The sequence below is a fragment of the Lactococcus petauri genome (genome assembly GCF_002154895.1).
Lineage (GTDB): Bacteria > Bacillota > Bacilli > Lactobacillales > Streptococcaceae > Lactococcus > Lactococcus petauri.
Genome location: NZ_MUIZ01000003.1, coordinates 57672 through 288357 on the forward strand (window position 1 = coordinate 57672; position 230686 = coordinate 288357).

General features: G+C 39.2%; 232 protein-coding genes and 3 tRNA genes (2 of these 235 only partly in view). 39 read left to right on the forward strand and 196 right to left on the reverse strand.

Features of this window, described 5'->3' with window-relative positions; genetic code table 11:
* On the forward strand, window positions 1-710 hold the end of the coding sequence (locus BZZ03_RS05295; protein ID WP_086582721.1) for a transglycosylase domain-containing protein. The gene continues 1432 nt to the left of window position 1, outside the view; only the last 710 of its 2142 coding nucleotides appear in the window; the start codon falls outside the window, past its left edge; the stop codon is at window positions 708-710.
* A gap of 42 nt (window positions 711-752) precedes the next feature.
* On the opposite strand, the gene BZZ03_RS05300 is transcribed toward BZZ03_RS05295, so the two are convergent.
* The 19 genes from BZZ03_RS05300 to mvk form a co-directional block, all read right to left on the reverse strand.
* A complete protein-coding gene (locus BZZ03_RS05300; protein WP_086582722.1) occupies window positions 753-2498 on the reverse strand; it encodes an ABC transporter ATP-binding protein in 1746 nt (581 codons plus the stop codon).
* A gap of 357 nt (window positions 2499-2855) precedes the next feature.
* On the reverse strand, window positions 2856-3521 hold the full coding sequence (locus BZZ03_RS05305; protein WP_233128959.1) for a CHAP domain-containing protein: 666 nt from the start codon (window positions 3519-3521) through the stop codon (window positions 2856-2858).
* Window positions 3522-3533: 12 nt separating this feature from the next.
* Window positions 3534-4751 carry a phage tail tip lysozyme gene (locus BZZ03_RS05310; protein ID WP_086582723.1) on the reverse strand — a complete coding sequence of 406 codons (1218 nt, stop codon included), beginning with the start codon at window positions 4749-4751 and terminating at the stop codon, window positions 3534-3536.
* A gap of 287 nt (window positions 4752-5038) precedes the next feature.
* Window positions 5039-5109 (reverse strand) — tRNA-Cys (locus BZZ03_RS05315).
* A gap of 141 nt (window positions 5110-5250) precedes the next feature.
* Window positions 5251-5583 carry a PTS lactose/cellobiose transporter subunit IIA gene (locus BZZ03_RS05320; RefSeq protein WP_019293871.1) on the reverse strand — a complete coding sequence of 111 codons (333 nt, stop codon included), beginning with the start codon at window positions 5581-5583 and terminating at the stop codon, window positions 5251-5253.
* A gap of 34 nt (window positions 5584-5617) precedes the next feature.
* A complete protein-coding gene (locus BZZ03_RS05325; RefSeq protein ID WP_086582724.1) occupies window positions 5618-5938 on the reverse strand; it encodes a PTS sugar transporter subunit IIB in 321 nt (106 codons plus the stop codon).
* A gap of 90 nt (window positions 5939-6028) precedes the next feature.
* Window positions 6029-7465, reverse strand: a complete 1437-nt coding sequence (locus BZZ03_RS05330) for a glycoside hydrolase family 1 protein (protein WP_086582725.1) — start codon at window positions 7463-7465, stop codon at window positions 6029-6031.
* Window positions 7465-8967: a 6-phospho-beta-glucosidase gene (locus tag BZZ03_RS05335; protein ID WP_061413738.1), complete on the reverse strand. Its 1503-nt coding sequence runs from the start codon at window positions 8965-8967 to the stop codon at window positions 7465-7467. The genes BZZ03_RS05330 and BZZ03_RS05335 overlap by 1 nt, the downstream gene beginning before the upstream one ends.
* A 201-nt stretch (window positions 8968-9168) precedes the next feature.
* Window positions 9169-10509, reverse strand: a complete 1341-nt coding sequence (locus BZZ03_RS05340) for a PTS sugar transporter subunit IIC (RefSeq protein WP_019291333.1) — start codon at window positions 10507-10509, stop codon at window positions 9169-9171.
* Window positions 10510-10533: 24 nt separating this feature from the next.
* Window positions 10534-10860 carry a PTS sugar transporter subunit IIB gene (locus tag BZZ03_RS05345; protein ID WP_019291334.1) on the reverse strand — a complete coding sequence of 109 codons (327 nt, stop codon included), beginning with the start codon at window positions 10858-10860 and terminating at the stop codon, window positions 10534-10536.
* 214 nt (window positions 10861-11074) lie between these two features.
* Window positions 11075-11815, reverse strand: a complete 741-nt coding sequence (locus BZZ03_RS05350; RefSeq protein ID WP_019291335.1) for a MurR/RpiR family transcriptional regulator — start codon at window positions 11813-11815, stop codon at window positions 11075-11077.
* Window positions 11816-11834: 19 nt separating this feature from the next.
* Window positions 11835-12419: a YdcF family protein gene (locus BZZ03_RS05355; protein ID WP_086582726.1), complete on the reverse strand. Its 585-nt coding sequence runs from the start codon at window positions 12417-12419 to the stop codon at window positions 11835-11837.
* Window positions 12419-13759 carry a DEAD/DEAH box helicase gene (locus tag BZZ03_RS05360; RefSeq protein ID WP_019291337.1) on the reverse strand — a complete coding sequence of 447 codons (1341 nt, stop codon included), beginning with the start codon at window positions 13757-13759 and terminating at the stop codon, window positions 12419-12421. The genes BZZ03_RS05355 and BZZ03_RS05360 overlap by 1 nt, the downstream gene beginning before the upstream one ends.
* Window positions 13760-13877: 118 nt before the next feature.
* Complete coding sequence (locus BZZ03_RS05365) at window positions 13878-14486, reverse strand: superoxide dismutase (RefSeq protein WP_017369434.1); 609 nt, start codon at window positions 14484-14486, stop codon at window positions 13878-13880.
* A gap of 52 nt (window positions 14487-14538) precedes the next feature.
* Window positions 14539-15594 (reverse strand): type 2 isopentenyl-diphosphate Delta-isomerase, encoded by a 1056-nt coding sequence (gene fni / locus BZZ03_RS05370; RefSeq protein WP_086582727.1) that lies wholly within the window; start codon window positions 15592-15594, stop codon window positions 14539-14541.
* Window positions 15587-16528: a mevalonate kinase family protein gene (locus BZZ03_RS05375; RefSeq protein WP_086582728.1), complete on the reverse strand. Its 942-nt coding sequence runs from the start codon at window positions 16526-16528 to the stop codon at window positions 15587-15589. Before BZZ03_RS05375 ends, fni begins: the two co-directional genes overlap by 8 nt.
* A complete protein-coding gene (gene mvaD, locus BZZ03_RS05380) occupies window positions 16515-17462 on the reverse strand; it encodes a diphosphomevalonate decarboxylase (RefSeq protein WP_086582729.1) in 948 nt (315 codons plus the stop codon). The genes BZZ03_RS05375 and mvaD overlap by 14 nt, the downstream gene beginning before the upstream one ends.
* A gap of 182 nt (window positions 17463-17644) precedes the next feature.
* Window positions 17645-18058, reverse strand: coding sequence for a universal stress protein (locus BZZ03_RS05385; protein WP_061413748.1), 414 nt, complete (start codon window positions 18056-18058; stop codon window positions 17645-17647).
* A 153-nt stretch (window positions 18059-18211) separates the two neighbouring features.
* Window positions 18212-19144: a mevalonate kinase gene (mvk, locus tag BZZ03_RS05390; protein WP_086582730.1), complete on the reverse strand. Its 933-nt coding sequence runs from the start codon at window positions 19142-19144 to the stop codon at window positions 18212-18214.
* A 164-nt stretch (window positions 19145-19308) separates the two neighbouring features.
* On the opposite strand from mvk, the gene BZZ03_RS05395 reads away from it, so the two are divergent.
* Entirely contained in the window at window positions 19309-19488 is a 180-nt protein-coding gene (locus BZZ03_RS05395; RefSeq protein ID WP_029343527.1) for a hypothetical protein, read from the forward strand.
* Window positions 19489-19517: 29 nt separating this feature from the next.
* On the opposite strand, the gene BZZ03_RS05400 is transcribed toward BZZ03_RS05395, so the two are convergent.
* The 6 genes from BZZ03_RS05400 to tmk form a co-directional block, all read right to left on the reverse strand.
* Window positions 19518-20360: a transporter substrate-binding domain-containing protein gene (locus BZZ03_RS05400; protein WP_019291346.1), complete on the reverse strand. Its 843-nt coding sequence runs from the start codon at window positions 20358-20360 to the stop codon at window positions 19518-19520.
* A 129-nt stretch (window positions 20361-20489) separates the two neighbouring features.
* Complete coding sequence (gene rsmI / locus BZZ03_RS05405; protein WP_019291347.1) at window positions 20490-21356, reverse strand: 16S rRNA (cytidine(1402)-2'-O)-methyltransferase; 867 nt, start codon at window positions 21354-21356, stop codon at window positions 20490-20492.
* A complete protein-coding gene (locus tag BZZ03_RS05410) occupies window positions 21353-21694 on the reverse strand; it encodes a DNA replication initiation control protein YabA (protein WP_016171014.1) in 342 nt (113 codons plus the stop codon). The genes rsmI and BZZ03_RS05410 overlap by 4 nt, the downstream gene beginning before the upstream one ends.
* Before the next feature lie 24 nt (window positions 21695-21718).
* On the reverse strand, window positions 21719-22492 hold the full coding sequence (gene ricT, locus BZZ03_RS05415) for a regulatory iron-sulfur-containing complex subunit RicT (protein WP_061413776.1): 774 nt from the start codon (window positions 22490-22492) through the stop codon (window positions 21719-21721).
* A gap of 12 nt (window positions 22493-22504) precedes the next feature.
* Window positions 22505-23368 (reverse strand): DNA polymerase III subunit delta', encoded by an 864-nt coding sequence (locus BZZ03_RS05420; RefSeq protein WP_086582731.1) that lies wholly within the window; start codon window positions 23366-23368, stop codon window positions 22505-22507.
* 25 nt (window positions 23369-23393) lie between these two features.
* Window positions 23394-24023, reverse strand: coding sequence for a dTMP kinase (gene tmk / locus BZZ03_RS05425; protein ID WP_019293861.1), 630 nt, complete (start codon window positions 24021-24023; stop codon window positions 23394-23396).
* Between the two features lie 210 nt (window positions 24024-24233).
* On the opposite strand from tmk, the gene yycF reads away from it, so the two are divergent.
* The 3 genes from yycF to BZZ03_RS05440 are packed head-to-tail and all read left to right on the forward strand — an operon-like array spanning window position 24234 to window position 27155.
* Complete coding sequence (gene yycF / locus BZZ03_RS05430; RefSeq protein ID WP_003133894.1) at window positions 24234-24935, forward strand: response regulator YycF; 702 nt, start codon at window positions 24234-24236, stop codon at window positions 24933-24935.
* Complete coding sequence (locus tag BZZ03_RS05435) at window positions 24928-26346, forward strand: ATP-binding protein (RefSeq protein ID WP_086582732.1); 1419 nt, start codon at window positions 24928-24930, stop codon at window positions 26344-26346. Before yycF ends, BZZ03_RS05435 begins: the two co-directional genes overlap by 8 nt.
* A complete protein-coding gene (locus BZZ03_RS05440) occupies window positions 26343-27155 on the forward strand; it encodes an MBL fold metallo-hydrolase (protein ID WP_086582733.1) in 813 nt (270 codons plus the stop codon). Before BZZ03_RS05435 ends, BZZ03_RS05440 begins: the two co-directional genes overlap by 4 nt.
* A 49-nt stretch (window positions 27156-27204) precedes the next feature.
* On the opposite strand, the gene groL is transcribed toward BZZ03_RS05440, so the two are convergent.
* The 7 genes from groL to BZZ03_RS05475 form a co-directional block, all read right to left on the reverse strand.
* The gene (gene groL / locus BZZ03_RS05445; RefSeq protein WP_003133890.1) at window positions 27205-28830 is read right to left on the reverse strand and encodes a chaperonin GroEL; all 1626 of its coding nucleotides are present in this window, start codon (window positions 28828-28830) and stop codon (window positions 27205-27207) included.
* Between the two features lie 28 nt (window positions 28831-28858).
* Window positions 28859-29140, reverse strand: coding sequence for a co-chaperone GroES (groES, locus tag BZZ03_RS05450; RefSeq protein WP_061413785.1), 282 nt, complete (start codon window positions 29138-29140; stop codon window positions 28859-28861).
* A gap of 117 nt (window positions 29141-29257) precedes the next feature.
* Window positions 29258-29788 carry a ClbS/DfsB family four-helix bundle protein gene (locus tag BZZ03_RS05455; protein ID WP_086582734.1) on the reverse strand — a complete coding sequence of 177 codons (531 nt, stop codon included), beginning with the start codon at window positions 29786-29788 and terminating at the stop codon, window positions 29258-29260.
* Window positions 29789-29844: 56 nt separating this feature from the next.
* On the reverse strand, window positions 29845-30234 hold the full coding sequence (locus BZZ03_RS05460) for a single-stranded DNA-binding protein (protein WP_019291355.1): 390 nt from the start codon (window positions 30232-30234) through the stop codon (window positions 29845-29847).
* Window positions 30235-30303: 69 nt separating this feature from the next.
* The gene (gene ytpR, locus BZZ03_RS05465; RefSeq protein WP_086582735.1) at window positions 30304-30927 is read right to left on the reverse strand and encodes a YtpR family tRNA-binding protein; all 624 of its coding nucleotides are present in this window, start codon (window positions 30925-30927) and stop codon (window positions 30304-30306) included.
* Window position 30928: 1 nt separating this feature from the next.
* Window positions 30929-31249, reverse strand: coding sequence for a thioredoxin family protein (locus BZZ03_RS05470; protein WP_061413790.1), 321 nt, complete (start codon window positions 31247-31249; stop codon window positions 30929-30931).
* On the reverse strand, window positions 31246-31533 hold the full coding sequence (locus BZZ03_RS05475; RefSeq protein ID WP_086582736.1) for a hypothetical protein: 288 nt from the start codon (window positions 31531-31533) through the stop codon (window positions 31246-31248). Before BZZ03_RS05475 ends, BZZ03_RS05470 begins: the two co-directional genes overlap by 4 nt.
* A 200-nt stretch (window positions 31534-31733) precedes the next feature.
* Here BZZ03_RS05475 and pepA point away from each other — a divergent pair, with 200 nt between their 5' ends.
* Window positions 31734-32801, forward strand: coding sequence for a glutamyl aminopeptidase (gene pepA, locus BZZ03_RS05480; protein ID WP_086582737.1), 1068 nt, complete (start codon window positions 31734-31736; stop codon window positions 32799-32801).
* Window positions 32802-32912: 111 nt separating this feature from the next.
* On the forward strand, window positions 32913-33596 hold the full coding sequence (locus BZZ03_RS05485; RefSeq protein WP_061413792.1) for a phosphatase PAP2 family protein: 684 nt from the start codon (window positions 32913-32915) through the stop codon (window positions 33594-33596).
* Between the two features lie 16 nt (window positions 33597-33612).
* Here the strand turns inward: BZZ03_RS05485 and BZZ03_RS05490 are convergent, their stop codons facing one another.
* The 3 genes from BZZ03_RS05490 to BZZ03_RS05500 form a co-directional block, all read right to left on the reverse strand.
* Complete coding sequence (locus BZZ03_RS05490) at window positions 33613-34017, reverse strand: methylated-DNA--[protein]-cysteine S-methyltransferase (protein WP_086582738.1); 405 nt, start codon at window positions 34015-34017, stop codon at window positions 33613-33615.
* Complete coding sequence (locus BZZ03_RS05495; protein ID WP_086582739.1) at window positions 34007-34516, reverse strand: methylated-DNA--[protein]-cysteine S-methyltransferase; 510 nt, start codon at window positions 34514-34516, stop codon at window positions 34007-34009. Before BZZ03_RS05495 ends, BZZ03_RS05490 begins: the two co-directional genes overlap by 11 nt.
* Window positions 34517-34595: 79 nt before the next feature.
* Window positions 34596-37019: a transglycosylase domain-containing protein gene (locus BZZ03_RS05500; RefSeq protein ID WP_086582740.1), complete on the reverse strand. Its 2424-nt coding sequence runs from the start codon at window positions 37017-37019 to the stop codon at window positions 34596-34598.
* A 136-nt stretch (window positions 37020-37155) separates the two neighbouring features.
* On the opposite strand from BZZ03_RS05500, the gene tyrS reads away from it, so the two are divergent.
* The 3 genes from tyrS (at window position 37156) to BZZ03_RS05515 (ending at window position 41176) form a co-directional block, all read left to right on the forward strand.
* The gene (gene tyrS, locus BZZ03_RS05505; protein ID WP_019294209.1) at window positions 37156-38415 is read left to right on the forward strand and encodes a tyrosine--tRNA ligase; all 1260 of its coding nucleotides are present in this window, start codon (window positions 37156-37158) and stop codon (window positions 38413-38415) included.
* A gap of 124 nt (window positions 38416-38539) precedes the next feature.
* Window positions 38540-39007 carry a hypothetical protein gene (locus tag BZZ03_RS05510; RefSeq protein ID WP_061413807.1) on the forward strand — a complete coding sequence of 156 codons (468 nt, stop codon included), beginning with the start codon at window positions 38540-38542 and terminating at the stop codon, window positions 39005-39007.
* Between the two features lie 78 nt (window positions 39008-39085).
* Complete coding sequence (locus BZZ03_RS05515) at window positions 39086-41176, forward strand: cation:proton antiporter (protein WP_086582741.1); 2091 nt, start codon at window positions 39086-39088, stop codon at window positions 41174-41176.
* Between the two features lie 20 nt (window positions 41177-41196).
* Here BZZ03_RS05515 and BZZ03_RS05520 read toward each other — a convergent pair whose 3' ends face one another.
* From BZZ03_RS05520 to BZZ03_RS05535, 4 genes are all read right to left on the reverse strand, one after another.
* Window positions 41197-42624: an MFS transporter gene (locus BZZ03_RS05520; protein WP_086582742.1), complete on the reverse strand. Its 1428-nt coding sequence runs from the start codon at window positions 42622-42624 to the stop codon at window positions 41197-41199.
* A gap of 65 nt (window positions 42625-42689) precedes the next feature.
* Window positions 42690-43910, reverse strand: coding sequence for a tRNA uracil 4-sulfurtransferase ThiI (thiI, locus tag BZZ03_RS05525; protein ID WP_019294212.1), 1221 nt, complete (start codon window positions 43908-43910; stop codon window positions 42690-42692).
* Window positions 43911-43999: 89 nt separating this feature from the next.
* Window positions 44000-45007: a YeiH family protein gene (locus BZZ03_RS05530; RefSeq protein ID WP_233128960.1), complete on the reverse strand. Its 1008-nt coding sequence runs from the start codon at window positions 45005-45007 to the stop codon at window positions 44000-44002.
* A 161-nt stretch (window positions 45008-45168) separates the two neighbouring features.
* Window positions 45169-47007, reverse strand: a complete 1839-nt coding sequence (locus tag BZZ03_RS05535; RefSeq protein WP_019294216.1) for an APC family permease — start codon at window positions 47005-47007, stop codon at window positions 45169-45171.
* 415 nt (window positions 47008-47422) lie between these two features.
* Between BZZ03_RS05535 and lysS the strand changes: the two genes are divergently transcribed.
* On the forward strand, window positions 47423-48913 hold the full coding sequence (gene lysS / locus BZZ03_RS05540) for a lysine--tRNA ligase (protein WP_158092869.1): 1491 nt from the start codon (window positions 47423-47425) through the stop codon (window positions 48911-48913).
* A gap of 95 nt (window positions 48914-49008) precedes the next feature.
* The gene (locus BZZ03_RS05545) at window positions 49009-50607 is read left to right on the forward strand and encodes an NAD(P)/FAD-dependent oxidoreductase (protein ID WP_086582745.1); all 1599 of its coding nucleotides are present in this window, start codon (window positions 49009-49011) and stop codon (window positions 50605-50607) included.
* Window positions 50608-50626: 19 nt separating this feature from the next.
* Here BZZ03_RS05545 and BZZ03_RS05550 read toward each other — a convergent pair whose 3' ends face one another.
* From BZZ03_RS05550 to BZZ03_RS05565, 4 genes are read right to left on the reverse strand one after another with little or no spacing between them, the layout of a single operon-like run.
* A complete protein-coding gene (locus tag BZZ03_RS05550) occupies window positions 50627-51610 on the reverse strand; it encodes an FAD:protein FMN transferase (RefSeq protein ID WP_086582746.1) in 984 nt (327 codons plus the stop codon).
* Window positions 51579-52175: an NADPH-dependent FMN reductase gene (locus BZZ03_RS05555; protein ID WP_086582747.1), complete on the reverse strand. Its 597-nt coding sequence runs from the start codon at window positions 52173-52175 to the stop codon at window positions 51579-51581. The genes BZZ03_RS05550 and BZZ03_RS05555 overlap by 32 nt, the downstream gene beginning before the upstream one ends.
* 56 nt (window positions 52176-52231) lie before the next feature.
* Window positions 52232-53035 (reverse strand): transporter substrate-binding domain-containing protein, encoded by an 804-nt coding sequence (locus tag BZZ03_RS05560; protein ID WP_086582748.1) that lies wholly within the window; start codon window positions 53033-53035, stop codon window positions 52232-52234.
* A 12-nt stretch (window positions 53036-53047) separates the two neighbouring features.
* A complete protein-coding gene (locus BZZ03_RS05565) occupies window positions 53048-54478 on the reverse strand; it encodes an amino acid permease (protein ID WP_019294221.1) in 1431 nt (476 codons plus the stop codon).
* A 324-nt stretch (window positions 54479-54802) separates the two neighbouring features.
* On the opposite strand from BZZ03_RS05565, the gene BZZ03_RS05570 reads away from it, so the two are divergent.
* Window positions 54803-55561: a peptidylprolyl isomerase gene (locus BZZ03_RS05570; protein ID WP_019335964.1), complete on the forward strand. Its 759-nt coding sequence runs from the start codon at window positions 54803-54805 to the stop codon at window positions 55559-55561.
* Between the two features lie 194 nt (window positions 55562-55755).
* Here BZZ03_RS05570 and BZZ03_RS12265 read toward each other — a convergent pair whose 3' ends face one another.
* The 4 genes from BZZ03_RS12265 to BZZ03_RS05585 form a co-directional block, all read right to left on the reverse strand.
* The gene (locus BZZ03_RS12265; RefSeq protein WP_225210261.1) at window positions 55756-55839 is read right to left on the reverse strand and encodes a putative holin-like toxin; all 84 of its coding nucleotides are present in this window, start codon (window positions 55837-55839) and stop codon (window positions 55756-55758) included.
* Between the two features lie 248 nt (window positions 55840-56087).
* Window positions 56088-56969, reverse strand: coding sequence for an RluA family pseudouridine synthase (locus BZZ03_RS05575; RefSeq protein ID WP_019291381.1), 882 nt, complete (start codon window positions 56967-56969; stop codon window positions 56088-56090).
* Window positions 56970-57181: 212 nt separating this feature from the next.
* Complete coding sequence (locus BZZ03_RS05580; protein ID WP_029343532.1) at window positions 57182-57994, reverse strand: NAD kinase; 813 nt, start codon at window positions 57992-57994, stop codon at window positions 57182-57184.
* A complete protein-coding gene (locus tag BZZ03_RS05585; protein WP_019291383.1) occupies window positions 57981-58661 on the reverse strand; it encodes a GTP pyrophosphokinase in 681 nt (226 codons plus the stop codon). Before BZZ03_RS05585 ends, BZZ03_RS05580 begins: the two co-directional genes overlap by 14 nt.
* Before the next feature lie 317 nt (window positions 58662-58978).
* Between BZZ03_RS05585 and BZZ03_RS05590 the strand changes: the two genes are divergently transcribed.
* Window positions 58979-59575, forward strand: coding sequence for a CYTH domain-containing protein (locus BZZ03_RS05590; RefSeq protein ID WP_003133845.1), 597 nt, complete (start codon window positions 58979-58981; stop codon window positions 59573-59575).
* Window positions 59576-59704: 129 nt separating this feature from the next.
* Window positions 59705-60223, forward strand: a complete 519-nt coding sequence (locus BZZ03_RS05595) for a hypothetical protein (protein WP_019291385.1) — start codon at window positions 59705-59707, stop codon at window positions 60221-60223.
* A gap of 59 nt (window positions 60224-60282) precedes the next feature.
* Here the strand turns inward: BZZ03_RS05595 and BZZ03_RS05600 are convergent, their stop codons facing one another.
* Both BZZ03_RS05600 and BZZ03_RS05605 read right to left on the reverse strand, forming a co-directional pair.
* Complete coding sequence (locus tag BZZ03_RS05600) at window positions 60283-60639, reverse strand: YlbG family protein (protein WP_019291386.1); 357 nt, start codon at window positions 60637-60639, stop codon at window positions 60283-60285.
* On the reverse strand, window positions 60623-60997 hold the full coding sequence (locus BZZ03_RS05605) for a YlbF family regulator (RefSeq protein WP_019291387.1): 375 nt from the start codon (window positions 60995-60997) through the stop codon (window positions 60623-60625). Before BZZ03_RS05605 ends, BZZ03_RS05600 begins: the two co-directional genes overlap by 17 nt.
* Window positions 60998-61201: 204 nt before the next feature.
* Here BZZ03_RS05605 and BZZ03_RS05610 point away from each other — a divergent pair, with 204 nt between their 5' ends.
* Window positions 61202-62566: an amino acid permease gene (locus BZZ03_RS05610; protein ID WP_086582749.1), complete on the forward strand. Its 1365-nt coding sequence runs from the start codon at window positions 61202-61204 to the stop codon at window positions 62564-62566.
* Between the two features lie 34 nt (window positions 62567-62600).
* Here the strand turns inward: BZZ03_RS05610 and recA are convergent, their stop codons facing one another.
* The 21 genes from recA to recR all read right to left on the reverse strand — a co-directional run bounded on the left by recA (window position 62601) and on the right by recR (window position 90438).
* A complete protein-coding gene (gene recA, locus BZZ03_RS05615) occupies window positions 62601-63752 on the reverse strand; it encodes a recombinase RecA (protein WP_019291389.1) in 1152 nt (383 codons plus the stop codon).
* A 100-nt stretch (window positions 63753-63852) separates the two neighbouring features.
* The gene (gene mutM, locus BZZ03_RS05620; protein ID WP_086582750.1) at window positions 63853-64677 is read right to left on the reverse strand and encodes a DNA-formamidopyrimidine glycosylase; all 825 of its coding nucleotides are present in this window, start codon (window positions 64675-64677) and stop codon (window positions 63853-63855) included.
* A 192-nt stretch (window positions 64678-64869) separates the two neighbouring features.
* Window positions 64870-65781 carry a GTPase Era gene (era, locus tag BZZ03_RS05625; protein ID WP_061413835.1) on the reverse strand — a complete coding sequence of 304 codons (912 nt, stop codon included), beginning with the start codon at window positions 65779-65781 and terminating at the stop codon, window positions 64870-64872.
* Between the two features lie 550 nt (window positions 65782-66331).
* Entirely contained in the window at window positions 66332-66433 is a 102-nt protein-coding gene (locus BZZ03_RS12420; protein WP_080567271.1) for a putative holin-like toxin, read from the reverse strand.
* A 286-nt stretch (window positions 66434-66719) separates the two neighbouring features.
* Window positions 66720-69794, reverse strand: a complete 3075-nt coding sequence (locus BZZ03_RS05635; protein ID WP_086582751.1) for a DUF7601 domain-containing protein — start codon at window positions 69792-69794, stop codon at window positions 66720-66722.
* Window positions 69795-69865: 71 nt separating this feature from the next.
* A complete protein-coding gene (locus BZZ03_RS05640) occupies window positions 69866-70708 on the reverse strand; it encodes a hypothetical protein (RefSeq protein ID WP_233128961.1) in 843 nt (280 codons plus the stop codon).
* A gap of 302 nt (window positions 70709-71010) precedes the next feature.
* Entirely contained in the window at window positions 71011-72078 is a 1068-nt protein-coding gene (locus tag BZZ03_RS05645) for a hypothetical protein (protein ID WP_086582752.1), read from the reverse strand.
* Window positions 72062-73198, reverse strand: a complete 1137-nt coding sequence (locus BZZ03_RS05650; protein ID WP_086582753.1) for a signal peptidase I — start codon at window positions 73196-73198, stop codon at window positions 72062-72064. Before BZZ03_RS05650 ends, BZZ03_RS05645 begins: the two co-directional genes overlap by 17 nt.
* Window positions 73199-73930: 732 nt before the next feature.
* Complete coding sequence (locus BZZ03_RS05655) at window positions 73931-75544, reverse strand: DEAD/DEAH box helicase (RefSeq protein ID WP_086582754.1); 1614 nt, start codon at window positions 75542-75544, stop codon at window positions 73931-73933.
* Between the two features lie 220 nt (window positions 75545-75764).
* A complete protein-coding gene (locus BZZ03_RS05660; RefSeq protein WP_233128962.1) occupies window positions 75765-78359 on the reverse strand; it encodes an LTA synthase family protein in 2595 nt (864 codons plus the stop codon).
* Between the two features lie 166 nt (window positions 78360-78525).
* Window positions 78526-80097 carry a peptide chain release factor 3 gene (locus tag BZZ03_RS05665; protein ID WP_003133826.1) on the reverse strand — a complete coding sequence of 524 codons (1572 nt, stop codon included), beginning with the start codon at window positions 80095-80097 and terminating at the stop codon, window positions 78526-78528.
* Between the two features lie 107 nt (window positions 80098-80204).
* Window positions 80205-80648 carry a divergent PAP2 family protein gene (locus BZZ03_RS05670; RefSeq protein ID WP_003133825.1) on the reverse strand — a complete coding sequence of 148 codons (444 nt, stop codon included), beginning with the start codon at window positions 80646-80648 and terminating at the stop codon, window positions 80205-80207.
* Window positions 80649-80800: 152 nt separating this feature from the next.
* Window positions 80801-81736: an ABC transporter ATP-binding protein gene (locus BZZ03_RS05675; protein ID WP_086582756.1), complete on the reverse strand. Its 936-nt coding sequence runs from the start codon at window positions 81734-81736 to the stop codon at window positions 80801-80803.
* The gene (locus BZZ03_RS05680; RefSeq protein WP_003133822.1) at window positions 81736-82797 is read right to left on the reverse strand and encodes an ABC transporter ATP-binding protein; all 1062 of its coding nucleotides are present in this window, start codon (window positions 82795-82797) and stop codon (window positions 81736-81738) included. The genes BZZ03_RS05675 and BZZ03_RS05680 overlap by 1 nt, the downstream gene beginning before the upstream one ends.
* 16 nt (window positions 82798-82813) lie before the next feature.
* A complete protein-coding gene (locus BZZ03_RS05685; RefSeq protein WP_003133820.1) occupies window positions 82814-83848 on the reverse strand; it encodes an ABC transporter permease in 1035 nt (344 codons plus the stop codon).
* A 15-nt stretch (window positions 83849-83863) separates the two neighbouring features.
* A complete protein-coding gene (locus BZZ03_RS05690) occupies window positions 83864-84781 on the reverse strand; it encodes an ABC transporter permease (protein ID WP_003133819.1) in 918 nt (305 codons plus the stop codon).
* Window positions 84782-84854: 73 nt separating this feature from the next.
* Entirely contained in the window at window positions 84855-86528 is a 1674-nt protein-coding gene (locus BZZ03_RS05695; RefSeq protein WP_086582757.1) for a peptide ABC transporter substrate-binding protein, read from the reverse strand.
* Window positions 86529-86842: 314 nt separating this feature from the next.
* Window positions 86843-88174 carry a UDP-N-acetylmuramoyl-tripeptide--D-alanyl-D-alanine ligase gene (locus BZZ03_RS05700; RefSeq protein ID WP_086582758.1) on the reverse strand — a complete coding sequence of 444 codons (1332 nt, stop codon included), beginning with the start codon at window positions 88172-88174 and terminating at the stop codon, window positions 86843-86845.
* A gap of 105 nt (window positions 88175-88279) precedes the next feature.
* Window positions 88280-88546 (reverse strand): metal-sensitive transcriptional regulator, encoded by a 267-nt coding sequence (locus tag BZZ03_RS05705; protein WP_003133815.1) that lies wholly within the window; start codon window positions 88544-88546, stop codon window positions 88280-88282.
* Between the two features lie 227 nt (window positions 88547-88773).
* On the reverse strand, window positions 88774-89823 hold the full coding sequence (locus BZZ03_RS05710) for a D-alanine--D-alanine ligase (RefSeq protein WP_040086781.1): 1050 nt from the start codon (window positions 89821-89823) through the stop codon (window positions 88774-88776).
* A 12-nt stretch (window positions 89824-89835) separates the two neighbouring features.
* The gene (recR, locus tag BZZ03_RS05715; protein WP_017368792.1) at window positions 89836-90438 is read right to left on the reverse strand and encodes a recombination mediator RecR; all 603 of its coding nucleotides are present in this window, start codon (window positions 90436-90438) and stop codon (window positions 89836-89838) included.
* Window positions 90439-90704: 266 nt separating this feature from the next.
* Here recR and BZZ03_RS05720 point away from each other — a divergent pair, with 266 nt between their 5' ends.
* Window positions 90705-91622: an alpha/beta fold hydrolase gene (locus tag BZZ03_RS05720; protein WP_086582759.1), complete on the forward strand. Its 918-nt coding sequence runs from the start codon at window positions 90705-90707 to the stop codon at window positions 91620-91622.
* Here the strand turns inward: BZZ03_RS05720 and BZZ03_RS05725 are convergent.
* Window positions 91585-92427, reverse strand: a complete 843-nt coding sequence (locus tag BZZ03_RS05725) for a LysR family transcriptional regulator (RefSeq protein ID WP_061413852.1) — start codon at window positions 92425-92427, stop codon at window positions 91585-91587. The two genes, BZZ03_RS05720 and BZZ03_RS05725, sit on opposite strands and share 38 nt — an antisense overlap.
* Window positions 92428-92585: 158 nt before the next feature.
* On the opposite strand from BZZ03_RS05725, the gene BZZ03_RS05730 reads away from it, so the two are divergent.
* Window positions 92586-93518, forward strand: a complete 933-nt coding sequence (locus BZZ03_RS05730) for a TDT family transporter (protein ID WP_086582760.1) — start codon at window positions 92586-92588, stop codon at window positions 93516-93518.
* 35 nt (window positions 93519-93553) lie between these two features.
* Here BZZ03_RS05730 and BZZ03_RS05735 read toward each other — a convergent pair whose 3' ends face one another.
* The 11 genes from BZZ03_RS05735 to BZZ03_RS05785 all read right to left on the reverse strand — a co-directional run bounded on the left by BZZ03_RS05735 (window position 93554) and on the right by BZZ03_RS05785 (window position 105059).
* Entirely contained in the window at window positions 93554-95710 is a 2157-nt protein-coding gene (locus BZZ03_RS05735) for a penicillin-binding transpeptidase domain-containing protein (RefSeq protein WP_086582761.1), read from the reverse strand.
* 126 nt (window positions 95711-95836) lie between these two features.
* Window positions 95837-96538: a phosphoglycerate mutase gene (locus BZZ03_RS05740; protein WP_003133801.1), complete on the reverse strand. Its 702-nt coding sequence runs from the start codon at window positions 96536-96538 to the stop codon at window positions 95837-95839.
* A gap of 97 nt (window positions 96539-96635) precedes the next feature.
* Entirely contained in the window at window positions 96636-97541 is a 906-nt protein-coding gene (locus BZZ03_RS05745) for a LysR family transcriptional regulator (protein WP_003133799.1), read from the reverse strand.
* A 171-nt stretch (window positions 97542-97712) separates the two neighbouring features.
* Window positions 97713-98000: a helix-turn-helix transcriptional regulator gene (locus BZZ03_RS05750; RefSeq protein WP_003133798.1), complete on the reverse strand. Its 288-nt coding sequence runs from the start codon at window positions 97998-98000 to the stop codon at window positions 97713-97715.
* A gap of 98 nt (window positions 98001-98098) precedes the next feature.
* Window positions 98099-99520: a dipeptidase PepV gene (pepV, locus tag BZZ03_RS05755; protein WP_086582762.1), complete on the reverse strand. Its 1422-nt coding sequence runs from the start codon at window positions 99518-99520 to the stop codon at window positions 98099-98101.
* A gap of 20 nt (window positions 99521-99540) precedes the next feature.
* Window positions 99541-100236, reverse strand: a complete 696-nt coding sequence (locus tag BZZ03_RS05760; protein WP_003133796.1) for a methionine ABC transporter permease — start codon at window positions 100234-100236, stop codon at window positions 99541-99543.
* Window positions 100237-101313: a methionine ABC transporter ATP-binding protein gene (locus tag BZZ03_RS05765; protein WP_086582763.1), complete on the reverse strand. Its 1077-nt coding sequence runs from the start codon at window positions 101311-101313 to the stop codon at window positions 100237-100239.
* A 21-nt stretch (window positions 101314-101334) separates the two neighbouring features.
* Entirely contained in the window at window positions 101335-102186 is an 852-nt protein-coding gene (locus BZZ03_RS05770) for a MetQ/NlpA family ABC transporter substrate-binding protein (RefSeq protein ID WP_019291412.1), read from the reverse strand.
* Between the two features lie 542 nt (window positions 102187-102728).
* Window positions 102729-103598 (reverse strand): aquaglyceroporin Gla, encoded by an 870-nt coding sequence (gla, locus tag BZZ03_RS05775; RefSeq protein WP_003133793.1) that lies wholly within the window; start codon window positions 103596-103598, stop codon window positions 102729-102731.
* 248 nt (window positions 103599-103846) lie between these two features.
* The gene (locus tag BZZ03_RS05780) at window positions 103847-104509 is read right to left on the reverse strand and encodes a Crp/Fnr family transcriptional regulator (protein WP_019335976.1); all 663 of its coding nucleotides are present in this window, start codon (window positions 104507-104509) and stop codon (window positions 103847-103849) included.
* A 343-nt stretch (window positions 104510-104852) separates the two neighbouring features.
* Window positions 104853-105059 carry a hypothetical protein gene (locus tag BZZ03_RS05785; protein ID WP_019335977.1) on the reverse strand — a complete coding sequence of 69 codons (207 nt, stop codon included), beginning with the start codon at window positions 105057-105059 and terminating at the stop codon, window positions 104853-104855.
* A 176-nt stretch (window positions 105060-105235) separates the two neighbouring features.
* Between BZZ03_RS05785 and BZZ03_RS05790 the strand changes: the two genes are divergently transcribed.
* Window positions 105236-107533, forward strand: coding sequence for a Xaa-Pro dipeptidyl-peptidase (locus tag BZZ03_RS05790; RefSeq protein ID WP_086582764.1), 2298 nt, complete (start codon window positions 105236-105238; stop codon window positions 107531-107533).
* Between the two features lie 72 nt (window positions 107534-107605).
* Here BZZ03_RS05790 and BZZ03_RS05795 read toward each other — a convergent pair whose 3' ends face one another.
* On the reverse strand, window positions 107606-113806 hold the full coding sequence (locus BZZ03_RS05795; protein WP_416171633.1) for a SpaA isopeptide-forming pilin-related protein: 6201 nt from the start codon (window positions 113804-113806) through the stop codon (window positions 107606-107608).
* A 24-nt stretch (window positions 113807-113830) separates the two neighbouring features.
* Complete coding sequence (locus BZZ03_RS12270; protein WP_233128964.1) at window positions 113831-113980, reverse strand: hypothetical protein; 150 nt, start codon at window positions 113978-113980, stop codon at window positions 113831-113833.
* Between the two features lie 247 nt (window positions 113981-114227).
* Between BZZ03_RS12270 and BZZ03_RS05800 the strand changes: the two genes are divergently transcribed.
* Window positions 114228-115181, forward strand: a complete 954-nt coding sequence (locus BZZ03_RS05800) for a zinc-dependent alcohol dehydrogenase family protein (RefSeq protein ID WP_086582765.1) — start codon at window positions 114228-114230, stop codon at window positions 115179-115181.
* A 26-nt stretch (window positions 115182-115207) separates the two neighbouring features.
* Here BZZ03_RS05800 and gltX read toward each other — a convergent pair whose 3' ends face one another.
* Window positions 115208-116647 carry a glutamate--tRNA ligase gene (gltX, locus tag BZZ03_RS05805; protein WP_086582766.1) on the reverse strand — a complete coding sequence of 480 codons (1440 nt, stop codon included), beginning with the start codon at window positions 116645-116647 and terminating at the stop codon, window positions 115208-115210.
* A gap of 145 nt (window positions 116648-116792) precedes the next feature.
* Between gltX and BZZ03_RS05810 the strand changes: the two genes are divergently transcribed.
* Window positions 116793-117287 (forward strand): GNAT family N-acetyltransferase, encoded by a 495-nt coding sequence (locus BZZ03_RS05810; protein ID WP_019291419.1) that lies wholly within the window; start codon window positions 116793-116795, stop codon window positions 117285-117287.
* Window positions 117288-117317: 30 nt separating this feature from the next.
* On the opposite strand, the gene ald is transcribed toward BZZ03_RS05810, so the two are convergent.
* From ald to radA, 4 genes are all read right to left on the reverse strand, one after another.
* Entirely contained in the window at window positions 117318-118439 is a 1122-nt protein-coding gene (gene ald, locus BZZ03_RS05815) for an alanine dehydrogenase (protein WP_086582767.1), read from the reverse strand.
* A gap of 186 nt (window positions 118440-118625) precedes the next feature.
* Window positions 118626-119255 (reverse strand): pyridoxamine 5'-phosphate oxidase family protein, encoded by a 630-nt coding sequence (locus BZZ03_RS05820; protein ID WP_019292996.1) that lies wholly within the window; start codon window positions 119253-119255, stop codon window positions 118626-118628.
* A 22-nt stretch (window positions 119256-119277) separates the two neighbouring features.
* Entirely contained in the window at window positions 119278-120354 is a 1077-nt protein-coding gene (locus tag BZZ03_RS05825; RefSeq protein WP_086582768.1) for a PIN/TRAM domain-containing protein, read from the reverse strand.
* 131 nt (window positions 120355-120485) lie between these two features.
* Window positions 120486-121847, reverse strand: coding sequence for a DNA repair protein RadA (gene radA, locus BZZ03_RS05830; RefSeq protein WP_029345652.1), 1362 nt, complete (start codon window positions 121845-121847; stop codon window positions 120486-120488).
* A gap of 188 nt (window positions 121848-122035) precedes the next feature.
* Here radA and BZZ03_RS05835 point away from each other — a divergent pair.
* Window positions 122036-122108: transfer RNA gene (locus BZZ03_RS05835), tRNA-Thr, on the forward strand.
* Between the two features lie 247 nt (window positions 122109-122355).
* Here the strand turns inward: BZZ03_RS05835 and BZZ03_RS05840 are convergent.
* From BZZ03_RS05840 to infA, 8 genes are all read right to left on the reverse strand, one after another.
* The gene (locus BZZ03_RS05840) at window positions 122356-122808 is read right to left on the reverse strand and encodes a hypothetical protein (protein ID WP_086582769.1); all 453 of its coding nucleotides are present in this window, start codon (window positions 122806-122808) and stop codon (window positions 122356-122358) included.
* 9 nt (window positions 122809-122817) lie between these two features.
* Window positions 122818-124302, reverse strand: coding sequence for an S-layer homology domain-containing protein (locus BZZ03_RS05845; protein ID WP_019335986.1), 1485 nt, complete (start codon window positions 124300-124302; stop codon window positions 122818-122820).
* 388 nt (window positions 124303-124690) lie between these two features.
* Window positions 124691-125071, reverse strand: coding sequence for a 50S ribosomal protein L17 (gene rplQ / locus BZZ03_RS05850; protein WP_003133776.1), 381 nt, complete (start codon window positions 125069-125071; stop codon window positions 124691-124693).
* A 15-nt stretch (window positions 125072-125086) separates the two neighbouring features.
* On the reverse strand, window positions 125087-126025 hold the full coding sequence (locus tag BZZ03_RS05855; protein ID WP_003133775.1) for a DNA-directed RNA polymerase subunit alpha: 939 nt from the start codon (window positions 126023-126025) through the stop codon (window positions 125087-125089).
* A gap of 51 nt (window positions 126026-126076) precedes the next feature.
* Window positions 126077-126460: a 30S ribosomal protein S11 gene (rpsK, locus tag BZZ03_RS05860; RefSeq protein ID WP_003133774.1), complete on the reverse strand. Its 384-nt coding sequence runs from the start codon at window positions 126458-126460 to the stop codon at window positions 126077-126079.
* A 17-nt stretch (window positions 126461-126477) separates the two neighbouring features.
* Complete coding sequence (gene rpsM, locus BZZ03_RS05865; protein WP_003133773.1) at window positions 126478-126843, reverse strand: 30S ribosomal protein S13; 366 nt, start codon at window positions 126841-126843, stop codon at window positions 126478-126480.
* Between the two features lie 17 nt (window positions 126844-126860).
* Complete coding sequence (rpmJ, locus tag BZZ03_RS05870; protein ID WP_014024193.1) at window positions 126861-126977, reverse strand: 50S ribosomal protein L36; 117 nt, start codon at window positions 126975-126977, stop codon at window positions 126861-126863.
* Between the two features lie 52 nt (window positions 126978-127029).
* The gene (gene infA, locus BZZ03_RS05875) at window positions 127030-127248 is read right to left on the reverse strand and encodes a translation initiation factor IF-1 (RefSeq protein WP_003133772.1); all 219 of its coding nucleotides are present in this window, start codon (window positions 127246-127248) and stop codon (window positions 127030-127032) included.
* 206 nt (window positions 127249-127454) lie between these two features.
* Here infA and BZZ03_RS05880 point away from each other — a divergent pair, with 206 nt between their 5' ends.
* From BZZ03_RS05880 to BZZ03_RS05890, 3 genes are read left to right on the forward strand one after another with little or no spacing between them, the layout of a single operon-like run.
* On the forward strand, window positions 127455-127898 hold the full coding sequence (locus BZZ03_RS05880; RefSeq protein ID WP_019291427.1) for a zinc-dependent MarR family transcriptional regulator: 444 nt from the start codon (window positions 127455-127457) through the stop codon (window positions 127896-127898).
* Between the two features lie 21 nt (window positions 127899-127919).
* A complete protein-coding gene (locus BZZ03_RS05885; RefSeq protein WP_040086829.1) occupies window positions 127920-128642 on the forward strand; it encodes a metal ABC transporter ATP-binding protein in 723 nt (240 codons plus the stop codon).
* Window positions 128635-129444: a metal ABC transporter permease gene (locus BZZ03_RS05890; RefSeq protein ID WP_019291429.1), complete on the forward strand. Its 810-nt coding sequence runs from the start codon at window positions 128635-128637 to the stop codon at window positions 129442-129444. Before BZZ03_RS05885 ends, BZZ03_RS05890 begins: the two co-directional genes overlap by 8 nt.
* 48 nt (window positions 129445-129492) lie before the next feature.
* Here the strand turns inward: BZZ03_RS05890 and BZZ03_RS05895 are convergent, their stop codons facing one another.
* From BZZ03_RS05895 to rpsJ, 28 genes are all read right to left on the reverse strand, one after another.
* The gene (locus BZZ03_RS05895) at window positions 129493-130140 is read right to left on the reverse strand and encodes an adenylate kinase (RefSeq protein WP_003133767.1); all 648 of its coding nucleotides are present in this window, start codon (window positions 130138-130140) and stop codon (window positions 129493-129495) included.
* Between the two features lie 151 nt (window positions 130141-130291).
* Window positions 130292-131608 (reverse strand): preprotein translocase subunit SecY, encoded by a 1317-nt coding sequence (secY, locus tag BZZ03_RS05900; protein ID WP_019291430.1) that lies wholly within the window; start codon window positions 131606-131608, stop codon window positions 130292-130294.
* A 70-nt stretch (window positions 131609-131678) separates the two neighbouring features.
* Complete coding sequence (gene rplO, locus BZZ03_RS05905; protein WP_003133763.1) at window positions 131679-132131, reverse strand: 50S ribosomal protein L15; 453 nt, start codon at window positions 132129-132131, stop codon at window positions 131679-131681.
* Between the two features lie 201 nt (window positions 132132-132332).
* Window positions 132333-133382, reverse strand: a complete 1050-nt coding sequence (locus tag BZZ03_RS05910; protein WP_003133762.1) for a BMP family lipoprotein — start codon at window positions 133380-133382, stop codon at window positions 132333-132335.
* A gap of 137 nt (window positions 133383-133519) precedes the next feature.
* On the reverse strand, window positions 133520-133702 hold the full coding sequence (gene rpmD / locus BZZ03_RS05915; protein WP_003134512.1) for a 50S ribosomal protein L30: 183 nt from the start codon (window positions 133700-133702) through the stop codon (window positions 133520-133522).
* A 10-nt stretch (window positions 133703-133712) separates the two neighbouring features.
* On the reverse strand, window positions 133713-134207 hold the full coding sequence (rpsE, locus tag BZZ03_RS05920) for a 30S ribosomal protein S5 (protein ID WP_003133760.1): 495 nt from the start codon (window positions 134205-134207) through the stop codon (window positions 133713-133715).
* A gap of 20 nt (window positions 134208-134227) precedes the next feature.
* Window positions 134228-134575 carry a 50S ribosomal protein L18 gene (rplR, locus tag BZZ03_RS05925; RefSeq protein WP_003133759.1) on the reverse strand — a complete coding sequence of 116 codons (348 nt, stop codon included), beginning with the start codon at window positions 134573-134575 and terminating at the stop codon, window positions 134228-134230.
* A gap of 142 nt (window positions 134576-134717) precedes the next feature.
* A complete protein-coding gene (rplF, locus tag BZZ03_RS05930; RefSeq protein WP_019291431.1) occupies window positions 134718-135254 on the reverse strand; it encodes a 50S ribosomal protein L6 in 537 nt (178 codons plus the stop codon).
* An 87-nt stretch (window positions 135255-135341) separates the two neighbouring features.
* Complete coding sequence (gene rpsH / locus BZZ03_RS05935; RefSeq protein WP_003133755.1) at window positions 135342-135740, reverse strand: 30S ribosomal protein S8; 399 nt, start codon at window positions 135738-135740, stop codon at window positions 135342-135344.
* Between the two features lie 332 nt (window positions 135741-136072).
* Window positions 136073-136939: a dTDP-4-dehydrorhamnose reductase gene (rfbD, locus tag BZZ03_RS05940; RefSeq protein ID WP_086582770.1), complete on the reverse strand. Its 867-nt coding sequence runs from the start codon at window positions 136937-136939 to the stop codon at window positions 136073-136075.
* Window positions 136936-137889: an L-lactate dehydrogenase gene (locus tag BZZ03_RS05945; protein ID WP_086582771.1), complete on the reverse strand. Its 954-nt coding sequence runs from the start codon at window positions 137887-137889 to the stop codon at window positions 136936-136938. The genes rfbD (BZZ03_RS05940) and BZZ03_RS05945 overlap by 4 nt, the downstream gene beginning before the upstream one ends.
* 100 nt (window positions 137890-137989) lie before the next feature.
* Window positions 137990-138391 (reverse strand): ArsC/Spx/MgsR family protein, encoded by a 402-nt coding sequence (locus tag BZZ03_RS05950; RefSeq protein WP_061413881.1) that lies wholly within the window; start codon window positions 138389-138391, stop codon window positions 137990-137992.
* A 350-nt stretch (window positions 138392-138741) separates the two neighbouring features.
* Entirely contained in the window at window positions 138742-140343 is a 1602-nt protein-coding gene (locus tag BZZ03_RS05955; RefSeq protein WP_086582772.1) for a Na/Pi cotransporter family protein, read from the reverse strand.
* Between the two features lie 229 nt (window positions 140344-140572).
* Window positions 140573-140758, reverse strand: coding sequence for a type Z 30S ribosomal protein S14 (locus BZZ03_RS05960; RefSeq protein WP_003129946.1), 186 nt, complete (start codon window positions 140756-140758; stop codon window positions 140573-140575).
* Between the two features lie 19 nt (window positions 140759-140777).
* Window positions 140778-141320 carry a 50S ribosomal protein L5 gene (rplE, locus tag BZZ03_RS05965; protein WP_003133751.1) on the reverse strand — a complete coding sequence of 181 codons (543 nt, stop codon included), beginning with the start codon at window positions 141318-141320 and terminating at the stop codon, window positions 140778-140780.
* A 19-nt stretch (window positions 141321-141339) separates the two neighbouring features.
* A complete protein-coding gene (gene rplX, locus BZZ03_RS05970) occupies window positions 141340-141645 on the reverse strand; it encodes a 50S ribosomal protein L24 (protein ID WP_003133750.1) in 306 nt (101 codons plus the stop codon).
* Window positions 141646-141802: 157 nt separating this feature from the next.
* Window positions 141803-142171, reverse strand: coding sequence for a 50S ribosomal protein L14 (gene rplN, locus BZZ03_RS05975; RefSeq protein WP_003133749.1), 369 nt, complete (start codon window positions 142169-142171; stop codon window positions 141803-141805).
* A gap of 21 nt (window positions 142172-142192) precedes the next feature.
* Complete coding sequence (rpsQ, locus tag BZZ03_RS05980) at window positions 142193-142453, reverse strand: 30S ribosomal protein S17 (protein ID WP_003133748.1); 261 nt, start codon at window positions 142451-142453, stop codon at window positions 142193-142195.
* Between the two features lie 18 nt (window positions 142454-142471).
* Window positions 142472-142681 carry a 50S ribosomal protein L29 gene (gene rpmC, locus BZZ03_RS05985; RefSeq protein WP_003133747.1) on the reverse strand — a complete coding sequence of 70 codons (210 nt, stop codon included), beginning with the start codon at window positions 142679-142681 and terminating at the stop codon, window positions 142472-142474.
* A complete protein-coding gene (gene rplP / locus BZZ03_RS05990) occupies window positions 142678-143094 on the reverse strand; it encodes a 50S ribosomal protein L16 (protein WP_003133745.1) in 417 nt (138 codons plus the stop codon). The genes rpmC and rplP overlap by 4 nt, the downstream gene beginning before the upstream one ends.
* 3 nt (window positions 143095-143097) lie before the next feature.
* Window positions 143098-143751 carry a 30S ribosomal protein S3 gene (gene rpsC, locus BZZ03_RS05995; RefSeq protein ID WP_003133744.1) on the reverse strand — a complete coding sequence of 218 codons (654 nt, stop codon included), beginning with the start codon at window positions 143749-143751 and terminating at the stop codon, window positions 143098-143100.
* A gap of 12 nt (window positions 143752-143763) precedes the next feature.
* Window positions 143764-144111 carry a 50S ribosomal protein L22 gene (gene rplV, locus BZZ03_RS06000; protein WP_003133743.1) on the reverse strand — a complete coding sequence of 116 codons (348 nt, stop codon included), beginning with the start codon at window positions 144109-144111 and terminating at the stop codon, window positions 143764-143766.
* A gap of 15 nt (window positions 144112-144126) precedes the next feature.
* Window positions 144127-144405: a 30S ribosomal protein S19 gene (rpsS, locus tag BZZ03_RS06005; RefSeq protein ID WP_003133742.1), complete on the reverse strand. Its 279-nt coding sequence runs from the start codon at window positions 144403-144405 to the stop codon at window positions 144127-144129.
* Window positions 144406-144618: 213 nt separating this feature from the next.
* Window positions 144619-145452, reverse strand: coding sequence for a 50S ribosomal protein L2 (gene rplB / locus BZZ03_RS06010; RefSeq protein WP_017368757.1), 834 nt, complete (start codon window positions 145450-145452; stop codon window positions 144619-144621).
* A 15-nt stretch (window positions 145453-145467) separates the two neighbouring features.
* Window positions 145468-145764, reverse strand: a complete 297-nt coding sequence (locus tag BZZ03_RS06015; RefSeq protein ID WP_003134519.1) for a 50S ribosomal protein L23 — start codon at window positions 145762-145764, stop codon at window positions 145468-145470.
* Entirely contained in the window at window positions 145764-146390 is a 627-nt protein-coding gene (rplD, locus tag BZZ03_RS06020; protein WP_003133739.1) for a 50S ribosomal protein L4, read from the reverse strand. The genes BZZ03_RS06015 and rplD overlap by 1 nt, the downstream gene beginning before the upstream one ends.
* Before the next feature lie 22 nt (window positions 146391-146412).
* Entirely contained in the window at window positions 146413-147036 is a 624-nt protein-coding gene (gene rplC / locus BZZ03_RS06025) for a 50S ribosomal protein L3 (protein ID WP_003133737.1), read from the reverse strand.
* A 14-nt stretch (window positions 147037-147050) separates the two neighbouring features.
* Window positions 147051-147359, reverse strand: a complete 309-nt coding sequence (gene rpsJ, locus BZZ03_RS06030) for a 30S ribosomal protein S10 (RefSeq protein WP_003129973.1) — start codon at window positions 147357-147359, stop codon at window positions 147051-147053.
* A gap of 325 nt (window positions 147360-147684) precedes the next feature.
* On the opposite strand from rpsJ, the gene mscL reads away from it, so the two are divergent.
* A complete protein-coding gene (gene mscL, locus BZZ03_RS06035; protein ID WP_019291438.1) occupies window positions 147685-148065 on the forward strand; it encodes a large-conductance mechanosensitive channel protein MscL in 381 nt (126 codons plus the stop codon).
* Between the two features lie 37 nt (window positions 148066-148102).
* Here the strand turns inward: mscL and BZZ03_RS06040 are convergent, their stop codons facing one another.
* The 6 genes from BZZ03_RS06040 to BZZ03_RS06065 all read right to left on the reverse strand — a co-directional run bounded on the left by BZZ03_RS06040 (window position 148103) and on the right by BZZ03_RS06065 (window position 154779).
* Complete coding sequence (locus tag BZZ03_RS06040) at window positions 148103-149380, reverse strand: MATE family efflux transporter (protein ID WP_046401055.1); 1278 nt, start codon at window positions 149378-149380, stop codon at window positions 148103-148105.
* Window positions 149381-149426: 46 nt separating this feature from the next.
* Complete coding sequence (gene nusG / locus BZZ03_RS06045) at window positions 149427-149987, reverse strand: transcription termination/antitermination protein NusG (protein WP_003133733.1); 561 nt, start codon at window positions 149985-149987, stop codon at window positions 149427-149429.
* Between the two features lie 108 nt (window positions 149988-150095).
* Window positions 150096-150293: a preprotein translocase subunit SecE gene (gene secE / locus BZZ03_RS06050; RefSeq protein WP_003133731.1), complete on the reverse strand. Its 198-nt coding sequence runs from the start codon at window positions 150291-150293 to the stop codon at window positions 150096-150098.
* A gap of 5 nt (window positions 150294-150298) precedes the next feature.
* Window positions 150299-150448, reverse strand: coding sequence for a 50S ribosomal protein L33 (gene rpmG, locus BZZ03_RS06055; protein ID WP_003134525.1), 150 nt, complete (start codon window positions 150446-150448; stop codon window positions 150299-150301).
* A gap of 41 nt (window positions 150449-150489) precedes the next feature.
* Window positions 150490-152325 (reverse strand): acyltransferase family protein, encoded by a 1836-nt coding sequence (locus BZZ03_RS06060; RefSeq protein ID WP_086582773.1) that lies wholly within the window; start codon window positions 152323-152325, stop codon window positions 150490-150492.
* 168 nt (window positions 152326-152493) lie between these two features.
* Window positions 152494-154779 (reverse strand): PBP1A family penicillin-binding protein, encoded by a 2286-nt coding sequence (locus tag BZZ03_RS06065; protein ID WP_086582774.1) that lies wholly within the window; start codon window positions 154777-154779, stop codon window positions 152494-152496.
* Between the two features lie 75 nt (window positions 154780-154854).
* On the opposite strand from BZZ03_RS06065, the gene BZZ03_RS06070 reads away from it, so the two are divergent.
* Window positions 154855-155739, forward strand: a complete 885-nt coding sequence (locus tag BZZ03_RS06070) for an RluA family pseudouridine synthase (RefSeq protein WP_086582775.1) — start codon at window positions 154855-154857, stop codon at window positions 155737-155739.
* A 70-nt stretch (window positions 155740-155809) separates the two neighbouring features.
* On the opposite strand, the gene BZZ03_RS06075 is transcribed toward BZZ03_RS06070, so the two are convergent.
* From BZZ03_RS06075 to guaB, 9 genes are all read right to left on the reverse strand, one after another.
* Entirely contained in the window at window positions 155810-156655 is an 846-nt protein-coding gene (locus BZZ03_RS06075; protein WP_019336001.1) for a metal ABC transporter solute-binding protein, Zn/Mn family, read from the reverse strand.
* A gap of 231 nt (window positions 156656-156886) precedes the next feature.
* Window positions 156887-157321, reverse strand: a complete 435-nt coding sequence (gene comGF / locus BZZ03_RS06080; protein ID WP_225210250.1) for a competence type IV pilus minor pilin ComGF — start codon at window positions 157319-157321, stop codon at window positions 156887-156889.
* Window positions 157308-157541 carry a competence type IV pilus minor pilin ComGE gene (gene comGE, locus BZZ03_RS12350; protein ID WP_263598336.1) on the reverse strand — a complete coding sequence of 78 codons (234 nt, stop codon included), beginning with the start codon at window positions 157539-157541 and terminating at the stop codon, window positions 157308-157310. Before comGE ends, comGF begins: the two co-directional genes overlap by 14 nt.
* A gap of 31 nt (window positions 157542-157572) precedes the next feature.
* Entirely contained in the window at window positions 157573-157989 is a 417-nt protein-coding gene (comGD, locus tag BZZ03_RS12275; RefSeq protein ID WP_019336004.1) for a competence type IV pilus minor pilin ComGD, read from the reverse strand.
* Window positions 157964-158269: a competence type IV pilus major pilin ComGC gene (gene comGC / locus BZZ03_RS06095; protein WP_040087209.1), complete on the reverse strand. Its 306-nt coding sequence runs from the start codon at window positions 158267-158269 to the stop codon at window positions 157964-157966. The genes comGD and comGC overlap by 26 nt, the downstream gene beginning before the upstream one ends.
* An 18-nt stretch (window positions 158270-158287) precedes the next feature.
* Window positions 158288-159307, reverse strand: a complete 1020-nt coding sequence (gene comGB / locus BZZ03_RS06100; RefSeq protein WP_269843663.1) for a competence type IV pilus assembly protein ComGB — start codon at window positions 159305-159307, stop codon at window positions 158288-158290.
* A complete protein-coding gene (gene comGA / locus BZZ03_RS06105; protein ID WP_086582779.1) occupies window positions 159246-160190 on the reverse strand; it encodes a competence type IV pilus ATPase ComGA in 945 nt (314 codons plus the stop codon). The genes comGB and comGA overlap by 62 nt, the downstream gene beginning before the upstream one ends.
* Window positions 160191-160375: 185 nt before the next feature.
* Window positions 160376-160552 carry a 30S ribosomal protein S21 gene (gene rpsU, locus BZZ03_RS06110; RefSeq protein ID WP_003134539.1) on the reverse strand — a complete coding sequence of 59 codons (177 nt, stop codon included), beginning with the start codon at window positions 160550-160552 and terminating at the stop codon, window positions 160376-160378.
* 125 nt (window positions 160553-160677) lie between these two features.
* Window positions 160678-162159 carry an IMP dehydrogenase gene (guaB, locus tag BZZ03_RS06115; RefSeq protein ID WP_003133714.1) on the reverse strand — a complete coding sequence of 494 codons (1482 nt, stop codon included), beginning with the start codon at window positions 162157-162159 and terminating at the stop codon, window positions 160678-160680.
* Between the two features lie 168 nt (window positions 162160-162327).
* Between guaB and BZZ03_RS06120 the strand changes: the two genes are divergently transcribed.
* Window positions 162328-163929 carry a GH25 family lysozyme gene (locus BZZ03_RS06120; RefSeq protein ID WP_086582780.1) on the forward strand — a complete coding sequence of 534 codons (1602 nt, stop codon included), beginning with the start codon at window positions 162328-162330 and terminating at the stop codon, window positions 163927-163929.
* 132 nt (window positions 163930-164061) lie between these two features.
* Here BZZ03_RS06120 and BZZ03_RS06125 read toward each other — a convergent pair whose 3' ends face one another.
* The 25 genes from BZZ03_RS06125 to BZZ03_RS06245 form a co-directional block, all read right to left on the reverse strand.
* On the reverse strand, window positions 164062-165849 hold the full coding sequence (locus BZZ03_RS06125; RefSeq protein ID WP_086582781.1) for a hypothetical protein: 1788 nt from the start codon (window positions 165847-165849) through the stop codon (window positions 164062-164064).
* 4 nt (window positions 165850-165853) lie between these two features.
* Window positions 165854-167227 carry a DUF2142 domain-containing protein gene (locus tag BZZ03_RS06130; RefSeq protein ID WP_086582782.1) on the reverse strand — a complete coding sequence of 458 codons (1374 nt, stop codon included), beginning with the start codon at window positions 167225-167227 and terminating at the stop codon, window positions 165854-165856.
* A gap of 60 nt (window positions 167228-167287) precedes the next feature.
* Window positions 167288-168715: a flippase gene (locus tag BZZ03_RS06135; protein ID WP_086582783.1), complete on the reverse strand. Its 1428-nt coding sequence runs from the start codon at window positions 168713-168715 to the stop codon at window positions 167288-167290.
* A 59-nt stretch (window positions 168716-168774) separates the two neighbouring features.
* On the reverse strand, window positions 168775-169782 hold the full coding sequence (locus tag BZZ03_RS06140; RefSeq protein ID WP_019291788.1) for a stealth family protein: 1008 nt from the start codon (window positions 169780-169782) through the stop codon (window positions 168775-168777).
* Between the two features lie 200 nt (window positions 169783-169982).
* Window positions 169983-171113 (reverse strand): glycosyltransferase, encoded by a 1131-nt coding sequence (locus tag BZZ03_RS06145; protein ID WP_086582784.1) that lies wholly within the window; start codon window positions 171111-171113, stop codon window positions 169983-169985.
* 2 nt (window positions 171114-171115) lie between these two features.
* Window positions 171116-171913, reverse strand: coding sequence for a glycosyltransferase (locus tag BZZ03_RS06150; RefSeq protein ID WP_086582785.1), 798 nt, complete (start codon window positions 171911-171913; stop codon window positions 171116-171118).
* A 444-nt stretch (window positions 171914-172357) separates the two neighbouring features.
* A complete protein-coding gene (locus tag BZZ03_RS06155; protein ID WP_086582786.1) occupies window positions 172358-173302 on the reverse strand; it encodes an NAD-dependent epimerase/dehydratase family protein in 945 nt (314 codons plus the stop codon).
* The gene (locus BZZ03_RS06160; RefSeq protein ID WP_019291784.1) at window positions 173286-173651 is read right to left on the reverse strand and encodes a DUF2304 domain-containing protein; all 366 of its coding nucleotides are present in this window, start codon (window positions 173649-173651) and stop codon (window positions 173286-173288) included. The genes BZZ03_RS06155 and BZZ03_RS06160 overlap by 17 nt, the downstream gene beginning before the upstream one ends.
* A complete protein-coding gene (locus tag BZZ03_RS06165; RefSeq protein WP_019291783.1) occupies window positions 173651-174382 on the reverse strand; it encodes a glycosyltransferase family 2 protein in 732 nt (243 codons plus the stop codon). Before BZZ03_RS06165 ends, BZZ03_RS06160 begins: the two co-directional genes overlap by 1 nt.
* A gap of 2 nt (window positions 174383-174384) precedes the next feature.
* Window positions 174385-175251, reverse strand: coding sequence for a glycosyltransferase (locus BZZ03_RS06170; protein ID WP_086582787.1), 867 nt, complete (start codon window positions 175249-175251; stop codon window positions 174385-174387).
* A 5-nt stretch (window positions 175252-175256) separates the two neighbouring features.
* Window positions 175257-176498: a glycosyltransferase family 4 protein gene (locus BZZ03_RS06175; protein ID WP_086582788.1), complete on the reverse strand. Its 1242-nt coding sequence runs from the start codon at window positions 176496-176498 to the stop codon at window positions 175257-175259.
* Window positions 176499-176618: 120 nt separating this feature from the next.
* The gene (locus BZZ03_RS06180; protein ID WP_086582789.1) at window positions 176619-179555 is read right to left on the reverse strand and encodes a rhamnan synthesis F family protein; all 2937 of its coding nucleotides are present in this window, start codon (window positions 179553-179555) and stop codon (window positions 176619-176621) included.
* 19 nt (window positions 179556-179574) lie between these two features.
* Window positions 179575-180909, reverse strand: coding sequence for a DUF2142 domain-containing protein (locus BZZ03_RS06185; protein WP_046401064.1), 1335 nt, complete (start codon window positions 180907-180909; stop codon window positions 179575-179577).
* Between the two features lie 10 nt (window positions 180910-180919).
* Window positions 180920-181810 carry a polysaccharide pyruvyl transferase family protein gene (locus BZZ03_RS06190; RefSeq protein ID WP_019336016.1) on the reverse strand — a complete coding sequence of 297 codons (891 nt, stop codon included), beginning with the start codon at window positions 181808-181810 and terminating at the stop codon, window positions 180920-180922.
* Window positions 181807-182967 carry an ABC transporter ATP-binding protein gene (locus BZZ03_RS06195; protein WP_019291777.1) on the reverse strand — a complete coding sequence of 387 codons (1161 nt, stop codon included), beginning with the start codon at window positions 182965-182967 and terminating at the stop codon, window positions 181807-181809. Before BZZ03_RS06195 ends, BZZ03_RS06190 begins: the two co-directional genes overlap by 4 nt.
* Window positions 182968-182977: 10 nt before the next feature.
* A complete protein-coding gene (locus BZZ03_RS06200; RefSeq protein ID WP_019291776.1) occupies window positions 182978-183787 on the reverse strand; it encodes an ABC transporter permease in 810 nt (269 codons plus the stop codon).
* Window positions 183784-184725, reverse strand: coding sequence for a glycosyltransferase family 2 protein (locus BZZ03_RS06205; RefSeq protein WP_019291775.1), 942 nt, complete (start codon window positions 184723-184725; stop codon window positions 183784-183786). The genes BZZ03_RS06200 and BZZ03_RS06205 overlap by 4 nt, the downstream gene beginning before the upstream one ends.
* A gap of 21 nt (window positions 184726-184746) precedes the next feature.
* Window positions 184747-185898 (reverse strand): beta 1-4 rhamnosyltransferase Cps2T, encoded by a 1152-nt coding sequence (cps2T, locus tag BZZ03_RS06210; protein ID WP_086582790.1) that lies wholly within the window; start codon window positions 185896-185898, stop codon window positions 184747-184749.
* A gap of 110 nt (window positions 185899-186008) precedes the next feature.
* Window positions 186009-186905: a dTDP-4-dehydrorhamnose reductase gene (gene rfbD / locus BZZ03_RS06215; RefSeq protein ID WP_086582791.1), complete on the reverse strand. Its 897-nt coding sequence runs from the start codon at window positions 186903-186905 to the stop codon at window positions 186009-186011.
* Between the two features lie 15 nt (window positions 186906-186920).
* Window positions 186921-187964, reverse strand: a complete 1044-nt coding sequence (gene rfbB, locus BZZ03_RS06220; RefSeq protein WP_019293029.1) for a dTDP-glucose 4,6-dehydratase — start codon at window positions 187962-187964, stop codon at window positions 186921-186923.
* Between the two features lie 22 nt (window positions 187965-187986).
* A complete protein-coding gene (locus BZZ03_RS06225) occupies window positions 187987-188244 on the reverse strand; it encodes a hypothetical protein (RefSeq protein WP_019336021.1) in 258 nt (85 codons plus the stop codon).
* Window position 188245: 1 nt separating this feature from the next.
* Window positions 188246-188842 (reverse strand): dTDP-4-dehydrorhamnose 3,5-epimerase family protein, encoded by a 597-nt coding sequence (locus BZZ03_RS06230; protein WP_019292677.1) that lies wholly within the window; start codon window positions 188840-188842, stop codon window positions 188246-188248.
* A complete protein-coding gene (gene rfbA / locus BZZ03_RS06235; RefSeq protein ID WP_019292678.1) occupies window positions 188843-189712 on the reverse strand; it encodes a glucose-1-phosphate thymidylyltransferase RfbA in 870 nt (289 codons plus the stop codon).
* A 151-nt stretch (window positions 189713-189863) separates the two neighbouring features.
* Window positions 189864-192182 carry an HAD-IC family P-type ATPase gene (locus BZZ03_RS06240; RefSeq protein WP_086582792.1) on the reverse strand — a complete coding sequence of 773 codons (2319 nt, stop codon included), beginning with the start codon at window positions 192180-192182 and terminating at the stop codon, window positions 189864-189866.
* A 103-nt stretch (window positions 192183-192285) separates the two neighbouring features.
* A complete protein-coding gene (locus BZZ03_RS06245; RefSeq protein ID WP_019336023.1) occupies window positions 192286-192936 on the reverse strand; it encodes a DUF1129 domain-containing protein in 651 nt (216 codons plus the stop codon).
* 181 nt (window positions 192937-193117) lie between these two features.
* Here BZZ03_RS06245 and rpmB point away from each other — a divergent pair, with 181 nt between their 5' ends.
* From rpmB to BZZ03_RS12165, 6 genes are all read left to right on the forward strand, one after another.
* Entirely contained in the window at window positions 193118-193312 is a 195-nt protein-coding gene (gene rpmB, locus BZZ03_RS06250; protein ID WP_003133678.1) for a 50S ribosomal protein L28, read from the forward strand.
* A 292-nt stretch (window positions 193313-193604) separates the two neighbouring features.
* Window positions 193605-193967, forward strand: a complete 363-nt coding sequence (locus tag BZZ03_RS06255; protein WP_026063759.1) for an Asp23/Gls24 family envelope stress response protein — start codon at window positions 193605-193607, stop codon at window positions 193965-193967.
* Window positions 193967-195637 carry a DAK2 domain-containing protein gene (locus BZZ03_RS06260; RefSeq protein ID WP_086582793.1) on the forward strand — a complete coding sequence of 557 codons (1671 nt, stop codon included), beginning with the start codon at window positions 193967-193969 and terminating at the stop codon, window positions 195635-195637. Before BZZ03_RS06255 ends, BZZ03_RS06260 begins: the two co-directional genes overlap by 1 nt.
* A 173-nt stretch (window positions 195638-195810) precedes the next feature.
* On the forward strand, window positions 195811-196272 hold the full coding sequence (locus BZZ03_RS06265) for a ferrous iron transport protein A (RefSeq protein ID WP_019292682.1): 462 nt from the start codon (window positions 195811-195813) through the stop codon (window positions 196270-196272).
* Between the two features lie 12 nt (window positions 196273-196284).
* Window positions 196285-198390 carry a ferrous iron transport protein B gene (gene feoB, locus BZZ03_RS06270; protein WP_086582794.1) on the forward strand — a complete coding sequence of 702 codons (2106 nt, stop codon included), beginning with the start codon at window positions 196285-196287 and terminating at the stop codon, window positions 198388-198390.
* A complete protein-coding gene (locus BZZ03_RS12165) occupies window positions 198377-198547 on the forward strand; it encodes a hypothetical protein (protein WP_086582795.1) in 171 nt (56 codons plus the stop codon). Before feoB ends, BZZ03_RS12165 begins: the two co-directional genes overlap by 14 nt.
* 35 nt (window positions 198548-198582) lie before the next feature.
* Here BZZ03_RS12165 and BZZ03_RS06280 read toward each other — a convergent pair whose 3' ends face one another.
* From BZZ03_RS06280 to BZZ03_RS06350, 15 genes are all read right to left on the reverse strand, one after another.
* Entirely contained in the window at window positions 198583-199485 is a 903-nt protein-coding gene (locus tag BZZ03_RS06280; RefSeq protein WP_086582796.1) for a prenyltransferase, read from the reverse strand.
* Window positions 199486-199488: 3 nt separating this feature from the next.
* Entirely contained in the window at window positions 199489-200469 is a 981-nt protein-coding gene (locus BZZ03_RS06285; protein ID WP_019336027.1) for a polyprenyl synthetase family protein, read from the reverse strand.
* Window positions 200470-200575: 106 nt separating this feature from the next.
* Window positions 200576-201187 carry a nitroreductase family protein gene (locus BZZ03_RS06290; protein ID WP_019293036.1) on the reverse strand — a complete coding sequence of 204 codons (612 nt, stop codon included), beginning with the start codon at window positions 201185-201187 and terminating at the stop codon, window positions 200576-200578.
* A gap of 77 nt (window positions 201188-201264) precedes the next feature.
* Window positions 201265-202395, reverse strand: a complete 1131-nt coding sequence (locus tag BZZ03_RS06295) for an aminotransferase (RefSeq protein ID WP_086582797.1) — start codon at window positions 202393-202395, stop codon at window positions 201265-201267.
* A gap of 10 nt (window positions 202396-202405) precedes the next feature.
* Window positions 202406-202897 (reverse strand): YbaK/EbsC family protein, encoded by a 492-nt coding sequence (locus tag BZZ03_RS06300; protein WP_019336029.1) that lies wholly within the window; start codon window positions 202895-202897, stop codon window positions 202406-202408.
* Window positions 202898-202948: 51 nt separating this feature from the next.
* Window positions 202949-203899: a carbamate kinase gene (gene arcC, locus BZZ03_RS06305; protein ID WP_019292689.1), complete on the reverse strand. Its 951-nt coding sequence runs from the start codon at window positions 203897-203899 to the stop codon at window positions 202949-202951.
* A 97-nt stretch (window positions 203900-203996) separates the two neighbouring features.
* The gene (locus tag BZZ03_RS06310) at window positions 203997-205460 is read right to left on the reverse strand and encodes a basic amino acid/polyamine antiporter (protein ID WP_019293039.1); all 1464 of its coding nucleotides are present in this window, start codon (window positions 205458-205460) and stop codon (window positions 203997-203999) included.
* A 196-nt stretch (window positions 205461-205656) separates the two neighbouring features.
* A complete protein-coding gene (gene argF, locus BZZ03_RS06315) occupies window positions 205657-206700 on the reverse strand; it encodes an ornithine carbamoyltransferase (RefSeq protein ID WP_003133656.1) in 1044 nt (347 codons plus the stop codon).
* Window positions 206701-206827: 127 nt separating this feature from the next.
* Window positions 206828-208057, reverse strand: a complete 1230-nt coding sequence (gene arcA, locus BZZ03_RS06320; RefSeq protein WP_003133654.1) for an arginine deiminase — start codon at window positions 208055-208057, stop codon at window positions 206828-206830.
* A 209-nt stretch (window positions 208058-208266) separates the two neighbouring features.
* Complete coding sequence (rlmN, locus tag BZZ03_RS06325) at window positions 208267-209337, reverse strand: dual-specificity RNA methyltransferase RlmN (RefSeq protein ID WP_019292691.1); 1071 nt, start codon at window positions 209335-209337, stop codon at window positions 208267-208269.
* 96 nt (window positions 209338-209433) lie between these two features.
* The gene (locus tag BZZ03_RS06330; RefSeq protein WP_086582799.1) at window positions 209434-210036 is read right to left on the reverse strand and encodes a YutD family protein; all 603 of its coding nucleotides are present in this window, start codon (window positions 210034-210036) and stop codon (window positions 209434-209436) included.
* Window positions 210020-211381, reverse strand: a complete 1362-nt coding sequence (locus tag BZZ03_RS06335) for a bifunctional metallophosphatase/5'-nucleotidase (RefSeq protein ID WP_086582800.1) — start codon at window positions 211379-211381, stop codon at window positions 210020-210022. Before BZZ03_RS06335 ends, BZZ03_RS06330 begins: the two co-directional genes overlap by 17 nt.
* Before the next feature lie 89 nt (window positions 211382-211470).
* Window positions 211471-211923 (reverse strand): dUTP diphosphatase, encoded by a 453-nt coding sequence (locus BZZ03_RS06340; protein WP_019336033.1) that lies wholly within the window; start codon window positions 211921-211923, stop codon window positions 211471-211473.
* A 31-nt stretch (window positions 211924-211954) separates the two neighbouring features.
* Complete coding sequence (locus tag BZZ03_RS06345; protein ID WP_014024129.1) at window positions 211955-212647, reverse strand: rhomboid family intramembrane serine protease; 693 nt, start codon at window positions 212645-212647, stop codon at window positions 211955-211957.
* Window positions 212637-213155 (reverse strand): 5-formyltetrahydrofolate cyclo-ligase, encoded by a 519-nt coding sequence (locus BZZ03_RS06350; RefSeq protein ID WP_086582801.1) that lies wholly within the window; start codon window positions 213153-213155, stop codon window positions 212637-212639. Before BZZ03_RS06350 ends, BZZ03_RS06345 begins: the two co-directional genes overlap by 11 nt.
* A gap of 111 nt (window positions 213156-213266) precedes the next feature.
* Here BZZ03_RS06350 and BZZ03_RS06355 point away from each other — a divergent pair, with 111 nt between their 5' ends.
* On the forward strand, window positions 213267-213464 hold the full coding sequence (locus tag BZZ03_RS06355; protein ID WP_003133641.1) for a cold-shock protein: 198 nt from the start codon (window positions 213267-213269) through the stop codon (window positions 213462-213464).
* Window positions 213465-213590: 126 nt separating this feature from the next.
* Entirely contained in the window at window positions 213591-214946 is a 1356-nt protein-coding gene (locus BZZ03_RS06360; protein ID WP_061414018.1) for an MATE family efflux transporter, read from the forward strand.
* Between the two features lie 14 nt (window positions 214947-214960).
* Here the strand turns inward: BZZ03_RS06360 and gatB are convergent, their stop codons facing one another.
* The 13 genes from gatB to rnpA form a co-directional block, all read right to left on the reverse strand.
* Window positions 214961-216394, reverse strand: a complete 1434-nt coding sequence (gene gatB, locus BZZ03_RS06365) for an Asp-tRNA(Asn)/Glu-tRNA(Gln) amidotransferase subunit GatB (protein WP_003133637.1) — start codon at window positions 216392-216394, stop codon at window positions 214961-214963.
* A gap of 1 nt (window position 216395) precedes the next feature.
* Window positions 216396-217868 carry an Asp-tRNA(Asn)/Glu-tRNA(Gln) amidotransferase subunit GatA gene (gene gatA, locus BZZ03_RS06370; RefSeq protein WP_019291916.1) on the reverse strand — a complete coding sequence of 491 codons (1473 nt, stop codon included), beginning with the start codon at window positions 217866-217868 and terminating at the stop codon, window positions 216396-216398.
* Window positions 217868-218173, reverse strand: coding sequence for an Asp-tRNA(Asn)/Glu-tRNA(Gln) amidotransferase subunit GatC (gatC, locus tag BZZ03_RS06375; RefSeq protein ID WP_086582802.1), 306 nt, complete (start codon window positions 218171-218173; stop codon window positions 217868-217870). Before gatC ends, gatA begins: the two co-directional genes overlap by 1 nt.
* Before the next feature lie 145 nt (window positions 218174-218318).
* Window positions 218319-219110, reverse strand: coding sequence for a GTP-sensing pleiotropic transcriptional regulator CodY (gene codY, locus BZZ03_RS06380; RefSeq protein WP_003133634.1), 792 nt, complete (start codon window positions 219108-219110; stop codon window positions 218319-218321).
* A 136-nt stretch (window positions 219111-219246) separates the two neighbouring features.
* The gene (locus BZZ03_RS06385; protein WP_019336037.1) at window positions 219247-220854 is read right to left on the reverse strand and encodes a hypothetical protein; all 1608 of its coding nucleotides are present in this window, start codon (window positions 220852-220854) and stop codon (window positions 219247-219249) included.
* A 140-nt stretch (window positions 220855-220994) separates the two neighbouring features.
* Complete coding sequence (locus BZZ03_RS06390) at window positions 220995-221318, reverse strand: DUF1292 domain-containing protein (RefSeq protein WP_003133632.1); 324 nt, start codon at window positions 221316-221318, stop codon at window positions 220995-220997.
* 14 nt (window positions 221319-221332) lie between these two features.
* Entirely contained in the window at window positions 221333-221761 is a 429-nt protein-coding gene (gene ruvX / locus BZZ03_RS06395; protein ID WP_003133630.1) for a Holliday junction resolvase RuvX, read from the reverse strand.
* Window positions 221761-222027, reverse strand: coding sequence for an IreB family regulatory phosphoprotein (locus BZZ03_RS06400; RefSeq protein ID WP_003133629.1), 267 nt, complete (start codon window positions 222025-222027; stop codon window positions 221761-221763). The genes ruvX and BZZ03_RS06400 overlap by 1 nt, the downstream gene beginning before the upstream one ends.
* 200 nt (window positions 222028-222227) lie before the next feature.
* A complete protein-coding gene (locus tag BZZ03_RS06405; RefSeq protein ID WP_086582803.1) occupies window positions 222228-223139 on the reverse strand; it encodes an aldo/keto reductase in 912 nt (303 codons plus the stop codon).
* 149 nt (window positions 223140-223288) lie between these two features.
* Window positions 223289-223423, reverse strand: a complete 135-nt coding sequence (gene rpmH / locus BZZ03_RS06410; protein WP_003135255.1) for a 50S ribosomal protein L34 — start codon at window positions 223421-223423, stop codon at window positions 223289-223291.
* Between the two features lie 120 nt (window positions 223424-223543).
* A complete protein-coding gene (gene jag, locus BZZ03_RS06415) occupies window positions 223544-224455 on the reverse strand; it encodes an RNA-binding cell elongation regulator Jag/EloR (protein WP_019291920.1) in 912 nt (303 codons plus the stop codon).
* A 24-nt stretch (window positions 224456-224479) separates the two neighbouring features.
* Window positions 224480-225295 carry a YidC/Oxa1 family membrane protein insertase gene (locus BZZ03_RS06420; RefSeq protein WP_003133626.1) on the reverse strand — a complete coding sequence of 272 codons (816 nt, stop codon included), beginning with the start codon at window positions 225293-225295 and terminating at the stop codon, window positions 224480-224482.
* Window positions 225292-225660 (reverse strand): ribonuclease P protein component, encoded by a 369-nt coding sequence (rnpA, locus tag BZZ03_RS06425; RefSeq protein WP_017368690.1) that lies wholly within the window; start codon window positions 225658-225660, stop codon window positions 225292-225294. The genes BZZ03_RS06420 and rnpA overlap by 4 nt, the downstream gene beginning before the upstream one ends.
* 369 nt (window positions 225661-226029) lie before the next feature.
* Here rnpA and BZZ03_RS06430 point away from each other — a divergent pair, with 369 nt between their 5' ends.
* The 3 genes from BZZ03_RS06430 to BZZ03_RS06440 all read left to right on the forward strand — a co-directional run bounded on the left by BZZ03_RS06430 (window position 226030) and on the right by BZZ03_RS06440 (window position 227586).
* Entirely contained in the window at window positions 226030-226965 is a 936-nt protein-coding gene (locus tag BZZ03_RS06430) for an alpha/beta hydrolase (protein ID WP_086582804.1), read from the forward strand.
* A gap of 83 nt (window positions 226966-227048) precedes the next feature.
* A tRNA-Leu gene (locus BZZ03_RS06435) sits at window positions 227049-227134 on the forward strand.
* A gap of 152 nt (window positions 227135-227286) precedes the next feature.
* Window positions 227287-227586, forward strand: a complete 300-nt coding sequence (locus BZZ03_RS06440; RefSeq protein WP_019291923.1) for a YbaB/EbfC family nucleoid-associated protein — start codon at window positions 227287-227289, stop codon at window positions 227584-227586.
* Between the two features lie 123 nt (window positions 227587-227709).
* On the opposite strand, the gene ptsP is transcribed toward BZZ03_RS06440, so the two are convergent.
* The 3 genes from ptsP to BZZ03_RS06455 all read right to left on the reverse strand — a co-directional run.
* Entirely contained in the window at window positions 227710-229437 is a 1728-nt protein-coding gene (gene ptsP / locus BZZ03_RS06445) for a phosphoenolpyruvate--protein phosphotransferase (protein WP_003133622.1), read from the reverse strand.
* Window positions 229437-229703 carry a phosphocarrier protein HPr gene (locus tag BZZ03_RS06450; RefSeq protein WP_003133620.1) on the reverse strand — a complete coding sequence of 89 codons (267 nt, stop codon included), beginning with the start codon at window positions 229701-229703 and terminating at the stop codon, window positions 229437-229439. The genes ptsP and BZZ03_RS06450 overlap by 1 nt, the downstream gene beginning before the upstream one ends.
* A 156-nt stretch (window positions 229704-229859) precedes the next feature.
* Window positions 229860-230686: the 3' portion of a 3-deoxy-7-phosphoheptulonate synthase gene (locus BZZ03_RS06455; protein WP_019293824.1), read on the reverse strand. It continues 202 nt past the right edge of the window; the window shows 827 of its 1029 coding nt (coding positions 203-1029); its start codon lies beyond the right edge, outside the window — the gene reads right to left on this strand; it ends in the stop codon at window positions 229860-229862.

A 230686-nucleotide genomic window follows, 5' to 3' on the forward strand; every position in this document is an offset into this window, starting at 1 on the left:
CTATTGACTATAATTTGTCTCCTTTACAGTCTGCATCTGCATATTCTGCGATTGGTAATGATGGCGTTCGCGTTACCCCTACTGCTGTGGCTTCTGTCACGGTAAATGGTCAAGAACTGCCACTTACTCAGCCTGAATCACAACGCGCCATGAGTTCTTCAACAGCTCGCTCGCTTGTTAATCTCATGCAAAATGTTACACAGCCCAATGGTTCCGAGCCTTTAGCTGCTCAGCCACAATGGCCGAATGCTTTCGCCACTAAGTCCGGGCTCTCTAATTTCCCCGATACTGCTACAGAACCGGCCCGTAGTCAAGGTGCTCCTGATGCTTGGATGGCTGCTACCTCTACAGGTGTTTCAACCGCTGTATGGGTTGGAAGCCCAGATATGAGTGGGAAATATTATGTGCCAGCTGCGCCTATTGAACAAGAAAACAATATGCGTGTCTATCTTTTGAACAACACCATCAGATATATGAATCAAGGCAGAAATGTGCCGCCATTTAGTTACTCAGGCACAGCGATGTCCCATGAACCTCTCTTACCAGAGCTGCCCCAGCTTACTGAGCCACCAACGACCCAAGCTATCCAGCAAGCTAAAGTCTTTGATGCTGTTGCTCCAAGTGTTACTCCCGGTTTAGAAGAATTTTATCAAATGCACCGTCAAGACAAGCTCTTAGATGCTGACTCCGTATATGGTGCTAAGAACTAAGTTCTTTATAATAAAAAAGCTGCTTGCAAGCAGCTTTTTTATTTATGATGCAACGGTCAGTTGTTCTTGAACATACTGTGCATAAAGTGGGTGTGATTTTACAAGATTACTGTGTTTACCTGCTCCTGTAATTGCTCCCTTTTCAATAAAGTAAATGTTATCTGCATCAACAATTGTGGATAAACGATGAGCAATAACTAATGTTGTTCTACCTTTCATCAGGCTATCCAAAGCTTTTTGAACCATTGCTTCTGACTCTGAATCTAGACTAGCTGTGGCTTCATCGAGCATGAGAATTTTCGGATTGCGCAAGAAGGCACGTGCAATAGCTAAACGCTGACGTTGCCCACCTGATATCTTCACTCCACGTTCCCCTACTTGTGTGTCCAATTGGTCGGGCATATTTTCGACAAAACCGCGTGCAAAGGCTAAGTCTAGCACTTCCCATAATTGTGCATCACTGTATGTACCGTCTAAACCATAAGTCAAGTTGTCACGAATTGTTCCTGCCATAATCGCTGAATCTTGTGAAACAAACCCAATTTGGCTACGCCAATCTTTGAGGGCTAAGTTTTCAATATCATGATTCCCCATTGTTAGTTTTCCTCCTGTTGGTTTGTAGAAGCGTTCCAAAATAGAGAAAATAGTTGATTTTCCGCCCCCAGAAGGACCTGCAAAGGCAACAATAGTATTTGGTTTCGCTTCGAAAGTAATATTTTTCAATATTTCTTCAGAGTCATCATATGAAAAACTAATATTTTCTGCACGTAAAACTTGGCCTTCAATATCTAGGTTTTCTCCAAGACTTAACTGCTCTTGTTCTTCTTCTAAAACTTCATTCAGACGGGCTGTGGCTCCTGAGGCTTTAGAACTTGCGGTAAAGAAAAGTGCTAGAGTAGGAACAGAACCAATCATGTTCATAAGATACATCAAGAAGCTCATCAAAGTGGCCATCGTCATTGCTCCTACGGCAACACGATGAATTCCATAAAGCAGCAATCCAAAGATTGTTGACATCATTAACAACATCATAATTGGTTGCATGGAACCATCAAAAATTGCTTCACGAAGCCCGATTTTATAAAGCTTATTGATGTTTTTTTCAGCTGAATGTGTCGCTTGTACCTCCGCATTGGAAGACTTGACCAAACGAATTTCGCTAAGCACTTCACTGGCTGTGCCAGAAAACCCTGCAAGAGCATCTTGACGCTGGATTCCAAATTTTCGGCCAAAAGTGGCCAAGGGCATAATAATCAATGTCGCAATAGGAACAGCTATCACCATTGCTACAGTCATCTGCCAATCCATACGAAACATCATAAAAATTGAACCCACAAGAAGCAAAAGGCTTGTTAAGGTTTGAGGTACAGTATTAGCTAAAAGATCTTTCACTTGTGTTGTATCGTTGACCAAGCGGCTTCCAATTTCTCCTGTTTTGACTTCATCAAAGTACTTTACAGGTAGGTGAACCATCTTATTCCACACTGTTAAACGTAATCTTTTTACTACATTTTCTCCAAAAAATCCAAGCACTGAGGCGCCAATTGCACCAAGTAAGGCCGAAAGGATGTAAACCAGAACTACATTTCCTAAAAGACCATAATCAATCCCTTGTGCAAATCCTGAAATAAGCGGCTGTATCATTTGAGGTACAATGAGCTGTAGTACCGCTCCCACAATCCCTGACAACATCCCAATGGCAAAATAGGAGTATTTTGGTTTACTCTTGGCAATGAGTTTCAAAAAATCCTTACTTTTTATTTTATTGGCTTTTATTTCTTTTTCCATTTTTATCTCCTTTAATTACTTAGTTTTTATTTTAACCAAACTAACAAAATCGATTATAAAACTTTTAATTAGTTTTGTCAACAATAAAACTAATTATTTTGGGATAAATAAACACAGACCATTGTAAATATTAAGATAAAGCCTTTCAATCTAAATGACCAGTATGATTGATGTTTTAGCTACAGTAAGTATTAAAATGGTAACTATTAGAATTTCTACTCCAGTAAGTCTAGTTATTTACTTAATATAAACTGTTTCAATGGCTTTATCCTTTAAATAAAAAAACGCCGTCATTTCTGACAGCTTTAAATAAAAAATATGTTATGAATAAATGAAAGCTACTAATAGCTAAAGTGATTATCCGACAGGTTTCACTTTATTATTTTGATATACAAGTAGTGAGTATTTATACTCTTGAACAATTTCATCTTCATACATGACATGAGTTTTTACACCCATTTCTTCGTAAGCTTTACGCATACGAGCTGTACCGATGTGGCGAACTGTAATACCATCTGTAATAAAATAAGATGGTTTATAATTTCCTTGTGCAACTGTTTTAATAATGAACATATCAATTTCTCCTTCTTCTGGTTGTGGATCTGGATTTGGAGTAGAATCTCCTAATCGTAATCCGTATGCAAACGACAAGCCATAGTAATCTGACCACGCAAAACTGTCACGTGTTACGTATTGTCGCCCGTTAATGTTTTGTTGAACGAGTGTTGGGTGTGTAGGCTCTTCGATGATTGCAACGTGACCGTAACCTCCATCTGAAAAGACAACAATATCTCCTCGTTGGAGTTGGCTACGATTTGTAATACGTTGAACTTTTACTCCTGCATTTTGCAAAGCAGCAATATTACTTGCACTCCCTGTATCAATAGCGTTACCGCCCATATGAACACCATATGCAGTTTGAACAACATAGACAATCAAGTCCATACATTGACCACCGTACATGCCATCCATATCTACAGTTTGACCAAGCTTCGCTGATGCTAATGCCAATAAGTCTGCCATTTCCTACCTCCTTTATTTAACAATAATCGTATCTTTAGGAAACTCTTTATATAATTCAGTGCTGTACATATTATCTATTCGAAGATTAAGTTTACCAAATTCATCTTTGTAATTTTTAAGTGCACGCTCGGTCTTAACCCATCTACATTGTACCCCATTAGATACATACCAATTATTCGTGTCAACTGTATAGATTAAATACATTTCAATTTCTCCTTCATCTGTTTCTGATTCACCGGCTTTGCGCCATACTTCATAGTACTTAAAACTGTTGCTACTTAAATATGTACTATTAATTGGTAAATCTTGTATTGCTGTATTAGCTTGACCATTAGTATAATAGCAAGTCGAGGTAATAATTTTGCCACCTCCAGTAATTACACCTGTATGGCCTCCTGCGCCTCCTGATTCTGCCATTGAATTTCCAGCAGATAGTAGAATAATATCTTCATCCTGCATTTGATTCAGATTAGAACCTGACATATTTCCTGTTAGAATTCTCGTATAGCCACATTTTGAGAGATAACCACCTAAGGTTACGGTATTATAAACATAATCATAAGCAACTCCTGTCGCTTCTTTAAGGGCTATAACAATACTACCTGAACAGTCTGCTGTTCCATCTGTACCAATACGAGAGCCTGTCATGGAGTAGGTAATTTGATTACGATGTGTATTGAACCAATCAACTACTTTTCTACGATTACTTGGAGTTGAACCTTGGAAAAGGTTATACCAATAACGTGCCTGTGTACCTCGAGCAGGTTGATTTGGATTTAACGGCCGTTCATAATATCGAATAAAAATATCCGCCAATGTTTCAGGAGATGCCGTACTCTTAGTAAATTGTGCAAAAGTCATACTTGGGTGATAAAACTGTTGATTGTTTGCAACTTCCCACTCAATACGCTTGCATTGAGAGAAAACATCTTGATAAGCTAAACCATTTGATTTTGCCCAGTCAATATATTTTGTCGCTGGTGTCCATTGAACAAGCCCATAACCACCATTCATATTACCAACTCTATCACTTTCCCAGCGATCGGCAATAATACCGCTCTCACTCTGCATATTACCTAGGAGAGCAGATACTGACTGTTTTGTCCATCCGCGTGACGTAAGATAGTCCCAGATTTGTTTTGCTGTTTCTTGTTGTCCCAGTTTATTTTCCTCCTTTTTTTTATACAATTCTAATAAACCCGTCGACTTACCGATTGTTCTACCTAACATACAGCTGCATTTTTTAGGAATGACTTCAAGTTGGAATCGAACCAACCGTCTCTTATAGACTTGCCATTTTGAAGCCTGATTTAATTATATGACCGAATTTTCATTTATTCCAGGTTGGAAAACCGACCTCTATAAAGCTAATTTTTCTGCTTGAAGATGGCGACCAAGTTTTGCTTTATTGCCGATCACATTTATAATTGTAAGCCCTAATTTTAAATTGTTTCAGGTAAAAACAAAAAAAAACTGCTGAATTCAGCAGTTTTTTATATTATACAATCTATTGCGAAAGGCGGCAGACGGATTTGAACCGACGATCAAGCTTTTGCAGAGCCATGCCTTACCACTTGGCTATGCCGCCACAACATTAATCATTATATCGAAATTTAAGGATAAAAGCAAGAACTTTTACAGCTTCTCAAATTTCACCCCTCAAGGGTTAAGAAAAAGCCCTAAGCAATTTCTCTTAGAACTTTTCTTTTTTCTCAAAGTGTTATCGATATCAATTTGCCGCTTTTTCTAAAGCTTGAATACGTTTTTCCTGGCTAATAATTTCTGTAGCCAAATCTTTGAAGGTAATTGCGTTCATCAGATGGTCTTGCGCATGTACCATATAGAGATCGATTTCTGTATGAATACCTTGTGCTTCTTTTGTCAGCATATCTGTTTGAACATCATGGGCTTGGAGCAACTCTTGGTTCGACTCCTGAAGTGATTTTTCTGCTGCTTCAAAATCTCCTTCTTTTGCTTGTTGGATTGCTTGAAAGGCTAAACCTTTGGCATTTCCACCATGCATGATGATTCCCATCACAATTTCCATTCTTTCTTCGTTCATTACATCCCCTTTTATTTCGTCGTCTTGAGTTCTTTTACTTCATTAAAACTTCTGCTGCTTCAAGGACTTTATCGCCACGCATCATACCATAGTCTTGCATTTTTATCACATCCATTGGTACATCAGCAGCTTGTGCTTTCTTTTGTACCTCTGCCTTCATGAAGCCTACTTGAGGTCCTAAGAGAAGGACATCAGGTTTAGGGGTAGCAGCAAGCATGTTATCGATGTCTGCTGTTGATTTTGCGAAAATTTCGTAATCCAATCCTTTATCTGCTGCTGCTTTTTGCATTTTAGAAACTAAAAGTGATGTTGACATGCCTGCTGCGCAAGCTAAAGCGATTATTTTATCAGCCATAATTATTTTTCCTTCTTTTCTTTTTATAGTCTTAAGTATACCGCTTTCATTGATTTTTTGCAAGTGTTTTCATACTGACAGAGAACGACTTTAGATACTATCCCCATTCTCTTTAATGAGCGCTTGATACCAATAGTAAGAATCCTTGGGTATTCGCTTGAGACTTCCTTCCATACTTTCGTCCTGATCCACGTAGACAAAGCCATAGCGTTTCTGATAACCGTTCAACCAACTGAGTAAGTCAGTGTAAGACCATGTATGATAGCCAATCACTTGAACACCATCGGTTAAGGCTTCTTTTATAGCTTTAACATGACTTTCCAGATATCTAATGCGGTAATCATCATGAATTTGCCCTGCCTCAAGCTTGTCGTACTCTCCTAGACCATTTTCTGTAATCATCACAGGTATGCGGTAGCGACTGGTAATTCGACGTAAGGCGATACGCAATCCCATTGGATCAATTTCCCAATCCCAGTTTGTACGTTCAACAGCAGGATTAGTTACACGTTTGTACAAGCCCGGAATGCCTTGGTCGCCTCCTGAGCCCTTAACTCCGGTAGTATTCATTTTACCAAGTGTGACTCCACCTTCGCGCGGATTCCAAGCATTGGCAGCAGTTTGATAATAATTAATCCCTAAAAAGTCTGGTCGGGCTGATTTTAAGAGTTCAAAATCACCCTCTTCGGTTTCAAACATCAGATCATTTTCTTTAAGATAATTCAAAGCCACAATAGGATATTCGCCATAGCAATAGACATCCATCCAAAAATGAGCAAACATTTCCTCTGCGTTTTCAGCTGCCAAGACATTAAGGGGATTGGAATCGATCGCGTAGTTTGGTGTATAAGCAAAGGAAGGACCGATTTGACCGGGCATATCCATTTCATGAAAAGCATTGATTACAGCTGCATTAGCCAAATTTGCATGGTGATTGACTTGATAAAACAGCTTCATATCGACTTTTCCTGGTGGATGTGTTGCCAATATCCAACCATGTTGTGTAAAGATGTTTTGTTCATTCAAGGATACCCAATACTTCACTTTTCCTTTAAAAGCTGTAAATAGTGTTTGCGCATAATGCACAAAATCCTCAATAATCTGGCGACTTTCCCAACCTTGATATTCTTCTTCAAGAGCTTGCGGTAAATCCCAATGATAGAGCGTAACTACAGGTTCGATATGATTAGCAATCAATTCATCAACCAAATCCATATAAAATTGTAAGCCTTGTTGATTAATTTCGCCCCGACCTTCAGGAAAAATACGTGTCCAAGCAATCGAAAAACGATAGGATTTTAATCCCATTTCAGCCATAAGTGCTACATCTTCTTTGTAGCGATGGTAGTGATCAACAGCAATGTCTCCTGTTGTCTCCTTAAAAGTTTTTCCTGGTATGCGGACAAAATTATCCCAAACTGATGGACCCTTTCCGTCTTCGTCATGCGCACCTTCAACCTGATAAGCTGCCGAGGCCGAGCCCCATAAAAAGTTATCGGGGAAAGCTTTTAGTTTTGTATGTTCCATTATAATTTTTCTCCATTTGAGGCTATGACTTGACTGTACCACTCAAAGGAATCTTTCTTCGAGCGTTCCAAGCTGCCATTTCCTTCATTGTCTTTATCTACATAGATAAAACCATAGCGTTTTTTCATCTCTCCAGTTCCTGCAGAAACAAGATCAATAAAGCCCCATGGTGTATAACCCATTAAGTCTACCCCATCGTATTCGACAGCATCTTTCATTGCTTCAATATGTGCTTTTAGATATTCCACACGGTATGGATCATGAATGCTGCCATCTTCTTCTACTTTATCCACAGCACCAAAACCATTTTCTACAATAAAGAGTGGTTTTTCATAACGCTCATTGAACCAATTCATGCTATAACGCAGACCTAATGGATCAATTTGCCAACCCCATTCTGATGCTTCGACATATTGATTTTTTACCAAATCTCGGTTTTCAATATAATCAAAAGTTGGCGCTCCCAGGTTCTCTTGATTCTCCATTTTTTCAGCTGTACTTGGCATATAATTTAGCTTAAGACTTGGATCAATCTTTTCAGCCTGATCTTTAATAGCAAAACTCATATAATAACTAAAGCCGATATAATCTACTTCGCCTTTGGATAAATCTTCAATATCTTCTGAAGTAATGTCCAAATCAAAGGCTTTACGTTCAAAATATTTGAGCATATAGCTTGGATAGTGACCACGCGCATGGACATCGGTAAACCATAAACGCCGTTGCATGGCAACCTGTGCTGCCATCATGTCTTCGGGTTTGCATGTTGCAGGATAAATAGGACACATCGCAATCATGCAACCAATTTGGAAATCAGGGTTAATCTTATGTCCTAGATCTACAACTTTAGCAGAAGCAACTAATTCATAGTGGGCTGCTTGGTACATAATCTTTTCACGGTTCTCGCCTTCCACGAACTTCAAACCAGAGTTAGTGAAGGGTGCAAAATCCAGATCAAAATTTGCTTGATTATTTATCTCGTTAAATGTCATCCAGTATTTAACTTTATCTTTATAGCGGGTCATTACTACTTCAGCAAATCTTACAAAAAAGTCAATCAAGCGGCGATTACGCCAGCCACCATACTCGGTAACCAAGTGATAAGGCATTTCAAAGTGGGAAAGCGTGATGACTGGCTCAATACCGTTTTTCAAACATTCATCAAACAAATCATCGTAAAACTGAAGACCTTCCTCATTTGGCTCACTTTCATCTCCATTTGGAAAAATACGTGTCCAAGCAATGGATGTACGGAAACAGTTCACACCTAACTCTGCAAAAAGTCTGACATCATCTTTATAGCGATGGTAGAAGTCAATGGCTTCATGGTTTGGATAATTTTCACCAGGTAAGACACCATCTGTAATCCGGCGCTCAACACCATTTGCTCCAGCAGTCATAACGTCGGCCACAGAAACTCCTTTGCCTCCTGCATTCCAGCCGCCTTCAAGTTGATGAGCAGCAACTGCACCGCCCCATAGGAAATCTTTTCTTAAAGTCATTTTTCTTCTCTCTTTCCTCTAATTCTGTTGATTTAACTTTAAATCTTTTACAAGGTTTGAACTTGCGTATACTTCAGTTCTTAACATCCTCCCCTTTTTTTAAACGCTCAGTTCCCCTCTATAAATGTAAACTCTCCCAGCTCTTGATGAGTTTACATTTATAGAAGAGAGATTAAGTCAATGCTTAATCTCATCTCACTATTATGCTTGTTCAGCTTGCTCTGCTTCATATGCTTCTTTTTCTTGTTGTACAAGAATCGCATCATATTTTTTAGCAAATGGCCAGTATATGGCACCTGTCACAAAAATCATCAAGGCTTGCCATGCTGCACCTTGCCAACCTCCGACAATCAAACCTGAAAGGATTGGCGGTGTTGTCCATGGGACGAAGATACCATTAAACGGTGGGATAATTCCCAGCGCAATAGCTGCATAAGTTCCAAATCCTGAAACGAGAGGGGCAATCAAGAATGGGAAAGCCAAGATTGGGTTTAAAACAATCGGCATACCAAAGAGTACAGGCTCGTTGATATTGAAGAAGGCGGGTGCCAATGTTAATTTACCAATAGTTTTCATTTGAACAGAACGCGCACGATAAATCATAAAGATAACGAAACCGAAAGTCATTCCTGAACCTGTAACCGTAATAAACTGATCCATAAAGGCTTGCGTAACAATATGTGCCCCATGATCAAGTGATAAGTTACCCTCTTGGAACAATTTGAGATTATCGGCATTATTAGCCAGGAGCAATGGAGTCATGATACCGCCAATAACTGTGGCACCATGCACCCCAAACCACCAGATAAATACAGGTAAGAATGCAATTAAGAAGACACCAAGTGGTCCGTCTGTAGCATGTTGCAGAGGTGTTTGAATTAAAGTATAAATCCATTCAATCGGTGTTTGATCCGTTGTCAATACAGATAGAGCATAGATAAGCATTGCTACAAAAGTAATAACGAAAGCTGGCACAAGAGCACCAAAGGAATCTGATACATTTGCAGGCACTTGTTCAGGAAGTTTGATACGGATATCTTTTTTCATGAACCATGAGTAAGACCAACCGACCAATAAACCAGCAAGCATAGCGAGGATCATTCCTTTCCCACCAAGCCAAGCTGCATCGATAACACCACTTACTTGATACTCTCCCACGACAGCAGAACCATCAGCAATTTTAGTCACTGTTGAAATAGTGCTTGGTTGAAGCATAACCATGACAATAATAGAAGTCAAACCAGCAGAGGCGCCTTCATAGCCTTCGCTCTTCACCCAAGAATAAGCAATACCAAAAGCTGCAAAGAGGGCCATAATACCAAATGAAGCAGCATAGGCTTGATTAAAAATAGGGGCCCAACCAATTTGTGCAATCCAGTCCGCAACATTTTGTTGAGGGAAGTTTGCTAAGATGAGGAAGATTGCTCCAATAATAATGAAAGGTATTGGATACAACATACCGTTTTTAATTGCTGTAACGGCTTTTGTGTTCAAAAATTTCATCATCGGAGGCATTAATTTCTCGTTGATAAATTTATTCATATTTTTACTCCAAAAATTTTATTTTTAATTCATTAGGGCATCTGCAGCTGCCACTACATTTTTGCCATTCATCATGCCATAGTCTTGCATCTTAATCACATCACAAGGAACTCCTGCGGCATTCGCTTTCTTAGTGACTTCTGCTTTCATATAAGAAACTTGAGGACCTAATAAAAGCACATCTGGTTTGTTCGAACCAGAGCCTGCTAACATGTTATCAATCTCTGCTACTGACTTAGCAAAAATTTCATAATCTTTTCCAGCTTCTTTTGCTGCTTGTTGCATCTTCGTTACCAGCAATGATGTTGACATACCTGCTGCACATGCCAGTGCAATAACCTTTTCTGCCATTTTTTTCTCCTTATTCTTTTGAGCTCAAGAATATTATAGCGTTTTCTGAAAAGGCTTTCAAACGATAATATGAAATACCTTTCCTGTATTGAAACAAAGAGAAAATGGCTTAAATTAAGGATTTGTGGCTTAAATTTTTGCAATAAATACAAAAAAACTTGCAAAAACTGCAAGTTTTTTAAAACATGTTTCACATTTTGGAACAAATTGAGCACTATTCCTCTAAAAAATGGAGCGTTTTATGAGCCAGAACTTCAAGAACTGCAACAACAGGAAGTTGTGTCGTTAAATTTCCTAGCGGATAAAGTTTAGACCATTCCGGCGTGAGATTGTAAAAGAGTTGCAAGTCAGCTAGCCGGCCAACTGTACTGTCTTCATTATTTGTCAATGAAATAATTTGTGCGCCTTCTTGTTTGAATTCCAACTCCTTATTAATGATTTGAATCGTTTCTCCTGAGGCCGATAAAATCAATGCAATGACATTACCTGTGCCATTGATTTGGATAGCTTGAAAAGGATCATTAATAACAAAGGCACGTAAACCTGCATTCACAAAATATTTACACGCATAATCAGCTAAAGAACCTGAGTTCCCAATTCCCATAAAAACGGTATAATCTGCTTTAGCAATCATCTTGGCAGCTTCGGTCAGTCGCTTTTGATAACTTTCAGAATTCATACGGCGTAAAAACATATCAAATTCTAGCATATTGTCATAATGCTGCTCTTCCGCCGTTTTAGGTTTGCTTTGATTTTTTAGAAAGAATTTTAATTCTGCCCAACCATTAAAGCCCAACTTTGTACTCATTCTTACGATTGTTGTAGTAGAAACATGAAGCTGGCTAGCTAAGCTCCGAATCGTTGCTTTTTGAACCTTATCTGGAGATTTGATGATAAAATCAAGGACCAAGGTTTCGAGCTCATTAAGCTTGCTTATTTGTTCAGGTTGAAACATAAAAACTCCTTTATCTAGCTTAAAATAGTGTATATTTGATCAAATAGTAACCCAGAGCTAAACACTCTCGAGCGTAATTGCTCATAGTCTGCCAAGCAGAGGTCTTACTTTCCGCTGCATAACCTTGCACGTTTTTGTAGCCTAATTTGGAAGCCAAATAAAGGCTACGATAAAGATGAAAGTCGCTCGTCACAAGTAGTGTTTTCCCTTGCACATACTTTTGAGAAAGCGCGAAATTCTCGACAGTATTTCGCGCTTTCTTTTCTTCAATGATTCGGCTAGAGTTTAAACCATGTGCTTTGAGGTATGTGGCCATTCCCTCAGCTTCAGATACAGGAGAAGCGGAACTTTGATAACCTGTAACAATAACTCTAGCTTGAGGATTGCTCTTAGCAAGTGTTAAAGCAGTATCAAGACGGCTCTTCGTAGTAGATGCAGGCTGACCATCTGGCTCAATCTTACTGCCTAAAACTAGTATCGTCTTAAAATCTTGTGCTGTATCTCCTTGATGAGCGACATCACTCCGTATCAAAAAGAAACAGAAAAGGCCATAGGCCGTTCCCAAAGCAAAGATTAACCCTAAAACTCGAAAGAATTTTTTCATTAGAATTTTTGTTTGCGGGCTTCACGTTGCTTACGTGCATTTTTATTGTGCTCTGCACGACGTTTTTTCGTATTTTCTTCTTCAATCGCCCATTTCAAGGCACGTTTATAGCCTGGTTTGACTTTTTTCTTACTCTTAGCCAACTGACCACGCATTTTGTTAGACAACTCTCCAGTCTTGGCTGTACGTTTTTCACGGCGATCACGATCATAAGAATCAACAATCTCACCATTTTTCACAGCTTTAGGTTGGAATGTTACACCCATTTTTTCAATTTCACGAATGGCTGAATCATCAGAAGGACTGTAAAGTGTAATCGCCGTTCCCGACAAACCATTACGTCCTGAGCGTCCTACACGGTGTACAAAGAAGGAAAGATCACGAGGAAGTTCATCATTGATAACATGACTTACACCTTCGATATCAATCCCACGTGCTGCAATATCCGTTGCTACAACAAACTGATAATCTAAGTTCTTGATGCTTGCCATGATACGTTTCCGTTCACGTGGTGGGATATCACCATGAATTTTCGCTGCTTTGACACCATTGTTGACTAAGAAATGATGAATATCATCAACGCGTCCCTTTGTATTGGCAAAAATCATTGCCATATAAGGATTGGTTGCCTTCGAAAGTTGCAGTAAAATTTGGTTATGTGATGCGCCTTTAGTTGAGATCAGCCAGTTTTCAATCGTGTCTGAAATCACAGTCTTATTCGCAATTTTTTCCATCACAGGATTATTCAAATATTTTTTAAGGAAAGGCTGTAACTTTTGTGGAATAGTTGCAGAGAAGACCAACATCTGTACTTTTTTACCAAAGCTGGCTGCAATTTTATCCACATCTGTCAAGAAGCCCATATCCAAAGTCATGTCCGCTTCATCTACAACAAAAATGGATGCCGTATGAATAATCAAAGCTCCCGATTTAAGTAAATCTTGGATACGCCCTGGTGTCCCAATCACGATATGAGGTTGTGAAGACTCAAGTTTCTTAATTTGACGCGCTTTATCTGTTCCACCCACATAGTTGACCACGCGGATTGCATCATTAAATTTGACAAATTCTTGAGCTGCATGATAAATCTGTGTGGCAAGTTCACGAGATGGTGCAGTGATTACGGCTTGGACTTCATCAAGCTCTGTGTTCAATTGTTGGAAAATAGGGAGCAAGAAAGTATGTGTCTTTCCTGAACCTGTTTTTGATTCCCCTACCAAATCACGGCCTGATAATACGACAGGAATCAGTTTTTCCTGAACGGGGGTTGGCGAAACGAACTTGATTGCCTCAAGCGTTTCATTGATATAATTCTTAAAGTTAAATTCTGTAAATTTCATAGCTCCTATTATAGCATGAATAGTGCATTTATAAAACAGGGTTCGCCTTTTTAATTCCAATTCTTATTGAAAAAAGCAGAAAAGCAAAAAAAGCACCTCCAAGGTGCTCTTTTTTATGTTATTTAGCTTTAGCGTAAAGTTCGTTTACTTTATCCCAGTTAATCAAGCTAAAGAAAGCTTCGATGTAATCTGGACGAACATTGCGATATTTCAAATAATAAGCATGTTCCCAAACGTCAAGACCAAGTACTGGAATTTGTCCATCAGAAATTGGGTTATCTTGGTTAGCTGTAGAAACAACTTTAAGTTTACCGTAATCGAGAACTAACCAAGCCCAACCTGAACCAAAACGTCCTGTAGCAGCTGCTTTAAACTCAGCTTTGAAGTCGTCAAATGAACCAAAAGCTTCATCGATGGCTGCAGCGATGTCACCTGTTGGTGCACCACCTGCGTTTGGAGCAAGCCATTCCCAGAACATTGTGTGGTTCAAATGTCCGCCACCGTTGTTACGTACCGCAACGCGGATATCTTCTGGCAAACGGTCCAAATAAGCCACTAATTCTTCAACAGTTTTATCAAAGAATTCTGGGTGTTTTTCAATCGCTGCATTAAGATTATTTACATAGGTTTGGTGATGTTTATCATGGTGCAAATGCATTGTTTCTTCATCAAAGAAAGGTTCCAAAGCGTCGTATGCATAAGGTAATTCTGGAAGTGTATAAGCCATAGTATTCTCCTTAAATTTTAATATACTATTATTATAAAGAAATAAGAACCGTTTACAAAATTATCTGCTTATCTTTTCGCTCTTCACGAAAATACTTCAAATCTCGGTCATAGATAAATTCAACTCCTGTTAAATCATCATACTCCCGTGCACCAACCAAAGTATAGAGCTTTGTTAAATCATCTTTCCAGTGGCTAAACATTTCATCCAAGGCTTGAGGTCCTTGGGTATGTAGGATGGATAAAACATGCCCAGCCGAGCTGGCTAAAGGCGCACCCAAAAGTTGAGCATGCAAGATATCTGTAGCTGATGCAATACCTCCCGTAGCAATCAGAGGTTTAGTATTTTGCGCCAATTGAGCTTCAATGAGGCTCTCGGGTCCTGTAAAGCCAAAATCATTTAAGTTTAAGGTGCTGTGCCCCCGTCCACTCTCAATCCATGCAAAATTTGTGCCACCTTTACCGCCAACATTAATGCCAGCGATGGCTGTTTGGCTAAGCTGTTTAAACATTTTTTGACTCATACCAAAGCCGACTTCTTTGACTACAACAGGAACATCTAAATTTTCAGCGATACGATTAATATTTTCAAGCCAGTAAAAAGAACGATCCCCTTCACTATCCTTCATGACTAACTCTTGTCCAGTATTAATATGAATTTCTAAAGCATCAGCAGAGAGCATTTCGACAGCCTTTTGTGCATTTTCTAAAGAGTGTCCTGCTCCCATATTTGCAAAAATGAAACCCTTTGGATTATGTTGACGCACTTGACGGAATCCTTCCGCCAATTCGGGATATTTCAAAGCAATCGACTGCGAGCCGACGGCCATTGATATATGATGGTGGGCCGCAATCTCCGCTAACTCTAAATTAACCTTATCACCTTTTTTAGATCCCCCAGTCATCGCTTCTATGTAAAAAGGAAAATCAAACTTATGTTCCAAAAGAGTAACCGATAAGTCAACTTCTTGTGTAGAAATTTCTGGCAAGCCATTGGGAACAACCCGTAATGCAGCAGAAAACTCTGAGCGATTTCGGCCTTCGCGCCAGTACTTTAAGCCAAGTGATAAGTGTTCATCCTTCCGATGTCCGTGGATTTCTTTACTCATTTTGTTTTCCTATTCTTATTTTCTCAAGCTTCATTCCTTCTGCTTCAAGAGCGCTCCTTAACTCGACTATCTTGTCTTCACGCTCTGCAAAAAGAATAATATTTTCACCAAACCCCGCACCTGAAATCTTTCCAGCAAATTCGGGTTGGCTATTCACAATATTCAGAGCTAAAGCCAGTTGATCAGTCATATAGCCTTTTGCTTGGTGCTCAATAAGTAAAAGTTGATTTTCGAGGAGTTTCTCTTTAAAAAGAGCGAAATCCTGCATATCAATAGCTGTACTTATTTCAATAACAAGTTCATCACTTTTAGCATAAAATGCCTCAGAAAGTTGATGTTTCAATTTTTCTACTGTCTTCGCAGATTGAGCAGTTTGGACAACATAAGGCTGCCAAGGAATCGTTAGCGGAAGGACGCGCTGATGATTTTCATAGAAAATACTGCCACCATACATAATTGCAGCAACATCGCCACGAGAACCGCTCCCTTGCACATCATAATGTGCTTGGGCCGCAATTTCAAAGCGTTTTTTCAAGGGAAGATTGAGCTGAAAAAAAAGATTGAGTGCATTCACAACGCCGACAACGACACAAGCTGATGAGCCATAACCCTTCTTGTTTTCGCCAAAACCCAGTCCACTCTTGATTTCCAAGTGAAATTCCCGGGTCAATTCAACTTCTTTACTCATATACTTGATAGCCGTCATGACAAAATTCCAAGGCCCGCTGTGCTCAGGTTTAATTTCCTTTACTGAGAAGGCATGAGCAGGCATTGCCACATTCGTTTCTAAAAGACTGTGGCCCTCTACTTCTGAAATAACCACTTGGAAATCACTCTCAAGACTCGTTACCAGAGCTAAACCTCCTGGACGAGTAACCGCATATTCTCCTGCAATAAAAAGTTTTGCAGGCACATCTATTTTATAAGTACTCAAGTCCGCCCCCCGCATGTGCAATATCAAAAATAATATTTGGAAAATTTTCCCGTAGTTTTGTTAGAAGTACTTTCTCTGTCGCTCTGTCTGTAATAATTTTAACGTTTGGCCCAGCATCGATGGTAACAAAAGCCAAGAGTCCTGCTTTATAGCATTCTTGCGTAAAGGCAATAATCCGTTGAGTATCTTCAGTAAAGTAATCAAAAGGTTCCACACAGAGGCGATTCTGTTCATGCATACCCAAAGCATTATTTTCTGCGAGTAAACCGATCTTTTCAATATCTGCCTGACGAATCGCACTTTTCATTTCTTCAAGCTGACGTGCTGACTTTTCTACCCAAGCGCTGTAGGTCGGAGCAGTTTGAGCAAGTTGCATCCCCCGTGTTGAAGACATTTTCTTTTGGGCACTTGATATTTCAGCAACAATCATGGACAAGTGGATATCCTCATCATAAAAGCTCTCAGCATAAGAGGAAACGTCGTCTTCACCCTTGTTCCAAACAGCAAAGTTACCAAAGACTGAACGCGAAGCTGAACCAGAGCCACGCCGTGCAATTCTTGACATTTCTGTCAAATCGGCTGGTAATTCGAGGAGTCCAAACATGGCACCTGTCAATGCGGCAAAGCTTGAGGCTGAGGAAGCCAGTCCGGCAGCAGTTGGCACATGATTTTCAGAAGTGACTAAAACACCTGGAAAAGAACCATGCTTTGCACGAAGCATTTCTAAAAATTGATGCACACGAGTAGCATCGGTGTTCACCCCATTTAAAATCAGTTGATCCTGGTCAGTAAAAGCAACAGATGTCGTTGTATAAAATTGATCCAAAGTCATTGATAAGGAACTTGTCGTAGGAATATTCAGCGCCACATCCGCCTTCCCCCAATATTTAATCAAGGCAATATTCGTATGTGCTCTAACAGTAAATTCATTCATTTATATTTTTTCCTCTTGTCGATTAATCTCTCCTATTATAACAAAGGTGGCGTAATTTAGCCATTTGTCGTTTTTGAAATTTATTCCTCCATATTGTAAAGATCTCACAAAAAACCACCTGAAAAGGTGGTTACTTTTATACATATTTCCTGAAAGAAGAAAAGAGAAGCTCCATACACTACCTACTTCACAACGGTAACATTGCAAGGTGCATGGTTTACAACATAGGCTGTTGTAGAACCCAAAGTCATACGCTCAAAGTAATTAGAACCTGTGGCTCCCATCACGATGAGATCACACTTCTGCTCCGTTGCAAATTCAACAATTTGCTTCTTAGGAATACCTACTACCACAAAGGTTTGAACTTTGACATTGTCTTTTACAATAGTTACTGCTTCTTGCAAGATCATCTCGGAAGCTTTTGTATAATTGTGCTTAAGAATCGGCAGGGCATGCCCATATAATTTTCCGTCATCTTGGACCGTTAGGACCGAGAGTTCTACATCGTTTAAACGTGCGATTTCCATTGCCTCTTGGAGTGCTTTGTATGAGTTGTCTGAACCATCAATGGGAACCAAAATATTTTTGTAATTCATCAAGATTTCTCCTTCCTTGCTTTGCCTATATTATAATGCTTTCTAATAATAAATAAAAGCAGCATGCATTAAAAATAAGCAGTCAAAGATGACTTCGTAAAACCAAAAAACCTTAAGTGACTTATACACTTAAGGTTTCCTTATACTTCATTTTTAAACAGAGTAAATCCAGGTATTCTTGGCGCCATTTTTCAAAAGCTTTTGACTAATGCGGATTGCATCTTTTTCATTAGCTGCTAGAGCGACCATTACCCCACCTAGACCTGAGCCTGTAAGCTTGGCTCCCAGAGCACCATTTCTCAGCGCTGTGTCCACTAAGGTATCTAAGCGCGGGTGTGAAACTCCAAGTGAAGAAAGATTTTCATGCGCTTGGTTCATCACTTGCCCCAAATCTTTTAATTTATTTGTCATGAGAAAATCTTTTGAAGCTTTTGAGAGTTGACCTAACTTTTCAATATGGCCTTGTGCTTTGGTCTTATTCTCTGATAATTTTTCCCTGACTATGCTAATCGCTTGACTAGTAAAGCCATGTACACCTGAATCTCCAATAACCAGGTAACCAGATAGATTGATATCAAAAGATTCGGCAGTTTGACCTTTAATAAACCAAAGCGGTAACTCCGAATTAACGGTTGCGACATCAATTCCTGATGAGCGGCCATGCGTAATATTCTCCGAGAAGTTAGCAAAAGATAAGAGCATTTCATCTGTTAGCTCTGCATCAAAAAAATCATAAAAGGCACGTGTGATTGCTGTTGCTAGAGCTGCTGATGCTCCCAATCCCCGTCCCAAAGGAATATTCGAATCAATTTCCAGAGAAAATGGAAGTTTGACGGAATGGAATTTTTCTAAAAGACGTAGGATGAGTTGGCGTACCCCCTCAAATTCGTCTCCTAACACATCCAATCTGCGCCGCGATTCATTATTTTCAATATATTGTCCGTATTTGATAGAAGAAATTGTAACGGTTGTCTTCAGAATAGTAACAGGTAACGCAATTGCAGGCTGCCCATAAACAACCGAATGCTCTCCAATCAAAATTAATTTGGAATGAGCGGTTCCTGTGCCCATTTTATTTGTAGTCATAACTATAAATTCTCCATTAAAGTACGCAAAGGTACTTGACAATTTTATAAAATTTGAGAGTGAAAATCAAGTAGCAATTCTTTTTTTGCCCATAATATCTAGATAAATAGGATAAATCTGTCCTTTCTCTTCTGGTATTGTGTCAAAAAAGTTATAATAAAAACATGGACAATCTACGCAAAGCAATTGAAAAAATGGATATTGTCACTGTCGATGCTGCAGTTAAATATAGTGGGTTAAGCAGAAAAGTGATACTTGATTTTATCCATGAAAATCCTCATCTAAGAATCTTTGATGAACAAGAGCAACATTGGGTTAATGAAAATGTTGATGGACATTGTTAAATACAAATAAAAAGTGCTTCTAGCACTTTTTATTTGTATTGCTCCATTCCGGGTACCTGATCTCCCCCAAAATATTTTTGAGAAAGTTCTTTCAAGTATCCATCTTCAGCCATTTTTTTAATCTCTTGGTTAAGATCTTTTTGAAGTTGTGTTTGACTATTGTCAAGGATATAGTAAGTATAGGTCTTGAATTCAGGATATTTTTCAAGATCTGTAGGTACTGTATCAGATACACCTGTTACAGCATGTTCTTTAACAAGATTTTCCGCAGCAGATTTTGAAGCAAAGATAAAGTCCATTTGTCCATCAGAAAGAGCTTGTAAACGTTCTGCCAACCCGCGTTTTGAATAATCTACGGTAATTTTTTTATCAGGATGTGCACTATTCCACTGATCCATAATGTCACCATAGTTGGTCCCTGTTGGAATCTCGGTTTTCTTCCCTACAAGCCCTTCAATGGTTGTGATTTTATCTTTATCATTAGAGAAAATCGCATTAATGCCTTGCGTTGTGGGGAAACTAAAGAGATACTTTTCCTCACGCGCCTTTGTTTTACCATAAATATTCACACCGATATCTGCACGTCCTGCATCTAGAGCTGCAAGAATAGCACTGTCATCGTATGTTTTAAAGTCAAATTTATATTGAGGCAAATTTTCATCTGCTTTTTTGAGAATATCATATTCATAACCTGTCAGCTGCCCATCCTTCGTATACTCGTAAGGATTTGATGAGCCAGAGATTGCCACATTGACTGTGGTCGTTTTTTCTTGACCGGCGGTTGTACTTTTATTCGAATTCGAGCACGCTGCTAGTAGAGTAACACCAGCTGCACTCAAAGCCAATAAGGTTATAACTTTATTTCTTTTCATTATATCTCCACTTCCTTTTTACTTACGTTTTGATTTTAACATAAACTAAACAATTTCCATTTATCTACGCTTATAAATAAGTGCTACATTGATAAAATAAAAAAACAACCTAAAGTTGCTCTTTCTATTTTATAAATCATGATACTGTGCATAAAGATCCTGCCGCACCAGCTCACGCTCTTTCGCCACTTGCTTGATGGCTACGTTAGGTTTTATTCCCGATGCAACCAGAAGTTGAACAGCTTCTAATGCTGTAGTCTCATCCTCTGAATTATCCTCAACTTCTCCATTGAAGCCAGCAACGATAATTAAACATTCTCCCTTAATCGGTTGCTCTTTTAAAGAAAGTAAAACTTCTGAAATTTTACCTCGACGATATTCTTCATAAATTTTGGTTAATTCGCGTATTAAGGTAACGTCTCGATCCCCATAGATCTGAGCCATATTTTCTAAAGTTTCTGCGACACGATAAGGAGACTCATAAAAAATCTGCGTTTCAGGATAGGTCATTTTAGTTTCCAAAAACTTCTTCTGTTCACCTTTTTTACGAGGTAAAAAGCCGTAAAAAATATGAGGCTGTGGGACTAATCCAGAAGCGATAAGACCTGTTATTCCAGCTGAAGCGCCTGGTAGGGCTACTACATCGATATTTCGCTTAATGGCTTCCACAACTAAATCATGACCTGGATCAGAAATTGAAGGCATACCTGCATCTGAGACTTGTGCTAGCGATTTTCCTGACATAAGAAAATCTAAAAGCTTCGGAATTTTATCAAAGGAGTTATGCTCATGAAAAGACTCTTGAGCCACCTTGATTTCAAAATGATTAAGTAATTTTTGAGTGTTGCGTGTATCTTCACTTGCTACCAAATCCACGGTTCTTAGGGTTTCCAAAGCACGTAGTGTCATATCCTGCATGTTGCCGATAGGTGTTGGCACTAAGTAAAGCTTACCTGCGCTTTTTTCACCTTTAAAGCTTCGTTGTATATTTATCATCTGTACAAAAGCTCCAAGCAGTCCAAGCAATTTTCACCATCTTGCAAACGCTCTGCATAATGTAAATGACACACATGAAAGCCTTCATTAAAAATTTGAATCAGATTTGGATTAGGTTCATCTTTTGACTTTGAGCTAGCTTTTTCTTCTTTTTTCTCAATATGCGCCAAACGTTCGCGTAATTTTTCATTTTCCATGCGAATCGTTGCATTTTCTTTTAAGGATTCATCCAGTGCATCCCGTACCGTTGAAATTTGGCCCAGTGTATAAGCCAAACTTTCCTCCAACAGCCCCAGTTGCACATAAATCTCATTTTTATCGATCATCATTTCCCCCATAACTTACCTCTATGTCAATTCTTCTTAAAGATTTACCTCTGAAATATCAAACTCTTTTATTGTATGCTCTAAGCGAAGCTTAATTTTGTTATTCAAAATATTAAGACCAATAACTTTCCCCTCACCATCTACAGTCGTAATATGTTCACCAAAATCAGGAAAATTTTTACGTGCTTCCCTATAAAACTCATCTTCATAAGACAAACAGCACATTAAACGACCACAAAGACCATTCAGTTTGCTTTGTTTTAAAGAGAGCGACTGATTTTTTGCCATCTTAATAGAGACATTCGGAAATTCGTAAATAAACTCCGAACAACAAAGCGGTCGTCCACAAGGACCAACACCGCCATACATTTTTGCAGCATCACGCGCTCCAATCTGACGAAGCTCAATTCGCGTACGAAAAGTCGCAGCTAATTCTTTAAGTAAAGCTCGAAAATCCACTCTGTTTTCCGATGTAAAAGACACAAAAAGCTGACTTTGGTTTAAATTATAAGCTGCATTTGTAACCTTCATGTCAATCCCACAATCTGCAACAATTTGGCGAATCTTCGTGCAGGCTTGTTGCGAGAGCTGCTCTGTCGTACAAATCAACTCTTCATCTGCTTCTGTTGCTGCACGAACAATTTCTCCGGATGTATCAACATTTTTATCTTGTGGGAGTTGCTTCATTACCCGGCCATAAGTCTTGCCTTTTTCGTTTTGAATAATGACTTGCGTTCTTGGTGCAAATGTTTCATGACCACTTACAAAGGTATTTTGTTCTCCATGTGTAAACTCTACTTCGTAAATCATATTATCTTCTTCCTATTTCAGCACTATATATTCCAAACAAGATCCAAAGCGCACATTACTTTTCCACATTTTTTCTGCTTGAAAGGTTTTTTGAACCCATTCGGACATTTTTTCTTGATTAAAAAGCTCCAAGAGCAGAGAAAATACTAAAGTTTGTTTCTCCTTATCCTCAATATTTTCTGCAACATTTGTTAGATAAAGAAATGCTTCCCGTCGATCCGTCTTAACTAATTTCAGCAATTGTTGGAGTTTCTTCAATGTATCATTAAACCAAGTGGCTCCACTTAAATCCTGGGCTTCTTCTACCGAGTTACAAACCCGACTCAGTAATTCTGCCTGTGTTTTTAAGACACCATTTTGTTCCAACGTTTCTTGCATGTAGGCACTATTTTTGGGGAAGCTAAAAACTTGTGTCCGTGATTTAATGGTGGGTAACATGAGATTATCATTTTCTGTGAGCAAAAAAACATGTGTTGCATTATCAGGTTCTTCAATGGACTTAAGTAAAGCATTTGCCGCATTGCTGTGCATTTTTTCAGCTTCAGTGATAATGACCACTTTCTGAGCGCCTTCAAATCCTGACTGACTAAAAACTTCCGACAAATCCCGAATTTGTCCTGTTTTTATAGTTTGACCTTCCGGACGAATAATGTGTAAATCGCTAAATTCATCCCTAGCAACTAAACGACAGTGACGACAGTTCTCACAAGGTAAATTGTCCTGTAAATTTTCACAAAAAATAGCCTGACTCAGCCAAATAGCCATATCCAAACTACCAAAACCCCCACTAAAGAGATAAGCATGGCTCAATTTATTCACACGTAAGATATGCTTAAAGCGTTCAAAAAGTGCTGGTTGAATATCTGCAATTTTCATGAAAACTCCTTAGTTTGAAATTTTATTACAAACAAAATTTCTTTTTGATGACTGTTAACGTGTCTGCAACAACTTTGTCAAGTTCTTGACTGGCATCAATCGTGACAAAGCGCTCAGGCTCATTCTTAACAATTTCTAAGTAACCTTGTCTGACTTTACGATGCATCTCAGCACGTTCGAGATCAAGTCTATTGACTTCATCTGCTCTATTTTTCATAATTCGTTCAAGTGCAACATCTGTATCAATATCGAAATATAATGTCAAATCCGGTTTAAGACCATCTGTTGCAAATTCATTAAGCCAGTTTACAGGTTCAACACCAAGTTCACGTCCGTAACCTTGATAAGCAACCGATGAATCAATAAAACGGTCAACAATTACCATCTCGCCTGCAGCCAGCGCTGGAAGCATTTTTGTTTGCATGTGTAGACGACGTGCCGCAGCAAACAGCATCAGCTCTGTCTTGCTGTCAATTTCTGTATTTTCTGTACTTAAAATTATATTTCGAATCTCTTCTGCCACACGTACACCTCCAGGTTCACGTGTCGGAAGGACTTTATAAGACGATTTTTCTAGTTCGGGAAGAATATTTTGTAAAACGGTTGTTTTACCGGCCCCATCTGGCCCTTCCAAACTAATTAATATTCCATTCATATCTTATATTATAGCAAAAATAAAAAGAAAAAATATGGGAAAAATGTTCTTTTATAAATATTGTTTACTATATAAGTTTCTTATTTTACAAATGATTTCACTTTTGTAAAAATTCTATATTATGGAAGGCTTTACCTTGCTATACTACTGTAATAATTGTATAATGAGAAAAGCAATTAATATTATATACATCTAAGCGAAAGGATTATCATGAAAAAAATTCTTGTTGTTGACGACGAAAAACCAATTTCAGATATTGTAAAATTTAATCTCGTCAAAGAAGGGTATGAAGTAGTCACTGCTTTTGATGGTGAAGAAGCTCTTGAACTCTTTGAATCAGAAAAACCCGATCTTATCTATCTTGATTTGATGCTTCCAAAAATTGATGGCCTTGAAGTTACACGTCAAATCCGTAAAACTTCTGAAGTCCCTATTTTGATGGTTTCTGCTAAAGATACAGAGTTTGATAAAGTTATCGGCCTTGAACTCGGTGCAGATGATTACATCACAAAACCATTTTCAAACCGTGAACTACTTGCTCGTATTAAATCAAACTTACGCCGCATGACAAACGTTCCTGTTGAACAACCAAAAGATTCTAAAAAAGAATTGGTAATTGGTAACTTACGTATCAACCCGACACATTATGCCGCATATAAAAATGAAACACAGCTTGACTTGACACATCGCGAATTTGAATTACTCTATTATCTTGCACAACATCTGGGTGAAGTTATCACACGTGAAACTTTGCTTGAAACTGTTTGGGGCTACGATTACTTCGGTGATGTTCGTACTGTTGACGTAACTGTTCGTCGCCTTCGCGAAAAAGTTGAAGATACTCCAAGCCGTCCTCAATACGTATCTACACGTCGTGGCGTTGGATACTATATGAGCGAACCTCATGAATAAATTTTTTAATTCAATAGTACTTAAAGGAGTAGTGATTCATCTACTTCTTTTTGGCATTTTTGAGATAGTAAATAGTCCATACTTCCTCACACACACTACTGCACTCTTACAGTTTTTCATCTTTTATCTGGTCACCTTAAGTCTTCTTAGTTGGTATCTCAGTCGCTTGGCGCAAACGGCAAATAAAATATCTCATCAAGTGGATGATTTTTTGCATGATAACTATGAAAATCGCCAAATTTCTAAAGAAAATAATGAGCTCTCAGTAGCTTACAATAAATTGTTATTACTTGGACATGAAATCGAAGATCGACAAGAACATTTAGAGAATCAGCGCAACCAACTGGAGAGTATTTTAACCTACCTTGCCGATGGTGTCATCACTACAGATAGGCACGGGAAGATTAATCTTGCTAATCACGCAGCACTGACTCTTCTTGATCAGTCAAACGAGTTAATCATTGGTAAAGATTTGATTGATATTCTAAATATCTCCGACAAATATTCTTTTCATGATTTACTACAAAAAGAGCCCGAACTCACACTCAATGCCATCAATTGTGAAGGTGCAGCTGTTATCCTCCGTGTAAACTTTATGCTCTTCCGTAGCGAATCAGGGTACATTTCTGGGATTATTGCTGTTCTTCACGATACAACGGAACAAGAAAAAACAGAAAGAGATCGCCGACTTTTTGTGTCCAATGTCTCGCATGAGTTGCGCACCCCGTTGACTTCTGTCAAAGCTTACTTAGAAGCGCTCAATGATGGGGCCCTAGCTGATCCCGAGGTTGCTAGTCACTTCGTGGATGTTTCCCTTAACGAAACAGACCGAATGATTCGGATGATTGGGGAGCTTTTAGAACTCTCTCGTATGGACCAAGATAAAGTTAAACTTCATACTGAAATTATCAACTATGTCGATTTTATCAACTATATCCTGGATCGTTTTGATCAAATTATCGAAAAAAATTACAATAACTTTAAAATTATTCGTCAAATACCTCAACAAGAGATTTGGCTTGAAATCGATACCGACAAGCTTTCGCAGGTTATTGACAATATCATCAATAATGCCTTTAAGTATTCTCCAAAAGGTGGAACAATTACCGTAAGCGTCTGGTGTGAAAGCAACAAAGCATTTACTTCTATTGCCGACCAAGGTATGGGAATTCCAAAACCTGCTTTAGCCAAAGTTTTTGACCGTTTTTATCGTGTCGATAATGCTTCAAGAAATAGCCAAATCGGTGGTACAGGCTTAGGCTTATCTATTGCCTATGATATTATGAAACTCCACAAAGGTGATATAGTAGTCACTTCTGATGGTAAAACTGGTTCAACTTTCACCCTGTCTTTCCCTTACAGTGATGAAATTAATCAAGAAAATAACGACTGGGAGGATTTTGCTGAATGAGCACTGAATCAGCATTTAAATATTCAATTTTAGCATCAGGAAGTACTGGAAATTCTTTTTACTTGGAAACACCCGAAAAGAAAATTCTGGTAGATGCTGGATTATCTGGAAAAAAAATCGAGAGTTTATTAGGAGAGATTGACCGAGACATCAAAGATGTCGATGCACTCCTGATTACTCATGAGCATAGCGACCATATCAAAGGAATTGGTGTTCTTGCCCGAAAACACGGTATTCAGCTTTACGCCAATGAATTAACCTGGCAAGAACTGGAAAGTAAAAACTCACTAGGAAAAATTGCGAGTGAGCAAAAACATATCTTTGAAATGGGCAAAACTAAAACTTTTGGCGATATCGATGTCGAAAGTTTTGGTGTGAGTCATGATGCTATCGCGCCCCAATTTTATCGTTTTATGAAAGATAATAAATCCTTCGTATTACTTACAGATACAGGTTATGTAAGTGACCGTATGCGTGGTACAATCGAAAATGCCGACGGCTATCTTATGGAAAGTAATCACGATATTGAGATCCTCCGTATGGGGGGCTACCCTTGGAAAACAAAACAACGTATTCTCAGCGACCAAGGCCATTTATCTAACGAAGATGGTGCCGAAGCTGCTTTTAATGTTTTAGGAAATAAAACAAAACGCATCTTCCTCGGTCACCTTAGCCTGAATAACAATATTCAAGAGCTTGCACATATGACCATGGACGGTTTTCTGGCGCAACATGATGTTGATACCAAACGTGACGTTCATATTATTGACACTAGCCATGAGCATGCAAGTAAACTCTATGATATTTAGACAGTATTTACAGCAATAAAAAAAGACACGAATTCGTGTCTTTTTATTGTTACATCATACCACCCATCATTGATGGATCCATAGCTGGAGCTGCTGGTGCAGCTGGTTCTGGTTTATCAGCAACGACTGCTTCAGTCGTCAAGATAAGTCCTGCTACTGAGGCCGCATTTTGGAGGGCTGAACGTGTTACTTTAGCCGGATCCACAATACCTGTCTCAATCATTTCAACCCATTCACCAGTTGCGGCATTGAAACCAATACCTTTTTCTGCTGATTTAAGTTTATCAATAATGATTGAACCTTCGTAACCTGCATTAGCCGCGATTTGTCGTACTGGTTCTTCTAATGCGCGACGTACAATTGTGATACCTGTTTGCACGTCCCCTTCTTCTTCAAGACTGTCAAGGGCAGAGATAACTGTAACAAGGGCAGTACCTCCACCAGCAACGATACCTTCTTCGACGGCTGCGCGTGTTGCATTAAGTGCGTCTTCAATCAAAAGTTTTTGCGCTTTAAGTTCAGTTTCTGTAGCGGCACCGACTTTAATCACAGCGACTCCACCAGAAAGTTTAGCTAAACGTTCTTGAAGTTTTTCACGATCAAATTCTGAAGTAGTTTGTTCAACTTGAGCTTTAATTGTTGCTACACGAGTAGCAATAGCATCTGCTGAACCAGCACCTTCAACGATTGTCGTATGTTCTTTATCAACAGTTACTTTATTGGCTTGACCAAGTGCATCTAAGCTTGCATCTTTAAGTTCTAAACCAAGCTCTTCCGTAATTACTGTACCACCTGTGAGGATTGCTAAATCTTCAAGTTGGGCCTTGCGGCGGTCACCAAAGCCTGGAGCCTTAACCGCTACAACATTGAAAGTACCACGGATTTTGTTCAACACGAGGGTTGGTAATGCTTCACCATCAACATCATCTGCCACAATAAGTAAAGGACGATTTGTTTTCAAGATTTGTTCAAGTAATGGTAAGATTTCTTGAATATTTGAAATCTTCTTATCTGTGATCAAGATATATGGGTTATCAAGGTTGGCCACCATTTTTTCATTGTCTGTCACCATATATTGTGACAAGTAACCACGGTCAAACTGCATACCTTCTACAACTTCAAGTTCAGTTTGCATACCTTTTGATTCTTCAATAGTAATAACACCATCGTTACCAACTTTTTCCATGGCATTTGAGATATACTCTCCAACCTTTTCTGAACGAGAAGAAACAGAGGCAACTTGTGCAATAGCTTCTTTACCAGATACTGGAATAGATAATTCCTTGAGTGCTTTTACTGCTGTTTCAGTTGCTAACTCAATACCACGACGAATGCCCACTGGATTAGCTCCGGCAGTTACGTTCTTCAAACCTTCACGAACAATCGCTTGTGTTAAAACAGTCGCTGTTGTAGTACCATCACCCGCAACATCATTTGTTTTTGAGGCCACTTCACTGACTAATTTTGCCCCCATATTTTCAAAGTGATCTTCTAATTCAATTTCTTTTGCAATAGTTACACCATCATTCGTGATAAGTGGACTACCATATGATTTTTCCAGAACAACATTGCGACCTTTAGGACCAAGTGTTGTTTTTACTGTATCTGCTAAAATATCAATACCACGAACCATTGCTGAACGAGCATCTGATGAAAATTTAATATCTTTTGCCATTTTTTATTATCTCCTGTCTTTATTTTCCTTAAACAATCGCAAGAATTTCAGATTCTTTGATAATCAAGAAATCTTCGCCTTCAAATTTTACATTTGTACCGGCAAACTTTTCAAAGAGAACTGCATCACCAACTTGTACTGTTGGTGCAATAACTGTACCATGAGGAGTTGTTTTACCTGGGCCTACTGCCACAACTTCTGCAACTTGTGGTTTCTCTTGTGCTGCTGAGGCCAAGACGATCCCACCTAAAGATTTTTCTTCTTCCTCTTTTATACGCAATACAACGCGATCCGCTAAGGGTTTCAACATGTTATTCCTCCATTTTATGTTATTTTAGCACTCTTTAAGTTGGAGTGCTAATTTATATATCTTATTTTACCGCGAAGGTCAAAATTAGTCAAGAAAAAAACTTCTTTTTTTATTTTTTTAAATCGTTTTCTTATGGAGCCTGAGTTTCTTCAAGGCCCACTCGTAATGTGAAGCCAATGATGACTGAAAATACTGCGCTAAGGATGTTGTCCCAGTCCAAGGATAATATTGCTTCGTATAAAGCTCTTCATCTGAAAAATGTTGCAATAACTGGATAGTTCTTAGGTGACTTGTAGCAAGTTTTTCCTTTATTTCTTCATAAGGAGTAGCTTGATGCTTTTCCCAGATTTCTTGATTCATTGTCGCATAGTTTTTCCAAGTATAGGGTGTGGGTAAAAAGCTTTGAAAGTTTCCTGAAATATTACTTTTTACAAAATTTTGTAAAAGTGCTTGCCACTCATAAAGATGGGCATACACATCACGGATATTCTTATCTCGCCCCCAATGTGTCTCTTTTCCCTTCTCTTGGCCAAAGGCAAAAGTTGCCGTTTGTGCCTCTAAAGGTAGTGTGTCAACCAAATGACACAGCTTTTGCCAGTTTTCTTCTGAAAAGGAAATCAACTCTTTTTTCGTTTTTGCCTTTACCATTTTTCCCTCCTCACTTTCCTGTTCTCATCCTATCAAAAGAAAACGCTTTTTTCAATTTAAAACGGTAATTCGTCTTCTTTTAAATTAAGAGCACTATTTTCTATAGAATCTTGTCGCATGGCAACTGTCGCGCGACTTTCCAAAAGGTCAAAAGTTTTCACCAACACTTCTGTCACATAGCGTTTTTGTTCCTGCTTGTCCACATAATTCCTGGTTCGTATCTCCCCTTCCACAGCAAGTAGGGCACCTTTTTTAGCATAGGATGTACAGTGTTCCGCCTGTTTCTCCCAAAAGACCAAAGCGACAAAGTCTGTATCTTTTTCACCTGAAGCATTTTTATAGCGTCGCTTGACAGCAAGATTTATTCTCAATAGGCTTTTCCCATTAGATGTTTTAGTGAGTTCTGGATCTGCAACGAGTCGGCCAACAAGTAACGTTTTATTCATTTTGACACCTCCTTACTTTTTGTACGAAAAAAGACCTCAGCTTTCACTAAGGTCTTTATTATTTTATATTTAGGCTTGCCACATACTTGTTGCATCAAAAGCTGATCCAGCTTCTAAATCTGCATCCAATTCGATGATACCACGAACTTGTGGTGCATTTGGTAAGTCAAGCTCTCGTGCCGAGCACAGCATGCCATAAGAAGGTACGCCACGCAAAGCGCCTGGCCAGATTAAAGAACCAGAAGGCATCATTGCACCAGGTAAAGCCGCTACTGTTTTCATACCAACAACGGCATTAGGAGCACCACAAACGATTTGAACTGGTGCATCTAGACCAACTTCTACTTGGCACACATGTAAATGATCGCTGTCTGCATGATCCTCCATCGTTAAAATCTCAGCGACTACAAATTTAGGTTGGCCATCATATGTAAGCTGCTCGTCAAAGCCAGCTGCCTTAAGTTTTACATTAAGTTCCGTTACTTGATGCTCAGATAAATCATTATGTCCTTGAGCCAAATCTGGCCAGTCTTTTTTTATATCGAAAATGTTCCAGCCCACTGTTTGTCCTGTATCTTCACGGAAGATACGCACAACATCCGCCTTACGTTCGTAAGTTACTTCTGCGCCCTCATTGTTTGCCACAATCAGCATGAGGACATCACCAACATTTTTATTATACGTTGCAATCATTTTATTTATCTACACCCTTCAAAAATTCACTAACTTCTTCTTTAGTTTTACGTAGCTTATTCACTAAGCGTCCTGTTTCTTTACCATTTTCAAGTGTCACAAAGCTAGGAATACCCATGATTCCCCATTCAATAGCCAAATCCATGAATTCGTCACGGTCAACTTCTACAAAGTCAAATTCTGAAAATTCAGCTTCTAATTCTGGCATTTTTGGTTTGATAAAAGTACAGTCTGGGCACCATCCTGCAGTGAAAAACAAGACATGTTTACCTTCTGATTTTACAATTTCAGCTAGTTCCTCATAATTTTTTGGAATAATCATAAATACTCCTCTCCTAATTCTGTAATTTCTAAGGTTTCTCCATCAATTTCAAAATTGATGTTTTGGTTTGTTCCAACAATCACGCCACCTTTATAAATAGCTCCGCGATCTGCCTCCTCAAAGATCCATACTGTTTGAATATCTTGGTCAGCAAAAGCTTCACGTACTGCTTGAATAACCTCTGCCCGCAAATTTTCTTCAACGTGTTTATAACTCTGATAGAGCACTCGCGCACCAGCTACACCAGCCAGCAGCCCTAAACCAACTTTCAAATATTTTTTCATATAAAAAATTTTAACATAAATTTGAGTATATTAGTACTTATAATTACTGTTTCCCCTCAGATCAGTTCCGCTTTTCTATAAATCCCCTAAAACTTATCCGTCTTTAAAAATTATAGTTATTAAATAGCATTAGGACAATACTATTATATACGGCTTTTAAATGCTACAATAAGGGAGTATAAAAAATCAAAGGAGACGAGATGACTCTATTTAACAAAATTAAAGAAATAACTGAAATTCAAGCAACAAGTGGTTACGAAGCACCAATGCGTGACTATCTTCGTGCCCGTATGGTGGACCTCGGCTACACACCTGAAACTGATGGTCTGGGCGGAATCTTTGTCACTAAAGAAAGTAAAACAGAAAATGCGTCTCGTGTTATGGTTGCAGCTCACATGGATGAAGTCGGCTTCATGGTGTCGTCAATTAAGGCAGATGGTACTTTACGTGTAGTCACTCTGGGTGGTTGGAATCCTTTAGTTGTTAGTGCACAACGCTTTACGCTATTCACACGTGATGGTAAAAAAATACCTGTTGTGACTGGTGGCCTACCACCACATCTTTTACGTGGAGCAGCGGGCGCACCTGCTATGCCACAAGTGGAAGATATCATCTTTGACGGTGGTTTTATGAGCAAAGAAGAAGTTTTAGAATTTGGGATTCGTCAAGGTGACGTCATCGTTCCTGAATCTGAAACAATTTTAACTGCTAATGGTAAAAATGTCATCAGTAAAGCTTGGGATAATCGCTACGGGTGTCTTATGGTCTTAGAACTTTTGGACTACCTTAAAGACAAAGAATTGCCAGTAACCTTGATTATCGGTGCAAATGTTCAGGAAGAAGTTGGCCTTCGCGGTGCCCATGTTTCAACAACTAAATTTAAACCTGAAGTTTTCTTTGCTGTTGACTGTTCTCCTGCAACGGATACTTTTGGAAACGACAATGGTCGTCTTGGCGAAGGCTCGCTTCTTCGTTATTACGACCCAGGTCATATCATGCTGCCTGGTATGAAGGACTTCCTCCTCAACACAGCAGAAGTTAATGGTATCAAAACACAAGCTTATATCTCAAAAGGTGGAACTGATGCTGGTGCAGCACACTTGCAAAACGAAGGTGTACCTTCAACAACTATTGGTGTGTGTGCCCGTTATATCCATAGTCACCAAACTATCTTCAACATGGATGATTTCACAGAAGCGCAAAACTTTATCCGGGCTATCGTTATGAGTCTTGATCAAGAAAAAGTAGCAGCCATTAAAAACTACTAATAAAAAAGTTAAAAAAAAGAGGTCCTGAGCCTCTTTTTTTAGTCATTCAGTTTTATTTCAGAAAGAAAAAGTAAAATCATAAAGCACCAAATATGAATTTTAGGGAAATTTATGAATAAAAAACTATACTATACTACTGGTTTACTTACTCTGGTAAGTTTTATCACACTGACTGCCATTGTAAAACTTTCTTATACACACGCACCTATTCCAAGCATTGATTCGCATTTACAGACAGTTGCTTGGCATCTTCAAAACAATGAATTTTTGGTTCAAATTTCAAGTGTAATTGCTAAATTTCTAGGTGACACAATGGGCGCTATAATTGGTCTTGTTATTGCTGCTATTATTTTTATCAAAGATAAGGTTTCAGCAATATGGTTAGCTCTGGTAGCCGGAATTGCTGTGGGGGGAAATACCTTGATTAAATTAGTTATTGGCCGTGATCGCCCTGACATTCATCGTATTGCCGCCTTTACAGATGAGCCAGGAAAAAGTTTTGCCAGTGGACATACAACTTTTGCTGTAGTACTCTTTGGCTGTCTCTTTTTTATCCTCTTACACTATCTCTCTTCTGTATGGAGCAAAACATTAGTTGGTTTTGTCGCTGTGGGGTTAATTTTTTTAACAATGTTTTCACGTGTACTTCTTGGGGTACATTATCCTTCGGATACTTTAGGCGGCTTACTTTGGGGGCTTTCAGTCATCTGCCTCACTTATCCAACTTATCTTCATTATAAAAACTCAGAAAAACCTCAACCTTATATACCTAAAAGTATGAGAAAAGCTGATTAAAGCTAAAAAGCTTTGACTATATGTCAAGCTTTTTTTCATAGTTGAGTATCTTTTGCTTAATATCTACTGCTGCTTCTTGACCCATAAAACCGCCCAAGCTGCCATCTTTACGCGTGACACGATGACATGGTAAAATGACAGGCAAAGGATTACGTGCTAATGCCTGCCCCGCAGCTTGTTGTGCTTTAGGACTTCCGACACGCGCAGCCATTTCCTGATAACTTATAGTCGTTCCCGCTGGAATTTTGGGAAGTTCTAACCAAACAGCTCGTTGAAATGCTGTTCCTGTGGTCAATATAAAGTTCTGGTTCTTATTAAGTGCTTCGTAAGTCGTCTTTTCATGTTGGTCATCGAAAAAAACCTGGGTAATCTCCCCCTTAGCATTGCGCTCTACAGAGAGTGAAATATTCTCATTCAACATAGGTATTATTCTCCTCAAAATCCAACAGCCATTCTTTACGCCATAGTCCTCCAGCATAACCTGCCAGCTGCCCGGAGCTTTTTTTCAATCGATGACATGGAATCACGATTGCAAAGGGGTTGGCTGCATTTGCTGCCCCTACTGCAATACTGGCTTGCGGATGCGCGAGTCCTTGTGCGATTTCTTTATAGGTTCTTGTTTGCCCAAACGGAATATCTTCAACTTTTTTCCAGACTTTTTGCTGAAACTCTGTACCTTGCACAGCTAAAGGGAGTTTAAAACTTTTTCTTTTTCTTGCAAAATACTCTTGCAACTCTTCTTCAAGTTGACATGAAATCGGAGTTGGATGTTCCAATATAATAGCATTTAGGCTTGCAATCTTCTCCTGTAAATTCTTATGCTCTGTAAAGCCTAAGCGATAAAGAAACTGCGCATCACTGATACTTATCATTTGACCAATAGGTGTGTCAATATAGTTTTTATAGAGGCGTTTCTTCATGTCCTTATTATAACATAGTTCTCTCACCCAGAAACTACCTCAGAGCAAAAAAAAGAGAGCGAATACCCTCTCTTTTTTACTATTTTCTAGTTCCTAAAATTCTGTTCCACGCGTCATTATAATTCGCCTCTGTGCCACCAATTCCAAACTTGAATTGTGTCACAGGTGCTCCGTTTTTAGCCCAATAACTTGTGGTTGTTTCACCGGAGACTTTAACATTTTTTAGATTCCCTCCAGTTACAGTGCCTGGTTTTTGACCGGTCGACTTAAGAACAGTGCTCTGAATCACATCTGGATCTTTACTTGGTTCTGGGAACTTTTCACCAGGACCAAACACATTTGGATCCGCTGCTGCGATTGCATTGACCAAGTTTGCCATATATGTACCGTTATTGACCGCAGCTGTCTTGCTGCCCATCGGCGTATTATTATCATGACCAATCCAACCTCCAAGGGATACTTTAGGCGTTGAAAGCATGAGCCAACCGTCTACATAATCATTGGAAGTACCTGTCTTGCCTGTCCAATCCACGCTACTTGCAAGTGTTGGATTAATGGCCTGTAAATCTTGTAAAAAGTTTGTTGTACGACGACTGACATCATAGGTCAAAACATTACGTAAAAGATCCTCAGTAATTGTTGATGTTGCTTGTGAAAAGACTCTCTCTGCTTGACTCTTATGTTCGTAGATATCTTTACCGGAGTCGTCTTTTATGCTTTGGACAACATAGTGTGGCTCATAAACCCCGCCATTAGCTAAGGCTTGGTAGCCATTGGTATGTTGCACCACAGTTGGCTCAATACCACCACCGAGTGGAAGAGATTCCACACTGTAGTCTGGCACATAATAGCCCATCTTCTTCATGTAAGGTTCCACGCTATTGCCAGAATCAAGAATGGCTTGATAGGTCCAATGCGCAGGGATATTCCATGACACGCCTAAAGCTTCATTAAGACTTACCATTCCGGTTCCTGTTTCGCCAACGTGCAAGATTGGAGTACCGTCAGAGAAACTTGTTGGATAGTTACTCAGCATACTTGCTGACCCAATCAATCCCAAATCAATTGCTGGTGCATAAGCTAAGATTGGTTTAATCGAAGAACCTGGACTACGCTTCGTATCAAAGGCATGATTGTTTTGATTGGTTGCATAGTCTAAACCACCAATAAAGCCAAGTACTGCTCCTGTTTTATTATCCATGAGTACATTTCCGGCTTGAACTTCACCTGTACCGTCCTGTAAAATACTGCCATACTGCGCTACTGCATTTTGCATGGCATCATACACACCACGATTAATTGTTGTTGTGATAGTATAACCACCAGTTTGTAAGGCTTGTGCGGCTAATTCACGATATTTTTGCTTGGTGCTATCATTTCCTTGTTCTGTTGCCGAAACCTTGTCCCTCTTAATCAGATAATCATAGACGTGATTAAGAGCTTCACTGTACACAACATTATAAAGATAACCATGTGCTACAGAATCTTGTGGTTGTGAAGGCAGAAACGCTTGCGAGATATCCACAGCACTGTATTTTTCGTAATCTTTTTGAGTCAAATATCCTGCACGATACATGTTAAACAGGACATTTTGTTGACGAGCTAAGCCATAAGAGAGTAGCTCTTTTGATTTGAGCGAACCATCCACATTATAAGGAGAGTAAACAATTGGACTTTGTGGTAATCCAGCAATAAACGCTGCTTCTGGTACGGTTAAATCTTTAGCAGACTTACCAAAAATCCCTTGGGCAGCGGCTTGGACACCCGCAATATTTTTCCCTTGATTATTTCGCCCAAATGGTGAGACATTGAGATAATCCGTTAAAATTTCATCTTTACTTAAATATTGATTAAGCTGCAGTGCATAAACAATCTCGCTGGCCTTGCGTTGGAAAGTGACACTGTCTCCAAGAGACTGCTGTTTTACCAACTGTTGCGTAATCGTTGAACCACCAGAGCTTGTACCGCCACCTACGGCACCCAGAACGCCTCGAATTACTGCTTTGGGCACAACACCACTGTTCGTCTTAAAGGTTTCATCTTCTGTCGCAATCAGAGCTTTTTTCACATTTTCTGAAATTTGGTTGCTTGCTACATTAATCCTTACCAAATCACTGGAAATATCAGAGATATTTTCACCATTACTGTATTTCATGACTGAAACACCGTGAATATTATTAACCTGCTCGAGAAGTTGCTCCTTGCTTGGAACTTTGGTATTTTCAACAAGGCGAGCAAAATATCCCACACCTGCCGCAGCGCCAAATACACCAACTAAAAGAAAAAGCACACCAAAAATGACAACTACTCCACGCACGACTGAAAAAATAGTCTGAAGTGTTGTCTTCCCTTCTTCTACATCTGCTTGAACTTTTTTAGGTTTTTGAGACTTTTTCGGAGAATTTTTACGACTTTCCTGCGTTTTGCTGGCACGCTTTTTCTCCATTTTAGCCTGCAAACGTGCCTGTGCACGTTCCTTCGACTGTTCTTGATCTTTTTTCATAATACATATTATACCAAACTTAGGCTCTTTTTTCGCCCCTATTTTTCCTTTTTTTTTGATATAATGAGAACGTTAATCTAATTACTGAGAGAAACTATAACAAAACTGTCAGTATTAACTAAATTTAGGAGGTAACATGAATATTTTTGACGAACTAAAAGAACGTGGTCTGATTTTCCAAACCACTGATGAAAAAGCTCTTCGCGAAGCTTTAACTGAGGGCATGGTAAGTTATTATGTTGGTTACGATCCTACTGCTGATAGTTTACACCTTGGTAATCTGGTCTTAATTCTTACAATGAAGCGTCTACAAATGGCTGGGCACAAACCTTATCCATTGGTTGGGGGCGCTACTGGACTTGTTGGCGATCCATCTTTCAAAGATGCCGAACGTGGCTTACAAACGAAAGATACTGTTGTAGCTTGGGCTGATAAAATTCGTGCTCAGTTGGAACGTTTCCTTGACTTTGAAAATGGCGAAAATAAAGCTCAGATGGAAAACAACTACAATTGGTTCGAAAATTTATCTTTTATTGATTTCCTTCGTGATGTCGGTAAATATTACACGATTAACTACATGATGAGTAAAGATTCAGTGAAGAGTCGTATCGAATCAGGTATCTCTTACACCGAGTTTGCTTACCAAATTATGCAAGGTTACGATTTCTACGAGCTCAACCAACGTCATGGTATTACATTACAACTCGGTGGTTCTGACCAATGGGGCAATATGACTGCCGGCACAGAACTGCTCCGTCGTAAGGCTGGAAAAACTGGACATGTCATCACTATTCCATTGATTACAGACTCAACAGGTAAAAAATTTGGTAAATCTGAAGGAAATGCCATTTGGCTCGATGCAGATAAAACGTCTCCGTTTGAAATGTATCAATTTTGGCTGAATGTTAACGATGATGATGCTGTAAAAATGCTCAAAATTTTCACTTTCTTATCTCTTGAAGAAATTGCTGAAATCGGTGAGAAATTTGAGGCTGCACGTCACGAACGCTTAGCTCAAAAAGTACTTGCCCGCGAAGTTGTAACTCTTGTTCATGGACAAGCCGCTTACGAGCAAGCTGTAAAAATCACGGAAACTTTATTTGGTGGCGGTGATTTGAAAGCTCTTGATGCCAAGTCAATCCTTTCTGGCTTAAAAGATGTACCAACATATCAAGTGAAAGCAGACGATAACCTCAATATTATTGAACTCTTGATTTCTGCCGGAATCGAAAATTCAAAACGTCAAGCACGTGAAGATGTAACAAACGGTGCGATTTACATCAATGGTGAACGTATCCAAGATTTGGATTACACCTTCTCTGATGGAGATAAAATCGACAATCAACTTACTGTTGTTCGCCGTGGTAAAAAGAAAAATTTCATCTTGACTTATTAAGTTAAGGTCTAATATTTAAGGAGCAACAGGGAATTCTCTGTTGCTTTTTTAATCCAAACGCATTATTTTTCTAATTGAATCATGATATAATAGAGTTTAAGAACAAGATTATAAGGATAATAGCATGCCTGATAAAGATTTTGAACAAATGCTGAGAGATTTACGTGAACAGTATTTAGAAAAAGAAGAAATTACAGAAGAACCCTCTGATTCTGAAAAAAGTGAGATTTATACTCCAGTTTCACAAGAGGAAAAAAGACACAAAATACTTGAATCACTTCATCTTCTCGAAGAGAAGAAACTTTTCTTGTCTCAAAAACTTAAGGATTTCCATCAGCAAGATGCTAGTTATGAACAAATATCAAAGCTGAAACATCAAATTGAGGCTCTCAAGTATAAACAATCTCTTCTGCAGCAAAGGCTTGAATATATCGACAGCGGTGAATCAGACTTCACTAAAAAAGAGAAGCTTAAACGTCAATTAACAGAGCTTGAGATCAAACGCTGTCGCGCTCTCTTAAGTAAAAAGAGCTGTGCCAAAATCGATCAGAAGATTAATCAAAAAAAGGACCTTTTCAAAAAGATAAAGTAACCTTTTAGCCTTATAACCAATATGCTGTACTTTTAATGCAGCTTCTTGCTCTAAAATAGACGAAAGAAAGGAAAATTTGTGCTCCATACTATTTTTTATGTCATCATTTTTCTTCTTGCTCTAGTTATTTCAAATATCATCAATAAAGTTTTCCCAAAGTTGGCTCTCCCGCTGATTCAAGTCGTGATTGGGCTATGTTTGGGCTTTTTAGGTGCGTCAAAACTTTTGCAGGTTGACCCAGAATTCTTCTTGGGCTTCATCATTGCTCCTTTGCTTTTCCGTGAGAGTGAAGAGGCAGATGTCAAACATATCTTTAAACATACTCGAACGATATTAATGCTTATCTTCCCCTTAGTTTTCATTACAACTATTGGTTTAGGCTACTTAACGCATTTCTTTTATTTATCTGTACCTTTGGCTGCTTGTTTTGCCTTAGGGGCTTCATTAGCACCAACAGATGCAATCGCTGTTGCTGCCTTATCTGAACGTTTTAGTTTCCCCAAGCGGGTCATGAGTATCCTTACGGGTGAAGGCCTGCTGAATGATGCTTCTGGTATCATTTCCTTCCAGATTGCGGTTCTTGCGCTGGTCACTGGGGAATTTTCCCTGACTCATGCTTCTGCTGACCTTGTAGTCTCTGCAATCGGGGGCGCACTGGTCGGTTTCATCCTCGTTTGGATGAAGTCCTTTATTCTCAGAATTCTTGAGGATGTCGATGCCCGAGATGTTACAGGTTACCTTATTTTGGAGCTTATGCTTCCTTTATCTGCATTTTTAATTGCTGATATGCTTGAAGTTTCTGGAATCATCGCTGTCGTTGTCGCTGGAGTCATGCAAGCCAACGGTCTTAAAAGGACCACGCTTTTTGATGCCCAAGTCACAAAAGTGAAAAATACTATCTGGAATTTGCTAACCTTTGTTTTAAATTCAACAGTCTTCCTTTTCCTCGGGATAGAGTTACATCAGCTTGTTTTTCCGCTCATTGCTGATCCACTTTACTCTACGACTTCTCTTTTATTCATGGTTTTACTTTTAACCATTGGTCTTTTTGCCCTTCGCTTTTCCCTCTTGGCTGTTTATTATCGTTATGTATCTCTGCGTCGCAATCAAAGCTTTTCTGCTTACTGGAATGATATCTTGTTACTGACTTTTGCTGGCTCCAAAGGTACCGTCAGCATTGCCACTGTCCTTTTGTTGCCACGGACAGTAGATATCCCGCATAGCTTAATCATCTTTCTCTGTGCAGCAGTTACCGCGCTCAGTTTTTTAACTGGACTATTTGTTTTACCTTTAATCGCTGCCAAAAAAGTTGTCAAAGTTGACAACATGGTAAAAATTTCTATCTTAGCCGATGTCGTTCGAGAATTGGAAAATGATCTAAAACAAGTTACAAAAGAAAAAGCGCGCCTTGGTTATAATATTGCTATCGATAGCTATCAAGACCGCATTCAAAAACTCATCATCGAGCAAGAAAGTTCAAATACTTCGATTGACTTTAATGAATTGCAATTGCTTATCGTCCGTCTTGAAGCTGAGGGACTGGAAAATGCCTTGAGACAAAATGAGATTTCCATGTACACCTATCGGACTTATCAGCGATACCTTCATTCGATGGAACAATCCGTTGCGCATAATTTGGTTTCAAGTATCCAGTTTGCTTCGGCCATTTCCATCCGTGTGCTTCATTTTTTCTTCTCAAGAATTATCCGTCTAGATTTCAGTTTCCGTAAAACACGGCCAGATAATGCTACAACACATCGTGAAATTACCGAGCTTTACTTTTCTAATACGGAGTTAGTCCTTCAAGCTTTGGACAATCTGGAATCAGTTTACGATGAGCGTTTAATCCATTATCTACAAGCAGAACGTTTACGCTCCGCAGAGTTTGTTGCCCGCGGTGGCTATATTACTGGTATTTTACATCGTGCGCAGCCTAATAATCTGAAAGAGATGATGCGTGCTTACTATCTTGAACGCAAAACCATCTTTGAGTATGAATCCCGTGGTGAGTTAACGATCGGCGAGGCAAAAGTCTTACGTCAAAATGTAAATACTTTAGAGGATTATTCCCTTGCAAGTAATCATCATACCTTACTCTACGACTTTATTGAAAAGAGACGTAAAAAAGTTCAAAAGACAACAAACAATGAACTTTCAACAAATAAATGAAAATAAAAAAACACCGAGCTTTATCCTTCGCTCAGGTGTTCTTTTATTTTTTTACGCCCTAAAAGACGAACGCCCGCCAAAATCCAAGAAATACTTGTCAGGACAAGTGAGCATACGAATGCCATGTGCATTCCCTGTAAGAAGGTGTCTGGATGCTCTGGCAAATAAGTCCTTACCGTATAACCAAGTTGACTGGACATGGAAAGGAACAAAATAATGGTTGCTACAGAAGTTCCTAAAACAAAAGCCATGTTCCGAATCAAAGAATTCACAGAGCCTGCTATTCCTAAATACTTACGTTCTACTGTCTCCATGATTAAAGCATTATTAGGACTTTGGAAAGCCCCCATTGAGGCACCTTGGAGTAAGAGAATCGCAATCACCCACCATTGTGGCGAATCTGCACGAATCAAAAGATAACCAATCTGAGAAAGAACAATCCCTGAAATCCCCACAAAGGTAATTACTTCCTTATCTATTTTATCTGCGAGTGCACCTGCTATTGGGCTCACAATAAGCATGGCAGCTGGATAGGCCATCATGATAAAGCCAGCCGCACCAGGCGCATAATCACGATAATCTTGCAGATAGAAAGGAAGCAAGATGCTAGCAAACATCGCAACAGTGAAGTTTAAAAGTGACATCAGTAGACTCAAAGAAAAGAGTCTATTTTTAAAAATCCCCAAGTCAAGTAAAGGTTTTTCCTTTCGGCGCTCCGTAAAAATAAAGCTAACAAAAAGTATAACGCCAAGAGCCACGCCGAGAAGTAAGAGTGGATTATTCCATCCTAAAGTTTGGCCAAAATTCAAAGCCATGAATAAAAGAACGATCACAGCAGTCATTTGTAAACCACCTGACAAGTCAACTTCTTTTATAGAGCCTTGACCTTCATCTTCTGGTAAAGCCCGACTTCCAAAAATCCAGGCCAATATCCCTATCGGAACATTAATCCAAAAGATATAATTCCAAGAGGCAACTTGTAAAATTAAGCCGCCCAAAGCTGGTCCTGCGATCGAGCCGACAGATACAAACATGGAAGTGATAGACATCGCACGCGCTCGACTTTCAACAGGAAAAACCTGCGCCACAATCCCAAAACTTGTTGCCATAAACATGGAAGCTCCGATAGCTTGCACAACACGTGCAAAGAGTAGGAACGGTAAGCCTAAGCCGATGTTTAGCCCAGCCAATAACGAGCCGACAATAAAAATCGTCCAGCCCCATCTTGTTACGGTTGTTTTCCCAATCAAATCCGCCAGTCGTCCAAAAATAAGGATGATTGCACTGATAACGATCAAATAAATTGTGACCACCCACGTAATCTGTGAAGTTGACACATTTAGCTCACGCGCCATTGTTGGTAAGGCAATATTTACAATCGAGCCGTCTAAAGTTGACATGAGTGTAAATAAACCAATGGTGAGCAGCACTTTTGTTCTATTTTTCATTTATTTCCTTTCTATTTACCTACAAAGAGACTAAAAACTGCATCTAATGATACAGTTTTCAAAAATCAAAGTAAATCGTCAAATTCATTGGTTTCTGCTTTGTCCCAGTTTTCGCCCGTGATGCGGCTAATCATAATACCTTCAACAGCACGATCAACCATACCTTCAACGTCCAAACGTTTTTCATAGGCTAAAACATTTTCTAGTTTAGGATTTGTTTTTGGAGATGGTGGGGCAAATACAGTACAGCAATCTTCAAATGGTAGAATTGAAAGATTAAAGGTATCAATCTTTTCGGCGATATCGATAATTTCGATCTTATCCATTGTGACTACGGGGCGAATAACAGGAGTGTTTGTGACTTCATTAATCACAGACATTGAACCTAATGTTTGCGAAGCGACTTGTCCTAAACTTTCACCGTTAATAATCACTTTACCCCCACGTTCTTCACGAATGCGGTCAACTACACGCATCATAAAACGGCGAGTTAAAGTCATCAAATAAGATTGTGGCGCTTTGGCTTTGATTTCTTCTTGAATCTCAGTAAACGGAACTTCAATAAAAGTGATTGTTCCGCCAAACGCTGTTAATTTTGCTGTTAAATCTTTTGCTTTTTTCAAAGCACCAGGGCTTGTATAAGGTGGTGAAGCAAAGTGAACTGCCTCAATTTCGACACCTCGTTTAAGAGCCAAGTAACCTGCGACTGGAGAATCAATCCCACCTGAAAGCATCAAGTGACCGCGGCCTGCTGTTCCTACAGGCATTCCTCCTGCACCTTTAAGTGTTTCGAAACTAAGATAAGCACCTTCAAGACGAATTTCGACACGGAGAGTGATATCTGGCTTTTTCATTTGTACTTTGGCATAGTCAAAATTGTCAAAGACAACATCACCTAAAGTCATGTTTAACTCTGTGGAATCTTGTTCAAAGCTATGGTCCGCCCGACGTGTTGCAATTTTAAAAGTCATTCCTTCATGGTAAATTTCTTTCATCAAGTCAACAACTGCTGCTTTTAGACCTTCGATTGATTTTTCAACTTTGATGGATGCTGAAAAATTTTGAATCCCAAAAACTTTAGTTAAACGTTGAGAAACCTCTTCGTAGTCTGTACCATTTAACTGGATATGCGCGCGATCTCGTTGCGCTGTAATCTTCAAGTCTGTCAAATCAGCAAGAACTTCTTTGATGTTGTTGGCCAAACGATTGATAAAAAAGCCACGATTTTTACCTTTTGTTGAAAGTTCACCATAGCGAACCATAATTTCATCGTATACGATAGTCATTTTATTTTCCTTTGTTACTTAATATAAGGTTATCTTTTTATTCCTGAGAGAATTTCAGTACAGGTTATTATACCACATTAGCTATTTTTCTAGGTTAATAATAGACGAATCAAAACCAATGCAAGCCCCACTTGGAAAACAAGCACAGCTAAGCCATAGATTGCTAACTTTCTTCCCGCGCGGACAAATTCTACTAGATTAAGCCTTAAACCGATAGCGGCTAAAGCGATAATTTCGCACCAACTACTGATAAAACGTGCCGTTTCAGTAATTACTTTTGGAAATTGAAAGACTGTATCCAGACTACACAGAATAATAAATCCTAATACATACCAAGGAAGAAAGGATTGGCGCTTGATCTTGAGCTGACCTTCCTGCTCTGTCGGTGCTTTCTCTGTGCGACGTGTGTGGTAAGAAAAATAAAGGACAACAAAGACAAGCATGATGATACGCATGATTTTAAACAAGGTAGCCATTGTTGTTGTTTCAGCATTCACCATTGTTGCTGAAGCGACAACCTGTCCCACAGATTGAATGGTTCCCCCAATCAAAGCACCACGTAGGAAATCATTTGCTCCAAAGAACCATGTACCTAAAACGGGTAATAGAAGCATTAACACTGTCCCCATGAGGTTAACCATAGTTATCGCTGTCCGCTTGTCTTTGTCTTCTGCTCCAATGACTGGCTCAACTGCCGCAATGGCGGAAGAACCACAAACGGCGTTTCCTGACGCCATTAGCGCATTAACTTTCGAGGAAAATCCAAGTTTCTTTCCAATAAACATGACAAAAACAATTGTAAGCACCATTTGTATAAGAATAAAACTTATACCACTCCAGCCTAGCTTTTGTATCGTTTGAAAGGTAACTGTCGCCCCTAAAAACATTACTGAAAATTCAAGAAGTTTCTTTTCTGACCAAGCCGTACCTGCAAAGAGGACTGGTTGTTTAAAGTAAACATTCCCCAAAATAATTCCCAATAAAATAGCAATCGTGGCTGCACCCATCCCTTTAAAAACATAGAGATTTAAAAAGTAACTGACTACGGCAACTACAAAACTGAGCCCTAAACCTGGCATGATCTTCTTATTTAACATGACAACTATTATAACAAAAAACAAAAATTAATTTGTGTATTCATTGACATATAACATTCATCTCATTTATCGTCTTACTATGATGTTGTTTGCTTATTAAAAGGTAAAGAAAAAAGCGCTCCAGCCAACAGTTTTTTGTTGTCTTGAACACTTTATATTATTTATTTTTTCAAATGATAGTTGTAGCTTGAAAGGATGATATCTTCATGAGCGTTCAGGTAATAACGGAGGCGTAAACCGGTCTGATTGTGGAAGATATTTTGCCATGGTTTCGACGGAATAAAAGTCGGAATCAAAACAGTAGTTGTATAGTTGTGCGCTTTTGCTTGTTTTGCAGCGAGATTAATAAAGCGAACAGCTGGCGTGATGATACTACGATAGCTGGTATGTACAACGGTCAACTTAATATCTGGGAAGGTTTCATTGAAATCACGTTCGATTTCGGCTTCTTTTTCCGTATCTTCTTTTGTAGACACGTGAAGTGCAATAAGATAGTCTCCTACAGACCGGGCATAGTTAATCGCCCCAACATCGACATTTGTTACATTTCCGACCAAGACGATAACTGTATTACCATCAAACTTATGCTCTGCAGTTTCTTTGCGCAAGCGCAATTGTTCCGCCACATTCATATAATGACTGTGGATACGGATAAAGCAGAAAATCAAAATCGGTAAAACAATAAAGAATGGCCAAATTTCAGCTGTGCGGAAAATGAGCAAAATCATCACCACGACAAAAGAGATGATTGCCCCAATAATATTAGGGATAGAACGTAAGAGGAACTTACTGCCCAGCTTCTTGCGCCAATGGACAACCATACCGATTTGAGCCAACGTAAATGGTGTAAAGACACCAATAGCATAGAGGGGGATAAGGCGATCTGTTTGTCCATCAAAGATAAACAAGAGAATGACCGCACCAATAGCCAAACTGATAATCCCATTCGAATAACTCAAACGTGTCCCACGAGCAGTAAACAAGTGAGGCATGTATTTCTTCTTCGCCATATTAAAAGCAAGCATTGGAAAGGCGGAATAACCTGTATTTGCTGCTACTGCCAAAATGAGAGCTGTAGCAATTTGGAAGATAAAGAAGAATGCGTGCCCAAAAACACTGTCTCCAAAAATCTGTTGCGCCATTTGGGCAATAATGGTCACATCACCGCGTGGTGTTAACCCAAGCCAATAAGCAAAGAAGATAACACCACTGAAGAACACTGCTAAAATAATCCCCATCATTACCAAAGTCTTGGCTGCATTTTTTTCTTTCGGTTGTTTAAAGAATGGTACAGCATTCGAAATGGCTTCTACCCCTGTCAGAGATGAGGAACCTGTTGAAAAGGCTTTGAGCAAGAGGATAAGTGAAACTCCTCCTACGGTTGTACCGATATGAGCCGGCGCTTGGTAGGGTAAACTTCCAGATAAAATACGGAATACCCCGACACCTAAGAGGGCAACTGTCGTCACAATAAATGTATAGACAGGAATCATGAGGAAGGCTGCTGATTCTCGCAAACCTCGGAGATTCATCAGCATAAGCAGTAAAGCAAGAGCAACTGCGATTTCTAAATTGTACTGATGAAGTTCAGGTAAAGCTGAGGTTATAGCATCAGCTCCTGAAGCTGTAGATACAGCAACCGTCAACATATAGTCGACCAAAAGCGATCCACCGGATATTAATCCTGGAATTGTACCGAGATTTTCTGTTGAAACCAGATAAGCTCCGCCTCCTGATGGATAGGCATGAATAACCTGTGTATAACTTCCAATCAGCGCAAACAGTAAAACCAAAATAATTAAGGCAATAGGTATCGAATACCATGAAGCACCTGCACCTACTGCAACCAATACCAAAAGAATTTGTTCAGGTCCATAAGCAATTGATGACAAGGCATCTGACGATAACATGGCTAAGGCCTGTAATTTAGTCAGCAGGTGTGAATCTCCTACTGTTGACTTTAAAGATTTACCAATTAAAAGCTCTTTGACTTTTTTCAAAACGTAACTCCTGTATCATAAAATCTTTAAGTTGGATTTATCCGGCTTAATTCAGTCTAGGCTTGACTTTCCTAGCATAAAGAGGCCTCTCCAAGATAACTCAACTATTGTAGCATTTTTTTATTAATTTTAGTAGTATTTTTATGTTTGGTTTCAGTAACAAATGCAACAGAAAGACAAAGTGCTTGAAAGTCTTTTAAAATAAGCTTTCCTGAGCTCCATATTTCGCCAATATTTCTCTTTTTTTGTGTTAAATGTAATATTTCACGAGAGTAAATGATGTCATTTCATTTTTCTAAAAATAAAGTTCAACTTTTCTTTCATAAGATTTTTCAAAAACATGATTATAAGCTGTCAAAAGCCGTAAAATTATGCTAAAATATGGTTGATATAAACTTTTTTATAGGAGAAAAACATTTTGGCTGAAATTATCGAAGAACTTAATGACCAAATGAAAGTCCGTCGTGAAAAAATGGAAACACTGCGTGAATCAGGCATTGATCCATTCGGACATAAATTTACTCGTACACACAACTCTGCAGAATTACATGCGGAATACGATGAAAATACTAAAGAAGAATTACACGAAAAAGACTTGCATGCAACAATCGCGGGACGTCTGATGACAAAACGCGGTAAGGGTAAAGTTGGTTTTGCGCATATCCAAGACCGCGAAGGGCAAATTCAGATTTACGTGCGTAAAGACGAAGTTGGCGAAGAAAATTATCAAATTTTCAAACAAGCTGACCTCGGTGATTTCCTTGGTGTTGAAGGACAAATCATGAAGACAGATATGGGCGAGCTTTCTATTAAAGCAAGCAAATTGACTTTCTTGTCTAAAGCACTTCGTCCATTGCCAGAAAAATTCCACGGCCTGACAGATACTGAAACACGTTACCGTAAACGTTACTTGGATTTGATTTCAAACAAAGAAAGCTTCAATCGTTTCGTGACACGTTCTAAAATTATTAGCGAGATCCGTCGTTATATGGATGGCCGCGGATATCTTGAAGTTGAAACTCCTGTTTTGAACAACGAAGCCGGTGGTGCAGCAGCACGTCCATTCTATACACACCATAACTCATTAGACATCGACATGGCCCTGCGTATTGCAACAGAATTGCACTTGAAACGCTTAATCGTCGGTGGTATGGAAAAAGTTTATGAACTTGGCCGTGTCTTCCGTAACGAAGGAATGGATATGACACACAATCCTGAGTTTACAACTATGGAATCTTATGAAGCTTATGCTGATTTTGACGATATCATGAATTTGACTGAAGGAATTTTCCAACACGTGGCACACTCTGTCCTTGGCAAAGATGTTGTTGAATACGATGGTAAAGAAATCAATGTGGGCGGTAAGTTCGCTCGCATCCACATGGTTGATGCGATTAAAGAGCAAACAGGCGTAGATTTCTGGAAAGAAATGGATTTTGAAGAAGCTGCTGCTTTGGCGAAAGAACATGATATTTATGTGGAAAACCACTTCACAAGCGTTGGCCACATCATCAATGAATTCTTCGAGAAATACGTAGAAGATACATTGATCCAACCAACATTTGTTTTTGGACATCCAAAAGAAATCTCTCCTCTTGCGAAGATGAATGCTGAAGATCCACGTTTTACTGACCGTTTCGAACTCTTCATCAATGGTAAAGAATATGCCAATGCCTTCTCAGAGTTAAATGATCCAATCGATCAGCTCGAACGTTTCGAAGCCCAAGCTAAAGCGAAAGAACTCGGTGATGATGAAGCTACTGGTGTAGATTACGATTACGTTGAAGCATTGGAACACGGTATGCCACCAACTGGTGGTCTGGGTATCGGTATCGACCGCTTAGTCATGCTCTTCACTGGTACAACTTCTATCCGTGACGTCTTGCTCTTCCCAACAATGAAATAAAAGCAAAAATCCAGTTCTCAGGGCTGGGTTTTTACAATCAAGAAGTGTGCGATATTTTTTATCTGCAACACTTTATCTAGATAAGAGAACAAACTATGTTAAGAATATCTCAAATAAAAACTTCAATTGATGAGCCTGTGGAAAAAGTTAAAAGCTTACTTTTGAAAAAATTAAAAATTCAAGAGTCCGACTTGATTGACTATCGTATTTATAAGGAATCAATTGATGCGCGCCATCGGGGAGAAATCAACTTTATCTACACAGTTGATGCCCAAGTCAAAAATGAAGCCAAGCTCCTCAAGAAAAAAATAAAAAATGTTTCACTCTCACCAGACTTGAAATATAAAGAACCACAAATCGGAACAGAAGCCATGAAACATCGTCCTTTAGTCATCGGTTTTGGTCCTGCTGGCATGTTTTCTGCTTTGCTCTTAGCACAAATGGGTTATCGTCCTATCGTTTTAGAACGTGGCCAAAAAGTTGAAGAACGTGTGAAATCCATTGATGATTTCTGGAAGAAAGGAAAACTCAATCCTGCTTCAAACGTCCAGTTTGGTGAAGGCGGTGCAGGTACTTTCTCAGATGGAAAACTTACTTCCCGTGTACGCGACTTGCGCGGACGCAAAGTTTTAGAAGAATTTGTAAAAGCCGGTGCACCTGAAGATATCCTCTACAAAGCACATCCGCACGTAGGAACAGATTTACTTCGCGATATTGTCAAGAATATTCGTGAGCAGATTATTGCTTTGGGCGGAGAAGTTCTTTTTGACAGTCAAGTCTCTTCATTTATCATCGACAAAAATAAACTTCAAGGGATTGTTCTCAAAAATGGTCAAGAAATCCTCTCCAATCATGCCGTTTTAGCCATCGGACACAGCGCACGCGATACCTTTGCTGAGCTGTACGACAAGGGAATTAACATGACCGCCAAGCCTTTTGCTGTTGGAGTGCGCATCGAGCATCCTCAGACCTTGATTAATCAAGCACAGTATAAAGAATTTGCTGAGCATCCTCGTTTAGGAGCAGCAGAGTATCGTTTGACACACAAGGCCAGTTCTGGACGAGGTGTTTATACGTTCTGTATGTGCCCTGGAGGACTTGTCGTGCCTGCTGCATCGGAAGAAGGTCGCTTGGTAACCAACGGCATGAGTGAGCACGCCCGTTCTGAAGAAAATGCCAATAGTGGTTTACTGGTTCAAGTCTTCCCAGAAGATTTTGGCCAAGATCATCCTCTTGCTGGGGTTGAATTCCAACGAAAACTTGAAGAAAAAGCATTTGTACTCGGTGGTAAAACTTATCAAGCCCCTGCACAATTAGTTGGAGATTTTCTTGCAGATCGTCCATCTACTGATATCGGTGAAGTTAAACCTTCTTATGCTTTGGGTGTCACTCCAACAGACTTAAGCCAGCTCTTCCCTGAATATATTACTTCTTCTATGAAGGAGGCTCTTCTTGGATTCGACAAAAAAATTCAAGGTTTTGCTATGAACGATGCGATTATGACCGGTGTTGAATCACGCTCTTCTTCTCCTGTTCGAATCAATCGTGATGAAGAAAGTTTCCAATCTATTTCTACACAAGGTATTTATCCATCTGGTGAAGGAGCAGGATTTGCTGGCGGGATTGTATCCGCCGCCATTGATGGGCTTAAATGTGCCGAGCAAATGATTGCCTCCTTTGCACGACCTGAATAAAGAAAAAACTGAGCAATGCTCAGTTTATAATCTTAAAATGTTTATCCATCAAACGTACATCCTTGGGCTTAAGTCCAAGGATTTTTATTTCCTTATCTTTGGTAATAAGCACTGCAGCTTGAATCACGTGTTGTCTTTTCGCAAAGATTTTTTCAGGTTCTTCCGAAAAGAACAGCCTCTTCGCCTCAATCTCCCCATCTAATGACTTTTCAGAAAATATTGTCACGCTGGCTAAGTTGTTCACATGAGGATAACCTGTTTCAGGATTGAGAATGTGATGATAACTCTTTCCGTCGCGCTCTAAATAACGCTGATCAATTCCAGAAGTCACGACAGATGTGGATGCGGTAAGCACTTGAAGTAACAAAGATGACCCATGCGTAAGTGGATTACGAATTCCGACACGCCAATAACCTTTTAGGGGCAAGCCCAGAAACCGAATATTCCCTCCAAGGTTAACAATGCCTGTGGAAAAACCTGTTTCTTTCCAAAATTCTACAACTTTATCGGCAATATAACCTTTGGCGATGCCTCCTAAGTCTAAGGACATTCCTTTTCGAGGGAGAAAAATGGTCTTTTGCTGGTCATCCAGAACGATATCATCAGGACTCACCATAGCAAGCATTTTTTGAATTTCTTGCTCAGAAGGAACACGGGCATCAGCAAAACCAATATGCCAAAGCCTAACCAAGGGTCCGATACTTGCATTAAAACCAAAATGCTCCTGACTGACCTGTACAGCTTTTTTCGTTAAAGCATAGACTTCTTCCGACAAGGCAACTGCTTTTACACCCGCAGCTTGGTTGACTGCTATTAACTCCGAGAACGCCCTGTTGACTGTAAACAAATCTTCATAATGAGCAATTTTTTTATAGCCTTGCTCAATTTTTTCTGTAGTTTTTGACTTCTCCACATCAAGTAAACTCAGCTCAATAAATGTGCCTAAACCTCGATATTTTTTAGACAAAAAATCACTCATACTCTGAAGCTCCAGTATCGGCATCCGTTTCTATCAATGTTCGTAGAGGTTGCAAATGCGCACTGTAACGACAAAAGTTTCTGAAGCAATGTTCCAACCAAGAAATTGTTTGTCTATCTATTAGATTGCCTGAAATATCAAAAGCATCAGCAGCATGACTCAATAAAAATTGATTAGCCGGTAAGACGAAGGCTTCCAATCCTGGTGATTGGAGGATTTGTCTAAGGTTTTCCTGTGCAAAAACGGAACCCTGCTTTCCTAGAGAAGCGCCTACAATCATAACTGGCGTATTGATAATGGGTTGCAAAGCTCCCCAAGAGAGCCATTCTAGCAAAGACTTCAAGGCTGCAGTGATGGCATGATCGTACTCCGGAGTAGAGATAATCAAACCATCTGCGGCTTCAATGGCTTCAGCGATTTCGCGAATTCTCTCAGGCAAGTCCATACTGTCTTCCGAAAACAAGGGTAAGCCTGCAATCTCAATAACTTCAATCTCAGCTTCATTAATAAAATGTTTCTTCATATACCAAAGCAACTTTCTATTGTAAGAAAAGCTGGCATTGGTTCCTACTATTGCAATAAATTTCATCTTTATTCCTCTTCACTATAAATAAAAAGAGCTTTCGCTCTTTTTATTTTAACACCTTAAGATAGAAACCACTGCTTAGAGAGCTTGCTAAATTCACTAGAATGCTGAAGGACTTGCAAGCCTTGGTTGACTTTATCCATTAATTCAGTATCTTTCTTTCGTGCTGCTACAGCATATTCAACTTGTGGGTAAGGAGTATCCAGCATATTGTATAAGCCGTCAAGCTGATGATTACGAAGATAAGTTTTAGTATAGTCCTTATCTAAAAGAGCAGCTTGAATTTTTCCTGCTTGCAAGGCAGCGATTGCATCGCTCGGTTGGTTATAGAGAAACATCAGATTTTCTTTGACAATATTTTTTAAAATCTGCGGATAATCGCTAAACAAATCATAAGCTGCTGAAGCTTTTTGCCCGCCTACTGCTTGATTATGCATATCGCCAATATTATAAATTTCTGCTTCTTTGGGAACAAGCAACACTAAATTTCCCGTGTGATAAGGTTGACTAAATAAAATAGTTTTTTCCCTAGTCTTATTTGCTGTATAAGGCCCCCAAATCAGATCAACCTCTCCTTCTTTCAAGGCTTTTTCTTTGGCCGACCAATCCAATGGTTTCCAGTCAATCTTTATATTATAAGAAGCAAAGATTGCCTCTGCTAGAGCTATATTGAAACCTTCAGGTTTTCCACTCTCTTGCTTTGAAGTTAGGGGCGCAAAGTCTGCCTCATAACCGATAGTAATCGTCTTGCTTTCTTCAATCTTTTGCCATGTATTTTTCTTCGTGTTTACTCCGCAAGCCGTCAAAGTCATAAAAATAAATAATAGAAGGAAGGGAAGCAGGTAGAATTTGATTTTCTTCATGCTTTCATTTTATCATTTCTCTCGGCTCAAATCTACCGCTTTGAGTGGCACTAATTTTGTATTGTACTTCCATTTATAGCCAAAGTATAGAGCCAAGAAAAGTGGTATTGCGGCATACATGGCTAAGCCTTCGCCCCAGTGACTGCTGAAAAGCATGGCTGGGTCTAAATTAACAACAATCATGGCCGTCATGATCAGGGACAAGATTGGTCCAAAGGGGAACCATTTTGCTTGGTAAGGCAAACTGCTCAAATCACCGCCTTGAGCCAAAAAGGCTCGACGAAAACGAATGTGACTAATCGATATCCCAAGCCATGCAATAAATCCAGTCAAACTTGACAGGTCCACAAGCAAAAGATAAATTTGTGTGCCGAAAATTCCTGTTAAAAATGCGACCACACACACCGCTGTCGTTGCCAATAAAGCATTGATAGGAATACCGTTTTTGGCTATTTTGGAGAACTGGCGTGGTGCGCCTTCTTTTTTACCTAAAGAGTAGAGGATACGTGTTGAAGCATACATGACAGAGTTTGCTGACGAGATAACCGAGGTCAAAATCACGGCATTCATTAAGCTCGCTGCTACTGCCAAACCAATATTCTTAAAAACGATAGTAAAAGGACTCATAACCGCTGTCGAATCAGGGTTAAGCAAGCGAGGATCTTGGTAATTGATAATAGCTGCAATAACAATAATCGTAAAGATGTAGAAAAGAAGAATGCGCCAAAAAATAGAATTCATCGCTTTAGGAATACTTTTCTCAGGATTTTCTGATTCTCCTGCTGTAACTCCTAGAAGTTCTGTGCCTTGAAAAGAAAAGCCAGCGATGAGTAAAACACCAACAAATCCTGTCACTCCACCAGTAAAACCATGATTACCTGCTGTGAGATTACCAACAACATCAATATTATTTCCAAAAATTCCAATAATGGTTAATACCCCAACAACCAAAAAAACAATAATTGTAATCAGCTTGATAATGGAGAGCCAATATTCTGTTTCCCCAAACGCGCGTACTGCCATGATATTAATTGCAAAAATAAGGACTGTAGCCACACCAGAGAATATCCAAGAAGGAACCTGAGGGAACCAAAATTGAGTGATTAACCCTGCTGTTGTCAAATCAACTGCAATCGTAATCGCACCGTTTATCCAATAGTTCCAGCCCAAAGCAAAGCCAAAGGCTGGATCCACAAAGCGTGCCCCATAATCTGTAAAAGAGCCCGATGTGGGTAAATAAGTGGCCATCTCTCCTAAAGAGGTCATTACAAAATAAACCATAATCCCGACAAAGATATAAGCCAATACCGATCCGAAAGGACCAGCCTGACTAATCGTCGCTCCTGAGGTTAGGAACAAGCCTGTTCCTATCGTGCCACCAAGCGCAATCATGGTGATGTGTCTTTGTTTTAAATTGCGCTTTACTTGATTTTCATTTTTCATATTTTTTCTTTCTCTAATACTTCTTCGTTCATTTACAGCATAATTTTGCCCAAAAGAAAAGACCGTATAGCCTAGCCATCCGGTCTTTCTGAGAATCACCGGCATAGATGTCTTTCGAGCGTACTCTAAAGTTGCATCTATACCAAAGTATGACACAACTCTTATCTATGCGCATGATGATGTTGAGATTGTAGGTCAAACTTAAACATATGTGATTCTCCTTCCTGATATTTTTTATTTAGTATAGTCCTTTATTTTAAAATTTGCAAGTATAAACTTTTTGTCGTCGTTTAGTCTTCGAAACTTTTATGTTAAAATATAGGAATGGAAAACAAAAAAAATACGAATATTATCTTTGGAGGATTATTAGTCCTCATCGTTGTTATCGTTGGTGGTCTTCTTTACTTTGCGAACAGTTCTGACAGCAAGACCGATGCAAAAAATGATTTGCAAAGTGTTGAACTCCCTCAGTTGTCGAATGAAGTGGGCAAGGATGAAGCTGAAGTTCAAATTCAAACAACAGCTGGGAACATCAATATTAAGCTCTTCCCTAAACTGGCACCAATGGCTGTCGAAAACTTCTTGACTTTGGCCAAGCAAGGTTACTATAAAAACAATGAATTCTTCCGTGTGATTAATGATTTCATGATTCAAACGGGTGACCCAAGTAATAAAGGAACCGGAAGCAAATCCGTAGTAAATAACAACAAACCATTTGCGACTGAGATTTCTAATCAGCTTTATCATATTCGCGGTGCAGTTTCTTTAGCAAACAGTGGTCCTGGCGAGACAAGCAGTTCGCAATTCTTTATTGTCCAAAATCCACAAGCAGCTGAGCAAGGTTTAAGTACAAGCAAATATCCTCAAAAGATTATCGATGCTTATAAAAAAGGTGGCTCACCTTTCCTTGATGGACAATATACGGTCTTTGGACAAGTGATTTCAGGCATGGATGTTGTTGATAAAATTGCTGCAGGCAAAGTGGAAGCTAACCCAAATAATCCACAAGAAGAATCATCTCCTGTAAATCCAGAAAAAATTACCGGCGTTAAAATTATCAAAGGTTGGGACTTTAAAAAATAAAAAAATCTTCTGTGTAGGCAGAAGATTTTTTAGCGCTAGTCCCAACTTCATCTGCCTTGCTATCCTCTGATGTTGATGATATAATGAAAATAAGTAAAAAGGCTTGCGCAAACAAGCCCTTTGTAGCCGTATGAAGAACGGTAGCCAAATATTATTGTTTAAGTAACTGTCATTACTCGGCTAAAGTTGGACAGTTATTTTTTATTGTTGTTATTATTCAATGTCAACACCAGCATTGCAAAAGCAAGCATGAGTGACAAAGCTTCATAAACCGACAAAAAATGTCGCCTTTCTGTATTTTGAGGTTATAGCCTACAAAACGTCATAAGCATCACCTCCCAGTTAGGCTACCGTCCTTTAACTTCTACTCCGTTATTATAACATGTCCAAACTCAAAATGAATCTAAAAGAAAAAGCTGTGTCCCTACAAGATTCAGCTTTATTTTATTGTTTTTTTAGGAAAAATGGCTTTATAGCATACTTTTGAGCTCGTAATTGTTGTGTGGCCAATAATGGCACATAGCTTTTACTCACGCATCAATTTTTGCATATCTTCAGGCATTTCTAATTCAATATCAATCAATTCGTCTGTAAAGGGATGGACAAATTGTAAATGATGACAGTGGAGCGCTTGGCGATCAATAAGGTCATGATTACCTCCATAAAGTTCGTCGCCAACAAGAATATGCCCTAGATGTGAAAAATGAACACGAATTTGGTGTGTACGTCCGGTATGTAAAACGACATCTAACTGCATCAAGCCATTTTTCTCTGCAACAACTTCATAACTTGTTCTGGCTTCCTTCCCTTCAGGATGCACACGCCGCTCAATGATTGAAGTCTCCACTCGACCGATAGGTAAATTAATTTCACCTGTTTTGGGTAAGTTCTCGTCTGCATGGATAATGGCATAATAGCGTTTGGTCACACTGTCCTTATATTTAGGATGCACGATGAGCGAGTGAGCCAAGCTATGTTTAGCAAAGATCATCAAGCCACTCGTATCACGGTCCAAGCGTGTAATGATATGTACCGTTTGGTCCTCATATTTCTTTCGTACGATATAACCCTTTACAATATTAGACATAGCTCCTGTCGGATGTAAACGTCCAGTAATCGAAGTCCGTCCTGCAGGTTTATTCACAATCAAATAATGATCGTCTTCAAAGACGACTTCTGGGTCAATATCTTCAGGAATCAATAAATCGGTACCTTGCTCGATAGGTGTGATTATCGTAACAACATCATCGACTTGTAAAGGAAAGAGAACATTACGCTCCATGCCATTCACTAAAATTTCACCACCGTCAAATTTGATATGTGAAAGGAAGCGTTTGGAAACGCCATGACGTTTAAGTAAGGCCTTTACCGTACTTCCATCAATTGTATTTGTAAATGAAAATTCCACTGTTTAACTTCTCCTTTTAAGTCTGATCTTGACATTGAGTACCTTACTGCTGAAGTGTTCTCCAACTCTATGGCTGAATTTTCTCCATCTAAAAACTCCAACATATGTCGGAGTTTGCCTAGAACAGAACTTTATTATAACATATTTGCTCGCTCTGTAAATATAATTAGGTCAAGAAACACTCTACACACAATTGAAAAGTGTGAGCAGCGCTATTCGACTTCACCGATAAACGCATTTTTCACGCGTTCCCAAAAGCTTGTATGGGCACAATTTGCAAAAGCGATAGTTTTACCATCCATGCTGTACTCGATGGCTTCAATTTTTTCGTAGTTGAAGGTCAGCTGGTCAACAGTAACACTGTAATCCTCAACATCTTCTGGACAGATAATGATACTGTCTTTCTTAGCAACAACCATTGGTGCCCCTAATGTCCGATAAACAATATTATTAAGACTAGCTATTTCGGCCATCTGCATAGCTTCCACACGAGGGTGTAAAACAGCACCACCGATAGATTTATTATAAGCTGTTGAACCTGTTGGTGTAGATACAGATAAGCCATCGCCTCGAAATTTTTCAAAGAGAAAATCCGAAATCCTGATATCCGCAACTAAAGTCTTAGACGTTCGGCGAATCGTTGATTCGTTCAGTGCGTAGTGCAGCATTTCTGAACCATCTTGAAATTTCACACGTATCCGTAATAGGGGATAATGAACAGCATGCTCAGCAGTTTCAGACTCTAGGGCAAGCGCCACCTTATCAAGATCTGTATTCATAAAGTCGGTATAAAAGCCCAGATGTCCCGTATGAACACCGACAAAGCGAATTTTATCCAGCTTGTCCTCATAGAGGTGCATAGCTTTGAGGAGCGTGCCATCTCCCCCGACTGAAATAACAATTTCTGGGTTTTCCTTTTCAAACCTGAAATTTTTGGACTGCAAAAGCGCTGTTAATTCTAACAGCGTCTTTTGTGATTTTTCACTTGAATTCCCTACCAACCAGATCTTTTTACCAGAGCTCATTGTCTTCTCCGTTTTCTTTCTTGTAGTCCAGTCTTGCTTGCGGGTCATCGAAAAGCAATTGGGCTTCTTGAATATCTTCGCGAATCGCACCCATTTCTTTATCCAACTGCGCAGCCATATGCGCCGCAGCAGTCAAGCGTTCTCGAACTTCCTCGGGGATTACACCACCATATTTGTAACTTAAAGAATGTTCGATTGTTGCCCAAAAATTCATCGCCAAGGTCCGAATTTGAATTTCGGCAAGCACAACTTGGGCACCCTCAATCATATCAATCGGATACTCAATAACCACGTGATATGAACGATAACCGCTTGCTTTTTGGTTATGAATATAATCCCGCTCTTCGATAATTTTTAAGTCTTTACGTTTTCGTAAAAGCTCTAACACATCCCAGACGTCATCAACAAACTGCACCATGACACGAACACCAGCAATATCTTCCATTTCTCGGATTGTTTCTTGGGTGTAGCCTCGCATGGCTGCCTTCTTCCGAATCGAATCACGTCGCTTCACGCGCCCCGTGACAAACTCAATCGGTGAGTAAAGTTTTTTCTTTAAAAATTGCTTACGCACACCACGAAGTTTGATTTTTAGTTCCCCAACCGTTTGGACATAAGGATCAAGAAATTCTTCCCAGTTAAATTCAGTTGTTGTACTTTCAGTCATATGCTTATCCAAATTGACACTCGGTCAATTCTCCTTTGTATTTTATTACAGGTCTTTCTCAATTATACCATATATCGCCCCCATTCACTAGACAGCTTGACTAATTTACGTCTACAAAAAAGAAGCAAAATGCTGTTTTAATAGCACTGTAGACCGTAAGAAAGGAGCTCCCTCTTCTTTTCTGGCTTTACTTAGATACAGCCTTTTGATATACTTTTAGATAATAGATCAATCATCATTTTAATAAGAAGGGAGGATGCCTCTCTTGGAGATCTTGTAAAGAGTAATCTAAACAGAGCATCTTTTTATACATAAAAATGTCAACAAATTTAGAAATTGAGCATAAGACGATGCTCTCTATGCCGGAGTATGACCGATTGAAAACACTTTTTTCACACGTCACTCCTGTCCGACAGACAAATCACTATCTTGATTCTCAAGATTTTACACTGCGTAAGAAAAAGTTAGCTCTGCGTATCCGTACCTTTGATCGTTCAGCAGAAATGACACTCAAGGTCCCTCAACAAGTGGGCAATATCGAACATAATATCGACCTTACACTTGAAGAAGCACAATATCTACTCGCACAAAAAAGTATCACTTGCGGTAAAACTGACCTGAGTGAAATTTGCGACATCTTAGTTGAGCGTGGAGTAGATTTGGAGAGTATTACTCTGATTGGGAGTTTAACAACGATCCGCTACGAACAACATCTCCCTATTGGGCTTGCTGCTCTGGATAAGAATGACTATCTGGGTCATACTGATTATGAGTTGGAGCTAGAAGTGACTGATAGTGAACAAGGTAAAAAAGATTTCCTTGCTTTCTTGAAGAAAAACCATATTGAATTTCGTTTTTCAAAATCAAAAGTTGTACGCTTCTTGGACTGTTTACGCCACCTGAAAAAACAATAAAAGTGCTGTTTCAGCACTTTTTTGCATATAATTTGGTCTCCTATATAAAATTTGGTACACTATACAACGTGGATACACAACTGATAAACAATAATATTAAAGATTTTAACAAGGAAAACAATAACTCTCATGTATGATATTCATCATTTTTTCACGCCTATTCTCAATCAATTTTCCGAATTTGATGCGCACAGCTGGTACCTCTATCCAATAGCTACACTTGCTGCAGCTAAAGAATTACGTGACAACAGTGAACTTCCCAAAAATATTGAAAATCTCAACGCGAGCTTTGACCGCCTCCAAAAAATTTCTTCCGATTTCTTGACGATAAATCTACACGGACGAAAGTATGGGCGAAAATTCATCTTAGCTTTACAGGAGAGACTGGACAACCTCAGCATACTGGATTATAACAATCAAATGCGCCATGAAATTCTCTGCGAAATAAAGCTCACAACCGCTGACTTTATTACTCATCGTCAGTTCGCTAAAAAACAAATGATTAAGAATGCTCAGGAATTTTATAAAAATGAGTTTACCCAAGTACCCTCTACTTTAATTTATACCGACACTGAATGTTTACACATCGAAAATTGCTCACAAGCCCTTATTCAAAATTATCTTCGTCACATTGAAAAAACTGCCTAAGGGCAGTTTTTTTTGTAGAACAGAGCCTTAAAGGCTGTGTCTATAATGTCTTGTCTCCATTACAATTTACCTAAAGCAGCTTCAAGTTGTCCTTTAATCACCTCATTTGTCTCCGCAAAAGCTTCAGAGAAATTCTGGTTGAGATCTTTCAGATGACTTGGACGTACTCGTTTCACAAATTTCAGTGCTTTAAGTTTCTTGATTGTCTCGGAAACATCTTCTTCATTCACATAAAGCAAGCTATAATGTGCTTTGCGGCTTGTATAACCAAGATCCCCATAGTGACTAAGTTGTCTGTTCCCTTTGTAAGAGTTGCAATAGACAAAAAGTGCAATTCTCCCTTGCATTTCAAGCGGACGAACTGTCTTATCTTCCGATTTCTTTGTCAATATTTCTTTATCAATGATGGCGTCCATGACGGCTTCCTCCTTTCAAAGGTAAATTTTCATCTACAAAAATGTGTTCTGAAATTGCTGAACTGATGTCTTTTGTTAGCTCGGATAACAGCTCCTGCAAATCATTTTCAGCTACGCGAAGCTGATAAACCTTCTCATTAAGCAGGATTTCTTTTCGGAGCTGAGCCAGTTCTGGCCTAAAAGCGATATACTCCTGATTGTCCGTAAGAAGTCGGAGCTTAGATTGTAAGTCTTCATCTTCCTCAAAAGCCTTTTTTAAAGCACGATAAGTAGCGACTTCGGGTAATTCCAAAAAATCTTTAACCACTTCATCGATTAAATCATCAATTTCAAACAACTGTTCATTTATGATTAACATAACCTTATTATACCAGAAAACCAACTTTACCGCTTTTTCTCAACCCTCTTCCGTAAACTTTCTCTGTTTTTTCATTTTCCATAAATGACATTTTTTATAAGTCTGTTCTAAACATGTAGCACATCATCTTGCCAAATTAATTCAAAAAAGATATAATTAACTGATAATGTCTATAATTGTACATAAAATTACAGAAAGGTTTTTATGAATAATGAAAACAATCAGACCCAGAGAGGTCTGAAAAATCGTCACATCCAGCTTATTGCAATAGCAGGAACTATCGGAACAGGTCTTTTCTTAGGAGCAGGTCAATCTATCAGTATGACCGGGCCTTCCATTCTTTTGATTTATATCATTATTGGTACCTTGATGTTCATCTTGCTCCGTGCAATCGGTGAAATGCTTTATATGGATCCTGAGCAACACTCTTTCCTTAACTTCGTCAGTCACTATCTAGGCAACAAGGCCGGATATTTTATTCAATGGTCTTATTGGCTTGTTGTTATCTTTATGGCTATGGCTGAGTTAACCGCTGTCGGGGTCTACATCCAGTTCTGGTTACCAAGTGTTCCTGTCTGGCTTACCGAAACCGTTATCCTCTTGGCCTTAACTGCTTTAAACACACTCAATGCTAAATTCTTCGGTGAAACAGAGTTTTGGTTTGGAATGATAAAGATCGTTGCTATCGTTGGTTTGATTGTTACTGCCATCATCATGGCCTTCAGTGGCTTTCAAGCAGATGGTACAACAGTTAGCCTTAGCAATGTGACGAAGGACTTCTCCTTCTTCCCTAATGGCATTACAAACTTCATCGGAAGCTTCCAAATGGTAATGTTTGCCTTTGTTGCGATGGAATTTATCGGAATGACCGCTGCTGAAACCTTGGATCCACGTCCAACACTTAAAAAAGCAATTAATCAAATTCCGATTCGTATTTTAATCTTCTATATCGGAGCACTCACTGCAATTATGTCTATCTATCATTGGACAGATATTCCTGCAGATCAGTCTCCATTCGTTATGGTCTTTGACCTTATTGGTTTCAAGTGGGCAGCAGCAGTGATTAACTTTGTCGTCTTGACTTCTGCAGCTTCAGCGCTTAATTCAGCACTTTTCTCAACTACACGTAATCTTTTCTCTCTTTCAAAATTACACGGAGACAAAGCATTACAGCCCTTCACAAAACTTTCGAAAAATGGTATCCCAACAAATGCCCTTTTCTTCACAGCAGCACTAATCTTCTTAGCCCCATTTATCTCACTTATTCCTGGTGTGTCTAACGGCTTTGTCTTTATCACAAGTGTTGCGACTAATCTCTTCTTGATCGTTTATATCATGACCTTGATTGCTTATACAAAATATAGAAAATCAAGTGAGTATCTCGAAGACGGCTTTAAGGTTCCAATGCCGAACGTATTAGTTCCAGTGACTATCGTCGCATTTGCCTTAATCTTTATTTCCCTCTTCTTCTTCAAAGATACACGTATACCAGCGATTGGTTCAGCAATCTGGATCGTCGTCTTCGGGATTATTTCTTATCTCCGTAAAGAAAAAACAGTTGACCTATAAATAAAAAAACTTCTGAATACAGAAGTTTTTTTATTTATTCTAATTCAAGCTCGATTTCTTCCACTCCAGCAGCTTCAACCTTTACTTTTTCATCTGCTTTTGCTGGTTTAGCATCTTCTTTTTCATTTTCTTCATCACTTTCAATCAAACCGTGATTTTGACGTACTTTACGGTCGATTTCATTGAAAATTTCAGGATTATCTTTAAGGAAGGCTTTCGCTTTCTCCGCACCTTGACCGATCTTTTCGTCATTATAAGAGAACCAAGCACCTGCTTTCTTCACAATACCTTCTTCAACGGCAATTGTTAAGAGTTCACCTGTTTTAGAAATACCTTCACCAAACATGATATCTACTAAAGCAACTTTAAATGGTGGCGCAACTTTGTTTTTAACAACTTTAATCTTCGTCAACTTACCAATGGCTGTTTTGTTGTCACCAGAGCCTTCTTCGATTTTTGTGCTACCACGAACGTCTAAACGTACAGAAGCATAGAATTTCAAAGCACGACCACCAGGCGTTGTTTCTGGGCTACCAAACATAACACCGACTTTTTCACGCAATTGGTTGATAAAGATCGCTGTTGTTTTTGTTTTGTTGATGCCTGCAGCAAGCTTACGCATGGCTTGACTCATCATACGTGCTTGCAAACCAACTGTCGAATCTCCGATTTCACCGTCAATTTCGGCACGTGGTGTCAAAGCAGCAACAGAGTCGACAACAACAAGGTCCACTGCACCAGATTCAATCAATTTCTCAGCAATTTGCAAGCCTTGCTCACCATAGTCAGGTTGTGACAAAAGAAGTTGGTCAATGTCGACACCAATCGCTGCAGCATAGACGGGATCCAAAGCGTGCTCCGCATCGATAAAGGCAGCAATACCACCTTCAGCTTGCACTTGAGCAACCGCATGCAGCGCAACCGTAGTCTTACCAGAACTTTCTGGACCGTAGATTTCGATGATACGACCTTTAGGATAACCACCGGCACCAAGTGCAATATCCAAAGCCAAACTTCCTGAACTTGTGACTTGAACTTTTTGACTCGCTGCTTCACCCAAACGCATCAAAGAACCTTTACCAAAATCTTTTTCGATAAGGTCAAGCGCATCTTTTAAGGCTTTTTCACGTTCTGCACCATATTTTTTTGTGATATCTTCTAATTTTTTCTTTTTCTTTGTAGCCATTATTTTCTCCGTTAATCTCTTGCTCTTTATATTATAGCATTTTTAATTTTGTTTGAAACTGATTGCACCGCATATTTTAGTACGTAAAAAATTGAAGTTTTCACTCTACTTTTTGACAATATGGGCAAAAATGTGAACCGCGTCCTGCGACCTTTATCTTTTCAATCACTGCTTGCTGGCAATGTGGACAAAGCTGTCCTTGCTTGCCATAAACCATAAGTAACTCCTGCATACTTCCTTCTTTACCCATCGCATTTTTATACGTCCGAATGCTGGATCCCCCACGTTCAACTGCCGTTTGGAGGACTTCAATCGTATAATCGTGAATGCGGTGAATTTGAACATCGCTCAAGGCTGAAGCCAGCATTTCAGGATGCACTTGTGAGCGCCAAAGTACCTCATCAACATAGATGTTCCCTAGCCCAGCAACTAAAGTCTGGTCTAAAAGATAAGGTTTTATCTTCTTTTTCGATTTCTTTAGTTTTTCAGCAAAAATCTTCTCATCAAAGGTTTCAAAGCTTGGCTCTGGGCCAATCTTTTTCGAAAGGAAATAACGTTCAACATCCTGACTTTTCAATAATTCCCAGGTGCCAAACTTGCGGACATCAGCATAAACAAGTGTCGCATCTGAAAACTTGACAAAGAGATGATCGTGCTTTTGCTTGACAAACTCCAGCGGTTCTACCCGGTATTTCCCCTCCATACGTAAATGGGAAATCAAGGTCCACTGACCAAAATCAAAAAGCAAGTACTTGCCACGGCGCTGGATATCTTTGATGACTTGACCTTCAAGTTCTTTTTTTAACTCCTCGAATCCTGTTAAAACCATTCGTGGATATGAACTTTCAATCTCCAATATTTTTTTATTTCTCACCAGCTTTTCCAAGCCTCGGCGTACATTTTCGACTTCTGGTAACTCTGGCATCTGTTTGCAGCATCCTATCCTAATTATTGGGTCTAATAAATGGAGAGTACAGCACACTCATGCAAAAGCCGGAGCTCTTCCCACCCATCAAATATTGAACCTATCAATATTATAGTCTATTTCCTTATTAAAATCAATAGATTATATTGGTTTTTTCGATATAATAAAAAAGCAGCTCAAACGAGCCAACTTTTACATATAATCTTCTTTCTTGTAACCAAAGTCGGATAAATCCATCTTACGGTCGCGCCAGTCATTTTTAATCTTGACCCATGTTTCAAGATAAACTTTATCACCAAGCATCAACTCAATATCACGGCGGGCCAATTTTCCAATCTTACGAATCATATCGCCGCCTTTACCGAGGATTATTCCTTTTTGGCTCTTACGTTCGACAATGATTGTTGCCATAATATGAATTTTCCCTGTTTCTTCATCACGTTTCATCGAATCTGTCGTTACAGCAATACTGTGCGGTACTTCTTCACGTGTCAAAAGAAGAATTTTTTCACGAATCATTTCGCTAACCAAGAAGCGTTCCGGATGATCGGTCACCATGTCTTCTGGGAAATACTGAGGACCTTCTTCAAGCTTGCTACTCAATGTTTCCAGCAAACGCTCCGTGTTATTACCTTGAAGTGCCGAAATTGGCACAACTTCTGCAAAGTCCATTTGCGAAGTATAGTCTGAAACAGTTTCAAAAAGGGCATCTGGATGAACTTTATCAATCTTATTGACCACCAAAATAACAGGAACATCTGCTGTTTTCAGGCGTTCAATAATCATGTTTTCACCCGTCGAGCGCGGCTCGTCAGCAGCAACCATGAAAAGGACCATATCACACTCACGAAGCGTAGAATAGGCAGACTGCACCATAAAATCGCCCAACGCATTATGCGGTTTATGGATACCCGGTGTATCGATAAAGATAATTTGTTCCTTATCTGTCGTATAAATTCCTTGAATTTTATTCCGTGTCGTTTGCGGCTTGTCGCTCATAATCGCTATCTTTTGGCCCATCACATGATTTAGAAATGTTGATTTTCCAACATTGGGACGGCCTAAAATGGCTACAAATCCTGATTTAAAAGTATTATTTGTCATAGTGCTATTCTACCATATTTTAGCCTTATATTCTCCCTCTTCTATACTTTCTTGAGGGAAAAGAGAAAGTTTTCAGTGCCTTGATATTAAGTATAGCTCATGCTATAATAAAAATAAGAAAAGGACTTGCGCTAACAAGTCCCCTGTAGCCGTTTTAAGAACGGTAGCCAATATTTAGTTTAAATAACTGTCATACTCAGCTAAAAGTATAATGACAGTTATTTTTTGTTTCTATCATTGATTTTTAACATCAGCGTTGCAAATGCAAGAGCAAACATTAAAGTCTCAAATATTGACAAACCTTTCGCCTTTCATGTTTTATGAGAGATTACCAAAACCATGGCATCACCTCCAATCAGGCTACCGTCTTTTTACTTCTACCCTATCATTCTAGCATAGAGAAATCTTAAATCTAAGTTGTCTGCTTTAGCTATGGGCAGATATGCCCATCTAGTCCTTTAATGTTTTAAAACTTGTTTTCAACTCTCTTGATATAAGGTATGGCTAATGTTATAATAAAAATAGACCGAACTCTCCAAAAGTTAGCGGTCTATTTTTTTGTATTCTTTATTATCTCGATAATGAGATGGAGCAGCATCAGGATGAAGCCCGCAAAGGCGAGCATCAAGCTTAAGCTGTCGGAAATACTCAAAAAATCTAGCCTTTCTAGTTTGATAGGGAATTGCCCTGTATCATCGGCATCACCCCTCTTTCTATACTAAGCCAACCGCTTAAAACTCTCTCAGCTTCATTATAGCATAGACGTTGCGTCTTAAAAAGAGCGCTTTTCCTTCTCACTTGTGCTTCTATTCCCCTCGGGAAGCCCTGCAAAGCCTGTCTCCACGGAATTTTACCGCTCTAAAAACTTGGCAGTCAGTAAGCCATATTTGGCACACCATTAAAAAACGGATCAAGTCCTCACTTGCTCTGTTTTTTGTTTAGCTTCTGCTCCTCTTATAGAGTTGGTAAGCAACCCGTAGGAAGATAAGTCCTAGGAGAACCGCACCAACTGCCAGCGTATCGCCAACATCTGGCAAGCGCTCCGTGGTCGGTGGTTTGTCTGCTGGAGGCGCTTGGCTTGGCGGTTGCTTCATGCCCACATAAGTGTTGCGAATGGTGAACCCCTTCCGTGCATTGCCGCTTATCTTTGTCTCATAGCCATTGACAGCCAGCTCTTTAACCTGATAGACAATCTCCTTGCCCTCTGCATCAAAGCGTGGCACATCTTGGAAAACCGCCTGCCAGTCGCTCGCTTGACTGAGCTGTTTCCGGCTGACTTCCTCCTGACCTGCAAAGAGCTGAACAATGATGGACTGCGGCTGCAAGTCAGGCGTGAGTTCCTTATGTTCCCAAACTTTTTTCACCGGAATATCCAAGCTTTCACCCAGCAAGGCGCGCCTGTCAAAATGGTTGATGAACACCGGCCGTAAGCCCTCAAACGCTTGCCCGTTTTTGCTCAGCCATTGCTTACCTAAGCTCAGCTTGCCATCTAGAGCTTGCTCCACTTGTACATGCCAGGTATACTCTGCATTGTCATAGGTCCAGCCCAAAGTATTTCCACGTTTTTCATGGACCGTAAACTCAAAAGTTCCCGCTCGGTCCAAAGAAACCTGAGGAAAAGAAACGCGCCCGCTATTGGTGATATGCACCGTCTGCCCACCCGGATTCATGATAAAGCTGAAGCGTTCGTCCTGTGGTGCAGGATCGCCTGTCAGGCGTTTTTCAATCTCTAACTGCGCCTTAACTGGCGGTATCCATGTGTTATGCAGATCGATAGACCCCGCCTTAGTTTGGGTTTGCCAGCCAGAGATTGGCACTTCGCGAATACGATAGTCTATCTCCTCGCCCGCCTCGTCAAACTTGGGCAAATTTTCGAAGCGGTAAGTCCACTCTGAACCGGTCACATCGGTCTGACGGACGACCCTATCGTCTTGTAGGAGCTGCACCGTGATTTGCTCAGGCACTTGCACACTGTCAGGTTTTTCCCAAGTCTTTTGTCCTGAAAGGGAAAGGCTTGAGCGGAGATAGCGGTTGGTTTGGCGGACATAGACATTGCGGTCGAGATGCCCCTGCTCCACGCTTCCTGTGCCATACTCAATACTCTGCTGGCTGAAGCCCGCATCAAAGCTGTCATGCTCGACCACTCGCCAACGATCGCCCAGCTCCAGCTCGATAGGTACAGAACTCTCGCCACTGCGCAGGCGAATCTCCCGGTCTTTGACATCGTTGATATAAAGGTCAAACACAAACTCATGCCCCGCATCATAACCCACACCTTCGACAAGCTTTTGCAAAATCAACTTGGCGCGCTCGGTCGGGATACGGTAGTTGGGGAAACGCACGACATGCAAGTCGTTATTATCAGCAGGAACTTCGTCAGAGTCATCAGAATCATCCGCATCATCATTAGTTTCCATCTCGACAGTCTTTTCCGTCTTATGCACCTTGTCGACTTGCTCTTCCTTGGGCACATTGACCGTGTGCCCTTTGATTTCTTGTAGGGCTTCGATATAAGGGTCGGTGGAAATTTCGCGCAACCTGTAGGTCAAGCCCGGTGGCAAATCCTGAAAGAGGGCTTTCTGACCGTGGCGCAGACGGATAATATCGCCTGAGACGAAGTCGATTAAGTCCCCTTCTTCATCGCCTTCAATAATCCTGTACTGGAAAGTCTGCCCTTCATGAGGTTCAAGTGTCACCTCAAACTCAAAGTATTCTTTGAGATCGGCAGGATCATCTGAGTCGACGATTTTGGTAAAGGCAAGTGCTGTAAAGCTTGGCAACTGACCGTCAGGCTGATAGATATTGCGGAAGAGATGGCGGTTGCTCGCGGTATCTGCCACTATCTCTCCACGGACATACTCTGTCTCAGAGACAAAGTCTTCCCTGCCTGACTCGCTGACCTTATAGGAAGTACCGATGGGCAAGTCATGGATAGTGAGAATCTCGCCATGACGGAGCTTGATCGTGTCGCCATGCGCAAGCTTGCCTTCACGAATGTCGTCGTCATTCTCCGGATCATCGTCGATTTGGTAGCGGTTGGTGGTGTAGCGGAAGCTGGTATCTTCTGGCACATCGGTAAGTTGGATGGTAAATTCAAACTCCAGTAGCTTTTGCTCCTCGGTCACCTCAGAGCCGTCAAAGTTTATCACTTCCTTCTCAATGTCAAGCGTGCGTGTTTTGCCAAAGTTGGTAAAGGCTACAACAGAGGGTTCTTCATGGTTGATATTGCCTGAGGTATTATCGGCTTGCCCATACTGGAAGCCAACTTCCTCCACCTCATAATGTAGGCCTACAGGCAGAGCGCTAAAGACCGCACGCTGTCCGTGGCGGAGCTTCAATGTCTCGCCTGAAGCCAGCTGATGTTCCTCGCCCTCGCCATTGATCTGGTAGCTGTACGTTCCCCCATCAGAGAAGGTCACACGAAATTCAAAGATTTGCGCACGCTGCAGCTCGGAAAGCTCACGTCCGTCGTCGTTTTCCAGTGTCTTTTCGATGATGAGGTCGCCTGAGAGGCAGCGATTGTAGGCGGTCACGACCGTAGAGCCGTTGGGCGTGCTGGGCTCGACCGTGAAGTCGTAGCGCCTTAGCTCCTGTCCTTGCTGATCCTTATCGGGCGCAAAGCCATAAGGCAGACGGACTTCACGGAAGAAATACCGCCCCGGTGGCAAGGCAAGACTTATCCGCCCGTCTACATCAGTGGTCCAGAGCGCTTCGTCCTCTAGTACGACCTGCTCATAAAGCTCAGGGTCTTGCTGAGTTATTGCATAGAGGGCAAAGTCAGCGCCGGGGACAGGGCTATCGGTCGTGTTGCCCTCTGTATCCCGCTCCAGCTTGAGCAGCTGGACGGTGCGCTTGGCGGTCTGGACCTGTCCGTCATTGATGGCGCTTTGTCTGCCGCTGCTCCATGCCCAGGTTCCTGTTATCCCTGTGGCAAGCAGCAGCAAGCAAAGCAACGAAAAGAGGACAGGGCGTTTAGCTACCAGTCCGCGAAAAATCTGCTGGAATTTGCTCAAAACCTGTCCTCCTTTCTTTAGTAATCTTGTGGGTCAAAACGACTTTGTGTTGTGGTCGTTTTTATGTTTTTTTAGTTGTTGTTGTTATGATAGTTCCAAATCATTTCAACGAGTACTCGTTCACCGGCAGTATGAATATCGCGATCTTCAGTAAAATTAACTACACCTTGTTCTGTAGCTGGTTCCCACTCCCCAAAAACATTGAGTTTATAGGTCCAGTCGACACGAATGTCTCCCAGTGCAGCTTGTGGGGCTTTGCTGTCGATGAAGAAGCTTGTCGCTTCACCACCGTCGGCGTTACCCGGTGTCGCACCCATCAATAAGTCTGCCCAGTAAGCCCAGCCTGTCTCAGGCTCAACAACCCAGTATTTACCAACTCGTTGGTTTTCGGGTAGCGCTTGCCACGCTGCCATAGATATTGGGGCACGCTCCTGCTCAAGAACTTGACGTGTCGAGTGTTGTTCTTCCTCGTCTGTTTCCAAAATAAGCTCGTCATCATCATTCCTGAGTGCATAGGCTACATCTCCTGAGCTCCAGAAGTTAGCTGTACCCTCACCTGGGTGAGTGGCACCTGCTATCTCACCGTCAAGCGCGCGACCTGCAGCGGCAGTTGTCTGATTTTCTGGAACCATGTTAAAGGTTGGCATGAACCATGGACGAGCTGGGTTGCCATCATCATGTCCCTGTCCGAGATTCAAGTGGAAATATTGATTCAGGAAATGAGTGTCAAACTCAGTACCAGTAGGTCCATCAAATTCGACATCAGCACGCGCTCCTGTCAAGTTATTACTTCCATCTACCCCAGCATGCCAAACAGGCCAAGTTTCTGGAGCTGTTGCATTAATGCTTGGGTCGTTTTCACCATAGTTATTGAGTGGGATACCATTACGCAGGAAGAGTTCTTTCAGCTGCACACGGACAAAGACAGGGTCTTGTCCAAAGTTTTCAAAGAAGACGTCCTTGTTGCCTGACTCATCGTCAAAGTAGTCATGGACACGTGCCCCGTACTGCGGACGGTTGGTATCTTCCGTGATATTGAGGACGCTTTAGGCGAAGGTGCCGCCGATCAGGGCAAGCGCTGCGGCGAGGCCCCCGATCTTGATGAGTTTTTTGGTTCTATCTTTCATAAAATCATAATTCCTTTTCTATTTTTATTTTTCTTCTTGTTTTTGAAACCTTAGGGAAACGATATTTTTCAGTTTGATGATATCCTCCTTTAGTTGGTGATTTTGTCGAGGAGTTTTCTTGCTGAGGGAGACACGCCTGTCCACTCCTCGGCATAATCCTCGGCTGTTGCCATGTCGGACTCGGCATAGAGCCCGTAATAGGTATCCTTAGTGTCAAAGTCCACATCCAAAGCATCCAGCAGGAGACTTGTGGCTGTCCGCTCAGGCAACCATGTCGCCCAGTAAAGCCAGCCGTTAGCATCATGTACCCAGAAGTTGCCTGTCGGCTCGCCTGCGTTCTGCCAGTCCGTCATGGTCATGTAGCCACCATACTGGGACTGGACCGTTGCCTGTGCCACATGGGTCACCTCAGGTATCAATACTTCCTCCTCTGCTGCCTTGTCCCAAGTGCGTAAGGTGGACGTATGCTTTTGTCCCTCAGTCCACTGGTCGTGCGTGCCGGGCATGGTTATCCCTAGGACGGTATTGAAGGCTCCTGACTGCCCTTCACGTCCGTATCCTGTAGTATTGGACTCGGCACTGTGATTGTTTTGGTTAAAGGTTGGCATGAAGATTTTCGGACGGCTATTGTCATCGCCCAGATGGAGCGTGACATAGTCGGCTAACGCAGAGTTGCTATCGCGCTCGGGTTTGACGATCGCCCAAGAGCTGGGGTCGCTCAACGTGGCTTGCTCTAAGCCGGCACCTTCGAGTGGTGTCGCTTGGTTGCCTGTATCGTTGCCTGCGCCCTGTCCGCGCTCCATGTACTCGCTCAGGCGCACCCGCGCCAAGATTTCTCTAGAGGAGAAGTTTTCGACATAGATGTCTTTGTTTACTTTGCCTGCGCCTTGTGTCAGATGGGCAAAGCCCTCAAAGTCATCATGCAGGCGCGCACCGGGCGGTGCTTGATGAGAGGTTATCCCCAGCACCGACTGGCCAAAGTTGGCAAAGGCGAAAGTACCGCTCACACTAAGACTTAATGCCAGCAGGAGGAGGACGGAGATGATGTGCCTTTTCTTGTAGCGCCGCAGAAAGCGCAGGCTTTTCGGACAGACTTTGCCGGCGAGAGGACGCTTGTGCAAAGCCGTTTTGACCCAAAGCCTAGTGCGCTGTTTCATGTATCCGCACCTCACTTTCTGTCACATCGCGCGCCTGTCGTCCACTTTTTTTCTTTTTGAGCTTGCGCTGCTTAATTGCCAAAAGGGTATAGTTGATAATCTCATGGAGTAACAAGGTTGCAATCAGCATGACGATTACAGACACGATGATATTATTCCGGATAAAGTGAATGGCGCGCCCTAGCGGATAGCTGGAGAAGATAACCTGCCCGATGATGTTGCTGGCATGGACCATGTCGGCATCTTCGCGCTGGTTATCCGTCCCTTGGGTCGTGAAACCGCGCTCGCGGGTCCGCAGATGATTTTCCTCAATGCCTGTGATACGGTGGGTCACCACACGATCGGACTCGGTGATAAAGGTAATATCATCGCCGATATCTAGTGTGTTGGCATCCACCTGTCGAGTCAGGAGAAAGGTATTTCGTGGATAAACGCTACGCATAGAGTTAGACAATACAGTCATAGGTGAAAAGCCACCGATATTGATGGGCTTGCTGGCTTCATCCTGCAAGATCAAGCGTGATTCGACAAAGACCAAAAGCACGATGATGATGAGGTAGAAGAAAGCATTGCTCACAAGGCTGGCGCCTTTGGATTTGGGCTTTGCCGGATGGTTACTGCCATAGTCCTCAAAAGCCAGCTGCGGACTGTGCCGATGATAAAACTCCGAGCGCGCCGCCGGCGATACCGTCATTTGACTGACGACCAATGTCGGATAGCGCCTTGCCTCTTGGGGAAAGGCGGTGTAACAATGGTAAGGCTTTTCAGGCTCAACCTGCGCCACATCCTTTTCTATCGCTGTAGCTGCAAACGTCTGGTCCTGGGCTGTGCCGGTAACATCTGGCACAACTGCCGGACTTTTGTTGCGCAAGATTTCTGATGGGGCTGATTCTGATGGGGCTGATTCTGATGGGGCTGATTCTGATGGGGCTGATTCTGATGGGGCTGATTCTGATGGGGCATCCTTCAGCCGTGCTTCGCTGGCTGAGAGGATGAGTTCCACTTCATCGAGAAGTTCTTGGATGCCCGGTGAAAATTCCAGAGCATCCAAGGTAAACTTGCCGCCACCACTCAGGTCCCAACTTTTCAGCGTATCGAGCGGGTAGGGTGTCTTGTCCATTCCTTTCCTCCTTTCTATCCAAAGTATGATTTCTCTCTTCATATAAATTTTGAGTTACAGATATATATATGGCATTTCCAATATTCATATAGTTACATTTTAGTTACATAACAATTATATAAAATTAACATTGAAAATAAAAAAGATATGTGAGGTTTATGAAAAAAAAAAAAAAATGAGAGCCTTTTTTGGCTCTCATAAATTTGCGTTTTTGTTTTCGGGTACTTCTCTATGAGTTGGAAATGTTCTCTCTGCCACAGTTGTAGCTGCTCTTATTGACTTTATTTACACGTTTTGATATACTAAAATAAAAGCTGAGAGCTATTGCCGTAGCTCCCAGCGTAAGTCTTCGGAAACATTTGACGTTTTAGCGCTTCTTACGAGGCGCTTTTCTTATTCTAAAAGCTATAGAAGAATCAATTTTAAACCGACCCCAAGCTTTTAAAATAATCGCTATTGCCAAAGCAATATAAACGACAAACATTTCCAGCTGTCCTTTCTATCATTATAAACGTTCCTCCGCTCTTCGGAATTGTCAAAGGACTATTACAATGTTTCCATTCGGCAGACTTACAAGACAAGCAAGGTAATTAAGCTCACTTGGCTATGACATTATTATAACATTGTCATGACATATCCTCAAATACTGCTTTACTTTTCCTTTTTTCATATTCGTTCTAAAAAAAACGCTCAAGACAGCTATTCAAATGCCGTTTTGAGCGTTTTTTCTATTTATTTATCGCCGCGATTACGCATTACGAAGCCAGCTTGTTTTTCGCTACCTTGTGTTTTTGGTTTACGGTCTTTTTTATAGTAGTCACGTTTTTTATCGTCACGATCACGCCAGTTGCGTTTCTTGTCGTCGCGGTCGCCGCCTTTGCCACGGTAACCGCCCTTGCCATCACGATCGCCACCACGGCCGCCGCGGTTGTTGTTACGATCACGTCCATAACGACCGCCACCTTTGTTGCCGCCTTTACCTTTGCCCTTGAAGCCTTTGCCTTCACCATTAAATGGCAATGGGCGTTCTGCTGTGATTTGGACTTCTGGCATTGTGTCAGGGTCTTTCACACGGCTTTGGATAAGCATAGCAACCAATTCTTTGACATCGTATTCTGCCATGAGCTGTTCTGCATCAGCATCAAATTTTGTCAACTTGCCTTTAAGGCTACCGTCTTGGAGGTCACGTTTGATTTCATCCATGGCAACAGAAAGACTGGCTTGATAAGCATCTTCTTTTGTTGGTGGACGCATGCCCTTCATTTCTTTCTTGGTCAATTTTTCAATGGCACGGAGATAACCCATTTCATTGTAACTAACGAAGGTTACAGAACGACCTGACTTACCGGCACGACCTGTACGACCGATACGGTGAACATAGCTTTCTTGGTCTTGGGTAATGTCATAGTTGTAAACGTGGGTTACACCTGAGATGTCAAGTCCACGGGCTGCAACGTCAGTAGCAACCAAGATATCCAAGTGGCCACCTTTGAAATCGCGTAAAACGCGTAAACGTTTGTTTTGGTCCAAGTCACCGTGAATACCTTCAGCACGATAACCACGTAATTTCAAACCACGTGTGATTTCATCCACACGACGTTTTGTACGTCCAAAGACAATAGCAAGTTCTGGACGTTCAACATCAAGCAGACGTGTCAAGACATCAAATTTTTCAAATTCTTTTGTCTTGATAAAGTATTGATCGATACGATCAGCAGTCATTTCTTTAGCCGCAACTTTGATATGCTCTGGATTCTTCATGAATTTGACACCGATTTTTTTGATGTCATTTGGCATAGTTGCTGAGAAGAGCAATGTTTGACGTTCTGCTGGTGTTTTGCCGATGATGAATTCGATATCCTCAAGGAAGCCCATGTTAAGCATTTCATCTGCTTCATCAAGAATCAATGTTTCAAGATGTGAGAGGTCAAGCGCTTTACGTTTGAGCAAGTCAACCATACGTCCCGGTGTACCCACAACGATATGAGCACCTGAGCGCAAAGCTTTGATTTGTTTTTCGATGCTTGAACCACCAAAAACAGTGCGGACTTTAAGCCCTTTAGATTTACCAAAGCGGAAAAGTTCTTCTTGTCCTTGAACTGCAAGTTCACGTGTTGGGGCGATTACAAGAGCTTGAATCGCTTTATTTTCTGGATTAATTTTTTCGATTGTTGGAAGGCCAAAAGCGGCTGTTTTACCAGTACCTGTTTGAGCTTGTCCAAGAACGTCACGTCCTGAGAGCGCGAGTTGGATCGTTTGCTCTTGGATTGGCGTTGGTTGCTCATAACCGATAGCTGTAAGCGTCTCGACAATGCCTTCTGAAAGGCCGAGTTCGTTGAATTTCAATTGTTTCACCTATAATTTTCTAAATTTGCCACTGGCAAATATGACGACCAAGCTCGAAAGCTCAGTTACAGGCGAAAAAATCTTTGTCTTAACTCGCCTGAATATATAACTTGACTATTATATCATACTTTTAAAGATGTAAATGCTTACCTTTTTTATTTTTTTTAAATTTTTTTTAGCATCAAAAGAACCAATAAAAAAGCACTCCTTGAAGCGCTTTTTATTTTTCCAATTTGAAGAAAGGAGAATCTTCTTTCAAATAATGTTTACCAGAGGTTAAGTCATATTGTACCAACTTCAAATCTTCCATGCGTTTGCTTTGCTCTTCTGTCAAGGTTACTGTTGAAGATAGAGGCGAGTTATAAGCTGCCGGAACTTCCCACATCACATCTGACAAGAGAGCATAGTAAGGTGAAACTTTGGAGCCTGTTGCTTCAAATAAAGCTGGCGTAAAGGTTGCTGAACTTAAGTCCACTTGTTTATTGGTAGTGTTTCCTTTATTGGTCCAGATGAAGTAATCTGTCTTATAAGCATTTAGTGGATCCTCTTTGAAGCCAGCATAGTCAGAAGGAAAGACATTTGACAAATGGTCGCCATAGAAAACCAGAGTAATTTTTTTATCAATCTTCTCAAGTTCTGTCAAGAATTCTTTGGTTGCCTTATCTGTATCCGAAATCTTACGAACATAATTCTCCAGAAGTTTATTTTGAGCTTCAGAATAACCTTCACCTGAAGCTGTGATAGTAGAGGAACCAGAATAGCTCGTATATGGCATATGATTTTGCATGGTCAAAACACTAAAGAATTGTGATTTAGAGGGATCAATTTTCTCTAAAACATCTCTATAAGTTTGAGCATCTGAAACCTTGCCATCGAGTGTTTCTTGGTTAGTTAATAAATCAGCTTTGTCTGTGCCCGAGAGCGCATAGAAATGATCGAAACCAAGTTTACTATAGATTGAATTACGATTATAATTGGTTGCATTTTCTGGATGAAGCGCAATCTTATTTGGGAAGTAATTCGAAATAGAAGGAATAAACGGCATGCTTGGAAAAACATCAGAATTAATCGTAGAAATATTACTTGAAAAATTAACTTTCGGAAGTCCACTTAAAGTTTGTGCTTCCATATTGGCAGTTCCACCAGCAAATCCATTTGAATACATCAAACCACCGGTTGCATTTGCCTTAATTTCATCAATATTTTTCAACGGATTTTCTGATAAAGTTGCGCCTTGGACACGGTTGGGATTTGATAAGGATTCACTTAAAAGATAAATAACCGTTTGATCCGTGATGTGCGAGGAGCGATTTTTGTTGATTTTCTCCGCTTCATCGCTATACTTTTCAACAATCTCTTGTATTTTGGCTTGACTGTAACCTTCTGGCTCATCCATCGCTTTACCAAATATTTGCTTCACCCAAACATAGGAAAGGGACTTGGCACGCGCAATATTAGGTGAGCCTTTCCATAAAATGTCTCCATTTGAAACTTTAATATATTGTGTTAATACCGGCACATTTATCTGTTTATCTGGAGAAGTAAAATTTCGGAAGTTTTGAACCAAAGGGAAAGCAAGAACGATAAGAATAACCGCTGTCAATCCTCTTTCTTTCCAAGACATTATCTTACCCTTGAAAAATTTTCGGCTTAATAAAATGACAAGAGCTGCAAGAACTAAAAGTATTGCCGCAGCTACAGCTACTAATTTTAAATCAACAAAAGAGAGCAGAGACTTAAGATTCATTAACCATGAAAGTTCTGAAACATAGACAGGTTCTTGTCGTTCAGAAAATTTTATTGCATTTCCGACAGTGAAACTTCCAAAGATAAGGATAATAACTGCTGTAGCAATCATGTAACGATTAAGTAGTAAATAGATAGCCATAAAAATCAAAGTTAAAACTAAGATTTGGAAGAGGCTCATCCCTGCAACAACGTAACCATAGAACATAGGTCCTGATTCAACTTTCATTGATGCTTGGATAAAATAGTTGAATACCATAGCCAAAAGTAAACTGCTTGTCAATGCCAATGAAAAGTTCACTTTGTTGGCTTTAAACGCTTGAATCCCTTTAACAATAAAATAGCTTAGAATACAAATAACTATAAAAGCAAAAAGAAAATTTCCGAAAAGACGTAAAAAGTCATCACGTCCTACGATATTATTTGCGACATAAACCAAGCGTAGATTCCCTGCAGAATTTACTGGTCCGAAGCCTGTGTTCCAAACTAAGCGTCGTGTCATATTATCAAGAAAAGCCACACTCGTCAGTAAAGCCATATAAAAATGCTCGACTTTAATATCTGCCGCAATATTGGAGACTTTTTGTAATTTCTTACTGTCAGGTATATGTGTGACCAGTCCGATAGCTAAAAGAATCACAAAAGCTAATGGAAAGTACCGCTCGACAAGAAGATTCAAATTTAAGGAAATATAATCTATGCTAAAAGCTGCATTATTTATATTCTCAACCAGAATCATCGAAAGATGAAAAAGATAATACGCAATTAAAATACAAGGAACGGCAAGGATCCTTTTCCAGTCCAATAGCTTGTTTTTTCTCCTCGAACGTCTCGTGACTTGCATCATCCAGATATCTTTATTCTTTACAAAAACAAGCGCCAGATAAGCAAGACCGAAAAATCCAACAATACGATAGGCTAAAAGTAAAAAAGTAACTGGGGTTGAGTAAGTTACCTCCTCAGGTAAAACATTAGCAAAGTTTACACTGGATAAGCCTATAAATAAGAAAATTATCGAAATTATTTGCAATATTCTGTTCTTTTTTATTATATTACTATACTTTTGCATAAGTTTCATTATAGCATATTAAACAACTTAAAAACCACTGATATACAAGCCTTTTTCTTATAAAAAGACTAACACTGAACTTTCTCCTCTGATACATTTTTGGAAAATACTCATCTTTAAAATAAAAAAAGTCCATTAGGGACTTTTCAAGTAATTTGTCAGAATATTAAACAGAAAATTGCTCCATCAACTCCACATCAGGGTATTTATCTTTAAACCATCGCATGGCAAAGTCATTTTCAAAGAGGAAGAGTGGATGATCGAAGCGATCTCGTGCTAAGATATTACGGCTTGACGACATTTTTTCATCTAAATCTTCGGGTTTAATCCAGCGGACTGTTTTGCTGCCCATTGGTGTCATGATAATTTCTGAATTGTACTCATTCTCCATCCGGTGTTTGAAAACTTCAAATTGCAGTTGACCAACCGCACCAAGCATGATTTCCCCTGTCGTATAGGTTTTGTAGAGCTGTATCGCCCCTTCTTGCACCAACTGCTCAATCCCTTTTTGGAATGATTTTTGCTTCATGACATTTTTAGCAGTCACGCGCATAAAGAGTTCTGGTGTAAAAGTTGGTAGTGGTTCAAAAGGTGTTTTAAGTTTACCTGTGGTCAGCGTATCACCAACCTGGTAAGTCCCTGTATCGTAAACCCCAATGATGTCACCTGCTACCGCATTTTCGACATTTTCACGAGATTCTGCCATAAACTGAGTCACATTTGAAAGTTTGACTTGTTTCCCTGTCCGAAGGAGTTTTACGCCCATTCCTCGCTCAAATTCACCCGACACAATCCGCACAAAGGCAATACGGTCGCGGTGACGAATATCCATGTTGGCTTGAATCTTAAAGACAAAACCAGAGAATTCTTCACGTAATGGATCGATAATTTCATCCTCAACAGTCTTATGTCCATTTGGCTCTGGCGCATAAGTTAAGAAAGTATCCAAGAAGGTTTCGACCCCAAAGTCTGTCAAGGCCGAACCAAAGAAGACAGGTGTCAACTGACCAGCAAGCACTTCTTTTTCGTCAAATTCATTCCCGGCATCAAGTAAGAGCTCGGCATCTTCCATAGCTTGCGCATAGAAAGGATTACTTGTCAGTGGATGGCTGGCATCAATTTCACCATTTTCCCCAAACTCAATGAAGCGCTCGCCATTTTCAGGTTGATAAACTTCGATACGTTTGTTATAAAAGTCATAGAGCCCTTGGAAGTTTTTCCCCATACCGATTGGCCAGTTCATAGGCACAGAAGCGATACCCAAAATATCTTCTAATTCGCTCAGTAAGTCTAGCGGTTCACGACCATCACGGTCCAATTTATTAATAAAGGTAAATACAGGAATGCCACGGCGTTTTACAACTTGGAAAAGTTTTTTGGTTTGGGCCTCGATACCTTTGGCGCTATCAATAACCATGACCGCAGCATCAACGGCCATCAAAGTACGGTAGGTATCCTCAGAGAAGTCCTCGTGCCCTGGTGTATCCAAGATGTTCACGCGCTTGCCAGCATAATCAAACTGCATAACTGATGAAGTCACGGAAATCCCACGTTCTTTTTCAATGTCCATCCAGTCCGATTTTGCAAAATTTCCTGTTTTACGTGCTTTGACCGTTCCGGCCTCACGGATTGCTCCACCAAATTTAAGGAGTTGTTCTGTTATTGTTGTTTTACCAGCATCCGGGTGACTGATGATGGCAAAGGTACGGCGTTTTTTTATTTCTTCTGCTCTATTCATTTTTTAACCTATTCTTATCAAAATATATGCCTTATTATTATAGCAAAAAAACAGGGAAACTGTTCTTTATCAATTGCTATACGGCTTTTAGGAGGTTTGTTATCTCTTTAATTCATTAAAAGGGCCACAATAATTCCTAAAATTGCTCCACCCAAGACTTGAAAAGGTGTATGACCTAGAAGTTCTTTCAAGGCTTTTTCTGCATTTATCTTAGGGTTTTCGATTGTTTTGATAATGATATTTAAAATATAAGCATGTGTCCCTGCTTGACGCCTTATTCCTTGCGCATCATACATCACGACGAATGCAAAAACAGTAGCAACAGCAAATACAGCGGAGTCAAAACCTTGCGAAAGTCCTGTCGCTGTTGTCATAGAAACCACTAAAGCACTGTGCGAGCTCGGCATACCGCCTGTCGCAAAAAGCAATCGCCAATCCAGTTTACGGTAGCGAAAGATATCGACAATAATTTTGATGATTTGTGCAGCAAACCATCCCACGATGGCCGTGATTAAAATTTGGTTACTTATAATTTCAGTAAAAAAGTTCATCATCCTTCCTCTTTCCTCTTTCATTTATAAAAATACTGTGACTCACCTTAACTTCATTTTATACCATTTAAGGTAAATTCAATAATAAAATAGTCCCCAGATGCTTTTCTGGGGTTGATAAAAAAACTACACCTTTCAAGGTGCAGTTATTTTTATACCATTGCAATTTTTCTGTATTCTTCGGCTTCTTCTTCTGTCGAAAGAACAAAGTGTCCTGGCGTAACCTCACGCAATTCACGTGGCTGACCATCCAACTCTGTTGTTGGATCATAAGCTTGTGGGACACGGCTACGCTCTGAGATAGGATCCGGCGCAGGAATGGCACTCAACAAAGATTGCGTATAAGGGTGTAATGCATTATTGTAAACCTGATCAGATGTTCCGATTTCCAGAATTTTACCCCAGTGCATCACTCCGATTCGGTCAGAGATGTATTTTACCATAGATAAATCATGGGCGATGAACAGATAAGTCAAGCCTTCTTTTTCCTGAATATCACGCATCAAGTTAACAACCTGTGCCTGAATAGAGACATCCAAAGCTGAGATTGGCTCATCAGCCACGATGAATTTAGGGTTTACCGCTAAGGCACGGGCGATACCGATACGTTGACGTTGTCCTCCTGAGAATTCATGAGGATAACGTGTCATGTGGTCTTGGTTAAGACCAACGAGTTTAAGAAGTTCTTTGACCTTTTCTGTACGGTCTTCGTTATTCTTAGCCAACCCGTTTACATCAATACCTTCAGCGATGATGTCTTTGACCCGCATTCTGCCATTCAGTGAGGCTTGTGGGTCTTGGAAAATCATTTGTACTTTTTCACGGAATTTTTTCAGCTCAGCACCTTTAATCTTGCTGACATCATTACCGTTAAAGTGGATTTCTCCTTTGTTGATGTCGTAAAGCTTCATGATTGCACGGCCGATTGTTGTTTTACCTGAACCAGATTCACCTACAAGACCAAAGGTTTCTCCCTCATAGATATGAAAGGAAACGTCATTAATGGCTTTATTAACATTCTTTTTTCCTTTGTTGAAAACCAGGTCAACACCTTTGAATTCGACAAGTTTTTTTCTTTCTTCAGTCATTACTCAGCATTTCCCTTCATTTTCATTTTTTCCCAACGGGTCCAGCGTTGTTGGATATTTTCAGATGGCAGAACTTTTGGTGAGCGTTCATCTAAGAGCCATGATTTTACTTGATGTGTTGGTGACACTTCAAAATAAGGTGGTTCTTCTTCAAAGTCGATTTCGAGAGCGTGTTGGTTACGCAAGGCAAAAGCATCGCCTTTTGGTGGATTGAGCAAGTCTGGAGGTGTCCCTGGAATGGAAACCAAACGTTCAACATCAGTATCTACCGTTGGCATAGAATCGAGAAGTCCCCATGTATAAGGATGTTGTGGGTTATAGAAGATTTCTTCTACTGTTCCATACTCCACAATCTCGCCTGCATACATCACGGCCACACGATCAGCAAAACCAGCCACTACACCCAAATCATGGGTGATAAAGATAATTGATGATTCGATACGCTGTTGAAGCTCTGACATCATTTGCATGATTTGCGCTTGAATAGTAACGTCCAAAGCTGTCGTTGGTTCATCTGCGATAAGAATTTCTGGATCAGCTGCAAGCGCGATGGCAATAACTGCACGTTGGCGCATCCCTCCCGACCATTGGTGTGGATAGTCATTAATGTGCTGCTCACTTTGGGGAATCCCTACAGCCTTCATCAATTCCAAAGCTTTCACTAAAGCTTCTTTCTTCTTCATTCCTCTGTGCTTGATCAATGGCTCAGCAATTTGGTTACCAATACGCATGGTTGGATCAAGCGAAGTCATCGGATCTTGGAAAATCATCGAGATTTCATTACCGCGAATCTTTTGCCAATCTTCTTCTTTGATGTCTAAGAGATTACGCCCTTTAAAGAGAATCTCTCCTTGAGGGATTTCGGCATTTGCTGCATTGAGGCCCATAAGCGTTTTCGTAGTGACAGATTTACCAGAACCTGATTCACCAACGATAGCTAAGGTTTCCCCTTTTTTCAAATCAAACGAAACATCACGGATGGCTTTGACCTTCCCAGCATATGTTTTGAAATGAACATGCAGATTTTTTACTTCAAGTACTTTTTCTTCTTTTTCAGTCATTTTACTTCCTCATTTCTTAGTCTTGGCCTGATTTTGGATCGAAAGCGTCACGTAAGCCGTAACCAAAGAGGAAGAAGGCGAGTGACAGGAGAGACAAGACTACTGCAGGTACTGCAACTTGGAATGGATAGAATTGCAAGCTTTGAATACCATCTGAAATCAATGAACCTAGCGATGCTGTTGGTGGTTTAACCCCCAAGTTAATCGCCGAAAGAACCGCTTCAAAGAAAATTACCGATGGAATATCAAACATAATTTGTACGATAATAACACCTAACATGTTTGGAATAAGGTGTTTAACCATGATTTTGAACGGGCTGGCCCCTAAGGTCTTCGCAGCAAGAACAAACTCACGTTCCTTAAGAGACAGGGTCATATTCCTTACCTGTCGGGCGATACCTGTCCAGATAAAGAGACCAATAGCAAGGACGATTGAAACAATACCTTGCCCAAGTAGGAGACCGAACATGGTTACAATAACCAAACTTGGAATAGAGCTGATAATCTCAATGATACGTTGCATGACCGTGTCCACTTTTCCGCCAATCCAACCGGAGATTAAACCATAGGTAATCCCGATCAGTACGTCAAAGACGATAGAGGCAAAAGCGATAATCAAGGAAATACGCAAACCAACGATTGTACGTTTAGCAATCGAACGTCCTAAAGAGTCTGTACCAAAGATAAAAGATTCACCTTCTGGTACATTTTGTACTTGGTACAGGTCTTCTGCGATTGTGCTTCCTGGTGCTGCAAAATTACCGTTCCAACCAGGAATATTTACATTTCCTAGCTTAGGAGGTAAGTTTTTATAGGTTTGAACCGCATTCGGATCAAAGTTATTGGCTGCTGATTGTGGGACAAAAAATGTTGAAACCACAGAGAACAACAGGGTGAAGATAACGACAACCATCGCTACCATTGCTACTTTATTTTTCTTAAAACGTCGCCATGCATCTTGCCAAAAAGTGAGGGCAGGTTTTGCGATCATTTCACTCGCTTCAAAATCACGGTTTGTTACAAGTTTAAATTTGCTGTTAATATTTTCCATTTTCTCCCCTCCTTTCTAGTCCAAACGTACACGTGGATCAACAAATGCTGTAATAATATCGGTGATCAAAATCATCGCCATCAACATTACGGCATAGACAACTGTAGTACCCATGATGACAGGGAAGTCCTTTGAAGGAATCGACTGTACAAACTGTTGACCGATCCCAGGAATCGAGAAAATTGACTCGATGAGGACAGAACCTGTCAAGAGCCCGGCACTCATTGGGCCAATAAGTGTCAGCATTGGAATCAATGAGTTACGGATCGCATGTTTCCATAAGACTTCACGATCAGATAAACCTTTGGCACGTGCCAAGAGGATATAGTCTGATGAAAGCGACTCAATCATCTGTGCACGGACAAAACTCATGACCTGTGACATTGGAGCAAAGGAGAGCGCAAGCGACGGTAAGATAGTCTGCGCAAACGTTCCCCAGCCTGATACTGGAAGAAGTTCCCAAGTGTAACCAAAGTAAAGGAGGAGTAAAGTACCCACGATGAAGGAAGGTACTGAGAAGAAGACTGTAGAAATGATACTCAAAAGTCCATCAACCCATGTATTTTTAAAGCGGGCAGCAACAACACCAAAGAATGTTCCGACAACGACACCGATAATCAAGGCTTGGAAACCAAGTTGTGCTGAAACCGGAAGACGTTGTGCGATCATTGTGCTTACAGGTTGGTTGGCAAAGGTAAATGATGTACCGAAGTTACCTGTGAAAGCATTTTGGAGATAAATGAAGTACTGCACAATAAGAGGTTTATCTAAACCATATGCAACATTTAGTTGTTGAATTTGCTCTGGGGTTAATTTGGGGTTATTAAAGGGTGTTCCTGGCATTACCTGCATCAGGAAGAAAGTCGCTGTAATAACCACAAATAATGTTAAGAGCATCAATAAGATACGTTTTACAAGATATTTAGCTAACATATAAAAATTCCTTAATAAAAACACGAAAAGTAGGCCTCATAAGCCCTACTTATTCGTTTGATGTTAGTGCCTACTATTTTTCGATGTAAACACCTTTGAGATCGTAAGACAAACCTGTTGAGTTGAATTGCAAACCTTTAAGGTGTGGGTTACGGAGCGCTGGTGTTGCACGGTAATACAATGGGTTGATGCTTGATTCATTAAAGAGTGCTGCTTCAGCATCTTTATATGCTGCATCACGTGCTTTGTCATCCAAGACTACTGGCAATGTTGATGCTTTTGTCCAAGCTGCTTGATATGCAGGATTTACAAATTTACCATCGTTATAACCTGAGCCATCTGCAAAGAGTTGCAAGAATGTTGATGGTTCAGCGTAGTCACCACCCCAGAGTGAAAGAACGATATCAAAGTTTTGGTTTTGTGAATCTTTCAAACGTTGTTGGAAAGGTACGATTTTTTGAGTAAGTGTCAAGCCTGGCAATGTTTTAGAAAGTGAAGCTTGCAAGAAGTCAGCGACTGATTTTGATACAGGTGCATCAGCATCGGTTGTGTACTGAATGTTCAGTGATGTCACACCAATTTCTTTCAGACCTTTTTCCCAAAGTTCTTTAGCTTTTGCAGCATCGAAGTTGTAATCTTGTTTTGCAAATTCAGCAAAGTCTTTACCATCTGCTGTGACAGACATACCTGCTGGTGTGAATGTTTGTGCTACTGTACCCGCTGGAATGAATTGATCAACGATACTCTTACGGTCAGTCGCAAGATTCAAAGCATCACGGATATTTTTATTTTGCAATGCTTTAGCAACTTCTGGGCTTGTTGTACCACCACCTGATTGGTTATATTGAAGGTAAGCTGTAGTTGCTTCTTTCAAGACAACAAGATCTTTACCATCATTGTAACCTTTATTGGCGTTGTATAAGTCCATCGTACCTAAGCTGGCTTGGTCCAATTTTCCTTGTTTGAAGAGTTGAACCGCTGTATTCGGGTTAGATTGAACAGTGTAATCAATTTCGTCTGATTTTACATTGTCTTTGTCATAGTAATCTGGGTTTTTCACAAGAGAATAACTGTTGTTTGTCCCTGTCCAACCAGCATCTTTTTTGAAGATGAATGGTCCAGAGTAAACGACTTTATCAGATGAAGTTCCATATTGTTTACCAAATTCTTCAACAGCTGATTTGTTTACAGGGTAGTAAACGCTGTTTGCCAAGAGGAATTTAAAGTATGGTGTTGGTTGTGTCAAAGTAATCACCAACTCGTGGTCGCCATTAGCTTTTACACCCAACTGATTGAGGTCTTTAATCTTACCTGTGTTAATTTCATTGGCGTTCTTGATGTTACCAAGCAAGTAAGCGTACTGTGAACCTGTTGCAGGGTTTACAGCACGTTGCCATGAATAAAGGAAGTCTTTTGCTGTCAATTCATCGCCGTTTGACCATTTCAAGTCATCACGCAAAGTGATGGTATATGTTAAGCCATCATCAGAGACTTTAATATCTGATGCCATCGCGTTTTGCGCCACACCCTTATCATCTACACGTGTCAATCCTTCTTGGGTATTCCCGATGAAGAGGTTTGAGTAAGTGTCTGTAGCCAAGCCCGAATCCAATGTAGCAATATTTGTCGGAACGGAAAGTTGTGGGTTAGCTGTCTTAGAGCCACCTCCGCCATTTCCACATGCTGCCAAGAGCCCGACCGAAGCCAGGGCAAGTGTTCCTAATGATACTTTTTTCCAATTATCCATGTAACATCCTCTTTCTGTTTGACTTATCCGACAATTTGCATTTGTTTATTATTGTCTGAAAATTTATTATGTTCTCTATTATACTTAATTCAATCTGAATTGTAAAGACTTTTCTACATATTTTTTCTAAATTTTTGCCATTTAATTTTTTTATACGTCATTTCCGAACATTATCTGACAATTTCACAATATAATTTTGCTCTTAGCACAATACTTCTTTAGAAAAAGAAAAAAAGCGAGGCTAATCCTCCTCGCGTATTATCATTCTATTCTGCTAATGCAGAAAGAATGATAATAAAAAAGCACTTGCGTGCTTAGTTTTGTAACTCTTCAACGATTGTTCCTAATTTCATGCTGTTAGATCCTTTGAGTAAAAGTTGATCTTGAGGTTGAAGCGTGTTTTGGAGCGTCTCCGTCAATTGGTTAAGGTCGGTAAAGTACGATACTTTATCTTCTGGTAATTCTGCTAGCAAATATTTCATCAAGTCACCATAGAGGTAAACGTGATCCATTTTCGAGAAATCAATTGCTGCGGCAATTCCTGCGTGAAGTTCTGGAGCTTGATCACCTAGTTCGAGCATATCAGCAAGAACAGTGAGTTTCCGTCCACTTTCATTTTTAGGTATGGCTTGGAAGGTTTCCAAGATAAGCTTCATGGCCGTTGGATTAGCATTGTAAACATCACTAAGAATATCTGCGCCATTACTTGCCTTCTTCCACTCTGTACGGTTACGTGTCAAGGCAACATGAGACAGGGCGTGCTTGATTTTGGTCTCATCAATGTCAAGCAGCTTACCCACATAAGCCGCAAGCATTGCGTTAGTTGCATTAAATTTACCCGGCACTGGAATTGTAATTTCTTCGTCTAAGAAGTTTGTTGTGAAACTGAGTTGATCCTTGTGTTCGATAAGCTGTGTGACAAAAATATCCTCATCTGGTCCAAAACGGGTAATTTTTGTGTCTGCTGGTAAATACTTATTAATAATCTTATCTGCAGGCACAATAAGTTCACCATCTGGGCGCAAGCCCGCTTTAATTCCAAGCTTTCCTTCAGCAATTTTATCGCGTGTACCGAAAAATTCCAAATGTGATTCACCAATAAGCGTAACAAGAGCAATTTTAGGCTTGGCTATTTTAGATAGAAGGTCAATATCCCCCAGACGATCCATGCCCATCTCCAACACGATTTTTTCAGTGTCATCAGGCATATGAAGAACGGTATAAGGCATTCCAATTTCGTTATTATAATTGCCTTGTGTCTTATAGGTCTTATATTTTTCCGAAAGTACAGCCTGAATCATATCTTTGGTTGTGGTTTTCCCGTTTGATCCCGTCACAGCGATAACTTCTACTGCTGTTTTTTCTAGATAATACTGGGCTAATTTTTGGAAAGCCTCTAGACAATCCTCAACACGTAAATGGGGTTGGGCAACTTCTTGTTCAGCGAATGTCGCAAGAGCACCTTGTGCAAAGGCTGTGTCAATAAATGCGTGACCATCTCTTGCACCTTTAAGTGGCAAGAAAAGATCACCTTCTTGGATTTTGCGGCTGTCAAACTCAATATTATGAATTTCTGTATCTGCCAGTTCTGACCAATTATTTGTTGCGCCGACAATGCGGGCTATTTCGTGTAGTGTTAGTTTCATGATGAGTTTATTATATCAAAAGTCCTTTCATAACGCACCGATTCGCCATGAAAATACAGCGTACGGTTGTCAACGGTAGCCTTATAACCTTCTATTCAAAAACAATTACTTTTTAATAATCATTTTTATGGCTTGACTTATTTTCTTCTCACGTTCTTTTTCATCGTCACCTTCTAATAGTAGAAGGCAGTTTTGTAAATTTTCAGCTACAATGAGACCGATCAAACTGTCTAAACTTGAACGCACTGCTTTAAGTTGTGTCACTACAGCATCACAATCTTTTTCTTCTTCTAGCATGCGCAACACGCCTTGCAGTTGACCATCAGCTCTTTTCAATCTATTTTTGGTCTTGCTGTCGTAAATTGTTCCCATGTGTATCTCCTCTTTCCTCTCATTATATAGGGCGCCTCATAATTTGTCAAAAAGAGTGTGCTCAGCCCATACACTTCTTGCGTATTATCATTCTAATCTGCTAAAGCAGAAAGAATAGCTAAGGGTTCACCACTCGCTTCGCTCCTTGCGTATTATCATTCTATTCTGCTAAAGCAGAAAGAATGATAATAAAAACTTCAAGTTCGTGGCCTGAAGTTGTTCTATTTTTATAAGAGATGACTTTCACGAATTTCGAAGGCTTCTTGAGCCAGGGAAACAAGTTCTTCAATCAACTCACTGTATGATAGTCCCATATTTTCCCAGAGCAATGGGTACATTGACCATTGTGTGAATCCTGGAATGGCATTAATTTCATTGAGATAGATATCTCCTTGTTCATCATAGAAAAAGTCACAACGTGAGAGTCCAGCACCATTCATTGCTTGATAAGCTTTCTCTGCATAGTTACGCATTTTCTGTGCGACTTCTGCTGGAATATCTGCTGGAATGGCCATTTCGATTTTATTATCGATGTATTTTGAACGGTAGTCATAAAAATCAACGTCTTTAACGACTTCGCCAGGCAGTGTTGAACGCACTTTGCCCCCATTTCCTAAAACAGCACATTCGATTTCTCGTGCATTAACCCCTTGTTCAATCACCACACGATTATCATATTTATAAGCTTCTGCAAGACCTGCTTCTAGCTCTTCTAAGCTGCTGACTTTAGAAATGCCAACGCTTGAACCCATATTGGCCGGTTTGACAAAAACAGGGAAAGTCAGTTTCTCTTGAACTTCTGCATGAATTTTTTCTTGATTTTCATCAGCATATGCCGCAACATAAGGAACTTGCGGTACACCTACAGCACTAAATACATGCTTAGCTAAAAGTTTATCCATTGTACTGCTGGCCGATAAAATATTGGGACCAACATAAGCTAGGCGCATAATTTCTAAGAAGCCTTGAATTGAGCCATCTTCGCCCATTGGCCCATGTAAAACAGGGAAAACCACTGCATCTTTTTCATAAATATCCGATGGTGCAACTTTTTGTTCTGGCTTGACCGTCTCATTGGTCATTAATTTTTCATTTTCTGCGGGTGTTTCAGTGAATTCTTGTGTTTTGATAAAATCACCAGCTTGACTGATAAAGTAAGTCTTCACTCTAAACTTGTCATAGTTTACTGCACGCATTACGCTTTCAGCTGAAAGAACGGAAACTTCTCGTTCTGCACTTCGACCACCATATAATAAAATCAATGTTTCTTTTGACATAATTTTCTCCACTTAAATTTCCATACGATTTTCAACTGCTTTGGATAGGGTAACTTCATCCGCATACTCAATATCTGAGCCAACTGCAAGGCCACGCGCTAAGCGGGTCACTTTGATTCCGGCGGGTTTAATCATCCGTGAAAGATACATCGCCGTTGCTTCACCATCAGATGTTGCATTTGTCGCGAGAATAACTTCTTCTACTTCGCTGTCTCCCATGAGACGAGTTAAGAGACTTTTCACGTTAATTTCGTCCGGTCCGATACCATTCATTGGACTAATCGTTCCGTGCAAAACATGATACAGCCCTCTGTATTCGCGGATTTTCTCCATTGCTAAGACATCTTTACTTTCCTCTACAACCAATATGGTTGTGCGATCACGCAGAGGGTCTTCACAGATAGCACAGGGATCACTCTCTGTCAGATTACCGCAAACCGAGCAAAAACGTAAATCACGTTTTGCCGAAATAAGGTTTCGGGCAAATTCATTAACATCTTGATCATCCATACCAATCGTGTGAAAGGCTAGACGTGTTGCTGTTTTTTGCCCGATACCGGGCAGTTTGCTAAAGCTTTCTATAAGTTTAGCGATTGGTTCAGGATAATAGACCATGTGTTCCTTTCTTCTTTCTGTGTGATAAAGTCATAACTATTATACCACACCTTTCGCTCAGAGAATTATCCTCATATTCTGTGGAACTATTCTACTCTGCGAATGTGAGATATTGTGTATTATACCATAACTTAAATTTCTGTACATTTAAGCCTAATGTGCTTTCAAAGAGCAACAATGACTCTCAAGGCAGCAGCAGCTTGTCCTTTTTTTTGTTATAATAAATTTCAACCTGATAATGATTTACTGAAAGAGGACTTTCCGATATGGTTGAACAATACACCCTACAATCTAGCGATGAGCAAACTGAGCTACATCTGCTTTACTGGCCGCTGGAACATCCAAAGGCGGTAATCCAACTCATTCATGGCATGGCAGAAAACATTGAACGCTACCATGCTTTTGCCCTCTACCTCAATAGTTTGGGGTTCGCAGTGGTCGGTCATGACCACTTAGGACACGGGCATTCTGTACAGCAGAAAGAGCCCCTTTACGGTTACTTTGGTACCGCTGGTCCCCAGAATGTCATCTCTGATATTTACAAAGTCAAAACTTGGGCAAAGAAAAAGCTCCCCACACTGCCTTATTTCATGATGGGACACAGTATGGGTTCTTTTGCTTTGCGTAACGTTCTGCAAGATTATCCTGTTGATATTCAGGGGGTGATATTTATGGGAACGGGGACAAGTCCTCTCCATTTGAATTTCTTCCTGCCCTTCATTAAGAAAATAAGTCAAAAAAAACCAAAAGTTGTCGCTCCTTTGATAGATAAGCTTGCTTTTGGTAGCTATAGCAAAAAATTCCCTGAAAAAGGGAATTTTAACTGGCTTTCGAAAAATCAAAGTAATGTCTCTTCCTATGAAAATGACCCTCTACTTGGCTTTACGTTTACACGTAATGGTTTTGCGACACTTTTCTCACTAGTCCATAGAGCCAATCAAAAAAACTGGATGTATAATATGCCCGCGGACTTGCCAATTCTAATTATCAGCGGTGCTGCTGATCCAGTCGGCGACTGGGGCAAAGGACCGCAAAAAGTTTATCAGAAACTCCAAAAAGCAGGATTTAAACACCTCAAACTCCAGCTTTTTCCTGAATTACGTCATGAGATTCTCTTTGAGACAGAATATGAAGAGGTCTATCACACTATTGGCGATTGGTTAATGCGACATCTCCCACAATAGATTCTCTGATATGCTGCACAATTTCTAGCATAAGAGGGTCTTTTTCTTCTGCATAAGTAATGCTGGTAAAGCTCCGCTGATATTTGTTGCCTAAACTTTGATAAGGCATTCCTTCTGAAATAAAGCGTTTTGAAATTAAAGACACACCTAAGCCAGCTTGAATATGGGCAATAATCATGTCATTATTGTTCATTCTTACCAAGTAACGTGGTTTAAAGCTTTCTTCTTGGAGATATTTCTTGATGTAATGCCCTACACCTGAACCAATTTCTCTTGTAAAAAAAGTTTCGCTCTCTAGGTTACCGGCAAGAACTAATTCATCTTTAAACAGTGGAAAGGCTTCTACCTGCTCACTTGCCAAAGGTTTTTCGATAATGCCAAAATGCAAATCATGATTTTCAACCTTATTAAAAACTTTTTCTGAATCATACATAGATATTTTTAAATCAATCTGATCTAAGTAAGGAACAAGTTTAGGGTATAGCAAAGGCATAATTCCGATGGCTGCACTCTGTGATATCCCAATTTTAAAAGGTTTCTTGGCAAGTGTCGTCTGATTGAGTTCAGATTGTAAGTTTTCCCAGTCTTGAACATACTGGACTGCTTTCTTATACAGCAATTTTGCTGCTTCCGTAGGAATGACTTCGCGGTTCTTTCCGCGAATGAAAAGCGAATTGCCCACTTCTTCTTCTAATTTCTTTATCCTGACCGTCACTGTGGGTTGGGAAATAAACAAGTACTGCCCTGCTTTGGTAAAACTCCGCGTTTCATATATGGCGATGAAGGTTTCAAACAGTGAAAACATTATATCTCCTTTATTTTTTTATTACTTTTTTCTATTACTATAATTACAATAATTCATTTTACAAATTAAATCAAGTGTTTTATACTTAAAGCAGTGCTTGAACTGTTAGTTTCACTAAAGTTCATACTCAATAATCATGTAAATACTAGGAGTTCTCGATGAAACAAATGTTTTTAAATTTTTTGAAAAAAATCCCTATCCCTATTTGCGGTCTAATTTTAGGTATGGTCTCCTTGGGAAATCTACTTTATTCCAAAGGATTCACCTTTCTAGGAAATGCTTTTGACCTTGTTGGTCTCTTTTTTATGTTTCTGATCATGTTGAAACTTATTTTTACGATGCGCCATCTGCTGGAAGCTCTTAAAGATCCTATCGTTGGCTCAGTTTCCCCAACTTTCACTATGGCTTGGATGGTCATTTGTGTCTTTCTCAATAGGATTTTCCCCCACTCAAGTCTGGTTTACTTCATTTGGCTGCTTGCTATCTTCCTACATTTTCTCTTGATGGCTTATTTTGTTGCTCTTCACATCTTGCCGCAAAAAGTCGGAATGGTCCATGTCTATCCGAGCTGGTTTATTACCTTTGTAGGCTTAGGTGTTATCCCCAATACAGCAACAGTATTTAATCTAGAAATCGGCCGTATCGTACTTTGGCCTGCGCTCCTCTTCTACTTTATATTGCTTCCGATTATTACACATCGTATCTTTATTTTCAAAAAAATGCATGAGTCGACGCTTCCACTCATCACCATCCTTACAGCTCCAGGTTCTCTCTGTTTAGCAGCCTACCTTACTGTGACAGAAAGCAAGTCAAATCTTTTTGTTTTCGGTTTATTCCTGCTTTCACAGTTGATTTATCTTGCAACTGTGGTCCTCGTTATTCCTTTGCTCCGTCTACCTTTTTACCCAAGCTACGCTGCCTTTACCTTCCCTTTAGTTATTTCTGCTACTGCGGTTCATCTTATGGCTCAAAGTTATCCGGCCTTCACAGCCTTACTTACTCCTCTCTCCGTGATAGAACTTGTAATTGCCTTCTTCGCAGTTACTTACGTTTTGATTCGTTATAGCTACTTTTTAGTCAAAAAAGCTTAAATTAAAACCAACTCTCATTGAGCTGGTTTTTTATTTTATTTAAAATGATACATAGAGTTATAGAGGTTAGTAATCTCACGTGTGATATTTTGACCAATCTTCGAGGTCACACCACCTTCTTTAACTGTAGTTTGCGGAACCATAACACCGATAGAAATTTGTGGGTTTTCGGTTGGTGCATAAGCGACAACATTGTTTACTGTTACGGGTACACTTGTGCCATCTGGGGCCACATATGTTACTTCGGCAGTACCTGTTTTAGCAGAAATAGAAACTTCAGCACCTTGTGAAGGGCGCATGTAGTAACCTGTAGCACCGATTTGCCCATTTACAAAGTCATTCCCGTGAACGACTTGATACATACCATTATGTAGGACATCCATGTTTTCTGGAGTGATATTTACTTTGTCCATGATTTTCGGCGTGATATTTTTAACGAGTTTACCCATGCCTCCTTCAGAGTTGGTTTCATAGATACCATCCACAATATGCGGTGCTAAACGCTCACCATTATTTGCCAAGGTCATACCGTATGTTGCAAGTTGAAGTGGTGTATAGGTATCAAACTGACCGAAAGATTCCATGAGCAAGTCAGAAACTGTTATGTTATTTGCATCTTTGATGTAGCCTTGTGTTTCTCCAGGAATATCAAATCCTGTTGTTGTTCCCATTCCATAGGAAGCAAAGGCTTCACGTAGCTTTTTGAAGGCAGCTACACGGTCTGTACCATCAACAGCCATGTTAGGAACGTAAGGTTGGCCTAGCAACTTGAGTGCTATTTGAACCATATATGTATTAGAAGAATATTCTAGGGCTTGGACAGCATTAATGGGAAGGATGCCATTGGTAAACCATGATTCGATCAAACTTGACCCTGCTATCTGGATAGGCATATCATTGAGCATTTGATTACCGGCAATAACATTAGCATTCCAGCCTGCTGTCAGCGTTGCTGGCTTAACTACCGAACCAGGGACAAAAGCAGATTGGAAAGTACCATTAGTGTTACTTTGCATTGCCCCTGTTTTTTCATCACGTTCAAGCCCCGATAAGGCTAAAACCGCGCCCGTCTTAGAGTCCAACACAACAGCATATGCGCCCTGCGAATAAGTCCCAAAACCATCCGCGATCATATTGTTCATTTCGGTTTCCAAAATCTTATCAACAGCATCTTGGAATTTCAAATCGATCGTAAGTTTGAGATTATCTCCCTTGCTCCCTTTTTGTTTCACTTCCGTTCCAGTGACATTGCCTTGCTTATCGGTCAATACGTTACTAATCGTATGTGTCCCTTGCAAGTACTTTTCATAGCCCTTTTCTAAAAAGGCAGTCCCGACACGGTCATTGCGTTGGAAACCTTCTTTAAGATACTCATCCAGCAATTCTTCTGGAACCCCTTGTTTCTGAGTCGTTACCGTACCTAATATAGGCTTAAGCGCTGTATCCGCATATTTGCGGTTCCAGCTAGTTCCTACAGAAATCCCCTGCAGTTCGCCCTCATGTTCTCCAATATAAGCTTGCTGTTCTGCCGTAAGGTTACTTGTAGTAATAATCGTTGTATTAAAGATTGTTGTTGAATTCATTTCTTTAAAGAGCTTGACTGCAAACATTTGCTGCTCATTAAAGTTAATATCCGCCTCGGTTACCTTACTGAGTTGGACATTATAAATTTCAGAACCTGAAAGCGAATTCCCCTTCTCATCTGTTTTTTCGTCCTTAGTCAGACTTTTAGCAATTTTCTCCAAGTTGTTGGCATCAGCCAAAAAATAATCCTTTTTATCTCGCTCGGTAATTTGTTTAAAATCATTGTCTAAAGTTAAGATGCCAGCAAGACGGTCCGCAATTTTACGCATATCATCTGCTGTCGTATTTTGCCCGCGCGTGTACTCGATCGCTTCAACAGGTTCTGTTGTCGCTAAAGGAACACCTTTCGCGTCATAAATATTCCCACGAGGTGCGCCTTGAACGATTTGTAGCGAGCCTGCGCCCCCTGCTTGTTTACTTTCATAAAAGCTCTGATTCATGATTTGCATGTGGTACAGCTTACCAATCAAAACTAAAAAGAGAACCGTGATGACAAAAAAGAGAAGCTTAACGCGCCCAGATGCCAACATGGTTGGGTTTTTTAATAACTTACGTGTTTTATCTTTTTTTCCGTTTAATTCGTTTCGTGTTTTTCTTTTCTCAGACATGGAACCCTATCCTAATTTTAACTCGTCATATTTATACCTAAACATTTTACCACAATAAGCTGTATTTTACCTTACATTTTTTAAAGAAAAGAAAAAACCTGCTTGATGCAGGTCTTATCGTATTATTTATGCTTGTTTTGGTGCAAGGTAGTATTCCTTAACAAGGTTCAAATTATCATCAAATTCGAACACGAGTGGTGGGAAGTTAGGGATTTCAACATCCATGATTTCATCATCTGAAAGCTGTTTGATATGTTTTACCAATGCGCGGATTGAGTTACCGTGCGCACCAACGAATACGTTTTTACCATCTTTCAATGCTGGAGCGATTTGATCTTCCCAGAATGGCAATGAACGTTCAAGTGTAACTTTGAGGTTTTCAGCATCAGGGATAAGGCTATCTTCAAGGTTAGCATAACGACGGTCAGCATGTGCTGAGTACTCATCATCACGTGGCATTGCTGGTGGCAATACATCATATGAACGACGCCAGATGTGAACTTGCTCATCACCGTGTTTTGCAGCAGCGTCAGCTTTGTTCAAGCCAGTCAAACCGCCGTAGTGACGTTCGTTCAAGCGCCAAGTTTTTACAACTGGTACCCAAAGTTGGTCAGAGTATTCAAGTGCATAGTTTGTAGTTTTGATCGCACGTTTCAATACAGAAGTGTACGCGATATCAAATTCGATACCTGCAGCTTTGATGAGTTTACCTGCATCAATTGCTTGTTGTGTTCCGTTTTCTGAAAGGTCCACGTCAGCCCAACCTGTGAAAAGGTTAGCCAAGTTCCATTCTGATTCACCGTGACGTGCAAAAACTAATTTTACCATTATGTGAGTTCTCCTATGTTAAATGTTTTACAAAATTTGTATACTGCTCTATTTTACACTAATTTTCATATTTTTTCTAGCCTAGACTCTAGGCTGGCTAAAACTTATAATTTTCAAAATAAACTTCTAAACTGCGCTTGTAAGACTTGGCTGCATCTGTTAAAAGTTGACCTTTTTGTTTAACCAAAATCAAGCTATTTACATTATCTCCATCCATTGGAATAACCGTGACATTGTGTACACTTTCCTTATCAATAAATCCTAAACCTGTCGCATAAGCATCTGTACGCTCCAAGATACCATTTAAGGTTGCACGGTCGGTCACATTATAAATAAAAGTATTTTCAAAAGTTTCCACAAGGTCTTCCGAGTAGTAAAGAAATTGTTCATTTTCTTGAGTAAAGCGAACACGGTCTAAAGCTTTCAAATCACTGGTTTTGATGCTTTTCTTACGTGTCAAAGGATGATTTTTACGTAAATAAATATGTGTTTGTGAAATAAAAAGCTCTTCATAATCTAGCTCCAGCTTATCCAGCATACGGAGAATACCAGAACGATTATGCTTATTCAAGTACACAACACCAAGCTCGCTATGCCCTTGAGCCACTTCTTGTAAAATATTATAAGTCGTTGATTCAAAGACACGAAAATTCTTGATTTCAGGATTTTTCTTTGAAAATTCAACACCTACAGGAGCAAGAAAATCATAGTGCTGGCTTGCAACTGAAAAATGTCGTTCGGCTTCTTTCGGCTTTGCATATTTCGACTCAAAAGCTTCAAAGTCTCGTAAAATCGCTTGCGCTTGCTCATAGAAACGTTCACCTTCAATCGTCAAGCTGGCTCCCGTGTTTGTCCGTTCAAAAATTTGAAAATTAAGCTCTTGCTCCAAATCCTTAACCGCAATTGACATAGATGGCTGACTCACAAAGAGCTGCTCACTCGCCTCACGAAAGGTTCCACTGTTAGCGATAGCCACAACATAACGAAGCTGTTTGATGTTCATTTTTGCACTCCTTGATATTTCTTTAGCATTAATTAATAAATACTATTTCCGGGAACTCTTTTCACTCTCCCTTTTCGGTTTCCCACTAAGGGTGAAACCCGCCGCAACATTAAAAAAAGCCTATAGTTCAATTATACACTATTGACTAGGCTTTTTATTTTATTTTATGACTTAGTTTGCTCTTTTTTCGACATCTGCACGTTTCCAAAGGACACATTGATATTTTTCACACCAGAAGACATCTTCTTCTTTTTTCTTCACATGACTAAGCTGAAAAGTAAAGAGGTCGTCGACTTTAGTTCCCAGAATCTCTGCTAATTTAAAAGCTAGCAGAAGTTCGGGATCGTATTTATCATTTTCGATAGCATTGACGGTTTGTCGACTCACGTGAGCGATGCGCGCCAAATCTTCCTGAGAAAGTTTTTGAGCTTGTCTAAATTCACGAATTCTGTTTTCCATGCTTCCTCCTGATGATTTTGTTAAATCTGTGTTACTTTTACTATTTAATCATCTTTTGAGGGTTTTTGCAATATTTTTTTCCCAAAAGTCACTGATTCCTAAGCGTTTTTCTCGTCTTTTACACAAACCAAACGATAAATGGCATCTGTGTAGATTTCAATAGCTTTATAAAGTTCTTCAAGCTTTATATGCTCATCTGTTTGGTGCATAGTAAATGAAGAATCAGGGAAAAGAGCCCCATAAGCTACACCGCGTTTCATTAATCGCCCATATGTTCCACCACCTACTGTTTGTGGTGGACTGTCATCACCCGTGTGTTCGCGATAAGTACTCAAAAGCACTTGCACTAACGGATCTTCTGGTGAAAGATAGTGCGGTTGGTAGTTAATAAGCGCACTAATGCTTACTTTCTGGATAAAAGCAGTCAAATGCTTACTAAGTCGTTCTTGGATATCTTGCTCTGTCAAACCTTTCGGGTGACGGATATTGAGTGCAATCTTATTTTCCTGTCCATCCTCTGCAAAGTGAAAGACAGAAGGATTGACCGACAGTTTCCCCATGTCCTCATCTTCATAAGCAATTCCAATATTCTTTCCTTCAAAATCTTGGTGAAGCTTCTGGCCAGCCACTTCTAGAAACTTTTGTGCATCTGCTCCAAAATCATATGCAGCAAGGAACTTGGCTAAATATGTTGCAGCATTTTCTCCAATTTCTGGTGTGGAACTGTGTGCTGATTTCCCTTTAATTTGTAAGGAAGTTTTTGCTCCTGTTTTCGCAAATCTTCCTTCCAGCCTGTTCTTCTTCAGGTATTTTTCAAAATCGACTTTCAAGTCGAGAGGACTCGTAATCAAAGTCTTAGCCTCTTCTGGCACACAATTTTCTTGTATGCCACTCCTAAAATCATGGAGAATAAAGTCACCGTCATTTTTATGTCCAAAGTGCAGATACTCGGTAAGATTACTTTTTTCACCATTAACTACCGGAAAGCGTGCATCTGGTGAGAAGCCAAAATCTGGCAATTGTACTTTGGGAAGGTAATAAGCCATATCCTTCCATCCACTCTCTTCATCAGTTCCAATAATAAAGTTTACTTTTTTATAGAAAGGTACACCAGCCTCTTTCAAAATTTTCAAAGCATAATAGGTGGCCAGTGCAGGTCCTTTATTATCTAGAACACCGCGAGCATACAATCGTCCTTCTCTAAGTGTTGGTTCGTAAGGAGGATTTGTCCAGCCTTGACCTGCTGGAACAACATCAGCATGAACAAAAATCCCCAATGTTTCTTCTCCTTGACCATAATGTACTTCTCCAACATAATTCTCAAAATTTGCTGTTTTGAAACCATCTTTGTGGGCAATCTTTAGAAACTCCAGCATAGCAAGACTCGGTCCTGGACCAAAAGGAAATTCTCCGTTAGCCTCTTCATCATTTCGCTCAGAGTTTATTTTTAGTAACGCAATTAAGTCTTGCAAAAAGACCTCTTTACGTTTTTCTACTTCACTTTTAAAATCAATCGTCATGCACTGCCCCCCAGTTTATATCATTTATGGGTCACGCTCTTTGCCCATGTATCGCCAATAACCTGAACCAAAAGAACCAAAATCAGGATAAGTAAGGTTGCCAAGAAGGTCACATCATTAGAAAAGCGATTGTAGCCATATGCGATGGCTGTGTTTCCTAATCCTCCTGCTCCAATCGCACCCGCCATAGCTGTTAAACCAATCAAGGAAATAATCGTAACGGTAGATACCCGAATCAAACTACCAAGTTCTTCACGAAGATAAACTGTAAAGACGATATCCCAGAAATTAGCGCCTACAGTCTGTGCTGCTTCGACCGTCCCTTTATTTACACTTTCTAAAGCAACTTGAACTTGACGTGCATAAAAAGGAAAGACACCAAGTGTCAAAGGGACCAAAGCTGCTGTTGTTCCAATCTGTGTACCCACAATTTTTTGAGTGACAGGAGCAATAATAGCAAGTAAAACGATAAAGGGTACCGCACGGAAAATTGATGTAAACTTATCCAAAAAAGAGTAAAGTGCACGATGAGGCGTAATCCCTCCTTCGTTAGTCACAACAAGAGCGACACCAAATACCAGTCCAAGAAGCCCACCAAAAAGCCCTGACCAAAAAACCATAAAGAGTGTTTCTATGATTGAAGTCACCCAACCTGTATCTCCGTGTAAACCTAAGGCTACAACATTTGGAAAATGTTCTGTAAACCATGCTGTCATCTATTTCACCTGCGCTTTCAATACTGTAAACTCAATATTTTGGCCTGCCAAATATTCTTTAGCAGCCAAACGATTTTCTTCTGTTCCTTTTAGAGACACGACTAAAGAACCAAAACGTGTATTTTGTAGAACCTCAACATTCCCATAGAAGATATTCGTTGAAACATCAAATTTGCGGGTAATTTCCGACATAGCTGGTTCTCCTGATTGATTGCCATAATAAGACAAATAGATCAGTTCTTCATCGTCTGCCAGATCACTGAATGTATCATTTTCAGTCAATGAATGAATAAAACGAGAGACATTCGATGTGGTATCGATGAATTGTTGTGTTAGTTGCTCTTGAGGATGGGCAAAGATTTCTAAAAGGTTATTTTGCTCAATCACTTCACCATTCTGCATAACTGCAACTTTATTGGCGATTTCTTTCACGACATGCATTTCATGAGTAATTAAAACGATAGTGAGACCCAAACGTTTTTGGAGACCCTTCAACAAGTCCAAAATTTGATTAGTTGTTTTTGGGTCCAAAGCAGATGTTCCTTCATCAGAAATCAAAATTTCGGGATCGTTCGCCAAGGCACGCGCAATAGCTACACGCTGCTTTTGTCCACCTGATAATTGGGCTGGGTGCTTTTCTTCAAACTCTGACAAACTGACAAGATTAAGCAATTCACGAATTTTTTCTTCCTTCTGTTTATCAGATAAAGGGCTATGTAAAAGCGCAAATTCGATATTTTCAAAAACCGTTTTTTCATTAAGGAGGTTGAAATGTTGGAAAATCATTCCGATTTTTTGACGTTCTTTACGGAGCTCTGCCGTCTTAATTTTAGCTTGATCCTTACCATCAGCTCCCGCTTTAAAAAGAACCTTGCCATTGACTTTCACCTCACCAGCACTTGGTTTTTGCAGAAGATTAATCGTACGGACAATCGTTGACTTGCCAGCACCTGAGTAGCCGATAATTCCAAAAATATCGCCTTTTTCGATATGGATTGTTGTATCTTTGACTGCATCCACCTTATTTTTCTTGGTCTCATAGGAAACTCTGATATTATTTAGTTCAATAATTGCCATCTTCTTCTCCACTATTTATGATTATTTCAATTTCAAATTCCAAGCAGGAATTGTTCCTTTTTCAGGGTACAATTTTGCAAATAATTCTTCTGTTTCTTTGGTTTGATAGGCTTTAACGACATCTTTGTAAAGTTGATTGTCTTTATCGTCTTTTCGTGCCACAATAATGTTAATCCATTGTTTTGAATTTTCATTTAAAGGTTCTGTTGCAATAACTTCCTTGTTTGTCAAACCTGCAGGAACTGAAAAGTCATTATTTACAACTGCTGCATCAACTGAAGACAGGGCTGAAGCTGTTTGCGACCCGTCCAATTCTTTGATCGTCAAATCTTTTGGATTTTCAGTAATATCTTTAACTGTGGCTAAAGCTCCAGCCTTTGTATCTAACTTAATCAAGCCAGCACTTTCTAAAACGTAAAGGGCGCGACTTTCGTTAGAGGTATCATTAGGTACCGCAATTGTTCCTTTATTAGGAATCTCCTTCACATCTGTATGTTTCTTCGAGTAAAGACGAATTGGTGAAACTAAGATATCGCCAATGGGTTGTAAATCAGCATTATTGGCATCATTCCATTCTTTAAGGAAAGCATAATGTTGGAATGCATTAATGTCCACATCACCGTTTACCAAGGCTGTATTGGGTTGGTTATAGTCCGTGAAGCGGACAAATTTGAGATTAATACCGTATTCATCTTTTGCCGTCTTCGCTACCGAATCCCAAATCTCCGTACTCTCCTTTGAACCTGACATAATACCGACCTTAACGGTTTTATCCTCAGCAACATCCTTCTTGAAGAATGAGAAGTAGCCGATAAGTACGACAACGACAAGCGCTACAACAGCAATAATTTTGTTTCTTGTTTTCTTTTTCATAATAAGTCTCCCCTTTATTAACAATAATAATAACAGTATAGTCAAAAACAAAAAAAATAATCCGCCTCTATAAATAGAAACGAATTATCGTGGTACCATTCTAATTTCACGTAAAATACCAAAAAAGGATGTCTTACGTCTTGCTAATTATCTTTGGTGACAAGCAAGACTGCCCCAAAAATAATGTGTTCAATAACGAGAACCACTCCGTTAACAGTTTATTTAGAAAGTAAACTCACTGTTACGCGATTTCTAGGCCATTTTCAAAGTTTCCGTTAGTCTTGCTCTCACTAGCTGCAAGCTCCCTGTGCTAACTTTCGCTTTTACTCTCCTAGTCGCTTTCTTTGCTTTTTGACTATGAATTTATTCTATCAAATTTATTTTCGGTTAGCTTTACAAATTTTTAATGTCCACTTTTAAAATAATAAAACCCTCATCCAAAGATGAGGGTTAATCGGTCATAATCCGCTATTAACATTTGTGGCTAAAGCCCTAACTGTTTGACGGAAAGTCCTGTTGGAACTTTCCTAGGCGTATTAAGATTATAGATACATGATTTTGAACAAAGCGACAGCGGCAAGTGCTGCAAGGATAGGTGCTGTAACAGGTACCCATGAATACCACCATTTACTGTCCCCTTTGTTTTCACCTAAAATTGATTTTGGTAAAAGTGAGTGCAAGATACGTGGACCAAGGTCACGTGCTGGGTTCAAACCAGGACCTGTAGGTCCTCCAAGTGAAGCAACCAATACGAGCACGAGGAAACCAAGGACAACGTGGCTGATTGCTGCTGATGAAGCTGCACCTGATACTGATGCTGCGATTTGTCCAGTAACATCAGCACTTGTTACATCTGCACCTTGTTGCGATGCGTAGTTTGTCATCCAGTTGATTGATTCAACACCACGATAAAGTTTTGTCAAGCCCATCGCTCCAAAGAAGAGGACGAATGATCCAACAAACTCGTTCAAGAAACCATTAACCAAGGCACCTGTATGTGTAGTGATTGTGCCATCATCAACGTTATCGATTGTTGAGAAAGTTCCTAAAATAGCATTTGGATTTTCTGTTTTGAGATAGTAAGGGCGATAAACCATTACGACGATCAACTGACCAAACATCGCTCCAAGAAGTTGAGCAAGAATATAGAATGGCACTTGTGCCCAAGGGAAAAATCCTGATGCTGCAAGTCCAAGTGTAAAGGCTGGGTTGATTTGAGCTGTGACATTACCTAAAGCTACGGCTGGTAACATTACACCAAGTCCGTAACCCCAAGCGATAATCAACCAAGATTGACCAAAGGCTTTTGTACCTTTAAGTTCAACGTTCGCTACGGCACCATTACCCAAGATAAGCAAAAGGGCAGTACCAATAAATTCAGTGAGATATTTCACTGTCCATGAATAGTCCATGAATTCCTCCAAGTAATAAAAATTAATGACAAAATAAAAACGAGATTAACTAATGTTAAACTCTTTTGTTATACATAGACATTATAGCACGTTTTTTTTATTTTGGCTAAAAAGATGTGAATTCTTGAACAGAAAATTTGTTTGACGAGTGAAAAGAGAAGAAACGGCTTCATGTAAGCGATTGCTCTTGTATTTGAAATTAAAAATAACAATATTTTATAAAGAAAAAAAGACTGAATCCAGTCTTTTTAGCTGATATAATCCTCAAAATATTCTGAGTTGTAAACCATAATCCTGTTATCAATAATATCAATAATTTCTTCCGTTTTAAGATCTCGGATGATACGATTTACGCTATTGCGTGTTGATATGCCACAAAAACCGGCAATGTCTTCATTTGTTACTGGAAAATCAATCAGAATACCGTTTCTTTTCTTTATCCCAAATTCGTTGATTAAGCTATTGATACAGGCGCAAACTGCACCTTTTTTCCCATTGATCGTCATCTTTTGCAAGAGTTCTAAGTTCATGGCTAATCTTCTTTGATAAAAATCATCAACGATGCGGAACAAGGTCAGATCACTCATTACCCATTTCCAAAATTCTTGACGTTGCACGCGATAAAAACTTGCTTCTTCTGATTCGACCCGTACATTGAAAAGAGCTGAGATACCATTTTCTTGCTTTTCTTCGAGCAAGGAAACAAAATCCGGTTCTGTTACATAAGCAATATTAAACTCACGTCCATCCCTCATAATATTGCTGATTTTAGCTACACCTTCTTTAAGTATATACACATAATCTGACTCAATTCCCTGATACATCACGTAGCTATGCCGTCTTTGAGTCACAACATTTACTTCTTTTTCTTCCAGTAATCGCAGTAAATATTCTATAAATTCTTTTGTCATCTTCCTTTTTTATTCATCTACTCCTTTAATACAACAGTTATTATACCACCATTTAAACTTGTTTATTAAAATAATGGCTTCAATTTTATATTAAAGTTTTTCTACTCTCCTTACTTATTTTAAAAAAATGTACATACTTTGTCGCTAACATTTGTTACTCTTTGTCTGAGGCAGAATTTTTCTAGCTCCTTCGCTCCCTGCGTATTATCATTCTAATTTGCTAAAGCAAAAAGAATTTAAGGTTGTTCACAACTCGCTTCGCTCCCTGCGTATTATCATTCTAATTTGCTAAAGCAAAAAGAATGATAATAAAAAACATGCACTCTGGCATGCCTTTAACATTTTATTCATCCACTTGGGTAATTGTACGGACATGGAAGGCAAATTTGCCATTGTCTGTCACCATAAAACCATTATTATCCACAACATGCTGAATGGCTTGATCCATGCTGTCGAACTCTTTTATAATACTGTGTGAATTTGCTTCCCCCATAAAGTTTGGTGTTGCTTTTTCCTCATATGAAGAAATCCCACTGAATTTGAATTTCATAATTATTCTCCTCTCTGTTTTGTTCTTCTTTACTCCTTCATTATAGCACTCTTTTTATCTACTGCTCAAGTAAAGCCTTTTTCTTTTTTGCTTCTTCACGTAAGATATGTGCCAAAGCAGCAAAGGCTCTTTTCTGATATAATGGCTATAATAGTGTATCGAAAGGAAGATATTGCATGAAATTTAATCACTTTTCCATCGTTGAAAAAACCTTTGATGAACAGCTTATTGAGCTGGATCATCTCGGCTTTACTTGGTCTGTTTTTTGGGAAGAAAAGAAAATCCTTAAAAACTTTTTAATGGTTGCACCTGTCGACAGTGAAAGCATTCAAGCGACACCGACAGCCTCTTTCCAAGAATTCCTAACTTCAGATGAAGCACTCACATGGAATATCTTTTGGACGGTGAGTTTGCAATTGTTGGGATTTGTACCTAATTTTGAGTTTCAAGTGGACCAAGCAGAAGCTTTTGCAAAATCTGTAAATCTACCGATGATCGATGAGGAAGCACTCCACAGTGAAAACCTCATCAGCGCGCTTTACCTCCTTCTTTGTAGTCGTCGCAAAAACGGGATGACATTGGTTGAACATTGGGTATCTGAAGGTTTGCTTCCTTTAAGCAATACCTACCATTTTTTCAATGACAAATCGCTCGCTACTTTTGATACTGCAAATCTGATACGGGAGACAGTCTGGGTCGAATCTAAAGTCGATACTTATCGTACTGGAAAAAATGATTTGATTAAAGTACAGATTATTCGTCCCATATTCGAGGGGCAATTGCCAGCAGTCATGACCGCAAGTCCTTACCATCTGGGGATAAATGAAATCGCCAATGACAAACAATTGCACGACATGAATGTATCTTTAGAAGAAAAAGCGCCTGGAAAAATCAAGGTTACAACACAACTTCCTACTCTTCCAGACTACGAAAAAGAACCTGCTCTAGAAGCTACTCCTGAAACAGCCACTCAAAAGTTCACGCACGGTTGGACTTATTCACTGAACGATTATTTCTTAGCGCGTGGTTTTGCTTCACTTTATGTTGCCGGTGTCGGAACTTTAGATTCAGATGGTTTTCAAACTTCAGGTGATTACCAACAAATTTATAGTATGACTGCTGCAATTGACTGGCTCAATGGTCGAGCGCGTGCTTTCACTTCCCGCAAGAAAACACAAGAAGTGACTGCAGATTGGGCCAACGGCAAAGTCGCGATGACTGGTAAATCCTACTTGGGTACAATGGCTTATGGTGCAGCAACTACCGGCATTGATGGTCTAGAAGTGATTTTAGCTGAAGCCGGTATTACCTCTTGGTACTCTTATTACCGTGAAAATGGCTTGGTCCGCTCACCAGGCGGCTATCCCGGTGAAGATTTAGATGTTTTAGCAGCATTGACTTATTCGCGTAATCTTCAAGGTGCTGACTTCCTTGCGCATAATACGCAATATGAAGCTCACCTTTCTCAAATGCTTGAGTCTCTTGAGCGCTCCACCGGCGATTATAACCAATATTGGCACGATAGAAACTATTTGCCACAGGCAAAAAATACTAAGGCAGATGTTTTGATTGTGCATGGTTTACAAGACTGGAATGTTACACCAGATCAAGCCTACCATTTTTGGCAAGCTCTGCCAAAAGAAACGGTTAAACACGCCTTCTTACACCGCGGCGCCCATATTTATATGAACAATTGGCAATCCATCGACTTTAGCGAAACCATCAACAGTTATTTCACCGCTAAGCTCTTAGATCGCAAGTTGACTTTGAACTTACCTCCTCTTGTTTTACAAGAAAATGGCAAAGCCCAAAGTTGGACAGGGGGAGCCGATTGGGGCAGTGCAGAAACGGTTAAATTGCCCCTTGGCAAAACAGCAGCTTCTATCCTAAAATTTGACAATCATTACGATGAAGAGATTTTTAAGGCTTACAGCAAAGATTTCCATACTTTCAAAAAAGATTTGTATGAAGGCAAAGCTCAAGCAGCTGTGGTTGACTTAGAAGTAGCAGAAAACATGATGGTGAACGGTCAGGTCGAGCTGAACCTCAAAATCAAAGTCAATGACAGTAAAGCCCTTCTCTCTGCGCAACTTCTTGACTTTGGTAACAAGAAACGTCTCTCAGAAAACGCACAAACTCTGGACTTGAAAACTCTGGACCGTGGCCGTAATTTTATGCTGGAAAATCTGATGGAAATCCCTCTGGTGGATAGTCCTTATCAACTTATGACTAAAGGCTTCCTCAATCTGCAAAACCGTGAGGATTTGCTTACAATCAGTCCTGTCGAGGAAAACGAGTGGCTGGCCGTAAACCTTAAACTCCAGCCGACGATTCATCAGCTGGAAAAAGGTGACAAGCTCCGTCTCTTGCTTTACAGTACAGACTTCGAACATACCGTGCGAGATAATCGTGAGATGACTTATGAAGTAGACCTTGGTTCGTCTAAGATTATTCTTCCTGTAAGCAACAAATAAAAGAAAAATACTCAAGTTTAAATAACTTGAGTATTTTTTTGTTTTAGGAAATCCCTTGCTTCAAAGACTTTCTTAAATTTTACTTTTTTTCTTCTTGTATAATACAAAACCTGCACCAAGAAGGAAGATTAGACCAGAAGTCAAGAGCCATAGCCCTAAGTTATCTCCGACAATCGGAAGACGTGGTTTTGGTTTATTAACCAACTTACCGGCAGCAAAGACACCTGAGCCATCTTCTTCTGCAATAGTGACATATTGCGGTGTCTTATCTAGCTTGTAGCCGGATGGCGCTTGGATTTCGACAAAGCGGTATTTACCTGGACCAGGTACAGTAACTGTTACCAAACCGTCTGCGTTTGACTTCACATTTTGTGCTACAATTTCTCCATCTTCGGTTTCTACCTTAAAGACAGCACCTTGGAGTGGATTATCTTGTTCATTAACTTTCAGAAGTTGGATAGCATAGTGTCGAGTTGGCGGTGTTGGGGGCATTGGAGTTTCTGGATCGACTGGTTTATTTTCCATCGTTCCAGCATCGAAGAAGCCTTGTTCTTCGCCTCCCATTGTTACCTCTTGTGGCACTTGACGTGGCTCACTATCTAAGATAAAGCCGTCTGGTGCTTCTGTTTCGATAAAGCGGTAGAAACCTGCTTTGTCTACATCAGTACTCACAAGACCATCTGCTTTAGATTCTAAATCTTCTCTGTAAGTTTCCCATGGACCATCCACGTTTTCACTGTATTCAACCTTGAAGACGGCACCTGCTAGATTTTGACCGGCTTCATCTGTCTTACGAAGTTGGATACGAGCATTACGTATGTTGACCATATTTTCAGCCTCAAAGAGGGCTTCGCCTGTATCTCCTATCGTAACTTTTTCTTTCACTTGACGTGGCGTACTATCAAGGATAAAGCCGGATGGCGCTTGTGTTTCGATAAAACGGTAGTAGCCTTCTTTTTCGACAACCGTCGTAACAAGGCCGTCTGTTCCAGAAGATAAACCTTCCTCGTAAGTTTCCCAAGGTCCGTTCTCGTTCTCACTGTACTCAACCTTGAAGACAGCGCCTGCGAGGTTTTGACCGGCTTCATCTGTCTTACGCAGTTGGATACGTGAAATAGGTGCTTCTTTCTCATGGTTAATCATCGTTCCAGCATCAAAGCTTGTTTCCCCTGTCTCGCCAACATTAACATAAACTTGGCGTGGGCTACCATCGGTGACAAAGCCGGATGGCGCTTGCGTTTCAACAAAACGATAGTAGCCGTCTTTTTCAACATCAAGTTTGACAAGACCATTATCACCAGAAGTTAAGTCTTCCGCAACAGTTTCCCAAGGATCATTGCCGTCTGTACTGAACTCAACCTTGAAGACGGCGCCTGCGAGGTTTTGACCATCGGCATCGGTCTTACGCAGTTGAATACTTGCGATTGGTCGGTTTGCCATATCGCCAGCAGAGAAGAGGACTTGTCCGCCTACACCTGCAGTTACATGGACTTGACGTGGTTCGCTGTCTAAGACAAAGCCGTCTGGTGCTTCTGTTTCAATAAAGCGGTAGAAACCGTCTTTTTCGATATCTTCAAGCTTGACAAGACCATCATCACCAGAAGTTAAGTTTTCTGCAACAGTTTCCCAAGGTCCATTTTCGTTTTCACTGAATTCAACCTTGAAGACCGCACCTGCGAGATTTTGACCTTCCATATCTGTCTTACGCAGTTGAATGCTTGCGTATGGTCGGTTAACCACACCATCAACATTAAAGATGGTATCTCCTGCATTAACATGAACTTCACGTGGTGTACTATCTAAGACAAAACCATCTGGTGCTTGCGTTTCGATGAAACGATAGTAACCGTCGTCTACAACATTAATACCAAGATAGCCACCGGCCCCAGTTGTCATATTGTCCATGTAAAGTGACCAGTTATCAGTCTCGGTTGCTCTATATTCGACCTTGAAAACGGCACCGGCTAAGCCTTCTCCCTCTACATCTGTCTTGTGTAGTTGGATACGGGCAGTAAGTATGTTGACCATATCATCAAAGTAAAGAGTTTCTGTGTTCCCATCAACCACTTCTCGCTCCTCGCTATAAGGATTCTCTGGGAGTTGGTAACCTCCAGGAGCTTGCGTTTCATGGAAACGATAGCGTCCTGGTTCAGTGACCTCATAACGTACTAAACCATCACTATTTGACTGAAGACCTTTGACAAGGATTCTCCAATCACCTGCACCTCCATTTAATGAGGTATCGAAGACTTCCAGATCAAACTCTGCACCAGCGACATGGTTGTCGTACTGGTCCACCTTGGTCATTTGGAGCGGATAAACGGGAGGAATCGGTGGCGTTATAGGCGTTGTCGAGTAAATGTTATACATATTCACCACAACATCACTATTACCTATGAGTCCGGGAATATCGAAATGATACTTGATGGGATCACCCGTACCAAGTTGCATTGCCCCATCAATATTGGCTGTACCTATATGGTCCCAACCGTCAATCTTGAAGTTAGCTTCTGTGATAGTGTAAGAACCTGGTGGTAGCTCATCTGCATGAATTGTCTTTTGGCCACTAAGAATATCTGTTTTAGTTAGTTTTCCTACTTCGTCACCAGTATCGTCGTTAGTCACAACAATTTCGAAGTTCTCCGGAATACGATCAAGCGGGATATTTTCAAAGTTTTTTGTCAAATCCAATGAGCCCAACTTTTGATAGATATTATCAAACCTAAAGCTCACATCATCTATCTCTCCAATCGTCACATCTACAGGTTCTAATCCTTTTCCGCTACCAAAGTTATCTGGATTTCCTTCACCAAGTTGGCGATAAGCCCAAGCGCTGTTGGAGAGGATATAGCCTGTGTTTTGCATAGCATCCGCATTGTTCTCTGTGATTGTATAAGTCCCTTTGGCTACACCGATGAAGGATGTTCCGGCAATAGCTTCTTCTAAACTCACACGTGCTTCATAACGGTTAGTGTCTGGATTAAGTGTCCATACATCAGAAAGCTCTGGTTGTGGGTTTACTGGAGTTCCCTCAACCGCATGCGGACCTTGGATAAGAATTTCAAAGTCTTCCGGATAAACTCCCTCTGGCAATCCATGGAAGAATTTCATGATACGTAAAGATGGTGAGCCTAGGGCAGGTGACACGTAAACATTGACAAAGCTGGCTGTGCCTGTACCACCCGGTGTAACTGTAACAGTTTGGTCAAACTCTCCCGGCATATGTGTATAGCCTGGATCGCTCGTTTCAACATCTCCACCTGCTTCTTTTACCGTGTAAACTCCTGCTGGAAGATCTGCTGGCAAGTCAAATTGCCATTTGCCATTTACCAACTCAAACTTATCTGGGTCAAAAGTAACCGTCTGCTCGAAATCTCTTGGACCTGTGATGGTAAAGGTCAGCGGTTGGAGTGTAACGCCATCAGGTATTTCACCAGCAGGATTCACGCGGTTGCCGTTTTCATCAAGAAAGATGAATTCTTTTTCCAGTCGAATTTGTCCATAATATTCGAGGGCAAATGTACCGTTATTCCCCAATAGATTGGTCACGATACGTTCATCTGCATCTCCTGTTTGGTCAGCTTCTACGATTTGTTTGCTGACATAAGGTTTTGTGCCTGTAGGGTTTTGTGCTTTCGGCACAATTCTTGCACCGTCAAGATGATAGAAAGGATTTTCATTGGCTGGCTCAAATGTTGCAAAAGAGCTATTCGCCTCGTTATCCCAGTAGTTGGAGAAGAAGTTTGTTGGCACATTTACGCCTGCTCTGAATTCTTCTTCTAATCGGGCTTCATCTAAACCGACATTGAATCTTGCACGGATAGGCGAAGTATTCCCGGTGATGCTGAGCGTGCCATCTTCTGTTTGTTGAACGGTACGTTCAGGGATAAGATTGGCAGGAATGCTCCAATGCACAAACTGATCCTTGGCCTCGAGTACTCTGTAACCTGACGCATGCTCGATTGAACCATAGTCTGAGGTGAAAGTAATATCTCTGAGCGCCGTATGTACACTAAAGAGAAGTCCGCTGACATTGTTTGCTGCTGGATCAACTTGGTTTTGGATGCCTCCCCAGACAGGGTAAAGTTGTACTTTTGTCGCTGCATCCCCTGGTTCAGTAAGACCGACAAAGCGGCCATGATCATCTGAGTAGTAAGTAATGACATCATCAGGGCGGTTATCCAGTATAGCTTCTGCTGTTGTAGCATCAATAGGGGTAACACCATCAACTTGACGGATTTGAGCTGTCAATGTTTTAACAAAGTCAGCTTTGTGTGCGTCAACATTTGCAATATCATAGGTAAATGTTCCACCATCTGGTGCAGGGAACTCAATGTTGGTCAATCTATCAAAGGCCATGTATTTGCCTAAGACATCAGAGAAGTCAAGCATGCCAGAACCTAAGTCCGTGCCATCACCATTTCCATCAAAGATTGATTCGTTCCCTGTTTCTTGAATGCTGTTGGTAATCGAGAGAAAAGCCTCGCGCAAGGTTTGTAAGTCATCCGCCTTGAAAAACTCATCCGCATAGGCGATTTCTTCTGATGTCAGTGCTGCAGTCTCGCTACTTCTGATGTTAACCGTATTGCTCCATTGGTAATTGTTCCAAGAACGTCTAAATAGTGCAGAGAAATTACCAGTTGAGCCATTATTAACAAAGTTATTAAAGAGGTCTTTCATAGTCGGAGTCGCTGCGGTTGGAGCTCCTGGATACGAGTCCATGCCTGTGGCCTGCCAGATATTAGGAGCAACCTTTTCTGTGTTCTCTGGGATAGGATTCAAAGTTGCGCTGATCAAGTTTTGAGCAGCCTCTGTTTGTTTCCCTAGGGAGATACTAAAGAAACCGACATCAGCAGCAGGCTGGTCTACATCTGGAGTACCTGCAACATTTCCGTCTGGGAAGTAGTGATTAAGGACTGTTTTGCCACGATAGGCGGCAGTCAAGGCGGTCATTACAGCTAGACCTTGCTCTCCGTTGCTTCCATTTCCATAAAATTCACCAGGTTCTCCGAGAAGGCTACCATTTGGGCCAAGCTCAACTGGCGTTAGCTCGTCAACGGCGAAGTCTGGACGGCCCATGGTTGGCTCACCGTCAGTCATCAATATCATATTCGGACGGCGTGTAACTGTTACGTCCCGTTCTACATTGCCTTCTTCATTTGTTTCTGGAACGGCAACTTGTTGGTCTACTACACTTTCCAGAATTTGACTAGAGCGAAGAATTCCCCATTGTGTCGGTGTTGAACCATTTACGGCAAAGGTTGTTGCTTTAACTGCAGGGGTTGATGATTCTACCCCTGAACCTTCTACAGGAGTTGCTACAGTACTGACTTGGGTGCTGCTCGACATAGTGAAGAAGACACCGTTGTTATTTGTCTTGTAACGTCCCAGTGTCAACACATCTTGAACACGGGCATGACCACCTGCACGACCACCGTAAGCCACAACAGCGACACGGTTGAGGGGATTAGCTTCTTGTAGGATACTGATGGCTTCATTAAGCGCATCGATGAGCAAGGCGATACGTGAACGTTGCTCACCTGAATCAACCCTAGTCATACTTCCCGAAACATCAATAGTAAAGACCGTATCCGCAGGGATTTGATAACCGGTACGTCTCGGTGCACTTTGTGCCAAGGCTGAAAGTGTCACCTCAAACTGGTCATCTTCCAAACTTCCTAAATCATGACGGACTGTTTTGTCTGTCCAGATACGTCCATCATGATTTCCAGGAACATCAGAGAAGCCCATGTCTGCATCTGTGTCAGGATCTGACACTTTACTGTCTTTTACGAAGTTCCAAGGAACACCATTAGCCAAAGTTTGTGTTGTCCCAAAGGGTAAACCGCGATCTTTATCTGCGATATTGCCAACTTGCTTCTTAGAAGTTGAGTTTTCTTGTTCAGGCTTTGTTTCCTTTTCAGGTTTGGTTTCGGCTTCCTTATCAGATGTTTTCTCATCATCTGTTGGTTTTTCTTTATCTGTTTCTTCAAGCTTAATCGGAAGAGTGAGCACTTGATCCCCTAGAGTGACTTCAATCTCTTTGCCATTGACTAAAGAATCTTTCACAACGTGAAGTTTCAAAGCGAAATTTCCCTCGCTCTGCTCCGTTAAGTTTAAAAGCACTTTATTGTCTTCCAACTTATAGCTACCGTCTGTGAGGCCGGAGATTTTTTCTTCTGTTGTGACGTTCTCAAAGTCTGCGCCTTTCAAAACGATGGTTTCAGGTTGATTATCTTCCGCAGTACCCTTTTCAACCTTTCCTTCTACAATAACAGTTTGAAGATCCTTTTCATCTTACCACTGCGCCTTGTTCAAAGTCGTGCGACCGTTTTTTTCTTCCTTGTCGATGGTTTCTGCGATAGCTAATGCTGGTAGCAAGGCTTGAACCACAAGAGAGACGATCATAAGTAAGCGTACGACTTTGTAGAGTCTTTTACTCTTCATCCAACTTTACTCCTTCTTAATATTTTCTCAACGCCTATAGGATAACTTTACGCATTTTTAACCTAAAAGACACATTATACACATTAAGTTTAACATAAGTTTACTTTTTGTCAAAGTTTTTTCTTTGATTACTAAAAAGAAGCAATTAAACTTCATTGTAATCTTTCCGCAACTTTACACCAAGATATATTTTTGAAGGAAAATTATAGCTGTGTCTTAAAATTTATAAGTTTGCTATAATAAAGCCATGTACTCATCATTCAGTTACGAGAGCTATGGATTGCCGCATCAAGTCTTAAGGCTTAAAGAGAAGTGTCAACCAAGTTTACAGCCCCAAGAACTTCTTGTAAAAATGCTTTATGCTCCGGTCAATCCTTCAGATTTAATCCCAATGACCGGTGCATATGCGCACAGGATAAGCCTTCCTGCTACTGCAGGCTATGAAGGGGTTGGTCTTGTCGCAGATGTTGGCTGCGCACTTTCGCGCAAACTTATCGGTCAACGTGTTTTACCCTTGGAAGGGGAAGGCACTTGGCAAACTTTTGTCAAATGCCCGATATCTCATACATTTTTTGTTCCTGATACTCTTGATTTGATTTCCGCTAGTCAGCTTTACATCAACCCTTTGACAGCTTGGCTTCTCTGTACAGAAGTTCTTGCATTAAAACCTGGTCAAAAACTTGCTGTAAATGCTGCTGGTTCTGCTATTGGTCAAATCTTTGCCCAACTTTCACAAATACTGGGTTTTGACTTTATCGCTATTACACGTGACAATAAAAAACACCAACTCCTAAAGGAGCGCGGTGCTCAGGAATTACGTACAGACTTGGTTGATCTCGAAGTAGATGCTGCCATTGATTGTGTCGGTGGACAGGATGGGACAGATTTAGCTGCTTGTGTCCGATCGGGGGGAAAGTTTCAAGCTCTTGGGCTCCTTTCGGGCGAACAGGTCAACTGGGGGAAAATAGCCCAACTACCTATTGACATCGGTATCTTTCATCTGCGGCATTGGAATGCTAAACTCAGTCCCGAAGAGTGGCAAAAAATCATGCAGACTCTGGCTAACTTGGTTGCTGATAGACGTTTACTCCTCAACCAAGCCGTGGAAATCATCCCTTATGACCAGCTCATCTCGTCTTTAAAATATCCGCAAAAAAACAAACGGTTAATTTCATTCATAAAAAAAACGCACGAGCTCTAACTCGTGCGTTTATTACTTGCGGCTTTTTATAAAAACTGTGCCATATGTTCAAGGACTTTTTCTTTGCCTAAAAGAGCGATTGTTTCAGGTAATTCTGGGCCGTGCATGCTACCAGAAGCAGCGATACGGATTGGCATCCAAAGATTTTTTCCTTTAACTCCTGTTTCTTTTTGCGTTTCTTTGAAAAGCGGGAAGATGTTTTCAGCAGTAAAATCTTCTAAATTTTCAAGTTTCGCGCGGAAAGTGCCCACCGCAACTGGTGAAGTTTCCAATTCCATCATTTGACGGGCTTCGTCTGTGAGTTCTGGGAATTCACCAAAGAAGAGGTCTGTTAACTCCAGAATTTCTTCAGCATATTTCATTTGTGGTTTGTAGAGCTTAACCAGTTCTTCAGCACGCTCATCAAAGCGTCCAGCTTCTTCAAGGAAAGGTTTTGTCAATTCAAAGACAGGCTCAAACTCTGCATGCTTAATGTACTCGTTGTCCATCCATTCCAATTTCTTTTGGTCAAAGGCTGCCGGAGATTTACTCAAACGTTTTTCATCAAAAAGTTTCACCAGTTCTTCTGGGCTGAATTTTTCTTGTTCACCACCCGGGTTCCAACCTAAGAGTGCGATAAAGTTGAAAATAGCATCAGCCATGAAACCTTTTTTACGGTAATCTTCGATAAATTGAAGCGTATTGGTATCACGTTTAGACAACTTTTTCCCTGTTTCAGAGTTAATAATTAAAGTCATGTGCCCAAAGACAGGAGCTTCCCAGCCCAAAGCTTCATAAACCATTAACTGTTTTGGTGTATTCGCAATGTGGTCATCTCCACGAATAACGTGTGAAATTTGCATGTCATGGTCGTCCACTACTACAGCAAAGTTGTAAGTTGGGTAACCGTCGCGCTTTTGAATAACCCAATCACCGCCGATGTTCCCACCTTCAAATTCGATATCGCCTTTAACCATATCTGTCCATTTATAAATGGCTGTTTCATTTACAGAAATACGAACAACCGGTGTAATTCCTGCAGCTTTGCGTTCAGCGATGTAAGCTTCTTTCTCAGCCTCTGACATCCCAGCATATTCATTGACATAATGAGGTGCAACACCTGCTGCTTCTTGTGCTTCATGATCAGCTTCAAGCTCTTCTGGCGTTTTGTAAGAGTAATAAGCCTTTCCTTCACTCAAAAGTTGATTAATATATTTTTGGTAAAGTTCCAACCGTTCAGATTGGCGATAGTTTTCATGTGTTTCAGGACTTTCATCCCAGTCAATCCCCAACCAACGTAAGTTTTCAAGTTGAGAACGTTCCCCATCTTCCACATGACGTTCGCGGTCTGTATCTTCGATACGAATGATGAAATCTCCATCATAATGACGCGCAAAAAGATAGTTAAAAAGTGCAGTACGGGCATTACCGATATGTAAAAGCCCAGTTGGTGATGGCGCATAGCGCACACGAATGTTATTAGACATAATTTTCTCCTGTTAGTTTCGATCCTTTTTATTTTATCATATTATGAGCAATGTTTCTAACAGTGAGTCATTATAAAATCATACTGTAATTAAAGAAACATAAGCTTCATTGACTCGACAAGGAGGACCATGTTAGAATAGAGATATGACTAAAATTACATATGACAAAGCAAAAATCACAGACATTGATGATGTGATGCACATTGAAGAGACTTCTTTCCCAGCGGATGAGGTACTCTCACGCGCTTCAATGTTAGAACGTATCCAAGTCATTCCTGAGCGCTTTTTCGTCGCTCGAAATGAAGAAGGTAAAGTGGTCGGCATTCTTGTGGGCCCAACTTCTGATAAATGTTATCTGACAGACGATATGTTTGAAAAAACAGAAGCAAGTCTTCCGACTGACCGCTTTCAAATTATCGTTAGCCTCGCTGTAGATAGTGAATACCAAGGACTTGGTATTGCTACTTCATTACTGGATTTGATGAAAGAAGCTGCAGCTGAGGAAAGCCGTCAAGGCATCAGCTTGACTTGTGTAGAAAGCCTTATTCCTTACTACGAACGTTATGGATTCGTTTCAAAAGGAATTTCTGACTCACAACTTGCAGGAGAAACATGGTACAACATGGTTCTTCCTCTATAAAAAAACGCTGCTCAGGCAGCGCTTTTTTATTTAATTACTTATAACTTCATCAATGTCTGTGTAAACCATGTTATAGAAATCAGCAACAGGTTTACATGTCAACTTACCATGGTCTGCATTTAGTCCCTCTTTCAGACCTGGGTTAGCTCTCAAGGCTTCTTTATAACCTTTGTTGGCTATAGCTAAACCATTTGCGAGAGTGGCGTTATTTAAAGCTGCTGTCGAAGTTACAGGGACAGCACCAGGCATATTACCAACACAATAGTGGATAACACCTTCTTCTTCAAAAACAGGGTTGTCATGATAAGTCACATGAGAACTTTCACACGTTCCTCCTTGATCAATTGCCACATCGACAATAACTGCACCTTTTTTCATCAATGGTAAATGTTCACGGCGAATAAGCTGTGGTGTAGCTGCACCAGGGATAAGCGCAGCTCCAATCACTAAGTCTGCTTTAGAAATCAGATCTTTTACCGTATGATCAGTGCTGTAAACCGTGTTTACACGCCCTTGATAGAGCTTATCAAGCTCAGTTAAGGCATCTAAATTCACATCGACTGCAGTAACATTAGCATGAAGCCCAACAGCCATAGCGACAGCATTACGACCAACAACTCCTGCACCACCAAGTACCAAAACATTTGCTGGAAGAACGCCAGTCACTCCTCCAAGAAGAACACCACGTCCTCCAAAAGGACGTTCCAAGTATTTCGCACCTTCTTGGACTGATAAACGCCCTGCAATTTCAGACATGGGTTTAAGCGCTGGCAGTGCACCGTTACGGTCGCGGATGGTTTCATAGGCAATTGCGACAATTTTCTTATCTAAAACAGCTTCTGTCAATGCTTTATCTGCTGCTAAATGGAAATAGGTATAAAATATTTGTCCCTCACGCATCAATGAATATTCTGGCTCAAGCGGTTCTTTGACCTTTATAATCATATCCGCTGTTTCATAAATATCCTCGGCAGTTGGTAAGATATTACAGCCAACTGCTGTGTAAAGTTCATCGGAATATGATGAGCCTTCACCTGCCCCTTTTTGAATATAGACATCATGTCCAGCGGCAACATAAGCTGCAGCAAATTCTGGTGCAAGTCCTACACGATATTCGTGTTTTTTGATCTCTGTTGGAACACCTATTTTCATCAAATTATCCTCCATATAGATATATGCTTCGGGGCTTTTCCCCTTTTTTGTTTGAAACCATAATACGACAAAAGCGAAAATGTAACCGCCTTCATAATTAGAATAACATTTCTAAAGTTTTATTGCAACTATGAACTTATACGTATTTTTTGTATCTGTGTAACAAAAAAGAAGTCTAAAAAGACTTCAATTAAATTCTATTATGTGGCTACCTTCTTTAAAGTTTTCATGAACCAAGGATTTAACCGTAAGTTTGATAATGGCCATATTTGCCGCATTTTCATGCACCTTCAGTAGATTAGGTTCCTGTTTAACACATTCTTTTGCTGCCGCTTCTTCTAAGACTTCGGCATACACGTTATTTGAGGATAACCGCTCCCCCTTCTCTAAACTATCAAACCATGTAGTGAAAGAGACCTCAGGATTTTCCTTAATGCTTTGTACTTTACGGGCATGCTTATCAGCTACCATGTAAAATATATTTTCTTCATGGACTGATTGGATAAAACTCATAATCGTCGTTGCTGATCCCCCATCTTTTGTTAAACAACTCAAAGCAAGGTAACCCGGAAGAAGTCCCAATATACGTCGTACTTCACCTCCTTGACCTTGAGCACCAACACTCGTTGCTTTTTTATTGGTTTTCAACACGGTCAAAAGAACCAAGGGCAAGGTTAGTACTGCGTAGGAGATAAGTAAAGCTAGGATAAAAGTCAGATTTTTATTTTGCAAAAAATTTGTTGAAATAATACCAACAAGGACAAGTGCTGCTAGTACATAGATAAGAAAAAGTTGTAAAAAACGCTTAAAGTACATGTTTCTCCTTATTTTTGTTTAACTATTTTGGATGAACAAGCTCAGCAAAAATCATACGTCCTGCACTTGTTTGCAGAACTTTTGCAACCTCAACCAAAACTTTTTTATCAATCATTTTGGCCGTATCTTCAATGACAATCATTGTACCATCTGGTAGATAGGCTACACCTTGCTGACGTTCAGAACCTTCACGAATGATTGTTACTTCAATCTGCTCCCCAACCACCAGTTGTGTCTTAACGGCGTTTGCAAGATCATTAATGTTTAGGACGATTACGCCTTGGATCTCCGCTACTTTGTTGAGATTAAAATCGTTTGTGACCAACTTCGCACCGATTTCGCTAGCATAGCGAAGCAGTTTAGTGTCAACCTCGCGTATGTCCTTATAGTCTTTATTAGAAATTTCAACATTGTCAAATTCTTTTAAGGAATTTACGAGATCCAAACCACGGCGACCCTTGGCACGTTTCAAGGGATCAGCACTATCTGAAATGAGCTGGAGCTCTAGTAATACAAAATTAGGTACAATTACTTTATCACTGATAAAACCTGTTTTTAATACATCCAAAATACGTCCGTCAATAACCGAACTTGTATCCAAAATCATAGCATGTTGAGCTGTAGCGACTTCTTTGACCACGGGCTTATCCACTGCAGCGACTTCTTTACGTTTACGAAAAACGATTTTAAAGATTTCATCTCCTCGCTTATCAAAGACCGTATAGCCAAGATAAAGCAGACCAATGATCAGCACAAAGGAAATAATGTTGCTTAATACTGGTACCCCGAGTAAAGAGAGAGGAATCGTTAAAAGCACACCTACGGTCAGACCTAAAATAGCACCAATAAAATTAAATACCATTTTTGAAAGATTGACTCTCGTGATTTTTTGATCTAGTTTTTTCAATGCTCGCATCAGCAAATTGGACATAAAGAATGATAAAATAACAAAAATAATTGCTCCAATTAACCCATTTACAATTTCCTGATTAAAAGCATTTCCCTCTTGTCTAAAGAGGTGCCAAACCCAAGGGAGAGTAGTGATGCCTAAAGAAGCACCCACAATACCCATGAGAACATGAATTATCCAACGACGCATAAGACTTCCTTTCTGTACATAGCCTCAATTTTTTATAACTAAAAAGCTCTGTGTCAATTATATCACACATCATAACAAGATACTTGTTTGTCCCATTACGATTATGACATCTTGACTCACAAAGCTTTTTCTTAGCCAAACACTTTTTTCAAACATTCAGATAAAGTCGTCACGCCGATCACTTGCAAATTTTCTGGAATATCTACACCTGCTAAGCTATTCTTAGGCGCATATACTTTTTGGAAACCTAATTTACTTGCTTCATTGAGACGTTGCTCCATACGTGTGACACGTCGGATTTCTCCAGTTAGGCCAATTTCGCCAATAAAGCATTCGCGTGCATCTGTTGGCTCTTCCTTATAGCTGGAAGCAATTGCCACAGCGACTGCCAAGTCGATGGCTGGTTCATCCAACTTGACCCCACCTGCAGATTTCAAGTAAGCATCTTGCTGTTGTAAAAGAAAACCGGCACGCTTTTCAAGTACTGCCATGATTAAACTCACACGGTTAAAGTCTAAACCGGAGGTTGTACGTTTGGCATTCCCAAACATGGTTGGTGTTGTCAAAGCTTGAATTTCAACCAATATCGGACGAGTACCTTCTAACGCACAGACGATAGCAGATCCAGTAGAACCCTCTAGACGTTCTTCCAGAAAGACTTCACTCGGGTTGGTTACTTCCACTAAACCACTGCCTTGCATCTCGAAAATTCCAATTTCATTTGTTGAACCAAAACGGTTTTTGACCGCGCGTAAAATTCGGAATGTATTTTGGCGTTCTCCTTCAAAATACAAGACGGTATCAACCATATGTTCCAACATACGTGGGCCTGCAAGTTGCCCTTCCTTGGTGACATGTCCGACAATAAAAGTCGCAATATCGTTAGTTTTGGCCAACTGCATTAATTCTCCTGTCACCTCGCGCACTTGACTAACTGAACCCTGGGTACTCTGAATTTCAGGCGTCATGATAGTTTGAATCGAATCTACAATAAGAAAATCTGGCTGTAGACGTTCCACTTCATTTCGGATACTTTGCATATTGGTTTCGGCATAAAGATAAAAATCTGTATCAATGTCGCCCAAACGCTCAGCACGCAGCTTAATTTGTTGAGCTGACTCCTCCCCACTCACATAAAGCACACGCCCTCTTGAAGCAAGTTGTGTAGATACTTGAAGCAGTAGAGTCGATTTACCAATCCCTGGATCGCCCCCAATAAGGACAAGACTTCCTGGAACGACACCGCCTCCAAGGACTCGGTTAAACTCATCTAGGTCGGTTTCCACGCGCGGTGTATCAAAAAGTTCAACCTGATCTAACTTCATGGGTTTAGAGTGCTCGCCTGTCAAACTTACTCTCTGATTTTTTACCTCTTGGACTTCTACTTCTTCCACAAAGGAGCCCCAAGCGCCACAATTGGGACAACGTCCGAGTTTTTTTACTGATTTATAGCCACATTCTTGACAAAGAAAGGTTGATTTTTTTTTAGCTATTTTGAAGCCCTCATTTCTATTATTCTTATAGACTTTTATTCGTATTTTTGTTAAAATAATTATGGTTTAACTATAAGCCGCTGTAGCTCAGTCGGTAGAGTTGGAAGCACTGCTTCCAATCGGTGGATAAGGGTTTGCAGAGCAAATCCTCGTCTGTTGCTCTCTGACTGGGCGAAAGCACAAATATAGCCGCTGTAGCTCAGTCGGTAGAGCAACACCATGGTAAGGTGGAGGTCGATGGTTCGATTCCATTCAGTGGCATGAATAAATTTTAGCCTCTTAAGGCTTTTTATTTTACTCATTATTTGATTATAACATATCAAAAGACAGACTTCACTGACTGTTTTCTTTTCTCCTCAAAGAGTTCTTCAATCCCTCAAATCCTCTTCCTTATGATAATTCAATACAATAAAAATGGTAGTTATAATAGCACTACCATTTTTATTGTATTTACTGTAAAGTACTTCTTAAAACGCTCTATAAAGCCTATTTTTAGCTCTGAACAACATTATTGTCCGAGATATTCTTTTACATTTTTTACAAATTCTTCCTTGTCTTTTGAACGTTCCCAGACAGTTAAAATGTCATCATCCGTCATACTATGGGAATCAATACCTGCTTCATAAAGTGCAATACGTGCTTGACCTAAGTCCGTGGTGCTGCCTGATTCAGTTCTTACCGTATGGTCTGCTTCTGGTGCTTGGGGATCTGGAGACACTTTAGAAGCCTCTGTGCTGGTATTATCCTTACTTGTTGATTCTTGGTTTTTTTCTGACTTAGACTGCTCTACACTTGCATCATTTTTTGATGTTGCTGTATCGGATTTTACTGTACTTTCTTTGCTTTTACCTGCCACTGTACTGGAATCCTTTTGCGGTTGTTTATTGGTTTGCTGATTTCCACATCCAGATAAACCAAGCAAGCTGACAAGGAGTAGAGCTATTACTGATATTTTTTTCATGGTTTCCTCCTACTTAATCGCAAATACAGGACGGCCTGCATTCCAATCCATAGCATCTTGACTAGGACGTCCCCATAGTTCACGTAAAGTTGTTTTTCCTGAAGGATAGAATAATTTTCCATAAGGATCGTTAATATTTACTCGACCATTAGTGTTGTCATAGTCGGAAACGACAACGGCATGGCCAATACCCACATTAATATAAAATATGAGAGGATAGCCTGCTCTGAGCAAAGTTTCTGCTCGGTTGATATTACTGATAACTTCTACACTACGTCCATAAGCTTTAGCAGTATTGATCAAATCCTTCCCTGAGAGTCCAAAGCTCTCGTGACTAATCGTATCCGCTTTTTTAGCAACAATTCCTGGGTCAACATTTTGTCCATAGCTTCCCCGTAGAATCATAGCCAAGCTTGTAGGTACACACCCTGAAACTCCTACATTGGAGCCATTCAATCTGTTATTCTTCCATCTTGCATCCAGCTGAGAATAATATATTGGTTGATTAGCATGAGGTTGTGGTGCTGCCGGAAGTTTCTGATTATTTACTACAACACTATAGAAGCGATAGAGAAATGCGGCCATCTCTCCACGTGTGATATCCGCATCTGGTTTAAAAGATGTCGCTGTATATCCTGTCGTTATCCCTTTTGAACTTAGCCATCCTATATCATTTTTAAACATATGATTTTGGACATCCCAAAACTTTGGATTATATTTTGCAGAAGCAGGAGCTTTTCCTGATGCTTTTGCCATCCTGTGCAGAAAGGCCGCCATTTGTCCACGAGTTACCTTACCATTAGGATTATAGTGAGGGGCTGTACCATTAGATACTGTGGTCGCTGTCAACCAAAGGATTTGGTTTTTGTACTGACTAACGTCTGTATAAACATTGAAAGGCGCTTTATATGCTGGTGCTCCTGCTAAGCGGTGTAGAAAAACAGCCATCTCTCCGCGTGTTACTTTTGCATTAGGGTTATAGGTGCTTGGCGTATAACCTGTAGTAATACCACGACCATAAATCCAGTTGATGTTATTTTTGAACATTGACTGTGAGATATCTCTAAAAGGAGATCCTGAATTTTTTACGGGCAATTGTTTAAGACTAACACCAACTCTGGGGAGATTTTTGCGTGAAAAATACTCTTGGGCAACCGACTCCTTGGCCACTTCCTTCTCACTGTTATTTTTCTCTGGTTTTTCAGTTGTGCTTCCTGGAGCTGTCCCGGTTTCTTCAGTCTCCTTATCTGAAGGGGGATTACTTTGATGGTCACTTTCAGAAATACTATCTTCCAGAGAGCTATCAGCAGTAGAACTATTTTCAGAACTTCCTTCTGAACTACTAGAAGCTTCGACCTCTTCTTGCACGTTGCTCGTTATTGGGACACTGCTGTCCACATTTGTCGCTGTAAGCTCACTGGCACTTACCAAGATTCCTTGTGTGGACGATAAAACGAGAGCGCTAAGCGTGAGTAATTTTTTATATTTTTTCACAAATGTTATTCCTTTTTCTCATAAATTCCTATTCATACGTCCTTAACAAAAAAAGTGTCTTCGTTATTTTTAAAATTATTCCACACTACAACAGACACTATATCCTCTCCCAAGTTCGTAGTCCTTGATTTGATTATATCATATCAAAGGAAAGAATTTTATATTCTTTTAAACCCCACACTTAAAAAAGCCTCTTTATTGAAAAGAGACCTATATTTTTATAAAAAAGCAAAAAAAAAACATATTGAGTGAACTACCGAAATAAATATCTCGGTAGACAGAGCTAGACTAAGCAGTGCTACTCGACGTTTTTACGTCAACTCAAACACAGCGCCATCATCATAACACTCAATAAGTAATCTTATATAATATTTAAATCCGAACTCTCTTAAACAAGCTCGATGATTGCCATAGGGGCAGCATCACCACGACGTGGTTCAACTTTCAAGATACGAGTGTAACCACCGTTACGGCCTTCGTAGCGTTTAGCAATATCGTCGAACAATTTTTGAAGTGCAGTTGGGAAAGTTTCAGTTTCTTCGTTGAAATCTTTAATAGCGATTTCGTTACGAACGTAAGCTGCTGCTTGACGACGAGCGTGCAAGTCACCACGTTTACCAAGAGTGATCATCTTTTCAACTGTTTTACGGATTTCTTTAGCACGAGCTTCAGTTGTAACGATAGTTTCGTTGATGATAAGATCAGTTGTCAAATCACGAAGCATAGCTTTACGTTGTGAAGATGTGCGTCCAAGTTTACGGTAACCCATTTTTTTCCTCCTGTATTATTTTCGTTTTTTGAGCTCCAAGCCCAAGTCAGTCAATTTAACCTTGACTTCTTCTACTGATTTGTGACCGAGGTTTTTGACTTTAATCATGTCAGCTTCACTCATTTCCACAATATCAGCTACGGTATTGATTCCAGCGCGTTTCAAACCATTGTAAGCACGAACTGAGAAGTCCATTTCTTCGATAATTTTATCGAGGACACGTTCTGTTTTAACTTCTTCTTTAGCCACGAGAGTTTCAGATTCTGAAGCTGTTTCTGACAAGTCAACAAACAAGTTCAAGTGATCTGTCAAAATCTTCGCAGAGAGAGACAAAGCATCATCAGCAACGATTGTGCCGTTTGTAGTGATTTCCAAAGTCAACTTATCGTAAGATGCATCACCACCTACACGAGCTGGTTCTACTTGATAGTTAACTTTGCTAACTGGTGTGTAAATTGAGTCCACAGCAATTGTACCGATAGGTGCGCCTTCGACTTTGTTTTCGTCAGCAGGAACGTATCCGTAACCTTTGTTTACTGTCATCACAGCACGCATAGAATGACCTTCTGCGATAGAGAAAAGATAATGGTCTTTATTGACAATTTCGATATCACTATCTGTCAAAATGTCACCTGCAGTTACTGTCATAGGTCCAGTAACGTCAAGCTCAATTTGTTTTTCATTTTCAACGTAAGATTTGATCGCAAGTCCTTTAATAGCAAGGATGATTTGGACCACATCTTCACGTACACCAGGGATTGTTGCGAATTCGTGTTGAACACCTTCAATTTGGATTGAAGTAACAGCAGACCCAGGCAATGAAGACAAGAGAACGCGACGTAAAGAATTACCCAAAGTTGTACCGTAACCACGTTCAAGTGGTTCTACTACAAACTTACCGTAAAATTCTGTTTCGTCAAATTTAATAATTTTTGGTTTTTCAAACTCAATCATGTATAGTCTCCTCTAAAAGAAAAGTAAAGTGATTTTGCAACTCACTAACGATTATACACGACGACGTTTTGGAGGACGTGCACCATTGTGAGGTACAGGAGTCACATCACTAATAGAAGTTACGTTAAGACCAGCAGCCGCGAGTGCACGGATTGCAGATTCACGACCTGAACCAGGACCTTTAACTGTAACAGATACTGTTTTCAACCCTTGTTCTTGAGCAGCTTTAGCAGCAGCTTCAGATGCCATTTGTGCAGCGAATGGTGTAGATTTTTTAGAACCTTTGAAACCAAGTGAACCTGCAGATGACCAAGCAAGAGCGTTACCATGAACGTCAGTAATCATAATGATAGTGTTGTTAAAAGTTGATTGAATGTGGGCGATACCAGTTTCAATATTCTTTTTCACACGACGTTTACGAGTAATTTTTGCCATTTTAACTCCTTTCTAGATTATTTTTTCTTACCAGCGATAGCTTTAGCAGGACCCTTACGAGTACGTGCGTTGTTTTTTGTGTTTTGTCCACGTGTAGGAAGTCCACGACGGTGACGCATACCACGGTAGCTACCAATTTCCATTAAGCGTTTGATGTTGAGGTTTACTTCACGACGAAGATCTCCTTCGAGTTTCAAGCCGTCAAGTTCACGACGAATTGCGTCTTCTTGATCAGATGTAAGATCTTTAGTACGTACATCTTCTGAAACACCTGCAGCAGCAAGCACTTTTTTAGCAGTTTGAAGTCCAACACCGTAAACGTATGTCAATGAAATAACGATACGTTTTTCGTTTGGAATATCAACTCCAGCAAAACGAGCCATAATTTAATAGTTCCTTTCTATCCCTGACGTTGTTTATGTTTTGGATTTACAGGGCAAATTACCATAACACGACCGTTACGACGAATTACTTTACAGTATTCGCAGATTGGTTTAACTGATGGTCTTACTTTCATTGTGTCTTCCTTTCTATGGTTACTGTGCTTTCGCACTCAATGAATGTCCAGGTTATTTAAAACGGTAGGTAATGCGTCCACGTGTCAAATCATATGGTGACATTTCCACTTGCACGCGGTCGCCAGGCAGGATACGGATATAATTCTTACGAATTTTTCCAGAAATCGTCGCCAAAACTTTGTGACCATTTTCAAGTTCAACAGTGAACATCGCATTCGGCATAGTATCTACTACTTTACCTTCAATTTCGATAACATCATCTTTTGCCAAGCAAAAGTACCTCCTTAAAAATCCCCGAAAGATACAAGTGTATCTAAAAAGTCGGACTGATATATTATAGCACACTGGCTGACAAATGACAAGCCCCCTATTTATTTTTTTCCTTTATTTTTCCTTCTACTTTAATATTAACCGGTTGACATTTATTGAGAGCCATGTTATTATTAACCAGTAAATGAAAGGAGAGGAGAGGAATTATGCATACAAATTTAGAAAAACAAATTGATCAATTCTTATCTCAAGTCATGCAATTTGCTGAAAACAAGCACGAAATTCTTCTTGGAAAGTGTCAAAGTGATATCAAATTAACTTCTACTCAAGAGCATCTCTTGATGCTCCTGAATGGAGAACCAACAACCAATGCTCGGATGGCAGAAACCCTTTCGGTCTCTCCGGCTGCCATCACTAAAGCTTTAAAAAAGTTACAAGATTTAGAACTTATATCGCCCACGAAAAGTAAGACCGATGAACGTGTTGTTTTATGGAATCTAACAGAAAAAGCATTGCCCATTGCACGTGAACACGCTGCACATCATGAGGCAACGCTAGACAGTTATCAGCAACTTACACAGAAATATACAGAAGATGAACAAAAAGTAATCCAAGACTTTCTTCATCAACTCGCTGAAAAATTTAAGTAGTTTAGAAAGTAAATAAAAATTATGCCTTATATTGATGTTCAAAATGTAAGCTTTTATTATGACAATAATCCTGTTTTAGAAGAGGTGAGTTACTCGGTTAACCCAGGGGAATTTGTAACATTGACTGGAGAAAACGGTGCAGCAAAGTCAACGCTAATCAAAATAACGCTCGGTATTTTGAAACCTAAGTCTGGTAAAGTTATCATTGCACGCCATGACACACAAAATCGCCGTTTACGTATCGCCTACGTCCCGCAACAAATTTCCAGTTTCAATGCGGGTTTCCCCTCAACTGTTCATGAATTTGTTCGTTCTGGACGTTACCCCCGTAAAGGTTGGTTCCGCAAGCTTAATGCACATGACGAAGAACACGTAGAAGCTGCGCTTAATGCTGTAGGCATGTGGGACTTTCGTCATAAAAAAATTGGAGAGCTTTCCGGTGGACAAAAGCAACGTATCATCATTGCTCGTACATTTGCTTCTGACCCTGATGTCTTTGTTCTGGATGAACCAACTGTCGGGATGGACGATGTAACCACAGAAGCCTTTTATGAGCTCATGGCCCATGCTGCACATGAGCATGGTAAAAGTGTTCTCATGGTTACACACGATCCTGACTCTGTTAAAAAATATATGGACCGAAACATCCACCTTGCCCGAGACAAAAACGGAAAATTTGAATGCTTTGAAGTCCATGGCAACCCTAATGCAAAAATGAAACAGGAGGTAAAAGCTAATGTTTGAAATCCTCTCTTATGACTTTATGCGCAACGCTTTACTAGCGACAACTGCCATTTCACTTTTTGCACCACTTCTTGGGGTTTTCCTTGTTCTGCGTCGTCAGTCTCTACTCTCTGACACCCTCTCCCATGTTTCTCTAGCAGGCGTTGCTTTCGGAGTCCTCTTTAGTTTAAATCCGACATGGACAACTTTAATTGTCGTTATTATTGCCGCTATCTTTATGGAATTTCTCCGTACCGTCTATAAAAATTATCTTGAGCTCGCAACTGCGATTTTAATGTCCGCTGGACTTGCTTTAGCCATGTTTATTATTAATGTGGCAGGGAGTAAAACCAGCATCAGCATTGACCAATATCTTTTTGGTTCAATTGTAACTATCGCTACTCCGCAAGTCGTGATGCTTTACATCATCGCTCTGATTGTTCTAGCTGGCTTTATATTCTTTCTCCGTCCACTTTATGTGATGACTTTTGATGAAGATACAGCTTTAGTAGATGGTCTTCCCGTCCGTGCTATGTCAATGATTTTTAATATTGTAACTGGTTTGGCGATTGCTTTGATGATTCCTGCCTGTGGCGCCCTACTGGTTTCTGCAATCATGGTTTTACCCGCTAGTGTATCTATGCTTATTGGAAAATCCTTCAAGACCGTACTAATCTGGTCAGTTATCATTGGTTTTATTGGTATGAACAGTGGATTGATCATCTCCTATTACTTCAATGCGCCTGCAAGTTCTGCAATTACCTTAATCTTCGTTGCACTTTTCTTAATTGTTTCTTTATTAAAACGTCTTTTCCGAAGATAGACAAACAAAAAACACTGAAATAATGTTCAGTGTTTTTTTTGTTCTATTTTAGCCAAGAACAGCTTGAATATCTTCGGTTACTTTCTCCATAGCTTGTCCGCCATCGATTGATTTAACTAAACCAAGTTCTGTATAGTGTTTCAAGATTGGTGCTGATTCCTTGATGTTTACTTCTAGGCGATTTTTAACTGTTTCTGGAACATCATCGGCACGTTGATAAAGGTCATGTCCTCCACATACATCACATGTGCCTTCAACTTTTGTAGGTTTGAATAGTTTGTGATATGTTGCGCCACATGTACGGCAGATATAACGTCCACTTAAGCGTTCGACCAAGATATCTGGGTTTACTTCGATGTTGATGACTGCATCAAGTTTAATGCCAAGTTCTACCAACATTTTGTCCAAAGCTTCTGCTTGGTCAAATGTACGTGGATAACCATCAAGCAAGAATCCTGAAGCTTTGATGTCATCTTGTGCCAAACGTTCTTTGACGATACCGTTTGTTACTTCATCTGGAACCAATGCTCCTTTGTCGATATAAGATTTAGCAAGTTTGCCCATCTCAGTTTCATTTTTCATCGCTGCACGGAACATATCTCCTGTAGAAATGTGATTCACACCGTAATTTTTAACGATAAATTCTGCCTGTGTACCTTTACCTGCGCCTGGCAAGCCCATGATTAACAAGTTCATTCTTTTCTCCCGTTTTCTTCTTACAAGTTTTACTATAGATGCTGCAACTCTTGCTTATGAGTTTACAGACAACATAATATAAATTATACCTTAATATTTTACCGCATTTCTTACGATAAATAAAGAAAAACCTTGCCGAAGCAAGATTTTTTTAGCTTTCAATTGGATTATCCATAAATCCTTTGTAGTTTTTCTTGTAGAGATAACCTTCAAGTTGTTTAACAGCTTGAATAGCAACCTGAATCAAGATCAAGAGCGATGTTCCTCCCAAGGCAACGATTTTTGGCAATCCCCAAATATTTTGGGCAACGATTGGAAGAATCGAAATAAAGCCAAGGAAAAGTGCCCCGACTGTTGCCAGACGCATAAGTAAGCCTGAAACATATTTTTCAGTCCCTTTACCTGGACGAACAGATGGGATATATGAACCTTGTTTTTGCAGATTTTCTGCCATCTTTTCTGGATTAACTTGTACAAATGAGTAGAAGAAGGTAAAGAGAACAATCAATAAGCCATAAAGTAACATCCCTGTCCATGTATTATAAGAAAGGGCTGATTGTAAGCTATTCAGCCAGCCAACATTGTTACCTTGAGCGCGTTGTAAGAACTGTAAAATCGTTGCTGGAGCAGTTGTGATAGAACCTGCAAAGATTACTGGAATAACGCCTGCTGGGTTAACACGAAGTGGCAAGTATGAACTTGTAGGCGCCCCTTGTGTCAACTTAGTGTATTGAATCGGAACTTTACGTTCTGCTTGTTGTACAAATGTTGTAAAGTAAATAATCAATGCTGAAGCAACAACCAGAATAGCGACCATTACCCACGACATTGGAATTTGACTCGGACGAACATTTACAAACCACTCTGTATAAACTTCGTGAATGGCGCTTGGAATACCTGAAACGATACCCGCAAAGATAATAACAGAAATACCAGAACCAAACCCTTTTTCATTGATTTGTTCACCCATCCATGTAACAACCATTGATCCTGTTGTCAAAATGACACCAATCATTAGGTAAGTTTGCCAGTTAGGATTTTGTACGATATTTGCCGAGCTCATAGCTTGGAAACCTGCAGTGATACCGATAGATTGAGCCATAGCCAAAACTAAAGTAATATAGCGTGTCGCTTGATTAAGCTTACGACGTCCGATTTCCCCTTGTTTTGACCACTCTACAAACTTCGGCAAAATATCCATTTGTAAAAGTTGAACGATAATTGATGCTGTGATGTAAGGTGATACCCCCATAGCAAACAATGAATAGTTTTGCATGGCATTACCAGACACCAAGTTCATCATGTTCAAGAACGGTAAATCACTCAGGGCATTCAAGTTTTCAACATTGATCCCCGGTACTGTGATATGCGCACCTAATCGAAAGACAAACAGAATAAAGATGGTGAAGATAATCCGTGCTCTTACATCTTTTATTTTGAAAGCTTCCTTTAGAGTTTTGAAAAACATAATTTCCCTCTAAACTTTCTTAAATATTAACCCTATAAAATAAGCGGTTGAAAATCAACCGCCAATTGAATTATTTTGCTTCAAGAAGTTCTACAGAACCACCAGCAGCTTCAATAGCAGCTTTCGCAGCAGAAGATGCTTTAGCAACGTTAACCTTAAGGTTTTTAACTGTCAATTCGCCGTTAGCAAGAACTTTGATACCAGATTTAACATCTTTGATGATTTTAGCAGCTACAAGAGTTTCAGCTGTAACTTCAGCACCATCACCAAGACGGTTCAAAGTGTCAAGGTTTACGATTGCGTATTCTTTACGGTTTACGTTAGTAAATCCGCGTTTTGGAAGACGACGGAACAATTCTGTTTGTCCACCTTCAAAACCAGGACGTACGCCACCACCTGAACGTGATTTTTGACCTTTTTGTCCACGACCAGATGTTTTACCGTTACCAGATGAAGTACCACGACCTACACGGTTGCGAACTTTACGGCTGCCTTCAGCAGCTTTCATTTCATGAAGTTTCATGTTTTCTCCTTATTTTGTACAATGCTGCCGCCTCGCTCCACTCTAAGGAAGGATGGAGTTCAACTCGCCTGTACTTTTCTAATTTTTGGCTTTTAAACCTTTTCCATTTTACTAAATTTACTCTGAAAAAGCAAATCATTCCATAGTCTTTTCCTTTTCTAAAACAGAAAAAAGAGTATGTCTTTCATACCCTTTTTTCGTTTATTTTGCTGGAACTTCAATTTTTCCTGAAACAATATCAGCTTTTGCTGCTTCAACTGCTTTCCAAGCTTCATCTGAAGCATTATCTCGAGCAAGTGTTACACCGCCGTTAGAAAGATCATACTTGAGGTTTTCACCACCAGGGAATTTCCCTTTTTCTGTTCTATTGGCAATATCTTTAACTGCGTTTCCAACTTCTTTAACTGTTGAAACAAGGACAAAGTTTGATTTTTTTCCATCTTTTGATGTATACCCACCTAAATATTCTTGGTCCTGGTCAACACCAACAACCCATACTTTATCTTCTTCTTTTCTTGTTTCATTCAAATTCTTAGCTTCTGTGAACAAACCTGTTCCGACACTACCTGCTGCTTGATAAATCACATCTGCACCACTAGCGTACATTGCTGAAGCCATTGTTTTACCTTTGCCGGCATCTGTGAAGGACTGCGCATATTGTACATCAACTTTGATATCTGGTGATACTGATTTGGCACCCGCTGTAAAGCCTGTTTCAAAAGCGGCAAGAACATCTGACTTGATCCCACCGATGAAACCAACATGATTTGTTTTACTTGTTTTTGCTGCTGCGACACCCGCAAGGTAAGCTGACTGTTGATCCGCAAAAGTTGCAGAGACCACATTGTCTTTACCTTCGATGACCGAATCGATAACAGCAAATTTTGTATCAGGATTGTTTTGTGCGGCTTGAGAAGTTGCTTCGTGCAAAACAAAGCCAATGCTGAACACAAGATCATAACCACCTGAAACGGCCGAATTAAAGTTTGAAGTGAATTCAGCTGGAGAGTTAGATTGGAAGTAGTTAATTCCCTTTCCTTTTGAAAGCCCGTTATCTTTACCCCAAGCTTGAAGACCTTCCCAAGCTGATTGGTTAAATGAGCGATCATCAACCCCATCATTACCTAAAACTAAGGCTGCATTAAGGTCTGTTTTTCCTTGCGATCTTTCTGTATTGCGTCCTCCGCAACCTGCAAGTACAATTACTGATGCAAGTGCTACTGTCGCAAGTGCAAAAATTCGTTTGTTCATTCTTCTCTTCCTTTCACATTTAAAAACAATTATACCTTAAAATTTAATGTACATTTTTACTTATTTAATTCGACATCTTGAAAATTTTTACAATTTCCTCAGAAAAAAAGTCCAGATAATCTGAACTTTTTTAATTATTATTTAACTTCTTCAATTGTTACCAAGTGTGAAATTGAGTTAGCCATGCCGCGAAGTGCTGCATTGTCTTCTTTCACAACTGATGAACCAAGTTTACCAAGGCCAAGTGCAACAACAGTTTTACGTTGTGCAGGGATACGGCCGATTGGTGATTTTACCAATGTAATTTTGATTTGAGCCATGATATCCTCCTTATGCCAAATCGCTTACTGATTTGCCGCGGAGTTCCGCAACTTCTTCAGCGCGTTTCAATTGTTGCAAACCTTCAACTGTTGCGCGAACAACGTTGATTGCTGTGTTTGAACCTAATGATTTAGATGTTACGTCAGCAACACCTGCGAGTTCGAGGACGGCACGAACGGCACCACCTGCGGCAACTCCAGAACCTTCTACAGCTGGTTTGATAAGGATTTTACCACCGCCGAATACACCAAGTACTTCGTGAGGTACAGTAGTTCCTACCATAGGAACTGTCACGATGTTTTTCTTAGCTGCTTCGATAGCTTTACGGATTGCTTCTGGAACTTCTTGAGCTTTACCAGTACCGAAACCTACGCGACCGTTACGGTCACCAACTACAACAAGTGCAGCAAAGCGGAGACGACGTCCACCTTTAACAACTTTAGTAACGCGGTTGATTCCAACAACGCGTTCTTCGAATTCTTTAACTTCTTCGTTTCTAGCCATTTTAATGATTACCCCTTTCCTTAGAATTTCAATCCAGCTTCACGTGCAGCTTCTGCAAGTGCTTGGATACGTCCGTGATAGAGATAACCACCGCGGTCAAATACAACTGCTTCGATGCCTTTAGCTTTAGCAGCTTCAGCAACAAGTTTACCAACTTCAGCAGCTTGTTCTGTTTTAGTACCAGTCAATTTGAGTGATGATGCAGATGCAAGTGTTACAGCTGCTTCGTCATCAATAACTTGTGCATAGATGTTTGTGTTTGAACGGAAAACGTTCAAACGTGGAGTCTCAGCAGTACCTGAGATTTTTCCGCGAACGCGAATGTGGCGTTTTTGACGGAGTTTGTTTTTATCTGGTTTAGAAATCACAATTCTACCTCTTTAAATATTTTATATTTCGATAGTTTCTGCCATCGATTTTCTTGCAAAAAATGCAAGCGGGAAGTTTCTGTCTGTACAGAATTTTGGCAAACTTACATTCACCAAATGACGGATCATAATCTCAAAGAGATTATTTACCAGTTTTACCTTCTTTACGACGTACGAATTCGCCAACGTAACGAATACCTTTACCTTTATAAGGTTCTGGTGAACGACGGCTACGGATGTAAGCAGCTGTTTGACCAACAACTTCTTTATCTGAACCTGAAACGTTGATGTGTGTAGCATCTGGAACTTCGAAAGTGATTCCTGCTGGAGCTTCGATTTCGTCTGGGTGAGATTTACCAACAGCCAATACAAGTTTTGAACCTTGAAGTTGTGCACGGTAACCAACCCCGATCATTTCGAGTTCTTTACGGAAACCTTCGCTAACACCAACAACCATGTTGTTGAAGTTTGCACGAGTTGTTCCGTGGATAGTTTTCATTTCTTTAGAATCATCTGGACGTTTGAATGTTACTTCAGAACCATTGATTTCCATTGTGATTGCTTCTGCAAATGTACGAGTCAATTCGCCTTTAGGGCCTTTAACTGTTACTGTTGCGCCATTTTGTTCAACTGTTACACCAGCTGGCAAAACAACGACTTTATTACCAATACGTGACATGTTTTTTTACCTTTTCTGTTAAATTATCAAGAGTATTTCTACTACCTGTTTTCACAATTATAATACTTTCAGCTTACGGGTAAAGGATTACCAGATGTAAGCAAGAACTTCACCACCGATGTTCTTAGAACGTGCAGCTTTGTCAGTTACAACGCCTTCAGAAGTTGAGATGATTGCTGTACCAAGTCCGTTAAGTACGCGTGGTACTTCGTCAGATTTAACGTAAACACGGAGACCTGGTTTAGAGATACGTTTCAAGTTAGTGATAACTTTTTCGTTGTTTTTTCCGTATTTCAAGAATACACGGATAACACCTTGTTTGTTATCTTCAACGTACTCAACGTCTTTCACATAACCTTCAGCTTTGAGGATTTCTGCGATTTCACGTTTGATTTTTGAAGCAGGTGCTTCAACAACTTCGAAACGACGCATGTTTCCGTTACGGATACGTGTGAGGAAGTCTGCAATTGGGTCTGTCATTACCATAATGTAATTTCTCCTTATTTGTAGTTTGGGTTTGTTCAATCCCACTTTCAAATTAATGAGGTCTTTTTAAAAAGACCGAACTTATATAGTTTATCAAATTATTTCTCTCGTGTCAATAGGCTCGGGTGTTTCTTCCTCCATTTAATTTTTGAAAGATAAAAAACACAGCTTCTAAAATATAGCTGTGTTTTTTCATTAATAAAGATATCTCGATTAAAGAGTTATTCTTCTTTCTCTTCCGTTTTTTCCTGAAGAACCGAGGTTTTGGAAAAAGAAAATATTTTAAAGACAAGGAAACTTAATAAGATCAAAATAATAAGAATTTCCATCATCTATTCTCCATTTTCTAACCTCTGCATAGTATTTAAAGCTTCTTGCCAGGTTGGCACTGAAAAACCAATAGCTTCTGTTTTCTTTATACTCAATGTGGAATTGTAAGGGCGTTTTACATTTGATTCAAGCTCTACTGTAGCAAGGGGTAAAAGCTTGACTTCTTCTTGGTGCAAAATATATTTTGCAAATTTAAACCAAGAAATATTTTCGGTTTCAACTTTTGCGTTGGACAGATGATAAATACCATATTTTGGTTTATGCTGTACCAAGTAAATCATAAAATCAGCTAATGTTCTGGTCCAAGTTGGGCAACCAAATTGATCATTGACGACCATAATTACTTGATCATCTTTATTCTTGGCTTTATTTTTCATAGTGGAGACAAAATTATTACCGTAGCATCCAAAAAGCCAGCTTGTACGAATAATATAATGTTTAGTAGTGTTTTTCTGCACAGCATTTTCACCCAATAGTTTTGTATAACCATAGTGGGTTTGTGGGTGTGGAACATCGTCTACTTCCCATTCTTTCCCAAGCTCTAAGTTGCCGCTGAAGACATAATCAGTGGAGACATAAAGTAATAATGCTCCCACATTCTCAGCTGCTTGTGCAATATTTTCGGTACCGACAGCATTGACCTGCTCGGCTAAATGTCGCTCTTCTTGTTCTGCTTTTTCGACTGCAGTATAGCCTGCACAAAGATAAATAATTTGTGGTTTATGATGAGAAAAATACGCATCAACTGCAACTTTATCGGTGATATCTAGCTCGTGTGACCCCGTAGCCAGATAAGGAATTTTTTCTCTATCAAACCGTAAGCAAAGTTCCCGTCCCAACAAACCATTTTTTCCTATAATCAGATTCATTCTTGACTTTCTAGTGACTGAATCACTTCACGCAACTGTTTAACGGAGTTTTTAAAAGCTTTACGTTCGTATGCATCAATATTTAATTCGATAATTTCTCTTACGCCAGTTTGATTTACGACGGATGGAACACCAGTGAAGATACCTTCTTCACCATATTGACCTTCTAGGTATGATGAAACAGGAAGAACTGCTTGTTCATTATTTAGAATGGCTTTTACTATCCTAGCTGTACTCATTCCGATACCATAATAAGTCGCCTTTTTACGGTCAATAATTTCATAAGCGGCATTTTTTACCTTGTCTGATAAAGTTTGTAAATCGCCAACTTCTAAGCGATTGTTTTGCACGATAAATTCAAGAATTGGTTTACCACCAACCGTCGTATGTGACCATACCGCAACTTCTGAATCCCCATGTTCACCAATAATATAACCGTGGATACTTCGAGGATCTATCTCAAGTTTTGTCGCGAGTTCTTTACGAAAACGTGTCGTATCTAAGGTTGTTCCTGTTCCAACAACCCTAGAAGCTGGTAGACCTGAAGCTTTCCAAGCACAGTAAGTCAGAACATCTACAGGGTTAGAGGCAATAACAAAGACGCCATCAAAACCAGACATCATTACCTCATCCACAATAGATTTCATTATTTTAGCATTTGTATCTACAAGTTCTAACCGTGTTTGTCCTGGTTTTTGATTAATCCCTGCTGTAATGACAACTACGTTTGCATCTTTACATTCTTCATAACCGCCAGATTTGACATTTACATTTTCTTGACCCCAAGCAATTCCGTCAAGGAGGTCCAAAGCTTCCCCCTCAGCTTTTTCCTGATTCACATCAATCAGCACAAGGTCATTAACAATTCCTTGATTAATCATCGAATAAGCAATGCTTGTCCCGACAAATCCTGTTCCAACAACGACTACTTTTCTATTTGTTACTTGCATATTTACACTTCCTTCTGTATTATTTCTCTATCTCTATATTAAGCCATAATTAGACATTTGTAAAATGAATTAATTTAATGATAGATATTAATTTATTTAATTAAATTTGGCGTTTATACTGATGTAGAAAAATACTGCTCATCCGATAATAGCGTGGAGCAAACTGCCGAATGTTTTCGGAATGATAGCCCACTAAAAATTTATTATGATCAACAATCAAAGGTGTCTGTAACACTTCAAAATTTTCGCTGAGATAAACGACTGCCTCATTAAAATGCATCTGTTGGAGCTGAAGAATTTTTCGGTGCAAATCCTCTGTGCAACGCTTCGTCGACTTCACGATATCATCAATACCATTTTCAGTTAGTCGAAGCATATACGACAAGTCTTCACAGCTCACACAATCTATCGTACATTTTCGATAAGGGATATGATGTTCATTCAGCCAATTTATCGCCTTTCTACTGGATAAACAAGAGTTGCGATAGTAGATAGTAATCATTTTTTCTCCTTTATAATATCTGTGCTTTTTCTATAAACATTGTAGAGCTTTCTTTTTAATTTGTAAAATAAATCTATTTAATACAAAGAATTATTAAATATAATCAAAACTTCAAATAATTAATTAATATATATAATTATAACTATCAAAAAGATTCATTTTACCTATCCTTAACTTTATAGTATACTAAGACCGTAGTTAATCACTCAATCATGTTGAAGACACCTTGAAAAGTTCTTTGGTCCCAAGCGGCCCTTTACTCAAAAAATTTATGACAAAAAACAATTACAATTCTCTTTTCAATCTGTTAAAAACTTGATTTTAAAGCAGTACTCTTCGTACTGCTTTTTTTACACTTTATAATTCAATACTTCTGCGATATGGAGGATATCCGTACTTATTTTTCGTAAATTGTTAAGAATTCGAATATCTTCAAAGTCTGATCGTAGTAAATCTCTATTGACTTGAGTAAGATTAAGAATTTCTCGCTCTAACTTTTTAATCTCATCCAGTATTGTTTCTTCTTCCTGATGTTGTTTATCTTTAAGGAATGTAAAAACTTGATCGAGCATACTCTCTATTAATGGTACGATAGACTCCATGACTAGCTTAATGGCCAATTCATTTTTTTCCTTGTCCTCTTCCTCCTCCGAGTAATCGTAAACATTCAGTGTCAACACGATATCTTTGGTATATGCCTCAATCTGGGCCAAATAATTTATAATTTTATATGCCCTTCCGACAGAAATAGCATATTTATCCTTTAGCTCAACTGTATTAAGATTGACAAGTGCCCGATTAATCTCCTGTACCAAGTAGTTAATCAAAGGTTCATTTATAAGACTCGTGCTATTTTTTTCTCTACGTTGAACATTCATTCCTTCGGCAAAATCCTCTTGCACAAGTTCAAATGTTCTTTGAATTTCTTTAAGGATCTGCTCAACTTCAATCTCTGGTGTGCGGAGTAACCTTCGATCAATAAATTTTAGTTTCAGGTGCGCTGTATCATCTGGTGCATTTTTAACACACTTTTCCGCCAACTGAATAATAAATTTCGAAAGTGGTAACAAAATAAAAAGTGTTGCAACATTAAAAATAATATGAGCATAAACTAGTTGCAGGGCAATACTTTCAGAAGTATTCTGAATGAGGCTGACAAAACCGAAAGGTAAAATAGTCAAAGCTGTGAAGATGAGCGCTCCAATAATATTAAACCAGACATGGACCATCGCAGCCTGCTTGGCTATTTTATTTCCACGGATTGATGCAAGAAGAGTGGTCACAACAGTCCCCACATTAAACCCATACAGAATAAATATAGCTTGATGTAAATCCACCACAATACCTGCGGCAACCATCGTCAGCAAAATACCTACTGAAGCAGTTGAACTTTGAATTAAAGCAGTAACAGCAAAACCAACCAATAAACCTACAAGAGGCATTTGCGTATGAGTAAACAGTTCCGCCATGAGAGGTGCTTCTCTTAAAGGAACCATGGATACACTCATCAGATTTAGCCCTAAGAATAAGAGCCCAAACCCTAGCAAGATCATTCCCATGTGATTGAAAGCCTTACGTTTCATAAACAGCATGGCAATCGTGCCTATAAAAATGACAAAGGGAACAATGTCTTGAATATTAAATGTAAATAAAATGCCTGTTATGGTCGTTCCAGCATTGGCCCCCATAATAATTCCTGCAGCCTGGCTCAAATTCATCAATGACGAATCAATAAATCCTAAAACCATAACTGTTGTCGCTGTAGAACTCTGAATGACCGCGGTGATGATAAAACCTAAAAAAGCGCCGAACCATTTATTACGTGTCAAACGCTGTAAGATCTTTTTCAGTTGAGAACCGGCAATCAAGCTTAAACCATCACTCATCAAGCTCATACCGTATAAGAAAAGGCCCAAACCGCCTAATAAGAAAAAAATGTCGTAGATGGTCATCACAAAATCTCCAGATTGCATTCATGTTTTTATTTATTTTTCACTTATATTTAAGTATATCTTATTTTAATTTCATTAAGAAACAATATTGTAATAAAGATATTTTTGAAAACAAAAAAACTTCCTCAAATGAGAAAGTGTTTTTTTCTGTTAGAACCACAATCCCCCGTGGAGATTGCATGGGCAATAAGCTAAGCTTCTGAAATGCCCTTTTTATATCAATTTCAAATTACCAAGATGCTTTCTTAACGCCTGGAAGTTGACCTTTGTAAGCCAACTCACGAAGACAGATACGGCAAAGTTTAAATTTGCGGTAAACTGAATGTGGGCGTCCGCAGCGTTCGCAACGAGTGTAGGCTTGCGTTGAGAATTTTGCAGGGCGTTGGTTTTTAACAACCATAGATTTCTTAGCCATTAGTTATTCTCCTATCCTATTATTTAGCAAACGGCATGCCAAGTTTAGCAAGCAATTCATGTGATTCTTCGTCAGTGTTCGCAGTTGTTACGATAACAACATCCAAACCACGTACTTTATCAACATCATCGTATGAGATTTCTGGGAAGATCAATTGTTCTTTCACACCAAGTGTGTAGTTTCCGCGTCCATCAAACGCTTTGTTTGATACACCGTGGAAGTCACGTACACGTGGAAGAGAAACAGTTACGAGTTTATCCAAAAATTCGTACATGCGTTCGCCACGAAGAGTTACTTTCGCACCGATAGCTTGACCTTCACGAAGACGGAAAGCCGCGATTGATTTTTTAGCTTTAGTAATCAACGGTTTTTGACCAGAGATCAAAGCCAATTCAGCAACGGCTTTGTCAAGGTTTTTAGAGTTGCTTACTGCATCCCCAACACCCATGTTAAGCACGATTTTTTCAACTTTTGGCACTGCCATAATTGAAGTGTAACCGAATTTTTCAGTCAATGCTGGTACTACTTCGTTAGAGTATTTTTCTTTTAAACGATTAGTCATATTCTTTCTCCTTCCCGTCTTAGTCTAGGACTTCGCCTGATTTTTTGTTGAAACGAACTTTTTTGCCGTCAACTTCTTTATAACCAACACGACCAGCTACACCGTTTTTGTCGAGCACTTGTACGTTAGAAACGTGGATAGGTGCTTCGATTTCAAGGATAGCGCCGTTTGGATTAACAGCGTCTGGTTTTTGGTGTTTCTTCATGATAGCAACACCTTCAACGATGACTTTGTTCATTTTTGGCAAAGCTTTAATCACTTTACCTGTTGTACCGCGGTCTTTGCCTGCGATAACTTTTACAGTATCTCCAGTTTTTACAAACATTTGATATTCCTTTCTTACGCCCTCTGGGCACCCTACATGTAGGGGACTATTTCTATCTATGATAGAAGTGGATTTATAAATGTGGAATAAAATTCCTTTTGTTGATTTTGACATCAATAGCGGGATACTCTCCCGCTATTTCGACATCCTCTAAATATTAGAGAACCTCAGGTGCCAAAGAAACAATCTTCATGTAACCAGCTTCGCGAAGTTCACGAGCTACTGGGCCAAAGATACGTGTTCCTTTAGGTGTTTTATCGTCACGGATAATAACTGCTGCATTTTCGTCAAATTTGATGTAAGATCCATCAGGACGTTTAGCACCAGATTTAGTACGAACGATAACAGCTTTAACAACTTCACCTTTTTTAACAGCTCCACCAGGGGCAGCTGATTTTACTGTAGCTACGATAACATCACCAATACCAGCGAATTTACGGCTTGAACCACCGAGTACACGGATAGTCAAGATTTCTTTGGCACCAGAGTTATCTGCAACTTTCAAACGGCTTTCTGTTTGAATCATGCTTTTTTCCTCCTAGTTAGCTTAGATAATTACAGCTTCTTCAACGATTTCGATCAAGCGGAAACGTTTGTCTTTTGAAAGAGGACGAGTTTCCATGATACGTACGATATCACCAGTTTTGGCAGTATTGTTTTCGTCATGAGCTTTGTATTTTTTAGAGTAGTTAATGCGTTTACCATAGACTGGGTGGTTACGTTTAGTTTCTACGACAACTGTGATAGTTTTATCCATTTTGTCTGAAACCACGCGGCCTTGATAAACTTTACGTTGATTACGTTCCATTTATGTATTTCTCCCGATCTATTTAGTCAATTCGCGTTGCACAGTTTTAACACGTGCAATTGTTTTCTTCACTTCGTCAAGTTTCGCTGTGTTTTCGAGACGACCAGCTGCAGCTTGGAAACGAAGTTCAAACAATTCTTTTTTCAATTCAGCTTCGCGTGTAGCCAATTCGTCGATTGACAAAGCGCGGAGATCCTTGAGAAGTGATTTTGTTTCGTTCAATTTCATTCTGCGTCACCTCGTTTTACAAATTTAGTCTTGACTGGAAGTTTGTGAGATGCAAGACGCAAAGCTTCACGTGCTACTTCTTCACTTACACCAGCAATTTCAAACATGATTTTACCACGTTTAACTGGTGATACCCAACCTTCAGGAGCACCTTTCCCTGAACCCATACGCACACCAATAGCTTTGGCTGTGTAAGATTTATGAGGGAAGATTTTAATCCAAACTTGACCGTTACGTTTCATGTAACGAGTCATAGCAATACGGGCTGCTTCGATTTGACGGTTAGTGATCCAGTGAGAAGTAGTCGCTTGAAGACCAAATTCACCGAATGCGATTTCTTTACCGCCTTTAGCTTCGCCACGCATTTTACCGCGGAATTCACGACGGTGTTTTACACGTTTTGGTACTAACATGGATTAATTTTCTCCTTTCACAGATTTTTTAGTTGGGAGAACTTCACCACGGTAGATCCAAACTTTAACGCCGAGTTTACCGTAAGTAGTGTCTGCTTCTTCCCAAGCATAGTCGATATCCGCACGCAATGTGTGGAGTGGAACTGTACCTTCAGAGTATCCTTCTGCACGGGCGATGTCCGCACCGTTCAAACGACCAGATACTTGAGTTTTGATACCTTTAGCTCCTGCACGCATAGCACGTTGGATAGCTTGTTTTTGAGCACGACGGAAAGCGATACGTGCTTCAAGTTGTTTAGCAATTCCTTCACCAACTAAGTGAGCATCCAAGTCAGGACGTTTGATCTCAACGATGTTGATGTGAACTTGTTTACCAGTGAGTTTGTTGAGGTCTGCACGAAGTGCATCAACATTAGCACCAGATTTACCGATAACCATACCTGGTTTTGCAGTGTGCAAAGTAACGATAACTTTGTTTACAGCACGTTCAGTTTCAATAAGTGAAACTGAAGCATCAGCAAGTTTTGTTTGAACGAGTTGGCGAATTGCCAAATCTTCGTGAAGGTAATCCGCATATTCTTTCTCAGCATACCATTTGGCATCCCAGTCGCGAATAACGCCAACACGCATACCAATTGGATGAATTTTTTGACCCACGATTTTACCTCCTTATTCTTTCTCAGCCACTACTACTGTAATGTGGCTAGTACGTTTGTTGATTGGTGAAGCTGAACCTTTCGCACGTGGACGGAAACGTTTCATTGTTGGTCCTTCGTTGACGAAAGTTTCGCTAACTACCAAGTTAGCTTTTTCAAGACCAAAGTTGTTTTCTGCATTAGCGATAGCTGAGTTCATTACTTTAAGAACTTCTGCAGCACCTTTAGTCGGTGTGAATTTCAAGATTGCGATTGCATCCGCAACACGTTTACCACGAATCAAGTCTGTAACAAGACGAGTTTTACGAGGTGAAACGCGAACTGTTTTTGCAGTTGCTTTAGCTGAAGTGATTTCTGCCATTTTGTTCTCCTCCTATTAACGTCTAGTTTTCTTGTCGTCAGCAGCGTGACCACGGTATGTACGAGTTGGTGCAAATTCACCTAATTTGTGTCCAACCATATCTTCTTGAACATAAACGGGAACGTGTTTGCGACCATCGTAAACAGCAATTGTAAGTCCTACAAAGTTAGGGTAGATTGTAGAACGGCGTGACCAAGTTTTGATCACTGATTTCTTTTCGGCGTTTTCTTGAGCTTCGACTTTTTTCATCAAATGCTCGTCAGCGAAAGGCCCCTTCTTAAGACTACGACTCATGTTTTTGAGTTCTCCTTTAAATTTGATACCACGCTGGCTACTAGGGCCAGGTTGGCGGATGATTTATATAGATATCTTCTCGACATCTTACTAAAGTTGACAAGATTTATCAATTTTAGCAAGACGCCGAGAAGGCATCTCAATAAAATATCTTACGCACAGATACAAACTTAACTTTTTTAACAAAAGTAAAGCTTGCCTTATGCTGCAAAATTATTTATCGTTGATACGTTTAACAATAAGTTTGTTAGAACGTGCGTTTTTATTACGTGTTTTGAGACCAAGAGCTGGTTTGCCCCATGGAGTCATTGGTGATTTACGACCAACAGGTTGTTTACCTTCACCACCACCGTGTGGGTGATCATTCGGGTTCATTACAGAACCACGAACTGTTGGACGGATACCACGCCAACGTGTACGACCCGCTTTACCATAGTTGATCAAGTTGTGTTGTTCGTTACCAACTGTACCAACTGTAGCACGACAAGATGAAAGAATCATACGCATTTCGCCTGATTGAAGACGAACGAGTGTATATTTACCTTCTGTACCAAGTACTTGTGCAGATGTACCAGCTGAACGTACGAGTTGTCCACCTTTACCAGGTTTCATCTCGATGTTGTGGATCAAAGTACCAACTGGAATGTTAGCAAGTGGCAATGCGTTACCAACTTTGATATCTGATTCAGGACCAGATACAACTGTCATACCAACTTCAAGACCTTTAGGTGCAAGAATGTATGATTTGATACCATTTTCGTATACGATAAGGGCAATATTAGCTGAACGGTTTGGATCGTATTCGATTGTAGCAACTTTAGCTTTTACGTTATCAGTTGTACGTTTGAAGTCGATCAAACGGTATTTACGTTTGTGTCCGCCACCGTGGTGACGTACTGTAATGCGGCCAAGGTTGTTACGACCAGCGTTTTTGCTAAGACTTACAAGCAAGCTCTTTTCAGGAGTACTTGTAGTGATTTCTGCAAAATCGCTACCAGTCATGTTACGACGACCGTTTGTGGTAGGTTTGTAAACTTTAATTCCCACGATTTTCCTCCTCTATTATTCTGCGTCTTCGCCGAAGATATCAATAGATTTTGAACCTTCAGTCAAAGTGATAATTGCTTTTTTGTAGCCAGGTTTGAAACCTGTGTAACGACCAACACGTTTAGCTTTAGGCTTAACGCTGATTGTGTTTACAGATGCAACTTGAACACCTTCAAATGCTGCTTCAACAGCTTGTTTGATAAGGAGTTTGTGTGCGCGAGCATCTACTTCAAAAGTGTATTTCTTTTGATCCATTGCTTGCATAGAAGCTTCTGTAATAATTGGTTTACGGATTACGTCATAAAGAGACATTATGCAAGAACCTCCTCAATTTGAGACAGAGCTGCTTGAGTAGCAAGAACTTTGTCAGTGTTTACAAGATCAAGTACGCTTACTGAGCTAGCAGTTGATACTTTCACGTTTTTAAGGTTACGAGCAGAGAGTTCTGCGAATTCGTTACCTTCGTTAGGAAGAACAACAAGCACTTTACGTTCGATTGAAAGAGCTTCAAGAACTTTAGCGAATTCGCTAGTTTTTGGTGCTGAGAAGTTCAACTCGTCAACAGCCAAGAGTGTGTTGTCGATAACTTTTTGTGAGTAAGCTGATTTAAGAGCCAACTGACGTACTTTTTGTGGAAGTTTGTAAGCATAGCTACGTGGGTTAGGACCGAAGACAGTACCACCACCACGGAATTGTGGTGAGCGGATTGAACCTTGACGGGCACGTCCAGTTCCTTTTTGACGCCATGGTTTTTTACCGCCACCAGATACGAGTGAACGGTTTTTATGAGCGTGTGTACCTTGACGGAGGCTAGCACGTTGTGAAAGAACGACATCAAATACTACAGTTTCGTTTGGTTCGATACCAAATACTGCATCGTTAAGTGTTACTTCACCAGCTTGTGTGCCGTCTTGTTTAAATAATGATACTTTTGCCATTATAATCTATCTCCTTTCCTTATTATTTAGATTTGATCGCTGATTTAATAACGATCAATGATTTTTTAGATCCAGGTACGTTACCTTTTACAAGGATAACGTTTTGTTCTGGAAGTACTTGTGCGATAACAAGGTTTTGTACAGTAACTTTTTTGTTACCCATACGTCCCGCAAGGCGTTTACCTTTAGGAACTTTGTTAGCCGCAACAGGACCCATTGAACCAGGACGACGGTGGTAACGTGAACCGTGAGCCATTGGCCCGCGTGATTGACCCCAACGTTTGATTGGTCCTTGGAAACCTTTACCTTTAGAAGTACCGGTAACATCAACGACATCTCCAGCTTCGAAAGTATCAACTTTAATTTCTGATCCAACTTCTAAGCCTTCGATTCCTTTGAATTCACGAATGAAGCGCTTAGGAGCTGTGTTAGCTTTAGCTACATGACCTTTGGCAGGTTTGTTAGACAAAACTTCACGTTTGTCATCGAAACCAACTTGAACAGCTTCATAACCGTCTGTATCGACAGTTTTAGTTTGAAGCACAACGTTCGGAGTTGCTTCGATCACAGTTACGGGGATTAATTCACCGTTGTCTGTGAAGATTTGAGTCATTCCCACTTTTTTCCCTAAGATTCCTTTTGACATGAGAATTACCTTTCTTATAATTTAATTTCGATGTTTACGCCACTTGGAAGATCAAGTTTCATCAATGAATCAACAGTTTTTTGTGTTGGTTCGATGATGTCGATCAAACGTTTGTGTGTACGCATTTCAAATTGTTCGCGAGAGTCTTTGTATTTGTGAGTCGCGCGGATAACTGTGTAGACGCTACGGTCAGTTGGAAGTGGGATTGGGCCACTTACTTCTGCGTTTGTACGTTTTGCAGTTTCTACAATTTTTTCAGCAGCAGCGTCAAGGATACGGTGTTCGTATGCTTTGAGGCGGATACGGATTTTTTTAGTTGCCATTTTTTCTCCTTCGTCTATTTGTTAATAGGCTAGCTCAGCGGGAAAACCGACACTGAAGTATGGCAATACTTTCGGGTGTGTCGCAACCTCTCGCTTCGTCGCTAATACTGTAATTTTTACAGCACCTATCTATTCTACCAAAGCGACTTTGTCTTGTCAAGAGCATAATACCTTTTTATTTAATTTATTTTTAGCTCACTCATATGTCTTCTCTTTTACTTCTAGCCCTTACTTTACGTGAATATTTTGCGACAGAATAATTCACATGGCTTTAGAAATACTATATAATAGTAATAAATACATATTAATTAATATAGGAGAACTTATGATTAAAGAATTCAAAGAATTTATTTTACGTGGTAATGTTTTAGATTTGGCAGTTGGGGTTATCATTGGTGCTGCTTTTACGGCCATTGTCACTTCTTTGGTAAATAACCTTATCAACCCACTTATTGGTCTTTTTGTTCAAGATGGCGCTTTGACACAAATGTCAGTTAAGGTTGCTGGTGCAACTTTTGCTTATGGGGCTTTCTTAAATGATGTTTTAAACTTCTTGATTACAGCCTTTGTCATCTTCATTCTCATAAAAGCCATCAACAAGCTTTTCCCTAAGAAAGAAGAACAAGAAGAAATTGTTTCTAACGATGAATTAGATACTCTGCGTGAAATCCGTGACCTTTTGAAAGAAAAAGAACTTTCAAAATAACATTACACATTAAAAACCTCTATTATAATAGAGGTTTTTAATGTGTAAGAAAAGTTCTAACTTTCCTATCAAAATTGAATTTTAAAAAGACAAAGCGGAAAAAATTATCTGCAAGCACGGCAAACCAGATGCCTTCTAAGCCCAAGGTAAATGTTTGACTTAGAATATAACCGAGACCCACACGTATAATAAGCATCCCGATAATTGTTGTATATAAAGGAAGTTTTGCATTACCTATTCCTTGAAAAGCCGCCGTATAAGTGGTCGTTCCAGTGACAAAAAAAGTTGCCAAAAAAGAAAAGAGGATAACTGTGTTACTTGAAGCTATAGCGACAGTGTCTGTCGTAAAAAGATTACTTAATGATGTAGAAACTAAGACAAGAAGCAAACCAATACTCAACATCATCCCTGTCGCTAGCCAGTAGGTTCTTTTAATATATGACTGAATGGCTCCATAGTTATGTTGTCCAAACTCTTGAGCCACCAAAATAACTGTTACGGTAGCTAAACCGAATGCCGGCATATAGTTAAACTGAGTAATACTTTCGCCGATCGCATTTCCTGCAAAAACCCGATTTCCAAGAGCAATAATCAGCACCATGATTACCAAATCTCCTAGACGCATCGCCAAACGTTCACCAGCGGCCGGAATTGTTAAAAAGATCAGTTCTCTACTGATTTTTTCAGAGAAAAAGTTTTTCGTAGGTTGTAAATCCTTATCTTTGAGTTTTTTCCAGAGATACAGAAGCGCTACGCCCCTCGAAAAGATTGCTCCTAAGGCAGCTCCCATAATTCCCATATGAAAAACAAATATCAAAAGGGCTGAGAGAGCGATATTTAAAATATTGGTAAAGAGACTCGCATACATGGGTGTACGGCTGTCCCCATTTGCTCTTATAATGGCTCCAAAACTGGTCATTAAAGCCAGCAAAATAATTGTCCCACCAACCAAAAGGAGGTACTCTTGACCTAAAGTCGCTACATCCCCACGCCCGCCAAAAAAGCGCACGAGAGCTTGTGCAAAAAGAGCCGTAAGAATCCCAATAGTCCCTCCCAGTAATGCAGTGAGCTTTACCCCTGCGTTCACCATTTTCTTTGACATTTCACGTGCAAGGAAGCTTGATAAAATTGTCCCTAAAGCTATGAAAACGGCCTGATAAACGGTGATAATATTATTGGCTAGTGACACACCGGCTACAGCTGTGAGTCCAATTCGGGTGACTAAAAAGGTATCACTAATCCCCACCAGCATCTGCAGAAAATTCTCAACTACGGCTGGGAGAGCAAATTTTAATATTTCTTTTGTAGATTTCATATCCCTAATAAATAAGAGCGCACCCTTAACGATACGCTCTTATTTTTTATCCTTCAACTTCTTCGATTTGGTGTAAATCAAGCTCTACTGGTGTTTCACGACCAAACATATCAACCATAACTTTAATCTTATCGTCGCCTAGGACTTCTGTGATTGGCGCTTCAAATCCTGAGAAGGCGCCATCAATGATACGTACACGTTTACCCACAAAGATATCAAAATCAATTTCACGTACAACTTTACCCATACCAATAAGGATTTCTTGAATTTCTTCTTCAAAAAGTGGCGTTGGTTTTGAACGGTTACCGTGTGACCCAACGAAACCTGTAACGTTCGGTGTATTACGAACGATAAACCAAGCTTCATCTGTCATGTTCATTTCTACCAAAACATAACCTGGGAAGAGATTTTCTTCAACATCTTTCATCTTACCGTTCACTTCTGAGCGAACTGTTTCTGTCGGAATTTCAACACGAAGAATTTTATCTGCCATGTTATAAAGTTCTGCACGTTCAAGTAAATCTTCTTTTACTTTTTTCTCGTAACCAGAATAAGTTTGGATAACAAACCAGCCTTGGTCAAAACTTGTTAATGTACTTTCGTCCATTGGAGTACCTCTTTATTGTTTTTTATTTTTTTAGTTTCAAATTTATGAGTTCATGTTCTGAACGGATTGTATAAGAAAAAGGCTTTCGCCTCTTCTTTCATTATATCACTAATTACGTACAAATGGAAGCAGATGCTGTACAGCACTTGTGATACCATTTTGTGTTACCCAGTCAAAGATCATCAAAAAGATGAGGAAGAAAACTGTATATTCAATAACCATGAAAAAATCAATGACAGACTGCTTACGTGTCGGCCACGTTGTTAACTTCATTTCTTTGACAACACTTCCAATAAATTTAAACATTTGACTTATCTCGTTTCCTTATGCAAAGTATGTTTGCCACAACGTGAGCAAAACTTCTTGACTTCTATGCGTTTTTCTTTTGCTGTACCCGACAGTTGAAGAGAGTAGTTTCTCGAACCGCACACCGTACAGGCCAATCCTGCTTTTTTTAACATGCTATTATTTTAGCAGAACTAAGAGAAAAATACAAATCTCTCTATTTTTTTGTCATATTTTCTAAGACAAGGCGTGTATAATTAATTGCCCCTTGGTCCTTCGGATGGATAGCATCACTATAGAACCATGAACTTTGATTTGCTGATAAGCCATGCCAATCGATGATTGTCAAGTTGGGATACTTCTTAGCCATCGCTTCTAATTGTTCATTGTTATTGCTTTCCCACGGGCGTGGCATTTGATTATTAATCCAGAAGACCGGTTTATCACCAACTTCTTCCATAATTTTTTCCACGTAATTTGTATTGCCAACGGTCAGTGTGCCATTAGTTCCAAGACCAATTAAGACAGCATCTGCTTTTTCAACTGCTTCTTTATTCTCTGCTAAAATGGTCGCTCCACCATCTACTTGCTCACCAACAACAGCTTTTATCGTCATTCTTGGGAAGGCTTCCTGTAGAGTGGTTGACCCTGCAACCATCACAGAATCACCAACTGCAAAAATTTGCATCTTGCTTGCTCTTTCTGCAACCACTGGATCAACGCCATATTTTTCAGCGATAGTCTTTAGTGGCGTGCTGACACGGGCATTAGCAGCTTTTAAGTTTGCAGCTTCAAGCGCTTTTTGTTGCTCCATAATTCGAGCTTCTAACACTTGCTGATCATGTGGTGATTTCGGAGAAGTAAGAATCATAACGAGTGATACAAGCACTAAAACGGACACTAGGATTACGCGGACGGGTAAGGCGCGCCATTTTTCCTGCTTAATTTGCTCAACTTTTGTCATCACCCAAGGCCATAAGTTGCTGTAATCATAAGCAACGAGCGGACGTTCAATAAAGCGATATGAAAACTCAGATAAGGCAAAAATCAAGGCCAACTGCCAAATGACGTTGTACCAACTTGTCGGATTAACGACTTTAGCAGCAACTAAAGCAAAGACTGGTAATTGCCAGAGATAAATCCCATACGAACGTGAACCAATATAATCAAAAAGTTTATTTGAAAATATTTTATTTGCTTTCAAGCCCGGATGAACAACCAAAAGGATTAATAGCATTGTCAAGAGACTGACAAACCAAAGGCCGCCATAGTAAGTCACTGGACTTTGCGCTGGCATAAAAACATATAAGATTAAAGTCAGTGCAAGAACGCCCCATAAAAGGTTACGTCCAAAAGCTTGTCCTTTTTTATTCAACTTGGCAGGCATTTTGTTCATTGGCCAAATGAAAGCCATACTTGCCCCCATCAGGAGACTAAAAATACGGGTATCTGTGCCATAATACACACGCGTTGGATCTTGCCCCACCTTATACTGAGCAATCATCAGAATCAATGAGAGAATGGCTAAAAAGTTTGTCAGAAGGAAACTGTGCTTCTTACTCCGAATGACCTTCACTAAAAAGATCATAATGAGCGGCCAGAAAATAAAGAATTGTCCTTCAATCGCCAGATAATATATATGCTTAAAAGGTGATTCTCCTGCAGCGTCAGCAAAGTAGGATGATCCCTGCTGAATTTGCCACCAGTTTTGCACCATAAAAATACTTGAGAGAAAGTTTGACCTGAGGCCCTTCATCTGATTTTGTTGGAAGAAGAACAAATAAGGCGAAACAATCAAGAAAACAGCCAAGAGCATAGGGTAAATACGTTTGGCTCTTTTCCCCAAAAACTTAAGTGGTCTTATCTTTTTAGTTTTAGTATATTCTCTTAGTAGTGAATCCGTGACTAAGTAGCCGGACAACACAAAGAAGAGAACAACGCCTAAAAATCCCCCTTGGATTTTCTGTGGATAAAGATGATACAAAATGACAGCAAGAACCCCAAGGGTACGTAAGCCATTAAAACCTGTTACGTAGCGTTTTTTTGCTTCCAAAACTGTCCTCCTTCTAAAAAGTAAGATTCACTTTTATTATTCTCTTTTTATATTTTTATTCCAATAATTTTTTTCATATATTTGCAAGAAAAAGAGCCGTGCCATGACTCTTTTTCTCATCTATGCACTACCCTTATTTTATCACTTTTCATGCTGTTTTAGAACAATTTACCTACCGAAAAAACCAGTAATTTTATCCCAAACATCTTTGGTAGCATTTTTAGCATCATCTACTGTTTTTTGGAAATCAAATCCGCTGCCTTTTTCAGAAGAATCACTGCTAGAATCTTCTGTTTGTGGCATATTTCCTGAACTGTTTTGTGCACTTTGCTCTTGATAAACAATTGCATCTTGTTGATCACGTAGAGCTGTCCAAGCTGGAGTTATCGGTGCAATATTATGCATGGCATAGGCATTTTCAGCTGTAAAGGCGGTTCCATCTGTATAAGGAAGCAAATAGCTGGCTATATTCCGGAAGATGACTGAAGGTTGCCCCTCAGAAGAACCTTCTAGTTGTTGCTGCTCATTTGTCTCATTCGGGAAACCAATCCATAGTGCAATCGCAATGTCAGGTGTATAACCAACCACCCATTGGTCAGTCGTATTATTTGTCCCTGTTTTACCTGCCATTGCATAGCTTGCCGGTGCAGCATTCCAAGCTGAACCGTTGGTAAATGTACCCAACATCATGGAATTCATCTTCTCTGCTACTTCTTTGGTCATGATCCGTTTTTGTGTCACGTTGGCTGTTGCGATTGTATCCCCAGCTGCATTTTCAATTTTAGTAATCAAATGCGCGCTGTTCATTACACCCTCATTCGCGAAAGTTGCAAAAGCTTGAGCCATTTCCCAAGGATTTGTTTCGACACCAGAACCAAGAACGGTTGATAAAGTGTTGTTTTCATCTTTTTTATTGAGATTCAAACCAAATTCACGCCCAACAGCATTCCCTTTTTCTGGAGTGATATCACGATAAGTATTAATAGCAGGAATATTGTAGGAGTTAGCTAAAGCTTGATACATCGGTACAGTACCCAGGTACTCTCCACTGTAATTTTGCGGTGTCCAATTGCCATAAGTTGTTGGTTTATCTTCCAATACTTTATCGATTGGCCAACCTGCTTGGACTGCGGGCAGATAGGCGATTAACGGTTTGATAACTGAACCTGTCGAACGTTTCGATTGTGTGGCATAGTTAAAGTCAAGGAAACTGTTATGGTCTTCTGATGTGACATTGCCGACAAGAGCCTCGACGCCACCAGTTTTCGGATTGATTGCCACCGAACCTGACTGTGCGTGCGTGCCATCTGCAGCTTGTGGGAAAAGTGCGGCATTGTCATAAGTGACCTGCATCCCTGCCTGCTTGTTTTGATCCAAAGTTGTATAAATCTTATAGCCGTCATTCATAATGTCCTGCAAGCTAAGGCCATATTTGCGTTCAGCTTCCGCAATCACAGCATTGAAATAGCTTGGATACTTGTAAGCTTCTGACTGAGAAACATAAGTGTCTTTTACCCGAGAGGCCAGATCGACCGATGCATAACTGTCTGCTTCTGACTGCGTGAGGTAGCCTGCACTGACCATGTTCTGCAGTACCGTATCTCGTCGCGGTGTCGCATATTTTCCGTCCTGGTAAAGTGGGTTATAAATTTCTGGACCCTTCAACATCCCCGCAAGCGTAGCGGCCTCATCTACGGTAACTGCATTTGCTGAGACTCCAAAGTATTTTTTACTGGCATCTTCAATCCCCCAAACACCATTCCCAAAATAAGCGTTATTCAGATACATTGTAAGAATGTCTTGTTTACTGTAATGTTTATTGATTTCTAAAGCGAGGAAAAATTCCCGGGCTTTACGGTCAATCGTTTGTTTCTGAGTAAGGTAGGCATTTTTGGCCAACTGCTGCGTGATGGTAGATCCACCACCAAAACGCCCCAAAGTAACAACTGCTAAGCTAAAGCGACTCAGATTAACCCCATGATTCTTATAAAAAGTACGGTCCTCGGTGGCGACTACGGCATTTTTAATATTGTCACTTATGGCATCAAACTTAACTGTTGTTCCTTTACTTCCATAAAGTAATCCTGCTTCATCACCATTTTTGTCCACAATTTGCGTTTGCGCATCAATGGATTTTTGCAAGATGGATACATTGGCCGTTTTTGCCAAATAGAACAAATAAGAACCAACAGCAAGAATCATAACCAAAATAGCAATAATAGTAATTTTAGTTAAATTATACTTTTTCCAGAAACGTTTTACTGGACGTAAAAATTGCCTTATTTTTTCTGTATAAGGCGCCATCATTCTTAAATATTTTTTTATGCCTTTAAGGTCTTCAAGCGGAATTTCCGCTTCTTTCAGCTCTTTTTCTTCTTCATTATTATTTTCTATTTTTTTAGATGATTTCTTGTTTTTAGCACGACGACTAAAATTTTGATCTTTTTCTGACATGATTTTTTAAAAATCCTTTTGTATTCTATATTTTGCCTATTCTAACAAAAAAGCCTTTGTGTTACAATATTCTATATGAAATTTAGTTTAATTTTACCAAAAAAAATTAAAAAGCAAAGTGTTTCGCATTTACTGGAGCACACTTGGCTCGTTCCACGCAAACAAAGACACCTTTTACGAACCAAAAAACATGTCTTCCTTAACGGCACATTGGCAGACTGGGAGGATTCTATAAAGCCCCAAGACGAAGTTACTCTTATTTTTGATGACGACGATTTCAGGCAGCTGGAGGTTCCCGTAGGCAACCCTCATCTTGCCGATATCCTGTATGAAGATGAACACCTTGTTATTGTAAATAAACCCGAAGGCATGAAAACTCATGGCAACACTGCTGAGGAAATTGCCCTACAAAATCACGTGACAGCTCGCCTGAAGAGCCCCGTACATGTCGTTCATCGCTTGGACAAGGAGACCTCTGGAGCAGTCCTCTTTGCCAAAAACCAATTAATTCTGCCCATTCTGGGTAAAATGTTTGAGGAAAATAAAATACATCGCTCTTATTTGGCAGTTGTACAAGGTTATTTTAACGAAAAAAGCTTAACTCTTAATAAAAATATTGGAAGAGATCGGCACGACCGAAAAAAATATGCCACCAGTAAAAATGGAAAAAGAGCCATTACTCATGTGACTGTACTCGAAAAAGAACACAACCACTCCCTTGTAAGGTGTACTCTTGATACCGGCCGTACGCACCAAATACGAGTTCACCTTTCCAGTGAAAGGCATCCTATCGTCGGTGATCCCCTCTATAATTTAGCGTTAAAAAAACAGCGCTTGATGCTTCACGCAGAAAAAATATATTTCCTTCATCCTTTCACAGAGGAATTAATAGAAATTAAAGCATCTAGCCAGACTTTTCAACAGGGCAAAAAAAGCCTACTTTCGAAAAGTAGGCCTTAGGAGTTTTATGAAAAGATTTTTTTAGGAAGGTCTTTATTATAGTGGACGCTTCTTAAAATAAGCTTAAGTCTTATTTAATTGTTTCTTTCAGTGATTTTAGGTTTTCTTCCATAATTGTCAGGTAACTTTCACCTGATTTTTTTTGTTCATCGGTCAATCCCTCAACAGGGTTAATAACCAACAACTTGGCTCCTGCTTCCTTGGCTAAAGTCTCCGCTAGCTTACTGCTAGAGTTATCTTCAAAATAAACAGTATTTAAATTTGCTTTTTGCATCTCATTTTTCAGTTTAATCAATGTTGCACTTGAAGGCTCTGCTTCAGGATCAAGGCCTGTAATGGCAATTGTTGTCAATCCATAATCACGGCCCAGGTAGCCAAAAGCTTCATGCTGTGTGATAAACGTTTTATTTTTAGCATTTTTCAATTGATCAAAGTCTTGATCTATTTTTTTCAACTTTCCAATATACTCATCAGCATTTTTAGTGAAATCTTCCTTATATTCAGGGAATTTTTTTGATAATTCATCTGCGATATAGCGGACTTCAAGTAAGGCTGCTTTAGGGCTTACCCATGTATGCGGGTCATCACCAATTTTTTCTACGGGTGTACTTGCTTCTATTTTAACACCTTTATTTTTTACAGAAGGGGCCCATTTTTCAAGGTATTTTGAATTATAAATAATAGCATCTGCATTTGTCAAAGTAGTCATGTCTTTTGCACTTGGCTCAAAATCATGTGCTTCTTGATTAGCAGGAACGATATTAATAATGTCAACTTTATCACCAACGACAGCTTTCGTAAACTCATACATTGGCTCAAATGTTGTCACAATTTGTGGTTTCTCACTTGCTGTTTTTTGACAAGCTGTCAATAAGAGCAAGACTGGGATAAGTAATAGAAGGGTATATTTTTTCATAAAGATAGTATAATACAAATTCAAAACAAAGTCAACCGGTTAACTACCAGTTAACTATTTTTCATCTGTCATGTTTTTCACGTTGTATGATCTTTTCTCTTAACTGCAGTTGGAGTTGATTCTGTTGTAATAAGCGTTGTTTTCTAGCATTAATAGCTCCTTGCAAATAATACTGTAAAAGCAAGCTGAAAAGAAGAGAAGTGACCAGTGTATAGAGTAAAATACTGGCTCTTAACTTTCTTTTTCTGAGAACTTGTAAAGAAATATGCGGTCTCCTCCTTTTTCAAAAGACAAGATAATTTTTACCTGCTCTCCCTCCTGGCTGATTTTAACATTTTTTACATGATGGATCATTGGTTGATAACCTCGCCCATTAGCATTAGTTTTCCGAAAATCTCCTTTGGAGGAAAGACCAAATCTTAGATTGACATTTTTGCGGACATAAAGATAGTTATTTTTCACCTTATCTAAGCTTGCTCCCTCAAGTTCGCTTCTCAGTAGACTGCAAAAAAGTTGCCAATCTTGGGTCTGATCTGTTGTTGCTCGTTTTACTTCTTCATGAAAAATTTTAGTCATATCTAGAAAAAGGGAAAAAGTACCTACTAACACGAGTAAAGCAAGGAGTGATTCTAGGAGAGTAAAGGCTGTAACTTTAATTTTTTTCAAGAACAATCAAGACCTTTCCAGACTCACGGATAGTCATTTGCGAAGTAGTTTCCTCAAGCGAAATCTCCACACCATTTAATTTCAAATGTTTTTTCCCCGTATCTATTGCCATATGAGCGACATTTAAGGCCTCGATATCCCTATTTTCCATCTCTGTTTGTTTCTTAACCTGAATAACTTGTTCTAAAATAACCGTGACAAAAAAGACAAGCAAACTCATTGCAATTAAGCTCTCTAATAGAAGATATGCTTCAAGTGATTTTTTTCTTATATTTCCCGCTTCCAATTTCCAATTGATAAGAGATGGTTTTTTTCTGATAAGGAAGAAATATTGTAATTTTTTGTAGGCTCGAGTTGCCTGATTTTTGATCAAAAGTAATAGAAAAATCATTTATTTCAACCTCCTCTGGAACTTTCAGTACTTCCTCGTGGCTGTATAGTGTGCCATTACTCGCACTCAATGTCTGTTGCTGTCCCTTTAATCCTGCCATACGCTGGGTATCCTTATAAAGTCGTTCAAATTGTAAAATAAAAATCTCTGCGCGTGCTATCCTGACACTTTGTTTGACCGAACCTGAAAAGAGAAAAAGAACAGAAGAGCAAAGGAAAAGGACTAGTAAACTCTCTAGTAAGGTCAAAGCTTTAATTCGGTACATTACGTTTTGCATTAGGGTTCTTGGTATAATAATCATTGTAGCTATCGGCTTGTTTTTGCGTAATTAAACCGTCGGAGACAAGCTTCCCTAAGTTAGGACTATCCTGTTTATCAAGTTGATAAAGTTCGGCTTGACCTTCGACAACCTTAACAACCGCTGTTTGACCCGTATTTTGGATATTCTTCTTTTCTTTAGCCAAATTTGGGACAAACAATAAAAGTAACACACTGATAATAAGTAAGACGACAAGCATTTCAATCAAAGTAAAAGCTTTGAGTCTCTTTTTTTTCATTCATTCCTCCATGTTCTTTCAAATCAAGTTTCCCATATTGCTATATATAGGAAGTAGCATTGCCGCATAAATTAAAATAATCAACAGCGCCACGAGCAAGAAAACGATAGGCTGGATAAGTTGCATTGCTCTTTCAATCCTTTCAAAAAAGAGCGACCAGCTTTCTTCAGAAAAAATTATCAACTCTTTCCCTAGCTTGGACTTTAGTTCACCATATTCCACAATTAATGAGAGCTCCTTGGTAAATATGGGGTAAAATCGAAGAGCATCTTCAAACTTCTGACCACTATCTAATATTTGAAGAAGCTCAAAACCGAATTCTTTGAAAATTCGACTTTTTTGTTCTTGCATAATAAAACAAATCTGACGTAAATCGACAGCTTGAGCAATTAAGTTTCCCCATTCTCTTGCAAAATAAGCCGTCAAATAAAGCTGGACAAAACGGCCAACAAAAGGTATTTTGACCATTAGCCTCAGCGCTTCTAAAGCAGTTTTTTTCTTCCAATAGTATCTGAACAGATAAAAGAAAACGAACAAACTGAAGAGCCACCCTAAAAAGAGGGTCGGAAGATTCTGTATGGCATAAGTTGCTAATCCTTTGTTTTCTTCCAGTTGGGGCAGTAAATAATTTTTCAATCCAAGCATAATAAAGATTAGAAATGCCAGAAGAACAATCGGATAAGTGGCAACTTGGACAAGCTTTTTGCGGATGTTCAAAACACGTATCAGTTTTTCTTCAATCAATCCTAAAGTATACTCAACATTCCCATGTGACTCAGCCAAAGAGAGCTGAGTCACAACATCCTCATAAAAATTTAGCTTCGCCAAAATACCAGAGAAACTTTTCCCATTAAGTAAACCTTCACGCATTTTGGAAATAAAGTATGCTTCCGTAAGACCCGATCGTTCAAGGAAATCAATAATTTCAGAGAGGTGAAAGCCACTTTTGAAAAGATTATTCATGAGTTGAATGAGCTTAATCTGCTTTGCTAAACTCAATTTTTTCGCGCGCAGCTGCAACAGCTGAGATAAATCCATCTGCAACCAACTGATCAATCTGGTCATTCCATTCGTCTGGTTTCCATTCTTCAAACTTTTCCTTTTCACAAACAAGCAATCCCTTTCCTGCAATTAATCGTTGATAAATCACCCGCTGAAGACTGGATTGTAGCTCCCAATCACTTAATCCAAGTTCTTTTAAGCGTGCAATTACACCTGATATTGAGCGTGCATGAACAGTAGAGAATACTGTATACCCAGTCAAACTTGCACGGAGAACAGCTTTTGCCGTTTGACTATCCCTAATTTCACCAACAATAAGTAAATCAGGTCTGTGTCGCAGCGAAAGCTTAATCAAGGCATCATAATCATTCCCTATTACTTTATTGACTTGAAGTTGTAAAAATTCAGTTTCTACTAATTCCACAGGATCTTCTATACAAATAACTTGTTGTTTTTTAAAATGCTCCCTTGCAAATTTGTACATAAGACTGGTCTTACCTGAACCTACAGGACCTGAAAAAAGGTAAAGGCCTCTTCCCCCAATAATAGTATTAAAGATCTCTGAATTCCAAAAATGAAGTTGGTTTTGTTGATGATGCAAGAGTCGAATAACCAAGCTTTCTTGACCATGAAAATCACCGACAGTAGATAAACGTAAGCGCTGCTCACCTTTATCTAAGATATAAGTGCAAGCCCCCAACTGTACTCGTCTACTTTCTCCTAGATTCATACCAGATAAAAATTTCATATGAGCAATCAGTGCTTGCCCTTGCTCAAGGGTGAGTTCTCTTTCAAACCTCCTTTCTGTTGCTGTACGAAAATAGAGAGAATACTTTCCTTCTAATGCTACTAAATAAAGATCGTGCACCATCTGATCTACTGCTTTTTGTAAAAGGTTTTTTGCCAAAACCTGTATCATGATTGACCTCCTTAGCTAAGCTTACTTATTAACACGATAAAGTTAGCAAGTTATCACAATTTTTTTGAAAAAATGAGCAGATAATTTATAATAAGCTTTGTTGCTTACTTGATACCCTTTCTCAATGCATAACAGAGGCAAGAGTAATAAAAAAACCTGCCCAAAGGCAGGTTCAAAATTTTCAATTAGAATTTTTTACGTTTACGTGCAGCTTCTGATTTACGTTTAGCTTTTACAGAAGGTTTTTCGTAGTGTTCACGTTTGCGGAGCTCTTGAAGAGTTCCTGCTTTTGTTACTGAACGTTTGAAACGGCGGAGAGCGTCGTCAAGCGATTCATTTTTACGAACGATAGTTTTTGACATTGATTTCACCCCATTTCATTTTCGTATTTACTCTTAAAGAGCACTCCTAACATTCTATCAAAAGGCTGTATATTTGTCAACTAGATGTATAAAATAAAAAAAGCAGATTGTCTCTGCCTTTTCGCTTATTGTACGGAGTAGTTTGGAGCTTCTTTTGTAATTTGAACATCGTGTGGGTGAGATTCTTTCAAACCAGCACCTGACATTTCGATAAATTGTGCTGACTCATGTAAAGCAAGGATATCAGCTGCTCCAGTGTAGCCCATACCTGACTTCAAGCCACCAACCATTTGGAAAACGATATCGGTCGCTGTACCTTTATAGGCAACCCGACCTTCGATACCTTCAGGAACCAATTTATTTGCTTCATTGACAGAGCCTTGGAAGTAACGGTCGCTTGAACCTTTCTTCATTGCTGCAAGTGAACCCATACCACGGTATGTTTTAAATTTACGCCCTTGGAAGATTTCGAATTCACCTGGTGATTCGTCTGTACCGGCAAGCATTGAGCCAAGCATTACTGCATCTCCTCCTGCTGCCAAAGCTTTAACGATATCGCCAGAGTATTTGATTCCTCCATCGGCGATGATTGTTTTACCGTATTCACGCGCAACTGCTGCCGCATCATAAATAGCTGTGATTTGTGGCACACCAACACCTGCGACAACACGTGTAGTACAGATTGAACCTGGACCAATTCCGACTTTAACAACATCAACACCAGCTTCAAAGAGTGCGCGTGCACCTTCACCAGTGGCAATATTCCCTGCAATCAATGTACGTTCTGGGAAATGTTCACGAATTTCTTTGATTTTACGTAATACACCTGCCGAATGACCATGTGCAGTATCAATGACAATAGCATCGGCACCAGCTGCAAAGAGAGCTTCAGCACGATCAAAAGTATCAGAGGTTACACCAACAGCCGCAGCTACTAAAAGACGACCTTGACTATCTTTTGCGGCGTTAGGGAATTCAATCACACGTTCAATATCTTTGATTGTAATCAAACCTGCAAGCTTACCGCTCTCGTCAACCAATGGCAATTTTTCAATCTTGTGTTTTTGAAGTGCTTCTTCAGCTTCACGCAATGAAGTTCCCACAGGTGCTGTAATCAAGTTTTCAGAAGTCATTACATTCTTGATTTCTTGATTGTAGTTTGAAACAAAACGAAGGTCACGGTTAGTCAAGATACCCACAAGCTTGCGATTTTCCAAAGTTTCAACAATGGGTACACCCGAAATACGGTAAGTCGCCATCAAGTTTTCCGCTTCTTCAATCTTATGCTCAGGTGTCAAGAAGAATGGATCAGTAATAACACCAGATTCTGAGCGTTTTACTTTGTGCACTTCTTCAGCCTGTTCAGCAATACTCATATTTTTGTGGATAACACCAAGTCCACCTTGACGTGCCATTGAAATAGCCATTTTACTATCTGTTACAGTATCCATTGCAGCAGATATCATCGGAATATTCAATGTCAAGTTCTTCGCTAGTTTGGTACTCATGTCTACCTCGTTTGGCAGTACATGTGATTCCGCTGGAATCAATAACACATCATCAAAAGTGTAACCCTTCTTCAAAAACTTTGTTTCCCAATTTGACATTAAATCTATCCTCCAAATATATATTTTTACTATTCTATCACTATCTTTTAGGGATTTCAATGATTTTTCACCATATTTGTCAATATTTTTTCGCAAAAGGCTTTAATTGAGTTAAGGTTTTTGTTAAAATAAAAGATGTGTAAATAAAGAAATAATAATGAGGAAATAATGATCAATTTAAGAAAAGCAGCCGTATTTACCGGTTTATGTTTCATCGCGCTTGCTGCTCATGCAGCACAAGCAGATACTGCTGAAGTACCTGTGGACAATCACCCAATGGGGTATTACGCTGAAGTACAAACCGAAGAAAATCCAATGACCGCTCCTATTGATGCTCAAGGAAACTTAGCGCCCGTCGATGAAGATGGGCAAACAGTAAAGGAGGAAATCCAAGAGGATACTGAGACTCCAAAAGTTTCCAGCAGGGTTCGTCGCGCTATTGCTGACGATGCGGAGACAGCCCAAGCCAGTTTAAGAAATGCGCCCTCTGACCTGGTATCCAATGATACAAGCCTACCACGCAAAGATGCTGTCGATATCGCCTCTTGGCAAGATTGGATGACACAGAGTGATTTCAATCAACTTAAAGCACAAGGTGTTAAGACAGTGATTGTTAAACTGACGGAGAGCACAACCTACATTAACCCAGCAGCTAAAGCCCAAATTCAAATGGCTAAAAATGCCGGACTAACTGTTGCTGTTTACCACTTTTCACATTTCTCAGAATCAGGAAAAACGGCTCAAGCGACTGTTAACAATACTGCACGAGCAGAAGCTAATTTCTTTGCAAATGTTGCTAAACAGTACGGTCTTTCAACAAGTACTGTCATGATTAACGATGCCGAATATGTTCCAAAAGATAGCGTGGGAACCATGCCTTACTGGGACTGGACGGTTGCCTCACAAAACTTTGCGGATCAACTTAAAAAGCAAGGATTTGTAAGCACACGTCACTATGCTTCAAAAGCTTGGGCAGTGGATGGAGTTGGACAGATGGAACCAAGTAAGTTGGGGGCAAAAAACATGTGGATTGCTCAGTATCTGTATGGAAAACCAAGTGCTTCTAATCTTCAAAACACTCAGTTTGGTTCATGGCAGTATACAAGTCAAATGTACTTTACAAACTTTAGCAGACGTAGCCCATTGGATGTAAGCATTGACTATGCAAATATTTTCAGTGGAGATTTACCAAGAATCTCAGTGAAGTTTGTTAATCTCCCTGTGAAAAATCCAAATCCTTCGCCATTTAAGGATATCTCTCAATCTATTTATAAAAACTATATCAACTGGAATTATAAGGTAGGAATCACCACTGGTTACACACCAACTACTTATAAACCCGATTATTATGTTACTCGTGGAGAAATGTCCGTATTTCTTCACCGTTTAGCTGGATCACCAGCTTATACACCACCATTTAATGTTTATACTGATGTTAGCCAATACAAAAATCAAATTCTTTGGTTAACTGCCGCAAACATTTCAAATGGTACTGCACCACACTATAATCCTAACGGCAATGTAACACGCGGACAAATGGCTGCTTTCTTACATCGTACTGCAAAAGCCATGGGGAAAGCTCCTGCCTCAGGAACATACACTTCGCCATTTACAGATATCAGCAACAATATGTTCAAAAATGATATCAATTGGTTAAAAACAAAAGGAATCACTACAGGTTATACACCAACTACTTTCCGACCTGATGCTCCCGTTACACGTGGAGAGATGGCCGCATTCCTTAATCGTTTCTACAACACTTTTAAATAATAATAAAACTCTGCGTGAATCACGCAGAGTTTTTGTTGTAAAATATATCATCATTTTTAAAATATAAGTATAAGTGGAATAAAAAGGCAGCTCTTAATAAAGGTCCGCCTTCCATATCAATCATTATTTTTATTAAAGTTTCCAAACAAGAAGTACTCCAATAAAGATAATAAATAATATAATCAACATTATTGGAATAATGATACTTTTTATATTTATACCTAAATTACCTATATCAGAAGTAACAGATAAGGCATTAAACTCATTTGTACCGGCCATATAGCCAGGAATCTGTCCATTAAGCTTCATAGCTTGTTCTGTAGCAAAGCCGATTGAATCGGAATTTCTAGGTGACTGTAAGTTATTTTTATTATTATGTACTGTAAAATAATGAGGTTGATCTACTTTACTATATCCCTCTGGTGCTTTAACTTGCATAACAAAATATTGTTTGCCTTGTCCCAAACCTCTTATACCTAAAAGTGATTGATTTCTAGACTGGATTGCTTGAAAATCTCTATCCCAATTTTGTGAATTAACAGCCATTGGTATCGCTTGATTATCATCTAAGTTATAAATATTGCCACCACTCAGTAGAATATAATCATCAAGATTAAGATGCGAAAGGTTGCTTTGTTCAACTTCCTTCCAGCCTTTATCAGAGGAAATATAATATTTATCAGCTTCTTTTTTACCCAACACATATTGAGCACCACTGATAAGTTTATTTTTTTCACCATCAATCATAACGAAGTTTATACCTGCAGAACTCAGAGGAGCAGATATTATACTTGCCGCACCAACTCCTTCTCCTACTTGAACAGTAATTTGAAAACTTGAAGGTTGTTTAACATTTGAACCGTCTTGCATGTTAAAATTATGTAAATTCAACTGAGCAGTAAGTGGTAATGTATTAAACAAGAAGTTTACTTCTTCTGGTACATTTGGTGACACTGATAGTGTCCCTGTAATCGTAATATCTTCATCACTTCGAGGTAATGTATAGTAATTTTCGTTAGTATAAGTACTCTTCAACTTCTCAGAAGTCATAGAAAATACTTGTTGTTGGAGCAGCTCATAATTATCACTAGTCACAGTTAGCCCTTGATAATAAGCCTCTGGTATCACTGAAGGTAATAAAGATTTTTTTTGCAGTGGAACTGAGGAGCTATCAATAACTACGTTTGGTGGAGTTTGGATACTAAATACTTGCTCGCTTTCCTTAAGCAAATCTTTTGAGATTGTTATTTTATAGCCAATCTTTTGATTGTTCTCTAAAATATAAGCTCCAGAGGCGTTCTGAGAATTTTCAGGTATCCCTGTAAACTCTAACGAGATACCGCTGCTAGTACCATCCAAATCAACAGATATATTTTGATTATTAGAAGCTAAGTCTACAAAACTAATAATCATAGCATTACTGATAACCGCAAGAAGTCCCCTTTCAGCTTGTGCAGAACCTTTTCCATTCTCATCAGTTATGAGGGATTTTATATCACTCATAGTTTTATGGGAGGAACCATTAAGAAATTGAAAAATATCAAAGTTAGACTGAAATAATATTTGTATTATTTTTTTTGCTTCTTCAGAAGAATGCGTTATTCCCTGTCCCAATCTTAATCCATCGCCTAAGTTAATAAAATTTTCCTTATTGGTCAAAGATGTATTCCAAATAACACTTTTTTCTAGTTCATTAGGAATATTCCCCTTCATTATATTTTCATAAGCTGTTTGAATATTTTCATATGCAATACTTGAAGATGCAGCTGGTTCTCCTTGCTGGGTGGCTGAGATATTGAAAGTTACCTCTCCATTATCTGCCTCTGTGGCATAAGTGCTCTTTACTGAATAAACGCTGATTAGCATTACAAACAAAAGAGAAAATACTTTGATGTAATTTTTATTTTTATAAAATGTCATCTGTTTATCCTCTCATATCAATAAATAATCCATGCATGTTTGACAACGTATTGGTAACAATCAGTGTATTTGAAATAATAACAATAATTATCATAAGAACAACCACTATTCTCTTCGGCTTTATTTTTAATTTAAATGCCTCATTTCCCATAAAAAGAGAAAGAAGTAATAGTACAGGAGTAAAGTACCTCCCTTGTACACCATAAATTTGGCCTGATATCGCATTATTGTAAGAAATAAAAGCCATATATACAACTAAAATAGAAATGCCAAACACTCCCAATGCTCCAAATGAAATCACTTTTGATTTCACATACTTATCTTCAACTAATAGAATACATATTAATAAAGCGAACCAAACCCCTGCTATCCAAAAAGGTATACCATTTGTCATTCTGTTAGTCTGGGCTAAGAGTGTTTGGCTAACTTGACTCGATGTCGGAGTACTAAGAATACCAAATGATGCCCAAAGTCTTGAAACAACATAGCGCACACCTCCATTACTATGTGTCCAATAATAGAAAGCACCACTTCCAACTATTAAAGTCAGAAAAGAAACAACTGCTATCACTCTATATTTACTCTTCTGACGCACAGCATCATCTCCATAATAATTAGAGATTAAATAATTAACAAGGATAATGGCTGGCATGGCAAACAACAAAAGAAAATTTGTTTTAAACCACAAAACGCTGGTCACACCTAAAACTGCAAGTATTGGTAGCTCTTTCCTCAATACTAACTTAGATCTAAGTGACATATTTATCATATAAGCTATGAGAAATGCAACCCAAACAAAATTAATAGCATCATAAGACAAGCTAGCAAAAGAAATAATTGCTACCGGACTCAACATTACACAAGCAAAAAGAAGTTTACCTTTTTTTACCCATTTAATAATGAAAAACATCATCGTAGCACATACTATAAGATTAAATAAGCGAGCAACAACTGTCATTACTCCAAGAGAGGGATAAATATGATACCCTACCCAAACCCCCAATGCAGGAATAATGTGTCCCATATAATCATAGTTAAATTTACTACTAAGAGCATTTATTTTTCGAGGAACATCCTCTTGTGGAATAATTTGAACTTTTTGCAAATAGAATTGTTGAAAGTGAGTCCCGTTCTGATAAAATTGCTTTTGATTATCCATACCTGATCCCACAACATATTCACCATAATTGGAAAGGTTTACAGGAAGATCAACCATAGCACTCGAAGCTGCAAAATGATATTGTCCATCTTGCTCATGAAAAATAGGCATAGCTATCGAAAAAATAATACCAAACAACAATGCCAGCACGATATAAATTTTATGAACAGGCAAATTTTGTTTCGATAACTTCCTTAAATTTTTAGATACATATTCCATCTATACTTTTCATCCTATATCTATTTAGTGATTTACTTCAGTAATACTAATTTTAAATTTCTAATTTTTCTTTCTTAGACGAATGATACTCTTGATGTCAGCAATAATTGGAGCTTTTAGTAGCCACACAATTAGAGCATACATACTTGTTCCGAGCACCGTTTGAATAATATAGTTTATCACACTTACATTCATCAACTGGCCTAAATTAAATACAACAAAAAAGGTCGCTAAGCCTGCAAGAAGATACTTCCAAAAGCCATGCAGTATTTCCCTCAAAGAAAAAACATCGCGTATTGACCATAACTGATAGAGAACCACAGCTAATTCAGTTAACACGGTTGTTATTACTGCGCCCATCACTCCAAAAAGAGGAATCATAATAAAATTAAAAATAACGTTAACCACTAGGCCAATAGAAACAGATACCGTGTATTCTTTTGTTCGATTTGAAGCTAATAAATATTGATTACCAGCAACTACAGCTATCCCGACAAAGAGGATCATTATACTTTGAACAAACATCAAAGAGCCCACTTCTTCAAAATCTTTCCCAAAGAAAAATACCGCAAATGTTTGTGAAACCCCCATAATCCCTGCCATGATTAAAATAGATAATGTTGCACTTAAATTAAAGGACTTTAAAGTTAAACTTTTAATCTCAGAATGTCTTTTTTCCGAAAAAAGACTCGATAAGCGGGGCAAGAAAGCCGAAGCAAAGCTAGAAACTAAAGTAAAAGCTGTACGAATAATCATATCCGACTGACTATAATAGCCAGCACTCACAACACCATCCATAATTCCTAGCATTGTTTTATTTAAGGACAGATAAATCGTCATCGTTATTTGTGGTAAAAAGAGTAGTAGGGTAGGTTTTAAGTGCCTTAGGATATTAAGTTCTCTAAATTTTACAGGAACAAATTCTTTTTTTAAAAACGGCCAAACAGTAAGATTACCTAACAGGGGAGCTAACATGGTTAAGAGAATATATATCCATAAATCATCTGCTGTTTTAACTAGTACAAATGTTAAGATAAGGAGGAGTAAACGAGCAATCGTATTTCTTACAACTAGTATCCGAAAATTCTCTACACCCATGAAATACCAAGAAATATCTAATGCTGAACCTAATAATGCAAGACCTTGAAGCATGAAATAAATCTTCAAGTCTCCTTGATACATTGAAAAAATCAAATAAGGTATAGAAGCAATGAATATGGCTATAAACTTTAAAATAACCAATTCATAAAAGACCTTACTTTTTTCTTCAATATTTCTTTGATTATAGGCAATCTCTCGATTCCCATACAACTGAATACCTAACCCGCCCGCTAACACGAAATACATCACAATAGAGTAAGTATAAGCATTTATCCCTATCCCTGTGGCTCCAAGAACCCTAGAAACATAAGGAGTTGTAATCAGGGGGACAATTATGCTTAACATTTGATAGACTGTACTATACAGCATATTCTTAACAAATTTCATCTCTTTATTAGTTGAAAATGTTTATAAAAAACACTACAACGTACCATCCTATCTAATATTTATTTCTCAAAACCACTCTTATTAGGTAACTTATTTGTAAAAGCAGTATTCATTTTGTTTACAATATCATCAAAATCTTCTTCAGCTACAAAATCTCCGTCTTCTAGACAAAGTACTTTATATTTTGATTTAAATAATTTTTCAAAATCAACATCTTTTCCTAAATTAACTAGGCTCCCAAATTTAAAAGAATTCATTGGTTCGAATTGATTTGTTGCACGTGCATAATCTGCAATCGCCCAGTTAGAAATTCCTCTCACATCTTGTGAATTTCTAAATTTCCCCTTACTCACAAAATCAAAGTATTCTGGCAATGCCTCTCTAAATTCACGATATATCGTTTTTGTCAGTGGAAGAGTAAGATGGTCCGCTCTAAAACCTAGAAATTTTCCGTAAAATTTTAAAATTGGTAACAAATACAGATTTGATAATGCAGCAAATAGCCCATTCTTCAATGAAAACATCTTAGGATTTATCAACCATTTTGTATCAGCAACCTTATTTACAGCTAAAATATTATTGGCAAACAGCGCCAGAGTTGGCATAAAAGGAGCATGCATAATTTGTAATTTTGGAAGACCATTTTCAAAAAAATCAGTAGGTTGAGTTGGTGCATTCAAAAACATATCATCGTTAAAATTAACAAATTGCTCCGCAAGACCTGGAATTCTATCAAAATTCAACTCAATTGGATTTGTATTAAAAGTTGGGAGGTATTCTTCTGGTATAAAATCTCGGTGATTAACAATATTAATTTTGGGATTTTCTGTATTCAACCATTCTGGAATATGTCCCCAAGTCACAATATGAATCTTATTCACCCAAGGAGCGAATTTCTCAATAGAGCGTAAAAGAAAGTGAAAGTTGTCCATATTTCTATACCTGCTATCGCCATTTTCTTGTGTTACAACTCCTTGAATTTTTTCACGATAATAATTTCTCTCTTTTATCCATTCTGGATCTGCTCCATCTAAATAAGTAATCACAAAATCTATCTTATCAGCCATCTTCAACTCCTATTACTCTCTTAACTATTTTTCTAACTTAATCTTCTGCCATACTCTCTGTATATTAACTTTAAAAATTCAGAAAATCAATTATGAAACATATCTACTTATTTATTCATCATAAGGTGTTCTCTTACAATTTCACTTAAACTTCTATATTCTATTTAAACGAAAACATGACCTTTTCCGAACACATTTAACTATTGAAGAATTTCTTCCCAAATAGATATAATCTTTTCTACACTAAACATATCTGATCTTTCCTTCGAAAGTTTCCCATACTTGGTTTTTAAATCTGGTGAATTTTGAAATTGTTTCAACTTAACTACAAACTCTGCAACGTCTCCTTGCTTCACCAAAACTCCATACTCACCTTTATTCAAAACTTCAGCTGAACCTGAATTTTTCATGGCTATAACTGGTAAGCCAAAACTCATTGCCTCAGCAAAAACCAGTGGGAATCCTTCAAAGCGGCTTGTACTAATAAATATGGAACTATCTTGAAAATGTTTTTTTAAATCATTTCCACTTTTAGCACCATGCCATTGAATTTTTTTATTTAGCTTTCTCTTTTTTATTTCATAAGCAAAGCGTTTTTCTTCAAAAAACAGACCTTTCCCTGCAACTTGAATGCTCCAATTATCATCCAGTTCTTCAGCAATATCTAGCAAATAGTCCAAACCTTTAGTATGATAATCAATCCTTCCCACAAAACTAATTTTATTACTTTTTAAATTAGCTTTCTCTGTATGAGATTCAATTGTTAATGGATTATGCATTACCCTTACTTTTTCAAGGCCCATACCATTTAAAGTTAATCTATCTTCCTCAGTTAAGACACATATCAAATCAGAATACTTATAACTATTCACTAATCTACTATAACTTTTCCCATACAAAAAAGTTTTATACATTGTAACATTGAAATGTAACCACGAAATCAATTTAACATCTGGTAGTTGCTCTTTTAATTCTTGCGCTACTACAGCCCACTGTTCAACTAAAACCACCGTTTCTATATTATTTTCTTTAACATAGTCCACCAAATCCTTAATCATACTAGGATTTGGTATGACTGTCATATCAACAGACTGCCTCAAAATATATTTTTGAATACCAGTTTTAATAAGTATGCTTCGAAATTGGCTGTGAGTCATGGCATTTTTTGCAAAAATAATTTCTGGTTCTACATGAAAATAGCTTTCAACTTTTCTCATAGAAAAAAAAGTAATATCGAATTTTTTTCTATTCAAATTATTAGCAATTACGCTTTGTACTCGCATAGAGCCACCCATGCGTAAATCTCCAACAGCAAAAGTTATTTTCTTCATTTCTAAATATTTCCTTTTTGATTATTCACATAAATTTTCATAAGAAGCTGAGTCATATTCTCACCCCAGTATCGACGAAACATATCATACTCTTCTTTTTCTCTATTTTTGTCAATAGTATTTGCACTTGTTTCTGAATCACTGTGAATACGATGAGCCATTAACCTTTCTGGCAAATATTTGATATAACCTGGTCGACGCATAATTCGCTCCCAAGCATCCCAATCTAAAGCCATTCGAAGTTCTTCATTGAACTTAAAATCACTCAGACGTTCCATATTATAGGAGACAGCAGGACAGCAAATAAAGTTGCCAAAAGAATAAACTCTACGTTGATATGACTTATTCTTAAATAGAGAAAGTAGACGTAGGCCAAAAGTTTTAATTTTTAAATTAATATTTCGCTTTCTGAGATTATCATTTTCATCAGTCTCATAGTAATCAGAGAAAACAATATTTAAATCTTCTTGTTTTTGGAAAGCTTGAATAATCTTGGTTCCATACTCCGGCTCATAAGTATCATCTTGGTGAGCGATGGTCGCATATTTTGTCTGTACAAAAGATAAGGCACCATTCCAATCGGCACCAATACTTCCACCTGTTCCTACAAAATATTCAATACTATAATTTTCAGCCGTCTTAATCATTAAACTCGTGGGAGTTGAGGTGTAGAGAATAATTTTTGATTTTTGTTCTCTCACCGAAGACTGTGATAATAATGACTTAATACATTTCTCTAAGTATGGTGAATCTTGATATGCACAAATAACAAAAGTATGTGCAAATTGTGTGTTTGGCATAAAAAATAGGCCTAACCTTTCCTTTTATTGTTAAAAAAACAAATTTTCTGATGTATAAAAATATTCATAATTTAAGTACTTAATCACGTCTCTTTCAATCACAAAAACCCAAAATTTAACTTACATATATTTTTATCGTAAAATTAGAACCATTTAATACTTCGAAATACCTAAGTAATGAATTTGCCAACTATCATTAAAACTAAAAATTATAGAATCGGAATGCTCAATATACAGGTAATATACTATCTACCTAAATAAGAAAAAACTTCAAATAGTATAATATATATGAACATTTCTTAAACTTCTTCATCTTTCTACTTTTTTCTTGATTTATTAAATAATTATAGTTCCAAAAAGATAATAGATATTATTAATATCTATTAAGAATTTGAGCAAAAAAGATTTTAAACTACTAGGGTGTCTCCGATTTAAAATCACTTTTTAATTATGAAATTCATAATCTAAGTACTTCTTCATGCCACTTTCGAGATTATATTTTGGACTGTATCCTATTTTTTTTAACTTTTGAATACTACTAATCGAAAGCTTGATATCACCTTCTCTGGGCTCTACATACTCCACATCTAATTTTTTGTTTAAATTTCTTTGAGCCAAGAGAATTAAATCATTCAGAGTAGTTTTTGTCCCAGTTCCAACATTATAAACTTCTCCTAAAGACTTATCTGATGTCGCAATCAGAATCAGCGCTTGAAGAACATCATCAATATAAACAAAGTCGCGCGCCTGCTTACCGTCACCAAAAATTGTCAAGGGAGCTCTTCTTTTTAAACGATCAACTAAAATCGAAATAAAGCCCGAATAAGGGGAACTAGGATTTTGGTTTGGGCCATAAACATTAAAAAATCGTGTCGCACTGACTGGAATTTTATATAAATTATTATAAACCATCGCCATTTTCTCTGAAGCAAACTTATCCACTGCATAAGGTGTTAAAGGGCGAATCACACTTTCTTCTTGTTTAGGTAGAGTTGGTTCATCCCCATATACCGCAGCACTTGAAGAAAAAATTAGACGTTTCAATGACTTTTTATTTCTTCGAAGGATTTCTAAAATCGTCATCGTACTATCAAAGTTAACTTGATGAGTTTCATAGGGACGAGCGACAGAATCTGCTACAGATGCTACTGCTGCTAAATGGAAAATATAATCAAAATCATTTTCTCCAAGAACGTTTTCAAGCAAAGATTTATCCGTTACAGATCCCTCGATTTTTGTTAAATTAATCGAATTATCTAGGTTAGAGAAACTTCCCATCGAGAGATCATCAATGACCATAACTTTGTTATTGGGAATAAGCTTATTTGCTAGAGAGGAACCAATAAAACCTGCTCCTCCCGTTATTAAGATATTATTGTTTTGAATCATTCTTATTTTCTACTTCTTCCACTTTCTTCTTCAGTAACGACGTTTCTTGAACTAAATTTTTAATCTGCTTTTCCGCGGAGATAAGTGACATTTGATACTTCAAAGATATAAAAAGCAACAAACTCACTAATATAAATAAAGCCAAAGATGTTAAAGTCTGTATCCCCATAAAATGGGCAATACTACTTCCTAATTCAGGGAAAAGCGCACCAAATAAAATAATTATTGCAAGTATGAACCATTTGAGCATATGGCGTATCTCAGCTTTATCTTTTTTTATAAGTTGAATAACATAAATAAAAAAGATAATTGAGAAAATAATTGCTAAAACACGTAATTGAATGGGCATTAATTTTTCTCCTTCCCAATCATCGATGATACAAGGACAGCGAGCGAAACGCTAATCATATAGTTCACACCTTTTAAAAGATTTATACTGGATGTTCCTGTGGTACGTTCAAACATTCTCACGCCAACTTCTTTCACCCGAATATTTTTCGCAAAAAGATGCATATAACTTTCTGGCTCAGGATATTGACGTGGATATCTCTTCACAAATTGTTCGATAACTTTACGATTACCTGCACGGTAGCCACTAGTAACATCCATTATACGAATATTTGAAGTCAAACGAATCAAAGCTGAAAGAACTTTAATCCCAATTTGCCGTGTTCTTGAAGATTTGAATTCTGAATTACTATCATCAAGGAACCTAGAACCAACAGTAAAATCTGCTTCGTTATTTATAATTGGATCGACAAGTTGAGGAAGCGATTCAATATCATGTTGCCCATCTCCATCAAACTGCACTGCAATGTCATAACCATTTTCATCTGCATACATATAGCCTGTTTGCACAGCACCACCAATACCTAGATTTTGAATAAGCTCAACATGATTAATATTGTTCTCTCTTAAAACCTCTTCTTCATTATCTGTAGAGCCATCATTAATGACCACATAATCTAAATTATAAGGAGAGCTTGCTCTATACTGCTCTACTTTTCGTATGTTCTCTGCAATGCCTTCTCCCTCGTTATACGCAGGAATGATTAGAAGAATTTTTGCTTCATTAATCAACTTTATTCAAGTCCTCTCTTACCCTCGGGTTTGTTGGTTTTTACTTTTAACATCACTTTAATCAAGCTCTTCCATCTGATTCCAGAATCTCTTTTCAAAAAACCTTTTAGAACCATTTTAACATATTTTTTATTAAGTTGACAGAACAACTCCGGCTTATAGGCTTTATAGAACCTGTATTCACTGCTAAAAATGCTATAAAATCTCTCCTCTGACAAACTCGACAAGTCTTGCACTGAGAGTTGATGATTTAATTGACAGTTTAAGACTTCCACCTTTTTTTGCTTAAAGATAATCTGAGAAAACAGCCAGTGATCTAAATAATCGAGGGGAAACTCTTTAGAAAAGCCCCCTATATCTTCGATAAAAGCTTTTCTCAGCGTTAAAGTACTAGAAATGCCTGATATATCTTGTTTGTAGACTCCTGCTTCCTTTGGAAATAAGAGCATATCCAACGTTTCACTTGCCGTTGGGGAAATCTGTGTTACACCATCGTATATTTTTGCACAGTAGGCAACAATCTCTGTGTCTCTGATATTACTTTCTAATTCAGCAAGCAAAAGACTCAGATAGCCTTCTGTAAGGGAGGTATCATCATCGAGTAGCATCAGCCATTCATCATTAGAGAGAGTGAGAGAAGTCTCGTATGCTATGCGTGTCCCACGCTCCACATTGTCCTTATTATAGATATAGGTGAGTGAATGAAAACCAGAAGGTAGAGCGACATCGGAATAGTCCATACTTCCATTATCAAAAACAATGATATTAAGCTTGTTTTTGATAATGTCACTCATCCTAAGGAGTGACTCGAAAGATTCAGTTTCTGTGAATTTTTGTGCATAAGCTACTAAAGAAATAGTTATATTCATCGTTATCATTTCTTGATTTTCAAAAGAACCTTTTTAACGATTCTTTTTATTTTCGAGCTCGGTGGATTTGAACGTTCCGTATTCAAAGTGACCAAATTTTCTATATGTCGTAGAGTTTTTTTTCTATTGCCTTGTACTTTCTCTGCTCTTTCAATAAACTCTTTGTAAACAAATTCTAAAGAATATTTTTCCCGAACTTCCGGAATTTTATTGATACTGTGTTCCTTTTTTGCCTCAAAATCCGTTAAACTTCTTGATAATATTTCAGATAATTCTTCAATATTTCCGAGATGATATTTTTCGCCTTCTTGGAAGATGTTATATGCAGATTCATAGCCTGGGTTATCCGAGATTATCACTGGAAGGCCTTTAAGCAAAGCCTCGATATAGACCAAGCCAAAGGTTTCTAGAGCTGAGGAGCTCACAAAGATATCTTTGTCTGTAAGTGCTTCCCAAGGCTGATCAAGGTGGCCAGTTAACTTCACATTCTTCAGGTTATGCTTCTTGATGTAACTCAAGCACTTAGTTTTATAATCCTCATCTTGAGCGCCAACCAAAAGAAGCTCCACATCTGTCTTTCCAGACTTATGATAAGCTTGTAAAAGCTCCATTTGGTTTTTGCGCTCTGTCAAGCGACCGACAGAGACAAAACGGATTTTTTCTCCTTTTTTCAAAGGTGAGATATCCACTTCGCTGTAAGGAATAAAATTTTTGATTTCTTTGTTCTGGAAAAGAGAATTCAGATTTTGATTGAGGAGGCCTGTTACACTGTAAATTTCTTCTGAATACTCTTCAATAAAATCTATCTTATCTCTGTAATAGGCAAATTCATTTTCGGGAAATTCGTGAATTAACCAGAAATGTGGTATTGATTCACAGGCTGCGGCAACAGCCCCTTGAAACATATTGACTGTATTGGTAACCACGAGATCAATATTATTTTCTTGAATGAGTTTTCTAATTTGGGCGATATTTTCCCGATAATAGAAAGCACGAACCTTCTCATCTTCCGGAAGCCCACCTGGAGCATCCTCCCACCACCATTTTCCTGCGGGAAGAAAATATGTCTCGATACCCGAGCTATCAAATTTATGTTTATAGGCTGTCTTATCTACTCCTGGATAATCTGGCACAACATTAATCACTGTGTTCCCGCGTTGTACAAGCATCATCATCAGATAAAAAATTGAAATTTCAGCTCCATTGTCAAGAGTCCCTGTCGGAGAGACAAATAAAAATTTTTTCATTATTGTTTCCTTATCCTTTAAAGTGTGATACTTGTTGTTCGCCAATAAGCAAAGACACACTGTCAAAAAAGACAAATTAGAAAAGTATGATTCTTCCCTAAAGTCATATCTACAAATTTTTTAGATACTTATGCTCTTTGTAAATTCATCCGTGTGCTCTTTAATTGTACAATTCTCCAAAACAAAATGATAGGCATTTTCTGCAATCGTTTGTCGTTTGCTTGGATTTTCAATAAGTGTTTCCAGTTTTTCATACCATTCGTTGGGTTGGGCCAAGATTCCTGTTTCATCATTTTTTACCATTTCTTCAAATGATCCCAAATAACTAGCTACAGTAGGTACTTTCACAAGCGCTGCTTCGAGCCATTTAATCTCTGATTTTGCACGATTAAAAACACTATCAACCAAAGGTGCTAAGTTGATATCCATTTGGCTAATTAATCTAGGGAGCTCTTTCCAATCCACATAGTCATTCATTATGATTTGCTCTGTGTATTTTTTCAAGTCCTGTGGAAGGTCAATATAGCCGACCAAATGCAGTTCTACATGTGGGTATTTTTCTAGAATTTGCATGATTGCAGGTTTAATCATCTCAAAATTTTCATTGTGTGTGATTGAGCCAGAAAAATATCCTATCTTAATTTTCGAAGAAACTTGTGTATAATCCTTGAGCGTTTCTTGACTTAATCTTACCAATTCTTCACTAGCAAGATTTCTGTTAATTATCACCTCAGAACTATAATTTTCAAGCTCTTCTTTTAAGGTTTGTGTGGTTGTAACGACAATGTCGCATAAGGCCATCATTTTCCCATAAGATTTTACACTACTGTCATAATTATACTTATCGACCTCTGAAAGTCCTTGCGTATAAGCCAATAAATCAGTATATTTGGTATCAATAACAAGATCATCAATGTCATAATAGACTGGCTTATTGTATTTTTTTGCAAGATGACAGAGTTGTTCGAGTACTTCCGAGTAACCGGTACGATAGATGACAATATGGCTCGCATTCTCTGCATCACTCATTTTAAAAGCCGAAGCATTGACTGTCAACACATCATAGCCAAGCTCCCTTAACTGTGCCGCTTTATTTTCAACCCGATAGCGTGTACATTGCGGGATAGCATTTTCCACACCATCAATAATTAAAATATGCTCCTTAGGCGCACTAGTTTTGATATCCTCCATCATTTTATCTATAACATGAGCAGGGTAAGTTGTATTGGTTTTAATGTATTCAATCAATTCTGGAACTTGTGTTTTTCTGGAAATGCCTTGCCATAAAAACTTATCATCACTATAATTTGAAAATGCTGTATATTTTACAAGAGGAACATCAAAATCTTTTAACATCGTCAATGGATGAATATACATTGCACTGTCACTATTATTGTTGCTCACTGCACCGTGTTTAAATCCTAAATATTCAAAATGCTTTGTGAATACTGTTTCATGTTTACCAATAGCTTTATCTCTAGAATCCGTGTCATTCATATTTTCCCAGTACTTTATAAAGCCAGAGTAAGTGAACATACTTTTCTCAATGACGAGAAAATAAGACTGAAGATGAATCGGAATGGTTTTATATTTATTATAACCGGTAATATCTGGTTGAGGTTCACCATATGACATTCCCCAAAAATCCAGTTTTTGTGAAGCCATTTTTTCAAAGATTTTTTCTAAATCAATAAAAGGACCCACATTGGTATCATTGACGAGTAATAGCTCATCAAAATGTGAAAGTGATTCATTTGCGAAAGCAAGAATACCATGTCTAAACGCTGCTGTGTCGTAGCCTTCGTTGGGACGAATGTCTACGCGACCATAAGTTTCCAAAATCGTCTTATCTTCTGGAATGAGGGAACCATTGACCACAATAATAATCTCATTGGACAGTTTAGCAAGTGCTCTCAAGAAAATGATTTTGTATTCTTGAAGTTTTTTGCCATCTGCATACACTACGTAAACAAGTGCACGTTGCGGATTGTGGTAGTTATTTTTCGCACGCGCTTTATTGCGTAAAGGACGAAGCAGAGCTTTCCTTATGTCGAGAAGCGGATGAAAATTTAAAGATAATTTGCGGTAAATTTTTCGAGGAGCTTTTAATAATAACTTAGGTCTTTTTAAGACAAATAGCGTACGCTTCGTATTGTGTATAATAAAATTCCCTAATTTATAGCTTCTTGACTGGATAAGATTTTGGAGTTGTTCCTCTTTAACTTGAAGTTGTTGCTCATTATAATGCATTACTTTCTCTAAGTCACGTATTAAAAGAAGACGCTCTTCTGCCAATCTATTCATCTCTCTAAAATTATGAGAAGTTGAGATGAGACTTTGCTTAATCGCCTGATCATACTTGTCTCCTAGTAGTGGCTTATACTTCTTCAAAATATAAAGATAATCTTCGAAATAGCGATTGAGATCATCTCTTTGACTGCGAGAAGCATCTAAAACTCTGTAGTTTAACTTCGTTTCTCTTACAAAAAAAGCTTTCGCTCCGTTCTTAAGAATTAAATTAAGCCAAAAATCATAATCTTCTAAGCTTTTTAAATTTTCATCAAATTTTGCGCTTTTTATAGCTGTTGTTTTAACCAAAGAAGACATATCGATAACATTTTGTACCAGCTCATCTTCTAAAATAAAGTCGAGATTGTCGTGTAAAATATTACGCTTCTTTTCAAAATCCCAAAGCTGGCAGTAAGCAATATCAGCATCGCCATGTTTTTTGGCTTCTTTGAGCAGGATCTCAACATAATCCTTGCTCAAAAAATTATCACTATCCACAAACAACAAGTACTCACCTGTTATTTGTTCTAGGGCCGCATTTCTAACTTTTACTACACCTTGATTCGCGCCTGAAAAGTATTTTGTTTCTTTAAAAGGAGATTCTAGAAGTAACGAAGAGATAATCTCTCCCGAACGATCTGTAGAACCATCGTTAAAGACAATAAGCTCAATATTTTGATACGTTTGTTCAAAGATACTTTTGATACATTTTGCAATATATTTTTCATGATTATAGCAAGTGACTACAACAGAAACCTTATCATTCATGGGGGTTTTTACTCCTTTTTTAAACAACTCCTGTCGGTTTTACTCTTAGAATAAATCCTCGATAGAAAACGATAAATAAATAAAGAACCATTATCGTAATTGTGGAGACTTTCGCAATGTTTGCGACCGTTCTTTCTGAAAGTTGGATATTATACTTTGCGCCCAAGTTTTGTAATGCTGGAAGGAAGAAAATAATCAGCGGCTGGAGATAGCGACCAGAGAGTTCATCGAAGGTCGAGAGCGCTCTCTGACCAATATAGAAGCCTGCGAAAATACCAATCCAGTTAATAAAATAAGTCATTCCTGAGCTCCATACTGTCCATTTAGGATACACACGTCTGAACTCCCCCATAGCAACCCAGCAGAATAATAAAATCCATATAATATTGAAAAAGTCTGGAAGATTCATTGGAGTAATCATCCACATTCTTCGTGCGTTAGGGCCCATAGTTGCAAAATTTAAATAGTTATTAAAAAATACTTTTCCAAAGTGAATTAAGCCAAGTTTTTCGTTGAAAAGAACAAGTCCTGCGATAACCAAGGTAACAATTAATGTAGATAACACAATTATTATGTATTTCTTCATTTTCTTAATCGTGGTAACAACAGGTTTATAGACCATTGGTAGTCCAATAAGGGCAAAGAGAGAGAAAACATAATTTTTCTTCGCTAAAAAGAGCAACAAGATAGTCGCTAAACTATAAATCTTTTGCTTTTTACTCAACTCCTTAAAATTCTTGATTTGTGTTAACTCTAAAAAGTTGAGTGCAAACATTGCAAAGACAATAAAACTAAAGATATCGTAACTTGGACTTGCAATCTTCATAAGGTAAGGAACAGTAAAGAGCATCACGAGCAACCACTTACCCTGATTACTTTTCTTGATAATAAAGTAAAAGCAAAGAGCGAAAAACAGGAGATTAGCAAGTCTACCACCATAGTCCATCACACCAATGCTTGGATAGATAAGACGGGCGATTAACACACCTATGGACGCTGGGAGATGCATAAAATTAATGGGGACAAAACTATTTCCATTATTCGTGAAATTGAAGCGAATACCATCATTCTCTAAATCCACTTTTTTGAAAATAGTATCCTTGATACTGATATTTGCTGTACTACCTGTAGAACCACCAATTGCCTCATTCTCTATAATTCGAAGGTTCGGCGTTGCCATAACCTTTGGATGATTAGCCGAGAATTGATTATAAGCATAACTAAGATGATAGCCTTCATCACCAGTCGTCATCGGAGGTGTGAGAAATGTTGAGAATACACCAAAAATGAGCACAACGATGATAAAGAATTTCTCTGCAGGGAGCTTTAATTTTCTATTGTCCGTCGTGTTCATTTTTTTCTCCTTATGAAATGATTTTTAGTTTAGCTAATAATGAGTAAATATAGTTTGTTCTTCTATAGGGGAAGGCTTTTAATAAGGCTTGCTGTTTTTCTTCAAGGCCTTGAATAGGGAAGTATGCTGCAATTTGTTGTTCTTGGTAATCTTGATTCAACATCAAGTCCAAGTCTGCCAACTTATGCTCTTTTCCTATTGCTGAATAATAATCTTCAAATTTGAAATCTCCCCCAACCAGACGGTCTGAGAGATTCATATGTAGATTAGGAATCTTGAAACTGTCAGCAACGATTAATCCATGAAGTGAGGAAGAAAAAACAAGTTTACAAGAGGTGATGTCAGTGATTACTGCTTGCGGTGCACGCAATACATCAATAATTTTAAATCTTGGATCTGCAGCCAATTTTTGAATAAAAGGGTGGTCTGCTTCCTCAAAATGAGGAATGATTCCTATTTTATTTTCTTTATTGGGGCTTTCTTGGTAAACTTTATTAACAAGAAGTCCTGGATCACCTAGTGGCAGGGGTGGGAGCTTCAAATCTTCTTGCGTAAGCTTTCCACGTACTGCATGAAATTTTAGTTTCGAAAAATTAAGCTCTGAAAAGTTGTGCAAGGGATATGTTTCTTTGATCGAACCTACTTCTGCCTGAAGTGGGTAGATTGTTCCACTGCCCCAGATATGTACCTTTTTCGTTGGCCGATTACACTCTAAATCAAGTAGGATATGCAAAAGGCTCCCAACAGAGAGTAGATCTGCTTTTCTGATATCTGGTTCATAAACCACTTCAAGGTAAGAGAATAGGTTTTGGATAATTTCCGGACCAAGTTCATCCCCAAAGTTAGGTTTATCACCAGGTGCTTTCCATGAATACAGTTTGATTTTCTTTTTTGGGATCATTTGATTTCTTTTAAAAGTCCATAAGTGCGTTTGTCTGAAGAATCACGATAAACAAAGCTAAGTAACGGCGAGGCAGTCAGAAGCTCAGTTTCAATGAACCCATCCTCTGCTACACGCCGTTTCATCCGGATTGTTGCAACTAAGCCGAATTCGGTATTGTGAAAATTCTCCATCGGGATTTCAATAGTGTCTACTGTGTGTATTGGCATTGAACCACTATCGTAGATTATTCCACCACGTTTTACATCGTGAAGGCTGTAAGAAATAAATAAATCTGATTTATCCAATGTTTCATCAAAAAGTTGTACATTTAATTTTCCAACAAACTTATCTTCTGGTTTTGAAAGCGAAAGAGGAGATACTGGTTCAATTGCAATCTTTGCGGCAACAGTTTCTTCTTCTCCAACGGAAGTGTTATTTCTTGCAAGATTATCTTCAGAATATTTATTGGTGATATCCTGAATATTACCTTTTTCAACAATGCCCTCTTTAATATAAACAGCTTTATTACAATATTTTTGCACGGCATTCATATCGTGAGTAACTAAAATCGTTGTTTTACCTGAAGCTTTGCGTTCCAAGAAATAATCGTTACATTTACGTTGAAAGGCTTCATCTCCCACAGCAAGTACTTCGTCAAGAACAAGTACATCACCTTTAGCCTTGATTGCGACTGAAAAGGCCAATCTCACTTGCATTCCACTTGAGTAGTTCTTTAACTTTTGGTTCATAAATTCATGAAGTTCAGAAAACTCCACGATATCATCATACATCTGATCGATCTCTTCGGTAGAAAAGCCAAGCATTGCGCCATTAAGATAAACATTTTCTTTACCTGTAAGTTCTGGGTTAAAGCCGACACCAAGCTCAATAAAACTGACCAGTTTGCCATTAACGGTAACCGTTCCTTTTTCTGGTGTATATATTTGAGAGATAATCTTTAAAAGTGTTGATTTTCCTGAACCGTTACGACCAACAATTCCAAAAAAGTCACCTTTTTCAACGGTAAAGTCAATATCTTTGAGAACATGTTGTTCCTTATATCCTTTAATGCCTCGCATGCGATTGACCAAAGTTGTACGTAGACTCGTACTTGCTTCAGTTGGGAGGCGGAAGTATTTACTTACATGATCTATTTTTACTGCTACTTCTGACATTCTTTCCTCCTTAAACAATTTCCGCAAATTTATTCGAATTTTTATTGAATACCCACAATCCTAAACCAAAAACAAGGACGGAAAGAACATAAGGGATAGCAATTACGAATGAATTATCCCAAAGTTGCCATAAGGTCGGATTCGTATTATTACTAAAGGTTAACACGTAACGCATATCTTGAATAATTTGTGCCATTGGGTTCAACATTTGAAATTTTGCTACGGTAAGATGATTGGTTGAAATCTGAGTAATTGGATAAATAATCGGCGTACCATAAAACCCAGCTTGCATGACAACTTCCCAAATAGGCCCCAAATCTCTAAAATAGACAAAAAATGTCGCGAGCATAAAGGAAATCCCTGTAGTAAAAAGAATAAGCTCTAATAAGAGTGGAACGACAAAAATAACTGTCCACGACATCTGAACGCCATTGATGAAGGCAAAGACAGTCACTACTGCAAGTGAGATCATCAAATTAATAAAAGCGTTGACAGCAACTGAAAAAACGATAACTGATTTTGAAAAGTTCACTTTTCGAAGCATATCCCCTCGACTTACGACCGAGAGCATTCCCATTCCTGTTGTCTCCCCGAAGAAATTCCAGATGGTTATCCCTAAGAGCAGTGCTACAGCAAAGTGAGGTGTTCCTTCACCAAAACGCATGAAACGTACAAATACGAGATACATAATCAAGAAGAGCATTACGGGCTTGAGGATTGACCATAAATAACCAATAGCACTCCCTTGATATCTAAGTTTGAAGTCTGTTTTAATCAGTTCTTTAAGTAGAATTTGATTTCTACGGCTGAAGAAATTCATTTATTTTTTCCTTTATATGCAAATTTTGTAAGAATCAGAGTACGGAAGATTTTAGTATGGAAACTTTTATTCTTTCGTAACTTGTACTGATTGAGTGTTTGACGGCGCTTTTCCTTTGGCATGTTGAGCAAATCAACATAGTCTTGGATAAGCACCTTGTTCGACAATGATAACTTATCCAGTTTCTCTGTCAGCAGTTTTTGTGCTTGCTTTTGACTAGATTCGATAAGCCACCAATACTTTTCAAACCAAAGATGGGGGCGTAACCATTTTTTCATCCGCTTCGTCCACGTTCTTGCCCCCAGAACATTCGCATCGTGCTGGCGATAGAGGTGCGTTGGTTGATCTATGTAAACCAATTTCCCTATTGCGGTAGCTAGAAGTGCTAAATACCAGTCATGCATGATGATATCCTCAGTGGTTTGCCACTCTTGTGCTAAAGCATGATTAATCATGCTCGCACCACCAGTAACAGTATTTTCTGTGAGTTCTTGAACCAGTTCCGTATTGGCATGATCGGACTGACTGCGAATCATACTTTCCGATAAGATATTGAGTTGTTTATCAACAATCTTAAGGTCCGTGTAGTACATGGTGGGGATATTACTATCATGCTTTTCTGCTTCTACCAGAATAATTTCCAATTTTTCTGGTAGCCAGTAATCATCCTGATCAGCAAAAAAATAAAAATCAGCAATATCAGCTTTTACCAATTGATAAAAAGATTGAATTACACCAACGTTTTTGGCTTTGATTACTTTAATTCGATGATCTTTACTGGCAAAATGCTCGATTATTTTAACGGTTTCGTCCTTGGACCCATCATCTCGAATAATCAAGTTCCAATCTTGAAATGTTTGTTTCTGAATGCTTTCAATTTGCTCAGCAACAAACTTTTCACCGTTGTAAGTCGACATTAAAATATTAACTTTGGGCATGTTGAGAGGCCTCTTTCGGTTTCAGTCGCTTATTTTTGTAAATAAGGTTTCATACTGGGCACAAATGTGTTCCCATGTGTATTTTTCTTCAATAATTAGTCTTGCTTTGTTTTGTAAATTTTGACGTGCATCAGTTGTTATTTTTTCAACTTCTGAAAGCACGTTTGAAAGGTTTTCCTTATCGAAATAAATGACGGAATCTCCCGCAGTCATCCGATTAAAATTCACACCAAGGACGACATTGACTGGAGTCGACCACATGGCTTCAAGAAGACCTGGATTGGTTCCGCCCACCTCATGACCATGCAGGTAAGCAAAAGCCTGCTCTCGGATAAAACGCAATTCCTTTTGATCATAAACTGTGCCCACAAATTTGATCCGAGGATCCATGTCAAAACTTGTCTGGGCTCGGAGTTCTTCATAATAAGGATTTCCTTCGTGATTTGTAATAATCACTAAATCCCTCTTCGTTTTACTTTTCATAAAGTGACGAATGAGTAATTCATAATTGTTTTCAGGCACAAATCGCCCTACAATCAAATAATAATCACTAGTTTTATATTTTACCAGAGTTTCTGATTCTGTCAAATTTGAATTGAACTTCTCCGTACCGTAAGCAATCACCTCACTCTTGACCTGACCATATTCTGCACGTAAATAATCAAGAATACCTTGATTATCACTAATAATCATATCCGCACAACGGACCATTTTTTTCTCCGCATGCTTAAGATAGCGGCGCACAGGTTTCGGCCACTTGGTACGTTTCCACTCAAGCCCATCTGGATTGACAAGCAGCTTTCCGCCGACCTTGTGAATTTTATGAGCATAGTGACCAATAATGCCACCTATCGTATTTCCTAATATATAGAAGACTGGTTCAATAATTTGTTCCTCTTTAATTTGCTTAAGGGCTGCATTAATTGCCAGAGCATCATATGCAATTACACGCGCTGGTCCAATGTTTGGCACATTAATAACAAAGCAATCAGCCCCTCGATAATCAAAATGACCATCCACAACTTCTATATCTGAATTCTCGCTTTGACAAGCCACATGATATTTAATATTTTGATTACTTTGGTGTTTAACCAACTCTTCTACAAAAGTCTCAAACCCTCCATACTTTGCTGGCAATCCACGACTACCAATAATAAAAATGTGTTTTTTCATGTTTTTCTACGTTTGCAAGCGCAAACTTTTAACCTCTCAAAGCGAGAATTCTGCCTTAAAGACAGAATTTCGCTGTTTTTTATCATCTCCAAAACTTGTCGATGCCATATTTATTTTGCTGTTTCGCCTTTGACTTTATCTTTATTTTCTCTTAAGTCACCAATAGTCAGCAATTGTGCAAGAGCTTCTTGCCATGTTGGAATATTAAATCCTGTAGCTTTCGCTTTAGCAAGACTCATCGTTGAGTTAAATGGTCGTTTCGCGGCAGATGGGAAATTACTTGAATCTACAGGTTTTACAACTGTATCTGTATCTTTCAAAATTTCTTTAGCAAAATCAAACCATGTTACATCTTCTCCAGGTGCAGCATCGTTTGTCAGGTGATAATAACCTGCTTCTGCTTGTTGATCAACCAAGTAGACCATAAACTCTGCTAATGTACGGGTCCAAGTAGGACGACCGTGTTGATCATTAACAACGGTGATTTCTGGAAAACGAGTGGCGAGATTTTGCATTGTAAAAACAAAATTTGGTCCGTAGCTACCAAATACCCATGCTGTACGAATCGTATAAAATTTCACACCAGATACTTCAACTGCTTGCTCCCCGAGTAATTTTGTACGTCCATATTCTGAAACAGGGCCTTTAGGCGCATCAACTTCCCATTCTTGACCAACAGGTAAATCACCATTGAAAACATAGTCCGTTGAAATATAAACAAGTGTTGCTCCAACACGAGCAGCTGCCTCAGCTACATGACGTGTGCCATCAACATTAATTTTTTCGTTAAGAGCTTTACCTTCATCTTCTGCTTTATCTACAGCAGTGTAGGCAGCGCAGTGATAAACCAATTCTGGTTTATTTTTGTCAAAGAAAGTATCAACAGCAGTTTTGTCCGTAATATCAAGTTCATTAACATCTGCTGCAAAGTATTTTACATCACGTTCATCAAGAAGATGGCGTAACTCAGTACCAAGTTGGCCATTTCCACCAGTAATTAAAATCATATTTATTCCTTTATCTTAGAGAACTTTTTGGCTTTCAGCATATTTTGCTTCAACAGCAGCTTTTTCTGCCTTCCACCAGTCTTGATTTTCAGTATACCAATCAATTGTTGCCTTCAAGCCTGACTCAAAGTCTGTGTGTTTAGGTTCCCAGCCAAGTTCTGTACGAAGTTTTGTATTGTCGATAGCATAGCGCAAATCATGGCCAGCACGATCAGTTACACGATCATAAGCGTCAGGTGCTTGTCCCATCTCCGTTAAGATTTCTTCTAAAACTTCTTTATTATTTTTTTCGCCATCGGCTCCGATAAGATAAGTTTCACCCATACGACCTTTGGTCAAAATTGTCCAAACGCCAGAAGAATGGTCTTCTGTATGGATCCAGTCACGCACATTTTTACCATCGCCATAAAGTTTTGGTTTAATCCCTGATAAAATGTTTGTAATTTGACGTGGGATAAATTTTTCGATGTGTTGGTAAGGTCCATAGTTATTTGAACAGTTTGAAATTGTCGCTTTCAAGCCAAATGAACGTACCCAAGCACGGACAATTAAGTCCGATGCTGCTTTAGTCGAAGAGTAAGGACTTGATGGATTGTAAGGTGTTTTATCAGTGAATTTCTCACCTTCGCCTTCGCCATGTCCTGGTAAATCTTCGCGGTAAGGCAAATCACCATAAACTTCATCTGTCGATACATGATGGAAGCGTAAATCATATTTTCGTGCCGCTTGTATCAAGGTATATGTCCCAATAAAGTTCGTTTGGATAAACTCATCTTGTGATTTAAGTGAGTTGTCGTTGTGGCTTTCTGCCGCATAGTGCACAATCGCATCTGCCTTGGAAGCAACCTGATCCACAATCTCTGGATCTGCAATATCACCAACGACAAGCTCTACACGATCTCCAAGAATCATGTCAATATTGGCACGATTTCCCGCATACGTTAATTTATCTAAAACGGTAATATGTACATCTGGATGATTATTATAAACGTAGTGTACGAAATTTGAACCGATGAATCCAGCACCACCAGTGACTACGATATTTTTAAATTCAGTCATTGTTTTTCCTCTAGTATATTTTTTATTGCAAGCGATAGTCTTGTTTGAATTTCTGCGCTGACACAATTTTTAAATATTTGCCATTAAACACCAGAAATTCATCTTGAGCAGCGTTAATCTTGATCAAACCACCAGTATTAACAATACGTAATGTTTTATCATTTAACCAAGAAAACCCACCTGAAGCAAAGGCCTTCTTTACCCACACAGGTTGTTCATTTTCCTTATTCACTTGCCAAAACTCTAGTATTCTTTTACTTTGTAGATGTTTGGCCTTCATTTTAGCCGAGTAAATCTGCGGTTAGGGGTTTTACATCTGCAAGCAGTGGGTGATTTTTGTCTGCTTCACTCACTTCAGCATGTGCAAGATCTTCCCACTCAATACCTAAAGTTGGATCTGCATAATTGACGAAAGCGTATTTTGGTTTAAGTTCCAAAGCCCAATAGTCATTTACTAAGTAAGAGTAAGAAACAGTATCACTTAAAACTTGGAAACCATTGGCAACGCCACGTGGTACAAAAATGCCCTTGCTGGCATCAATCACTGTTTGGTAAACATGACCAAAGCTCTCACCTTCACGAAGATCTACCCATGAGCCCAAGACACGTCCACCATCTGCTACAGAAATATATTTGTCCCATGGTTCAGCGTGTAAACCGCGCAAAACATTTTTACGTGAGAAAGAAACGTTATTTTGTAATTTTCCTTCTGCGAAGAATTTTTCTGGGAAACCGAGTGGAAGCATCTTTTCTTTTTGAAAGTTTTCTTTAAACCAGCCGCGATTATCACCATGAACCGGAATATCAAATTCTAACATACCTGGAATAGCTTCAATTTTGCGTGCTGCAAGTTCTTTTCCAAAAAAGTTATCCGTCATTTATTTATCACCTACCAATTTAAGTAAATATTTACCGTATGCATTTTTCTTAAGCGGTTGTGCAAGTTCACGTACGGCTTCTTCCGAAATATAGCCCATACGCCATGCAATTTCTTCAAGGTTAGCAACCATAACGTTTTGCATACGTTGAACTGTTTCAATATATTGCGCTGCCTCGAGCAAGCTTTCATGTGTTCCTGTATCGAGCCATGCAAAGCCACGCCCCATAAGTTCGACAGAGAGATCACCACGTTCAAGATAGGCCTTATTCACATCTGTGATTTCCAACTCTCCACGTGGTGAAGGTTTGATGTTTTTAGCAATCTCTACAACATCATTATCGTAGAAATAAAGCCCTGTTACTGCGTAGTCAGATTTTGGTACCTCAGGTTTTTCTTCAATTGAAACAGCGTTCATGTCTTCGTCAAACTCAACAACACCAAAACGCTCTGGGTCTGGCACTTGGTAACCGAACACAGTTGCGCCTTTTTCTTTGGCTGCAGCAGTTTGAAGTAACTTAGACATTCCTGGGCCATGATAAATGTTGTCACCCAAGATAAGAGCAACCGAATCATCACCAATAAAGTCTTCGCCGATGATGAAAGCTTGAGCCAAACCATCTGGACTTGGTTGAACAGCATACTGCAAATTTAGTCCGAATTCAGAACCATCTTGCAAGAGTTCTTGGAAACGCGGTGTATCTTCTGGTGTTGAGATGATCAAAATATCTTTGATCCCAGCCAACATCAGTGTAGATAATGGATAATAAATCATTGGTTTATCATAGACGGGCATCAATTGTTTACTTGCTGCACGAGTCAGTGGATACAAACGCGTTCCTGATCCACCTGCTAAAATAATCCCTTTCATGAGGTACCTCACTTTATTTCTTCTATTTTATTATAGTTAATCAGCATAATTATAGCATATTTTTACTTTTATTTCATTCTAATTCTGCCTGAGGTAGGAGCAAAAAGGACTAGAAGCAACGCTCTAGCACCTTTTGTTTAGTATGTTTCAATTATAATTTTTTAAACATGAATAAGGCTCCCTTTGTCAGTAAATATTGTGCAAGAGGTGCAACAATCAGAAATGGGATAAGTAATGTAAAGTGAAGCGGACTCGGCCATGCTAAATTAAGAAAATCCGTACCCACAATTAAAGCTACAAAAAACGAAAGCTGTGTGATTGTGAAAATCCATAAGCGGTAGCGCTTAATAGGCCAAAATATCTTGCGCTGCATCAAAACGTAGTTCCATGCAGAAAAGAGAACCGTCATCATCGCAAGTTCAGGATGTGAAATACCGAAGACTCCGCCTATTGTAACGATAAGTATTGCGCCAACAGCAATACTAAAACCCACAGGAAACGCACGCTCAAACAGCGTCCGCAAAAAACGGCCTTCAACTTTTGAAAAGTCTGATTCAAAACTCAAGAAAAAAGAGGGAATTCCGACAAAAAACGCGGTCAAAACAGTAAGTTGGATTGGTTCAAAAGGATAGACACTCCCCGCAAATAAAGTCAACACAGTTAACGCTATCGAAAACATCATCCGCACCATTAATAAAGAGCCTGTACGTGTTAAGTTATTAATTACGCGTCGCCCCTCATTAACAATATAAGGCATCGCCGAGAAGTTATTATCCATCAAAATAAGATTGGCGGTTTGTTTCGCTGCTTCACTACCTTCGCGCATGGCAATCGAACAATCAGCTTCCTTAAAGGCCAAAATATCATTGACACCATCTCCAGTCATCGCTACTGTGTGCCCCTGCTTCTTCAGGATTTGCACCATCATTTTTTTCTGTTGAGGGGAGACACGACCAAAAATTTGAAAATTTTCTACTGCAAACTCCAGTTCTGCCTCTGTTTTTAGTTGACTGGCATCAACATACTGCTCGGCATCCGGTAAGGAAACAGCCTTCGCAATTGCCGATACTGTTACAGGATCATCTCCAGAGATGATTTTACAACGTACACCCTGCTTTTTAAAATAGGCCAGAGTCTGTTTAGCATCGTCACGTAACACATCAGAAATAACAATGAGCGCTTCTGCAGTTAGGTCTTCAGGAAGTCGGTCTCTATCAAGTGCTTGTTTTGAGCGGGCCAAGACTAACACACGATAACCCTTTTCTGCATACTTTTGTGCGTGCTGTTCTAACACGACACTTCCCTTTGGAAACAAAAACTGCCAAGCACCTAAATAAAAGGTCCCTTCTGTAAACTCAACTGCGCTGTATTTTCTCTCAGAAGAAAATGGCAACACTTGAGAAACATTGTAATCCTTTAATGAAGCAAAATACTTCCTTAAGGCTTGTGCAGTGACGTTTTGATCTGGGAGGTTTTCTAGAAGATTCCCCATAACACGGATAATGTGCGGCTCAGAATGTTCAGTCAGACTCTCAATCTTTTCCACTTTCATTTCACCCGTCGTAATGGTCCCTGTTTTATCCAAGCACAGCACATCCACTCGTGCAAGCGCATCAATCGTATGCAGCTCTTGAACCAAAACCTTTTGCTTCACTAAGTTGATAACTCCCAACGTTAAAGCCATACTGGTCAATAAAATCAACCCCTGTGGGAACATACCCTCTAGGGCAGCAACCGTTCCTAGAACGGCTTGTTTGTGGCCCGTATCAATGACATAAAACAACTTGAGGTAAAGCAAAATCCCCAAGGGTATCATAATGAAACTTACGATACGTACAACTTTTGCTAAACTGTCACGCAACATTCGTTTCTGTTTCTTTATTTTTTGAGCTTCATGGGCTAATTGATGAATATAATTGTCTTTTCCTACATGAACAACCCGTGCAACGGCTGTCCCACTTGTAACAAAACTACCCGAAAAAAGTTCTGCATCTGCTTTTTTAGTCAGCGCGTCAGCCTCTCCGGTAAGCAAAGCTTCATTTACTTCCACTTGCCCTTCAATGATTTGGCAGTCACATGGAATTTGATCTCCAAGTCCCAGAAGAATAATGTCATCAAGCACAAGCTCTTCTTGTTTTAATTCAATCTGTTTCCCTTGACGAAAAGTATTGACCTTACTTGTATTCAATAAAGAGAGCTTGTCGAGCAAGCGACGTGCTTTAATTTCCTGATATAAACCAATTCCTGCATTCACTGCAACAACAATAATGAAAAGCGCATTTCGATGCGAGCCCACTGAAAGCACTAAAATAAAAAGAAAAATATTGATTAAGTTAAAAAAAGTCAGCAAATTACTCGCAAAAATTTGGCCGTATGTTTTACTGCTCTCATTCTTTGCGATATTGACCTGACCTGATTTCAACCGATTTTCAACTTCTTTTTGTGATAAACCTTCATATTTAAATGACATAAGCTCTCTCCTAACTCTTATTCTATCCTAACATTATTAGAGAAGCAAATACCTTACATTTTCGAAATAAAACCCCGTCACAATGAGGACGGGGTTAATTAGTTTACTTTGTTTGACGTGCCATCGAAGACTGCACATTGAATTTACGTTGAATAAGAAAGCGAATCCCCATCACGGCTGCCCCGAGAATAATTGTAATGTACGGAGCAAGTACAATATTGATGGATTTAGGTAAGAGAGCGACCAAGACAGAAACGCCTGCCCATGCCACCATCGCAACAGCTAACATTGCAAAACCTTTACCTTTTTTCTGTGGGCGTTGTGCACTGTAAAAATATTTATACATCCAGTACATCACCAAACCAGCGAGAGCGGAAGAAGCCAGCGTTGTCAATAGACCGTAAACACTTGCTTGTGGCTGGAAGAGACCCATCAGTCCCATAACCACTGAAATCACACCAAAGAAAAGTAAAGCACTATCTAGCCACATCAAGAAGGGTGATTCATTTTTCGCTGTTTCCTGACGTTTTACCTTATCTTCCTCAGGTTTATACTGTGTCGCAAATTCCATTGGTGCCCCCAATAACTTGCGGGCCAGAATACCTTCCTTTTGTCCTTCGATGATTTTCGGCAAGATTTCAGCGAGTATTGCTTTGATTTCCTCGTCTGATTTTCCTAAAAGCATCAATTGCTTTGTTACGTTATGTACATATTCGCTATTTTTGGCAGTGAGTTGCTCGATTAGATTTTCCATATCTCCTATTATATAAAAATTTTGGTGAAATTTGGAAATAAAACTTGATTTTTTTAATAAAAAAATGTTATACTAATTTGGTATGTTATTTTGAGGGTTTCTGTAAGAATTGTGTTTCAGATCTGAATTTTTAGAGATGCTCTTTAAAAAAAGCATAAAATTTTTAAGGAGGAACCAAACCATGTCAAAAGAATGTTATTTTACTGGTCGTAAGACTGTATCAAGTAATAACCGTTCACACGCTATGAACCAAACTAAACGTGTAGTTAAACCTAATCTTCAAAAAGTTCAAATTCTTGAAAACGGTGAACTCAAAACTGTATGGGCTTCAGCTAAAGCATTGAAAAAATTGCCTGCAGGCGTTGAGCGTGTATAATTGGATAAAATAAAGAAAGCTAGTGAATCTTATTTACTGGTCTTTTTTATTTTCTTCTCTTTCTCCAACACTTTAAAAAACCAAAGGTCATAATTAACGATTGATCTTTGGTTTTTTCATCTTCTAAAACTCTTTCGACTTAAGACCCCCTCCCCTAAAGCACTTACAAGGCTAAATTGACCAAAAAACCAATAAAACAACTGTTCTATTTTACAAAATTATGATAAAATGAAGTGATACATAAATTATTATGGAGGAAAGTGCTGTATGATTCAACAGCACGCATATGAAAATGACCGTTACTATTAATACTCAACATGGTAATGTTGACATTGCAACAGATGTTATCGCTACTGTTGTAGGTGCAAGCACTACTGAAATTTTCGGCGTTGTCGGCATGACAAGCAAAAATGCTGTAAAAGACAATTTCCGTAATATCCTCGGACAAGAAAACTATTCTAAAGGTGTTGTCGTTACGACAACCGATAACCAAACAATCATTGGTGTTTATGTTGTTGTCAGCTATGGTGTTAAAATTAGCGAAGTTGCCAAAAATATCCAAGAACGTATCCGTTTCAATCTGGAAAATCAACTTGGCATTGTAGCAGCTAAAGTCAATGTATATGTACAAAATGTGAAGGTGGTCGAAGACTAGTGTCAAATATTAACGCAAGTAAATTTCAAGAAATGATTCAGGCGGCAGCAAGTCGCCTTAACGAACAAGCTGAATATGTCAATTCTCTGAATGTCTTTCCTGTCCCAGATGGAGATACAGGAACAAACATGGGGATGACAATCACAAATGGTGCCAAAGATGTCGCTGAAAAGCCAGCCGAAACTGTTGGACAAGTTGCTCAAATCCTTTCCAAAGGTTTGCTCATGGGCGCTCGTGGTAACTCTGGTGTTATCCTTAGTCAAATCTTCCGCGGTTTTGGACAATATGCCAAAGACTACGATGAACTTGATGGTATTCATTTAGCTAACGCTTTGCAAAATGGTGTTGAAGTCGCTTATAAAGCAGTTATGAAACCTGTTGAAGGTACAATCTTAACTGTTTCACGCGGTGCTGCAGAACTTGCAAATCGTAAAACTAATGAGACTGACGATGCAACAGCTATTATGGAAGCTGCTCTTGAAGGCGCTAAAATCGCCTTAGCCAAAACTCCAGACATGTTGCCAGTCCTTAAAGAAGTCGGCGTTGTCGATTCAGGTGGTCAAGGTTTGGTTTATATCTACGAAGGCTTCTTGATGGCTCTCAACGGTGAATTCGTCCCTGAAAATCCTGAGCAAGGTTTAGGTGCCATGGACCGTATGATTAACCTTGAACACGAGTCTGAAACAAGTGTTGCGGGTGCTTCTACAAGCGATATTAAATACGGCTACTGTACAGAGATTATGGTCGAGTTAGGCCAAGGTCCAACAGCCCGTGAGAGTTATGATCACGATAATTTCCAAGCTTACTTGGCAGGTATCGGTAATTCACTTTTAGTTGTTGATGACGAAGAAATCGTTAAAGTCCATGTCCATACTGAAGATCCTGGTCTTGTCATGCAAGAAGGGCTTAAATATGGTCGTCTGGTTAAGGTTAAAGTTGACAACATGCGCCTCCAAAACGAAGGCGTTGCTGAAAAAGAAAAAACAAACAACATCAGCACTTCTACTTCTAAATCTGACTGGGGCTTGATTGCCATCGCTGCTGGTGATGGTCTTGCTGATATTTTCCGTGAAATGGGTGTACAGCATGTGGTTTCTGGTGGTCAAACAATGAACCCATCAACAGAAGATATCCTCAAAGCTATTGAAGCTGTCAATGCCGAAAAAGTTATTATTCTTCCAAATAATAAAAATATCTTCATGGCTGCCAAATCTGCCGCTGAAGTTTCAGATATCCCTGTTGAAGTGATTGAAACAGCAACTGTTCCTCAAGGTTTTACTGCCTTGCTCAGCTTTGACCCAACAAAATCAATTGAAGAAAACAAAGAAAATATGACTGCTTCATTAGCAGACGTACAATCTGGTGCAGTGACACAAGCTATTCGTGACACCAATATTGATGGTATTGATATCCATAAAAAAGATACACTTGGCATGATCAATAATAAAATTGTCGCATCAACCAAAAAAATGAACGATGCTATCTTTGCTGCTTTTGAAAAAATGATTGATGAAGACAGCGAGATTGCAGCAATTTATATTGGCGCAGATGGCAAGAAATCAAATGCCGAACGTATTGCCAAAGAACTAGAAAAACGTTACCCTGAACTCGAAGTAGAGATTCATGATGGTAAGCAACCTGTTTATCCATACATTTTCTCTGTAGAATAAAACACAAAAAAACTAGCCTCTCAAAGCTAGTTTTTTTGTGTGTTTGTTTTCACGTGAAACATTCTTTTTTTATTCACTTCGTCCCATACACAAATTTCCTCGAAATTACAAGTAATTCGTGTTATACTTATTGTAATGTCAAATACTTTTTACATCCCATTGAAGGAGCATGCATGAAAACACTGAATACTGCCCGTATCGGCCAAATATATTATGTAAATAAAATATTAAAATCCGAGCATGCTGGAAAACTTCGAGAGCTTGGTTTTGCCCCTGATACGGAAGTTGTTTTAATTTCTATGGACGGGGAAAATGCGCTTTTAAAGATTGGTCAGACACGTTTAGCGCTAAGCAGTTTCTACCTCAACACGATTTTGATTAAAGATGAACAATCAAATGAGGAACTTATACCTCTCTCGTCTTTGAATATCGGTCAAAGTGGCGTGGTCCGATTACTTGAGGGAGAAAGTGAAATAAAGCGCCGGCTTATGGATATGGGGATTACGAGGGGAACAAGTATTGCGGTGCATAAACTTGCACCACTAGGAGATCCTATGGAGCTTCATCTGCGGGGTTACTCTCTTTCTTTAAGAAAGAAAGATGCTGAAAAAATAAAAATTGTTGTCCAAGATTAAAAGGAAATAAAGATGACTAAAATCGCTTTGCTAGGAAACCCAAATAGTGGGAAAACAAGTATTTTCAATATATTAACTGGCAGTAATCAGCAGGTAGGAAATTGGCCAGGTGTAACAGTTGAATGTAAAACAGGACGTTATAAAAAAGACAAGAATATCGCTATTCAAGATTTACCGGGAACTTATTCTCTCTCACCTTATACTTTAGAAGAACAAGTCACACGAAATTATCTCAAAGAGACACCACCAGATGTCCTTCTCAATATTATTGATGCAACAAATCTCGAACGCTCACTGTACCTCACATTACAACTGATGGAGTTTAATATTCCTATCGTCATTGCTCTAAATATGAGCGACTTGCTAGAATATCAAGGTAAACAGATTGATATCGAAAAACTGTCTTACAGTTTAGGGCTACCTGTCGTACTTACCAGTGCTTTAAAGAAGAAAGGCCTAGACGAAGCTATTCGAAAAGCTTGCCAACCTCTTGAAGTGACTCCTTTAGATTATGATCACCGTCTTGAAAGTGCCTTAGCAGAAATTCAAACGATTTGTCCCCAAGCAAAGAATCGTTTTGAACAAATTAAACTTTTTGAAGGGGACAGTTTAGCCTCGAACTCACTCACTGCCTCACAAGGGCAAGAATTAGATGAAATCGTAGCAATCACCGAAAAAATTATGGGCGACGATCGTGAATCCATCATCGTTAACGAGCGCTATGATTTAATTGGTCAAATTGTTCGTTTGGTTGTTACAAGCACACATAAAGGACAACTTAACCTAACAGATAAAATCGACCGCATCGTTACCCATAAATGGTTGGGCCTTCCTATTTTTATCCTTATCATGTGGCTCGTTTACTTTTTAGCGATACAGGTCATTGGTACACCCGCTAGCGATTGGCTCAATGATAACTTTTTTGGTAGTTTTCTGCCAGATATTTTACACCAAGTAATGGATAGCTTGGCGATTGTTCCTTGGGTCCAATCCCTACTCCTTGATGGTGTCCTCGCCGGAATTGGGGCTATCCTAGGCTTTGTTCCACAAATCTTCGTTCTATTCCTCCTGTTAGGCTTTCTTGAAGATTCAGGCTATATGGCTCGTGTCGCATTTGTGATGGATCGTATTTTTAGAAGATTTGGCTTGTCTGGTAAATCCTTTATTCCCATGTTGATTTCTTCTGGCTGTGGTGTACCGGGAATTATGGCTACCCGTACAATTGAACAAGAAAGGGACAGAAAAATTACCATCATGGTGACTACCTTCATGCCCTGTTCAGCAAAGTTGCCGATTATTGCTTTAGTTTCAGGTGCCTTTTTTCACTCCACCAGTTGGGTTGCACCTAGCGCATACTTCTTAGGCATGGCCATGATTATCCTCTCAGGAATTATTTTGAAAAAAACGAGAATGTTCGCGGGAGATACTTCTGCTTTCATCTTAGAATTGCCTACTTACCATATACCTCACTTTCCTACAGTCTTTAAATATGCGTTTGATCGAGGATTGAGTTTTATTAAGCGCGCTGGGACAATCATTTTAGCGCTCAATGTCGCACTCTGGTTCTTGTCAAACTATAGCTTCACTTTGCACCAAGTTGAACCCGGCCAATCAATATTAGCAACGCTCGGAGGATACCTGAGTATTGTTTTTGCTCCTCTAGGCTTTGGAGAGTGGAAAGCCACGGTAGCTACCTTGACTGGACTAATTGCCAAAGAGACTATTGTCGGAACTATGAGCCAATTGTACGCCCAAGGTGCAGAGGTAGAAAATAACGGTCGAGCCATTTGGACGGCTCTACAAAATAGCTACACACCACTGGCCGCTTATTCTTTACTTGTCTTCAACCTGTTATGTGCACCCTGTATTGCTGCTATTTCGACAATTTATAAGGAAATGGGTGAAGTTAAATGGACTTTACGCGCTGTGGGCTTCCAAACCGCTGTGGCTTACAGCATGAGCTTTATCATTTATCAGTTAGGCTCTGCCTTTCTTACACAATCCTTTAGCATTAGTACATTACTTGCAGTACTTCTCTTGGTTTTCGGCCTTTATCTTATCTTCCGTCGACCAAAATACACATCAAACAAGGAGGAACTTTCTCTTGAACTTAGCTAGCATCGTTCTTTTATCCCTTATTTTAATTGCAGCCTTCTTTTCACTGCGCAAAACAGTGCGGAGCAAAGGAGCTTGCGATGACTGTACAACTACGACCTGTCCTGTTAAGGGTGTCTCTGCCTTAGAAATCCCATCGAAAAAAGATTGTTGTGAATAAGAAAAACCTTCCTTAAGAGAAGGTTTTTCTTATTCTCAGAGAACTAAAGCAAGCAGCATGAGACCCGCTTGCAATAGCGAGAAGACCATTAATATTTTTACTGAAGCAATAAAAGTTTCACTTTTTACTTGTCTTTGGAGGTAAGGACGCGCTTGTTTGATAATGAAAGGCAAAAGTATAAACATGAGCAACATGAGTGGAGAGATTAGTCCCAGAACTACTGCCCCAACGATTGAGATATAGGCCAATATAATGGCTAATGTCCACCAGCGCAAAGCATTCTTTCTCCCGATGTAATGCACGATAGTATATCGATGATTACCTTCATCCTCTTCCAAATCACAAGTGTTATTGGCCAGCATCAAGTTAGAAATTAACAAGGTACTTGGTAAAGCAACAAGGAAGGTTGATGCCAAAGTTGCAAAATCCCAAACAAAAACAGCACTCGTATTGATATACACACAGATCAGAAAAATTAAGTAGCCCATTGTTACACCACTGGCCAACTCACCTACAGGTAAACTTGATAAGGGTTTTGGTCCAGCTGAGTAAAAGATACCAATGAAATAGCAAAAAAGTCCTAACCAAAACACCGGCCAGCCCACAAGTCCTGCTACAATTAATCCTAAAATCAAGGAAAGAGAGAAGAAGAAGAGTAACAAGCCCTTTATCAGCGAAAGTGATAGATTTTCCCGACCAATGATATTGGTATTTTTCTTGTAATCTTCCGTATCCACAGCCTTATGGTAATCATTGTAGTTGTCCCAAATATCTACAAAACAGTTAAAGCAGAACATAGCCACAAAGTAGATGATTAATGGGCCAAAATTGGCTATTTGATAATGATAAAGTGAATAAGCAACTCCCAGTATAAAAGGAAAAACGCTCGCTGTTTTAGCTTTCAGCTCAATAAGCTCAGCAAATATTTTAAAGTTCATTTTTTAATAATTTCTTTGTAATAAGGTTTGGGTAACTTCCATCAAAATTTCGCGGTTACGAGATTCTGGGAATTTTTCTATTTCAAGTAACGCTTGATTGGTTAGATGTTTTGCTAAGAAAAGACTTCCTGTAATGCCTCCTAGATCAGTGACCAGTTCGGAAAATTCGATACATTCTTGACGACTCAGTCCTTCTGGTGCTTCCAGATAAGGTAGGACTTTTTCAGGCGCATCTTCTTTTGCCAGCAACAAGGGTAAGGTATAAATCCCTTGACGAAAATCCGTTAATATTGGTTTATCAGCTTCTTCCAAACCGACTGTAAAATTAAGTACATCATCATAAATCTGAAAAGCAAGACCAATCGCTAAACCAATCTTTCGTGCAGACCGTTGCATCTGCTTATCACCACCAGAGAAATACACACCTTCTAAACAAGCTAAACTCAATAGCTCTGCAGTTTTACCACTGATAGCTTTAAGATAGCGTCTAATACTGTTGTCTGCATTAAAAGCTGATTGCATCTGTGTAAGTTCACCTTGAAGAATCTTTTTCATCGATCTTGCATTACGCGGCAAAAATGGTGTCGCAGCCATTGTTTCACAAAGCAACTCGAAGTAAACCGTATAAATAAAATCACCCGTGTATACTGCAACATCCTTGCCAAATTGTGCTTCAACACTCGGCAAGCCTCGACGTAAAGGGGAATCATCAATAACATCATCATGAATCAATGTTGCCGAGTGTAACAACTCCAAACTGGCTGCTATTTTAACCAAACGTTCTTCGTCTTCTATCTCCTCGTCAACTAAGCCAGAAAATAGAAAAAAAAGCGCTGGCCGAACCATTTTACCTCCGCGCGTCGTAAACTTTTGTAATGCGTCACGTATATCTGTATTATTTACCGCTAAACGTTCTGTCATCATAGTTTGTACCGCGATAAGTTTTTCCTTAATTTCAGGATAGTCCTGCCAAAAATCTAGCACTTTTTCCCCTTACTACCTATATCTATCGTTTTTATATCTCTCTTATTCTAGCAAAATCCACCTTAAATTTCGATATAAACGACTCACTTTTTTCTCTTATTACTTATTATCGAATTTCAATAATATTTTGTTGTGGCAAGCGGTAACTTGCTTGACCTTTTGCTTCTGATGAGCCCAATACAACCAAGAGCTCTGGACGGTAACGTTTATCGACTTCGAGAATTTCATTCACGCGCTCAGTACGTTCAAAGCCAAGAATAATATTGCCTTCATAGCCTCTATTTTTGATGACATACATGAGATTCATCGTCACAAAACCGATATTCAATGATAAATAGCTTGCTTCCATCATCTCGTCCATATTTTCAAACATTTGGGGATAGCGACTATTGAAACGTTGCAGTTGTTCACTATCCATTTCTCCAGCCCCAGTACGTGCAATTTCACTTGAGCGTTCAGAAAGATTAGTATCACTAAAGATAGCAATGACCGCTCCAGCTTCTTTCACTTGTTGACCATTTTTTCCATGAACAACGGATAGAAGTTCTTGACGTTTTTGTTCACTCTCAACAATGACAAAGTGCCAAGGTTGGATGTTATGTGCAGAAGGTGCTAAACTTGCAGCAGAAATAATCTGTTTCACATCTACTGTTGGTATTTTTTTACCGTCAAATGTTTTTACAGCGTGGCGTTCTTTATTAATTTTTACAAAATCCATGAATATCCTCCTCTCATTATTGTACCAAATTTGCATATTTTTAGTATATAAAAAAGGGGTAAATCCCCTCTATTATCCTATTTGTTATATTCTCGCAAAAATTGAGACAAAGCAGACAAACCCTCGCGTAATGTCTTTTCATCCGTACAATAGCCTAAACGTGCATAGCCTGGCAAGTCAAACCTATTGCCCGGTACTAAAAGAACGCCTTTGTTTTTAAGCAAGGCCACGCAAAATTCTTCTGTTTGGGCCGGATCGAGCGTTTCAAATTTCACAAAGCTTGTCGATACTGCTTTAGGAAATATCATTGATACAAGTGGCTCATTTTCCACCCATTCCCGAAGTATCTGCAAATTATTAGTGACGATTTCTTTATTTCGCGCCAGTACTTGATCACGGTGTTTTAAGACTAGAGTTCCTAAGGCATCATCAAAGACTCCACAACAAATCATTGTATAATCGCGGTATTTGCGAAACTCATCTGCTAGTTTTTCATCTTGAGTCGCCACCCAACCTAAACGTACACCAGGTACAGAATATGTTTTAGAAAGCGAGTTCGTCGAGATACCTTTTTCATATAAGTCAACAATTGGCGCATAATCTTCCGCATCATCAAGAGGCAAGTAAACCTCGTCGACCAAGACATAAGCACCAACTGTTCGAGCCAGCTGAATGACCTCTTCCAAAAAGGCACGGTTTAGGGTTGTACCTGTCGGATTATTGGCATTGTTCAAACAAATCATCTTTGTGTTTGGACGAATCATCTGACGGAGTTCATCCAATCGTGGATACCAGTTTTCCGATTCATAAATTTGCCAAAACTCAATTTCGGCTCCTAAAGAACGTGGAATATCATAGAGCTGCTGGTAACTTGGATACTCTGCAATCACATGATCTCCCGGCTCGATCAATCCATACAAGACCAAATGATTGGCACCCGTTGCGCCATTTGTCGCCAAAATATTTTCTGCGGGAACTTTCTTATAAAGCTTGGCTACTTCTTGCTTAAATTCAGGAGAGCCTTCAATCCATCCGTAGTTAAATTTTTCCTGCATTAAGTGAGACATAAAGCTTTGGCCCTTGTCTTCTTCCAGATTTAATATTTCTTGCAACGTCATGGATGAAATCGTTGATTGAGCAATGTCATAAACTGCTTCTTTTTCCCATACATTGAGCCATTCTTCTACTCCAAAACCATCTATCTTCATATGTGCCCTCCTAAATATCAATTATAGTATAAGTATAGCATTGTGCATCCAGTATTTTAAAGCAATCTTCCATTGGAAAAAAGATTGTCTTTGTATTGTCATTAGGGTGTAACGTCATAATGTCATGCTCCTCAAGCATATCTCGGTCAAAATAAACATGCATATTATCCATTTTATTATCAACCAGACCATAAATAGAAACAATCCCAGACTGCAGTCCCAACATGCTTTCCAAGCGTTCTTCTGATACAAAATGAAGTCGGTTTACTCCAAGTACCTCCCCCAGTTTGTTCATCTCAACGCGCTTACTATCATCCATAATAACCATATAGAATTGCGTGGATTTTTTATTAGCCAAAACTAAAGTCTTCGACCTACAACCTTCATGTCCTTCAATATAATGGTCAGATTCTTCTGTAGAATGACTGCCCGGATGCTCGACAATTTTATAGGGAATTTCGAGCTGAGCCATTAACTTCTCTACTTCTTTAAAGTCTCTCATTCAGCCTCCTCATATAAGAAAAAGGCCGCGCAAAACACGACCTCTTACATTTTAGTCAGCAACAATTGTTGTTCCTGAACCATTTGCCAAGAAATCTTCAAGATTTTCAAGGGAAGTAATTGTTGCCGCACGACCAGTACGTTCTACAAAAGCCATAGCTGCTTCAACTTTTGGTTTCATAGAGCCTGCAGCAAATTGACCGTCTTCCAAGTAGGCGCCAATTTCAGACAAAGTAACTTTTTCCAATTTCTTTTGATCTGGTTTGTTGTAATTGACAAAAACATTGTCCACACCTGTCAAAATAACTAACTCGTCACCATCCACAAGTTCTGCAAGTTTAGCTGCTGAAAAGTCCTTGTCTATTACAGCTTCCACTCCTGTGTATGTGCCGTCTTCATGCTCAACTACAGGAATGCCGCCGCCGCCTGATACAGTAGTTAAAACTGCAGCATCTAACAGTGGTTTGATGGCTTCTGCTTCTACAATACGTTCTGGTTTTGGACTGGCAACAACACGACGATACCCACGACCTGAATCTTCGACAAATTTCCAATCTGGATATTGTTCCAACATTTTGTTCATTTGTGCTTCGTCATAGAATGGGCCAATCGGTTTTGTTGGGTTTTCAAATGCAGGATCATTACTGTCTACCACGACACGTGTGACAACAGAAGCTACAGGAATTCGTTCCAAGCCTTCTTTGATTAAAGCTTTAGTAAAGGCTTGAGTCATCCAGTATCCAATTTGTCCTTGAGTCATAGCCACGGCTGTATCTAAAGGCATCGCAGGATTTTTGGCACTGTCTGATCCCAGTTGTTGTAAAAGTAAATTACCAACTTGAGGGCCGTTACCATGCGTAACAACTATTTCTACATCGTTATCCTTAATGAGCGGGATCAATTGACTCGCTGTAACTTCAAGCGCTTCTTGTTGTGCTTGAGCTGTTGGATCATCTGTCAAAATAGCGTTACCGCCAAGAGCAACTACAATACGTCTAACCATAATTATTTTCTCCTATTTTATGTTATTAAAGCGCTTACTTTGCGCTTGAAAGAATAAAACTTTTGATTGCTCAAAAATTTTACTCTTAATTTTCTTTTTAAATACCAAGTAACTCTCTCAAGCCAAACTGATTAGCAAGCAAGCCATAAAGAGCGAGCAAAGCGGCAAGAGTAAAGATAATGATAGCAAACCATTCGCCTGTTGAAATAGTTCTGTTGTTTTCACGTTTTGCACGGATATAGAGGACAAAACCAACTACATACAGAATGGAAGCCATCCAGACAAACTGCCAACCACTCAGGTAAAGGGCAATAATTTGGAATGCCATGGCAAAGAAGCCGATTAAAATATTTTTAGTTGATTTTTCGACTAAACCAACTTTTAATAGATATGCACCGACGAGAGCGTAGCAAACCATAATTACTGCAGTACAGAGGTAAACAAAGACATTATAAGCATCTGAGGCAAAGTAAGTAATAATGATAAAGAGTTGTACAAAACCTTGAGTCAAAAGCAATGAATTAACAGGTGCACCAGCTTTATTTTCTTTTCCAAACCAAGCAGGCAAGAGCTTTTGTGAAGCCAATTGAGAAGTTGACTCAACTGGAAGCATCGTCCACGATAACCAAGCACCGAGAAGTGAAATAATCAACCCGATAGCCATCAAATTACCACCCCAAGGGCCAACCATCTCACGTAAGATACCAACCATACCTGGTTGTGGCATACTTGCAAGCTGTGCTTGATCCAAATATCCATAAGGTAAGAGCGAGAGCAAGATATAAATCACCAGCAAAGTGAATAACCCAATAATTGAAGCTTTACCAGCATCTGATTTTTTCTTAGCACGGTCGCCCATCATTGCCGCACCTTCAATACCAACGAAGACCCAAATCATAACCATCAAGGAACTTTGAATCTGTCCGATTAATCCTGAGGCAGTCATCTGAGTAAATGCTGCTGTTCCATCTGTATTAATGACGACATTTTGCCAAAAATGTTCTGTAAAGACTCCAGCTCTGAACATAACAATAGCAACAACGGCAAAAATTGCGATTGGAATTAATTTAGCAATGAGTACAATAGCATTAATTACTGCTGCCCCTTCAACCCCACGAATAACAAGTGCAGTTAAAGACCAAGAAACGACTGAAACAACGATGACTGATAAAAAGGTCAAAGAACCGTCTTCATTAGCAAAAACACCAGGAAAGAAATAGTTGACAGATGTCATCATCAAGACAGCGAAAGCCACGTTACCTGCCCAAGCGGACAACCAGTAACCCCAGCCTGATAAGAATCCGGCAAAATCACCAAATCCTGCGCGGGCATAATCTGAAACACCGGAGAGTTCTGGTTTATTAACAACAAGGTGATTTAAGCTCAAAACGAGCATAAGAATACCAAAACCAATAAAGAGCCATGAAATGACCACACCACCTGGTGTGGCTCCATTTGCCAAGTCATTCGAGAGGTTAAATACCCCACCACCAATAGCTCCGGATACGATAATTGCTACGAGGGCCATGAGCCCTATTCCTTTTTTATTTTCTACTTCCATATTACTTCCTATTTTTTTTATAAAGTCATATGCTTTAAAAAAGTCTCCAATTATGAAAATATACGAGGTCTGACCTTTTCAAAACAAGAGTTATAGAGGGAACCAAAAATATTTTTTCCAGATTTGTGCAAACTTCCCACCGGTATTAGGAAGTGGAAAGTCTGTCAAATCCGGAAAAAATCAAATTCAAAATTTATTATTTGATACTTGGTACATCTGGAATGAAGAGGTTACCCAAAGTTGCTGCCATAATTGCTTTAATTGAGTGCATACGGTTTTCAGCTTCTTCAAATTGACGTGCATATTTAGAACGGAATACTTCGTCAGTAACTTCCATTTCAGTCAAGCCATACTCTTCTTTAATTTCTTTACCATATTCAGTTTCAGTATCGTGGAAGGCTGGCAAGCAGTGCATGAAGATAAGTTCTTCATCTGGAGTTCCAGTCAATTTCATCATATCCATTGTGATACGGTATGGAGTGAGAAGTTCCACACGTTCTTCCCAGTTTGATTCACCCATTGATACCCATACGTCTGAGTAGATAATGTTTGCACCTTTAACCCCTGCTTCAATATCTGCAGTTGTTTCTGGTTTTGCACCTGACTCAGCTGCAAATTTACGCGCAATTTCCATAACTTCTTCAGAAGGTTGAAGTGATTCAGGCGCTACGATAGTTACGCTCACTCCAAGCATCGCACCTGTTACGATAAGAGAGTTAGCCATATTGTTACGACCATCACCGACATAAGCAAGTTTAAGACCTTTAAGGTAACCAAATTCTTCTTTGATTGTCATGTAGTCTGCAATCATTTGAGTTGGATGCCAATCGTCAGTCAAACCATTCCATACAGGAACTCCTGAGTATTTTGCCAAATCTTCAACTTCTTTTTGTGAGAAACCACGACGTTCAATTGCATCAAACATTGAGCCAAGAACACGTGCTGTATCTTCAGTAGATTCTTTGATACCAAGTTGAATATCATCTTTACCAAGATATTCTGGGTGAGCACCAAGGTCGATAGCTGCTGTTGTAAATGCAGCACGCGTACGTGTAGAAGTTTTAGCAAAAAGTAAGGCGATATTTTTTCCTTCAAGATAATGGTGAGGGATGTTATTTTTCTTCAATGCTTTTAAGTGAATAGCAAAGTCAACAAGATATTGAATTTCTGCAGGTGTAAAATCTTTTTCTGCTAAAAATGAACGGCCTTGGAAAACTGAGTTAATTTTTGGTGTTTGCATTTAATTTTCTCCTAAATATAATTTTTTTATTTTTTTGAAATAAGGACATTTGCTTGTGCTGTAAGCAATAAAGTGTCAACAAGGTTGACAGAGCTGTAAACCAAGCAAATAGAGGGTAAAACTTTGATTAAATATCTTCACGCCACAATGGTTGAGACATACAACGTGCACCACCACGACCACGTGCCAACTCGCTTGAAAGAATCTCATGTACTTTGATACCATGTTCTTTAAGTAATTCGATTGTGACATAGTTACGGTCATAAGTAACAATTTCACCTGGAGCGATAGCCAATGTGTTTGAACCATCATTCCATTGTTCACGCGGTGCAACGATTGGATCTCCATTACCACATTCAATCAAATCAAGTTCTGAGAGTTCCAACACTTTCTTAAGGGCAACTTTAAGGTCTGTCAAATGTTCAATTTCCACATCTCCATCTTTACCTGGACGTAAGATGAATGCATTGATATTTCCAGAACCATCAAAGATTCCTGGGAAGACTGTAAACTGATCATGATTAATCATTGTAAATACAGTATCCAAGTGCATCATTGCGTGATTATGCGGAATTTCAACAGCAAGTACAGTGTCAAAGGTTGACAATGGGTTTGCAAACAATTCTTTTGCTAAAGCTTGAATTGTTTTAGATGAAGTACGTTCAGAAACACCAATAGCTACAGTGTGTTTGTTTAATACGAGTTCATCACCACCTTCAATACGTGTTGTATGGTTACGATCACGCCAAATTGGAGTGTCTTTAAAACGTGGGTGATTTGCCATTACATATTCTGTGATCAATGATTCAGGTTGACGTGCTGGGAAAGTCATTTTGTTAATAGTCATCCCTACACCCATAGATGCTTGTGGGTCACGAGTGAAGTAAGCATTTGGCAATGGATTAAGGTAGAAATGGTTTTCGGCATCAGAACCGGCCATGTCGCTAAGAACTGTACGTTTTAGGTCCAATTCATTTTTACGAACACCTGCATAAATCTTGTCAACCATTGCTTTTGTATCCATGCTTGTCAAGTACTCAGTCAAACCTTCAAGTGTACGTCCTGGGCGGTAGCCTGCTTCATGCAAGAGTCGAGCCAAGAAATCTTTTTTAACACTTTCAGTTTGAAAAACATCTGCGGCAAGATCTTCTATATAGACTGTTTCTGCTCCGTTATCACGCAATGTTTGAGCAAAGAAATCGTGTTCCTTCTGAGCAATTTTCAAGTAAGGGATATCATCAAACAAGAGTTGATGCATTGTGTCTGGTGTGATGTTTTCGACTTCAGCACCTGGACGATGAAGGAGAACTGATTTAAGTTTTCCGATTTCTGAATTGACATTGATTGCTTTTTCCATGAGATAAGCATCCTTTCTTTTATATAAAACTATATATTAAAATTGTAAAAGCGCTTTCAACACCTTTTATTATAGTCTAATCTTTTTTTGAATGCAAATTGAACGCCATTATAATAATGCGCTTTCATTTCATGAAAAATAATAAATATACAAAAAGAAACCAGCAATACCAAGGTTGAGCCTTTGCGCTGGTTTCTTTTATTTTTTTATTACTTTTCTTTGTTTTTTCTAATTTGTTTACTTCTGAGTTGTCCGCAAGCGGCATCAATGTCTGTACCATGCTCTTGGCGCACAACACAGTTGATACCATTTTTCTTGAGTACATCGTAAAATTTCGCAGTATCATTTCGTGTTGAACGTTCATATTTGATATGCTCAGCGACAGGATTATAGGGAATCAGATTGACATACGAAAGTTTATTTCGGGGTTTTATTAAATCAGCTAATTCTTGTGCAATTTCCGGAGTATCATTTTCTCCAGAAAGCATAATATACTCATAGGTTACACGACGATTTGTTGTTTCAGTATAATAATCTATCGCATCAAAAAGTTTTTCAAGTGGTGCGCTACGTGTGATACGCATCAGACTTGTACGTAATTCATTGTTTGGTGCATGTAAAGAAATAGCCAAGTTCACTTGCAAGTTTTCATTTGCAAATTCTTTGATTTTTGCTGGCATGAAACCACAGGTTGACACGGTAATATGACGTGCCCCAATAGCAAGGCCATTATCATCATTAATTGTGCGTAAAAAGTTCATCAAGTTTACATAGTTGTCAAATGGTTCACCGATACCCATAACTACAACGTGAGAAACACGCTCATCTTGGCCTTTTTCATCGAAGTATTTTTGGACCAACATAATCTGAGCGACTATCTCTCCAGCTGTCACATCACGCTCTTTTTTTAGAATACCAGAGGCACAAAACGTACAGCCCATGTTACATCCCACCTGAGTAGTCACACATACAGATAAGCCATAAGATTGGCGCATCAACACAGTTTCAATCATCATTTTATCTGGTAACATAAAAAGATATTTAACTGTTCCATCTTCCGACTCTTGTACGACGACTTGCTCTAGAGGATTCATAATAAAATGCGCATTCAACTTTGCAATAAAATCCTTGGAGAGGTTTGTCATTTCTTCAAATGTTTGGACACGTTTTCGGTAAAGCCAATCCCACACTTGGGTTGCCCGAAATTTTTTTTCACCATTTTCAATCGCCCAATCAATAAGTTGATCACGTGTTAAGCCGTAAATTGTTTGTTTTTCCATTATATCTCCGATATTTTTCCCCAAAAAATTTTTTGAGGGAACTTTTTTGCATATTATTCAATAAATTTTTAGACACATTTTTGATATTTGTCTATTTTATTTTTTTGCACGTTCGCGTATTACAAAATTAGATTTAGAGGTTGTATTTTTCTCATTTTTCTCATTTTGTTTTATTTTAGCAGGATTCTTACCTGATTTCTCGCGAATTTCAAATGATTTTTTCTCATTTTTCTTTTGCTTTTCTTGAGAGCTTCGATTTTTATTGCGATTATTTCGACGTCGTGGTTTTTCAAATTTAGGTTGACGTGGCTTGTCTTCAAAAACACGTTCGGATGTGTAAGCTTCATCTTGTGAGCGTACACGACGTAAAACAAAGTAAGCACAGCCATAATTGCAATATTCATTGATATAATCTTCTAATCGGTCAATCTTATTTTCAGATTGCATTTTTTTTCTACTTACTGAAAAAAAGCCTTTTAAACGGAGCTGTTCAAAGCCCCAATCTCCCACGATGTAATCATACTTATCGAAAATATCGCTAAATCGCTGCTCCAGCTTTTCAGCATCAAACCCTTCACGATAATTGTAAACCAGATGAAAAGTCTTACCACCTACTTTTACAATGTCATCTGTCGCAGTTACCCGCTCACCAGGGAAACGATTATAATTTAATTTTGATTCATCAACTTCTTTTGGCACTTTCCTCTCCCTTTCTCTTTTTGTTCATTTTCTCGTTTTTTAATTCATTTGCTACTATTTCTCGTAGAAAATACGGAAAAAGTATTTCGACTTTCTCTTGTTTTTTCAATAAAGGAAAATACCAAGCAAAGAGATACTGATCAGGAACGACTATGCTATAAGACTCAGCATCGACCACAACCGTATTTCTATAATAAAATTTACCTCTGTTGAAATTTATTCCCTGAAAAATAAGCCGACCAAATTGCTTCCCTCGAAAACCCATACCTCGAATATTTTGCCCAGACAGCATTGCAGATACATCAAGCATTTCACGTAAAACTTCTTTCAGTACCTTACCAGTCAGCGTAAGCCGCACTAAACGCATGGAATGAGGCAAAAATTGGTGTAAATCATCTAAAGTAAGTTGGTTTGGCAATGCTTCTGTAACCAAGAGCCCAGTATTGAAAACACAGGCTCCCACCTTGCCATATTGGGCAAGTAACTCTGCAATAAAATGACTTGCATTATAATCAGGATAAACATTGGTCAGGCTATAGGGAAGTTCTCCGACAGTCTTGCCTTGCAACATTTTACGTCCTTTCAACTCCCACGAGTTGATGTGTAAAGCATCACTTTTTTCTTTTTTGAGCGTGTTGGTAGCAATCGTGGAAATTTCCGAAGCAATTACTTTGTTATTTTGATCAAAAGTAAGATTGATTTCGCCGATATGCTCCCCGTATCTTCCTGCAGCCGCAAGTAAGGTGTCATGTAATTCCGCTCCGTGTTCAAAAAGATGATGCGTATGGCTTCCAATAATTAAATCAATATCGTAATTTTTAGCGATTTTCTCATCAACGGTTTTACCCAAATGACTCAAAAGAATCGTAAAATCACATTCCAGTGGCAAGAGCTGATCCAAGCAAACTAAAGGATCAACAATATCCCAACCTGCTTGTAAATATGCTAGATAAGGAGCTGTTAAGCCAATGATTCCAATACGCATCCCCCAACTGCTCTCTATAAATTTAGGACCTTGAGCAAAAGGCATATTACTGATATTTGAAAGCAATATATCAAAGTCGGCTTGATTGTATAAACGGCTTAGCATATCATGAGTTAAGCCTAACCCTTCATTGTTACCGAGGGTCGCTGCTGTCAAATTCAGCTTATTCATCAGAGCAACATTAATCTGTCCTTCTGTTGCCTCAGTTAAAGGATGTACTCGGTCAACATTATCCCCTAAGTCAAATCGCAAGACATCTGGATGTCCAACTGATTTTTCCGCAAAAAAACGCTCAATCACTGGAAATCTTTCCAAATGCGAGTGCAAATCGTTCAAGTGAATAATGCGCAATGAATTCATTTTACCATTATAGCACAAAAAAGACCGCTAAAGCGGTAGTTTTTGTACTTTTATACTTACGCCTGCAAATCAAAAGCAAGGCTTCATTCCTATTTTCCTGTTGATCCGAAGCCGCCAGTTCGTGTAGATTTAGTCACTTCAGCATCCCCATCAGCAACCAAGAAAGGCATAAAGACCGCTTGGACAATCCTCTCACCTTTTTCCAAGACCACTTCTGATTCCGTAATATTTTGCATTTGAGCAAATATCTCGCCCTCATTCCCTGGGTTATTGTAATAGTCACCGTCAATGACACCTACCGAGTTAATCATCACTAAACCTTTTTTACGCGGATTTGACGAGCGATCAAACAGATACAGAACTTCTCCTGCTTGCATATATGCCTTAAGGCCTGTTGAGATTAGTTTAATTTCACCAGGTTTAATGGTAATGTTTTCAGCCACTGATAAGTCATAGCCTGCCGCATGCTTGGTCGCACGTATTGGTAATTCTAGGTTTTCATTTTTGTATTTACTTACTATTTCAAATCCACGTGTTTTCATAATTACTCCTTATTGCTTATTTTTAATCTATTTATTTTATAAAGGGCAAAATCAGAAAAACGATAAATAAGACAACAACCGTTACTCCTGATAAAATCCGATTTTGCATTGGTACAGAATTCTTGAAATATTTAGGTGGAAAAACAGGAGCTAAAAGAAGTCCGCCCACTGCTCCTCCAACATGTGACCAAATATTGACCGAGCTAAGATTAAACATATTGAAGAAAAGATTAATCGCAATCAAGATGGTAAATGTCTTACCAATCTGTTTTAGCATCGGATGGCCTGTAAAGAAGCCAATTCCTGCAATAGCTGCAAAAAGACCAAAAATCGAAGTTGATGCTCCTGCAGATAAGGAATTGGGCGAAAAGATAAAGGTTGCTGCATTACCAAAAATTCCTGAAAGAATGTAGATCAAACTGAAATTAAGGCTACCAAATACAGCTTCAACCTGACGTCCGATAAAAAAGAGCGTCAGAGTATTCATAAGAAAGTGAGTCCATCCAATATGAATAAAAATTGGTGTCACAAGGCGCCACAATTGAGTTGGATCAGCTAAAATGGCTGGTGGAAATAATGCACCAGTATTAAAAAGGTTAATTGCCGAGGTTGCAGCTAAACCATAACGTAAAAATTGATAAAGCCAAACCATCGTTGTTAAAAGTGATAAAATATAAGTCGCTTTATGCTTCATAAAGTCTTTTTTTATCATATCAATGTTCATAAGTAAATATTTCTCCTATGCTTATATCATGAGGTTCTGGATAAAAGTCTCTGTGCTGAAAATCATAACATAGACTAACTGTCTGTCCAGAAAAGCTTGCCAGATAACGGTCATAATATCCCGCACCAAAACCAATCCGATAACCTTCTTTATTCCAAGCCAAGCCGGGGACCAAAATCAAATCAGGCACAACTTCGTTTTTCGACTTAGGTTCTAGTATACCAAATTTTGTACGTTCTAAGTCATTTTTGTCGTATTTTACAAAAATCATGTGGCGATTAGCCAAGGTTTTTGGTAAAACTATTTGTTTATCTGCCTGCTCAAAAAGGGGTTGCAAATCAAATTCAAACTCTTGCGGCATATAGAGCGCCACGGTTTTAGCGTTTTTCCATTGTTCTGAGGCAAGCAGCTCTGCAATAATTTTCTGACTTTGACGGCTTTTGTCAGCAAAATCAAAACTTTTCAGTAAATTTATCATTTCTTTTCGAATTAGCGCTTTCTTTTCCATACTTTATATGGTATCATAAAGCTGTAAGTTTTTTTCAAGTTAACGTTTATGCTTTTTGTTACACGCTTTCCGAAGATAAGATTTACCAAACTAAAGAAAGGATGTATTCAAATGGCACAAGGAACTGTAAAATGGTTTAACGCTACTAAAGGTTTTGGCTTCATTACAACTGAAGAAGGCAACGATGTATTCGTACACTTCTCAGCTATTCAAACTGATGGCTTCAAAACTCTTGATGAAGGCCAAAAAGTTAGCTTTGATCTTGAAGAAGGCCCACGTGGACCTCAAGCAATCAACGTTACTAAATAATTGGTAATTAAAGCACCTTTACGGTGCTTTTTCTTTTTGTTTAAACACCACAATAAAAGCAGTTATGCTATTGTTTTATAGATATAAAAAGTTTACAATGTATAAAGCAAAGAATTTAGGAATATTATGAAAGATTTAACAAAAGGAAACATTCTCAAAGGTTTAATTACCTTCACACTTCCCCTGCTCTTGGGAAACTTTTTTCAAGTGCTCTATAATACTGCAGACACACTGATTGTTGGTCAAACGCTAGGAAAAAATGCGCTTGCATCAGTGGGGGCTACGGGATCCATCAACTTTTTAATCGTTGGTTTTGCTCAGGGAATGACCGCAGGGCTCACGATTATTACTGCGCAACGCTTTGGTGCCAAAGATGCACATGCTGTCAAAAAGTCCTTTGTGACAGGGCTGTATTTTACGATAGCTATCTCCCTCTTGCTCAGTGTCTTGTCTGTCCTATTTGTGGGTCAATTACTACAACTTATGCAGACTCCAGCTGAGATTTACGAAGGTGCACACACTTTTTTGAGTATTATGTTAGGTGGACTTACAGCGACCACACTATATGCTTATTATTCGAACGCGCTCCGCGCCTTAGGTGATTCCAAGACACCGCTCTATGCACTTATCGTCGCCAGTATTTTAAATATCGGCTTTGAGTATTTCGCAATCCTCGTTCTCCATTTAGGCTTAGCGGGAGCAAGTGCAGCCACCATTTTGGCCCAATGTATCTCTGTGCTTTATCTGGTTTTACATATTAAACGCAAAGTGCCTGAGTTACACCTTAATCGAAAACTCCTTGTTTACGATACCCAAGAAATACGTACACATGCACGACTGAGTATTCCCATGGGATTTCAATCTAGTATTATCGCTATTGGTTCTATTACACTTCAAGTAGCACTTAACACTATGGGAACAAACGCTGTCGCCACTCAAGCTATTGTATCTAAGATTGACCAAATCGCGATGTTGCCAATGATGTCGATCGGACTTGCTATGGCTACCTTTGGAGCCCAAAACTATGGTGCAAAACAATACCGCCGAATAAATCAAGGGCTTTTCCAATCTCTCCTCATAGCTGTTTCCTGGGCGATTGGCTTTGCCATTCTTTTGGTAAGCTTGAACTATTACTTCACGACGGCTTTTATCTCACCAAGCCAAACAGCTGTTATTGATATGGCTAGACATTACTATATTGTGAATGGTGGTTTCTACTGGCTACTTGCTATCCTCTTCGTTACGCGCTCAACATTACAGGGTTTGGGCAATGCGCGCATTCCAACAATTTGTGGCGTGGCAGAACTGGTCATGCGTGCCGCAGTGGCCATCATCGGAGTTAACCTCTTAAATTACACCGTGATTATTTCATCCAATCCAGCTGCTTGGTTGGGGTCAACCGCTATTCTGATTCCCACAACCATCCGAATGGTGCGTCGTTTTAACCGCGAAAATGCACAAGAAAAAATCGTTCTAAATTGAACGATTTTTTTATATTAGTCTTTATCTAATTCTTGATAGAGCAGTTTTTGCGCTACTGTTGGATTGGCTTGTCCTTTTGTAGCTTTCATAAGCTGACCAACTAAGGCCTTAGCTGCATTTTCCTTACCGCCACGATAGTCAGCAACAGATTGTTCATTTTTAGCAAATACTTCATGAATGATAGGCAAGAGTACAGCTGGGTCAGAGATTTGAACCAAGCCGGCCTTTTTAACGAAAGCTTCTGCTGAACCACCGTTTTTAGCTAATTCGAGGAAGACTTTCTTCGCAATTTTCGATGAAATAGTCCCATCTGCAATCAAACGCAACATTTCTGTGAGATTTTCTGGAGTTAAGTGAATATCTTTAAGTTCCAGATGTGCTGTGTTCAAGTACTGAGCAACTTCACCTTGAAGCCAGTTGGATACCAATTTGGCATCACCACCTAATTTAACAGCTGCTTCAAAGAAATCAGAGACATCTTTTGAGCTTGTCAACTGGCGCGCATCGTATTCACTGAGGCCCATTTCCTCTACATAACGTACACGGCGTGCTGCTGCAAACTCAGGAAGTTCAGCACGAACTTCGTCAATCCAAGCTTCGGAAATTTCAATACGTGGCAAATCTGGTTCTGGGAAATAACGATAATCAGACGCACCTTCTTTAACACGCATCAAGATTGTTTCACCTGTTTTATCATCAAAACGACGTGTTTCTTGACGAATTTCACCACCAGCACGAAGAATTTTCGCTTGGCGATCAATTTCAAAGGCTAGGGCTTTCTTCACATTACTGAAAGAGTTCATGTTCTTCACTTCTGTTTTAACACCAAACTCTTCTTGGCCATAAGGACGCAATGAAATATTGGCATCACAGCGCATGGAACCTTCTTCCATCTTCACATCAGAAATACCTGTATAGAGAATCAATTCACGTAAGGCGGTCAAATACGCATAAGCTTCATCAGCGCTTCGCATATCTGGCTCAGAAACAATCTCAATCAATGGTACCCCTTGACGGTTCAAGTCAACATAAGAATAGCCATCTGTTCCGTGCGTATTTTTACCGGCATCTTCTTCAATATGTGCACGCTCAATACGAACAGTCGATTTTGTACCATCTTCAAGTTCAATTTCAATAGAACCATTGTAACCAATAGGTTCATCTGCCTGCGAAATTTGGTAAGCTTTAGGATTATCAGGGTAAAAATAATTTTTACGATCAAAATGCATACTCTTTTGAATCGACATATTCATGGCAAGAGAAGCTTTCATCCCAGCAACGACAACACCTTTGTTCAATGTTGGCAAAACACCTGGCATTCCCCAGTCAATAACATTCGTATTGACATTTGGTTCAGAGCCAAATTCAGCTGGAGTTGGGCTGTAAATTTTTGAGTTTGTATTTAACTCAACATGGACTTCAAGTCCAATGACTGTTTCAAAGTTCATCTTATTTTGCCCCTCCTTCTGTAAAGATAATTGGTTTTTTCTTATGATGATCCGTTGTTGCTTCAAACGCTGCTGCGACTTGATAAATTGTTTCCTCATCATAGCGTTTACCAATCAATTGCATCCCAACAGGTAGACCTTCAACATAACCCGCCGGAATCGAAATTCCTGGTAATCCCGCGAGGTTGACTGGAATTGTTAAGATATCTGAAAGATACATTTGAACAGGATCTTTTGATTTTTCATCAAAGCCAAAAGCAACCGTTGGGGCTGTTGGGCCAAGAATCAAATCATAATCCGCAAATACTTTATTAAAGTCTTCGATAATCATTGTACGAACTTGACCAGCCTTTTTAAAGTGCTTATCGTAGGCACCTGCAGAAAGACTAAATGTACCTAGCATAATACGACGTTTGACCTCATCGCCAAAGCCTTCTGAACGTGATTTCACATAGACATCTTCAAGGTTTTCGATATCCTGTGCACGATAACCATAACGAATACCATCGAAGCGTTGGAGATTTGAGCTCGCTTCTGAAGAAGCGATGATGTAGTAAACAGCTACCCCATACTTGCTATGTGGCAAGCTCACTTCTTCAACAATAGCACCTAAAGATTCTAAGTGTTTCGCCGCCGCCATAATTTGCTCTTTGACTGCTGGATCAATTCCTTCCCCAAAGTATTCTTTAGGCAAAGCAATCTTCATTCCTTTAATATCTTGACCTATTTTTGAACCAAAATCTGGCACAGCTACTTCTGAACTTGTAGCATCTTTAGCATCACTACCTGAGATAACATTTAAAAGTTGTGCATTCTCTTCAACAGTAGCTGAAAAGGGACCAATTTGATCAAGTGAACTAGAAAAAGCAATTAAACCATAACGAGAAACACGTCCGTAAGTTGGTTTCAGACCCACAATACCACTGAACGAAGCTGGTTGACGAATCGAACCACCTGTATCGGATCCTAATGACAAGCGTACTTGTCCACTCGCAACAGCACTAGCTGAACCTGAAGATGATCCACCAGGTACTTTTGTTTGATCCCACGCATTGTATGTTGGCTTAACAGAAGAAGTTTCCCCTGAGCCCCCCATTGCGAATTCGTCCATATTGGCTTTACCAATAATAACCATGCCATTGTCATAAAGCTTTTCAACGACAGTCGCATCATAAGGTGGGATAAAACCAGAAAGAATTTTACTTGCTGCAGTTGTTTCAATATTTTTAGTAACAATATTGTCTTTAACTGCTAAGGGAATACCGTCTGTAAGTTTTGTTGCATCAATTCCACGCGCATCAATAGCAGCTGCTTGCGCTAATGCTTCTTCATCTAATACAGAAATAAAACTGCCCATTGCTGCTTCACGTGCATGCACATCATCCAATGTCGCCTGTGTCAAGTCAACAGCAGAGATTTCCTTTTTCACCAAGAGGTCATGCAACTCTTTAATTGTTTTATTATTCAATGACATTATGCATCTCCTCCATCAGCCAACATTGCGGGAACCTTAATAAAGCCATCTTGCTTCGTTGGTACATTACGCATTAATTCATCACGGTCATCACCCTGTACAGCAATATCTTCACGCATGCGGTTTAAGTTATCCGCAACACTCATCGTAAATTCTACATTTTCCGTATTGACTTCCTCTAACTGCTCCACCATTTCGATAATTTTATCGAGTTTATCCGTCACAGCATCAAGTTCATTTTTCTCAAATTTAAGCTTTGACAAAGTTGCCACATGCTCCACTTGTTCTTTTGTAATCTTGCTCATGTTATTTTCCCTAACTATTAAAGATTTTCATTCTCAATTATAGCAAAAATCTTTAAAAACTGATACAGCTAGGCTTTACTGCCTACTGCCTTTACCACAAGTAAAAAACCTCTCACTAAGAGAAGTTTTTTTATTACTTTTAAGGTTAGAAGTTACGACCTTCAAGCTTTGTAAATAAACCTTGGTTAAGAACTTTTAGGTAAGTCCCTTTCATTCCCAACGAACGGCTTTCAATAACACCAGCAGATTCAAGCTTACGTAGTGCATTAACGATTACTGAACGTGTAATTCCAATCTTGTCGGCAATGACTGAAGCAATAACATGTCCTTCTTCTCCATCAAGTTCTTCAAGAATTGCTTTCACAGCCTTCATTTCTGAATACGAAAGTGTATTGACTGCCATGTTAGCCATCGTGTCTTTACGGATATTTTCTTCCATTTGTTCAAGCTTAAGATTTGAAAGTTGAACACCGATAACTGTTGTTGCAAGCTCTGCAAGCACAAGATCATCATCACTGAATTTTCCGTCTGTACGCCATAAGATGAAGGTTCCCAAGCGCATACCACTACCATAGATTGGTGCACATGTTGTCAAACCATTAGGATACTCACCTAAAAGTTCTGCAGGAAATACTGACAAAGGCTCGTTAATTGTGATATTTGCTAAAGTGTCATAGATACGGATAGCCGCACGTGCATAATCTTCTGGCAATTGTTTTTGTACATGGAAAAGTTCATTAACACGATCGTTGTTAATTTCGTATGGCAGTGAATAGCCCAAAAGTTTCCCTTTTGTATCAATGATACAAGCATTACAGTCAATAACGTTGGCTAAACGCTCTGTCATGTTATCATAGGGTAACTCCTGCTTTAAATCAGTTACTCCATCTTGCAGAACTGATGTAATTTTGCGGGTTTTTTCTAGTAAAGTAGCCACGGTTTTCTCCTATTATATTATTTTCTAAATAAACTCTTAATGAATTATAACACAAAAAAATTCAAAAAACAACAAGAATAGTCAGAAAATTCGCTTTTTTCATTATAATAAAACAAGATATACAATTATGTATATCTTATTTCTTTTTATATACAGAAAATTGACTAACATTACCAACTTCCACTTTTTTGTAAGAATCTTTAAGTGTTTCTTTTACTGAATCTGAAAGATCCTGTCCACTTTGCACTACAACATACTTGTTGCCTGCATTAGCAAAGAGCAAATCAAAGTTCTGATGGAATCTTACTGGATAATGGCGAGGGAAGTCATCTATGCCACCCACACGCTGTGATCGCAAGTTAATGTTTTTATCCGATGCTATAGCCAGCACTTTATCCTCTTTTGTCGTATCGGCTTTCACAAACTGCGCAACTTGTTGTTCTTCTGAGAAAACTTGTTGATGCATCGTTTGGGTAACGATAGGGGCTCCTATCACAAAGAGCAGAGCTAAAATTGGCGCAAAAAGCTTGGCCTTCATATAATCTTGTAGGATATTCTGACGTTGATCCACCGCATCTTGTATAGTATCGCTGACGAATAATAAAAGTAACGGCAAGATGGCAAGCAAGTTTGAACTTTCGAATACTTGAGAAAAAACAACAAATCCTAACACAAGAATTGAACCCAATAAGAGTAAAAGTTGCCAGATAAATGTTTGACCCGAACTTTTAATATTACGTACGCCATGTACGAAATTGGCCGCAAGACCAAACACCAAAAGAAAAACGAGAGCTTTCAGAAGTGACATCCAGAAATTATCTGTAAAGCCTAGTGTCGTAAGCGGAATGATAATGGATTGTTCGATGGATGTATACAGTACTTGAGCATTTAAGGAGTAAAAAGCAACCGTATAACCTACCAACAATAAGCCAAATAAAATTGCTAAAAGTTGATAAATACCACGCCCAATTCTTTTATTCTGAATATTAAAGACAAGCAAAGCGAGACAAGAAAGAAGCCATAATATGGTCATGATTGGTGATATGACAAACACAAGAGCTCCACTCATACCAAAGAAGATAAAAGCTTCGTCACGTGCATCTTGACGTAGATAACGATCCAAGAACTGTAATGCCCATAATGCAAAAGGCAAGGCGATTAATGTTGGCGCTGTACCACCTTGAGCCAATCCTGCAATCGAAACCAAGGTGAAACCTGTGGTAATTCGCGCTGCCAAACGGCTACGTGTACGTTGTGAAATTAAACGATAAACTTGCACACCGCTCATGAATAAAGCTAGCATTTGGAAAAGGTAAAGCAGCCAAGTTGTTTGACCAAAATGACCGAGCCAGTTAATTAGGTAAAAGACAATTCCGCCAGCACCCCAAAAATCATTGTAAGGGACCAATCCTGCCTGCATTGCCATTCCCGAATAGAGGTATTGCGACTGTACACCTGTAGGTTGAAGATTGAAGATAGGGAAAGCATAGAAGCTTAGACTAAGCACCAAGGACACGAGCCCAATAAATAACCAGTCAGCTGGCATAAGCCGTGGTGTTTTTTCTCGAGTTGGTACAAAACTCGCTTCTGATTTATGACGACGCGAATAAAACCCAGTCTCTTCCGCAGGAATATCAAGGTCTTCATTGACCTCAAGCTCCTCGAATTCTTCGATTTCTTCTGATTGTTCTAATTGTTTTTTATGTTCATGCCTAAGTGAACGTGAACCATATCTTTTTTTCATTTAATTTTCCTTCAAAGAGTAATCACTAAATTATAACAAATTTCTTCGAAGTACTCAATTTTTGCTAAAAATTTTATGTAATAATTTATAATATTTCAATATTGATGCAATAAAAAAAAGAGGCTTTGCCTCTTGATTTATCAATAAACTTCGTCGTCTTGATTTTCCATAAAGTTATTAAAAACTTCTTCAATCATATCCCATTCAGCATCTGAATCTTCAGCGATAGGTTGTAAATCACCTTCAGTGCCATCTTCATTTTGAGTAAATGAATAAGCTTGGATTTCAACTTCACCATTATCATCTTCTGCACCGTCAACAGGCATAACGAGGACGTAATTTTTACCAAATTCTTCTTGGCCATCAATAGTGATCAAGATTTCAAAAAGGCTTTCATTACCGTTATCATCAATCAGAGTGATAAAACGGTCTTCGTGGTCATGGTCATGTGTATGTTCTGACATAATACTTCCTACTTCTAAAATAATTTGTGCGCATCAAGATAATTTTGTAATATCAAGACAGCGGCGAGTTTATCAATTGATTTTTTACGGTCCTTGCGACGGACACCGCCATCAATTAATACTTTTTCTGCTTGCATTGTCGTCAAGCGTTCATCTTGGTATTCTACAGCGACATCAAACGTTTCAGTAATTTTTTCACCATAGTTTCTTGAAGCCTCTGCACGAATACCTTCATCATTATTCATATGTTTGGGTAAACCGAGTACAATTTTTGAAGGTTTATATTCTGTTATTAGTTCTGCTAAGCGCTCAAAACCAAATTCACCAGCTTCACTGTCAATCTTTATTGTTTCAACAGGCTGAGCCGTCATTCCCAATAAATCACTCACAGCTACACCAACAGTTTTTGTACCGACATCCAAACCTAAAATTCTACTGTACATTAAAGTTGTACACCGTGTGCTTTTAAGTATTCTTTAATCAGTTCTTCAACAATATCATCACGGTCAAAACGACGGATTTTGTTACGTGCATCGTCGTGACGTGGAATATAAGCTGGATCTCCTGACAAAACATAACCTACCATTTGGTTGATAGGATTGTAACCTTTAGCATCAAGTGCACGATAAACATTTACAAGTGTTTCGCCGATTTCTTTTTTACTTGAATCATCAAATTCAAAGCGGACTGTTTCATCTGTAAAACTCATAATATGTACCTCCTTTGGGGTAGGTTCAAGCAAACTGCTTAAAAATCCTTTTAATTAATTTTTTCTAATAATGCTCTTTAATTATACATCATTTCTGACACTAATTCAATCTATTTCGTCTAGTAGCTAGAATAAATGGACCTCTAGACGACTCTACTAGACCCATTTATCACTCAATGCTAAACTATAAATTTACCGGCTTAAGGGAGAATATTTCCAGCTGCCATATACAAGTCATACCACTCCTCACGGCTGAGAACCAGATCACTGGCATTTGTTACTTCCTTGATCCGTCGTTCCGTCATCGTACCAATTATTGTTTGCATACGCGCTGGATGGCGGTTAATCCATGCTATAGCAATCCCTGAAGGGGTAAGATTGTATTTTTCAGCATATTCTTCAAGCTTTTTGTTTAATTCTGGGAATTTATCATTACCAACAAAAGGACCATCAAAATATCCATGTTGGAAAGGAGACCAAGCTTGAATCGTCATCTTATTTATCCGGGAATACTCTAGTACTGAACCATCTTGCATATGACTGGCTTGATTAGGAATATTCACATTGAGACCTGCATCAACCATTTCAGTATGCTTCAAGCCAAATTGAAGCTGATTAAAGAGTAACGGCTGCTTCACTGCTGTTTTAAGTAACTCCACTTGCATCGGATTTTGATTGGAAACTCCAAAATAGCGAACCTTTCCAGATTTCTCGAGCTCGTAGAAGGCCTCTGCGACCTCTTCTGGCTCCATTAGCGTATCGGGGCGGTGCAAGAGCATGGTATCGAGATAATCCGTCTGTAGCCGTTGTAAAGAGCCTTCTACCGACTGGATAATATGTTCTTTTGAAAAATCAAAGGCAATCCCTGGACGGATAGCGCATTTCGATTGGAGATAAATGTCTTCCCGTCGAATAGAGGTTTGCGCCAAAGCCTCGGCAAAAACCGTTTCACACTGTCCAGCACCATAAATATCCGCGTGATCAAAAAAGTTAATACCATTTTCATAAGCTGTCTCAATAACTTTGACAGGATTCTTTCCTGGTTCTATGATACGCATACAGCCTAAGATAATTTGTGAAGCTTGCATATCGGCAATTTGAATTTTTTTCATTAACAAAAACTCCTCTTCTTTTACAATAAATTCATTATATCACAATAAAAGTAAACGCTTTACTTTTCCAAGAGTTATTTTTGTTCCTTTTTATGAATCATGTTTCCAAAAGAAAAAACCCACCCGAGGGTGAGAATCTTTTTTTACAATTAAACTGTAAGTGAAGCACGTCCTTTACGACGACGAGCTGCAAGTACACGACGTCCGTTTTTAGTTGCCATGCGTGCACGGAATCCGTGAGTAGTCTTACGAGGTTTTTTATGTGGTTGGTAAGTACGTTTCATTTGTTAAATCCCTGGGCTACTTCACTTGGGAAAGTAGCTCCACCGTTCTTGCGGTGTTCCTTTCTTTCATTTCTGTGCTTAAAGCATACTAAAATATTCTACACCAAATCATCGCAAATGTCAAATTTCTTTTGTAACGGTGATATAACGATTGTATTCATTACCTTCAGAATGGCTAGAAACACCTTCTTCTTTCGAAATAATTGTATGCACAATCTTGCGTTCATTCGACTGTAAATCATTAATATAGACAGTTTCACCAGAACGAGCACGTTCTGCTGCACGATGCGCCAAGCTGGTAATATATGCTTTACGCTTTTCATGATAATCGCCAACATTGACAGCAATATTGATACGGGTACTTAAAATACTGTTAGCATAAGCTTTAGCCAAGGTTTGTAAACTTTGCAAAATCTTCCCATGTTTACCAATGAGTAAAGCATCTTGATTCGAATTTAAGTTAAAAACAATCAGAGTTCCTTCTTTTGCTACATTTACAGTGATCGCAATACCCATTTCAGAGGTAATGTTTGTTAAGTAAGTCGAAATTTTATCCGCAAACTCTGTTTCCTCAGCAGTTAATTCCATCGGCACAGCCTTAGCTTTTTCTTTTACCTTCTCAGGAACCTCGACTTCTGGAAGCGGATCTTTGCTTTGAGCAATGTCTGCTTTAACTTCTTCAATTATAACTTCACGTTCTTCTGGAGTTAATTCACCTTCTTGTTCTTTTTCAGCTGCACGTACAGCTTTAACAATTTGGCTTAACTCAAGCGTTGCTTCCATAGCAGACTGTGCTTTAGGCACACCAAGGTTGATATCTTCCACACCACGTTCTGCTAATCGATCCGCTTTACGAATGGTTTCTTCTTTGATTTCTTCTATATCTACGAGGGCTCGTTTTTTACCAAATCCTAAAAAACCACGTTTTTCTTTTTGTTTTACATGAATATGCACATTCTCACGCTTTACACCTAAACGATATAAGCCGCGTTCTATTGCTTCTTCAACTGTTCTCCCAGTAAAAATAGTCATGATTTAAAACTCCTATCTCCTGATTTACTTTTTATTTTTCAAAGCCTTCTTTAATGCCTTCTCACGTGCTTTTACTTTATCCTTTTCCGCTTGGGCTTTAGCTTCACGCGCTGCGATTATTTTGAAGGGGTTGGCAATAAGCAAAGTTTGTAAGACTTGGAAACCATTTGATACTACCCAGTAAAGAGCAACACCGCTTGCGACATTGATCGCAAAAACAAAAATCATCACTGGCATAGCAAATGTCATCGTACTTGTCATTGCATTTTTCTCAGGGGCTGATTTCATTGTCAACCATGAGCTAGCAAATGTAAAGAGTGCTGCCAAAATTGGCAAGATAAATGTTGGATCTTTATCTCCGATATTAAACCAGAGGAAAGTTCCGTGCTTTAAGAAATCTACACGTGTCAAAGCTTGGTACAACGCCCATAATATTGGCATTTGCACTAAGAGTGGTAAACATCCTGCATAAGGATTCACCTTGTTTTTAGCGTAAAGTTCTTGTGTTTCTTCTTGAACTTTACGACGTGAATCCACGTCTTTACCTGGATATTGCGCTTGTATTTTTTTAATTTCAGGCTGAATTTCCTGCATTTTTTGGCTAGACTTGATTTGAATATTCATCAAAGGCAAAAGTGCCGCACGAATAATCAAGGTAAATAAAATAATACCAACAGCTGTCATACCACCAAATGACAAGAAACGAATAACCTGAGCAAATCCATAAACTATCTGTTCCCAAAAGTTTGTTGAATGTTGTGTGACCTCAGAACGTCCACAGGCAGCCAATAAGAGTAAAGAAGCACTTGCCATCGAAAGCAAAGTTATTTTCTTTTTCAATTCTTTTCTCCATCTTTATAAATTTTAGACAATTTCAATACATGCTTGAGATTTTTTCTTACTTCATCAAAACTGAGTTTTTCGACTCCTGGACGTGCAATAACCACAAAATCTTCATCTTCTAAATGAGAAGAAAACTCTGCTACTGCATGTCTAATGAGTCGCTTCACACGATTCCGTGTGACCGCATTTCCAATCTTTTTACTTACTGAAATCCCTGTACGAAAATGCTGTTGCTCAGTATCGAGTTTATATACAACAAATTTCTTATTGGCAAAGCTATTTTTCGCTAAAAATATTTGTTCAAAGTCTTTCGAGCGTTTTACACGATAGGTCTTTTTTATAGCCAAGCCACTCTCTCCCATACTAAAAATTATCTCCATTATTTTAACACAAAGTAGAGGAAAAGTCACCTTTTTCCGAGAAAGCGCTTTTTTAGCTTTAATTCTTGTTGCATATCATTACTTATAAGCTCAAAACCATGTTAGAATAAAGGTAAATAAAAGATAGATGTAGCCAAGAGCCAATAAAGTGATCTTCATTTCGCTTCCCTAAACATAATGGCTCAAAGAATCAATCCCCTTTGATTCCCGACTACTCCTTTTCCTTCCCACACATTTGTTGGCTCTTGTGGGAAGGTTTTTTCATACGAAATCATATTTATTGGTATGAACGTTATGTCTCTTAGGTAATATTATTCCTATTTTCCTTAAAAAATTTGGTATAATAATGCGATGAAAAAACGTAAAAAGAAAATTTTCGCTTTATGGACAATTAGTATCATAAGCCTACTGCTGCTCGTTGATTTGGGGATTACTTATTATTTCTACTCCGTTGCCTATGTCCGCAATGATGCTCCCGTGGGCCAAGTTCAAGCATCAAGTAAAAATTATCCTCTTGTCACACAATTTGATAAGCTGAATAAAAAAACACTTACCATGGAAAATGGTGGCTTAAAGCTCAATGCTTGGTACATCCCAGCAGAACATAAAACAAATAAAACAGTTATTGTTGTCCACGGTTTTCGCCAAAATAAAGAAGCGATGCGCCAATATGGACAACTCTTCCATGATTTAGGCTATAATGTGCTTATGCCTGACAATCGTGCTGCTGGAGCCTCAGAAGGTCAGCTCATTACTTATGGTTACTACGATAAAAAAGACGTGATTGCCTGGTCAAAAAAATTAACACAAGAAAACCCTGAAAGTCGTATTACTTTATTTGGACTTTCTATGGGAGCTGCAACTGTTATGATGGCATCAAGTGAGACAGAATTACCTAGCTCTGTCAACAGTATTATCGAAGATTGTGGCTATACTGATGTTTGGTCGGAAATTACCTATCAAGCCAAATCGACCTACAATATTCCGCCATTTCCCCTTGTCTATAGTTTATCCGCTATGAATAAAGTGCGCCAAGGTTGGTTTTTAAAAGAAGCAAGTGCGACACAAGCACTCTCTCAAAACAATCGCCCTATCCTCCTTATCCACGGCGATTCAGACACGTATGTGCCTACGTCAATGCTTAAGGAAAACTACCAAGCAGTCAAGACAGGAACACCAAAGGAAATGCTTTTGATTAATGGTGCTGCACATGCCAAGGCCTTTGAGACAAATCCTCAACTTTACCGTCAATCTGTTGAAAAATTTCTGAAAAACTATAACGGTTGATTATTTTACAGTGCTAAACACCCTATTACAGTTTATTCTTGCATTCCCCTTCCTAAAATGGTATTATATTAAAGTACCAATTCGCGGAAGTGGCGGAATTGGCAGACGCGCAGGATTAAGGATCCTGTGGCCTATCTTGGCTGTGCGGGTTCAAGTCCCGCCTTCCGCATATTATTTAAACGTCTAGTAATTAGACGTTTTTTTGTTTTCTCATCTGCTTCAAAATCATTCACAAAAATGGTATAATAATGACATCAAGAAACTATATATTTGCAATACTCAAGGCACTTAAGTCTTGAAACAAGGAGATAATAAACCACGATGATGAATATGCAAAACATGATGAAGCAAGCACAAAAATTGCAAAAACAAATGCAAGCTTCACAAGAAGAAATTGCCAACACTACTTTTTTTGGTAAAGCAGCACAAGATTTAGTAATCGCTGAATTTTCTGGTGATCGTAAATTAACAAACTTGACAATCAAGAGTGATGTGATTGACCCTGAAGATCCTGAAACATTGCAAGATTTGGTTGCAGATGCTGTAAATGATGCTCTCACTCAAATCGAAAAAACTACTGAACAAAAACTCGGTAAGTTCTCTAAAGGACTCCCCTTCTAATAAAATAGCCTCTGAAGGCTTTTTTATTTTATTCTTCTTATTAATTAGAATAATAAATTCGAAAATAAGGACTTTGATCATTCTTAAAATACAAAAAAAAGCGCGAATTTCTTCGCGTTTTTCTTATTTTGTATATTCTTCAACGAGTGCGACAACTTCTTCCATTGTTGCACATTCAGTAAGAGCTTTGTTTGAAAGTTCTTCCATCTTAGTTGAGTCCAAACGTTTCATCAATGAACGTGTTTGGAGAACAGATGTTGCTGACATTGAGAATTCATCAAGTCCGATACCCATGAGAAGTGGAACAGCAGTTTGATCACCGGCCATTTCACCACACATACCAGCCCATTTGCCTTCTGCATGCGCAGCTTTAACAACATTGTTGATAAGGCGAAGGATAGATGGGTTGTAAGGTTGGTAAAGGTATGAAACTTGTTCATTCATACGGTCTGCAGCCATTGTGTATTGGATCAAATCGTTAGTACCAATTGAGAAGAAATCAACTTCCTTCGCAAATTGGTCAGCCAACATTGCTGCTGCTGGGATTTCAATCATGATACCTACTTCGATACCTTCAGCTACTGGAACACCTTCGGCGATCAATTTAGCTTTTTCTTCGTCGTAGATTTTCTTAGCAGCACGGAATTCTGTAACCAATGCAACCATTGGGAACATGATACGGAGTGTACCGTGAACTGATGCACGGAGAAGTGCACGAAGTTGTGTGCGGAACATTGCATCACCACTATTAGAAAGTGAGATACGTAAAGCACGCCAACCCAAGAATGGATTCATTTCTTCTGGCAAGTCGAAGTATGGCAATGTTTTGTCACCACCGATGTCCATTGTACGAACAACGACTGGTTTACCATTCATGCCTTCAAGTACTGCTTTGTAAGCTTCGTATTGATCTTCTTCCGTTGGGAAGTCTTGAGCATCCATATAGAGGAACTCTGTACGGTAAAGACCAACAGCTTCTGCACCATTGTCGTTAACACCTTCAACATCTTTAGGTGTACCAATGTTTGCAGCTAACTCAAAGTGTTTACCATCAGCTGTTACTGTTTCAGCATCTTTAAGAGCAGCCCATTCAGCTTTTTGTGCCGCATACGCTTCACCAGCTGCGTGGAATTCGCTTTGTTGCTCTGGAGTAGGATCAAGAACAACTTCACCTGTTAAGCCTGATACAGCCATAAGTTGACCTTCAGAAACAAGTTCAGTGATATTGTTTGTACCCAATACAGCAGGGATTTCAAGCGTACGTGCCATGATTGCTGAGTGAGATGTACGTCCACCAATGTTTGTAACAAAGGCCTTAACGTACTTCTTATCAAGCTGTGCAGTATCTGATGGTGTCAAGTCTTCAGCAACAATAATCACTTCTTCGTTAATCAAAGCTGGGCTTGGCAATTTAACACCAAGAAGGTTTGCCATTACACGTTTTGTAACGTCTTTAATATCGGCAGCGCGCTCTTGCATGTAAGCATTGTCTTCCATACCTTCAAAGATAGCAATGAACATGTCAGTGATTTCTTTAAGGGCTGCTTCAGCATTAACTTTTTTAGATTCAATAGTAGCTTTGATTTGAGCGGTCATATCTGGGTCTGCAAGAACCATCATGTGTGCGTCAAATACGGCTGCGGCTTCTTCTCCGAGGCTATCTACTGCTTTATCTTTAATGATTTGAAGCTCGCTTTGAGCGGCAGCAAGAGCTGCATCAAGACGAGCTTCTTCATTTTCGATATTCTCAACAGTCACTGTCTCAAATGACAAATCAGGTTGAACAAGCAAGTATGCCTTCGCTACGGCTACACCTGATGATGCAGCGATACCTTTAAGCATAGATGTCATTATTCAGCAAGACCTTCCTTAACCATTGTTTCAGCGATTGTGCTCAATGCGTCATCAGCATCAGCACCTTCAGCAGTGATAGTTACATCAGCGCCTTGACCAACACCGAGTGACATAACACCCATGATTGATTTAAGGTTTACAGATTTACCTTTGTATTCAAGGTTAATTTCTGAAGTGAATTTAGAAGCTGTTTGAACGAGCAATGTAGCTGGACGTGCGTGGATACCAGTTTCTGCAACGATGTGGAATTCTTTAGATGCCATTTTTGGAATCTCCTTATTTCAATTTTTATTCGATAATGCCTTTTTGTTCAGCATATCTATACTTTAACATTATACTACAAAGTGAAAAGGTTTGCAATCATTTTTTCATTAAATTATCTTCATCATTTCGGCTTTTTTATTTATCCTCTGAAATTATTATATTTCCGCTTGATAAATCTCCTGAATCAAGGCCTCTGTTTTCTCCCAACCAAGACAAGCATCCGTGATTGATTTTCCAAACACTTCCGGTCGGTCTTGACGTCCATCTTCTAAATACGACTCAATCATAAAGCCTCGTACATAACGGCGTATTTTTTCATCCCAATCACGATTGACTAACGTTTGTCGTACAATTCGAATTTGCTCCATATATTTCTTCCCAGAGTTATCATGATTGGTATCCACAATGATAAAGGGATTCTTTAATCCCATTTTTTCGTAATTTGCAATGACTTCCTGCAAATTATCCGTATAGTAATTGGGAAGATTTTTGCCATGCTCGTCCTGCCCCCCACGTAAAATGGCATGTGCCAAAGGGTTCCCTGCAGTTTGAACTTCTGCACGGCCAAAGAGAAAGTCTTGCTCTTGCTGTGCTGCGTAAATGCCATTTAGCATGACTTTGATATTACCAGAAGTTGGATTTTTCATCCCCGTTGGCGCATCAATACCGGAAGCCACGAAGCGATGTTGCTGATTTTCCACTGAGCGGGCGCCAACTGCGTAATAAGAAACTAAATCATCTACTAAAGGCAAGTTCTCTGGGTACAACATTTCATCAGCAGTGGTCAGTCCAGTTTGTGTAATAACTTTATAGTGAAGATCACGTACCATACGAATACCATTGATAAGATCAGCTTCACCTGCTGCATCTGGTTGATGAATGATCCCTTTATAACCTTCCCCGTTTGTTCGCGGTTTCGCTGTATAAACACGCATTACCATGAAAATCTTGTCTTTTACTTTTTCTTGGAGTTTAGCCAAAC

Excerpts from the sequence above, each read along its gene's own strand:
- BZZ03_RS05300 (WP_086582722.1), bottom strand. The coding sequence starts at position 2,498 with ATGGAAAAAGAAATAAAAGCCAATAAAATAAAAAGTAAGGATTTTTTG.
- BZZ03_RS05305 (WP_233128959.1), bottom strand. The coding sequence starts at position 3,521 with ATGGCAGACTTATTGGCATTAGCATCAGCGAAGCTTGGTCAAACTGTA.
- BZZ03_RS05310 (WP_086582723.1), bottom strand. The coding sequence starts at position 4,751 with ATGTTAGGTAGAACAATCGGTAAGTCGACGGGTTTATTAGAATTGTAT.
- BZZ03_RS05320 (WP_019293871.1), bottom strand. The coding sequence starts at position 5,583 with ATGAACGAAGAAAGAATGGAAATTGTGATGGGAATCATCATGCATGGT.
- BZZ03_RS05325 (WP_086582724.1), bottom strand. The coding sequence starts at position 5,938 with ATGGCTGATAAAATAATCGCTTTAGCTTGCGCAGCAGGCATGTCAACA.
- BZZ03_RS05330 (WP_086582725.1), bottom strand. The coding sequence starts at position 7,465 with ATGGAACATACAAAACTAAAAGCTTTCCCCGATAACTTTTTATGGGGC.
- BZZ03_RS05335 (WP_061413738.1), bottom strand. The coding sequence starts at position 8,967 with ATGACTTTAAGAAAAGATTTCCTATGGGGCGGTGCAGTTGCTGCTCAT.
- BZZ03_RS05340 (WP_019291333.1), bottom strand. The coding sequence starts at position 10,509 with ATGAATAAATTTATCAACGAGAAATTAATGCCTCCGATGATGAAATTT.
- BZZ03_RS05345 (WP_019291334.1), bottom strand. The coding sequence starts at position 10,860 with ATGGCAGAAAAGGTTATTGCACTGGCATGTGCAGCAGGTATGTCAACA.
- BZZ03_RS05350 (WP_019291335.1), bottom strand. The coding sequence starts at position 11,815 with ATGTTTCAACCTGAACAAATAAGCAAGCTTAATGAGCTCGAAACCTTG.
- BZZ03_RS05355 (WP_086582726.1), bottom strand. The coding sequence starts at position 12,419 with ATGAAAAAATTCTTTCGAGTTTTAGGGTTAATCTTTGCTTTGGGAACG.
- BZZ03_RS05360 (WP_019291337.1), bottom strand. The coding sequence starts at position 13,759 with ATGAAATTTACAGAATTTAACTTTAAGAATTATATCAATGAAACGCTT.
- BZZ03_RS05365 (WP_017369434.1), bottom strand. The coding sequence starts at position 14,486 with ATGGCTTATACACTTCCAGAATTACCTTATGCATACGACGCTTTGGAA.
- fni (WP_086582727.1), bottom strand. The coding sequence starts at position 15,594 with ATGAGTAAAGAAATCCACGGACATCGGAAGGATGAACACTTATCACTT.
- mvaD (WP_086582729.1), bottom strand. The coding sequence starts at position 17,462 with ATGAATGAATTTACTGTTAGAGCACATACGAATATTGCCTTGATTAAA.
- BZZ03_RS05385 (WP_061413748.1), bottom strand. The coding sequence starts at position 18,058 with ATGAATTACAAAAATATTTTGGTTCCCATTGATGGTTCAGACAACTCA.
- mvk (WP_086582730.1), bottom strand. The coding sequence starts at position 19,144 with ATGACTACAAATAAAATGGGCACAGGAACCGCTCATTCCAAATTAATT.
- BZZ03_RS05395 (WP_029343527.1), top strand. The coding sequence starts at position 19,309 with ATGGACAATCTACGCAAAGCAATTGAAAAAATGGATATTGTCACTGTC.
- BZZ03_RS05400 (WP_019291346.1), bottom strand. The coding sequence starts at position 20,360 with ATGAAAAGAAATAAAGTTATAACCTTATTGGCTTTGAGTGCAGCTGGT.
- rsmI (WP_019291347.1), bottom strand. The coding sequence starts at position 21,356 with ATGATAAATATACAACGAAGCTTTAAAGGTGAAAAAAGCGCAGGTAAG.
- BZZ03_RS05410 (WP_016171014.1), bottom strand. The coding sequence starts at position 21,694 with ATGGGGGAAATGATGATCGATAAAAATGAGATTTATGTGCAACTGGGG.
- ricT (WP_061413776.1), bottom strand. The coding sequence starts at position 22,492 with ATGATTTACGAAGTAGAGTTTACACATGGAGAACAAAATACCTTTGTA.
- BZZ03_RS05420 (WP_086582731.1), bottom strand. The coding sequence starts at position 23,368 with ATGAAAATTGCAGATATTCAACCAGCACTTTTTGAACGCTTTAAGCAT.
- tmk (WP_019293861.1), bottom strand. The coding sequence starts at position 24,023 with ATGAATGGAATATTAATTAGTTTGGAAGGGCCAGATGGGGCCGGTAAA.
- yycF (WP_003133894.1), top strand. The coding sequence starts at position 24,234 with ATGAAAAAAATTCTTGTTGTTGACGACGAAAAACCAATTTCAGATATT.
- BZZ03_RS05435 (WP_086582732.1), top strand. The coding sequence starts at position 24,928 with ATGAATAAATTTTTTAATTCAATAGTACTTAAAGGAGTAGTGATTCAT.
- BZZ03_RS05440 (WP_086582733.1), top strand. The coding sequence starts at position 26,343 with ATGAGCACTGAATCAGCATTTAAATATTCAATTTTAGCATCAGGAAGT.
- groL (WP_003133890.1), bottom strand. The coding sequence starts at position 28,830 with ATGGCAAAAGATATTAAATTTTCATCAGATGCTCGTTCAGCAATGGTT.
- groES (WP_061413785.1), bottom strand. The coding sequence starts at position 29,140 with ATGTTGAAACCCTTAGCGGATCGCGTTGTATTGCGTATAAAAGAGGAA.
- BZZ03_RS05455 (WP_086582734.1), bottom strand. The coding sequence starts at position 29,788 with ATGGTAAAGGCAAAAACGAAAAAAGAGTTGATTTCCTTTTCAGAAGAA.
- BZZ03_RS05460 (WP_019291355.1), bottom strand. The coding sequence starts at position 30,234 with ATGAATAAAACGTTACTTGTTGGCCGACTCGTTGCAGATCCAGAACTC.
- ytpR (WP_086582735.1), bottom strand. The coding sequence starts at position 30,927 with ATGATTGCAACGTATAATAAAAATGTTGGTGATGTCCTCATGCTGATT.
- BZZ03_RS05470 (WP_061413790.1), bottom strand. The coding sequence starts at position 31,249 with ATGATTATTCCAAAAAATTATGAGGAACTAGCTGAAATTGTAAAATCA.
- BZZ03_RS05475 (WP_086582736.1), bottom strand. The coding sequence starts at position 31,533 with ATGAAAAAATATTTGAAAGTTGGTTTAGGGCTGCTGGCTGGTGTAGCT.
- pepA (WP_086582737.1), top strand. The coding sequence starts at position 31,734 with ATGACTCTATTTAACAAAATTAAAGAAATAACTGAAATTCAAGCAACA.
- BZZ03_RS05485 (WP_061413792.1), top strand. The coding sequence starts at position 32,913 with ATGAATAAAAAACTATACTATACTACTGGTTTACTTACTCTGGTAAGT.
- BZZ03_RS05490 (WP_086582738.1), bottom strand. The coding sequence starts at position 34,017 with ATGTTGAATGAGAATATTTCACTCTCTGTAGAGCGCAATGCTAAGGGG.
- BZZ03_RS05495 (WP_086582739.1), bottom strand. The coding sequence starts at position 34,516 with ATGAAGAAACGCCTCTATAAAAACTATATTGACACACCTATTGGTCAA.
- BZZ03_RS05500 (WP_086582740.1), bottom strand. The coding sequence starts at position 37,019 with ATGAAAAAAGATCAAGAACAGTCGAAGGAACGTGCACAGGCACGTTTG.
- tyrS (WP_019294209.1), top strand. The coding sequence starts at position 37,156 with ATGAATATTTTTGACGAACTAAAAGAACGTGGTCTGATTTTCCAAACC.
- BZZ03_RS05510 (WP_061413807.1), top strand. The coding sequence starts at position 38,540 with ATGCCTGATAAAGATTTTGAACAAATGCTGAGAGATTTACGTGAACAG.
- BZZ03_RS05520 (WP_086582742.1), bottom strand. The coding sequence starts at position 42,624 with ATGAAAAATAGAACAAAAGTGCTGCTCACCATTGGTTTATTTACACTC.
- thiI (WP_019294212.1), bottom strand. The coding sequence starts at position 43,910 with ATGACTATCGTATACGATGAAATTATGGTTCGCTATGGTGAACTTTCA.
- BZZ03_RS05530 (WP_233128960.1), bottom strand. The coding sequence starts at position 45,007 with ATGTTAAATAAGAAGATCATGCCAGGTTTAGGGCTCAGTTTTGTAGTT.
- BZZ03_RS05545 (WP_086582745.1), top strand. The coding sequence starts at position 49,009 with ATGTTAAGAATATCTCAAATAAAAACTTCAATTGATGAGCCTGTGGAA.
- BZZ03_RS05550 (WP_086582746.1), bottom strand. The coding sequence starts at position 51,610 with ATGCCGATACTGGAGCTTCAGAGTATGAGTGATTTTTTGTCTAAAAAA.
- BZZ03_RS05555 (WP_086582747.1), bottom strand. The coding sequence starts at position 52,175 with ATGAAATTTATTGCAATAGTAGGAACCAATGCCAGCTTTTCTTACAAT.
- BZZ03_RS05560 (WP_086582748.1), bottom strand. The coding sequence starts at position 53,035 with ATGAAGAAAATCAAATTCTACCTGCTTCCCTTCCTTCTATTATTTATT.
- BZZ03_RS05565 (WP_019294221.1), bottom strand. The coding sequence starts at position 54,478 with ATGAAAAATGAAAATCAAGTAAAGCGCAATTTAAAACAAAGACACATC.
- BZZ03_RS05570 (WP_019335964.1), top strand. The coding sequence starts at position 54,803 with ATGGAAAACAAAAAAAATACGAATATTATCTTTGGAGGATTATTAGTC.
- BZZ03_RS05580 (WP_029343532.1), bottom strand. The coding sequence starts at position 57,994 with ATGAGCTCTGGTAAAAAGATCTGGTTGGTAGGGAATTCAAGTGAAAAA.
- BZZ03_RS05585 (WP_019291383.1), bottom strand. The coding sequence starts at position 58,661 with ATGACTGAAAGTACAACAACTGAATTTAACTGGGAAGAATTTCTTGAT.
- BZZ03_RS05590 (WP_003133845.1), top strand. The coding sequence starts at position 58,979 with ATGTCAACAAATTTAGAAATTGAGCATAAGACGATGCTCTCTATGCCG.
- BZZ03_RS05595 (WP_019291385.1), top strand. The coding sequence starts at position 59,705 with ATGTATGATATTCATCATTTTTTCACGCCTATTCTCAATCAATTTTCC.
- BZZ03_RS05600 (WP_019291386.1), bottom strand. The coding sequence starts at position 60,639 with ATGGACGCCATCATTGATAAAGAAATATTGACAAAGAAATCGGAAGAT.
- BZZ03_RS05605 (WP_019291387.1), bottom strand. The coding sequence starts at position 60,997 with ATGTTAATCATAAATGAACAGTTGTTTGAAATTGATGATTTAATCGAT.
- BZZ03_RS05610 (WP_086582749.1), top strand. The coding sequence starts at position 61,202 with ATGAATAATGAAAACAATCAGACCCAGAGAGGTCTGAAAAATCGTCAC.
- recA (WP_019291389.1), bottom strand. The coding sequence starts at position 63,752 with ATGGCTACAAAGAAAAAGAAAAAATTAGAAGATATCACAAAAAAATAT.
- mutM (WP_086582750.1), bottom strand. The coding sequence starts at position 64,677 with ATGCCAGAGTTACCAGAAGTCGAAAATGTACGCCGAGGCTTGGAAAAG.
- era (WP_061413835.1), bottom strand. The coding sequence starts at position 65,781 with ATGACAAATAATACTTTTAAATCAGGATTTGTAGCCATTTTAGGCCGT.
- BZZ03_RS05645 (WP_086582752.1), bottom strand. The coding sequence starts at position 72,078 with ATGAAACAGCGCACTAGGCTTTGGGTCAAAACGGCTTTGCACAAGCGT.
- BZZ03_RS05650 (WP_086582753.1), bottom strand. The coding sequence starts at position 73,198 with ATGGACAAGACACCCTACCCGCTCGATACGCTGAAAAGTTGGGACCTG.
- BZZ03_RS05660 (WP_233128962.1), bottom strand. The coding sequence starts at position 78,359 with ATGCAAAAGTATAGTAATATAATAAAAAAGAACAGAATATTGCAAATA.
- BZZ03_RS05665 (WP_003133826.1), bottom strand. The coding sequence starts at position 80,097 with ATGAATAGAGCAGAAGAAATAAAAAAACGCCGTACCTTTGCCATCATC.
- BZZ03_RS05670 (WP_003133825.1), bottom strand. The coding sequence starts at position 80,648 with ATGAACTTTTTTACTGAAATTATAAGTAACCAAATTTTAATCACGGCC.
- BZZ03_RS05675 (WP_086582756.1), bottom strand. The coding sequence starts at position 81,736 with ATGACTGAAGAAAGAAAAAAACTTGTCGAATTCAAAGGTGTTGACCTG.
- BZZ03_RS05680 (WP_003133822.1), bottom strand. The coding sequence starts at position 82,797 with ATGACTGAAAAAGAAGAAAAAGTACTTGAAGTAAAAAATCTGCATGTT.
- BZZ03_RS05685 (WP_003133820.1), bottom strand. The coding sequence starts at position 83,848 with ATGGAAAATATTAACAGCAAATTTAAACTTGTAACAAACCGTGATTTT.
- BZZ03_RS05690 (WP_003133819.1), bottom strand. The coding sequence starts at position 84,781 with ATGTTAGCTAAATATCTTGTAAAACGTATCTTATTGATGCTCTTAACA.
- BZZ03_RS05695 (WP_086582757.1), bottom strand. The coding sequence starts at position 86,528 with ATGGATAATTGGAAAAAAGTATCATTAGGAACACTTGCCCTGGCTTCG.
- BZZ03_RS05700 (WP_086582758.1), bottom strand. The coding sequence starts at position 88,174 with ATGAAACTAACACTACACGAAATAGCCCGCATTGTCGGCGCAACAAAT.
- BZZ03_RS05705 (WP_003133815.1), bottom strand. The coding sequence starts at position 88,546 with ATGGGAACAATTTACGACAGCAAGACCAAAAATAGATTGAAAAGAGCT.
- BZZ03_RS05710 (WP_040086781.1), bottom strand. The coding sequence starts at position 89,823 with ATGTCAAAAGAAACATTGATTTTATTATATGGTGGTCGAAGTGCAGAA.
- recR (WP_017368792.1), bottom strand. The coding sequence starts at position 90,438 with ATGGTCTATTATCCTGAACCAATCGCTAAACTTATAGAAAGCTTTAGC.
- BZZ03_RS05720 (WP_086582759.1), top strand. The coding sequence starts at position 90,705 with ATGGTTGAACAATACACCCTACAATCTAGCGATGAGCAAACTGAGCTA.
- BZZ03_RS05725 (WP_061413852.1), bottom strand. The coding sequence starts at position 92,427 with ATGTTTTCACTGTTTGAAACCTTCATCGCCATATATGAAACGCGGAGT.
- BZZ03_RS05730 (WP_086582760.1), top strand. The coding sequence starts at position 92,586 with ATGAAACAAATGTTTTTAAATTTTTTGAAAAAAATCCCTATCCCTATT.
- BZZ03_RS05735 (WP_086582761.1), bottom strand. The coding sequence starts at position 95,710 with ATGTCTGAGAAAAGAAAAACACGAAACGAATTAAACGGAAAAAAAGAT.
- BZZ03_RS05740 (WP_003133801.1), bottom strand. The coding sequence starts at position 96,538 with ATGGTAAAATTAGTTTTTGCACGTCACGGTGAATCAGAATGGAACTTG.
- BZZ03_RS05745 (WP_003133799.1), bottom strand. The coding sequence starts at position 97,541 with ATGAACATCAAACAGCTTCGTTATGTTGTGGCTATCGCTAACAGTGGA.
- BZZ03_RS05750 (WP_003133798.1), bottom strand. The coding sequence starts at position 98,000 with ATGGAAAACAGAATTCGTGAATTTAGACAAGCTCAAAAACTTTCTCAG.
- pepV (WP_086582762.1), bottom strand. The coding sequence starts at position 99,520 with ATGACGATTGATTTTAAAAGTGAAGTAGAAAAACGTAAAGAGGTCTTT.
- BZZ03_RS05760 (WP_003133796.1), bottom strand. The coding sequence starts at position 100,236 with ATGACAGCATGGTTTACAGAACATTTTCCAAATGTTGTAGCCTTAGGT.
- BZZ03_RS05765 (WP_086582763.1), bottom strand. The coding sequence starts at position 101,313 with ATGGCAATTATTGAACTAAATAATATCAGAGTTTCCTATGAGACCAAG.
- BZZ03_RS05770 (WP_019291412.1), bottom strand. The coding sequence starts at position 102,186 with ATGAAAAAGAAAACAAGAAACAAAATTATTGCTGTTGTAGCGCTTGTC.
- gla (WP_003133793.1), bottom strand. The coding sequence starts at position 103,598 with ATGGACTATTCATGGACAGTGAAATATCTCACTGAATTTATTGGTACT.
- BZZ03_RS05780 (WP_019335976.1), bottom strand. The coding sequence starts at position 104,509 with ATGACAAAAGAATTTATAGAATATTTACTGCGATTACTGGAAGAAAAA.
- BZZ03_RS05785 (WP_019335977.1), bottom strand. The coding sequence starts at position 105,059 with ATGAAATTCAAATTCAGTGGGATTTCTTCATATGAGGAAAAAGCAACA.
- BZZ03_RS05790 (WP_086582764.1), top strand. The coding sequence starts at position 105,236 with ATGAAATTTAATCACTTTTCCATCGTTGAAAAAACCTTTGATGAACAG.
- BZZ03_RS12270 (WP_233128964.1), bottom strand. The coding sequence starts at position 113,980 with ATGAAGAGTAAAAGACTCTACAAAGTCGTACGCTTACTTATGATCGTC.
- BZZ03_RS05800 (WP_086582765.1), top strand. The coding sequence starts at position 114,228 with ATGTACTCATCATTCAGTTACGAGAGCTATGGATTGCCGCATCAAGTC.
- gltX (WP_086582766.1), bottom strand. The coding sequence starts at position 116,647 with ATGTCTAATAACATTCGTGTGCGCTATGCGCCATCACCAACTGGGCTT.
- BZZ03_RS05810 (WP_019291419.1), top strand. The coding sequence starts at position 116,793 with ATGACTAAAATTACATATGACAAAGCAAAAATCACAGACATTGATGAT.
- ald (WP_086582767.1), bottom strand. The coding sequence starts at position 118,439 with ATGAAAATAGGTGTTCCAACAGAGATCAAAAAACACGAATATCGTGTA.
- BZZ03_RS05820 (WP_019292996.1), bottom strand. The coding sequence starts at position 119,255 with ATGTACTTTAAGCGTTTTTTACAACTTTTTCTTATCTATGTACTAGCA.
- BZZ03_RS05825 (WP_086582768.1), bottom strand. The coding sequence starts at position 120,354 with ATGCGTCGTTGGATAATTCATGTTCTCATGGGTATTGTGGGTGCTTCT.
- BZZ03_RS05840 (WP_086582769.1), bottom strand. The coding sequence starts at position 122,808 with ATGAAAAAAATATCAGTAATAGCTCTACTCCTTGTCAGCTTGCTTGGT.
- rplQ (WP_003133776.1), bottom strand. The coding sequence starts at position 125,071 with ATGGGTTACCGTAAACTTGGACGCACATCTTCACAACGTAAAGCTATG.
- BZZ03_RS05855 (WP_003133775.1), bottom strand. The coding sequence starts at position 126,025 with ATGATTGAGTTTGAAAAACCAAAAATTATTAAATTTGACGAAACAGAA.
- rpsK (WP_003133774.1), bottom strand. The coding sequence starts at position 126,460 with ATGGCAAAAATTACTCGTAAACGTCGTGTGAAAAAGAATATTGAAACT.
- rpsM (WP_003133773.1), bottom strand. The coding sequence starts at position 126,843 with ATGGCTCGTTTTGCTGGAGTTGATATTCCAAACGAAAAACGTATCGTT.
- rpmJ (WP_014024193.1), bottom strand. The coding sequence starts at position 126,977 with ATGAAAGTAAGACCATCAGTTAAACCAATCTGCGAATACTGTAAAGTA.
- BZZ03_RS05880 (WP_019291427.1), top strand. The coding sequence starts at position 127,455 with ATGCATACAAATTTAGAAAAACAAATTGATCAATTCTTATCTCAAGTC.
- BZZ03_RS05885 (WP_040086829.1), top strand. The coding sequence starts at position 127,920 with ATGCCTTATATTGATGTTCAAAATGTAAGCTTTTATTATGACAATAAT.
- BZZ03_RS05890 (WP_019291429.1), top strand. The coding sequence starts at position 128,635 with ATGTTTGAAATCCTCTCTTATGACTTTATGCGCAACGCTTTACTAGCG.
- BZZ03_RS05895 (WP_003133767.1), bottom strand. The coding sequence starts at position 130,140 with ATGAACTTGTTAATCATGGGCTTGCCAGGCGCAGGTAAAGGTACACAG.
- secY (WP_019291430.1), bottom strand. The coding sequence starts at position 131,608 with ATGTTTTTCAAAACTCTAAAGGAAGCTTTCAAAATAAAAGATGTAAGA.
- rplO (WP_003133763.1), bottom strand. The coding sequence starts at position 132,131 with ATGAAACTTCATGAAATGAAAGCTGCTGAAGGCAGCCGTAAAGTTCGC.
- BZZ03_RS05910 (WP_003133762.1), bottom strand. The coding sequence starts at position 133,382 with ATGAACAAACGAATTTTTGCACTTGCGACAGTAGCACTTGCATCAGTA.
- rpmD (WP_003134512.1), bottom strand. The coding sequence starts at position 133,702 with ATGGCTCAAATCAAAATTACATTGGTAAAATCACCAATCGGCCGTATC.
- rpsE (WP_003133760.1), bottom strand. The coding sequence starts at position 134,207 with ATGGCTAGAAACGAAGAAGTTAAAGAATTCGAAGAACGCGTTGTTGGA.
- rplF (WP_019291431.1), bottom strand. The coding sequence starts at position 135,254 with ATGTCACGTATTGGTAATAAAGTCGTTGTTTTGCCAGCTGGTGTAACA.
- rpsH (WP_003133755.1), bottom strand. The coding sequence starts at position 135,740 with ATGGTAATGACAGACCCAATTGCAGACTTCCTCACACGTATCCGTAAC.
- rfbD (WP_086582770.1), bottom strand. The coding sequence starts at position 136,939 with ATGAATCTGATTATAGGAAAAAATGGTTTGTTGGGACGGGAACTTTGC.
- BZZ03_RS05945 (WP_086582771.1), bottom strand. The coding sequence starts at position 137,889 with ATGCAAGTAACAAATAGAAAAGTAGTCGTTGTTGGAACAGGATTTGTC.
- BZZ03_RS05950 (WP_061413881.1), bottom strand. The coding sequence starts at position 138,391 with ATGATTACTATCTACTATCGCAACTCTTGTTTATCCAGTAGAAAGGCG.
- BZZ03_RS05955 (WP_086582772.1), bottom strand. The coding sequence starts at position 140,343 with ATGACCATCTACGACATTTTTTTCTTATTAGGCGGTTTGGGCCTTTTC.
- BZZ03_RS05960 (WP_003129946.1), bottom strand. The coding sequence starts at position 140,758 with ATGGCTAAGAAATCTATGGTTGTTAAAAACCAACGCCCTGCAAAATTC.
- rplE (WP_003133751.1), bottom strand. The coding sequence starts at position 141,320 with ATGACTAATCGTTTAAAAGAAAAATACTCTAACGAAGTAGTACCAGCA.
- rplX (WP_003133750.1), bottom strand. The coding sequence starts at position 141,645 with ATGTTTGTAAAAACTGGAGATACTGTAAAAGTTATCGCAGGCAAAGAC.
- rplN (WP_003133749.1), bottom strand. The coding sequence starts at position 142,171 with ATGATTCAAACAGAAAGCCGTTTGAAAGTTGCAGATAACTCTGGTGCC.
- rpsQ (WP_003133748.1), bottom strand. The coding sequence starts at position 142,453 with ATGGAACGTAATCAACGTAAAGTTTATCAAGGCCGCGTGGTTTCAGAC.
- rpmC (WP_003133747.1), bottom strand. The coding sequence starts at position 142,681 with ATGAAATTGAACGAAACAAAATCACTTCTCAAGGATCTCCGCGCTTTG.
- rplP (WP_003133745.1), bottom strand. The coding sequence starts at position 143,094 with ATGTTAGTACCAAAACGTGTAAAACACCGTCGTGAATTCCGCGGTAAA.
- rplV (WP_003133743.1), bottom strand. The coding sequence starts at position 144,111 with ATGGCAGAAATCACTTCAGCTAAAGCAACTGCAAAAACAGTTCGCGTT.
- rpsS (WP_003133742.1), bottom strand. The coding sequence starts at position 144,405 with ATGAGTCGTAGTCTTAAGAAGGGGCCTTTCGCTGACGAGCATTTGATG.
- BZZ03_RS06015 (WP_003134519.1), bottom strand. The coding sequence starts at position 145,764 with ATGTCTCTTTATGACGTAATCCGTAAACCAATTATTACAGAAGCTTCT.
- rplD (WP_003133739.1), bottom strand. The coding sequence starts at position 146,390 with ATGGCAAAAGTATCATTATTTAAACAAGACGGCACACAAGCTGGTGAA.
- rplC (WP_003133737.1), bottom strand. The coding sequence starts at position 147,036 with ATGTCAAAAGGAATCTTAGGGAAAAAAGTGGGAATGACTCAAATCTTC.
- rpsJ (WP_003129973.1), bottom strand. The coding sequence starts at position 147,359 with ATGGCAACTAAAAAAATCCGTATCCGCCTCAAAGCATACGAACACCGT.
- mscL (WP_019291438.1), top strand. The coding sequence starts at position 147,685 with ATGATTAAAGAATTCAAAGAATTTATTTTACGTGGTAATGTTTTAGAT.
- BZZ03_RS06040 (WP_046401055.1), bottom strand. The coding sequence starts at position 149,380 with ATGAAATCTACAAAAGAAATATTAAAATTTGCTCTCCCAGCCGTAGTT.
- nusG (WP_003133733.1), bottom strand. The coding sequence starts at position 149,987 with ATGGACGAAAGTACATTAACAAGTTTTGACCAAGGCTGGTTTGTTATC.
- secE (WP_003133731.1), bottom strand. The coding sequence starts at position 150,293 with ATGTTTAAATTTATTGGAAGTGTTGTCAAAGAAATGAAGTTAACAACG.
- rpmG (WP_003134525.1), bottom strand. The coding sequence starts at position 150,448 with ATGTTAAAAAAAGCAGGATTGGCCTGTACGGTGTGCGGTTCGAGAAAC.
- BZZ03_RS06065 (WP_086582774.1), bottom strand. The coding sequence starts at position 154,779 with ATGTCAGAAAAAGATCAAAATTTTAGTCGTCGTGCTAAAAACAAGAAA.
- BZZ03_RS06070 (WP_086582775.1), top strand. The coding sequence starts at position 154,855 with ATGAAATTTAGTTTAATTTTACCAAAAAAAATTAAAAAGCAAAGTGTT.
- BZZ03_RS06075 (WP_019336001.1), bottom strand. The coding sequence starts at position 156,655 with ATGAAAAAATATACCCTTCTATTACTTATCCCAGTCTTGCTCTTATTG.
- comGE (WP_263598336.1), bottom strand. The coding sequence starts at position 157,541 with ATGAGTTTGCTTGTCTTTTTTGTCACGGTTATTTTAGAACAAGTTATT.
- comGD (WP_019336004.1), bottom strand. The coding sequence starts at position 157,989 with ATGCAAAACGTAATGTACCGAATTAAAGCTTTGACCTTACTAGAGAGT.
- comGC (WP_040087209.1), bottom strand. The coding sequence starts at position 158,269 with ATGAAAAAAAAGAGACTCAAAGCTTTTACTTTGATTGAAATGCTTGTC.
- comGB (WP_269843663.1), bottom strand. The coding sequence starts at position 159,307 with ATGGATTTATCTCAGCTGTTGCAGCTGCGCGCGAAAAAATTGAGTTTA.
- comGA (WP_086582779.1), bottom strand. The coding sequence starts at position 160,190 with ATGATACAGGTTTTGGCAAAAAACCTTTTACAAAAAGCAGTAGATCAG.
- rpsU (WP_003134539.1), bottom strand. The coding sequence starts at position 160,552 with ATGTCAAAAACTATCGTTCGTAAAAATGAATCGCTTGACGACGCTCTC.
- guaB (WP_003133714.1), bottom strand. The coding sequence starts at position 162,159 with ATGTCAAATTGGGAAACAAAGTTTTTGAAGAAGGGTTACACTTTTGAT.
- BZZ03_RS06120 (WP_086582780.1), top strand. The coding sequence starts at position 162,328 with ATGATCAATTTAAGAAAAGCAGCCGTATTTACCGGTTTATGTTTCATC.
- BZZ03_RS06125 (WP_086582781.1), bottom strand. The coding sequence starts at position 165,849 with ATGACATTTTATAAAAATAAAAATTACATCAAAGTATTTTCTCTTTTG.
- BZZ03_RS06130 (WP_086582782.1), bottom strand. The coding sequence starts at position 167,227 with ATGGAATATGTATCTAAAAATTTAAGGAAGTTATCGAAACAAAATTTG.
- BZZ03_RS06135 (WP_086582783.1), bottom strand. The coding sequence starts at position 168,715 with ATGAAATTTGTTAAGAATATGCTGTATAGTACAGTCTATCAAATGTTA.
- BZZ03_RS06140 (WP_019291788.1), bottom strand. The coding sequence starts at position 169,782 with ATGGCTGATAAGATAGATTTTGTGATTACTTATTTAGATGGAGCAGAT.
- BZZ03_RS06145 (WP_086582784.1), bottom strand. The coding sequence starts at position 171,113 with ATGAAGAAAATAACTTTTGCTGTTGGAGATTTACGCATGGGTGGCTCT.
- BZZ03_RS06150 (WP_086582785.1), bottom strand. The coding sequence starts at position 171,913 with ATGCCAAACACACAATTTGCACATACTTTTGTTATTTGTGCATATCAA.
- BZZ03_RS06155 (WP_086582786.1), bottom strand. The coding sequence starts at position 173,302 with ATGATTCAAAACAATAATATCTTAATAACGGGAGGAGCAGGTTTTATT.
- BZZ03_RS06160 (WP_019291784.1), bottom strand. The coding sequence starts at position 173,651 with ATGCCCATTCAATTACGTGTTTTAGCAATTATTTTCTCAATTATCTTT.
- BZZ03_RS06170 (WP_086582787.1), bottom strand. The coding sequence starts at position 175,251 with ATGAATATAACTATTTCTTTAGTAGCTTATGCACAAAAATTCACAGAA.
- BZZ03_RS06175 (WP_086582788.1), bottom strand. The coding sequence starts at position 176,498 with ATGAAAAAATTTTTATTTGTCTCTCCGACAGGGACTCTTGACAATGGA.
- BZZ03_RS06180 (WP_086582789.1), bottom strand. The coding sequence starts at position 179,555 with ATGAATGATAAGGTTTCTGTTGTAGTCACTTGCTATAATCATGAAAAA.
- BZZ03_RS06185 (WP_046401064.1), bottom strand. The coding sequence starts at position 180,909 with ATGAACACGACGGACAATAGAAAATTAAAGCTCCCTGCAGAGAAATTC.
- BZZ03_RS06190 (WP_019336016.1), bottom strand. The coding sequence starts at position 181,810 with ATGATCCCAAAAAAGAAAATCAAACTGTATTCATGGAAAGCACCTGGT.
- BZZ03_RS06195 (WP_019291777.1), bottom strand. The coding sequence starts at position 182,967 with ATGTCAGAAGTAGCAGTAAAAATAGATCATGTAAGTAAATACTTCCGC.
- BZZ03_RS06200 (WP_019291776.1), bottom strand. The coding sequence starts at position 183,787 with ATGAATTTCTTCAGCCGTAGAAATCAAATTCTACTTAAAGAACTGATT.
- BZZ03_RS06205 (WP_019291775.1), bottom strand. The coding sequence starts at position 184,725 with ATGCCCAAAGTTAATATTTTAATGTCGACTTACAACGGTGAAAAGTTT.
- cps2T (WP_086582790.1), bottom strand. The coding sequence starts at position 185,898 with ATGAAAAAACACATTTTTATTATTGGTAGTCGTGGATTGCCAGCAAAG.
- rfbD (WP_086582791.1), bottom strand. The coding sequence starts at position 186,905 with ATGATTTTAATTACTGGTGGAAATGGCCAACTTGGTACTGAGTTACGC.
- rfbB (WP_019293029.1), bottom strand. The coding sequence starts at position 187,964 with ATGACTGAATTTAAAAATATCGTAGTCACTGGTGGTGCTGGATTCATC.
- BZZ03_RS06225 (WP_019336021.1), bottom strand. The coding sequence starts at position 188,244 with ATGAAGGCCAAACATCTACAAAGTAAAAGAATACTAGAGTTTTGGCAA.
- BZZ03_RS06230 (WP_019292677.1), bottom strand. The coding sequence starts at position 188,842 with ATGACGGATAACTTTTTTGGAAAAGAACTTGCAGCACGCAAAATTGAA.
- rfbA (WP_019292678.1), bottom strand. The coding sequence starts at position 189,712 with ATGAAAGGGATTATTTTAGCAGGTGGATCAGGAACGCGTTTGTATCCA.
- BZZ03_RS06240 (WP_086582792.1), bottom strand. The coding sequence starts at position 192,182 with ATGTCATTTAAATATGAAGGTTTATCACAAAAAGAAGTTGAAAATCGG.
- BZZ03_RS06245 (WP_019336023.1), bottom strand. The coding sequence starts at position 192,936 with ATGGAAAATCTAATCGAGCAACTCACTGCCAAAAATAGCGAATATGTA.
- rpmB (WP_003133678.1), top strand. The coding sequence starts at position 193,118 with ATGTCAAAAGAATGTTATTTTACTGGTCGTAAGACTGTATCAAGTAAT.
- BZZ03_RS06255 (WP_026063759.1), top strand. The coding sequence starts at position 193,605 with ATGACCGTTACTATTAATACTCAACATGGTAATGTTGACATTGCAACA.
- BZZ03_RS06265 (WP_019292682.1), top strand. The coding sequence starts at position 195,811 with ATGAAAACACTGAATACTGCCCGTATCGGCCAAATATATTATGTAAAT.
- feoB (WP_086582794.1), top strand. The coding sequence starts at position 196,285 with ATGACTAAAATCGCTTTGCTAGGAAACCCAAATAGTGGGAAAACAAGT.
- BZZ03_RS06280 (WP_086582796.1), bottom strand. The coding sequence starts at position 199,485 with ATGAACTTTAAAATATTTGCTGAGCTTATTGAGCTGAAAGCTAAAACA.
- BZZ03_RS06290 (WP_019293036.1), bottom strand. The coding sequence starts at position 201,187 with ATGGATTTTGTAAAAATTAATAAAGAACGCCACGCTGTAAAAACATTT.
- BZZ03_RS06295 (WP_086582797.1), bottom strand. The coding sequence starts at position 202,395 with ATGAAGATAGATGGTTTTGGAGTAGAAGAATGGCTCAATGTATGGGAA.
- BZZ03_RS06300 (WP_019336029.1), bottom strand. The coding sequence starts at position 202,897 with ATGAGAGACTTTAAAGAAGTAGAGAAGTTAATGGCTCAGCTCGAAATT.
- arcC (WP_019292689.1), bottom strand. The coding sequence starts at position 203,899 with ATGGTTAGACGTATTGTAGTTGCTCTTGGCGGTAACGCTATTTTGACA.
- BZZ03_RS06310 (WP_019293039.1), bottom strand. The coding sequence starts at position 205,460 with ATGGAAGTAGAAAATAAAAAAGGAATAGGGCTCATGGCCCTCGTAGCA.
- argF (WP_003133656.1), bottom strand. The coding sequence starts at position 206,700 with ATGCAAACACCAAAAATTAACTCAGTTTTCCAAGGCCGTTCATTTTTA.
- arcA (WP_003133654.1), bottom strand. The coding sequence starts at position 208,057 with ATGGAAAAAGCAATCAATGTCAATTCAGAAATCGGAAAACTTAAATCA.
- rlmN (WP_019292691.1), bottom strand. The coding sequence starts at position 209,337 with ATGGAAAAACAAACAATTTACGGCTTAACACGTGATCAACTTATTGAT.
- BZZ03_RS06335 (WP_086582800.1), bottom strand. The coding sequence starts at position 211,381 with ATGAATTCATTGCGCATTATTCACTTGAACGATTTGCACTCGCATTTG.
- BZZ03_RS06340 (WP_019336033.1), bottom strand. The coding sequence starts at position 211,923 with ATGAAAACACGTGGATTTGAAATAGTAAGTAAATACAAAAATGAAAAC.
- BZZ03_RS06345 (WP_014024129.1), bottom strand. The coding sequence starts at position 212,647 with ATGAACATTGATATGATAAAAAAAGACTTTATGAAGCATAAAGCGACT.
- BZZ03_RS06350 (WP_086582801.1), bottom strand. The coding sequence starts at position 213,155 with ATGGAAAAGAAAGCGCTAATTCGAAAAGAAATGATAAATTTACTGAAA.
- BZZ03_RS06355 (WP_003133641.1), top strand. The coding sequence starts at position 213,267 with ATGGCACAAGGAACTGTAAAATGGTTTAACGCTACTAAAGGTTTTGGC.
- BZZ03_RS06360 (WP_061414018.1), top strand. The coding sequence starts at position 213,591 with ATGAAAGATTTAACAAAAGGAAACATTCTCAAAGGTTTAATTACCTTC.
- gatB (WP_003133637.1), bottom strand. The coding sequence starts at position 216,394 with ATGAACTTTGAAACAGTCATTGGACTTGAAGTCCATGTTGAGTTAAAT.
- gatA (WP_019291916.1), bottom strand. The coding sequence starts at position 217,868 with ATGTCATTGAATAATAAAACAATTAAAGAGTTGCATGACCTCTTGGTG.
- gatC (WP_086582802.1), bottom strand. The coding sequence starts at position 218,173 with ATGAGCAAGATTACAAAAGAACAAGTGGAGCATGTGGCAACTTTGTCA.
- BZZ03_RS06385 (WP_019336037.1), bottom strand. The coding sequence starts at position 220,854 with ATGAAAAAAAGATATGGTTCACGTTCACTTAGGCATGAACATAAAAAA.
- BZZ03_RS06390 (WP_003133632.1), bottom strand. The coding sequence starts at position 221,318 with ATGTCAGAACATACACATGACCATGACCACGAAGACCGTTTTATCACT.
- ruvX (WP_003133630.1), bottom strand. The coding sequence starts at position 221,761 with ATGTACAGTAGAATTTTAGGTTTGGATGTCGGTACAAAAACTGTTGGT.
- BZZ03_RS06400 (WP_003133629.1), bottom strand. The coding sequence starts at position 222,027 with ATGAGTTTTACAGATGAAACAGTCCGCTTTGAATTTGATGATTCAAGT.
- BZZ03_RS06405 (WP_086582803.1), bottom strand. The coding sequence starts at position 223,139 with ATGAAAAAAATTCAAATTGCCGATATGCAAGCTTCACAAATTATCTTA.
- rpmH (WP_003135255.1), bottom strand. The coding sequence starts at position 223,423 with ATGAAACGTACTTACCAACCACATAAAAAACCTCGTAAGACTACTCAC.
- jag (WP_019291920.1), bottom strand. The coding sequence starts at position 224,455 with ATGACTATTTTTACTGGGAGAACAGTTGAAGAAGCAATAGAACGCGGC.
- rnpA (WP_017368690.1), bottom strand. The coding sequence starts at position 225,660 with ATGGGAGAGAGTGGCTTGGCTATAAAAAAGACCTATCGTGTAAAACGC.
- BZZ03_RS06430 (WP_086582804.1), top strand. The coding sequence starts at position 226,030 with ATGAAAAAACGTAAAAAGAAAATTTTCGCTTTATGGACAATTAGTATC.
- BZZ03_RS06440 (WP_019291923.1), top strand. The coding sequence starts at position 227,287 with ATGATGAATATGCAAAACATGATGAAGCAAGCACAAAAATTGCAAAAA.
- ptsP (WP_003133622.1), bottom strand. The coding sequence starts at position 229,437 with ATGACATCTATGCTTAAAGGTATCGCTGCATCATCAGGTGTAGCCGTA.
- BZZ03_RS06450 (WP_003133620.1), bottom strand. The coding sequence starts at position 229,703 with ATGGCATCTAAAGAATTCCACATCGTTGCAGAAACTGGTATCCACGCA.